The following is a 225,456-nucleotide window of genomic DNA, read 5'->3' on the forward strand; positions in this document are numbered from 1 at the left end:
GTCTCGGACGGGTCGGTCGTCTCTGAGGGGCCGGTCGTCTCGGACGGGTCGGTCGTCTCCGCGGGGCCGGTCGTCTCGGACGGGTCGGTCGTCTCCGCGGGGCCGGTCGTCTCGGACGGGTCGGTCGTCTCTGAGGAACCAGCCGTCTCGGACGGGCCGTTCGTGTCCGAGGAACCAGCCGCCTCCGAAGGGCCGGTCGTCTCCGAAGGGCCGGTCGCCTCCGACGGGCCAGCCGTCTCCGAGGGGCCGCCGCCCCTCGTCCCTTCAGCCGAACGGATCCGGCAAGCGGTCCTCGCCCCTCACCTCGCCGAGGCCGAAAGAGTCCTGCTGTCGCTCCGTCACGCCGACCGCCGACTGCGCCTCGGCGTGTCGGAGGCCCGGGAACTCGCTGGTGCCGCCGCCGAGTGGTTTCTGCGCGGGGCGCGGTCCGGGGAGCTGCGGGAGGCGCTGACGACCGGGCTGCCGCCCGAAGGGGTGCGGTACGCACCGGGGTTCGTACGCCGTCGGCTCACCGACAAACTGCCGGAGGCGCGGAGCATCCCCGAGCAGCAGCGGCGTTCCCGAGCCGCCCAACCACCCTCACCACCCGCCCGGTTCGCGACCTGTCAGGGCCCCGGCAGCGAACACGTCTTCCGGCCCGTAGCCGATGAGACGCACTGCGGCCCGTGCCGACAGAAGCGGGCCGAGGCGGCCTTTTCCGCCGCCCGCGCCGAACCGATCTGACGACCGTCCCGGCCCGGCGCGCTCGGACGCTCCGCCTACTGCGCCGCGACGGTGGGCTCTTCGGGTGCCGTGGGCTCCGGCTCGGGCTCGGTGCGCTTCTGCGACGGGACGAAGAAGGCGAGGACGAGCGGGATGGCGCTGAGGGCGATGATCCACCAGAACGTTCCGGAGAATGCCGAGATGCCGTCCGCCTCCGTGGCGGCACCGGTGAGCCGGTTCTGCAGGATCACGGCGATGACCGCGACGCCGAAGGGCGCGCCGACGCGCTGTACGACGCTGAACGCCGCGCTGGCTCGGGGGGTCTCCTCGTAGCTCAGATTCGAGAGGGCGAGTGCCATCACCGGGAACGTGGTGGCGGCGAAGCCGACTCCCTGGGCGAACTGCCCGGCCAGCAGCAGCGCTGTTCCGCCGTGCGCGTCCGCGAGGGCGAACGGCACGGTCCCGATCATGGTCAGCAGCACACCGGCGGCGACGATGAAGCGGCCGTCGAACCGCGCGGCGAGGTTGCGCAGGGCCACGACGAAGAACATCGCGCCGAGCCCCTGAGTGATGAGCAGCACGCCCGTATGCAGCACCGTCTCGCCGCGAAGCTCCTGGTAGAAGAGGGGGAGCAGGAACGACAGGGCGTAGGTCGAGAACCCGCTCGCGAAGGTGATGACGCCGCTCAGGCCGAAGCTGCGCCGCGCGAACACGCGTACGTCGATGAGAGCGGGGCGACGGGCGCGCAGCGAGTGGACGGTGAAGGCGGCGAGCAGTACGACGCCGATGAGGAGCGGCAGCCAGGCGTGAGCGTCGGCGAAACCGTCCTTTCCGGAGAGCTCACTGACGCCGTAGGCGACGGCGACGACGCCGGGAGTGAGCAAGAGGAAGCCGGACACGTCGAGTCGGTGGCCACGCTGCCCGGAGGGCGTGGGCAGCAGCAACCGGCCGAATACGAGCGCGACGAGGCAGACCGGCACGTTCACGAGGAACATCCAGTGCCAGCTCAGCGACTGCACGATGGCGCCGCCGAGCACCGATCCGAGAATGGGGCCGAGCAGTCCGGGGAGCGCGACCGCGGCTGTCGTTTTCTGGATGCGTTCCGGGCCGGCCGCCCGCGTGACGATGGAGAGCGTTATCGGCATCACCATGCCGCCGCCGATCCCCTGGATCACCCGGAAGGCGATGAGTACGGGCAGGGAACCCGCGAGGCCGCAGAGGAGCGAGCCGACGAGGAAGGCGCTCACGGCGAACATCCAGGCGTTGCGCGCCCCGAACCGTTCGGAGAGCCACCCGCTCACCGGGATCACTGACACGAAGGCCAGCAGGTAGCCCGTCGCGACCCATTGCGTCTGGGCGACCGAGGCGTCGAACACCGTGCGCAGATGGTTGAGGGCGACGTTGACGATCGTCGTGTCCAGGAGCGTGATGAACACGGCGAGGGCGAGGACGAGGCTGATCAGGGTCAGCCGGCGATCGGTCACCGGCGGCGTCGCGGCCTGTGCGGCCGTAGCTGTTGGAGTCACGGCGGGAACACTACACCGTGCAGTGCAGCTCGTACACTGCACGGTGTAGAGCAGATCTTGGGTGTGGAAATGAACGGGCTGGAGACCTCGCGGACGGGTTCGTCGAGGGCGGGCTCGGGCGAAACCCCGGAGCGGGCCCGACCCGGCAGGGTCAGGCGTCGGCGCTCAACGCGGGCTGCGCCGGCTCCGGTAGGCCGCGACGCTGGCCCGGTGTGCGCAGGTCCGGGTGCAGTACTGCTTCGAGCCGTTGCGCGAAAGGTCCACGAACGTGGCCCGGCAGGTCGGCCCGGCGCAGACGCCGAGACGGGCGGGGCCGAGTGTGGCGATCACGGAGGCCAGTGCGCTGAGCATGGCGGCGGCGAGGTGTGCCGAGCGGCGGTCGGTGTCGGAGGCGACCTCGGTCCACCAGCGGTCGCCCTCGTGGCGCAGTACCGGGGTGGCGCGGCTGCGGCGCAGACCGTCGTTGATCAGGGCCGCGGCTTCGGCCGCGTCCGCGTTCGCCCGTTCGAGCACCTCGCGCACCGTCCCGCGCAGCGCGCGGACCTCCGTCAGGTCGGCGCGGGTGAGATGTCGCGGAGCGGCCCCTTGGTTCGCGGCCGAACTCGGAGGCTCTGTCGCGGGGTGGTCGTCGAGGAAGGCCCGGAGTTGCTCCACGGTCTCCAGCCTGTCCTCTCCCTTGATCGGCATCAGGGTGTTGGCCAGGTCGACGGCCGTCTGGACCACCAATGGACTGTAATACGCATCCTGCATTTGACGTGTCTCCTCGCTGCCTCGTAATGTTACACCCAAAGGAGCTTTGGCATGTCACAACATACCTGGCGAGGAACGACGCCGCAGGCGAGCGCGTCTGGACGGGCCCCGGCGCCGGAATGGGCCCCGGTGCCGGAACGGACCGACACCCCGGACGGATGTCCGTCCGGACGCCCGGACGGACGCCCGGACGGACGTCGGCTGGGGCTGACTTTGGGGATGCTCGTGCTGCCGATGTACGTGGCACTGGGCGCGCCGTCGGTCGCCCTGCCGTCCATCGGCCGCGCACTCGCGGTGCCCTTCGGGGCCACCGCGTGGATTCTCGCCGCGTGGTCGCTGACCTCCGCGCTCGCGATGCCGGTCGCGGGCCGGCTGCTGGTCCGCTGGAGCCCGTTCCAGGTCCTCGTCACCGGGGTCGTGGCGCTCGCCGCGGGCTCCGCGCTCGCCGGAGTCGGGCCGACGCTGTCCGTCGTGATCGTCGGCCGGCTGATCGGCGGCGCCGGGGCGGGCGCGACCGTGATCGCCGTGTACGCCGCGGCCACCGCCCTGCCCGGGCGGCAGCGGATCCGGGCCCTGGGGATCATCGCGGCCGCCAGCGCGACGGCGTCGGGGTGCGGGACCCTGTTGGGCGGGGCGGTGACCACATGGCTCGGGTGGCGTGCCGTGCTCGCGATCCCGGTCCTCGCGCTGCCCCTCCTGCTGGTCGCATGGCCGAGCAGGCGCGCGCTGGCGCGTAGCGGTGGAGGTAGCGGCGAAGGTAGCGATGGAGGCAGCGATGGAGACAGCGGCAGCGGCGGGCGAAACGGCTCGACCGGACGAAACGGCTCGGCCGGACGAAACGGCTCGGCCGGACGAAACGGCTCGGCCGGACGAAACGGCTCGGCCGGGCGCAACGATTCTGCCGGGCGAAATGGCTCGACCGGGCGACTCGATATCGTCGGCGCGGCCGTGCTGTCGGTACTCGCCGGCTCCTTGATCACGTTGTTGCAGGCCCACTCGGTCGGCCTGCCCGCCCCGGTCACGCTCGCCGTGGCTGTCGCCGGGGCGCTCGCCGCCGTGGGACTGTGGTGGCGTGTGCGCAGCACGCCCGACGCGTTCGTGCCCCGGCGGGTGATCGCGTCCCGCGGCTTCCTGGCGGCCGGGCTCATCGGCGGGGCCGTCTTCGCCGGCTATTACGGGGTGCTGTTCCGCGCCCCGTCCCTGATCGAACAGGCCACGGGCGGCGGCCCGTTGGAAGCCGGGCTGTTCCTGGTCCCGGCCGCCGTCTGCTCGGTGCTGGCCGGGCGGCTGGTCGGCACCTTGACCGACCGGTTCGCCGGCTGGCAGGTGACGGCCGGGCTCGCGGCACTCACGGTCGCCGGCGTGCTCGTGGTCGCGATCTTCACCGGGCCGGTCCTGATCGTCGTCGGCACGGCGTTGACCGTGTGCGGATTCGCCGGCGCCCAAGCCGTACTGGTGGGCCTCGCACCGGACCTGGTCGCCGCGGACGACCGCGACACCGCGCAGAGCCTGCTCAACTTCATGAACGCCCTGGGCGGCGGGATCGGCCCGGCCGCGGTCGCGGGCCTGTCCGGCATCGTGCCGGCGCCGGCGGCCCTCGCCGCGCTCGCGGCACTCCCGCTGGCCGGACTCGTCCTCAGCCTGACCCGGCGCCCGTCCGCCGACCTCCGCCCGTCCTCCGATCGCCGCCCGTCCTCCGACCGCCGCCCCGAACCCGCCGCCACGCGCGGGAGCCCGCGCTGACGGTCCCGGTCCACCCGCATCCGATCCGATAACGCCTCGACCAGTAAGGAGCCTTGCCATGTCGGCCGAGCCATTCGAGGTCAGCATCACCGAAGCCGAGATCGCGGACCTGCGTGAACGTTTGCGACGTACGCGGTGGCCCGAGCGCGAGCCGGTGGACGACTGGTCACAGGGGTTGCCGCTGGCGTACGCGCAGGAGCTGTGCCGCAGTTGGGCCGAGGACTACGACTTCGGGTTCGCCGAGCGGCTGAACGCCTTCCCGCAGTACCGCGACACGATCGACGGGCTGGGCATCCACTTCCTGCACGTCCGCTCGCCGGAGCCGGACGCGTTCCCGCTTGTGCTCACGCACGGGTGGCCGGGTTCGGTGCTCGAATTCCTGGAGGTCCTCGGCCCGCTGACCGACCCGCGCGCGTACGGCGGTGACCCGGCGGACGCGTTCCATGTGGTCGCGCCGTCGCTGCCCGGGTACGGCTGGAGCGACAAGCCGTCGACCACCGGGTGGGGCATCATCCGCACCGCGCGCGCCTGGGACACGTTGATGGTCTCGCTGGGCTACGAACGGTACGGCGCGCAGGGCGGTGACTGGGGTTCGGCGGTGTCCGGCGCACTGGGCGAGGTGGCGCCCGAGCGCGTCGCCGCCGTGCACCTGAACCTGGGATCCGTGGCGGCGGGCGCGTTCGCCGACCCGACCCCCGCGGAGCTGGCGAATCTTGAGGCCGAGAAGGAGATGCAGCGCACCGGCCGGGGGTACTCGGCGATCCAGGCGACCCGGCCGCAGACCCTCGGCTACGGCCTCACCGACTCCCCGGCGGGCCAGGCCGCCTGGATCGCCGAGAAGTTCTGGGCCTGGACCGACAACGACGGCCATCCCGAGGACGCGGTGTCGCGGCAGACGATCCTCGACGAGATCTCGGCCTATTGGTTCACCGCGTCGGCCGCGTCGTCGGCGCGTATGTACTGGGAGGGCTTCGCCGACTTCCGGAACAAGGTGACCGCGCCGTCCGGACTGTCGGTCTACCCGCGCGACATAACCCGCCCGTCGCGACGGGAGGCCGAGCTGCGGTTCACCGACCTGCGCTGGTACGAGGAACTGCCGCGCGGCGGCCACTTCGCCGCACTGGAGCAGCCGGAGTCGCTGGTCGAGCAGGTGCGCGGGTTCTTCCGCCTGTTCCGCTGACGGCCCCTGCCACCCCCTGGAAAGCTAGCGCCCAGGGGGTGGTCCTGTTTCTACTGGGATTCCTCGTCGGGCAGCCAGATGTCCAGAGCTGCCCGTTCCCACACGGCGTAGTCGCTGACATTGCGTCGGTAGCGCCGGTGGCCGGTGCCCTGGGTATGCTGCCGCATCCACTCCTCGACGGCTTCCGGATTGCCCTCGCCGCCGGATTCCATGCCGCATTCGACGTCTTCACCCGAAACGCACATGGCACTGTATTCAGGCCAGGCGGAAGGGTCTTGGGCGATCGTGAACTGCGCGTACCGAAAGATGCGGCTGACCGTGGGTCGCCCCCTGGAGGGGTTCTCGGCACTGCTCGTCGACAACCGCACGGACGTATCCGGGCGCCCCCGCCCGGCACGGTGCTCGGGGCACTGGCAAGGCGGATAGGCCATCGCGCCAAGGGGAATCCTCGGTCCCTTCGCGGGCTTTCCCGCGCGCTCTGATTCCGATTCTCCGGGCTCTTTGGGCACCAGGAGCACTCCGCGCTCCCCATTCGCCGCCATCAGTTGGGAGAGCCTTCCCCTTCCACTGCTCCGCGTCACCGCACGGCCTCCTTCGAGCCCGAATCGATGACGCCCGCCAACGACTCCGCCCAGGACGGCGACGCGGCCCCCAACTCGACGCGCGGGCCTTCGGCGCGCAGTCTCGGCAGCGCGAGACCGGCGGCGAACAGGGACCGCCGAAGCGACCGCGCCGCGTCGGCCGCCCGCCCTACGCGGTCACCACTGGAGGCCGTCCGCAACGGCGGCGGCCCCAGGGCCTCCACCAGCCGAAAGGCCGTGTCATGACCGATCGGGTCGACGTCGACGAACGCACGTCCAGCTATCGGGGCCGCCCCTCGCATCGGCAGGTAGAACCCGAGTGCCATGAAGGACAGGTGGAGCTCGTCGGCCAGTTGGCTGCCGATGGCTCGGGCATCAAGGCAGGTGACTCGCGGGCTTGGGGCCATCAGGAAACCTCACCACGTCAAGGTTGCAGCGGTCTCTTCTCGCTCTACGTAACCGTCCGACTCCGGCCAGGGGTAGCGTTTGGAACGCAGGGCAGAGTTGAAACCGTTGAAAGTTGGCCCGCACGCGGGGAGTTGGGAACGTGCCTGATCGAAGGCCCAACGACGGGCTGCGTCGCTTGTTGGCAGAGAGCCGCTGGACCTACAGCCAGCTGGCCATGGCGGTCAACCGCACCGGCACGCAAGCCGGGGTGCCTCTCAAGTACGACGCGACGTCTGTGCACCATTGGCTAGGGGGCACCGTCCCCAAGTCGTCTGTCCGTCCGCTGGTGCGTGAAGCGCTGACCAGGAAGTTGGGTCGACCAGTCACCTACGCGGAGATGGGCTTCCCTTCTCCCAAGGATCAGGCCGCCAAGCCGGTGGAAACGGTGGATGGGCTGATGGACCTCGGCAGGATCGACATGGATCCGTCACGGAGGGGCGTCCTAGGAGCTGCTCTGTTCTCAGTGGCCCTGACTATTCCTGGTTGGCAGGACGTCATGGGCCGCGCCGATGCCATTCAGAGTGGTCGAACCTCTCGGATCGGGTGGCCCGAGGTGGACATGGTCGTTGCGATGACCGAGAGGGTGTCCGAACTTGACGACCAGTTCGGCGGGCGCCACGCACGGCCCATGGCGGCGACTTTCATGGTTAACACCGTGGGCCAATACCTCAAGGCAGACGCGCCCGAAGACGTGAGGAAAGGGATGCTCTCCGCCGCCGCGGACCTGAGCTATCTCACCGGCTATATGGCAGTGGATGAGGGGTATCACGGGCTGGCGCAGGAGTACTACCTCAAAGCCTTGGAACTGGCCGGCGCGGCTCAAGACCACCTGACGTATTGCACGACTCTTCGAGGCATGAGCCTTCAAGCCGTGGACCTCCAACACGCCGCACATGCCATGCGGCTGGCCGACGCGGCCGCTGCGGCGTCCCCGGCGGCTGGACCGCGCATGCGGGCCTTCCTGGCCGGCCAGCAAGCCCACTCGGCCGCCCAAGTCGGTGATCGGCGCCATGCTTTGACGTACATCAAAGAGGCTGAGGTGGCGATGGAGAAGGCCGAAGCCAAAGAGAAGGCGTTCGGTTCATATGGGCCTTCGTCGCTCCTGTACCACATCAGCCAAGTGAAATACGGCCTCGGTGATGTGCACGGGTGCATCGCCTCCATGCAGGAGTCGCAGAGGTTGCGCCGCAGCGACCACCGCCGTACCCGAGTCCGGTACCAATCACTGCTCGCTGAGCGGCAGATGGAGGTCGGTCACCTTGAAGCCGCTTGTGCGACGTGGGACGGCGTCCTGGACGACTACCCGCTCGTGCACTCCGGAGCGTGTGATGACCGGGTCGAGAAAATGCGAACTCTCATCCGCCCCCACCTTCGGAACAGCATCGCCCGACAACTCTACGAGCGGTCGGAAACGATGAAGCGCTCTACATGAGGTTGCGCAGGGCTAAGCGGCTCCGCCGAAGTCCGCTGCTGATCCGCACCTGCGGTACAAACCTGGCCGCCCCTGGTGAACGGGGTTTGGGGGCGAAGCCCCCAGGAACTCTCTGTTCCCGCACCTCAGCGGAGCTGCTCAGGGCCTGTCGCGAAGTCGGGTGTGAGCGTGTGGCAAGATCACGGGATGCTGCGACTCACCGATTTCATTATCGACTGCCCGGACACGATGAAACTGGCGGCTTTTTACTCCGAGGTGACGGGCCGTCCGATCAAGGAAGGCAGCTCCGAGGACTGGGCCGGCATCCAGTTCGGCGAGATCGAGCTGGCATTCATCCGGGTGGACGACTACCGCGCTCCGCAGTGGCCCGACAGCGAGCACCCCAAGCAGTTCCACCTCGACTTCGAAGTGGACGAGATTGAGTCCGAGCAGCTCCGCGTCCTCGACCTCGGCGCGACGCTGAGGCAGGACTTCATCGGCCCCAACGGCTACGGCTGGCAGGTCTACACCGACCCGATCGGCCACCCCTTCTGCCTGTGCCGCAACAAGGGCGTCATCTGGACCGACCAGGGCCCGATCTGGCCCAAGCACGACTAACGCGGCTTTGGTGAAGTTGGCTGCTCCCACGCACAGCGCCCCGGGGACGTTCACGCGTCGGCCCTTCTTGTCCTCGCGCGGCACGACGGCCCGCTGCCCTGCTCGTGACCAGGTGTATCCGGTGGGCATGGTCGGAGCGAACCCGCTCTCGTCGAGGAAGTACAGGTCCCTTACGCCCGCGTGCGCGTCCAGCCGTAAAGCCGTAAAGCCGTAAATCCTCCAGTTGGGCCCGTGCGGCCTGCTGGAGGACGGGGTCGGCCTTGTGCCGCAGCGTGTCCCGGGTCCGTTTCCACCGGAACCCGTCCTGGTGGAGCAGCTCGGTCAGCCAGACCGCCGAGACCCGCACCCCCCCCGCTCGGCGGCCAGCCAGTCGCACAGCGCGGCGGCAGTCCAGGTCCGGCCCTACCGGGCGGATTCGTCCAGTAGCGCGGCCAGTGCCTCACGGTCCTCGCGGGTGATCGAGGCGGGGCGGCCCGGGCGCGGGGCATCCGCCAGCGCGTCGAACCCGCCGGCCGCGAAGCGGTGGACCGCCCCCGGACGGTGACGTCGTCGCATTCGAGCAGGTCAGCGACCTCGGGCACGGTCAGGCCCCGCCCCATCAGCCGTATGCACTCCAGACGCAGTCCGGCACCCGGCGCGAGATCACGTGCCCGCAGATGCTCACGCACCTCGCGTTCCTGATCAGACGTCAACTCCACACGCAAGATCTTCGGCATGGGCAGCCCCTCCCTGTCCTACCTCATACCCGAACCGCAGCCCACATCACCGAGACCGCTTAGCCCCCGGCCCGCCCCTCACCCCCCTGGCGCAAGCGCCTCCCACCGCACCGTGAGTTCCCCCTGTCGCCAGCGGCGCGGGCCGTCCGTGGAAACGGGCCGCGACTTCGCTGATTGGCCAGCCGTCGTCAGCGACGAGTCGCGCGACTTTCAGACGGTGGCGCGGGGTGAGGGCAGCGTTCGGATGTGACATGTCTGAGCTCCTGGACAAGCTGAAGGGCCGGCCATCGTGTGTGGCCGGCCCTTCGAGAACGAACATAGTGGGTTAGGTTCGTGCAGCTCAGTCCACCGGGGAGACCCGGATGAGGTTGCCGTCGGGGTCCGTGATCACGAACGTGCGGCCGAAGACAGCGTCGTACGGCTTCTCCACGACATGGACTCCCTTCGAGACCCAACTCGTGAAGATCTCGTCAACTGCGGACGCTGCTCCCGGCACCATCAGCCCGACTTCGCTCGTGCGAGGGGTGCTCGGGACCGCGTGTTCGCTGCCCCCCGTCCACAACGCGAACAGGACGCCGGGGGCTACCTCGAAAGCCACGTAGTGGGGACTGGTGAAGGTCGGTTCGATCTCGAACAGGTCGCTGTAGAAGGCCGTAGCGGCCTCGGCGTCGCGGACGTAGATCAGGAACAGGTTGGGTGCGGGCATAGAGCGCTCCTCAGATCGTTGAATTCCCGGTACCGCTCCAGTTGATCGCCTAAGCGCGACAGAACCTGTCACCTTTTCTGTGAACATTGGTCAGCATGAAGGCTTCGAGGCTGTTGCACCTCTTGCTGCTCCTACAGACCCGTCAGCGCATGACCACCACCGAGCTCGCCGAGCGTCTGGAGGTGTCCCGGCGGACGGTGCTGCGGGATGTCGCGGCGCTCTCGACAGCAGGTGTGCCTGTTTATGCCGAACGCGGGCGGAACGGTGGGATTGTCCTGCTCCCCGGTGCACGGCTCAACGCATCCCATCTGGAACCACCAGAGTTGGAGGCCCTCTCCCTGGCTGGTTTGGACAGCGCGCAACTTGAGCGCATGGGCCTGTCTGCGGTGTGGGAGTCGGCCGCGCGCAAGATCGCCGCCCGTCAGGCCGCAGCACCTGAGTCGCCGAGCCTGCTGCGACTGGCGGACCTGGTACTGGTGGACAGCAACGCGTGGCTTGCTGACTCAAAGGCAGCGGTGGACGTATCGGATCTGGCCTCGGCCCTGCGACACCGACGCCGACTGCGAATCCAGTACCGGCGCAGCGCCGAGAAACAGGCCTCGACGCGAGTGGTCGACCCGTACGGGATCGTGGCGAAATCAGGCCGCTGGTATCTCATTGCCGACGACCAGGGGACTGGCCGGCTGTTCGCTCTGGAACGACTCTCGGCCTACGAACAACTCGACGCGCCAGCTGTTCTCCGACCAGATGAGACCCTCCGCACCAGCTGGGCTGCGTTGAAGGAACGCACCGAGAGGCCAGGCCGCGTGAGCGTGACCGTCCGTCTGCGAGAAAATGGCCTCGACCTGGCACGGCGCATCCTCGGCACCCGCATCCACGATGTCTCCGACACGGAAAACGGCTGGTGCACCATCGTCGTCCGCTACCCCGACATCGAGTCAGTGCGTCAGCTCCTCCAGTTCGGCAACCACATCGAGATACTCACCCCAGAGACAGCCCGCAAACGCATCAGCCAGCTTGCCAAGGACCTGGCTGAAAGACACTCGGCCCCAGCCTCGTGACTGCTAAGACGTCGTCTCAGTTGGTACAGCGGCGATAGCAGATGAGGGTGCTCGCGATGCCTACGAAGGCGAGGAAGTGCTCGGCCTTGCGTTCGTAGCGGCGGTGCAGACGGCGGCACCCATTGAGCCAGGACATGGTTCGTTCAATGACCCAGCGATGGCGACCCAGGCGGTTGGAAGGTTCGATGCCTCGACGGGCGCTGCGAGGGGTGATCTGGCGGCGGCGAAGCCACGCCCGCAAATGGTCGAAATCGTATCCCTTGTCTGCGTGCAGCTTGGCCGGACGGTGACGTCTCGGTCCGTAACGAGAGCGGATCGGCGGAATGCCGCGCATCAGCGGGGATCAGGGCCTGGCTGTCGTGCAGGTTGGCACCGGAGACGCCCACTGAGATCGGTAGGCTGTTGCGGTCACAGATGACGTGAATCTTCGACCCGAGCTTGCCGCAGTCGGTCGGACTCGGTCCGGTCAAAGGGCCGCCCTTTACCGCCCGAACACTCGCCGAGTCGATCGCGCACCGGGTCCAGTCCAGCTCGCCGTCCGCACCGAGCCTATCCAGCACCACCCGGTGCAACTTCGCCCACACCCGAGCCTTGGACCCACCAAGGCACCGCTTACCCAGGTGCCTGCCCCCTCACGATCCTCCATCCCTTGCCTGTTTCCGGCCGGCTCACCGCATAGGTCCGTTCTCACCCGACCGAAGCCAGGGGGCCTATCCGTGGTGCCAGACCTCAGCCGGAGTGATGTCCCAAGAGGTGCCCGCGATTCCCGCTGTGTTGAAGAACGAAGCCCAACTCACGACCGCATCGCCCGCGCGCTGTGCGCCTCGATCGAAGTCGAAGCCATGCAAGTTGAGGTCGCCCCCGAGGCAGAAGCAAATGCCCAAGTCCCGCTCCAGCGCATGAGCCTCCATCTCCGCGTCCAGCTCGGACGGCACACGGCCTATGAGGCGCAGCCCCTGAAAGATGACTTGGGGGCCACACAGCCCATCAACGAGCACACACGTCAAGCCCACGCCTTCGACGAAGTAGCACTTCACCGCAGGTCGATCGTCCGATTCAGACCTGCGGAACTCGACCCGCCACTGGGCGCGCTGAGGGTTCCAGCGCTCGATCTCGCTCTCCGCAGCTGAAAATCCATGTTCCGCCATGGCCTTGACGACCTCGTGGCGATTGGTGCCGAAACTCAGCGGTCCGAGAGTTTGGCGAGGCACGTACCCCCACTGTTCCCGCTCCGTGTCCGCAAGCACCACCCAGTAGTCCGTGTTCACCGCCTGATGATCGTTCATGCGAAGCTCTCGAAACAACCCGGCCCAAGAAAGGCGCCTTGGGGCCTTGGCCGCTTCCAGTTCTGCTCCGTTCGTCTCCAACTGAGACGACCTCTAAGTGGCACGCCCTGCTCTCGATCAATGTCCCCGGTCGGTACAAGGGAACTACGCGAAGAGCTTGCCCTGACCGTAGAGATACGTGCCCTGTTGGTCGTGGACTGGGTGGAGCCGCATGGTCCGTGGGACGACCAACTGGCCTGCATTTTCGACGGTGGTGTAGTGGATGACAGCAGAGCTGCCGCTCTACGACCGCACGATGAGGAACTCTCCGAACTCGTTTTTGCCGCCTACGACGAGTCGAGAAGCCTGCTGCCCCCGAGGTTGGCCCGACGCTTCGAGGCAGCCGTAGAGGCGGTTTCGGACGGGAGAATGCGCTACCTGCGCAACGGGATACCGATCTGGTAGTGCCCGCCTGTGCGCAGGGGCGGCGGCCCGTGCCGGGCCCGCCCCGGCACGGAGGGCCCCCGGCCCGGCGTCACCCCCCTGGCGCAAGCGCCTCCCACCGCACCGTGAGTTCCCCCTGTCGCCAGCGGCGCGGGCCGTCCGTCACAGGCCAGGCGGTGGCGAGGGAAGCCGCCGTGCGGATCCAGCGCTGGCGGGCGCCCAGGGCTGCGTAAGGGGCGGCGGAGGCCCAGGCGTGGTCGAAGTCGCGGAGGAAGGCGTGCACCGGCTCGCCCGGCACGTTGCGGTGGATGAGTGCCTTCGGGAGCCGTTCCGCCAGGTCGGAGGGGCGGTCTAGGGAGGCCAGGCGGGCCGCGAAGGTGACCGTGCGCGGGCCCTCGGGGCCCAGCGCGACCCACACGTGACGGCGGCCGATCTCGTCGCAGGTGCCCTCCACCAGCAGCCCGTCCGGGGCGAGCCGCGCGCACAGCCGGGCCCACACGGCGGCGACCTCCGCCTCGTCGTACTGCCGCAGCACGTTCGCCGCCCGGATCAGGACCGGCCGTCGGCCGCCCGGCAGCGGCACCTCGAAGCCGCCGTGCGCGAAGACCAGCCCGGCCCGCTCGTACGGCAGCGCCGCCGCGACCCGCGCCGGGTCGATCTCGACGCCGACGACCTCGGCCCCCGGCCGTACGGTCCGCAGCCGGGCCAGCAGCTCGACGGCGGTCCAGGGCGCGGCCCCGTACCCGAGGTCCACCGCGACGGGGTCGGAGCTGCGGAGCAGCGCGGCGGCGTGCGCGGCGGCGATCCAGCGGTCCATGCGGCGCAGCCGGTTCGGGTTGGTCGTGCCGCGGGTCGCCGAGCCCACGGGCCGGACACGGGCAGGCACGAAAGCAGTCGGCGCGGAAGCGGTCGGCACGGAAGCAGGCGGCACGGAAGCAGGCGGCGCGGACTTCCGCAGGGGCTGGGCGGGCATGGTCACGAGCCTAGGCGGTGCTCGACCGAGGGCCTGGCCGGGCAGCGGGCAAGCAGCCACTCGGGTGGCCAGCGTCACGTTTTGGCAAAACAGGAAATGGAGCTCATTCCTCCGGTGTTCCAACGCTGACAGCTGTAGCCCGCCTACGCAGGAGGACACGTACGGTGAGCCAGTACGTACCGCGGCTCGGCACGCGCCGAGGCCGCACCCACGGCCCGCTCGCCGGGCCGTCGCGACTGCGCCGCACCTCCCGGCGGCCCCGCCGCATCGCCATGCTGAGCGTCCACACGTCCCCGCTGCACCAGCCCGGCACGGGCGACGCGGGCGGCATGAACGTCTACATCGTCGAACTGGCCAAACGCCTCGCCGCGATCAACATCGAGGTCGAGATCTTCACCCGCGCCACCACCGCGTCCCTCCCGCCCACGGTCGAGCTGGCCCCCGGCGTCCTGGTCCGGCACGTCGACGCGGGCCCGTACGAGGGCCTCGCCAAGGAGGAGCTGCCCGCCCAGCTCTGCGCCTTCACGCACGGCGTGATGCAGGCGTGGGCCGGGCACCGCCCCGGCTACTACGACCTCGTGCACTCCCACTACTGGCTCTCCGGCCACGTCGGCTGGCTCGCCGCCGAGCGCTGGGGCGCGCCGCTGGTGCACGCCATGCACACCATGGCCAAGGTCAAGAACGCCGCGCTCGCCGCCGGCGACACACCCGAGCCGGCGGCGCGCGTGATCGGCGAGACGCAGATCGTACGGGCCGCCGACCGGCTCATCGCCAACACCGCCGAGGAGGCCGAGGAGCTCGTACGGCATTACGAGGCCGATCCCGGCGAGGTCGCCGTCGTGCACCCCGGCGTCAACCTGGAGCGGTTCCGCCCGGCGGGCCCGGACGTCAGCGCGAGCCGCGCCGCCGCCCGCGCCCGCCTGGGGCTGCCGCAGGACGCGCTCGTACCGCTCTTCGCGGGCCGCATCCAGCCGCTGAAGGCCCCGGACATCCTGCTGCGCGCGGTCGGCGTGCTGCTGGACGAGGAGCCCGCGCTGCGCTCGCGCATCGTCGTGCCGGTCGTCGGCGGGCCCAGTGGCAGCGGCCTCGCCAAGCCGGAGGGGCTGCACAAGCTGGCGGCCCGGCTCGGCATCGCGGACGTCGTGCAGTTCCGGCCGCCGGTCGGCCAGGACCGGCTCGCGGACTGGTACCGGGCCGCGTCCGTGCTGGTCATGCCGTCCTACAGCGAATCCTTCGGCCTGGTGGCCGCCGAGGCCCAGGCGTGCGGCACGCCGGTCGTCGCGGCGGCGGTGGGCGGGCTCCCCGTGGCCGTGCGGAACGGGGAGAGCGGCTTCCTCATCGACGGCCACGACCCCGCCGACTACGCGCACGCCCTGCGGCGCTTCGCCGACGCCCCGGAACTGGCCGACCGGATGGGCGAGCGGGCCGCCCGGCACGCCCAGTCCTTCGGCTGGGACACCGCCGCCTCGGCGACCGCCGACGTCTACACCGCCGCGATGCAGGAACGGCGGCGTCGCCTACGCTCGACCCATGGCTGATACGGCTGGCAAGACGGACACGGCGGACGCGCGGCAGGTCATCGAGGCGACGCTCAAGGACGCCGAACTGGAGTGGGAGTCGCCCTCCAGCGGCACGTACGTGGTGAAGCTGCCCGGCACCCGCAAGCTCTCCACCACCTGCTCCCTGGTCGTCGGGCAGCACTCCCTCTCCGTCAACGCCTTCGTCGTCCGCCGCCCCGACGAGAACGAGGCCGCCGTCCACCGCTGGCTCCTGGAGCGCAACACCCGGCTGTACGGCGTGAGTTACGCCGTCGACCACCTCGGCGACATCTACCTCGTCGGCCGCCTGCCGCTCGCCGCCGTCACCCCCGACGAGGTCGACCGCGTCCTCGGCACCGTTCTGGAGAACGCCGACGGCTCGTTCAACACCCTCCTGGAAAAGGGCTTCGCCACGGCGATCCGCAAGGAGTACGCGTGGCGGACGTCGCGCGGCGAGTCCACCCGGAACCTGGACGCGTTCACGAATCTGACCGGGGAGGGACCCGGGGGTCAGGGCGGGGACTGAGGCGGGGCGCCCCCGGCCGCTCGCGCACCGACGACTGGAGGACGTGCAGGGCGAGCAGCAAGACCCCGACGTCGTCCAGATAGACGGGATCGGGGAGCAGGTCGACGGGGGAGAGGGTGTAGAGCAGGGCGCCCCAGTAGGCGGCTTTGTGCTCCAGGGGGACGCCCGCCGCCTTGAGGATCCTACGGGCGCGGATCAGCCGGACCGTGAGGACCACGGCCGCCGCGAACGCCGCTGCGGCCGCGATTCCGGCCACTACGAGAACTGTCTGCAACTCCATGGTCGAGCGGCCCTCCTGGCTAAGGGGCGGAACCGGCCGGCCTCCGTTCGGGCCGTGGGCGCCGGGTTCCCGCTTCCGGGCGGGGCAGTCGCCGACGCGCCGGGCGCGGTGCCGTTGTACCAAAGGAGGCGGTGGTGGCCGCCGGAGCCACGCGCGCCGCGGCCGTGCTCGACCCCTTCCGCCCGCCGCAGCCGCGTGGCATTGTCACTTTCGTCGCCCACATGAACAGCGTTCATATCCATGGAAGGCCGGCTCATGGACCTCACCCGACGAAAGCTCCTCGGCAGCGCCATAGCCACGGCGGCCGGCGCCGCCGCACTCGCCGCCCCCGCCGCACTCGCCGCCCCCGCCGTTCCGGCAGCCGCCGCCCCGACTCCCCAAGGCAGCAGGCTCTGGCGGGAGTTCACACGCAATCCGTACGCGCACCCGAACATCCCCTACATCGGCCGCGCCGGCCATTACGGCGGATCCCGCGACTTCCCCCGCCCCCGCCGCGGACCCGCGGTCAACGTCCTCCACTACGGCGCGAAGCGCGACGGATCCGCCGACTCCGCGCCCGCCATCAACCGCGCCATCGAGGCCGCCGGACGGCGCGGCGGCGGCACCGTCACCGTGCCCCCGGGCACGTACCGCATCGACGACGTCATCCGCATCGGCTACGACAACGTCGTCCTGCGCGGCGCGGGCTCCTCCCGCACCACCCTGCACGCCACCCGCAGCCTCACCGAGATCGTCGGCCCGTACGGCAGCCGCTACGGCGGGAACAAGTCGGCCTGGTCCTGGGCCGGCGGCCTCATCTGGATCTGCCCGCGCGAGCGCTGGCACTCCCTCACCGACGCGATCAAGGCCGAGGACTGGCCGTTCGAGGGCTGGACCGGCAACAAGCGCGACGAGTTCCGCACCCTCGCGGCCATCAGCGCCCCGGCCCGCCAAGGTGACTGGACGATCACCGTCGCCGACCCGTCGCGCCTGCGCCGCGGCGACCGCGTCCTGCTGCGCCTCACCGACGACGACGGACACACCCTCCTCCAGCACATGGCGGGCGACGTCGAGGGCGCGCGCGGCTACCAGTGGGCCGACAAGACCAAGCTCACCTCGTACGTGCCGTACGAATGGCCGTGCCGCGTCACCGCCGTGCGGGGTCGGCGCGTCACGCTCGACCGGCCGCTGCCCCTGGACGCGCGCCCCGAGTGGCGGCCCGAACTCACCACCCTGGTACGGCCGGTGACCGGTTCCGGCGTCGAGGGGCTGACCCTCGACGCCGTCGAGACGCCGCAGGCCAAACACCTGCTGGACAAGGGGTACAACGGCGTCGCCCTCCAGTGCGCGTGGGACTGCCGCGTCGAGGACGTACGCGTCGACAACGTGGACAACGGCTTCCTGCTCGTCGCCGCCAAGGCGTGCACCCTGCGCCGCACCCGTGTCTCGGGGCGCGGCAGCCACCACCCGTACTGTTGCCGCGAGGGCTCGCACGACAACCTCGTCGAGGAGTTCGCGATCGACGACCGTACGGTCCCGGCCCCGCCCGGCACGCAGCTGCACGGCATCAACGTCGAGGGGCTCTCCAGCTACAACGTCTGGTCGCGCGGCCGGATGGAGATGGGGACCTTCGACACCCACCGCGGGCTGCCGTTCGCCGATGTGCGGACGGACATCACCGTGAACAACACCGGCTCGCACGGCGGCGACGCGAGCGCCGGGCCGCTGTACGGGGCGCGGTTCACGCACTGGAACGTACGCGTCGTCAACGAGCGGGCCGGGTGCGTGAAGATCGACGGCATCGCGCCGTACAGCGCGACGGTGGGCATCAGCGAGGTCAGGGAGTTCGGGCAGGTGGACGTACCGGACTTCGAGGGGCCGCTGCACGCGCGCGTGGAGGCGTACGGGCGCCCGGATTCCGTACGGCCGCGGAATCTGTACGAGGCGCAGCGAATGGTGTGAAGTGTCCTCAGCCCACCCGGTCCGCCGGAGCGTCATGTTCCGTCGGACCGGGGGCGGCCGTCTCGGATCCGGCCTCCTCCTCGTCCGGCAACCCGCGCGTCAGAAGCCAGTACCCGACGGCCGTCACCGTCCCCACCGCGGCGCAGCCGCCCCACAGCCAGGCGGCCCCGTACGCGTCGATCACCCGGCCGCCGATGAGCGGCGCGGCCAGCGAACCGACGGACCAGGACAGGGAGTACACGCCCTGGTAGCGCCCGCGCCCGTGGGTGGGGGAGAGCCGTACGACCAGCCCCATCTGCACGGGCGCGTTGACGACCTCGGCCAGCGTCCAGATGGCGACCGTCAGCGCGTACAGCCAGAGCGAACCGGCGAAGGCCGTCAGCCCGAAGCCGTAGCCCGCCAGCAGCGCCGAGGCGACGAGCAGCTTTCCGGGGCCGCGGTGCTGGATGAAGCGGGTGACCGGGATCTGGAGCAACACGATGAGCACGCCGTTGACGCCGATGGCGAGCCCGAAGTCGCCGCTGGAGAAGCCGTCCGCGCCCATCGCGACCGGCAGGGCCACGGAGCCCTGCTGGAAGATCAGCCCGATCAGGATCGAGAGCGAGACGAGGCCCATGAATCGGCCGTCGCGCAGCACGGTGCCGAGGTTCACCAAGGGCTCGGCGGCCTTGCCGGCCGGGTCCGGGGCCTGCTCGGGGCGGGACTCCGGCAGCTTCACGAAGACGAGGACGGCGCAGGCCAGCGTCATCACGGCCTCGATGAGGAACCCGGCGCGGTAGCTGTACTCGGCGATGAAGCCCGCGCCGATCGAGGAGAACGCGAACCCGAGGTTGATCGCCCAGTAGTTGAGCGAGAAGGCCCGTACGCGGTCCTCGGGCGCGACGATGTCCGCCATCATCGCGAGCACGGCGGGCCGCGACCCGCTGGCGGCCATGCCGACCAGCAGGGCGACGCCCGCGATCGCGACGGGGTGCTCCACGAAGGCGAGCACCGCCACCAGGACGGCGGTCGAGGACTGCGCGACGAGCATGGTCGGCCGCCGCCCGAGCCGGTCCGTCAGCACCCCCGCGCCGACCGAGGCGACGGCGCCGCCGAGCCCGTACAGGGCCGCGACGAGCCCGGCGTACGACGCGCTGTAACCGCGCTCGATCGTCAGGTACAGGGCCATGAAGGTGGCGACGAACGCCCCGAGGCGGTTGACGAGCGTGGACGTCCACAGCCACCAGAAGGCGCGGGGCAGCCCGGACACACTCTCCTGCACGGCGTGTCGCCAGCCGTTCGCGGACGTGGACGTGGACAAGGCGGGCCCCCGAGGTGTCGGTCAGTTGCGTGAGTGATGCATGTAAGTGGCGCATGCGATGGCCGCAACTTACAAACGGTCGGGGTGCGGCGCCAATGAATTGACGGTGATCGTCAATCGACGGGGCGGGCGGTCGGGCGACCGGGCGACCGGGCGGGCGCGGGCCCGGGCCGCCGGGTCGATTACGCTCAGGGGCATGGCCGACGCACCGTACAAGCTGATCCTCCTCCGCCACGGCGAGAGCGAGTGGAACGCGAAGAACCTGTTCACCGGCTGGGTGGACGTCAACCTGAACGAGAAGGGCGAGAAGGAGGCGGTCCGCGGCGGTGAGCTGCTCAAGGACGCCGGTCTGCTCCCCGACGTGGTCCACACCTCGCTCCAGAAGCGCGCCATCCGCACCGCGCAGCTGGCGCTGGAGGCCGCCGACCGCCACTGGATCCCCGTCCACCGCTCCTGGCGGCTGAACGAGCGCCACTACGGCGCGCTCCAGGGCAAGGACAAGGCGCAGACCCTGGCCGAGTTCGGCGAGGAGCAGTTCATGCTCTGGCGCCGCTCGTACGACACCCCGCCGCCGGCCCTGGAAGACGGCGCCGAGTTCTCCCAGAGCGACGACCCGCGCTACGCCGACATCCCCAGCGAGCTGCGCCCCCGCACCGAGTGCCTCAAGGACGTCGTCGTCCGCATGCTGCCGTACTGGTACGACGGCATCCTCCCCGACCTCCTCGCCGGCCGCACGGTCCTCGTCGCCGCCCACGGCAACAGCCTCCGCGGCCTGGTCAAGCACCTCGACGGCATCTCCGACGAGGAGATCTCCGGCCTGAACATCCCCACCGGCATCCCCCTCGCCTACGAACTCGACGCCGACTTCCGCCCCGTCAAGCCCGGCGGCACCTACCTCGACCCGGACGCCGCCAAGGCCGCCATCGAGGCCGTGAAGAACCAGGGCAAGAAGAAGTAGCCGCAGGGCGGGCGACAACGGTCACCGCGCACGCATGTGGGGCCCCGGCCGAGTGGCCGGGGCCCCACATGGTGGTACGGGCTGTACGTGACTCAGCCGCAGCCGCCGCCGCACTGGCATGCGCCGCCGGACTGGCAGCCGCATGAGCAGCCGGGGCCGCACTGGCAGCCGCTGAGCATGGGTGGCGATGTCGGATCGCTCACGCTGACTATCGGACAAGGAGTGCCGGCCATGTAGTACCTCCTCGGAGGTGGTCCGCTGCCTGTCTCTTCAGTCAATGCCCGCACCGGCGGGCGCGTGAACGGCGCGCGGTAGCACTTTTCCGCACAGAGGGCCTTCGGATCAGGTTCCTTCTATGCGGCCCGTGCCTCCCGCCGGGTCCGTCTGGGCGGCCAGTTCGTCCGCGTGCTCGCCCGTGACCAGGTAGACCACGCGCTTGGCCACCGACACCGCGTGGTCCGCGAACCGCTCGTAGTAGCGGCCGAGCAGCGTCACGTCGACGGCCGTCTCGATGCCGTGCTTCCAGCGGTCGTCCATCAGGTGCTGGAAGAGCGCGCGGTGCAGCAGGTCCATCGCGTCGTCGTCCTGCTCCAGCTGGAGCGCCAGGTCGACGTCCTTGGTGATGATGACCTCGGCCGCCTTGGCCATCAGCCGCTGCGCGAGCTGGCCCATCTCCAGGATCGTGGCGTGCAGATCGCGCGGCACCGCCCGCTCCGGGAAGCGCAGCCGGGCGAGCTTGGCGACATGCTGCGCCAGGTCGCCGGAGCGCTCCAGGTCGGCGCTCATGCGCAGCGAGGTGACGACGATCCGCAGATCCGTGGCGACCGGCTGCTGGCGGGCCAGGAGCGCGATGGCCCGTGCCTCCAGGTCCCGCTGGAGGTCGTCGACCTTCTCGTCCGCCGCGATGACGGACTCGGCGAGCTTGAGGTCCGCGTCGAGGATCGCCGTGGTGGCGCGCCCGATCGCGGAGCCGACGAGCCGGGCCATGTCGACTAGGCCCTCGCCTATCGAATCCAGCTCCTCGTGGTACGCGTCCCGCATTCCGTGACCTTCCTTCTCTTCCCAACGGCCGTCCGCGCCGGACGCAGGGCCCGGCGAGGCGGCGGAGGCGGTTCCCGGGGTGCTGTGGCCCCACGTTCCACGTTCGAGCCGCAACGCGTCCGGATCCGCCCTCCTGGGTGAACCGGCACTGTCGTGAAGGTGAACTCTGGGAGACGAGTGTTCGAGGCGGCACCCATTTGGCTGTGGAGCTGTCGTACCCCCCGCATAACCTGGAGCCATGAACGTGGACGCGGCCGTCGCCGCAGCGGCAGCGATCGCCGGGCTGTGCACCGGTGTGATCGCGATGCTGGCGTTCCGCTGGAGCGAGCGCGACCAGGTCCGCCCGACCCGCAGCTCGCTGCATACGGACGCGGTCCTGCCGCCCGGCGTGGACACCGTGCTCTCCGTGCTGCGCTCCTCGGCGGTGGTGCTCGACGAGGGCGACGCCGTGGTCAAGGCCAGCTCCGCCGCGTACGCCCTCGGGCTGGTGCGCGGCGGGAAGCTGGCCGTGGAGCCCATGCTCCAGATGGCCCGCGACACCCGCCGGGACGGCGAGATACGCCAGGTCGAGCTGGACCTTCCCCGGCGCGGTACGGGCCGGGGCGACGCCCTCGCGGTGTCGGCCAGAGTGGCTCCGCTGGGCTCCCGGCTGGTGCTGCTGCTCGTCGAGGACCTCACCGAGGCCCGCCGGATAGAGGCCGTGCGCCGGGACTTCGTCGCCAACGTCAGCCATGAGCTCAAGACCCCCGTCGGCGCGCTCTCCCTCCTCTCGGAGGCCGTCATGGACGCCTCCGACGACCCGGAGGCCGTCACCCGCTTCGCCGGACGCATGCAGATCGAGGCGACCCGGCTCACCAACCTGGTCCAGGAGCTCATCGACCTCTCCCGCGTGCAGAACGACGACCCGCTGGAGGACGCCGAGCCGGTCCGGGTCGACGAGCTGGTCGCCGAGGCCATCGACCGGTGCCGCCACCAGGCCGGCACGAAGCAGATCACCATGGCCGCCGGCGGCACCGCCGACCTGCACGTCTGGGGCAACCGCGGCCAGCTCGCCGCCGCCCTCGGCAACCTCGTCGAGAACGCCGTCAACTACAGTCCGGCCCGTACCCGCGTGGGCATCGCCGCCCGCCGCATCGCCGCTCCCGGCGGCGCGCTCATCGAGATAGCAGTCACCGACCAGGGCATCGGCATCTCCGAGAAGGACCGTGAGCGCGTCTTCGAGCGGTTCTACCGAGTGGACCCGGCGCGCTCGCGCGCCACCGGCGGGACCGGCCTCGGCCTCGCCATCGTCAAGCATGTGGCCGCCTCGCACGGCGGGGAGGTCACGGTGTGGAGCTCCGAAGGCCAGGGCTCCACCTTCACCCTGCGGCTCCCGGAGGCGGGCACCGCCCGCGGCCGGGACCGCTCATCGAACGCAGGGACCGAGCCCGACGGCCGGTCCGGGGGCGGCCTCGACGACGAGGACGGCCCGTACGAGACCTTCACCACCGAACATCTGCCTGCCCCGGAGGTCCTTCCGTGACCCGAGTGCTCGTTGTCGAGGACGAGGAATCGTTCAGCGACGCGTTGTCGTACATGCTCCGAAAGGAGGGTTTCGAGGTCGCGATCGCGGCCACCGGACCCGATGGGCTGGACGAGTTCGAACGTAACGGCGCCGATCTGGTGCTGCTCGATCTGATGCTGCCGGGGCTGCCCGGTACGGAGGTCTGCCGCCAGCTGCGCGGCCGCTCCAACGTCCCGGTCATCATGGTGACCGCCAAGGACAGCGAGATCGACAAGGTCGTCGGACTGGAAATAGGAGCCGACGACTATGTGACCAAGCCCTTCTCCTCCCGCGAGCTGGTCGCCCGCATCCGGGCCGTCCTGCGGCGGCGCGGCGAACCGGAGGAGGTCACCCCGGCCGCCCTGGAGGCCGGGCCCGTACGGATGGACGTGGACCGCCACGTCGTCACCGTCTCCGGCGGCAAGGTGGACCTGCCGCTCAAGGAGTTCGACCTGCTGGAGATGCTGCTCCGCAACGCGGGCCGGGTGCTGACCCGGATGCAGCTCATCGACCGGGTGTGGGGCGCCGACTACGTGGGCGACACCAAGACCCTGGACGTCCATGTGAAGCGGCTGCGCGCCAAGATCGAGCCCGACCCGGGCGCGCCGCGCTATCTGGTGACCGTCCGCGGCCTGGGCTACAAGTTCGAGCCGTAGGCCGGCCCGTACCCACGGACCTGCCGATACGCCGCCGCCCGCCGGCCCCTCCCAGGGGCGGCGGGCGGCGGCGTCACGGGGTTCAGTGTCCGGCGTTCTGCTGACCGGTGTCGCCGCCCGGCGTGTTGTTCTCCGCGCCGTGGCCGCCCGGCGTCGCGCCGTTCGTCGGGGTGGACTTCCCGCCGGGCTTGCCCGTGGGGTTGCCGGTCGGGGTGGAGCCCGTCTTCCCCGCGCCCGTCTGGGACGGCGAGGGCATCGAGCTGGGGCCCCACTCCTTGAAGTAGCTCGTCGCCGGGACGACGAACGCGCCCACGCGCACGTCGCCCGTCGAGCTGAAGTCGAAGACGAGCGGCTGCTGCTCCCCGTCCTTCAGGCCCTCCCGGCCGCTCTCCAGCACCGCGGAGGCGTTGCCCTTGCCGCCGAGCTGTACGGAGCCGTGCGCGGGCACCACGAGCGGGCCGCTGCCCTTGGCGGGGGTGATCTTCACGGGCTGGCTCTTGCCGGACAGCTTGATGCCCTCAAGGGTCTGCGGGTCGCGGCTGTTGTTGAAGAGGTGGCCGGTGATGACGGCCGGGCCCTCGGTGTCCTGGTCCGGCTGCGTGATCACGTTCACGTTCTGGACCTTGATGTCGCCGACCGTCACGGCGGCGTTGTCCGGCTTGACCTCAAGGGTCTGGGGGCTCGTACCCGCCGCGCACGCGGAGAGCGGTGCGATCGAGAGCACGAGGGCGGTGGCGGCGAGGGCGCCGCGTCGAAGGCTGCTGCTCACGGCGGCGGCATCTCCTAGACGAGCTACGGCGGCCGAACGGTCTGCCCGGTCGCGGATGGACGGCGTGGACGGCGGTACACGGGTGTAAAGCCGCCCTAAGGGTGTGTCAGCGGCCTCAGGTTACCGAGCCGCCGGACGGCCGCCGCACCCGACCCGCCCCCATGGTCGACAGGCCGTCGGCGAAGCGTCCCGGCGGCCCCGCGCGAGCCGCGTACGAGCCGCCGCCCGTGGACCGCCGGCGAGCCGTCTCCCATGAGCCGCCCTCCGGCGTCGGCGGAAGCCCGCGCGAGCCCGTGGATAATGACGCGCCCGGCCGGAGAAGCAAATTATCGGTAAGGAATGCGTGCGGCTTCCGTGACGCATCGGGGAAGGCCACGGAATTGATCAACGGAGTGATCGCGTTCTTGTGATCAATTAGCGAATCCCGTCGCGGCGAACCCGGAGAGGGCCCGAACGGAGTAGCGGAAGTCCACCACTCGGACTCCGGCAAACCGGGACGTAGACCCTCTCCTGGACCGCCCCAAGAGTGTGTAACGTGCCTGTTTCTCCCTGCCCGGACAGCCGCTCCCACCTGCGAATACCTGCTTCCGCACCGCTGTCGCAGCACGTTCCGGTCGTTGTTGTCAAGCCCTGAGATATGCCCTGACCTGCGAAAACGCCATTCAGAACCGCCTGTTCCCGTGTTAGACTGGATAGCCACGGAAGGGGTACCTGTCACATGACGTTCAAGGTTGGCGACACCGTGGTCTATCCCCATCACGGGGCCGCGCTGATCGAGGCCATCGAAACTCGCCAGATCAAAGGCGTGGACAAGACCTACTTGGTGCTGAAGGTCGCCCAGGGTGACCTCACGGTTCGGGTGCCAGCGGACAATGCGGAGTTCGTAGGCGTGCGCGATGTGGTCGGCCAGGACGGGCTCGACCGGGTCTTCGAGGTGCTCCGCGCACCGTATGCGGAAGAGCCGACGAACTGGTCGCGTCGCTACAAGGCAAACCTGGAGAAGCTCGCGTCAGGCGACGTGATCAAGGTCGCCGAGGTCGTCCGCGACCTGTGGCGCCGTGAGCGCGAGCGCGGACTCTCCGCAGGTGAGAAGCGGATGCTCGCCAAGGCCCGCCAGATCCTGGTGAGCGAGCTCGCCCTCGCGGAGAACACCAACGAAGACAAGGCCGAGGCCCTGCTCGACGAGGTCCTCGCGTCCTGACGCCACGCATGTCGCGTGACAGCTCGACGTAAGGCAAGTGCTCTCAGAGGCAGTGGTGCCGCGGTGCCCGTGTGAATGACGGAAGTCAATCGCCGGGCGCTGCGGCATCTCTGCGCTCGGTGCACCGCCCGCCGTACTCGGCGTGCCGGGCCCGGACGGCTGGCTCGACCAGCTGTCACGGAAGGGGCTGATCGGGGCTTCGCGCCCGGCACGCTGTGGCCATACCCAATTCGGCCGAGGAAGCAAACCTGAACGCCAACGCGAACTCCGACCGCGCCCCGGAGACCACGCCCGGGAGCGCCGCCGGCGCCATGCCCGACCGTACGGCCGTCCGAACGGCGACCGCTCGTACGCCCGTACGCACCGCCGCGGTCATCCCGGCGGCCGGCCGCGGCGTCCGCCTCGGCCCCGGCGCCCCCAAGGCGCTCCGGGCGCTGAACGGCACCCCCATGCTGATCCACGCCGTACGGGCGATGGCCGCCTCCCGCGCCGTCTCCCTCGTCGTCGTGGTCGCCCCCGCCGACGGGGCCGCCGAGGTGCGCAACCTCCTCGACGAGTACCCGCTCGCGGACCGCACCGACGTGCTCGTCGTCCCCGGCGGCGACACCCGCCAGGAGTCCGTACGGCTCGGCCTCGCGGCCCTCCCCGCGGACATCGGCGCCGTCCTCGTCCACGACGCGGCCCGCCCGCTCGTCCCCGCCGACACGGTGGACGCCGTCGTCGCGGCCGTACGGGCCGGGGCCCCCGCGGTCGTGCCCGCCCTGCCGGTCACGGACACCGTCAAGCAGGTCGAACCGCGCCCGGCCGGCGAGCCCGAACCGGTCGTCGGCACGCCCGACCGGTCCCGGCTGCGCGCCGTGCAGACCCCGCAGGGCTTCGACCGCGCCACGCTCGCCGAGGCGCACGAGCGCGTCGCCCTGGAGGGCGACGGCGCCACCGACGACGCCGGGATGGTCGAGCGGCTCGGCGTGCGGGTCGTCCTCGTGCCCGGCCACGAGGAGGCGTTCAAGGTGACCCGGCCGCTGGACCTGGTCCTGGCCGAGGCCGTACTCGCCCGCAGGAGGGCCAACGATGGCTTCTGACCCCAGCCCCTCCGCGCGCCCGGCGCTGCCGCTGGTCGGCATCGGCACCGATGTGCACGCCTTCGAGGAGGGCCGCGAGCTGTGGTGCGCGGGCCTGCTCTGGGAAGACGCGACGCACGGTCTCGCGGGCCACTCCGACGGCGACGTCGCCGCGCACGCCGCGTGCGACGCGCTGTTCTCCGCCGCCGGCGTCGGCGACCTCGGCGCCCACTTCGGCACGGACCGGCCCGAGTGGTCCGGGGCCGCGGGCGTCGTCCTGCTGGCCGAGGCCGCGCGGATCGTCAGGGCCGCCGGGTTCGAGATCGGCAATGTCGCGATCCAGGTGATCGGCGTACGGCCGAAGATCGGCAAGCGGCGCGCAGAGGCCCAGAAGGCGCTGTCGGAGGCGGTCGGCGCGCCCGTCTCGGTCTCCGGCACCACGTCGGACGGGCTCGGCCTGACCGGTCGCGCGGAGGGCCTCGCGGCCATCGCGACCGCGCTGCTCGTCAGGGTCTGAGGGCGCCACCGACGGCCGCATACCGACGGCCGCCGTACGAGTGACGGCCGGGCCGGGAATGCGGGTGGCTGACGGGGCGTTGGGTACGGATCGAACGCACCGGCCGCATCCGGCACCGACAGCGCAGTGAAGGGTCACCGTCATGGCAGCCGCACTCTCCGACGCTCTCAAGAACCTCGTGGACGGCCCGGTCTTCGCGACCGTCGCCACGCTCCAGCCCGACGGCAGCCCGCAGCTGTCGGTCGTATGGGTCAAGCGGGACGGCGACGACCTGCTGTTCTCCACGACGGTCGGCCGGCGCAAGGAGAAGAACCTGCGCCGCGACCCGCGGATCACCGTGCTGCTCAACCCGGCCGACGCGCCGTACACCTACGCCGAGATCCGCGGCACCGCCGCGATCACCACGGACACCGGCGGGCTGATCGACGAGCTGTCGCGGAAGTACACCGGCCGCGACTACGCCGACTTCAACCCCACCGCCGGCCAGGACGGGGAGCGCGTGGTCGTACGGATCACCCCGCAGAAGACCGTCGAGCACCTCTGAGCCGGTGCTGCCGGGGGCGGTGCCGGGGGCGCCGCCGCCCGCGCGCTAACCGGCCCTGATCTCCGTGACCGCCCGCTGCATCCCGCGCTTGAGCCGGCGGGCCAGCGGGCGCTCCACGAAGCGGTGCACCAGCCACGCGAACCCCAGCATCGCCGCGACCAGGCCCGGCAGCAGCACGTAATGGGGCACATGGCCCGCGAGGTGCTCGATGACCACCCAGCCGATGCGCTCGTGGACGAGGTAGAGCGGGTAGGTCAGCACGCCCGCCGTGGACAGCCACCGCCAGTTGATCCGCCGGGTCCAGCCCAGCGCCACGGCCGCGACGAGCAGGAAGAACAGGGCGAGGATCGCCACGGTCGGCCAGCTCGGGACCTGGTGCCCCATGTGCTCCTCGGCGCGCGCGTGGGCCTGGAGCAGGTAGTGCTGGCCGATCAGGAAGCAGCCGCCGACGATGGTCCACAGCAGCAGATTCGGCCGGAAGCGGTGCATCAAGTAGAAGGCGATGCCCGCGATGAAGTACCAGCAGTCCTCCGGCAGCAGCAGCTGGTCGAGCACGCTGTTGTCGACGGCCTGGGCGACGATCGCCGCGATGGCCCACAGCACGCAGAACGCCACGGCCCTCTTGTACGTGAGCCCGCGCCAGGCGACGATCGCGAAGAGCAGGTAGAACCGCATCTCCACCCAGAGCGTCCAGTACACGCCGTCGACCGGCGTCACCCCGAGGGGGTCCTGGAACATCGTCAGGTTGACGGCGGCGTCACCCCAGGAGGGGGCCTCGTTGACCACCGGCCAGATGAAGACGACGAGGGAGACGAGGGCGACCGCGAACCAGTACGCGGGGTAGAGCCGGGTGAGCCGGGAGAGGGCGAACTGCCCGAGGCTCTTTCCCCAGCAGCTCATGCAGATGACGAAGCCGCTGATGACGAAGAAGAGCTCGACGCCCAGCCAGCCGTAGGAGGCCGGCAGATAGGCGGTGGGAAAGAGGGTTTTCGAGGATCTGGGCCAGGCGCCGCTGTCGAAGGCGATGTAGTGGTACGCGACCACCATCAGCGCCGCGAACAGCCGCAGTCCGTCGAGGGCGGCCAGCCGTCTGCCGCGCTGCCCATCAGGTACCACCGGCGCGACCGGTGTGGTGCTCGGCGCCTCCTGCTGTACGGGCAGTGTGGAGTGCAACGCTCCTCCTGATTCCTGCTCCTGGTTTCCCCGTGGCCCCACCGGGCAGGCAAGGCGTGCCGGGGAAGCTACCACGGAAGCCTCCTATATAGATGCAAAACGCAAATAGAGCTCAAAGCGGATGGCGGGTGAGGCATTGCCGCGGGCCCACTACCCTTGTTGCGTGAGCATTCGCCTGTACGACACCAGCGCCCGGCAGATCCGTGATTTCATCCCGCTGTCGCCGGGCTGTGTCTCGATCTACCTCTGTGGCGCGACCGTGCAGGCCGCACCGCATATCGGGCACATTCGATCCGGGCTCAACTTCGACATCATGCGCCGCTGGTTCGTCTACCGCGGTTACGACGTGACATTCGTGCGCAACGTCACCGACATCGACGACAAGATCATCAAGAAGGCGGCCGAATACGGCGAGCCGTGGTGGGCCATCGGGTACCGCAACGAATGCGCCTTCAACGCCGCGTACGACGCGCTCGGCTGCCTGCGGCCGACCTACGAGCCGCGCGCCACCGGGCACGTGCCCGAGATGATCGAGATGATGCGCGGCCTCATCGAGCGCGGCCACGCCTACGCCGCCGACGGCAACGTCTACTTCGACGTGCGCTCGTACCCCGACTACCTCGCCCTGTCCAACCAGGACCTCGACGACCTGCGCCAGCCCTCGGACGAGGGCGAGACCGGCAAGCGCGACCCGCGCGACTTCGCCATGTGGAAGGCCGTCAAGCCCGGCGAGCCCAGCTGGGACACGCCCTGGGGACGCGGCCGGCCCGGCTGGCACCTGGAGTGCTCCGCCATGGCCCACAAGTACCTGGGCGAGGCGTTCGACATCCACGGCGGCGGCATCGACCTGATCTTCCCGCACCACGAGAACGAGATCGCGCAGGCCAAGGGGTACGGCGACGCCTTCGCCGGCTACTGGTGCCACAACGCGTGGGTCACCATGAGCGGCGAGAAGATGTCCAAGTCGCTGGACAACTCGGTGCTGGTCTCGGACATGGTCAAGCGCTGGCGCCCGATCGTGCTCCGCTACTACCTGGGCACCCCGCACTACCGCTCGATGATCGAGTACAGCGAGGAGGCGCTGCGCGAGGCCGAGTCCGCGTTCGCGCGGATCGAGGGCTTCGTGCAGCGGGTCTGCGAGAAGGCGGGCAAGACCGTCGAGCCCGCCGACGAGGTGCCGCTCGCCTTCGCCGAGGCGATGGACGACGACCTCGGCGTCCCGCAGGCGCTCGCGATCGTGCACACCACCGTCCGCCAGGGCAACTCCGCGCTGACCGCCGACGACAAGGAGACCGCCGTCGCCCGCCTCGCCGAGGTGCGGGCCATGCTCGGCGTGCTGGGCCTCGACCCGCTCGACGAGCACTGGTCCGGCGGCGCGAGCGGCCGCGGCGAGGACCTGCACGGCGTGGTGGACTCGCTGGTCAGGCTCGTACTGGAGCAGCGGCAGGCGGCCCGTGCCCGGAAGGACTACGGCACGGCCGACGCGATCCGCGACCAGCTCCAGCAGTCCGGCCTCGCGATCGAGGACACGCCCTCCGGCCCGCGCTGGTCACTCTCCTGAGCGACACTTCTCGTACGTACGTTTTCCGAGCCGTCCCGGGCGGCTCACAGCAGTGAAGAGACAGGTGACCCATGGCCGGGAACAGCCAACGCAGAAACCGCCGCACGTCCAACAAGAAGGGCATGCAGGTCGGCAGTGGCGGCAACCGGCGCAAGGCCCTCGAAGGCAAGGGCCCCACTCCGCCCGCCTCCGCCCGCAAGGGGCACAAGAAGAACCGCGTCGCCACCGCCAAGGCACGGCACGAGGCCAAGCGCCCCGCGCCGCGCCGCGGCGGCCCCAAGGGCACCAATGAACTCGTCGTCGGCCGCAACCCGGTCGCCGAGGCGCTGCGCGAGGGCGTGCCCGCCAAGACGCTCTACGTCCAGCAGTACATCGACAGCGACGAGCGCGTGCGCGAGGCCGTCCAGCTCGCCACCGAGCGCGGCATGAACCTCATGGAAGCGCCCCGGCCCGAGCTCGACCGGATGACGAACGGCCTCAACCACCAGGGCGTCGTCCTCCAGGTCCCGCCGTACGACTACGCGCACCCGGACGACCTCACCGCCGCCGCCTTCGACGCCGGCGAGGACCCGCTCATCGTCGTGCTCGACGGGATCACGGACCCGCGCAACCTCGGCGCGATCGTCCGCTCTGTCTCCGCCTTCGGCGGCCACGGCGTCGTCGTCCCCGAGCGCCGCGCGGCCGGCATGACCGCCGGCGCCTGGAAGACCTCGGCCGGCACCGCCGCCCGTACGCCCGTGGCGCGCGCCGCCAACATGACGCGCGTCCTGGAGGCGTACCAGAAGGCCGGGCTCACGGTCGTGGGCCTCGCGGGCGAGGGCGACACCGAGCTCGGCGACGTGCGGGCGTTCGACGGGCCCGTCGCGATCGTCGTCGGCAGCGAGGGCAAGGGCCTGTCCCGGCTCGTCGGCGAGACCTGCGATCTGCGGGTCCGCATCCCGATGCCGGGCGGCGCGGAGTCCCTGAACGCGGGCGTCGCCGCCGGCGTCGTGCTCTACGAGGCGGCCAGGCAGCGCGCCTGACCCGCCGCGCGCCGCTCCGTCCCGCCCCGTGCCGGGGGCGGGACGGCGGCGGCGCCCCAGGCCGCCGCCCTTGACGGGTCTCGGACAGTTCGGCGCGGTCAAGCAGTGTCCTAAACACCCGTCACTCGGTTAGATGAGTGTGGACACCAGAACACCCCGCCCCACGGGGGGAAGCTCGCCGGGATACGACGACCAGCCCGCGCTGAGCACGGTGAAGGTCCCGAGCGACCCGGCGCAAGTCATCGTCAACCACGTGAGCTTCCGCGTACAGCTCGCCCGACCCCCGCGCGCCGCCCGGCAGTTCGCCGGCCTGGCCGACACGGCGAAGATCCCCGTCGCCGCCGGTCCGGCCCGCCGCCGCGCCCCCGTCGTGTGGAGCGGACGCACCGCGCCCGGCGACCCCGCCGCCACCGAACTCCTGCAAGCCGTACGCCATTCCGGCCTCGCGACCGCCGTCGACGACCGGCGCGGCGAGGCCCCCGCGGACGCCGGCTCGACCCAGGTGCTGCCCCGCATCCGCGTCGACGACGAGCCGACCGCCCGGAACACCGTCGTCGGACCGCGCGGCCCCGTCGAACACCCGGCCGCCTCCGACCCGCCGCGCGAACTCCTGCACGGCGTACGGCCCGCCCGGGGCGCGTACGACGAAGAGCCCTACGGGCCGGACGAGTTCGACGACGAGGTCACCGCGCGCCCGCAGCGGGCCGACGACGTACGCCACGCCTACTACCCCGGACGCCGCATGAACCTCGGCGTCGTCCTGCTCCCCCTGCGCGTCTTCCTCGGCTTCATCTCCATCTACGCCGGCATGGGCAAGCTCTGCGACCCCGTCTACTTCGACGGCGGCCGCCGCGGCTCCATGGTCACCTGGCTCGGCTCCCTGCACCCCTGGGCCGTCGCCTCGCCCCTGCGCGACTTCGCCCTCGCCCACCCCGTCGGCGCCGGCCTCACCGTCGCGTTCCTCCAGGTGACCGTCGGCGTCCTCACCGTCCTCGGACTCTGGCAGCGGCTCGCGGCCTCCGTCGGCGCGCTGCTCTCCGCGGCCCTGCTGCTCACCGTCAGCTGGCGGACCGTGCCCGCCTACGACGCGCCCGACATCATCTACCTGGCCGCCTGGAGCCCGCTGATCATCGCGGGCGCCCCCGTCTACTCCGTGGACGGGCGGCTCGCCGGGGAGGCGTGGCGCAGGCTCGGCCCGCGCTCCGAGCTGCGGGACCTGCGCAGGCGCGTGCTGCGCCGCGGCGGGATCATGGCCGCCTTCGTCACGGGCGTCACCCTGCTGGTCGGCTCGCTGCTCGGGGGCGCCGTGCGCTCCTCCGACACCGCCGACGTCCCCGGCCCCAGCGACCCGCCCGCCAACCACCTGCCCGGCTCGCCGCTCCCGCAGCACCCCGGCAAGCGCACCCACCCCGGTCCGCACGGGCCCAGCGCGGGCGCGGGGAGCGGCAAGCCGGCCGCGCCCGGCGCCAAGCGCCACACCAAGCCGTCCCCGAGCGTCTCGAAGGCGGCGCCGGGAACACCCGGCGCGCCGGGCCGCACCGGGGGGCCCGGACAGCAGCAGCCCAGCCAGACGCAGGGCGGCGTGCAGCCCGCGCCGCACACCCCGAACCGGCCCGCGGCGCCCGCCGCGCCCCCGCACACCTCCTCCGGCTCGCCGGCGGGCGGCAGCGGCGGCAGCGGTGGCGCCTCGGGAGGCACCACGGGCGGCGGTACGGCCCCCAAGTCCCCCGGATCCACCTCCGGAAGCCACACGGGCTCGCTGGGCGGCCTGCTGGGCTGACGACGGCCCCGGACACGGACCGCGGCGCCCCACTCGCCGAGTGGGGCGCCGCGGCGCGTTGTACGGCTTCCCTCAACGGGAGGGCGTGCCCAGCTCCTTGGCGGCCTCCGTGAGGTCCTTCGCCGTGTCGATGGCCCGCCAGTACGCGCCGTGCGGCAGCGGGTAGCCGGCCAGCCGGCGCTGCCGCGCCAGCCTCGGGAACGTCGTGCGCTCGTGGTCGCCGCGCTCGGGCAGCAGGGAGGCGAAGTCCGGCGCGAAGACGTAGACGCCCGCGTTGATCAGATACGGGGAGGGCGGCGACTCGATGAAGTCCAGTACGTGACCGAACTCGTCGGTCTCCACGGCCCCCCAGGGGATCCGGGGCCGGGCCAGGGCCAGGGTGGCCGTCGCGTCACGCTCGGCGTGGAAGGCGGCCATCTCGCGCAGCGAGAAGCGGGTCCAGATGTCGCCGTTGGTGGCGTACCAGGGGCGGTCGGGGTGCGGCAGGGAGGAGGCCGCGTACTTCAGCCCGCCGCCGCGCCCCAGCGGCTCCGTCTCGACGACGGTCCGCACCCGCAGCGGCAGGTCGGCGGAGGCCAGCCAGTCCTGAAGGACCTCGGCGAGGTGGCCGCAGGAGACCACGGCGTCCGTGACGCCCTCGGCGGCCAGCCAGGCGAGCTGATGGCCGATGATCGGGGTCCCGGTGCCGGGGATCTCGACCATCGGCTTGGGGCGGTCGTCGGTGTACGGGCGCAGTCGCGTGCCCTGGCCTCCGGCCAGGACGACGGCTTGTACGGGGTACGCGTGCGTGCCTGTCATGCTCCGCACCATATGGGGCGGAGCGGCCGCGCCGTGCGGTGCGGCCGGGTGCGGGGCTCAGTTGGCGTGGATGACGCCGGTGGCGAAGGACGTGTCGCACACGGGCCGGGAGTAGGCGTGCGCCCGCCGCACGGAGCCGTACTTCGCGACGGCGGCCTTGCCGAGCGCCCGCGCGATCTCCATGCAGTGCCCGGCCAGCGAGGGGCGCTTCTCGGTCGCCTCCTGGAGGTGGGTGAGCGCGACGCCCGGGTCCTTCTCCTGGAGCTCGGTCAGCAGCCGGTCGCGCAGCACCTCGTGCGCGGCGCGGGCCTTGGGCTGGGAGGAGGAGGCGGTCCCGGAGGAGGCGGCCAGGATCTGCGACTCGGAGGGCGCCGCCCACGGCACGCGGGTGACCGCGAGCGTCCCGGAGAGGACGAGGACGACCGGGAGGACGAGGGCGAGAGTTCTGCCGATGTGGCGCGCTGCGTGGTTCATGGGGGACTTCCTCGCGTGGTGAGCTGGACGCTGCATGCGGCAGATCGTAGCGAGGAGTGATGATTTGGAGACATTTAGTCACTCGGTCGAGCGAAGGAGTGGCGCGCGAGTGCGGTTCTGCCATTGACGCGCCCGGGCGGAAAAGGCCGTTGTGTACGGGTATTTACCGGCCCCGTCCAAACATGCGCCGACGCCGTGCCTCCGGGGTGCGGAGACACGGCGTCGGCCGGTTGAGCGCGTCGGGCGGGCGGGCCCGGCGGGTCAGTCGGCGAGGCGCTCGCCGGTGGAGGTCGAGAAGACGTGCAGCTCGCCCGGGCGCGGCACGACGTGCAGCACCGCGCCCTTCTCGGGCACCCGCCGGCCGTTGACGCGGACCACGAGGTCCTTCTTCTCGGCGTCGCCGATGTCCGCGGTGCCGTACACGTAGCCGTCGGCGCCGAGCTCCTCGACGACGTTCACGGTGACGGCGAGGCCGGCCGGGGCGTCCTTGGTCTCCTTCGACAGGGACTTGGCCGCGCCCTCGCCGCCGCCCTCGCCGTTCGCGAGGTCGAAGTGCTCGGGCCGCACGCCCACGGTGACGGTGCTGTCGCCCTTGTCGGCCGCGGCGGACAGGGCCTCGCGGGAGACCGGGACCACGCTGTTGCCGAACTTCACGCCGCCGTCTGTGATCGGCACCTCGACGAGGTTCATGGCGGGGGAGCCGATGAAGCCCGCGACGAAGAGGTTGTTCGGACGGTCGTACATATTGCGCGGCGAGTCGACCTGCTGGAGGAGCCCGTCCTTGAGCACGGCGACCCGGTCGCCCATGGTCATGGCCTCGACCTGGTCGTGCGTGACGTACACGGTGGTGATGCCCAGGCGGCGCTGGAGGCCGGCGATCTGGGTGCGGGTCTGCACGCGGAGCTTGGCGTCGAGGTTCGACAGCGGCTCGTCCATGAGGAAGACCTGCGGCTCGCGGACGATCGCGCGGCCCATCGCGACGCGCTGCCGCTGACCGCCGGAGAGCGCCTTGGGCTTGCGGCCCAGGTACTCGGTGAGGTCGAGGATCTTCGCGGCGTCCTCGACCTTCTGCCGGATCTCGCTCTTGTTGACGCCCGCGATCTTGAGCGCGAAGCCCATGTTGTCGGCGACCGTCATGTGCGGGTAGAGCGCGTAGTTCTGGAACACCATGGCGATGTCCCGGTCCTTCGGCGGCAGGTGCGTGACGTCCCGGTCGCCGATCCGGATGGATCCGCCGTTGACGTCCTCCAGCCCCGCGAGCATCCGCAGCGACGTGGACTTGCCGCAGCCGGACGGCCCGACGAGGACGAGGAACTCGCCGTCCTCGATGGCGATGTCGAGCTGGTCGACGGCGGGCTTCTCGGTCCCCGGGTAGACCCGGGTGGCCTTGTCGTACGTGACCGTAGCCATGGTGATGTGGTCCCTTCACCGGCAGGAACGTGCCGGACGATCCGAGTAAAAGGAGTGGTCCAGTCCAATTGACGGGACTGTCCGTGACGCTACCCGCAGGCCACCCGCTTGTCAGTAGATGAACGGTCACGAAATTCTTGCGGTGGGCCCCTGACCTCGGCGTGGCTGGGCGAACCGGGCCGTGTGTAGAGTGGAGCCGCTTTCGCGTACGGGCACCCGTGCGCGATGCCGCCTTAGCTCAGTTGGCAGAGCTCCTGTCTTGTAAACAGGTGGTCGTCGGTTCGATTCCGACAGGCGGCCCACCGAACGCGCGCGACCGCGCGGACGACGGCCCTCCGGAGAGATCGGGGGGCCGCCGCCGTTTCCGCGTCGTTTTTCGCAGGTGCGGGCCGAGGGCCCCGGTTTACGCTGCCGCCATGACCTCATCCTCCGCGCACCCGACACCTTCCGCCCCCATCACCTCCGAGGACTACGCGGCCCGTATGGCACGGGCCTCGCGGGCCGCGGCCGACGCCGGGCTCGCCGGACTCGTGGTGACGCCGGGGCCCGATCTCGGCTGGCTCTGCGGCTACCGGCCGACCGCCGAGACCGAGCGGCTCACCGCGCTGCTGCTGGCGCCGGGGCGCGAGCCGCTGCTGCTGGTGCCGACGCTGGAGAAGCCCGACGCGCTGCGCGCGGCCGGGGCCGGGGCGGTGCGCGTCAGCGGCTGGACGGACGGCGAGGACCCGTACCGGGCCGTGGGCGGGCTGCTCGGGGACGTCAAGGGGCGCTACGGCGTCTCGGACAACGCCTGGGCGCTGCATCTGCTGGGGCTCCAGCGGACGTTCCCGGACTCGGGGTACTCGGCGTTCACCGAGGTGCTGCCGATGCTCCGGGCGGTGAAGGACGCGCACGAGGTGGAGCGGCTCGCGGCGGCGGGCGCGGCGGCGGACGCCACGTTCGAGGAGATCGCGCGGGTGCGCTTCGCGGGGCGGCGGGAGAGCGAGATCGCCGCGGACCTCGCCGCGTCGCTGCTGCGCAACGGCCACAGCCAGGTGGACTTCACGGTCGTCGGCTCGGGCCCGAACGGCGCCAGCCCGCACCACGAGGCGGGCGAGCGGGTCATCGAGGAGGGCGACATGGTCGTACTCGACTTCGGCGGCCTGAAGGACGGCTACGGCTCGGACACGACCCGTACGGTCCACGTCGGCGAGCCGACCGCCGAGGAGCGCAAGGTGCACGACATCGTGCGGGAGGCGCAGCAGGCGGGGTTCGAGGCGGTACGGCCCGGGGCGGCCTGCCAGGACATCGACCGGGTTTCGCGGCAGGTCATCAAGGAGGCGGGGTACGGGGAGTACTTCATCCACCGCACCGGGCACGGCATCGGCGTGACCACGCACGAGCCGCCGTACATGGTCGAGGGCGAGCACCTGCCGCTGGTGCCGGGGATGTGCTTCTCGATCGAGCCGGGGATCTATCTGCCGGGCCGCTTCGGGGTGCGGATCGAGGACATCGTGGTGTGCACGGAGTCGGGCGGCAGGCGGCTGAACAACACGGCGCGGGAGCTGCGGGTGGTGGCCTGACACCCGTACGCGCCGCCGTCGGCCGGGGCGCTCCCCGTCAGGGGACGGGGGCGTCCGCCGGCGCGGCGTCGTGCTTGGGCGCCTTGGCCGTCACCATCGTCCCGGCGACCACCGCGGCGAGGAGCATGATCGCGGCGCCCCAGCCGATGGCGATGGTGAAGCCGTGCACGACGCCGTCCTTGATCACGGCCCCCTTGACGGCCGGGGTCGGCGCCCCGCCCGTACGCGCCGCGGCCTCCTTGAGGTGGGAGGCGATGTACGTGGAGGAGGCGGACGTGGCGATGGTGTTCAGGAGGGCGGTGCCGATGGAACCGCCGACCTGCTGGGCGGTGTTGACGGTCGCCGACGTCACGCCGGAGTCCTGCGGGGCGACGCCGCTGGTGGCGGTGGCCATCACCGGCATGAAGATCAGGCCCATGCCGAGGCCGACGAGGAGTTCGGCGGGCAGGACGTGCGAGACGTAGGCCGGCTCGGCGGTCAGGAACGTCAGCAGGAAGAGGCCGACGGCGGCCAGTACGGCGCCGGGGGTCATCAGGACGCGCGGCGGCAGATGGTGCAGCAGCCGGGCGGAGATCTGCGTGGAGCCGACGATGATGGCGGCCGTCATCGGCAGGAACGCCATACCGGTCTTCACGGGCGAATAGCCGAGCACGACCTGCAAGTAGTAGGTCATGAACAGGAACATCCCGAACATGGCGATGACGGCGAGCCCCATGGTCGCGAACGCGCCCGCGCGGTTGCGGTCGCGGACGATGTGCAGCGGCAGCAGGGGGCTCGGCGCGCGCGACTGCCACCAGGCGAAGACGGCGAGCAGCACGAGGCCGCCGATCAGCAGGCCGAGTACGAGCGCGTCGTTCCAGCCGCGCGGCTCGGCCTCGCTGCACCCGTAGACGATCGCGACGAGGCCGCCGCAGCCGAGGATCGCGCCGGGCACGTCGAGGCGTGCGGTGCCGTGGCCGGGGCGGTCGTGGAGCAGCACCGTGGCGCCGAGGAACGCGATGAGGGCGATGGGGATGTTGACGTACAGGCACCAGCGCCAGTCGAGGTACTCGGTGAGCAGGCCGCCCGCGATCAGCCCGATGGCGGCGCCGCCGCCCGCGATGGCCCCGTAGATGCCGAACGCCTTGCTGCGCTCCTTGACGTCGGTGAACGTCGTGGTGAGCAGGGAGAGCGCGGAGGGGGCCAGGATGGCCCCGAAGGCGCCTTGCAGGGCCCGGGCGAGGAACAGCATGCCCTGGCTGGAGGCCGCGCCGCCGAGCGCGGAGGCGGCGGCGAACCCGATGAGCCCGATCAGGAAGGTGCGCTTGCGGCCGACGAGGTCCGCTACGCGCCCGCCGAGGAGCAGCAGGCCGCCGAAGGCGAGGGTGTAGGCGGTGATCACCCACTGCCGGTTGCCGTCGGACATGTTCAGGTCGCGCTGCGCGGAGGGGAGCGCGATGTTCACGATGGTGGCGTCGAGCACCACCATGAGCTGCGCCAATGCGATGATCACCAGCCCCCACCAGCGGCGGGGATCGGGTTGCGGGGTGCTGCCCGGGGTGGCGGATATATGGCTCTGGGTCATCGGGAGACCTGCTTTCGCGGCCGCTCGGGTTCGTGGGCCCTGCCACGCGCCGTGGGGCGGGGCCCCTACTGTCCGGCTGGCCGGTCGCGCGCAGCGCGGTCACGTACCGGCACGGGCGTACGGATGACTGCCGTACCCGCCGTCCGACCGTGCCGCGTACGCACGTATCGACGCGCTCGTTCAGCGTAGGCGCTCCGGGGGCGGGGCGCGCTCCGGACGGGCGGGGTCCGGGGCCGGCGCACGGTGGAACGGGCTGTTCCGAGCCGGCCGGGGCAGGTCAGGGCAGGTCAGGGGCTTTGTCAGTGCCCTGTGCCACTGTATGGGCGGATGGCGATGCGGACGGCGACGGGAGGCGGTGTGATGACGACGCGCGGCAGGACGACGCGAGGCGGGCGGAGTGCGCGGGCGGTGCGGGTGCCGGAGGTGCGGTTGCCGCCGCTGCGGCCGTTCGAGGGTGCGGAGCTGGAGTCCGAGGGGGACTACGACGGGGCCGGCTTCACGGATCTGGACCTCACGGGCCAGGAGGGCCGCGGGGCGCGGTTCATGGACTGCGGGCTGACGCGCTGCGCGCTGGACGAGACGCGGCTGGCCCGGGCGCGGTTCACGGACTGCGTGCTGGAGGGCGTCCGGGGGGTGGGCACGGACCTGGCGCAGGCGTCGCTGCGGGACGTGGAGATCGTGGACGCGCGGCTGGGCGGCACGCAGTTGCACGGCGCGGTGCTGGAGCGGGTGCTGGTGCGCGGCGGCAAGATCGACTATCTGAATCTGCGCAAGGCGGTGCTCAAGGACGTGACGTTCGAGGGGTGCGTGCTCTCCGAGGCGGACTTCGGGGACGCGCGGCTGGAGCGGGTGGTGTTCCGGGACTGCGCGGTGCGCCGGGTCGATCTCACGGCGGTGCGGATGACGGACGTCGATCTGCGGGAGGTGACCGAGCTGGACATCGCGCGGGGCGTGGACCAGCTGGCGGGGGCGGTCATCAGCCCGGCCCAGCTCCTCCATCTGGCGCCGGCGTTCGCGGCGCAGATAGGGGTGCGGGTGGAGTAGGGGCTGCCCGCACGGGCTGTTGGTACGGGGGGTCCGTACGGGGGTTTTCGTGCGGACTGTTCCGCACGGGCCGTCGGTACGGGCGGTTTTTGCGGGCCGGGGTGGTCAGCTCCGGGGGAAGCGGGCCTGGAGGTCCCATACGGCCGGGTTGTCGCCGAGCCCTTCGTGCATGTCGGTGAGGTCGGCGATCAGGTCGTGCAGGAAGTCGCGGGCCTCGCGGCGCAGCGCGCGGTGGTTGAAGGTCAGCGGCGCCTCGTCCGCCGGCACCCAGTCGGCGGTGACCTCCACCCAGCCGAAGCGCCGCTCGAAGAGCATCCGGTCCGCGGACTCGGTGAAGTCGAGCTCGGCGTAGTGCGGGGTGGCGGAGCGGTTGCCGCGCGGGTCGCGGTCGAGCTGCTCCACGATGTCGCACAGGGCCCAGGCGAAGTCGAGCACGGGGACCCAGCCCCAGGCCGTGGAGAGCTCCCGGTCGGCCTTGGTGTCGGCGAGGTACACGTCTCCGCAGAACAGGTCGTGGCGCAGCGCCCGTACGTCCGCCGTCCGGTAGTCCAGGTGGGGCGGGTCGGGGAAGCGGGAGGAGAGCGAGTAGCCGAGGTCGATCACGCCTCGATGGTGTCACGGGCGGGGGCCGGCCGTGCCCCCGGCCGCCGGGGCGGGCGGTCGGGGACACGGCTGCGTACGGGCAGTGCGGGATGTGCAGGGGGAGTGCTGGTGGTACTGGTGTGGTTCTACTCGTGGTGCTGGTGGTTCCGGTGGTACGCGCTGGGCGGTGCCGGTCCGCTAGTTGACGTTGATGCCGGACCAGGCCGCTCCGACGGCCTTGTACTCGGCGCTCGACGCGCCGTACAGGTCGCTCGCCGCCTTCAAGGTGCCCGCGCGGGCGGCCTTGTAGTTGGTGTTGGACGTGAAGTACGTGGTCAGCGCCTTGTACCAGATCTTCTCGGCCTTGTCCCGGCCGATGCCGGTGACCTTGGAGCCGTTCGAGGTCGGGCTGTCGTAGTGCACGCCGTTGATGTCCTTCGGGCCGGAGCCCTCGGACGCCAGGTAGAACCAGTGGTTGGCCGGGCCCGACGAGTAGTGGACGTCGATGCCGCCGAGGCCGGAGTACCAGGCGTCCTTGGACCGCCCGTCCTTGCTGGGCTTGTCCATGTACCGCAGCGGCGTGCCGTTGCCGTTGATGTTGATCTTCTCGCCGATGAGGTAGTCGCCGGGGTCCGAGGAGTTGTTCGCGAAGAACTCCGCCGCGGTGCCGAAGATGTCCGAGGTGGCCTCGTTGAGGCCGCCGGACTCGCCGCTGTAGATGAGGCGGGCCGTGGCGGCGGTGACGCCGTGGCTCATCTCGTGGGCGGCCACGTCGAGCGCGGTGAGCGGGTGGGTGTTGCCGGACCCGTCGCCGTACGTCATGCAGAAGCAGCTGTCCTGCCAGAAGGCGTTGACGTAGTTGTTGCCGTAGTGGGCGCGGGAGTAGGCGCCCCGGCCGTCGTTGCGGATGCCGTTGCGGCCGTGCACCTTCTTGTAGTAGTCCCAGGTGACGGCCGCGCCGTAGTGGGCGTCCACGCCGGCGGTCTGGCGGCCGCCGCCCCAGACGTCGTCGGCGTCGGTGAACAGCGTGCCGGTGCCGGAGGTGCCCTGCTTGAGGTCGTACGTCTTGTGGCCGCCGCGGGCGCCGTCGGTGAGCTGGTAGGTGGAGCCGCTCTTCGTGGTGGTGAGGTCCACCTTGCCGCTGTAGGTGCTGGTGCCGGTGCCCGTCTCGACGGCCTCGTTCTGGAAGAGCTTCGCGCCGGTCGAGGCGTCGGTGATGACGTGCAGCTCGCTGGGGGTGCCGTCCTGCTGGACGCCCTTGACGACGGTCTCGTACGCGAGGACGGGCTTGCCGGTCGCGGCCCAGATGACCTTGCGCGGGGCGGCGTCGGCGCTCGTCCTGGCGTTCTTCTTGGCGCTCGACGCCGCGAGCGCGCTCTTCTTGGCGGCGGCCGGGGCGAGCCGGGCGTCGGTGCCGGACACGGCGATCGTGGCTTCGGTCGCCTTGGTGACACTGCGCGCGCCGTTCTTCTTCACGTGGACGACCAGGTCCCCGCCGAGTACGGGGAGTCCGGCGTAGGTGCGCTCGTACCGGGTGTGCACCGTGCCGTCCGCGTCCTTGACGACGTCGCGGGCGACGAGCTTCTCCTTGGCCCCGAGGCCGATCTTCCCGGCCGTGGCGGCGGCCCCGTCCTGGGCGTCGCGCAGCGCGGACGTCCGCTGGGCGGCGGAGAGTTGAACCGCTGTCGCGCCCGACTCACGGTCGGGCTGCGCGGTGGCCGAACCGGTCTGGACGCCGACGGCGACCATCGCGGCGGAGGCGATCAGCGCGGCGGCGCGCAGCGTGTTCTTGCGGGGGGTGGACGTGATCCGTCTCAACTCGGTCTCCTTGCGCGGACCGCTGGGTCGCGGCCCATCGATGGGCCGGGCAGCCAAGGGTGGGGTGCCCGGTAGTGCAGGAGTGAACCGAGGAGAGAGTGCCAGGCGTTCGGGCTCTTTGACAGGGGCGCAACAAGGATTTGATCCGGCGTTCTTCGGCAGGCGGGGGGTTTCGTTCCGCTTTGCGGCGAGACGTTCCGGGATCTCGGGGCGGCGCGGGCGGGCGGCCCCCGCGAGGGGAAGGGCGGGCCCCCACGGGCCCGCCCCCCTCGAACCGCGCGCTCACCGCGCGCATCCGCGTCAGACGTTGACGCCGAAGTCCTTCGCGATGCCGGTCAGGCCCGAGGCGTAACCCTGGCCCACGGCGCGGAACTTCCACTCCGCGCCGTTGCGGTACAGCTCGCCGAAGACCATGGCGGTCTCGGTGGCGGCGTCCTCGCTGAGGTCGTAGCGGGCGATCTCGGCCTCGCCCGCCTGGTTGACGATGCGGATGTAGGCGTTCCGGACCTGGCCGAAGTTCTGGCTGCGGCTCTCGGCGTCGTAGATCGAGACCGGGAAGACGATCTTGTCGATGTCGGCGGGCAGACCGGCCAGGTTGACCTTGATCTGCTCGTCGTCGCCCTCGCCCTCGCCGGTGACGTTGTCACCGGTGTGCTCGATGGACTGGTCCGGGGTGACCTTGTTGTTGAAGAAGACGAAGTGCTGGTCCGAGTAGACCTTGCCGCTCGCGTTCACGGCGATGGCGCTCGCGTCCAGGTCGAAGTCCGTGCCGGTGGTGGTGCGGACGTCCCAGCCGAGACCGACCGTGACGGCCGTCAGGCCCGGGGCCTCCTTGGTGAGGGAGACGTTGCCGCCCTTGGACAGGCTTACAGCCATGGGAGATGTCCCTTTCTGGTCGAGACGCGGGGCTTCGTACTGCGGACGAAGCTACCGTCATCCTCGATAACGCGAAGGAGGGACCGCAGGGTTCCAGCTCCCTTTACTTTCTTTACTCATCTCTGACGGCAGGCCGTCGTCCTTCCCGCGCAAAACGAGGTGACGGCGGCGTCCGAGCGCGGGATCATGGGGGACATGTCCGGTCCTCACGTCATCCGCGGTTCCGTCTCCCTGCCGGAGGCGGAGCTCATGTGGCGTTTTTCCCGGTCCTCCGGGCCCGGCGGACAGCACGTCAACACCAGCGACAGCCAGGTCGAGTTGCGTTTCGACCTCGCCAGGACCGAGGCGCTGCCGGACGTCTGGAAGCAGCGCGCCCTGGAGCGGCTCGCCGGCCGCCTCGTCGGCGGCGTCCTGGCCGTACGCGCCTCCGAGCACCGTTCCCAGTGGCGCAACCGCGAGACCGCGCTGGTGCGGATGGCCGCGCTCCTCGCGGAGGCCACCGCTCCGCCGCCCCGGCCCCGTAAGGCGCGAAAGGTGCCCCGCGGCGTCAACGAGCGCCGGCTGCGCGAGAAGAAGGCTCGCGGCGACACCAAGCGGGGGCGCTCCGGCCGCGATTGGGGCTGACGGGCGAGGGGGCTAGGGAGGCTATGGAGGCAGCGGGGGTCGGGTCCGGCCCGTGCGGTCGGGTCACTCCAACTTTCCGTACTTCCCCCTGAAGTACAGCAGCGGCTGGCCCTCCCCGCTCGGGTTCCCCGCCGTCAGCACGCGCCCGATCACCAGCGTGTGGTCCCCGGCCACGACGCGCTGCTCCGTGCGGCACTCCAGCACCGACAACGCCCCGCCCACCAGCGGCGCCCCGCTCTCCTTGCCGCGCTCGTACGGGATGTCCTCGAAGAGCAGCCGGTCGCTGACGCGGCCCTTCATCGCGAACCGGCCCGCGATGTGCCGCTGGCTCTGGGAGAGCACGGACACGGCCCACAGGGGGTGGCGCTCCAGGATGTCGTCCATGCGGGACTCGTTGCGAACGCTCACCATCACCAGGGGCGGGTCCAGGGACACGGACATGAACGCGGTCGCCGTCATGCCGACGTCCTCGCCGCGCGGCCCGTCCTCGGGGTCATGGGCGGTCACCAGCACCACGCCCGCGGCCAACCGCGCCAGGGCGGCCCGGAACTCGTCATTGCTCACCCCGCCAGCATGGGGGATGTCGGCCTGGGGGCGGGGGAGGGAAGTCGTCTGCAACACGTTCCGCACGCTAGCCGCCCCTCGCTCTGTGTCACATCGGGCCACAGGACCAGGCGGGTCCTAGGGCCGACGGCCGACCAGCCGCCCATGCGGGGTGGCCTCGGATTTGCGTTCCGGAAGCATAGTGGGGCCTTCCGTCGCCACCCCCGCAAGCCGAACACTCCCTGTGACATGAGTCACAGCAGCCAGTAATTGTTGACCCTGTGTACCGAGTGGTCAGCTCGCTGTGATTCAGTGGCCGTGGTAATCGGACGACAAGAATTCTGGAGTTGCTGTCGAGGTCTCGGGGGAGTGCACGGTATGGAGACCGAGTCGGAGCCGTATGTCCGCCTTGCGACCCTGAGGCAACTGCACCAGGCGGTCGCGGACCTGAACACCGCGCGCAGCCTCGCGGACACGCTGCAGAACGTCGCGGAAGGGGTCGTCAAAGGTCTCGGGTACGAGCTGGCGGCCGTCAATCTGGTGCGGCCGGACGGCGACCTCGTGGTGGCCGCGGTGGCGGGCAGCGCGAGCGCCGAGGCCCTCATGGCGGGGCGGGTGGGTTCCCGCGCGTCCTGGGAGCGCCGGCTGGGCATGGGCGAGGGCTGGGGAGACCTGCGCTTCGTGCCGTACGCCGAGGGCTGGGTGCTCGACGACGACGACGTCCCGCAGTGGCACACCGGCGGGCCCGAGCCGCGCTTCCCCGGCGAGTGGCACCCCATGGACCGGCTCTTCGCCCCGATGTACGCGACCGGGGCCGCCGGCGGGGAGCTGCTGGGCGTCATCTCGGTGGACAAACCCCGCAACGGACGCCGTCCCGGCGCATGGGGGCGCGAAGCGCTCCAGATGTACACCTTCCAGGCCGGCATTGCGATCAGTAACGCTCGGCTCAGAGCAAACATGCAGCGTGCACTCGTCCGGCTGGAGCGTGAGGGGCAGGCGCTGCGGGCCAGCGAGGAGAGCTTCCGGCAGGCATTCGAGTTCGCGCCCAGCGGCATGGCCATCGCCGAGCTGGGAGGCGACCAGCGCGGCCGGCTCGTACGGGCCAACGACGCGCTCTGCCGGCTGCTCGGCCGGCCCGCCGCCGCGATGCGCCGCTACTCCTTCTCCGACCTCGTCCACCCCGAGGACATCGGCACCCTGCTGCGCACCTCCGCCGAGGGCGGCCGCGCCGAGCTGCGGCTCGCCCGCCGCGACGGCACGTACCTGTGGGTCTCGCTGCGCAACTCCGTGGTCGCCGACGCCGCCGACGGCCCCCGCTTCCTGCTCACCCACGTCGAGGACATCGAGGAGCGCAAGCGCCACGAGCTGCAGCTCGCCCACCGCGCCTCGCACGACTCGCTCACCGGCCTGCCCAACAGCGCCGAGCTGCGCGCCCGCCTCTCCAGCCGGCTCTGCGCCCGGCCGCCGGGCAGCGACGGGCACGCGGCCGCCGCCCTCGCCGACGGGTTCCTCGCGGGCTTCGCGGAGGTGGAGGGGGCCGCGTACGGGCAGTACGGGCACGACTTCGGCGCCGACGCCTACGGCGCGGGCAGCGGCCTGGAGACCGTGCTCGCCGCCGGGTTCGACCACCATGTGCACACGGTGGCCCCCGACGAGGACGCCGACGACGGCTGCAAGGGCCTGGCCGTCCTCTTCTGCGACCTCGACGGCTTCAAGTCCATCAACGACCGGTTCGGCCACCACACCGGCGACGCGGTCCTCATCGAGGTCGCCCACCGGCTGACCAACGGGGTGCGCGACGGCGACACGGTCGCCCGGCTCGGCGGCGACGAGTTCGTCGTCCTCGCCGACGGGCTCGGCCGCGCGGACGCCCAGGACCTGGCCGTACGGCTGCGCAACGCGATCATGCCGCCCATCCGGGTCGACGGCCGGGCGGTCCGCGTCGGCGCCAGCTTCGGCATCGGCTGGGCGGGCTGCGGGATGTCCGCGGAAGAGGTTCTGCACTCCGCCGACCAGCGGATGTACGTGGAGAAGCGCTCCCGCGCCAAGGCCGGCCGGCGGGCCGGATGACGTCCGCGAGACCGCGCCCGCTACTCCGTACGGGGTAGGCTGCGCCGGGGCGGCGCCCGTCGCCGACCGCGAATCGATCAAGAATTCCGGCCATCCGGATCGCGTGAGCCCGCTCCAGGCCGCCCCGGCCCGGACAGAGCGGCCCGCACGCGTACGTGGTGGGCGCCGGTGGGTACAGCATGTAGGGAGTGACAGGGGATGACGGCCGGTAACAACGGCGCCGACGACAAGCCGGAGAACGACGACCCGTTCGCCTATCTGTACCGCTCGGAGGGCGGCGAGGCCGGCGACGGCGCGCCCGCGCAGCAGCCCGGCGTCCCCCGCACGTCGTACAACCAGGTCCGCCCCGTCGGCTCCCGGCAGTACGGGCAGCAGCAGGGCGGCACGTACGGCCAGGGCGTGCCCAACCAGCAGGGCTACGGCCAGCAGCAGGGCTATGGCCAGCAGGGTTACGGTCAGCAGGGGTACGGCCAACAGCAGCAGGGCTACGGTCAGCAGTCGCCCTACGGCCAGCAGCCCAACGCCTCGTACGCCGCCCCCGAGACGCTCCCCGGCGGCGCGCCCCGCCGCCCCGGCGGCCCCGGCCCCGGCCCCGGTCCGGGCGGCGGCCGTCCCAACCGGCGCGGCCTGCTCATCGGCGCCATCGCGGTGGTCGTGGTGGTCATCGCCGGCATCAGCATCGCCATGATCAACAACAGTGGGGACGACAAGAAGAAGGACACCGCGTCCTCCGACTCGACGCCGTCCGCCGAGCCGAGCGACAAGCCCAGCGACAAGCCCAGCCCCACCAAGACCCCCGGCAAGCTGCCCAAGGAGGACGCGGGGAGCCTGCGCGTCGACGGCGGCGCCACCACGTCCAAGGACGTGAAGGGGGCGCGGTCCGCCGACGGCACATACGTGGGGGGTATGGACAAGCCCGGCGCGGGCGTCACCTGGGACGTCGAGGTCCCGAAGGGCGGGGACTACACGCTCTCCGTGAACTACGGCGTGCCCGGCAAGGACGCCGACTCCACGCTCACGGTCAACGGCGAGGCCAGCGGCAAGAAGCTGAGCATGGGGAACTTCACCGGCGCCAAGGAAGGCGACTGGGAGAAGGGCTGGACGAACACGTGGGCCTGGATCGGCCTGAAAAAGGGCAAGAACACCATCAAGGTCTCGTGCGAGCAGGGCGACAAGTGCGGGTTCAACATCGACCAGGTCTGGCTGACGGCCGGTCACGTCAAGCCCGGTCGCGAAGCGCCGTAGGCCCGCGTCGCGTCACCTGGCGGCCGTGACGCCCGCAGGTGCTCTCGTACCGCCCCCCCGGGTGGGGTCGGTGGTGCGGTCGGCCGGTCAGGCGTCTGCGGCGGTGGGGGCCACCTCGACCAGGGGGAGCAGCCGCTCGTATGTCGGGCGGTCGAAGTCGCCCGCCGTGGGGGCCTGTACGGTCGCGGCCGACAGCGCCACGGCCCGTGCCAGCCGGTCCGGCCAGGGGAGGTCCTCGGCCCAGGCGGACAGGAGGCCCGCGACGGCCGAGTCGCCCGCGCCCGTCGGGTTGCCCGCGATCCGCTGCGGCGGGGCGGCGCGCCAGGCGCCCTCGGGGGTGACGGCGAGCATCCCCTCCGCGCCGAGGGAGGCGACGACGGCGCCCGCGCCGCGGCGCCTGGCGTCCCCGGCGGCGCGCAGCGGCTCGGTGGAGCCGGTGAGCTCGGCGAGTTCTGCGGCGTTGGGCTTGACCAGGTCGGGGCGGGCGGCGATGCCGCGGTGGAGGGGCTCGCCGCTGGTGTCGAGGAGCACGGGGACGCCCGCGGCCCGCGCCTGCCGCACGAGGCCCGCGTACGCGCCTACGGGCACGCCCGGCGGGAGGCTGCCGCACAGGGCGACGGCGGAGGCGTCGGCCAGGAGCGTCGCGAACGTGCCGGTGAAGGCGGCCCACTCGGCGGGCGTGATGGTGGGGCCGGCCTCGTTGAGCTGGGTGGTGTCGCCGGTCGCGGCGTCGACGACGCCGATGGTGCGGCGGGTGGTCCCGGCGATGGGGACGAGGGCGTCGGTGAGGGTGCCGCGGGCGGCGGCAGGTCTCCCCGTGCCGTTCGTGCCGTTCGTGCCGTTCACGGCGTCGGTCGCGGGCCTGTCCGCCCCGGCGCCGGGAGTCTCTATCTCGCCGTTGCCGCCGTTCCGCAGATGGGCGCGGAGCGCCTCGCCCGTGATGCCGCCCGCGAACCCCGTGACGACTGTGTCGTGTCCCAGGGCGGCCAGTACGCGCGCGACGTTGAGGCCCTTGCCGCCGGGGCGTTCGACGACGTCGGTGACGCGGTGGGAGGCGTGCCGCCGCAGTCGCGGTACCCGGTAGGTGATGTCGAGGGCGGCATTGAGAGTGACGGTGAGGATCACATGGACCACCCCTGGAGACGCGCGTGCTGTGCCATCGCGATCATGCCAAACAGAAGGCGGTCAGCCCAGGTCCGGAGGGCCGACCGCCGTCGTTCGCCGTCGATTCGCAATCATGCGCGGCCGCCGCGCAGCCATGCGGAACGACCCCATCGGGTGGTTTGAGGCATTAACCGCCGGTAATGGTCGCGGGCTTGACGACCCATTCGCCGTGCCGCATGACGCCCACCAGGTCGTACGAGGCGTCGAACACGACCAGGTCCGCGTCCTTGCCGGGCTCCAGCGAACCGACGCGGTCGGCCACGCCCAGCAGCCGCGCGGGGTTGGCGGACAGGGCCCGTACGGCGTCCTCGACGGACAGCTTGTCGACGGTCACCGCCCGCTTGAAGGCCGTGTCGAGGGTGAGGGTCGAGCCCGCGATGGCGCCGGCCGTGGGGCCGTCCGCGATGCGCGCGACGCCGTCCGTGACGTCGACCCGCATGGGGCCGAGGTGGTACTGCCCGTCCGACATGCCCGCCGCGCCCATGGCGTCCGTGATGAACGCGACGCGGGCCGCACCGGCGCGGGCGAAGGCCAGCTCCAGGATCGAGGGGTGCAGATGGGTGCCGTCGTTGATCAGCTCGACGGTGATCCGCTCGTCCTCCAGGAGGGCCGCGATGGGGCCGGGCGCGCGGTGCAGGAGCGAGGGCATCGCGTTGAAGAGGTGGGTGGCCACGGTCGCGCCGGCCTCGATGGCCTCCTGCGTGGCGCCGTAGTCGGAGTCCGTGTGGCCGACGGCCGCGATGACGCCCGCCTCGGCGAGCAGCCGCACGGAGTCGAGGCCGCCGGGGAGTTCGGGGGCCAGCGTCATCATCTTCGCCGCGCCGCGCGCCGCCTCGACGAGCTTGCGCACGTCCGCGGGGTCGGGGTCGCGCAGCAGCTCGGGCTGGTGCGCGCCGCAGCGGTGCGAGGAGATGAACGGCCCCTCGAAGTGGATCCCCGCCAGGTCGCCCTGTTCGGTCAGCTCGGACAGGACGCCCGCCTGCCGGGCGAGGTCGTCGAGGTCGCCGGTGACGGTCGAGGCCACCGTCGTGGTGGTGCCGTGCGCGCGGTGCGTACGGATCGTCGTGAGCGCCTCCTCCGCGGTGCCGCTGGAGAACGAGGCCCCGCCGCCGCCGTGCAGGTGCATGTCGACGAAGCCGGGAACGATCCAGTGCCCGGTCAGGTCCAGCGCCGTCGCACCCCGGCCCGCCGGGGAAGGCGCGCCCGCGCCGTCCGGAGAGGCCGTCCCGGCGTCGACCACGCGCCGCCCTTCGACCGTGACGCGACCGTCCTCGACCACGCCGCTCGGCAGCACCACCCTGGCGCCCGAGAGAACCGTTCGTTCGACCATCAGGCGGTAACCTCCGTGGATTTCGTGGCGAGCAGATCCCAGGCGAGCAGCCCCGCGCCGAGACATCCGGCGGTGTCCCCGAGGGCTGCCGGGACGATGGTGGGGACCTTGTGGAACGTGACGCGGTCGGCGACGGCCGCGCGCAGCGGTGTGAACAAGGTTTCCCCCGCTTCGGCGAGCCCGCCACCGATGATGAGCATGCGGGGGTCGAGCAGGGTGAGGCCGATGAGGAGGCCGTCGGCGAGGGCGCCGACCGCCTCGCCCCAGACGTCCCGCGCGCGCGGGTCGCCGGACTCGACGGCCTTCGCACAGTCCGCGGCGTCGGCCTCCGGGTCGCCGCTGGCGGCGGCCCAGGCGCGGCTGACGGCGGAGGCGGAGGCCATGGTCTCCAGGCAGCCGCGCTGCCCGCAGCTGCACTCCGGGCCGCCGGGGCGCACCACGATGTGGCCGATCTCGCCGGCGTACCCGTGGGCGCCCGCCTCGATCCGGCCGTCGATGCCGATGGCGCCCGCGATGCCGGTGCCGAGCGGGATGAACAGGAAGCGGTCCGCGCCGTTGCCCGCGCCGATCCGGCCCTCGGCGAGGCCGCCGGTCCGTACGTCGTGGCCGAGCGCGACCGGCAGCCCGCCGAGCCGCTCGCTGAGCAGCCGTCGCATGGGGAGGTCGCGCCAGCCGAGGTTGGCGGCGTACACGGCGACGCCGTTCGCCTCGTCCACGATGCCGGGGACGGCCACGCCGGCGGCCGCCGCCGGTTCGCCGAACAGCTCGCGGCCCTTGTCGCGGAGGTCCGCGGCGAAGCCGAGGATCTCGTCCACGATGGCCTGCGGCCCGCGCTCGCGGCCGGTGGCTCGTCTGGCCTCGTACAGAAGCGCGTTGTCCGCCCCGACGAGGGCGGCCTTCATCCCGGTGCCGCCCACATCGAGCGCGATGACGTGTCTCACGGGGGACAGTCTCGCGCGTTATACCGCGACAGGTCTAGTCCACTCAGGGGGCGCGGCGGCGCACGCGGGGGCCGAACGGACCGTTCCGGACGGCCGATCGCACGCCGAGCGCGCTCCGGAGGCGTCCCGCGCCCGCCCCTCCGGCGTGGCGGATCTCACGCCAGTGGAACGCCCGTACCGGACTTTTCGCAGCTCGGGGCGGGGGAGCGGGAAGCGAGGAGCGGGCGGGGGAGCGGGGAGCGTGCGGGGGCGCGCCGCACGCCGGGCCGCGGGCCCGGCCCCCCGCCCGTACACGCCTCGCTCCGACCGCTCCGGTCACGTCGGCCACTCCGATCACGTCGGCCACTCCGGTCGCCGCGGTCACCCCGGCAGGATCACGCTCCGCGTCAAGTTGCGCGGCCGGTCCGGGTCGTAGCCCTTCGACTCCGCGACGGCGACGGCCAGCCGCTGCGCGCGGATCAGGTCCGCCATCGGGTCCAGCGAACCCGCCGCGCAGGAGTCCGCGAGCAGCGCGCCCCCGACCCGGTCGACATCGTCGGCCAGCCCCTGCGGCAGCTTGCCGAAGACCCACGCGACCCGCCCCGGCCCGGTGATCGCGATCGGGCCGTGCCGGTACTCCATCGCCGGGTACGCCTCCGTCCACGCGCCTGCCGCCTCGCGCATCTTCAGCCCCGCCTCCTGCGCCAGCCCGTACGTCCAGCCGCGCCCCAGGAACGTCCACTGCTCGGCGGCGAGCGCGGCCTCCGGCAGCGGCTGGACGACCGCCAGCTCGGCGTCGACGGCCGCCTCCGCCACCGTCTTCACCCCGGCGGGCAGCGCGCCGTGCGCCTCCAGACCGGCCCGCAGGAAGGCCAGGGCCGTCGTCGCGAAGCGCGTCTGCACCACGGACTCCTCGTCGGCGAAGCCGAGCACCGCCACCGCGTCCGCCGCGTCCATGACGGGCGTCTTCGCATCGGCGGTCAGCGCCAGAGTGGCCGCGCCCCGGCCCCGTACGGCCCGCAGCAGCTCCAGCACCTCGGTCGTCGTACCGGACCGGGTGATCGCCACGATCCGGTCGTACGGGCGCGAGGCGGGGAACTCCGACGCGGCGAACGCGTCCGTCTCGCCCTGCCCGGCGGCCTCGCGCAGGGCCGCGTACGACTGGGCCATGAACCACGACGTGCCGCAGCCCGTCACCGCCACCCGCTCGCCGGGCCGCGGCAGTCCGGTCGCCGCGGCGGCGGCCTCGGCTGCGCGCCGCCAGCAGCTGGGCTGGGTGGCTGTCTCGGCTGCGGTACGGGAGGACGACTCCATGCGCTGCTGCTCCTCGAAAGGTGAGGGGAGGACGGGGACGGCGGTGCGTGGGCGCACCGCGCCGGTTCCGTGGATAGCAGTCCTGAGCTGCGCGAGGGAAGGGTGAGACCGAAGCGAGACCGGGGGTGGAGTAGACCTTAGACTGGCGCGCGGGGCAGACTCGCAGCCGTGACCGGCCCGGAGAGCCCGGTGGATCCGCGGCGAGGACCGCCGGGTTGCGCAGGCTCCTCGGGGACATGAGCGATCAGGACCGGTCCATCGGCGCCGGTCCATCGGTACCGATCAACCAATGGCGATCAATCCGCAAGGTGGGGAAGCAGCTGTGCAGCGGCGGCGGTTCTTGAGTCTGACGGCGGCCGGGGCCGCGACGACGGCGATGGCGTCCACGCTGGCCGCGTGCGGCGGCGACAGCTCCGGTTCGGGCAACGTGACGCTGAAGCTGGTCGCGGCCGACTACGGCGACAAGCCCGAGAACAACTCGAAGAAGTACTGGCTCAAGGTGGCCCGCGCCTTCACGTCGAAGAACCCGGATATCAAGATCGATATCACGGTGCTGCCCTGGACGGACGTGGACAAGAAGCTCGCCCAGATGGTGCGGGACGGCCAGGGCCCGGACGTCGCGCAGATCGGCGCGTACGCCGACTTCGCCGAGGCCGGCAAGCTCTACAGCGCCGACCAACTGCTGTCCATCCCGACCCAGTCCGACTTCATATCGTCGATCTCCGCGGCGGGCGACCTGCACCGCGTCCAGTACGGGCTGCCGTTCGTCGCCAGCACCCGGCTGCTCTTCTACAACGAGGACCTCTTCTCGAAGGCCGGCGTCACCAAGGCCCCGGAGAGCTGGGACGACCTCCAGGCCGCCGCGATCAAGCTGAAGGCCGCGGGCGTGAAGATCCCCTTCGGGCTGCCGTTCGGCCCCGAGGAGCCGCAGGCCGAGACGATGATGTGGATGCTCAGCGGGGGCGGCAACTACACCGACCGCACCGGCGCGTACACCATCGACTCGCCCGAGAACGTCAAGGCGTTCGAGTGGCTGCGCGACGAGCTGGTCGGCAAGGGGCTGACCGGTCCCGGCGACCCCAGCCGCACCAACCGGCAGCAGATCTTCGACGCCTTCACCCGCGGCGAGGTCGGCATGCTCAACGGCCACCCCACGCTGATGAAGCAGGCCGACGCGCGGGACATCAAGTACGGGATGGCGCCGCTGCCCGGCATCAAGGGCAAGGCCGAGATGACGATGGGCGTCGCCGACTGGATGATGGGCTTCAAGACGCACGGCCGCCGCGAACAGATCGGCCGCTTCCTCGACTTCGTCTACCACAAGAACAACGTCCTCGACTTCGCCGGCCGGTACGCCATGCTGCCGGTGACCACGTCCGCGTCCGAGGCGATGCGCCGCGACACGGCGGAGAAGAAGCTGTGGCCGTTCCTCGACCAGCTGCAGAACGCGCAGTTCTACCCGGCGGACAAGACGTCGTGGGCGCGGGTCACCAAGCTGCTGAAGGAGAAGATCGGCTCCACGGTGAAGAAGGGCGGCGACCCGGCGTCGGTGCTTCAGGAGCTCCAGCGCGAGGCCGAGGCCACGGACAACGCGAACGGCTAGGGTGGGCGAGGTGAGCCCGCGCGAGGAGTTTCCGGAGAATTCGGCGGATTCGAGGGATTCGAGGAGTTCGGCGGATTCGGGGGATTCGGGGGATTCGGGGGAGGCCCCTCCGGGCCCCGCGGACCGGATCGAGCCCGAGGACCGTACGGACCTCCCGGAACCCCCGTCGCGCGCGGAGCTCTCGGATCGTGATCTGGCCGTGCTCGCCGTGGAGCGGCGCTCCTGGGCCGGCCCCGGCGCCAAGGAGCGCGCGATCCGGGAGCGGCTCGGCATCACGCCGACCCGCTACTACCAGCTCCTGAACGCCCTGCTCGACGACGCGCGGGCGCTCGAACACGACCCGGTGACGGTCAACCGGCTGCGCCGCGTCCGCGAGGCCAAGCGCTTCCGCCGCTAGACGAGCGGTTCCGGTGGGGGCTCGTCCAGCGGCGGGAGCGCGGTTCCCCGCGTCCCTGAGGGGCGCTGTTTCGCGCCGGGGCACGTCGGTCAGGTACAGGTCACGTCCGCCCCCGGTAGGGTCGCGGCATGGGCAGCAACCCTCTTCCCGTCCCCGTGACCCCCGCCGGGCGCGACGGCCTGGCCGCGCTTCTCGACGCGCCTGAACGGGCCGTCGCCGCCCTCGACTTCGACGGCACCCTCGCCGATATCGTCCCGGACCCGGAGCAGGCCCGCGCGCACCCCGGCGCCGTGCCCGCCCTCGCCCGGCTCGCCCCCCGGCTGCTGTCCGCGGCCGTGATCACTGGCCGCCCGGCCGGGGTGGCCGTGCGCTACGGCGGCTTCGCGGGCGTACCGGGGCTGGAACGGCTCACCGTGCTCGGCCACTACGGCGCGGAGCGCTGGGACGCCGCCACCGGGACCGTACAGGCCCCCGCGCCGCACCCCGGCGTCGCCGCCGTGGAGGCCGAACTCCCCGGTGTCCTCGATGCCTCCGGCGCCTGGCAGGGCACCTGGATCGAGCGCAAGGGCCGGGCCATCGCCGTCCACACCCGCCGCGCCGCCGACCCGCAGGCCGCCTTCGAGCTGCTGCGCGGCCCGCTGCACGAGCTCGCCGAACGCCACGGCCTGATCGTGGAGCCGGGCCGCCTCGTCCTGGAGCTGCGCCCGCCGGGCATGGACAAGGGGGTGGCCCTCGCCGAGTACGTACGGGGGTCCGGCGCGAGCACGGTCCTGTACGCGGGCGACGACCTCGGCGACCTCGCCGCCTTCGCCGCCGTCGAGAAGCTGCGGGCCGAGGGGCTGCGCGGCGTCCTGGTGTGCAGCGGCAGCGCCGAGGTCACCGAGCTGACCGACCGCGCCGACCTGGTGGCGGACGGGCCGGGCGGCGTCGTGGAGCTGCTGGAGGCCATCGCGGACCGCCTGCCGGACCGCCGCCTCCCGGACGCGTGAAGCGCTCCGGCTACGCGCCGCCGCTCCGGTAGCGCTCGCCGACGATGCCCTGGTCCGTCTCCCACCACGGGCGGGTCAGCTGCGGCTCGGGGACGCTCGCGGGGATGGGGGAGGCGGGGGCCGGGCCGGGGCGGTGCTCCAGCTCCCGGTCCAGGCGCGCGTCCAGTTCGGCGGTCTTGAGCCGTTCGGCCCGTACCCACTCCACGAACACCGCGATGATGAACGGCAGCCCGACCAGCTCCGCGATCGTCATCATCGCCCCGCCGCCGATGAACTGGTCCCGCTCCAGGCTCGGGCCCCACGGCCGGTCCTGGGCCGCGTACCAGCCGCCCGCCACCAGCGTGCCGCTGGTCATCACGACGAGGCCGGGCAGCGCGTCCACGATCCCGTCCACGAAGATGAACGCCGCCCGGACCGGGTGGCCGCACCAGGACGGCAGCAGGTCCTGGCGGGTGAGCATCGGCAGGACGAACAGCGTGCCGACCACCAGCAGTTGCAGATACATCAGCTCGTGCAGCGCGTCGTTGCGCAGCGCCGCCTCGAAATACGGCGTGAAGTAGATCAGCATCTCGGAGGCGAACACCAGCAGCGTGCTGACCATCGGGAACGTCAGCACCCGCAGCATGCGGCCGCTGATCGCCCCCTGGAGCCGGCGCGCCGCGCGGCCCTCCCGCGGCAGCGCCCGCGCCGCCAGCGACAGCGGGTCGCCCAGCGCGATGCCGAGCGGGCCGATCAGGTCGAGCACGATGTTCTGCACGGCGGCGGGCCAGAACAGCACATGGTCGTAGACGGCCAGCCCCGACATGGTCGCCACCACGATCGCGCCGAGCCCGATCAGGCAGAACGACGCGCTGCGCCCCACTGACCACCGCTCGCCGCGCCGCACCACCCGCACCACGCCCCACGCGTAGAGCCCGCCGAGCACGAGGACCAGCACGAGCGCGTACGGATCGAGCTGCCAGCTCGCGAACATGCGCCCGACCGTCGGCTCGGGCAGCCCCGATGCGGTGGTGACCCCATGGGGCCCAAAGGCCGCCAAGGGTACGGAAGCCCCGAAAATCGCTGTCGCTGTCACGCCGAACCACGGTAGACCCGTGTGTATACGATCCTGCGCCCGGCCCCCGCCTCCGGCCCGCGGTCAGTCGTCCAGCGCCCGCAGCTGGGCCATGAACCACTGCGCGGGCGGCAGCGCGGTGGCCGCCGCGGCCAGCCGCTTCGTGCGCTCGGCCCGCTCGTCGCGGGCCATCACCAGCCCCTCGTGCAGCGCGCGGGCCGTGGCCTCGACGTCGTACGGATTGACGGTGATCGCGTCCTGGCCCAGCTCCTCGTACGCCCCGGCCTCCCGCGACAGCACCAGCGCGCACCCCTCGTCGGAGACCACCGGGACCTCCTTCGCGACGAGGTTCATGCCGTCCCGGATGGGGTTGACGAGGGCGACGTCCGCCAGCCGGTACGCCGCCAGGGAGCGCGCGAAATCGTCCTTGACGTGCAGCGCGACCGGCTGCCAGCCCTCGCGCCCGAACTCCGCGTTGATCTCCTCGGCGACGGACTCGACGCGCGCCGTGTAGTCCCGGTACACGGCCAGGTCCTGCCGCGAGGGGTAGGCGAAGGCGATGTGCACGACCTCGCCGTGCCACTCGGGGCGCCGCTCCAGCAGCAGCCGGTAGGCGAGCAGGCCGCGCACGATGTTCTTGGACAACTCGGTGCGGTCCACGCGGACGACGGTCTTGCGGCCCGAGCCCCCGATCTGCTCGCGCAGGGCCGCCATCCGCTCCTCGACGTCGGGCCGGTGCGAGCGCTCGCGCAGGAAGTCGGCGTCGGCCCCGAGCCCGTGCACGCCGATGCGCGTCGTACGGCCCTCGAAGGTGACGGAACCGCCGTCGTCGGCGGCGCTCGCGCCGAGCACGTCCCGGCAGCAGGCGATGAACGCGTCCGCCCAGCGCCGCGTCAAGAACGCCGCCCGGTCCGCGCCCAGCACCCCGCGCAGCACCTGCGCCGCGACATCGTCGGGCAGCAGCCGGTAGTAGTCCGGCGGCGCCCACGGCGTGTGCGAGAAGTGGCCGATCCGCAGGTCGGGGCGGCGCTCCCGGAGCATGCCGGGGACCAGCGTGAGGTGGTAGTCCTGCACCAGCACGGCCGCGCCGCTCGCCGCCTCGGCGGCCAGCGCGTCCGCGAAGGCCGCGTTGTACGCCTCGTACGCGCCCCACTGCTCCCGGAAGTCCGCGTCGAACACGGGCTCCAGCGGCGTCTCGTACAGCAGGTGGTGGACGAACCACAGCACGGAATTCGCGATGCCGTTGTACGCGGCGGCGAAGACGTCGGGCGCGATGTCCAGCATCCGGACGCGCTGTCCACCGGAGTCGTCCGCCGGCAGATGGCCGCCCTGGGAGCGCCGTACGGCCTCCCGGTCGCCGTCCCCGAGCGCCGCGCACACCCAGACGGCGTCCGCCTCCGGTCCGATGGCCGACAGCCCTGAGACCAGGCCGCCGCCGCCGCGCTTGGCGGTGAGCGACCCGTCGTCGCTCCGCACGTAGGAGACCGGGCCGCGGTTGGACGCGACGAGGACCTGGGCGCCGTGCTGGTAGGCCATGTCGCGAGCCTAGCCGCTGCCGCCAGCGCTCAAACGCGCGCACACCATCCGGGCCAGTACCGGGGCTCCGCCCCGGACCCCGGTCCTCAATCGCCGGACGGGCTGAAATGCCGGTCCTCAAGCGCCGGACGGGCTGGAATGCCGGTCCTCAATCGCCGGACGGGCTGGGGTGCCGGTCCTCAAGCGCCGCCGGGCGGGCTGGAGTGCCGGGTTCTACGCTGCTCGGCGTTTCACGTACTCCGGTATTTCGGTCATCGGCGGTCGTTCCTCCGTGTCCACCGCGTGGGTCCGTGCCACGAAGCCCTGCTCGCCCCGGTCGAACTGGGTCAGTACCGGGCGCACCAAATGACCGCGCGCCAGGCGCAGTTGGGCGGTGCGGTAGATGGCCGCGGCCATCCGCCCGAGGGCCTGGCCGTCCTGGTGCCGATGGAGGCGCACCCCCACGTCGACCTGGGCGAGCGCGTCCAGGCCGACGGTGTGCAGCGCGTCGACGAGGAGGCCGAGCTCCACTCCGTAGCCGACGGGGAACGGCAGCCGTTCCAGCAGCGAGCGCCGCGCCGCGTACTCGCCGCCGAGCGGCTGCACGAACCCCGCCAGCTGCGGCCAGTGCAGATTGAGCAGCGGGCGGGCCACCAGCTCCGTGACCCGGCCGCCCTGCCCCGCGGCGTCGCCGAGCGGGCGGTCGTACATCGCCTTCACGAAGTGCACGTCCGGATCGGTCAGCAGCGGCCCGACGATGCCCGAGACGAACTCGGCGGAGAACTCCCGCAGGTCGGCGTCGACGAAGCAGACGATCTCGCCGCTGGTCGCCAGCAGCGACCGCCACAGCACCTCGCCCTTGCCGGGCAGCGCGGGCAGCCGCGGCAGCACCGCGTCCCGGTGCACGACCCGCGCCCCGGCCGCCGCCGCGACGGCGGCCGTCCGGTCCGTGGAACCGGAGTCCAGCACCACCAGCTCGTCCACCAGCGGCACGGGTCCGCCCATCAGCTCCCGGCGGATCGTGGCGACGATCGCGCCGACCGTCGCCTCCTCGTCGAGGGCGGGCAGCACCACGCTCACCGTGCCGCGCGCACCGGCGGCGCACTTCGCGGCGAGGAGCTGGTCGAGCGGGCGGTCGGCGGCGGACCAAGAGCGCTGCTTCAGCCAGTGCTCGACCTCTTCCAGCACGTCGAAAGTCTCCTTCTGCGATCCGTATGCGATCCGTATGCGAGCTGTATGCGGTCCCTATACGGTCCGCATGTGATCCATCTCGCGGTTCGGACGACTATCTCAACCGTCCGTGGCTTCGGTTACAGTCTTGAACAACGCGGACGCCCGTCGCATGTCGGGGTCGCGTGACAAATGCCTGGGCCCCGCCCAGCGCCATACCGCTCATCCAGAGGGGCAGAGGGAACGGCCCGTTGAAGCCCCGGCAACCCTCCCGCCGGTCTCGTCGAACTATTCGCGAGGCTCCCGGTGGGGAAGGTGCCAATTCCGGCTCGCGGCGAGATGCGCCGCGGGGAAGATGAGGAGAAAGGGCCTCGCCTCCATGGCTGTGCAAGCCGCAGAAACCACCGCTTCCGCCACCCCCGTCGACCTCGGTCCCGCCGTGGCGCTCTCCTGCCGCGAGTGCGGCGAGCGTTCCGCCCTCGGCCCGATTTTCGCCTGCGAGGTCTGTTTCGGGCCTCTTGAGGTCGCGTACGAGCTGCCGACGGGCGACCCGGAGGCCCTGCGCCGGCGGATCGAGGCCGGCCCCGACAACATCTGGCGGTACGCGCCGCTGCTGCCGGTCCCGGCCGACGTGGCCGGCAAGCCGAATCTGAACCCCGGCTTCACCAAGCTCGTCAAGGCCGACCGCCTCGCCCGCGAGTTGGGCGTCACCGGCGGCCTGTACGTCAAGGACGACTCCGGCAACCCGACGCACTCCTTCAAGGACCGCGTCGTCGCCATCGCCGTCGAGGCCGCCCGCGCCTTCGGCTTCACCACCCTGTCCTGCTCCTCGACCGGCAACCTCGCGGGCGCGGTCGGCGCGGCGGCGGCCCGTTCCGGCTTCAGGTCCTGCGTGTTCATCCCGCACGACCTGGAGCAGGGCAAGGTCGTCATGGCCGCGGTCTACGGCGGCGAGCTCGTCGGCATCGAGGGCAACTACGACGACGTCAACCGGTTCTGCTCCGAGCTCATCGGCGACCCGGCGGGCGAGGGCTGGGGCTTCGTCAACGTCAACCTGCGCCCGTACTACGGCGAGGGCTCCAAGACGCTCGCGTACGAGATCTGCGAGCAGCTCGGCTGGCGGCTCCCGGACCAGATCGTCATCCCGATCGCGTCCGGCTCCCAGCTCACGAAGATCGACAAGGGGCTCAAGGAGCTGATCCGGCTCGGGCTGGTCGAGGACCGCCCGTACAAGATCTTCGGCGCCCAGGCCGAGGGGTGCTCGCCGGTCTCGACGGCCTTCAAGGCGGGCCACGACGTCGTACGGCCGCAGAAGCCGAACACCATCGCCAAGTCGCTCGCCATCGGCAACCCGGCGGACGGCCCGTACGTGCTCGACATCGCCCGGCGCACCGGCGGCGCGGTCGAGGACGTCAACGACGCGCAGGTGGTGGACGCGATCAAGCTGCTGGCCCGTACGGAGGGCGTCTTCGCGGAGACCGCGGGCGGCGTGACGGTCGGCGTCACCAAGAAGCTGATCGAGAACGGGCTGCTCGACCCGGCCCTGACCACGGTCGTCCTGAACACCGGCGACGGCCTCAAGACGCTGGACGCGGTGGCGCCGACCACCGGGCCCACGGCGACGATCCGCCCCAGCCTGGACGCGTTCCGCGCCGCGGGACTGGCCGGCTGACCGCGCCCCCAGGCCCACTCCGTCCACCACCGAAGGGAACCGTCATGAGCGTAAACGTCCGTATTCCTACCATTCTCCGTACGTACACCGACGGCCGGGCCGAGGTGCCGGCGGAGGGTGCGACCGTCGCCGAGGTCATCGACTCCCTGGAGCGGAACCACCCGGGCATCGCCGCGCGCGTGCTCGACGACGCCGGCAAGCTGCGCCGCTTCGTGAACGTCTACGTCAACGACGACGACGCGCGCTTCGAGGGCGGCCTCCAGGCGCCGACGCCGGACGGCGCGGGCATTTCGATCATCCCGGCGGTCGCCGGCGGCTGCTGAGGTCGCCCGCGGCTTCTCGCGCCCTTCCCGCCACTCTTCCCGCATCGCCCCCGCTTTACTCCCGCATCGTCCCCGAATCGCCCCGGCCGGAAACGGACGGGGCGATTCCGTCTGTTGAATGGCGATACAGTTGAGGACGATCCCCCTCCGGCGTCAGTGCCGAACGCATATGAGAACCCGTCAAGTTACGTGCAAAGACTGTGTGCGAATTGTCGGTTTGGTTGCGTTATGCCCGGACCGACTTGCCCCGGATTGCTGGGAATCCTCCGCAAAGCGCCCGTCGGCCACCGCCGGAATTCTCGTCCGATTGACCTGTTGCAGACGGCATCCGTGCAGATACATTCAGCCGCGGTCGACGCGTTCCGGCGCACACCCCCACCTGTCAGGGGGTGAGGTCTGACCCAGGGTCCGCGAAGTGCGGTCCTGCGCAAGGGCCAGTAATAGGGGAGTTAGGCATGGCTCAGGGCACCGTCAAATGGTTCAACGCGGAGAAGGGGTACGGCTTCATCGCGGTCGACGGTGGTGCGGATGTATTCGTCCACTACAGCGCGATTCAGATGGACGGCTACCGCACCCTCGAGGAGGGTCAGCGAGTCGAGTTCGAGATCTCGCAGGGCCAGAAGGGGCCGCAGGCGGACATGGTCAAGCTCGCCGTCTGATCTCGGCGCGATCGACCACCGGCTCACTCACACGCGGGGCCCGTACCTTCCGGGGTACGGGCCCTTCGTGCGCCCGGAAACCGGGCCGCGCCCCGGTCGGGGTCCGGACGGCGTCCCGGTCGGGGTCCCGGTCGGGGTCCGGGCCGTGCCCCGGCCGGGGTCCGGGCGCGCCCCCGGCGGCCTCCCGATCGCGCCTCCGGGTAATGCGAAGCCGCTTGCACTCAAGGGGGGCGAGTGCTAATCATTGGGCTTAGCACTCTCCCAGTGAGAGTGACAGAACTTGGATCGGGCCGGTGAGGTCCGCACCCTGGTGGGGCAAGGAACCACAAGGGCTGCAGGCCGTCCGTCGCGGGCGCCAGCGTGATCCGGAGAAAGCCTCCCCCAAGCTCTCAGGGAGCCGGGGGGACCCCCTTCTGTCCGGGAGGACCACTTCACATGGCCAAGATCATCGCGTTCGACGAGGAGGCACGGCGCGGCCTCGAGCGCGGCATGAACCAGCTCGCCGACGCCGTCAAGGTGACCCTGGGCCCCAAGGGTCGCAACGTCGTCCTCGAGAAGAAGTGGGGCGCCCCCACGATCACCAACGATGGTGTCTCCATCGCCAAGGAGATCGAGCTCGAGGACCCGTACGAGAAGATCGGCGCCGAGCTGGTCAAGGAGGTCGCGAAGAAGACGGACGACGTCGCCGGTGACGGCACGACGACCGCGACCGTCCTGGCGCAGGCGCTGGTCCGCGAGGGCCTGCGCAACGTAGCCGCCGGCGCCAACCCGATGGCCCTCAAGCGCGGCATCGAGAAGGCCGTCGAGGCCGTCTCCGCCGCCCTGCTGGAGCAGGCCAAGGACGTGGAGACCAAGGAGCAGATCGCTTCGACCGCCTCCATCTCCGCCGCCGACACCCAGATCGGCGAGCTGATCGCCGAGGCCATGGACAAGGTCGGCAAGGAAGGCGTCATCACGGTCGAGGAGTCGCAGACCTTCGGCCTGGAGCTTGAGCTCACCGAAGGCATGCGCTTCGACAAGGGCTACATCTCCGCCTACTTCGCCACCGACATGGAGCGTATGGAGGCGTCGCTCGACGACCCGTACATCCTGATCGTCAACTCCAAGATCGGCAACGTGAAGGACCTCCTTCCGCTGCTGGAGAAGGTCATGCAGTCGGGCAAGCCGCTGCTGATCATCGCGGAGGATGTCGAGGGCGAGGCGCTGTCCACGCTCGTCGTCAACAAGATCCGCGGCACCTTCAAGTCCGTCGCCGTCAAGGCCCCGGGCTTCGGTGACCGCCGCAAGGCCATGCTCGGCGACATCGCCATCCTCACCGGTGGCACCGTCATCTCCGAGGAGGTCGGCCTCAAGCTGGAGAACGCCGGTCTCGACCTGCTCGGCCGCGCCCGCAAGGTCGTCATCACCAAGGACGAGACGACCATCGTCGACGGCGCCGGCGAGAGCGACCAGGTCCAGGGCCGCGTCAACCAGATCCGCGCCGAGATCGAGAACTCGGACAGCGACTACGACCGCGAGAAGCTGCAGGAGCGCCTGGCAAAGCTCGCCGGCGGTGTCGCGGTCATCAAGGCCGGCGCCGCGACCGAGGTGGAGCTCAAGGAGCGCAAGCACCGCATCGAGGACGCCGTTCGCAACGCGAAGGCGGCCGTCGAGGAGGGCATCGTCGCCGGCGGCGGCGTGGCCCTGCTCCAGACCGTCTCGGTCTTCGAGAAGCTCGACCTTGAGGGCGACGAGGCCACCGGTGCCGCCGCTGTGAAGCTGGCCCTGGAGGCCCCGCTGAAGCAGATCTCCGTCAACGCCGGCCTTGAGGGCGGCGTCGTCGTGGAGAAGGTGCGCAACCTGACGCCGGGTCACGGTCTCAACGCCGCGACTGGCGAGTACATCGACCTGGTCGCCGCGGGCATCATCGACCCGGCCAAGGTCACGCGTTCCGCGCTGCAGAACGCCGCCTCCATCGCGGCGCTCTTCCTCACCACCGAGGCCGTCATCGCCGACAAGCCGGAGAAGGCGGGCGCTGCCCCGGCCGGCGGCGGCATGCCGGGCGGTGACATGGACTTCTGATCCTCTTGAGGATCAGCTGCCCATAGCTGTACGGACCGAGGGCGGCACCCCCATCGCGGGGGTGCCGCCCTCGGGCGTTTCGGTGTCTCCGTCAGCCTGCTGCCGGCCGAAGCTACTGCCCGCTGAACAGTCGGTCGATCTGGCGGTCGAGGAGGGCGAGGGCCTGCTCGGGGGTGCGCTGGCCGAGGAGGACGCCGGTCTGGAGCCCGTCGGCGGTCGCGAGCAGGATCTCGGCTTCGGGGAGGGGGTCCAGATCGGCGGGAACCTGCCCTTCCCGCTGGCCCCAGGCGAGCAGGTCGGCGAGGAGCCTTTCGAGTTCGGGGGGCGCGTCGGCGGCGACGGCGGCGAGGTTCTCGTCCCAGAGGAAGCGGACGAAGTACGCCACGTACACGAGGTGCCGGGTCCGGCGCTCCTCGTCCAGCGGCAGCATCTCCATCAGGACCCCGCGCACCGCCCCGCGCGGGGTGTTCGCGTCGGCGAGCGCTTCGACGCGCTCCCGGCCGCGCCGCTCGGCGTCGCTGTTGAGGATCTCCAGCGCCGTGAGCAGCAGCCCGTCCCGGCTGCCGAAGTAGTACTGCACCAGCCGCACCGACACCCCGGCCTCCGCCGCCACCTGTCGCAGCGTGACGTCCTCCAGCCCGCGCCGCGCGGCCAGCCGCCAGACGGCCTCGGCGATCTGGCGGCGCCGCTGGTCGTGGTCGGCCTGTCGGGGCATGGGGGCGGTCCTCGGCTGTTCTGTGGGTGAGGGGTTCGTTCGGCCGCTCCACTCTAGTGGCGGGGTTGCGCTCGGTTATGGTTCGATCGTATCAATAAGAGGGTGCGATCGACGACGGGGAGGAACGAACGAATGAAGTACGTGCTGTGGCAGGTGCTGGGCATGGTCCTGGTCGCCCTGGGCGGCCAGGGGGTCATCCGGCTGCTGATCGACCAGGACAAGCCCGGGGTGCTCGGCTGGGTCCCCGGCGGCTTCGCGGCCCACCTGATCGGCTACCTCGTCGTCACGGCCGTCGGCGGCGTGCTGGCGGGCTGGGCGGCCGAGCGGGTGCAGAAGGCCAAGGCGGGGCGGTGAGGGCGGACGCTGCGGGCGCGCGGCGTCGAGGCGCGCGGACGCAGCGTCCGCTACGGATACGGGCGTACGCGGATCAGCGGGCGTACTCCTTGAGTTCCTCGGTGTCGAGGGTGATGCCTACGGGGGCGGGCAGCTCGACCGTGGCGCCGTAGTCGTACGACGGGTGCTGCCGGTACTGGCCGTTCTCCAACTCGCTGTACACGGTGAGGGTGCAGGCCTCGCGGTCAATGAGCAGGTAGACGGGGATGCCGGCGTCCGCGTAGGCGAACCGCTTCTCGTGGCGGTCCCGCTTGTCGGTGTCGGCGTCGTGGGAGGTCACCTCGACGGTCATCAGGACGCCGTCGGGCTCCGCCCACTCGCCCTGTCCCGCGAAGTGCCGACGGGGCGCGAGCGCGCCGTCCGGGCGGGCGCGGCCCTTGCGGTACGTCTCGACTCGCAGCCCTTGCTCGGGGTACAGATCCAGCTCCGGTCGGTGCTGCATGCACTGCCGCAGCAGCCACATGAAGATGGTTCCGTGGTCGCCGTCAGGCACCGGCTTGACCTCAAGCTTTCCGTCGATGAATTCAAGCGTCACTGTTTCGGGGGCTGTGTGGGCGATCTGCTCGAAGTCCTCGACTGCCATCTGGGGCTGGTCGGCGGTGCTGGGGGTCATAGGGTCGCCTCCTTCCCTACATCGTGCCCTGCTTCGGGTGCGGATGGGCCACTTGATCATGCTCATGCGTGGTTCCTCTCTGGAGAGCGGGCGGTGGCGGCACGCGCCTCATCGGCGAGAGCGCGTACGTGTGCGGGCGGGAGGGCCGGCGGGTGGCGGTCCGGCGGGGTCTCGCCCCGGCAGGGGGCGCAGACGCCGCCGGGCAGGGCCTCGGGGCGGCCGGGGGCGCGGCAGACGGTGCATTCGAGGATGCGCAGGGGCGCGGGCCGCGTGCCGTCCGGCTCCCAGGGCGGCGGGGGCGGCATCTTCGCGATGAGGCGGGCGCGGGTGAAGCCGCCCGCGTGGTGGATGCCGGGCGGCAGCCCGTCGGTGAGGGCGTGCAGGAACTGGGCGGGCGTCGCGCCGCGCGTGAACCACTCGGCCGCCAGCGCCTCCAGGGACGCGCAGTCGGCGGCGGAGAGCGTCAGGCGGGGTTCGGCGCGGCCGAGGGCGGCCAGGTGGTCGTACGCCTTGGTGCGGGTCGCTCGTTCGGGTGCGGTCCGGGGCGGGCTCTCCGCGTCGGGTACGTTCCCGGCGCGGAACGCCATCCACCAGGCGTCGTCCCGTGCCGTACGCGAGAAGTACGTGCGCGTGACCCAGCGCGGGCTGCCGTCCTCGCTCCAATGGTGCTCGGCGACGCGGCGCAGGTGACCGGCTTCCGACAGGCGGCGCAGGGCAGTGCGCAGGGCGCACTGCCCGTAGTCCGGCAGCACTTTCGCCAGGGTCTTCACGGAGATGTCCGCACCGTCCGGCAGCCGGTCGAGGTACGCGGCCACGGACGCCTCGCGACGCGGGAGATGCGCGAAGTCGTGTGCTGTGCCGGGGAGTTGGGCCGGTGCGCTGCGCTTGCCGTAGCCGGCGCTCGCCATCGGGTGTGCGGCAGGGGAGGGGGTGGCGTTAAAGTCTTCGGTAGCCATGAGATCGGGCCTTAACGATCTTGTAGGTCAGACCCCGGACGTGTGTTGGTAGCACCGGCCGGGGTCGTTTGTTGTCGCGAACGCTAAACCGTCATTACCCGTCGTGGCAAGTCGATCGCATGGAGTTATCTCCGCTGCTATGCGGCGGAGTTGGGCGGGTGGTGGGTACTACCCGCCCAGCCATTCCTTGGAAAGAGCGCCCGAAATACGGGGCTTGAGCTCCGGGGCCCGGGGATGCGGGCCCCGGGCGTTTTCAGGCGGGGCGCTCGGCCATGACGACCACGCTCGGACCGGTCTGTTCGTCGGCCGGGAGCCGGAGCTCGGCGACCGGGCGCAGACCGGCCCGCTCGATCAGGTCCACGAACTGTTCCGGCCGCCATTTGTGCGTAGTCCAGTTGACCGGCACTCCGCCATAAGCCTCGGTACGCGCCAAGTCCTCGTCGCCGACGTGCGTTCCGGTGATGAAATGGCCGCCCGGTTTCAGGGCGCGCGCGAACATGGCGAGTACCTGCGGAAGGACATCGCGGGGCAGATTGAAAAGCGACCACCATCCGAGCACGCCGCCCAGCGAATCTTCCGCGAGGTCCAGGTCGGTGGCGGAGGAAATGCTGAAGCGGCATTCCGGGTGCAGTCGGCGCGCGTTCTCGATCATGCGCGGGGAGAGGTCCACCCCGGATACGTCGACTCCGCGTTCCGCGAGGTAGGCGGTCACCGTTCCGGGCCCGCAGCCGACATCGAGAACGGGCCCGAGCTCGCCCACCGTGTCCGCGAACGCGTCGATCGACGCCTTGAGCCAGGGATGGCGGCGAATGTCGCCCATTCCCGTCGTCGCCACCATGTGGGCGTAATTGTCGGCCACTCGGTCATAGGACTCACGGACCGTGTCGAGATCTGCTGGACGGTCGATTGGGTGTGTGCGCATCGGCCAACACTATCGGCCGGGGGGCGGGGCGACGGCTATCGTCAAAGTGCTTATGGGGGACGGGAATTCGGGGGAAATGCCGCCGTTGGGGATGGGGATGGGGATGGGGATGGGGATGGGGTTGGGGGGCGGCTCGGGGTGGATCTGCTGGCTGGGTCTGGGGTCTGGGCCTGGGGCGGATGCGGTTCGGCGTCGACGGCAGGGCCTGGGGGTCAGTCCGGGGGTGTGTCGGTGAGCAGGCGGATGCCGTCGATCAGCGCCTGGGCCTGCTCGTCGGGCCAGTCCGCGATCCGGTCCGCGAGGTGCCGGGCCAGCCTGTCGTGGAGCTCGGTGGCCGCGGCGCGGCCTTCGGGCGTCAACGCGAGCAGGGTGGCCCGGCGGTCGCGGGGGTCGGGGCTGCGTTCGAGCAGGCCCGCGGCTTCGAGCCGGTCGGCGTAGCGGCTCGCCCCGGACCGGTCGATCCCGACCTCGTCGGCCAGCCGTGCCGCCGATTGCGGTCCGAGCCGGTCCAGCCCGCTGAGCATCGGGTAGGTCTGGCGGTCGACGCCCGGCGGCGCTGACGCCAGGGCCGCGTTGTAGAGCGCGCTCCGGTTGCGCCGCAGCAGCAGCCGTCCCAGCGCTTGCTCAAGGTCCCGTGCCAGATCCGCGTGTGCCATCCACTCATGATACGTGCGAAGTGCACGGAATGAGCGTAGGGTTGTTGCGTGCGAATCGCACGCATTTACCTAGGGGGTCTCATGGTCATAGGTCGCGACACCGGCCGGAGCGGGCGAGGGCGCCGAGCGGCCGACCGGCGCGCGGCGGGCACGGACCGAGGGGGCACGGGCCGAGGGGGCGCGGACCGAGGGAGCGCGGTGATGGCCGCGAGGCGTCGCGGGGCGCTGATCGGGCCGGTGCTGGTGCTGGCCACGCTGGTCTCCAGCATCATCAGCTCGTTCGGCGCTCCGCTGATCCCCACTGTCGCTCGGGACTTTCACGCGTCGCTGAGCACGGCGCAGTGGTCGCTGACCGTGGCGCTGCTGGTCGGCGCGGCGAGCTCGCCGGTCCTGGGCCGGCTCGGCGACGGCCCGCGGCGGCGGGTGACGCTGCTCGGCGGCTTGGCCGTGGTCACGGCGGGCGGTGCCGTGGCCGCGCTGGCGGGCGACTTGGGGACGCTGCTCGTCGGCCGCGGACTACAGGGCGTCGGGCTGGGGCTGGCACCGTTGGCGATGGCCACCGCTCGGGACGAACTGCCGCCGGCCAAGGTCGCGCCGATGATCGCGCTGTTGTCGGTGTCGGCGGGGGCCGGCCTCGGCGCCGGTTACCCGATCAGCGGGTTGCTCGCCGAGGCGTGGGGGCTGGCGGGTGCGTACTGGTTCGGCGCGATCGTGTCGGGCCTCGCGTTGGTCTGCGTCGCCGTGGTCGTACCGTCGAGCGCGGGGCGCGGCACCCCTGAACGGCTCGACTACGTCGGCGCGGTGCTGCTCGCGTCGGCGCTGGTCACCGCACTGGTGGCAGTGGCGGAGGGGACGCAGTGGGGCTGGGGCTCGCCGACGATCATCGGGCTGCTGGCCGCCGGGGCGGTGCTCTTCGCGGTGTGGGCCGTGCAGCAACTGCGCACCGGGAATCCCCTGGTCCAACTGCGCCTGCTGCGCCATCCCTCCGTACTCTCCGCCGACGCCTGCGCCATGGTGCTCGGCGTCGCGATGTACATGGTGCTGTCGGGGGCGACGGAGTTCGTACAGTCGCCGCGCTCGGGCGGGTTCGGGTTCTCCGCGTCCGCCGTCGTGGCCGGTCTCGTCCTCATCCCCCTGTCCTTCTTCATGCTGATCAGCTCCCGCACCCTGCCCACCTTGGTGAAACGCGTGGGAATCCGGGCGGTACTGGCGCTGGGCTGCCTCGTAGCCGCGCTGGGCTGCGCGTTCTTCGCCGTCTTCCATGACGCCCTGTGGCAGACCTTTGTCATGACGGGTGTCCTGGGCGTGGGGCTGGGCACCACCTTCGCCGCGATTCCCGGCGTGATCGTGCGGGCGATCCCCGCCCGGGAGACGGGCAGCGCCATGGGCTTCTACCAGGTGGTCCGCTTCACCGGCTTCTCCCTGGGCAGCGCGCTCGCCGCCACCGTCCTGGCCGCTCACGTCGGCGGCGACGGCCGGCCGACGGTGGGCGGCTACACCATGGTGCTGTGGATCTCCGCCGGCTTCTGCGTCACCGCCGCCGCCGTGGCCTGGTTCCTGCCCGCCCGGTCCGCGCAGCGGGATCGGGGTGCGAACTCGGAGGGAACGGGCGGGTTCCGGCGGCGTGCTACGCGGGGCGCGCCGGGCAGTCCAGCCGCCAGGTCACGTTGATTCCGCTGCCGGCGGGGGGTGCGGGCTGGGCCGCCGGTTCGCGGTGGGTCTCGGTGAAGCCCAGGCGGCGCGGTATGGCGGCGCTGGAGGCGTTGGCCGAGTCGTGCGTGATCTCCAGGTACTCCACGTCCGGCAGGGCGAACATCTCGGTGACCAGGGCCGCCGCCGCTTTCGTGGCGATGCCCCGGCCGGTGGCGGCGGGGTGCAGCCAGTAGCCCAGGCAGCGGCCCCGGGGCTCGGGCGCGCGGTAGCTCTGGCACATCCCGATGGGAACGCCGTCCTGGGTGATGGCGTAGTTGAAGACTTCGCCGGTGGCCCATTTCGACTCGGAGTTCGCGAGGAGGGTTCGGGTGCTCTCCTCGCTGTGTCCGGCGGCCCACGGTTCCCAGGGGAGCAGATGCTCCAGGGACTCCTCGATCAACTGGAAGGCGGGGGCGAAGTCCTCCTGCCCCCGCCAGCGTCTCAGGACGAAGTCCCCGCACTCGATGAGCTGACTCGGTCGCGCCATGGCGGTCATGATTGTTCGCGGAGTGCCGATCCGCAATCGGTCCGGGGCGTGCCCCGCTATCGCGGCGCGGCGGTCGCGAACACGCCCCGCACGGCCGTGCCGTCCGGCCAGGTCCACCCGGCGACCACCGAGCATGCGGACGGCCGCGGTGCGTCCTCCGCCGGTCGCAGGACGCGGTTGACCCGAGCGCCGGTCCCGGCGCTCGGAGCGGCCCCGTGCACGGTGACCGTCGGGTCGGGGGTGTCGCTCTCGCTCTGCCGCTGCGGCGCCGACTCGCCGCGCAGGAGTGCGGACAACTGCCCCATCAGTACGGGGTCGTGGACGCCGTCGTAAATCCAGCGCGTGCCCAGCACCCCATGTTCGGAGGTGCCGATCAGCGCCTCGTCGGGGGCGTCGGGCAGTGCCGAAGCGCGGTAGGCCATCGGCACCAGATACGCCACCGGCTCCTGCCCTGCGGTGTCCACCGCGACCATGAACTCGATGCCGACCGCGCCCTCCGGGTCGTCCAGCCGGAACCCGCCGGCCTTGGCAAGTTCCGGTGTCGCCGACGCGTCGCCCGCGTACCAGCTCTGCTTCGGCAGCCAGCCGGTGAGCAGTTCCAGCTTGGTGGGCTTCATGGTGGTGCGGTAGACGGTTGCCATGCAAGCTCCCTCACGCGAAGGTCCGGGCAGTCCTGCAACTCCCCTGCTCATCAGATGAGATCAGATATTCGGCTGCCCGGCGTAGCGCAGGATGCGCTGGATGTCCCAGAGGTGGTGGCGCCCGCAGCCGTCACCAGGGTTTCCGTACAGACTCGCGCCTCACTGCTCCATGGGCCCCCCTAGGAGTTGTCTTCAAATGTCACGCCCACATCAGGAGCGAGGCGAGGGTGACGGCTGCTTGGTAGGACTCGGCGGTCTTGTCGTAGCGAGTGGCGATGCCGCGCCATTGCTTGAGGCGGTTGAAGCAGCGTTCCACCACGTTGCGCTGCTTGTAGAGCTGCTTGTCGAAGGCCGGCGGGCGCCCGCCCCGGCTGCCGCGATGGAGCCGGTTGCGGATCTGGTCGGCCCGTTCGGGGATGGTGTGGCCGATGCTGCGGCGTCTGAGCCAGGCGCGGATGGCCTTGGAGCTGTAGCCCTTGTCGCCCAGGACGTGGGCGGGCCGGACCCGTGGCCGTCCCGAGCCTGTGCGGGGCACCCGTATCGCCTCCATCACGGCGGTGAACTGGGTGCAGTCGTTGGTGTTCCCGCCGGTGACGGTGAAGGCGAGCGGGCGGCCCGCCGCGTCGCAGGCCAGATGGATCTTGCTGGTCAGGCCGCCCCGGGAGCGCCCGAGTCCGGGGGGCTGGCGCCCCCTTTTCGGGCCCCGGCAGCGTGCTGGTGGGCGCGGACGACGGTGGAGTCGACCGAGACGAGCCAGCCGATGTCCCCGGCCACGTCCGCCTGCGCCTGGGCGGCCCGCAGCATCCGCTCGAAGGTGCCGTCCAGGGCCCAGCGCCGGAAACGGGTGTGCAGCGTGGCCCACGGGCCATACCGTTCGGGCACATCCCGCCAGGCCGTGCCGGTACGGAACTTCCACACGATCCCGTTGAGCACCGCGCGGTCATCCACCCGCTTACGGCCCCGCGAAGACCGGGGCAGCAACGGCCGGACGAACTCCCACTCGGCATCGGACAACTCATGACGACGTATCACCCAGCCATGATCCAACACTCAAGATCATTTGAAGACACGACCTAGACCGCCGCCGGTTCGCCCTCCGTGGCGGTAGTCGCCACCGCGGGGGGTTCCGTGGCGGCAGTGCCCGCAGCGCCCCCTTCCGCCTTCGGCTCGTTCAGCTCCGTGAGCATCTGCTTGCTGAAGCCGAAGAAGTACGTGGCCACGAACCCCACGACGTACCCGGCCACCAGCCCCGCCGCGTAGATCGCGACCGTCGTCCCCAAGCCGTGGTCGCCCTTGAGGAGGGGGAACAGGGCCCAGCCGGACGGGCCGATGGCGGTGGAGCCGACCGCGTCGCCGAGCTGGTTGAAGAGTCCGATGAAGCCGCCGCCGAACGCGCCGCCGACGCACGCCGTGATGAAGGGGCGGCCCAGCGGGAGCGAGACCCCGTAGATGAGGGGTTCGCCGACGCCCAGGAAACCGGCCGGGAGCGCCGACTTGATCGTCTTGCGGATCGACTCGTTGCGCGGCAGCCGCAGATAGACCGCCACGGCCGCGCCGACCTGGCCCGCGCCCGCCATGGCCAGGATCGGCAGCAGGACCGTGAAGCCCTGCTGCTGGATCAGTGTGGTGTGGATGGGGATCAGGGCCTGGTGCAGACCGAGCATTACCAGCGGCAGGAAGAGGCCGCCGAGCACGAAGCCCGCGCCCGCGCCGCCGTTGGCCAGCAGCCAGTTGGCGAAGTCGCCGATGGCGGTCGAGACCTCGCCCGCGACGAACATCAGGCCGAAGATCGTGACCAGCCCGGAGACCAGCACCGTGAGCGTCGGCGTGACCAGCACGTCCAGCGACTCCGGCACCCACTTCCGGCACTGCTTCTCCACGAACACGGCGAGCAGCGCCGCGCCCAGCGCGCCCAGCACGCCGCCCTGGCCCGGCGCGAGCTTCTGGCCGAAGGCGCTGACGTTCTGCACGCCCGCGAAGACGATGATCGCCGCCACCGCCCCGCCGAGAATGGGCGTCCCGCCGAACTCCTTCGCCGTGTTGTAGCCGACGAACACCGCGATCAGCGACATGAACCCGGACGCGATGGCCGTCAGCGCCGGGACGATGCCCGGCAGCCAGCCCAGGTTGGCCAGCAGGCCGTTGATGCCCGCCACGATGCCGCAGCCGATGAGCGCCGGGATCAGCGGCACGAAGATGTTCGCGATCCTGCGGAGGAAGAGCTTGACCGGCGTCGCGTTGCGGGCCTTCTGGCGGTTCTTGATGGCCGCGCCCTGGGCCGCCAGTTCGTCGGCCGTCGTGGGGTGGGAGGGCGGAGCGGGGTCCGTGGCCGACGGGCCGGCGGTCGGCGACCCCGGATTCGGCTCCGTATTCGGCTGCGAATCCGGCCCCGTATGGGGATCCGTATTCGGCTGCGTACTGGGCTGCGTGGTCGGCTGCGGATTCGGCCGCGGCGCCGGTGCAGCCTTACGCTCCTCCGCCACCAGCGCCTCGAACTCCGGCGTGACCCTCGCGACCGTGCCCGGCCCGAGCACGATCTGGTACGTGTCGTCGTCCACCACCCCCATGACGGCGGGCAGCGCCTTCAGCTCCTCCTCCCGCACCAGGGAACGGTCCCGGAGCGAGAGGCGGAGGCGGGTCATGCAGTGGGCGATGGTGTCGATGTTCCCGGCGCCGCCGACGAGCGGGAGGATCGCGGCGGCGGTGGCGCGGTTCTTGTCGTCTGTTGCCATGGTGCGGGTGCCTTGTTCTGGTGCGGGGCCCGCGCGATGGACTCGCGGGGCCGGGGTTTCGGGGCCCGGGGAGGCCGGGCCCGGTAGCCGTCAGGCCATCGACGCGTGCAGCGCCGCACGCAGATGACCGCCGGATTCGGCGAGGAGGCGGGCGGCCGTGGGGCCGTCCACGCCGCCGAGAATGCAGAGGATCGCGTTCTTCACCTCCCCGCCCGTCGCGGCCAGCGCCGTCTCGATCTCGGCGTCGGCGGCCCCGGTCGCCAGCGCGACGATGCGCCGGGAACGGGCCCGCAGCTTCTCGTTGGAGGCCCGCACGTCGACCATCAGGTTTCCGTAGGTCTTGCCGAGCCGGATCATGGTGATCGTCGAGAGCATGTTCAGAACGAGCTTCTGCGCCGTGCCCGCCTTCAACCGGGTCGATCCGGTGAGGAGTTCGGGGCCGACGACCACCTCGATGCCGTGCTCGGCGGCGGCCGCCAGCGCCGAGTCCGGGTTGCAGGACAGCCCGATGGTGAGCGCCCCGGCCCGGCGGGCGTGCTCGACGGCCCCGATCGCGTACGGCGTGCGACCGGAGGCGGAGACGCCGACGACGGTGTCCTCGGCGGTCAGCGCGAGCGCGTCGAGGTCGGCCGCCGCCAGCTCCTTGCTGTCCTCGGCCCCCTCGACGGCCGTGACCATGGCCGACGGGCCGCCCGCGATGAGCCCGACGACCTCGGTCGGGTCGGTGTTGAAGGTGGGCGGGCACTCGCTCGCGTCGAGGATGCCGAGCCGCCCCGCCGTGCCCGCGCCCGCGTAGACCAGCCGGCCGCCGCGCCGCATCCGGGCGGCGGTGGCGTCGATGGCGGCGGCGATGCGCGGCAGTTCGGCGGCGACGGCGGTGGGGACGGTGGCGTCCTCACCGTTCATGATCTTCGCGATGTCGAGGGTGGGGAGCCGGTCGATCTCCGCCAGGTCGGGGCGGAACGCCTCGGTGGCGAGCGTGTCGAGCTGGGCGCGCAGCTGCGCGTAGTCGGTGGTGGACGCGGAGGGGGTCATGGCAGTGCGGCTCTTTCTCTGCTGGCGGCGTCTCTTGTACGGGTTGCTTCCACGCGGGCCTGCACGGGGCCGCGGGGGCTGTGCGGGTTTGCGCGAGTGGGGGCCGGGGTCGGGGCGGGCGTCGCGTACGGGCGGGGCGTGCCGTCCGGAGTTCGCGCCGTCCATAGCCCGTGCCGTGGCTGCCGACGCCGTACGCGGGGGCGTACGGCGCGTGGGGCGTGTCCGTCGGCGTACGTACGGACCCGCCTCAGCGGCCCGCGCGTGGGTCGCGGCGGTGGGCCAGCGCCTCGTACGAGGCCGACAGTGCGGGCGCGGCCGTCTCGTACGTACGCTGTGCCACCCCTATGAACAGGCAGTCCACGACGAGGAGCTGGCTCGTGCGGCTCGACATGGCGGCCGGGCGCAGCTCGCTCTCGCGGGCGGTGGAGGTGGTGAGGATGTGGTCCGCGTACTGCGCGATCTCCCCGTCCGGGCGGCCCGTGATCGCGACGGTGGTGGCCCCGTGGTCGAAGGCCGCGCGCAGCGGCTCTATGACGTCGGCCGTCCGCCCGGAGTGCGTGATGGCGATGGCGACGTCCCCGGCGCGCAGCTGCACGGCGTTGGTGACCGCCAGGTGCAGGTCGGAGTGGGAGTGCGCGATGAGCCCGATGCGCAGCAGCTTCTGCACGAGGTCCTGGCCGACCAGGCTGGACGCGCCGATGCCGTACACATCGATGCGGCGGGCCCCGACGAGCGCGCCGATCGCGGACTCCAGCTGCGTGGTGTCGAGCCCGGCGGCGGTGTCGGCGAGGCACTGCTGTTCCTCGTGCGCGAGCTTGGCGACGACGTCCGTGATGGTGTCGTCGACGGCGATGTCGGCGGTGACGGCGGGGGCGCGGCCGGCCGCCTGCTGCGCCGCCAGGGCGGCGAGGGCGAGCCGCAGGTCGCGGTAGCCGGGGTAGCCGAGGGCGCGGGCGGTCCGGACGACCGTGGCCTCGCTGGTGCCCGTACGCTCCGCGAGTCCGGTGACGGTGAGCGCGGCGCAGCCCGCCGGGTCGTGCGCCACGGCCTCGGCGACGCGCTGCATGGAGCGGGTCATGGACGGCCCGAGCGTGCGGACCCTGGCCGCCAGGGTCGCCGGGGGCGGCGGTGTGGAACCTGCTGCGAAAGTTTCTTTCAGGCTGCTGCTCACACGTGAAAGGTATTTTCACGACGGGGCGGCGTCAACCCCCTGTGGATATCGAGGCGAACGGGACTTTGGCCCCGAGTGGGGCGTCCGGGCGACAATGGAGGGCATGGAGCTCGAACAGTCATTGCACGCGGCGCGGGCGCTCATCCTCGCCGACCTGGTAGCGGGCGACGTGGCCGAGGCCGACGTCGTGTCGCTCGTGGAGGACGCCGTCGCGCACCGCCGGTGGTGGGTCGAGCAGTGGCCGCAGGGCGTCGAGTTCGTGGCCGGGCTCGTCGCCCAGGACGTACAGGACGCGCTGCTGGAGCGGTACGGGCGGTGGCCGCTGTGCCCGGTCTGCGTGGGCGAGGGCAACCCGCACGCGCTGGACATCGAGCCCGAACTGGGGCCGGACCCGCACTGGGTCTGCGGCAAGGCCGGGGTGGTGGTCGCGCCCGTCGGACGGCTCGGGCGGGGCCCCGGAGGCGGGTCCGGTGACTGGCCCGGCGACCGGCCCGGCGGCGGGCTCTCATGACCGTATACGTCGACCCGCCGACCTGGCCGGGGCACGGGCGGATGTGGTCGCACCTGGTCAGCGACGTGTCGTACGACGAACTGCACGCCTTCGCGGCGGGCATCGGATGCCCGCCGCGCGCCTTCGACCGGGACCACTACGACGTGCCGTCGACGCGGTACGCGGACGCGGTGCGGGCGGGGGCGGTGGAGGTCGGCAGCAAGGAGCTGCTGCGGCGGTTGACGGAGGCGGGGCTGCGGCGGGCGAAGGGCCGGGGGTGAGCCGGGGCCGAGGGCCGGGGGGTGAGCCGGAGGCGGGCCGGGGGCCGGGGGCCGGGGGGTGAGATGCGCCCCCGGCCCCTGCCCTTAACAGCGGTCGGTCCGCCTCAGTCGGTCGCGGTCGCGGTCGCGGTGGCGCAGGCGGAGGCCGGCTTCTCCAGCGACGGCGTCGTCGCGTGCGCGGTCTCCGCCGAGGAGGCCACCAGCCGGGACGACGACGTGCCCGTGGTGCTCGCGCGGTGCAGGCGCGAGGCCACCGCCGTCGTGCACACGGCGACGCCCGCCAGCGCCGCGCCCGTCCAGGCCACCGCCGGGTAGCCCCAGCCCGCGCCGATGACGAGGCCGCCGAGCCAGGGGCCGACGGTGTTGCCGATGTTGAACGCGGCCGTGGTGGTCGCTCCCGCCAGGGTCGGCGCGGCGGCGGCGACGTTGAACATGCGGGCGTTGAGCGCGGGCGCGGTCGTGAAGGCGGAGACGCCGAGCATCAGGGCCAGCACCACGGCGGCCGGCGCGCTGTGCGCGGTGAGCGCCAGGACGGCGAGGACGACGGTGGAGGCGGTGATGCCCGCGTACATCGTGCCGAAGAGGTGGGCGTCGGCGATGCGGCCGCCGACGGCGGTGCCGATCAGCGCGCCGACGCCGAAGAGGGCCAGCACCATCGGCACCAGGCTCTCCTTCATCCCGGCGGTCTCGGTGAGCAGCGGCGCGAGGTAGGAGAAGAGGCAGAAGACGGCCGCGCCGTTGAGCGCGGTGGCCGTGAGCGCGAGCCACACCTGGCGGTCGCGGTAGATGGACAGTTCGGTACGGAGCCGGGGCGCGTCCGCGCCGGTGGCGGGCTTGGTGCGCGGTACGAGCAGGATCACGCCGACGAGGCCGATCAGCGACAGTCCGGCGACCGCCCAGAACGCCGAACGCCAGCCCGCGTGCTGCCCGAGGAACGCGCCCGCCGGCACGCCGGCGATGTTCGCGATCGACAATCCGCCGACCATCACGGCCATGGCGCGGGCCCGCGCGGTGACCGGCACCAGCGACACGGCGACGGCCGCGCCCACGGCCCAGAACCCGGCGCAGGCCAGCGCGCTCACCACGCGGGAGACGAAGAGGATCGCGTACGAGGGGGACAGCGCGCCGACGACCTGTCCCAGGCCGAATATGGCGAGCAGGGCTATCAGGGTCGTGCGGCGGGGGAGTTTCAGGGTCGCCGCAGCGAGTGCGGGCGCGCCGACGACCATGCCGACGGCGAAGGCGGAGACCAGGAGGCCGGCCTGGGGGATGGATACGCCCATGTCGCGTGCCAGGGGCTGGAGCAGCCCGGACAGCATGAATTCTGAGGTTCCAAGTGCGAAGACGGAGAGCCCGAGGACGTATACGGCCACGGGCATGCTGGACTTGCCGGCGTTCGGCATGGCGTTGGGCATATTGAGAGCCAGCGTTGGCGATGGGGCGGAGTATTCCCTCTGGGGCGATCGCCAGGGGAATGGGGAATCCCCTCAGTGGGCTGAGAGCAACTCCAGCTCGGTGGTCATGTTGCGGCGCGCGGCGTGTTCCCAGCGGTCGTACCCCTGGGGGGTCCGGAAGAGGCGCTCCAGGGCGAGGAGCTGCCGGAGTACGGCCGCCCGCCCCTCGCGGAACGCGTCGTCGGGGACGAAGCCGTACTCGGCGCGTACGGCCGCCGCGTAGGCCGCGTACTCCTGCGGGGCCCCGGCGAGCACCGCGAGGTCCGCGTCGCACAGAACCGCGCCGTCGCGGTCGTCGGGCTCCGGGGCGTGGGTGGCGGTGAGGCGTACGAGGCGGGCGACCTCGGCCGTACGGGCCGCGTCGAAGCCCAGTTCCGGGAGGGCGCGCTCGGCCAGATGGGCGCTGCGCTCCTCGTTCTCGGAGCGGTCGGGGCGGTAGACGGCGTCGTGGAACCAGGCGGCGAGCGCCACGGCGGCGGGGTCCTCGGCATGGGCGGACAGCTCGTCGACGCGGTCGAGGACGACGGCGAGGTGGTCGGTGGTGTGGTAGCGGCGCTGGGGCTCGGCCCAGCGGGCGAGGAGGTTCTCGCCGTACGGGCGGGGGTCGGGCCCGTCGGCGCCGCCACGGGCCGACGCGACCAGGTCGGACCAGCGCGCGAGGAGCGCGGGGGAGGGGCCGGACGGGTGCTCGGTGGAGGCTGCCATGAGTCAATTGTGGGGTACAGCTTTCGCTGCCGGTCGCGGTTGTGGCACGCTGTGCTACATGTCTAGACCAATGCTTGAGGTGATCGCCCTCAGCACGGAGGACGCGATCGCGGCCGAGGCCGGAGGGGCGGACCGCCTCGAACTGGTCTCCGACATGGCCGCCGACGGCCTGACCCCCGCCCGCGAGACCTTCGCCGCCGTGCGCGCCGCCGTCTCCATCCGGGTGCGCGTGATGCTGCGCGCCACGGACAGCTTCTCGGCCGGAGACGCCGGGGCGCTGGACGCGCTCTGCGCCACGGCGCGGGCGCTGCGCGAGGAGGGCGCCGAGGAGTTCGTCTTCGGCTACCTGACGCCGGACGGGCGCGCCGACCTGGCGGCGGTGGACGCCCTCACCGAGGCCATTGGGCCTGCGGCCCGCTGGACGTTCCATCGGGCCGTGGACCGCGCCGCCGACCGTGATGCCCTGCGCAAGCAGCTCGCCGACCAGCCCGGGCTGGACACCTACCTCACGGCGGGGTCCCCGACAGGCGTCGGCGACGGCCTGGAGACGCTGCTCGCCGAGCAGACCCGGCGCGTCGCCGGCGACCCCGGCTACGAGCCGCAGATCCTGGTCGGCGGCGGACTGCGACTCCCGCACGTACCGGTACTGCGCGCCGCCGGCGTCGACGCCTTCCACATCGGCGCGGCATCACGGCCTTCGGGCTGGGAGGCACCGGTGGACACTGAGGCTGTACGGGTCTGGCGCCAGGCGCTGGACGCGCTGGACGCTTAGCGCGTCCGTTTGCGACCGACCCGGCGGGGGCGGGCGCTCCTGTGCCCTCAAACGCCGGGCGGGCTTGATGTGGCTGGGCTTGGCACGGTTGCGCGCGCCGGTGGAATCGACCGCTCCTGTGCCCTCAATCGCCGGGCAGGCTTGGTGTGGCCGGGCTCGGTGCGATGGCTCGCGGCGGTGGGTCCGCGCGTTCCTGTGCCCTCAAACGCCGGGCGGGCTTGATTGTGGTGCGGCTTGGTCTCTGCCTGCCCGCCCGGCGGGGCAGGCATCAGGTTGCTGTCAGTTGGGGCGGCAACGGTGTTGCGTGGATGACTGTCAGGCCTGATACCGCTCGGGTCAGGGATACGTACAGGCGGCGGAGGCCGGTGCGTTCGTCTGGTTCGCCGTTGACGACGGCGGAGGGTTCGTCGAGTACTACGTAGTCGTATTCGAGGCCCTTGGCGAGGGTGGCCGGGACCAGGGTGAGGCGGGCCTCGGGGGAGGTTTCCTCGCCGGGGGTGAGGGCGGTCAGGCCCGCGTCCGCCAGGGCAGTGGACAGTGCGGGCAGGCGGGAGTCCGCGGCGATCAGGCCGATGGAGCCCTCCTTGGCGAGAGCCTCCCGGCAGGCGGCGATGACGGAGGCGTCGAGGTCGTCGGGGGCCACCGCCCGTACCGCGAAGTCGCCCGCCGCCTCACGGATCGAGGTGGCCTCGGCCAGGCCGGGGGCGATGGCGGGGAGCAACCGCGAGGCGTACGCGATGACTTGGCGCGGTACGCGGAAGCCCTGCGTCAGCTCCTCGACCGTCGCGTCCGACTTGCCGAGATGGGCCAGCGCCTCCTCCCAGCTGTTCGTCGCCCACGGAGTGGTGCCCTGCGCCAGGTCGCCGAGGATCGTCGCGGAACCCGTCGTGCAGCGCCGCCCCACCGCGCGGTACTGCATGGGGGAGAGGTCCTGCGCCTCGTCGAGTACGACGTGGCCGAGGGAGTGCGTACGGGCGATGAGGTCCTGGGCCTCGTCGATCAACACGGCGTCCGCGGCCGACCACTTGGCGGACTTCGGGCTGCGCGCCGGCTTGGCCCACAGGATCTCCTTCTGCTCCTCCGGCGAGAGCAGACCGTCCGCGTGTTCCGCCAGGAACTCCGCGTCGCCCAGCAGCCGCAGCACCAGCTTCGCCGGATCGACCGGCGGCCAGACCGCCTTGACCGCGGCCTTCACCGCCGCGTTGCGCGCCACGGAGTCCTGCACCCGGTCGTCGGGGGCCTCGCCGGCCTCCTCCATCCGTACGAGCACGGCGTGCGCGATGCGCTGCGGCAGGGCCTCGCGGGCGGCCCCGTACCGGATGTCGCGCGCCAGCAGCTCCTCGACCATCTCCTCCACCTCGTACGCCGGTACGCGCCAGCGCCGCGAGCCGCGCACCACGACCACGGCCTCCGTCGGCATCGTCACCCCGGAGCGCACCGCGCGCCGCAGCACCTGCGCCATCCGCGCGTCGCCCTTGATGCGGGCCGCGGTGGCCGGGTCCGTGCCGCGCACCTCCACGTGGGCGACGAGGTCGTCGACGGTCGCCTGGGCGACGTTGAGTTCGCCGAGGGCCGGGAGGACCTGCTCGATGTAGTGCAGGAAGGAGCGGTTCGGGCCGATGACGAGGGTGCCGGAGCGCGCGAGGCGGTCACGGTGCGCGTACAGGAGGTACGCGACGCGGTGCAGGCCGACGGCGGTCTTCCCGGTGCCGGGCGCGCCCTGTACGCACACGGTGCCGCCGATTCCCGCGCGTACGATCTCGTCCTGCTCCGGCTGGATCGTCGCGACGATGTCGCGCATCGGGCCGACGCGCGGCCGCTCGATCTCGCTCTGGAGCAGCTTGCTCGACTGCTCGGCCTCGGAGCGGTCGGTGAGGTGCTCGTCCTCGTACGCCGTCAACTCGCCGCCCGTGTAACCGAAGCGGCGGCGCAGCCGCACATCCAGCGGGTTGTTCTTCGACGCCTGGTAGAAGGGCTGGGAGACGGGGGCGCGCCAGTCGATGACCATCGGGTCGCCGTCCGCGTCGTGGACGTGCCGGCGGCCGATGTAGAACTGCTCGCCCTCCGCGCCCTCGGCCAGCTCCATGCCCGGCGCGTGCCCGTAGTCGAGGCGGCCGAAGAAGAGCGGGGTGTGGGCCAGGTCGGCGAGCGCCTTGATCCGGTCCTCGATCTGGCTCTGCAGAACCTCGGCGTTGACCCAGTTCGCCGTGACGTCCTTGATGTCGAGGGACTCGACGTCCGCGCGCATGGCGCGCAGCGCGGCACGGGACGCGGTGAGGTGGGCGCGTTCCCGGTCGAGGGGGTTGGACTCAGGGCCCGAGGCCTGGCCTTCGGCGGGTTCCTGGCCGCTTTTCCGGCCCTGTTCCTGGCCTTCGGCGGGGTCCTGGCCCTGTTCCTGGGCGTGCGAGAGCACGGTGCTGCCTCCGTCTGTGAGTGGGTAGCGAGCGGGATACCGGCCGGTTTCCGTCCGGACGGAGGCGCTCCCGGTGGTGCGGTGGCGCGGGAGGCGGGAAGTCGGCGATTGTAGTCAGCACGGATGCGGGGCGCGAATGATTTTTGAAGACCTGGCCGGGCCCCGGTCCGTGATGGGTCCGCCGGCCTCAGGGGCGCCGTCCCTCTCCCGTAGGGGGGCGCATGGGCCTGTGGTCGTACGGACGCGCGGCCGTGGTTACACCGGCAGGCCGATGTGGTGCGGCCCCGCGAAAACCATGATGGAACACATGAGCACCGCAACCTTCACCCACACAGGCCAGGGCGCCCGCCGAGGTGCCAACGTCGACTCCGCCGCAGTTCAGCAGCGCCACGGGCTGGGCGGCACGCTCCGTGCGATCAAGGTTTTCGCGGGGGCGGCGATCAGCGTCGTCCTCCTCGGGGACTACGCGGACGAGAAGTCGGAAGTCGGAAGTCGGAAGTAGGAAGTAGGAAGTAGCAGGATGACCAGGGGCGCCCGCCCCCTCACCTCCTGCCGGCGTCTCAGACGCCGTCCTCCGACGACATCAGCTCGTCCGCGTCCACGATCCGGTACGCGTAGCCCTGCTCCGCCAGGAACCGCTGGCGGTGGGCGGCGAAGTCCTGGTCGACGGTGTCGCGGGCCACGACGGAGTAGAAGCGGGCCTCGTGCCCGTCCGCCTTCGGGCGCAGTACGCGGCCGAGCCGCTGCGCCTCCTCCTGCCGGGACCCGAACGTTCCGGAGACCTGGATGGCGACCGTCGCCTCGGGCAGGTCGATGGAGAAGTTCGCGACCTTCGAGACGACCAGCACGCTGATCTCGCCTTCCCGGAAGGCTCCGAAGAGCTTCTCCCGCTGCGCGTTCGTCGTCTCGCCCTTGATGACGGGCGCGCCAAGGTGCTCGCCCAGTTCGTCGAGCTGGTCGATGTACTGGCCGATGACGAGCGTCTGCTGGCCCTGGTGCCGCCGCACCAGGGCCTCGGTGACGCGGCGCTTGGTGTCGGTGGTCGCGCAGTACCGGTACTTCTCCTCGGTCTCGGCGGTGGCGTACGCCAGCCGCTCGGAGTCCGTCAGATTGACGCGTACCTCCACGCAGTCGGCGGGGGCGATGTAGCCCTGCGCCTCGATCTCCTTCCAGGGCGCGTCGAACCGCTTCGGCCCGATGAGCGAGAAGACGTCCGACTCGCGGCCGTCCTCCCGTACGAGCGTGGCGGTGAGCCCGAGGCGGCGGCGGGCCTGGAGGTCGGCGGTGAACTTGAAGACCGGCGCGGGCAGCAGGTGCACCTCGTCGTAGACGATCAGGCCCCAGTCGCGGGAGTCGAAGAGCTCCAGATGCGGGTAGACGCCCTTCCGCTTGGTGGTCAGCACCTGGTACGTGGCGATGGTGACCGGGCGGATCTCCTTGCGGGTGCCGCTGTACTCGCCGATCTCGTCCTCGGTGAGCGAGGTGCGCTTGACCAGCTCGTGCTTCCACTGCCGGGCGGAGACGGTGTTGGTGACGAGGATGAGCGTGGTCGCCTGGGCCTGCGCCATCGCGCCCGCGCCGACCAGCGTCTTCCCGGCGCCGCAGGGGAGCACGACGACGCCGGAGCCGCCGTGCCAGAACCCCTCGACGGCCTGCTTCTGGTACGGACGCAGGGCCCAGCCGCTCTCGTCGAGGTCGATGGCGTGCGCCTCGCCGTCCACGTAACCGGCCAGGTCCTCGGCCGGCCAGCCGAGCTTCAGCAGCGTCTGCTTGATCTGCCCGCGCTCGGAGGGGTGCACGACGACGGTGTCCGGATCGACCCGCGCGCCGACCAGCGGCTGGACCTTCTTGGAGCGGAGGATCTCCTCCAGGACGGGCCGGTCGGTGGACTCCAGGACCAGCCCGTGCACCGGGTGCTTGAGCAGCTTCAGCCGCCCGTACCGCGCCATGGTCTCGGCGACGTCCACGAGGAGGGCGTGCGGCACGGGGTAGCGGGAGTACTCCACGAGCGCGTCGACGACCTGCTCGGCGTCGTGCCCGGCCGCTCGCGCGTTCCAGAGCCCGAGCGGCGTGACGCGGTACGTATGGATGTGCTCGGGGGCGCGCTCCAGCTCCGCGAACGGCGCGATGGCCCGCCGGCAGGCTTCCGCCTGCTCATGATCCACTTCCAGGAGCAGCGTTTTGTCGCTCTGGACGATGAGGCAGGACACACATTCCTCCATGCATAGGGTCGTCTCGCGGCAGAAGCCTCGCGGCAGAAGCCTCACGGCAGAAACAACGTCTGCCACGGCACGGGATATGCCCCGCGTCCGACGCCGGAAGGGTGTCCCGGCCGGCGCGCCGGGGGTGCGCGCCACCCTCTATGGTCGCTCATCGCGGGAGAGGGCGGGGGCCGCTTCTCCGGAGGAGGCCATGGTGGGGGTACGGCCGTGAGCCCCACCGGTCGGGACCGGTGGGGCTCTGGTGTGCCTCGGTACTCCAGTGGTGCTCGGTGATCGGTGCTCGGTATTCCACGATTCCGGCTCGGCGGTCGGCCCGGCGACCGGCCCGCGGTCGACCCCGGCCGCCCCCGGTGGAATTACCGGGGGCGGGAATCGCTCAGCGCCGTCGAACGGCTACGAGCCGATCAGCTCTCACTGAATTCGCGAGACTTCACGCATGCGGCGCCGGGGACGCTCCAACAGAGGTCCATGTAGTACTTCGTGCTCCCCACGACGTTGTAGGTCTTGCTGTCGCAGCCCCCGTCACCTCCGTCGGTGATCGTCCACAGGAGCTTTCTGTCGGAGGCGCGGTACAGGGACATCTGAACACCGTGGCCGTCCGCGTTGGTGTCGCAGACCGTGAATTTGTCGCCGTCGTCCTTGAAATGTGCGGTGCCACGGCCATTGAGGACCAGATTTACGTCCGCTGCATAGGCCGGGGATGCTCCCAGCGCCAGTACTGTGCCCAACGCGACGGCCAGGCCCGCGGTCGACCGGACTGCGTTCTTCAGCCTCATGGCGTCTCCCCTTTGTTCGTTTGTTCGGCGAAACCGGAGCAGTCTCCCTTTCCTGACTGCCGGCCCGAACTATTGCGCACCGTCATCGCGCGGGGCAACGGGTAGGAGGTATTCCGATTGCCGTCATTCCGTGATGCCTGAATTCTCCGATGTTGGCGGATATGGGCCGGATGAATTCTCGCCACTCGTCGAGCGGTGTCGGCCAGTGGCGGCGTAGGGGCCAGCGGTGGGGGGGGGAGTGGGGGAGCCGCTGCGGCGGGATGGCGAGAGTGAGGGGGCGCCGGTGACGCGCGGTCGTTGTCGTAGTTACTTGTCGCAGTCACTTGTTGCAGTTATTTGGCGTAGTTATTTGTCGAAGACAAACGCGATGTGGTCGTCGTCCAGGTATTTGATATCGATCTGGCAGCCTTTCTGTAGCCTTGGGAAGCGGGCCGCGAGGATGGTTTCCCTGCCTTCCGCGTATCGGGTCGCGCCGTCCTCGTGCCAGGAAAGCCGGTATTTCACGGTCATGGAGCCGGAGTCGCTCGTAGCCACGTGACGAACGTCCTCGACCACGGCGACAATGTCCCGTCCGCGCGTTTCGATCTTATGGTCGCGGATGAAAAGGTGAACGATATAGGCGACGGCGCCTATCGCGATGGCAATGGAAATGACGAGGATGAGCTGCATCGATGCCGCCTTCGTTTCAATCGTGTCCGCGCTATCGCGTCCGCGTCTCGGAGATGAGCCGCTTCTCGAACCAGTGGTGCGCGTAGGGCTCGTCGTTGAAGGCGGGGACCTCGGTGTACCCGCTGCTGCGGTAGAGGCGGGTGGCCGCCTCCAGGGCCTTGTTGGTGTCGAGCCGCACCAGATCGCTGCCGTGTCGGACGGCGCGTTCCTCCAGCTCGGACAGGAGGCGCCGGGCCAGGCCGAGCCCTCGGGTGCTGGGGCGGACCCACAGCCGCTTGATCTCGGCGGGGGCACCGGGCGGCAGCTTGAGTCCGCCGCAGCCCACCGGCTCCCCGTGTAGCCGGGCGACGAGGAACAGGCCGCGCGGCGCGCGCAGTTCGCCTGGATCGGGCAGCAGGCTGTTCCCGGGGTCGAAGCCGCCGTCGAAGAGTTCCCGCAGTTCGGCGGCGTAGGACCGTAGGCACTGCTCGGCGTCAGGGTGGCCGGGGTCGAGTACTTCCAAGGAGACCACCGAGGCGGTCAGCAGCCGCTCGACCTCCGCCATGGCCGCGGTCAGCCGGTCCCGCTGCCGGGAGTCGAGCGGGTCGAGGAGCGATGCGGCGAGCGCGTCGCTGCGGTCGTCGAGCTGCGCGCGCTCCTCGCGCCCGGCCTCGGTGAGCCGTACGGTGCGTACGCGCCGGTCACGCGGGTGGGCCTCGACGGTTACGAGGCCGTCGCGCTCAAGCGCCCGCAGCAGCCGGCTCACGTAACCGGAGTCGAGGCCGAGCCGGTCTCGTACGCTGCGGACGTCGTGCGTACCGGCGTCGCCGAGCCGTTCGCCGATCTCCCAGAGCAGCCGAGCCTGCCCGTAGGGCCGCGTACCGCCCAGGTAGCGGTCGTGCAGGACCCCTACCCGCTCGGCCACTGCCCGGTTGAAGCGCCGCACCTGTTCCACCTGGGCCGGCTGGGCTAGCTGGGCTTGGGCTGCCTGCTCCGTGGTCATTCTCTGACCTTAGTCAGAGAGTGGGTGGGGAGTAAACGGCGTCTCGGCCTGTCTCGGCCTGTCAGGGGGTGGGCGGCCGTCGAGCGCGGGGCGGCTGTTGGGTGGCTGCGGGGCGGCTGCTGGGTGGGCTGTCGTGCCGTGAGCCCATTTTAATACCGGTATAGTTAGCCCGGTATAGTTATTGGAAACACGTGAGAGGCCCCCATGATTGAGATCCTCAGCCGCCCCCAGCTCGACCGGGCGCGGGAGACCGGCGCGCTGGTCGGGCACATCCTGCAGACCCTGAAGGGCCGCAGCGCGGTCGGTGTGAACCTCCTGGACATCGACCAGTGGGCCAAGGAGATGATCACGGAGGCGGGGGCGCAGTCCTGCTACGTCGACTACGCGCCCTCCTTCGGGCGCGGCCCGTTCGGCCACTACATCTGCACGGCTGTCAACGACGCGGTACTCCACGGGCGGCCCCACAACTACACGCTGGCCGACGGCGACCTGCTCACCCTCGACCTGGCCGTCTCCCTGCGCGGGGTGGCCGCGGACGCCGCCATCAGCTTCCTCGTGGGCGAGGCCAGGCCCGTGGAGAGCGTCGCCATGATCGAGACCACCGAACGCGCGCTCGCCGCGGGGATCGCCGCCGCCGCGCCGGGGGCGCGCATCGGCGACCTCTCCCACGCCATCGGCACGGTCCTCAGTGATGCGGGCTACCAGATCAACACCGAGTTCGGCGGCCACGGCATCGGCTCGACCATGCACCAGGACCCGCACGTCGCGAACACCGGACGGCCCGGCCGCGGCTACACACTCCGCCCCGGACTGCTGCTGGCCCTGGAGCCCTGGATCATGGCCGACACCGCCAAGCTCGTCACCGATGCCGACGGCTGGACGCTGCGCAGCGCGACGGGCTGCCGGACCGCACACAGCGAGCACACCGTCGCCATCACCGACGACGGGGCCGAAATCCTCACCTTGGCCGGGCGGTAGGTGGGAGGCGGTAGGCGCGGCCGTAAGGGGCTCGTTCTTTCTATGCCGGATGCCGGCGTCTTCGATGATTGCCGTCCCCGTCTGCTTGCCGGGGCTGGTGCGGTCGGGCGGCCTTATCCGAGGGGGTACGGTCACCGCTCCGAGCGGAGGTCCAGCATGTAGAAGACCTTGTCGAAGCGGCGTTCCCCGACGGCGACGAAGGCGGGGAGGCGGCCGTACTCGCTGAAGCCCAGCGTCCGGTAGAGCCGCAGGGCGTTGGCGTTGTCGCCACGGGCGTCCAGGGTGAGGACCTCGATCCCCGCCCGCCTGGCGTCGGCGATCAGGCCGGCGGTCAGCGCCCGGCCGATGCCACGGCCGTGGGCGTCGGCGTCGACCGCGAGCTTCTCCAGATCGGCGTGCGGACGGTGGGTCGGCCGCGCGTAGCGCAGCCAGTACCCCAGGCCGGCCGGCTGATGGCCGACGTAAGCGACCCGCAGGGACGCGTCACCGGCGCGTACCGCGGAGACGACATCGTCGAGAAGCGCTGACACCTCCTCGAACGAGGGAGGGGCAACCCAGCCGAGCGCGGCGCCCCCGGCCACCAGGTCCGCCAGAATCCGGTGGGCCGACGCGACGAACCGGGCCCACCGGTCCGGATCGGACGTCAGTTCCACCGCGTCGATGATGACGGGCTCACCCCTGGCTCCGTCACTAGTCATGGCCGTCGTGTCCATGCCTGGCAGCCTAACCGGGGCATTCCCGGAGGCCCTCCGCCCCGGCGCCGGACGGGAAGACCGCCAGGCCGGTGGTTGTAGGGGCGGGGGGCTCATGGAGGGACAGGAGGGGGTGGGACCAGAGCGCTTGCCAGAGCAGGAAGTAGCAGATTCGGCAGGCGTGGAGGGGGTGCTGGTCGCCGCCCCAGGGGCCTATGTCCTCGCCGGTGTCGGCGACTTCGCTTCCGGTGTCGCCGCACCGGTGGCAGGGTCTGCCTTTCGCCCAAGTCGCTTGCGCCCAGAGGGCTTCGGGGGTCATGGTGCTCGTCGGCCTCGGGTTTGGCGGGGCGACGGCGGCCGGTGGTAGTTCAACAGCACGTCCACGCACTTCTGACACCAGCACACCGGCACTTCGCACCCTTTGCCGAGGATGACGGCCCCCTCCAGGGCTCTGGCTTCTCGGGGGAGGGGGCGGCGGCACATGTAGCAGTGCGTGGCCGCGTCGGGTACGTCTTCTTCGACCTCGGGCCCGGCGGTCACCGGTACCTCAGCTTCGCCCAGACGATCTTCCCGTTCGGTACGGGCCGCACGCCGACGCCATCCGCGAAGCTCCGTACGCAGTTCAGCCCCCGGCCATGCTCGGACAGCTCCCGCAGATCCAAGCCGGCCACGTCCGGCTCCGCCTCTGAGCTCGCGCCCGGGCCCGTGTCCGGGGCCGCGCCCGGGCCCGTGTCCGGGGCCGCGCCCGGGCCCGTGTCCGGGGCCGCGTCCGGCTTCGCCTCCGGGGCCGCCTCGGGGAAGACCACCAGCACCGGAGAGAAGTCCCGCACCTCGATCACGATCGCGTCGGGGCGACGCCGCATGCCCAGGCGAAAGTGCTTGTCGCCTGTGTGCTTGACGTTGCACACGAGTTCCGTCGTGACGAGACGTGCGTCCTCGACGCGCTCCGCCAGCCCCCAGAGGTGCATTTGGGCCGTCACCAGTTCCCTGATGAACGGGAGGCGGTACGGGTCGTACTCCATCGCCCAACTCCTTATGGCTCGCTGATTCTTCGCGAGTACCGCCGATGTGCCGGTGACCGTCATCGCCATGGCTGGCTGCCGCCTCACTGCTCGCTCACGCTGCCGGTGGGGGTGAAACCGTTTGCGGGGCAGGAGGCCCGGTTTCTCTAGGCGTGCGCCGTGCCGGGTGCTCTCCGTTCGTCGCCAACTCATGAGATGTGCTGGGGAGTCGACGGTGATGCGCTGCACCTGGGAACGAGCCGTTGGCCGGTTGTTCTGGTGCGACGCCTCATACGATGGGTCCAAGTTCTGTTGTTCTGCAAGTTGTTGGCTAGCAAATCTCTGAACTCCACCCTTAGGGGTGATTCGCCATCGGTGATCGGGGAGGATGCTCGGTGGTGCCGTACTGTGCGGCGGGAATTCACAGGCCATCAAGGGGGAGACCGCCGTGGGTCAACAGACGCTACGGACCGCACGTCGCCGCAGGCTGGGGGCGGAACTGAGGACGCTCCGGGAGGCCGCGCAGGTCTCCGTGGAGACGGCGGCGCGAAGGCTTCACGGCGACGGTTCCAAGATCAGCAGAATCGAGACGGGGAGCTATCGCGGCTCACGGCTTGAGCTGGAGACCCTGTTGGACCTCTACGGAGTCCCGGAGCAAGGCAAACTGCGGGAGCGGCTGATTGCTCTGTCGACCCAGGGCCGGCAGCGCAGTTGGTGGCGGCAGCACGGTGACGTTCTGGGGCCGGGGTTCAAGGAACTGCTGATGCTGGAATCCGACACCGTGAGGATCGCGGCCTTTCAGCCGCTGGTCATCCCCGGCCTTCTCCAGACCAAGGAGTACGCCGCCGCGGTCATTACGGGCTCGGGTGAACCGCTGTCGGCGGAGGACATCGACTTCTACGTCTCCCTGCGCTTCGAGCGGCAGCAGGTTTTCCAGCGGAAAGAACCGCCCCAATACGTGTGCTACGTGACCGAAGGTGTAGTACGCCAGGTGGTCGATACCCCTAGAGTGATGGCCGACCAGCTCCGTTACCTCGTGCACATGCACGAGCGCTTTGGGATCGCCATTCAGGTCATCCCGTTCCGAGGCCCCTATGTCAGTGTCGGGGGCGCCTTCACGCTCTTCACGTACCCCGACCCCATGGACCTCGATATCGTCTATGTCGAGCATCTGGACGGCACGTTCTTCTTGCAAGAGGATGCCACGATTTCGAAGTACCACAGGGCGATCGAGGTGCTGAGGTCGGCGGCGCTATCGCCCGCGCAGTCCACGAAGTTGATCTCATCGATCGCCCAAGAGCTTGACCCGTAGGAAGAGAGGTTCTCTCGTGATGCGGCACAACCTGCCCGAGCGGAACTGGACCAAGTCGGCCTACTGCGGGGCGCAGCAGGCCGATTGCATCGAGATGCAGTCCACCGCCGACGGGCTGATAGCCGTGGGCGACAGCAAGGCTCGTGCCTTGGGTGCGTTCGTCTTCCTGCCGGCGGCATGGGCGGAATTCGTCGGTGCTGTGAAGCGTGGTGAGTTCGGCACCGTATAGCGGGATTGAGGGCATGGTTAAGGCCAGGGTGCCCGGTAGTCCATCTTCGGTGAGTGGAAAGGAGCCATTCTGTGATCCGGAATGACCTGCCAGAGAGCCGATGGAAGAAGTCCTCCTACAGTGCGGACCAAGGGGGAACGTGCGTCGAAACTCAGGCCATTGATGGTGGGCTGGTCGCCGTGGGGGACAGCGAGGCTCGCGCCCTGGGCGCGTTCATCTTCCTGCCGGTGGCGTGGGTGGAATTCGTTGGTGCTGTGAAGCGTGGTGAGTTGGGTGGCATGTAGCGGTCCTGCAATGCGGCGAAGCCGTCGCCGTTACCCGCGCGGATCTCCGGACTTCGTCCGTGCCGTTCGCATGTGGGCCTTCAGCCGCTGTCGCTGAGCCACGGGGCTGGGGAGGCGCCCACGGCCCATGGTCATGAGCAAGTTGGGCGGCGCCTCTGGGCAGGTGGCGGGCGTGGCTGTCGCGTGGGGCGGTATTGGGGGTGGGTCGGGTGCGGGTTTCGTCTCGGACCCTGCGGGTCCAGAACGCCAGCAGCGGCAGGGGAGGGGGCGGGGCGGGCTCGGTTCACTGCCTGCGGGCGGGTTCGCACCTGAGGTTAGAGAGGCTCGCTGCGCATAGCGCTGGCCGCTGCCGCGAAGCGGTCGCGGTGGTGTCGTCGAGCGCGGGGGCGGGGTGGCTCGGGCCTGTGATCCAGGGGACCAGCGGCGGTGGGGCGGAGGTTGGTTGGCTACCTGGCGGCCGGTGTGGAGTTCGGGCACCTGCGCGGCTGCCGCGTGGGGCGGCATTGCGCTTGGTCGACTGCGGCTCTCGTCTCGGACCCTTCGGGTCCAGAGCGCCGGCAGCGGCAGGGAAGGGGGGCGGCCGGGGTCGGTTCACTGCCTGCGGGTGGGTTCGCAGTTGGGGTTAGGGAGGCTCGCTGCGCATAGCGCTGGCCGCTGCCGCGAAGTGGTTGTGGTGGGGGCTTCGGGTGCGGGCGGGGTGGGGCTCGGGCCTGTGATCCAACGGCGGGCGGTGGCGGGTGGCGGCGCTGCGCTTGGGGGCACTGGCCGGGGAGGGTTCCCGCCCGTAGAAGAGCGGTCCGAGGCCGGGGGAACTCCGCTCTGACAGCCAGCGCGTCCCGTATGCCCGATACGCCAGGCCCGCCATTCAACAGAGTGCGCTTACCGCCCGGTTCCGGGTCCGGTATGGCGCTTTTGTCGGGCGGCAACTCCACCCTACCTGTGAGTAACAGCCTGTCGGCGGCCAGCGACAGGGCGGGGCGAGCCTTCTCTCGCCCCGGCCACCCCTTCCTGCCGCCGCTGGCGCGAAGTAGCCATGGTGAGGGCTTCGGGTGTGGGCGGGGTGGGGCTCGGCGGCGCGCGGCGGAGAGGTTTTCCGCCCGCAGAAGAGGTCCAAGTCCGGGGGTGGGGTGGGTTCTTCGGCTGGCGGTGGGGTGCTGCCGCGTGGGGCGGCATTCGGCGTGGGCGGGCGCAGGTTTCGTCTCGGACCCTGCGGGTCCAGAGCGCTGGCAGCGGCAGGGGAGGGGGGTGGCCGGTCGCGGTTCGCTGCCTGCCGCCGTGTTCGGGGCTGGGGTTAGGGAGGCTCGCTGCGCTTGCGGCTGGCCGCTGCCGCGAGGTGGTTGTGTTGAGTTGGTGAGGTGCGGGGGTTTCGTGGTTGCGGTGCTGTGATCCATGAGCGGCGGGGAGGGGGGCTGGGGTCCGTTCGTTGTCCGTCGCCTGGCCTGAGGTCGGGGCTGCGAGGGGCTGCGCTGTGCTCCGCAGGGGTACTCGTGGGTAGGGTGGAGTTACCGCCCGACAAAAGTGCCTTACCGGACGCGGAAGTGGACGGTAACCCCACCCTGTTGTCCCATCAACTTCGCAGGCTGGGCATATCGGGCACGCGGACCGTCCGGTGAGGGTTTCCCCACCTCAAGGCCCCGTCCGGAGGGTGGAAAGTGCCCCCGGGCCCCTAGCCCCGCCCCACGCGCACCGCAGGGTGCCGCACCCCACTGCCTCTGCTTGTGATCACAGGCCCGAGCCATCCCGCATCCGCACCCGAAACCCCCACCACAGCCACTTCGCGGCAGCGGCCAGCGCTATGCGTAGCGAGCCTCTCTAACCTCAGCCGCGAACCCACCTGACAGGTAGTGAACCGAGCCCGGCCCGCCCCCTTCCCTGCCGCTGCCGGCGTTCTGGACCCGCAGGGTCCGAGACGATGCCCGCAGTCGACCGGGCGCAATGCCGCCCCATGCGGCAGCACGCAGGTGCCCGAACTCCACACCGGCCGTCAGGTAGCCAACCAACCTCCGCCCCACCGTCGCTGGTCCCTTGGATTACAGGCCCGCGCCACTCCCGCCCCCGCGCTCGATGACCCCACCGCGACCGCTTCGCGGCAGCGGCCAGCGCTATGCGTAGCGAGCCTCCCTAACCTCAACTGCGAACCCACTCGCAGGCAGTGAAACCCGCCCAGGCCGCCCCCCCTTCCCTGCCGCTGCTGGCGCTCTGGACCCGAAGGGTCCGAGACGATGCCCGCAGTCGACCCACCCCCAATGCCGCCCCACGCGGCAGCCGCGCAGGTGCCCCAACCCCACACCGGCCGCCAGGTAGCCAACCAACCCCCGCCCCACCGCCGCTGATCCCTTGAATCACAGACCCGTGCCACCCCCGCCCCCGCGCTCGACGGCCCCACCGCAACCACCTCGCGGCAGCAGCTAGCCGCAAAGCGCAGCGAGCCTCCCTAACCCCAGCCCCGAACCCACCCGCGCCCAGCAAACCGGCCCCGCCCCGCCCCCTCCCCCGCCGCTGCCAGCGCCTTGGACCCGCAGGGTCCGAGACGAAACCCGCACCCGACCCACCCCCAATACCGCTCCACGCGGCGGCCGTCCGTGACCCCGGCACGCCGAGGCCCATCTCGTCTGGACCGCCATGGCCCTGATGACCCGCCCTCTGACAAAACCGGTGGCCGACTGGCGCGAACCCAAACCCCCGCCGCCCCCCCCGCCACCCCGCCGTCCGGACACGGCGGATCAGGCTGCGCCCCTGGACCGTCCGCCTCGCGCCCGTACCGCTGACCCGCCAGAACTCACGGACGACAGCTTCCGCAGCACCGCCTCCCTCACCTCATGGGTGCGCCCTTCATCCCCTGGGATGAAGGGCGCACATGCGGCCCCGTTTCAGGTGAGGCGCCTGCGGTGGTCAGTGCGGCATGCCCCGCTCGGGGGCAGGCTTGTCATGCGGCCCGCTGCGGGCCCCGGTCGTTGCGGCCGAGCTCGCGGGGACGACGGGACGGGGGTCAGCTGGGCTGGTCGCCGGTGTAGCGGTAGATCTCGCCGGCGGTGTTGAGGTGCCAGGCGGTGCCGTCGGCGCCGGCGGCGATGTCGGTGGCGGTGCCGGGGATCTTGATCCACGGGTTGCCGCCGCTGGCGTCGTTGTTGGTGTAGCGGTAGATGCTGCCGGCGGGGTCGACGCCCCAGACGTTGGTCCGGGAGCCCACCGCGATGCGCTTGAGGCTGCCGGAGACGCCCACCCACGGGTTCGCGCTGTCCTGGTCCCCGGTGTAGCGGTAGACCTGGTTGCCGCCGTTGACGCCCCACACGGTGCCGTCAGCCGCGGCCCCGATGTCGCTCAGGCCCCCCGGGATCTTGGTCCAGGGGCTGGTGTCGTAGTTGGTGTACCGGTAGATGGCGCCGGCGGAGTCCACCCCCCACACGTTCGTCCGGGATCCCGCGTCGATGCGGACCAGGCTGCCGGAGATGCCTTTCCACGGGTTCGCGCTGTCCTGGTCCCCGGTGTAGCGGAAGATCTGGTTGCCGCTGTTGACGCCCCACACGGTGCCGTCGGAGCCCGCCCCGATGTCACTCAGCCCTCCGGGGATGTTCTGCCAGGGGGTGGCGTCGTAGTTGGTGTGCCGGTAGATGGCGCTCCCCGCGTTCACGCCCCACACCGTCGTCCGGGATCCCGCCGAGATCGCGCTCAGACCGCCCGCAACCTTCACCCAGTCCGCCATGCCGAACCGCCCTTCGTCGAACCGACTTGGGCTGCCATCCTGGGCCCGGAGCGGGACGGACGGAATGGGCGAATATTCGTTCTAATGCCAAACGAGACAGCGCATCCGTGTTTCATCCGTACCGCCTGGGCGGGGGCCGGGCAGGAGCGGCCCGGCCAGGAGTATTTCGGCTCGAAATGACGTCCTACCCGGAGAGGATCGACACGAGAGCCGATCCGTGCCTCCCCCGGAGGCGGGAGAAGGGCAAGCACGGACAGCCGAAGCGATAGCGGCTGTGCTGCTTCGCTGCTTCCCATGGCTGTGTTGCACGACACCGAGGACGGTACCGCTACTTCAGCCGGGCAGCGGGGCCCAGATCCAAGCATCGCCGGTGAGCGCCTGCCCGCGATCAGCGGTCACTGGCGGAGTCGGGAACGGTACTCGCCCGGGGGGATGCCTCGGGCTCTTCGGAAGGCGCGGCTGAAGGCGTGGGGCGAGGCGTAGCCGACTGCGCCGGAGATCGATTCGACCGGCTCGTCGGTGTCGCGGAGGCGGATGGACGCCAGGTCCATGCGCCACTGCGTCACGTACGCGCCCGGCGTCTGTCCGAGGGCGGACCGGAAGTGTCTGGACAGCGTGGTCCGGGAGACCGCCGTCGCGGCGGCCAGGGACTCGGTGGTCCAGGGGTGTTCCGGGCGGGCGTGTACGCGTTCCAGGGCGTCGCGCACGACCGGATCGCGCATCGCGCCCAGCCAGGAGCCGGAGTGCTGTTCCGGGTGGCGGGCCAGCCAGACGCGTACGAACTGGATGAGCAGGAGGTCGACGATGCTGTTGACGGCGGCGGTGGTGCCGATCTGCGGCTGTGCGAGCTCTGCCGTGAGCAGCTCGACGGTCTTTCTGAGCTGCGCGTTCTCCCGGCTCGTGACGTGCATCGGCCGGACCAGGGAGGTGAGTACCGGCGTACTCACCTCCGGGTCCTGCTCGTAGCGCAGGATGAGCACTTCCGTCTGCGCCGACTCCGTGCCCAGGCGCAGGGCGCTGCCGTCCGTGAGGGCCTGGTCCGTCGCCTTCCGGTCGCAGGGGTTCATCGTCGTACCGGGCCCGCCGGCTATCCCGTGGGCAGTGCCCGGCGGCAGCAGGACGGCGTCTCCTGCCCGCACCTCCAGGGGTTTCCCGCCCGGGACGTGGAGCCACATCGTGCCGCGGGACACCACGTGCAGTGCCGCTCCCGGGGAGGACTCCAGCCACAGGCCCCACGTTCCGCCGGCCTTCAGTACGACCCCGAGCGCCCCTCGCGCACCCGTTACGCGCAGGGCCTCCGCGAGTACGTCCATCGTTCCATTCTCATCGACGAGTCGACGAGTCGACGAGTCGACGAGTCGACGGGTGTCGGACTCAGACCACGTCAAGAACGATCTTTCCGTGCACCTCCCGCGCGAACAGCGCCCGGACGGCGTCGGCCACGTCCCTCCAGTCGCCCCGCAGGCCGACCGGCGCCGAGAGCTTCCCGGCGGCCACGAGGCGCATCAGGTCCGTCAGGTCCCCGCTGGTCGGGGTCATGTCGCCGTAGGTGGCGATGCTGCGGGGTTCGCCGAAGCCGAACAGGGTCCCCGACGGGAACGCGGTGTCCTGCGCCGAGCTGTAGCCGACCACGTGGATGGTGCCGCCCTCGGCGAGGGAGTTCCACGCCTGGACCGTCAGCGGCCCACCGACCGTGTCCAGGACGAGGTCGAACCGGTACGCGGTCTCGGCCAGGTCGGTCAGGACCTCGTCGGCCCCGAGTTCGCGGAGTCCGGCGGCCCGGTCCGGCGAACCCACGAGCGCCGTCACCCGGGCGCCCGCCAGCGCCGCCAACTGGACGGCGAAGTGCCCCACGCCCCCGCTGGCGCCGGTGATCAGGACGTCGCGCGCCAGCAGGGAGCGCTTGCGCAGCACCCGCAGCGCGGTGACTCCGGCGATCCCCAGCGCGGCGCCGTCGGCCAGATCGACGCCCTCGGGGACGGTGCCGAGCGAGGCGGGGCCGACCGCCACCCGCTCCGCCCACGCGTGGGCGGACATCCCCAGCGCGACGCGCGTGCCTTCGGGCGGTCCCGAGCCGTCGGCCGCGGCGCGCACCACGACGCCGGCCGCGTCGTGGCCGTGTACGGCGCCGGCCGGCCACCTGTGCAGGTAATTCAGTTCTCCGAAGTTGAGGCCGATGTGCCGTATCTCGACCAGCGCCTCGTCGCCGGCCGGTATGGGCTCATCGACGTCGGCGAATCGGACGGGTCCGGCCTCGCCGTGATCGACCACAAGGGCGCGCATGGGATGTTTCCTTCTCTCGGGGTGCTCGGGCGGGGTGCTCGGGGCACTCGTGGATGCATCGTGATGCGCCTCAACGCTCGGCGCGGGAGCGGGCGGAGCGCGCGAATGCCGCACCGCCGCCTCCTTGAAACCCTCATCCAGGCCCAGCGCGGCGACCAGCCCCGTGAGAACCGATCAGTTGACGATCTGTGTCAGTGGGCCCCGTACACGGATCAGTGGGCTCCGCGCACGGATCAGTGGGTCCCGAGTACGGATCAGTGGGCCCCGGTCACGGCGTCGACCAGCATGAAGGCGGCCACGGCCAACAGGGCCGCCGCGAAGATGCGTTGCAGGCGGGGCCCCGAGACCTTGGCGGCCAGGCGTTTGCCGTCCCAGGCGCCCAGGACCGCGGCCGCGATGAACGGGCCGATCACCGCCCAGTCGAGCGAGGCGGCCGAACCCGAGCGAGTGGCCAGGGAGGCCAGGGAGTTGGTCGAGATGACCAGCAGGCTGGTGCCGACCGCGTTCTCCATCTCGAAGGACAGCACGGTGACCAGGGCGGGGACGGCGAGGAAGCCGCCGCCCACCCCGAGCAGTCCCGTCAGCGCGCCCAGGCCGGCCCCGGCCCCGGCCGCTTTGACCGGTCGTACGCCGTCGCCCCCGGCACCATCCGAATCGTCCGCACCATCTGAATCGTCCGCATCGGCGGCATCGGAGGGCCGGAGCATTTTGACGGCCGCGAGGGCGGCTATGGCGGCGAAGGCGATGGTGAGGGCCTCTTGGGGCAGATGGGCCGCGGCGGCGCCGGCGGCCGCCGCCGGAATGATTCCGGCGGCGGCGAACGCGGCCCCTGCCTTCCAGCGCACGTGCCCGGCGCGGGCGTGGGCGTACAGGGCGGTCAGGGATGTGGCGGTGACGATGATCAGGCTGGCGGTGGTGGCCGCGGCCGGCGTGAAGCCGAGCAGGTAGATCAGCGCGGGCACCGCGAGGACGCTGCCGCCGCCGCCCAGCGCACCGAGCGCCAGGCCGACGACTGCTCCCGCGGCTAGGGCCAGGATCAGGGCTGTCACGCTATTCGCCCCCTTTCACCGCGTCCGCCGTTCCCGACGGCGCGCGGGCAAACCGAGCGGCCGAGACGGGACCGTTCGCGGCCGAGGTGACGCAGACAGCCAGGACGGTCAGGACAGCCAGAACGGTCAGGACAGTCAGAACGGTCCGAGCCGGGACCGTGGCAGGAGACGAGCATCGTGTGCCTTCTGTGCCGGAGGAGCACGGGATTCAGGGGGGCAGGGCCGGGTGACGTCCAGGCCCGCGTCGGCGGCGGCCTCGAAGCCGTCGTCGATGGCGACGACCTTCCGCCCGGTCGCGTCCAGGAGGGAGGCGGCGATCGCCGCGCGCATCCCGCCCGCGCAGTGCACCCACACCGTGCCGTCCGGCACCTCGCCGAGCCGCCCGTGCAGCTCGTGGACCGGAATGTGCGCCGAGCCCTCGATGTAGCCCTCCGCCCGCTCGGCGTCGCGGCGCACGTCCAGCACCACCACGTCCTCGCTCCGCTGGTGTACATGCGCTCCCTGGAACGACCGTACGGAACATGTACGTCCGAATGAAACCGGGTTGGGCGGCCATGATGTCGGCGGCGGGCTGCCAGGCGTCGAGATACGCGCTTTCCCGCTCCTCGTCGATCTCGATCGGAATGATCACGACATGGCGATTTTCCATTTACTGCCTCCTTCGATGCCCGGCTCCAGGGGAGCCGGGGCTTTCCGAAGGCAGACTGCGCGCACGCGTCTCAGAGCCGCGACAAGCGTTGCGAAACCGGCAACTCGCGGTTCAGGCCGGGTCGTCCGCCAGTTCCGCGACGCCCGTGATCCGGTGCAGCGGGTACGTACGGACCTCGTCGGCCGTGTGGTCGTACGCCGTCACGAAGCCGCCCTCCACCCGCACCGGCGCGATGACGCGCTGGCTGGCCGCGCCGTCCGCGTTGACGTAGCCGATCCAGACGGCGGAGCCGGTGAGGGCCGCCGCCTGCATGGTGGCGAGGGTCTCGGCGGACGTCGTGCGGGGCAGTCGGCCGTTCGACGGGGGTGGGGAGGCCACGGAGGTCTCGGCCGGCTTGCGTTCGGCGGTGGCCGCGAGGTCGCCGGCGCGGATGGCCCGTACCGCCGCGCCGAGCAGCGTCTCGTCCGGGACCGGCGGGCCGTCCGGTACGGGCGTGGGGGCGGTACGGGCCGGGGTGCGGTGGACGTCGGCGCGGGCCACCACGACGTCGCCCTCCGCGGACTCGGCGGCCGGCGCGTACCCCATGGCCCGCAGCCCCTCCAGGAGCGCGTCGGGCGGGGTCTGCGCGGCGAGGACCGTGGGGGCCAGGCGGCGCAGCCGCAGGTTCGCGGAGCGGCGGTCGGCGAGGATCTCGGCGAGCAGCGCGTCGTCGTCGCAGCGCAGGTAGGCCGAGGCCGAACCCACCCGCAGCCGCCCGTGCCTGCGGGCCACGTCGTCGATCAGGTACGCGAGCGGCTGCGGCACCGGCGTCCGCGAGTGCTCCGCCAGGAACGCCTGGAGGTCCGCCGCGCTGCGGCCCGCGTCCAGGGCGCGCCGCACCGAACCGGGCGTGAAGCGGTAGACCGTCGCCCCGCCCTTCGACTCCACGTCCGCCAGCACGTCGAGCATCGCGGCCAGGGGGCGTTCCAGCGGGCCCGGCGCCACCGCCGTCAGGTCCGCCTGGAGGAGTACGTGGTCGAGCGGGGTGGGCAGGAGGGGGGCCAGCAGTCCCGCCGCCTCCTGGGGGTCCGGGCCCAGCAGCGCCCGGCCGTGCGCGGCGAGCGCGCCCCGGCCCGTGACGCCCAGCAGTTCCGCCTCCGCCAGCGTCCAGCGCGCGAGGCGCGAGCGGAGGTCCGGCGTCTGCGGAGCGGCGGGGCCGCCGCGCGGCGGGCGCTCCCAGCGGAGCCGCGCCAGCAGCGAGTCCGGGGTCACCGCCGTGCCCTCCGGCGCCTCCGACAGCAGCCGCAGCACGCGGGCCCGTACCTCCGGCGCCGGGGACCGGTCCAGGTCGGGGCCGAGCGCCGCGAGCGTACGGGCCTTCGCGTCGCGCGTACCCACCAGCCCCGCCGTGCGGGTCCCGGCCAGCCACGCCGTCGCCAGCCGGAGCCAGCGGTCCTCGGCGGGGAGCGCGAGCCAGTCGTCGTACGCGGGCGTCGGCGCGTAGCGCTCATCGGCCTCGCCGTCCGAGGCGAGCAGCCCGGCCCCGTACGCCAGCTCGGCCCAGAACGCCGCCACCGGCTCCGTCACGTCCAGCGCCGCCGCCGTCCGCTTCAGGTCGCGCACGCTCAGCCCGCCCGCCCGCAGCACGAGCGGGCCCGTGCCCGTCTCCCACTCCTTGAGCAGCTCCTCGACGGTGGCGAGCGCCGTGAACGCCTGGCCCGCCGCCGACGCGTCCACCGCCCGCGCCCCGTACTCGGCGGCCGGTACGAGCTCGGGCGGCACCGGCTCCGGCGCACGGTGCGCCAGCCCGCCGCGCAGGTGCAGCGCCGCCTCCCGCGGCAGCACCACGTTGCCGGGCGCGGCCGGCAGGAGCAGGCCGCGGTCCAGCAGCCACTGGAGGTGCGGGGCGGGGTGCGCGGTCACGGAACCGTACGGCGGGCCCCACAGCAGCCGGTCCAGGACCTCCGCGGACTGCGGCGGGGCCTGGTCCAGCAGCGCCGCCATGCGCGTACGGTCGCCGAACAGCTCCGCCAGAGCCGTGACGGCCGAGACCGGGTCATGCGTCGGGGGCAGCCCGGCCGCGCCGATGATCTCCTGAACGCGGCCCGGCGACATGCCGGACGTCGCCTCGGCCACGGTGGGGCCGAGGCCGGTCGGCGACGGGTTCGAGGGCGACGGCGACAGCAGCTCGCGCGCCGTACGGACGAGGCGCAGCCGGTCCTCCGCGCCCCAGACGAGCGCCTGCGCGCGGAGGACCGCGACGGCGTGCGGCAGCCGCCGGGCGGTCTCCGCCGCCTCCGGGCCGGGGTCGTCGCCCGTCATGAGCGCGGTGAGGCGTTCGTACGAGCAGGGGTCCGGGGCCACCGCCAGCGCCTCGGCGGTCTGGAGGGCGAACCGGTCCAGGCGCTCCAGCGCCCGTACGACGGAGGCGCGGGTCCCGGCGCGGGTGGCGAGCTGAGTGAGGTCGCCGGGCACGGGCGTGAGGAGGTCCGGGCGGGCGTGCAGCAGGGCGGCGAGGCCGTCGTCGGGGCGGGTGCGCAGCTCTTCGGCGAGCGTGCGGGGCGCTCCTGGAGGTGTGTCGCTGTGGGCGGGGTCCCGATGCCGCGCGGTGGTCATTCTGCCTACGGTACCGGAGCGCCCCGCCGGGCTTGTGGGGGTTCGGGTGCGGGGGCGGGTCGATCTGGTGGGGGCTGGCGGGGGCTGGTGGGGCGCCTTCACGGCCCTTCATACGTATGTACGGGCGTACGGGCGTACGGGCTGTGCGGGGCCGGGGGGCGACTCAAGGCGCCGTCCCGTACGGCCCGCGCGGGGTGTTCGCGGGGGTGGGGCTCGGCTAGCGTCGCCAGTGGCACGCGCGCACCTTCGCACTCCCTGGTTCAGACCGCGTCTCGACGTCGAGTTGAGGGGAATCACCATGGCAGCGACAGCATCCGGCGCAGGCACCGGTTCCGGCCCCACCCCCGACCAGGTCGGGGAGATGTACGACGAGTTCGGCGACATGCTCGCCATGCTGCTCGGCGGCACCGCCGTCCACATCGGCATGTACGTACCGCACGGCGACCGTCCGCCCGTCACGTCCCTGGTCGGCCTCGCCGACGCCGGGCAGGATCAGCAGACCGAGTTCCTGATCGACAGCATCGACCTGAAGCCGGACGCCCATCTGCTCGACATCGGGTGCGGCACGGGCGGGCCCGCGATCCGGCTGGCGGAGCGCAGCGGGGGCCGGGTCACCGGGATCACCGTCAGCCGCGGGCAGCTCGCCCACTGCGAGGAGCGGCTGCGCGCGTCGCCGGCGGCGGAGCGGGTGGAGTTCGCACGGGCGAACGCCATGCAACTCGACTACGCGGACGCCTCCTTCGACGCCGCCTGGTCCATCGACTGCATCCCGCACCTCTCCGACCGCCCCGCCGGGCTCCGCGAGGCGCACCGCGTGCTCCGGCCCGGCGGCCGGTTCCTGATGACGGAGTTCGCGCTGCGCGGCGTCCCGGAGGAGGCGGGCGTGGCCGCCTACACCGAGCTGTGGACGTGTCCGCCGCCCCGGCCGTTCGCCCAACTGCTCGCGGAGGTGGAGGAGGCAGGGTTCCGCGTCACGAAGGTCCAGAGCATGACGTCCAACGCGGTGCTCTCCGGCGAGCTGATGAACGCGCTCTACCAGGAGCGGCGCGAAGAGATCGAGGAGCGGTACGGGAAGGAAGTGACGGCCCGCACCGACGCGTTGATCAGGCCCTTCCGCGACTTCTGCCGCGACAACGTCGACTACTACCTGCTGTTGCTGCGCAAGGAGGGCTGAGGGAGGGCGGCGCGGTCCTTCGCGGCTGGACGCGGCGTTGATCTTTCCTTGATCCGCTTCTGCGAGGGTGGCGGTGACGGCCGGGCGGAATCCGAAGCCCGGCCCTGTCACTGAGGAGTTGACGACCATGAAGAGAGTCACGCCGTTAGTCGCCGCCCCGGCCGCGGTCCTCGCGCTCGCGGGCGCCGCCATGCTGGGCGCTTCCCCCGCCTCCGCCGCCCCGGCCGCCCCCGCCCCGGCGGCGCGGGCGGCGCACGTGTGCGAGGCCGTCGCGGAGGGCAACGAGGCCAAGACCGCCGACGGCTGGCGGGCGCTCACCGAGTGGAACGTGAGCTGTACCGAGGGCCGCACGGTGCGGGTCGAGATCGAGTACGGCGACGGCCGGACCGTGACCAAGGAGCAGGCGGTGGCGGCCGGGGCGACCTGGAAGGACGCCGACGTCCTGCCGACCGCGCGCGGCGTGAACAGCATCGTCTCCTTCTTCGAGAACGGTGAGCCGCTCACCCACTACTCCATCGTCTGGGACTGACCCACCGGCGCCGAACGACGCCCAGGCCCCGGCGGGTGGCGCCCGCCGGGGCCTGGCGGGCGTGGTGGGGACTGCGGGCGAAGGGTGGGCGCGATACCGTCGGGGGCGGCAACCGGACGGGCCCATAGGGGTTTTGGTGGGGATCGAGAGCGATCAGCTCGTTTATGACTATTTGAGCCGGGTCGGCGACCTGGCTCAGCAGCACGGCCTGCCGTCCGGCGACCGGATGCGGCTGGTCGCCCGGTTGCGTACGGACATCGACCAGCAGCGCGCGGCGCTCGGCATGGCGGAGAACCCCTCCGCCGTGAAGCGCATCCTGGCCAAGATGGGCGCCCCCGAGAAGATCGTGGAGGCCGCGGGTCCGGCCGCCGGCGCCGCGGGCGCGGGGACCGACGGGGCCAACGCCGCGCCCGTGCACTCGCCCGTCACGGGACGCCCGCGTTCCGCCGCGCGCGACAAGCTCTCCGGGCTCACCGGCCTCGCGGGGCGCTCCGGGCGCGGGGGCAGAGGGCCCGCCAAGGTGCCCGCGCCGCGCGTCGAGGGCGAGCCCGAGCGTTCGCCCACCGCCGCCCTGCCGCCCCACCTCGCGGGCGAGGACGAACTGGGGCCGGGCACGGACGCCCCCGACTGGTGGCGGATCGAACCGAAGCCGTACGCCGAGGGCGAGACCGTGCACGGCTTCGTCGGCGGCATCGAGATACCCGAGATACTCAAACCCCCGCCGAAGCCGGACGCGGCGCCGCGCGGACCCGTCGAAAAGGCGCCGGCCGAGGACGACGAGGCCGAGGAAGAGGCCGCGGAAGCGGAGGAGGAGGCCGGGGCCGTCGAGGGCGGGGCGGTCCGGCGGCGGCTGCGCGTCCTGCCGCGGCGCGGCGCGCGCGAGGGCTCCGGCGTCCGGATGAGCCCGCTGATCGTCCTCGCCGCCGTCCTCCTCGTCGTGGGCGCCGTGCTCGGCAACTGGATCGTTCTCGGCCTGGGCTGGGCGCTCGCCTACACCACGCGGCGGCTCTCCCGTACGGAGTCGCAGTGGGCCGTGATGGTCGTGCCGGGGCTCACGGCGGCGGGCGGGATCGTCTGGCTGTGGGGCCGGTCCGCCGGGCACTGGGGCGACCCGATCCCCCAAGGGCAGATGGGCCCGGCCCTCTCCGAGACGTGGCCCGTGGTCGTACGGGTCGCCGCCGTCGCCTCGGCGGCCTTCCTCGTCTGGCGGGCCCGGCGGCAGCTCTGACGGCTGCTCGGCCGGGCCCGGTCCCTCTACCGCCCCTTCGTCAGGTCCGCCCGCAGCTCGTCGAGGATCTTGCCGGCCGCCGTGTAGCCGATGCCCTGGAGCCACAGCTGGTCGTCGACCTTGAACGTGCGGCCGTTCCGCGCCGCCTTCATGTTCTTCCAGAGCGCGCTGCCCGTGGCCTGCGACTCCTTCGACTTCTTCGGATCGCCGTAGGTGGACGTGAAGACGGCGTCGGCGTCGGCCTCGTCGATCTGCTCGGGGCTGACGTCGTACGAGAACCCGTCCCTCGCCTTGTCCACGATCGGGGGCCGGCCGAGGCCGACGTCGGCGAGGAGGGTGCCGATGTAGTTCTGCCTGCCGTAGATGCGGATATCCGCGCCCTCCACGAACCGCACGACGTTGACCTCCGTGGCGGCGGCCTTCTCCGGGCCGCCCAGCGCGGCGGTGACGCGCTTCGCGTGCGCGGTGTAGTCGGCGACGGCCTTCCTCGCCTCGGCCGCCTTGCCGAGCGCCGTCGCGTGCGTGCCGAAGTTGGCCTTCCACGGGAAGCCGGTGGCGCCGGTCATCACGGTCGGGGCGATCTGCGACAGCTCCTCGTAGCGCGAGGCGTCCCGGTCCTTGTTGGTGAGGATGAGGTCGGGCTTGAGCGCGGCGATCGCCTCCAGGTTGGGCGCGGCGACGGCGCCCACGTCCTTTATGCCGGAGACCTTGTCCTTGGGCAGGTAGTCGAGGAACCCGGTCGCGACGTCGGCGTGGGTCGCGCCGACCGGCCGTACGCCGAGGGTGATCGCGGAGTCGAGCTCGGCGGTGTCGAGGACGACGACGCGCCGGGGATGGTCCTTGACCTTCACGGCCCCCATGGCCGTCTGCACCGTGTGGGTGCCGGCCCCGGAGCCCGAGGTCTTTCCGTTCTCCGACCCCGAACCGCAGGCCGACAGGGTGAGGGCGACGGCGGCCAGAGCGGCAGGCAAGCCCACGGCCGCCGCACCGCGAGGGCGGAGAGTGCGATGCATGTCAGGACCTCTCGTCGGCGGGGGCGGACCGGTGCGCCGCGAGCTGAGGCTGCCCCGGCCGACGCCCGGCCATTCGGCTCCGCCGCGCCGCCCTAGTCCGTCCGCGCGCCCCGTACGGCCGTGCCGCCGTCGTCCCCCGCCTGCCACGGCGCGCCCGGCACCACCAGCGGGCTGCCGGTCACCGGGTCCGGGACCACGACCGACTCCAGGCCGAAGACCTCGCGTACGAGGCGCGCCGTGACGACGTCCGAGGGGCGGCCCCGCGCCACGATCCGGCCCTTCTTCATGGCGACGAGGTGGTCGGCGTAGCGGGCGGCCTGGTTGAGGTCGTGCAGGACCGCGACGACCGTGCGGCCGCGTTCGCGGTTGAGCTGGCGGACCAGGTCGAGGACCTCCACCTGGTGCGAGATGTCGAGGTAGGTCGTCGGCTCGTCCAGGAGCAGCAGGTCCGTCTCCTGGGCCAGGGCCATCGCGATCCACACGCGCTGTCGCTGGCCGCCCGACAGCTCGTCCACGGACCGGTCGGCGAGCGCCGTGACGTCCGTACGCTCCATGGCGTCCGTGACGGCGCGCTCGTCCTCGTCCGACCACTGCCGCCACCAGTGCTGATGCGGCTGGCGGCCGCGGGCCACCAGGTCGGCCACGGTGATCGCGTCGGGCGCCACCGGCGTCTGCGGCAGCAGCCCGACCGCCTGCGCGATCTTGCGGGTCGGTATCCGGCTCAGCTCCGCGCCGTCCAGCAGCACCGCCCCGCGCCGCGGCTTGAGCAGCCGCCCGAGCGCCCGCAGCAGCGTCGACTTGCCGCAGGCGTTGGGGCCGACGATGACGGTGACCTCGCCGTGCGGGATGTCGAGGTCCAGGCCGTCGACGACCGTGCGGTCCTCGTAGGCGAGGGTCAGATCGCGGGCGGTGAGCCGGGCCCCGGCCGGGGTCCGGTCCGCGGTGGTGTCCGCTGCCTCGGTCACGCTTTTCCTCCGGTACGGCTGCGGATGATGAGCCAGATCAGATACGGGGCCCCGATGACGGCCGTCAGGACGCCCACCGGCAGTTCCGTCGGCGCGAACAGCTTGCGGGCCAGCAGGTCGGCGACGACCACGATGAAGGCGCCCAGCAGCGCCGAGCACAGCAGCGGGATCTGCGCCGTGCGCGTCACGCGGCGCGCGATCTGCGGGGCGAGGAGCGCCACGAAGTCGACCGGGCCCGCCGCGCCCGTGGCCATCGACGCGAGGACGACGCCGAGCGCGACGAGCCCGAGCCGCACCCGGCCCAGCCGCACGCCCAGGGCCGTCGCCGTGTCGTCGTCCATCGAGACCGTGCGCTGCGCCCTGGCGGCCCAGAGCACGAAGGGGCTGAGCAGCAGCAGCGCCCAGGCGAGCGGCGCGGCCTCGTCCCAGCCCCGGCCGTTGAGGGAGCCGGTCATCCACACCTGCGCCTGCTGGGCCACGAGGTAGTCGCCCTTGGTGAGGAACAGCTGGGTGACGGAGCGCAGCGCGACCGCGAAGCCGATGCCGATGAGGACGAACCGCGCGGCGTGCAGCCCGCCGCGCCAGGCGAAGACGTAGACGAGCGCCGCCGCCACGAGCCCGCCCGCGACGGAGAGGTAGGGCAGCGCCGCGTACGAGGTGACGCCGAGCGTCATCGCGCCCACCGTCAGCGCGCTCGCGCCCTGCGTCACGCCGATGATGTCGGGGCTGGCGAGCGGGTTGCGCGCCACGGTCTGGATCAGCGCCCCGGCGATCCCGAAGGCGACGCCGACCAGCAGGCCCACCGTCATGCGCGGCAGCCGCAGCGTCCCGACGACCAGTTCGTCGGGCGACGGCCGCCCGACGAGGACCTTGATCACTTCGCCGGGCGCCACGAAGGACTCGCCGACGCACAGATACGCCACGCACCCGGCGGCCAGCAGCACGGCCAGCGCCGCCGCGACGAGCGCCGCCCGCCGGTGCAGCAGGAAGGACGCGCGCCCGGCCCGTACGAGGGCGTACCCGGCGGGGCGCACCGGGCCGACAGCGGAGGCGGTCATGAGGCCACCGCCTTCCGGCGGACCAGGGTCACCAGGAACGGCACCCCGATCAGCGCCGTCATCACCCCCGCCGGCACCTCGCTCGGCGGGAAGACGATCCGTCCGATGACGTCGGACACGAGCAGCATCACCGGTCCGACGAGCGCCGCCATCGGCAGCACCCACCGGTGGTCGGTGCCGACGATCGCGCGCGCGATGTGCGGCACCGCGAGGCCCACGAAGGCGATCGGCCCGGCCGCCGCGACGCCCACGCCGGTGAGGACCGTCGCGCCGAGGCCGCCCACGATCCGTACGACGGCGACGTTCTGGCCGAGCCCCTTGGCGACGTCCTCGCCCAGCGCCAGCGCGTCCAGGCCGCGCGCCACCGAGAACACCAGCACCAGGCCCGCCAGCAGGAACGGCCAGACCTGGCCGACCAGCGCGGCGTCCCGGCCGGCCAGCGAGCCGACCTGCCAGAACCGGAACTCGTCCAGCGCCGCGGCCCGCGTGGTGAGGACCGCGTGCGACACCGAGGCCAGCAGCGCGTTGATCGCGGCGCCCGCGAGCGCCAGCTTCACCGGCGTCGCCCCGCCGCGCCCGCTCGTGGCCACCGCGTAGACCGCGACGGACGCGATGCCCGCGCCCGCGAAGGCGAACCACACATAGCCGGTGAGCGAGTGCGCCCCGGCGAAGGCGATGGCCAGCACCACGCCCACCGACGCGCCCTGGCTGATGCCGAGCACGCCGGGGTCGGCGATGGGGTTGCGGGTGATGCCCTGGAGGACCGTGCCGGCCATGGCGAGCGCCGCGCCGACCATCAGCCCGACGACGGTGCGCGGCAGCCGCATGGACCGTACGATCTCGGCGCTGTTGCCCGTGCCGCCGTGCAGCAGGGCGTCGACGACCTTCGCCGGCGCGATCTGGCTGCTGCCGATGGAGAGGCTGAGCAGGACCGCGACCAGCAGGGCGGCGACGGCGGCCGTCGTCCAGCCGACGCGGCGCCGCACCAGACGCGATCTGGGGCTGCTGATCGGGACGGCTGGCATCGCTTCCACTTCGCGGGTTCGGTGCGGGTCGGCGCTGCTGCCCCGCGCTGGGCCGTACCGCCCTGTGCCGGGCCGTGCTGCCTGCGCCGGACCGCGTGCTGTCCTGCGCCGATCGGCTGAATCGCGTCGGTCGACGCGGTTCGAGGTTGTGGTTAGGCGACGCTAAGTGTACGGGCACGGGCGCGGCACAATATCGGCATGGCCCCCCATACCCCGCATCACGCGACCACCGCCCGCCCCACGGCCCCCGCCGCCGGGACCGCCGCCGAACCGGCCTTCACCGTCGGCTTCGACCTCGACATGACCCTGATCGACTCCCGGCCCGGCATCCGGGCCGCGTTCTCGGCGCTGTCCGCCGAGACGGGCGTCCACATCGACGTCGACCTGACCATCACCCGGCTCGGCCCGCCGCTGGAGCTGGAGCTCGCGCACTGGTTCCCCGCCGATCAGATCGAGCCGATCGCCGACCGCTACCGCGCGATGTACCCCGAGCACGCCATCGAGCCGACGCTCGCCATGCCGGGCGCCCGCGAGGCTGTCGCCGCCGTGCGCGAGCTGGGCGGCCGGACGATCGTCGTCACCGCCAAGTACGAGCCCAACGCCAAGCTGCACCTGGAGCGGCTCGGCATCGGCGCGGACGCCGTGATCGGCTCGCTGTGGGCCGAGGCCAAGGCCGAGGCGCTGCGCGAGTACGGGGCGGCCGTCTACGTCGGCGACCACACCGGGGACGTGCGCGGGGCGCGTACGGCCGGTGCGCTGTCCGTGGCGGTGGCGACCGGGCCGTGCGGCGCGGACGAACTGCGCTCCGCGGGCGCGGACACGGTCCTCGACGACCTGACGGCGTTCCCTGCGTGGGTGCGCCGCTACGTCAGCGAACGGGCCTGACGCCGCTCCTGCGCGATCGAGCGCAGCACGCCCGCCGCGGCGATCACGAAGCCGACGCCCATGAGCATGCAGACGACGTAGGCGACCGAGGGCAGCGGGTGCAGGCCCAGGAACAGCGGGGCGACGGTGGCCAGAGTGGCCACCGCGCCGACGAGGAAGACGATGGCGCCGATTCGTACCAGCAGGTCACCGGCGCGCGTGGGGCTGGCGGGCACGGGGGTCCGGCCCCCGGCGGAAGGAGTATCACTCACCTCAACAGGGTAGGTCCCCTAGCCCCGGGGCGTTTGTCCCCATGGGCCAAAGCGCAGCGGAACCACCCGAGGACGTCTTGTCACCGGGCCCGGGACCATTAGCCTTGGCAGTGGCGGGTCCTGCGGCCCGCTGTAGTGCTATCCAGAGCCGTTTTCAGCTGCTTCCCGACGAGTACGAGGACGAGGACAGACGTGCCTACCGGCAAGGTCAAGTGGTTCAACAGCGAGAAGGGCTTCGGCTTTCTCTCCCGCGACGACGGCGGCGACGTCTTCGTGCACTCCTCAGTACTCCCGGACGGAGTCGAGGCGCTCAAGCCCGGCCAGCGCGTCGAATTCGGCGTCGTGGCGGGACAGCGCGGCGACCAGGCGCTCACGGTGACGCTGCTCGACCCCGCGCCGTCGGTCGCGGCCGCGCAGCGCCGCAAGCCCGACGAACTCGCCTCGATCGTGCAGGACCTCACCACGCTCCTGGAGAACGTCACCCAGCAGCTGGAGCGCGGCCGCTACCCCGACAAGGCGCACGGCGCGAAGATCGCGGGCATGCTGCGGGCGGTCGCGGACCAGCTGGACGTCTAGGACTCCGCCCCTTTTCGCCTACGCGAAGGCGAGCGCGTCCGGGCCGAGGGGCGGTACGAGCCCCTCGGCCGCGGCGCGCGTGAGGAGCCCGCGCACCGCCGCGTAGCCGTCCTCCCCGAGGTCGGCCGTGAACTCGTTGACGTACAGCCCGATGTGCCGGTCCGCGACGGCCGGGTCCATCTCCTGCGCGTGCTCCAGCACATACGGCCGGGAGACCTCCGGGTCGTCCCACGCCATCCGCACCGACGTCCGCGCGGCCTCGGCCAGCTCCCGCAGCCGCTCCGCGCCGAGCGAGCGCTTCGCGATGATCGCGCCCAGCGGGATGGGCAGCCCGGTGGTGGCCTCCCAGTGCTCGCCCATGTCGGCGAGGCGGTGCAGCCCGTAGTCCTGGTAGGTGAACCGCGCCTCGTGGATGACCAGGCCCGCGTCGACCTTGCCGTCCCGGACGGCGGGCATGATCTCGTGGAACGGCAGCACGACCACGTCGCCGACCCCGCCCGGCACCTCGGCCGCCGCCCAGAGCCGGAAGAGCAGATACGCCGTCGACCGCTCGCTGGGCACCGCGACGGTCTTCCCCCGCAGGCTCGCCGGATCACCGGCCTCCGCCGATTCCCGGGTGAGGACGAGCGGGCCGCAGCCGCGCCCCAGCGCGCCGCCGCAGGGCAGCAGGGCGTAGTCGTCGAGGACCCAGGGCAGCACCGCGTACGACACCTTGAGCACGTCGAACTCGCCGCGCTCCGCCATGCCGTTGGTGATGTCGATGTCCGCGAAGGTCACATCGAGGGCGGGCGCGCCGGGGACGCGGCCGTGCGCCCACGCGTCGAAGACGAAGGTGTCGTTCGGGCACGGCGAGTACGCGATCTTCAGAGGCGCGTTCATGGGGTTCTCTCCTCTTCTTCGCTTACGGGCTCAAGTCGGCCCATCAAGTCGGCCCAGCGGCCGAAGGCCCGCGCCAGTACGTCCAGGGCCTCCCCGATCCGCCAGGCCGCCCGGTCGCGCGGCCCCACCGGGTTGGAGACCGCCCGGACCTCCAGCGCGGGCACGCCGTGCGCGGCGGCGGCCTCGGCGACGCCGAACCCCTCCATCGCCTCGGCGAGCGCACCCGGGTGACGGGCCGTCAGCTCAGCGGCGCGCGCGGCGGAACCGGTCGCGGTGGACACCGTGAGCACGGCGCCGGGCGCCGCTCCCGTCGCCTCGGCCACGGCCCGTACCAGATGCTCCGGAGCCTGGTGCGCCACGGTCCCGAAGCCGAGCTCGGCGGTGGAGCGGAACCCGTCGGGCGTCTCGGCGCCCAGGTCGGCGGCGATGATCGCGTCCGAGACCACCAGCGAGCCGACGGGCGCGGCGGGCTGGAAGCCGCCGCCGATGCCCGCGGACAGCACGAGGTCGTACGGCTGCGAGCGGAGCGCCGCGGCGGCGAGCGCGGCGGCGGCCCCGGCCCCGGCGGCGCCCGGACCCACGCCCGCCGCCAGCGCGTCGAGCACCGGCCCGGCGGAGTGGCGCACCCGGTGCAGCATCCCGCCCGGCACGGCGATCTCCGCCGGGGGCTCCGCGGGGTCCCCGGCGGGCGACGCGCCGCGCACGACCGCGTCGCGCTCGGCGGGGACGGCGGTGACGACGAGTACGCGCATCAGTGGAGACCCCTCACGCCGCGTCAGGAGCCGTCGCGCTCCAGGTTGAAGTGCCACATGCCCTTGGCCTCGCCCTTGCTGAGCTCGATGACCGTGACGGTGACCTTGTCCATCAGGGTCGCCTGGCCCATCTGGTTCTTCTGCGTGAAGAGGGTGTCCGTGTCGAACGTGCGGTACGTGTTGTTGGTGGGCTCCGGCATGACCGGCCCGCCCGCGACGACGACCCAGCCGGTGTCGGCGATCTTCGGCTCCACGCCGATGCGCACCTTCTCGCCGGCGCCGACCTTCACGGTCTTGCCGTCCTTCTTCGACAGGCACTTCTCCATCACGGACTTCTCGAGCGCCTTGCCGTCGCCGAAGCAGCCGGCGGTGGCCTCGGAGGTCACGGTGGTCGAGCCGACGGTCACCGTGGCCAGCGGAGTCGGCTTGTCGCAGGCGGTAAGGGCGACAAGCCCCAAGGTCACGGCACCGACGGCGGCAGCGGCGCGGCGGCCCTTACCCCGGGAAAACAGAGCGGTCATGCGGGCAGGTTATCGGTCGCCTCCGCTCACGCCACGCGGGGGTGCGGCGTGCCGCGCCGGGCGGCGGCCAGCAGACCCCGTACGGAAGCGGCCACGCCCAGCGCGACGACCGCCGCGGCGACCGACATGCCGAGCACTCCGTTGAGCGGCAGCAGGATGCCGATCGCCCCGCCCGCCACCCACGACATCTGCAACAGCGTCTCCGAGCGCGCGAACGCGGACGTACGGACCTCCTCCGGCACATCGCGCTGGATCATCGAGTCCAGCGACTGCTTGCCGAGCGCCTGCGAGATGCCGGCCGTCGCCGCGACGACGGCGAGCGCCACGGGGCTGTAGAGGACGGCCGCGACGACGGCCGCGGTCAGCGCCGCCGTCAGCACCAGCGCGATCATCGACTCCGGCGCGCGGGAGCGCAGCAGCGCGCCGATGGCCGTGCCGAGCGCGTTGCCGCCGCCCGCCGCCACGGCGACGACGCCCAGCGAGACCGCCGCGCTCAGCCCGTGCATCGGATGCTCGCGCAGCATGAACGCCAGAAAGAAGGTGAGGAAGCCGGAGAGCATCCGGAACGCGCTGTTGGCCTGGAGCCCGTGCAGGACGGACGAGCCGACCGTCCGCAGCCCGAGCGGCTTCGGCCGCCGCGGCTGATGGCGCCGCCCCCGCCGGGTCAGCGCCGGAACGCGTACGGGCCGGTGCTCGCGCGTGGTCAGGCGGGCCCGCGCCTCGCCCTTCGCCGAGTCCACCTTGTGGGGCAGCGAGATCGACAGGACCATGCCGACGAGGAAGAGCACACAGGCCCCGTACAGCGGCCAGGCCGCGCCGATCTGATGCAGCCCCGCGCCGATCGGCGCCGCCGCGCCGGTGGCCAGCAGGCCGCCGAGCGTCACCCGCGAGTTCGCCTTGACCAGCGAGATCCGCGGCGGCAGGAGGCGCGGCACGACCGCGGACCGCACGACGCCGTACGCCTTGGAGGCCACCAGCACGCCCAGCGCCGCCGGATACAGCTCCAGGCTGCCGCTCACCACCGCGCCCGTCATGGTCAGCGCGAGCAGCGCGCGGGTCAGCATCGCGCTCGCCATGGCGGCCCGGCGGCCGTGCGGCAGCCGGTCCAGCAGCGGGCCGATGACCGGGGCGAGCAGGACGAAGGGCGCCATCGTGACGGCCAGGTACAGGGCCACCCGGCCGCGCGCCTGGTCGGTGGGGACGGAGAAGAAGACGGTGGAGGCCAGCGCCACCGTGATCAGCATGTCGCCGGCCGAGTGCACCGCGTGCAGCTCGATCAGCTTGCCGAGACCGGACTCGCCCGCGCCGTGCGCGTGCGTGGCGCGCCGGACGGCCCGGGCCGCCCCGGTGAACGGCGCGCGCAGGGCGTGACCGGCTGCCCGTCCCGCCCGGCGGAGCGGGCTGCCATGAGCGGACCGGATGGCTCCCACCACGCCATACTGCCCCAAGACGTGCGGAAGATGGCGCGTTACCGCCATCTGCCGGTCAGAAGGCGATCATTCGCCGCTCCGTCGCCGAGGCGTCCCCGGGGATCCGCGCGGTGTTCCCCGTTCCCCGCGGTGCTCCTCGCGGGTGTCCTTTCCGTATCGGGTCGGGCACGGGGAGATCTCCGCCGGACGCCGCGACACGGCCGTACGGGTCCGGCACGGCGCGCCGGTACGGGCATGGGCCCCGGACGCGTACGGATGTGAGGCTCGCCGTGGCCCGGGTATCCCCCGCGCGGTCGAGCGGGGTAGCGTGCGTAGCGCGCCACCGGCGGTCGTTCTTGGCCGCGCGCCGAGTCTCGATCCCGCAGAATGGGTCATACAAGGTGCGCCCCTGACCGTTCGGGCGCGGACGTCGACGCGGTCCCCCGGTCCGCTCCGTCCGCCGACCCGGCCGTACGGCCGGCGCACTCGTGAGACGGCGTGGAAGAGAGAATCGATCCTGTGAGTGCTGCGATGCGAAGCCGGACCCCTGACCGCCTGTGCGCCGAGGCGGTCGAATTGGCCCGTGCGGCGGCCGAGGAAGCGGCGCTCCCCGGAATGGTCGGCGAGCACGTGGAGGTCGCCGCCGAGGGCGACCGCGTCGTCACCCACTTCTTCGCCTGCCAGGAGCCCGGCTACCGGGGCTGGCGCTGGGCGGTGACGGTCGCCCGCGCGTCCCGTGCCAAGGCCGTCACCCTGGACGAGGCCGTCCTGCTGCCCGGCCCCGACGCGCTGCTCGCCCCCGAATGGGTGCCGTGGAGCGAGCGGCTGCGCCCCGGCGACATGGGTCCGGGGGACCTGCTGCCGACCGAGGCCGACGACCTGCGTCTGGAGCCGGGGTTCTCCGGGGAGGACGCGCCGCCGCCGAGCTCCGTCCTGGCGGACGAGGCCACTGCCGGGCGGCGGCTGGCGGATCTGGCCGATGCCGAGGACGCGGAGCTGACGGGCCCCTCCGGTGAGGCCGCTTCGGCCGCCGAGCCCGCCGCCACGACGGAGCGGGGCCGTATCACCGCCGTCGCGGAGGAGCTCGGCATGCGCCGGGCGCGCGTCCTGTCCCGGTACGGGCTGCATGCCGCGGCCGACCGGTGGGACGAGCTGTACGGGCCCAAGACCCCGATGGCGCAGGCCGCGCCCGCCTCCTGCGCCAGCTGCGGATTCCTCGTGCCGCTGGCGGGGTCGCTGCGGCAGGCGTTCGGCGTGTGCGCCAACGAGTTCGGGCCGGCGGACGGGCATGTGGTGTCGCTGGGGTTCGGGTGCGGGGGGCATTCGGAGGCGGCCGTCATGCCTAAGCCCTTGCGGCCGGCTGCTCCTGTGATCGATGAGACGTTGGTCGATCCGTTGCCGTTGCGGCCGGATCGGGGCGGCGGGTCCGTGGAGCCGGACGCTCCGGCGGAGGAGCTGGGTCACTCCTGACGGGAGTTCAGCCCTCGGCTGGATGATCGCGCGGTTCCTCGCGCCCCTTGGGGGGGGCTGGTGTGGTTCGTCGGCCGCGGTCCGGTTGTGGCTGGTCGCGCAGTTCCTCGCGCCCCTGGTGGGGCTGGTGTGGGCGGTCGGCCGGGGGCTCCCCGCGCCCCTGATGGGGCTGGTGTGGGCGGTCGGCTGCGGGGTTCCTCGCGCTCCTGATGGGGCTGGTGTGGGTGGTTGGGGGCGGTTCCCTGCGCTCCTTTCGGGGCGCTCGCCGTTTGCGTTGCCGAGGCGTGGAGAGCAGCTAGGGGCGGAAGCGCTGTACGTTTCGCGGCAGGCAGTGCGGCGGGAAATTGGTGCGGGGCTAGTAGGGGAGACGACACGTGAGCGGCGCGGCGATGGTGCGAGGCGTGGGCGAGGACGCGGACCCGTTCGGGACCGGGCGGCTGCGGCGCGGGGTGCTGGACGCCTGGGCCGCGTCGCCCGCGCGGTTCCGTGAGGACGCCAACGCCGAGGAGGACCTGTCGCTCGGCGGCTACCGCGACCGGCTCGTCGTCGAGCTGGCGCAGAACGCCGCCGATGCCGCCGCCCGCGCCGGCGTCCCCGGCCGGCTGCGGCTGACGCTGCACCCCGGCCGCGACGGCGCGCCTGCCGTCCTCGCCGCCGCCAACACCGGCGCCCCTCTCGACGCCGCCGGCGTGGAGTCCCTGTCCACCCTCCGGGCCTCCGCCAAGCGGGACGAGGAGGGGGCCGGCGGCGCCGTCGGGCGCTTCGGCGTCGGGTTCTCCGCCGTCCTCGCCGTCAGCGACGAGCCCGCCGTCGTCGGCCGCTCCGGCGGCGTCCGGTTCTCGCTCGCCGAGGCCCGGCTCATCGCGGCGGACGCCGCGTCGGCGGCGCCCGGACTCGGCGCGGAGATCCGCCGCCGCGACGGTCACGTGCCGCTGCTGCGGCTGCCCCTGCCGGCCGAGGGCTCCGCCCCCGACGGGTACGACACCGTCGTCGTCCTGCCGCTGCGCGACGGCGCGGCCGAGGACCTGACGGCGCGGCTCCTGGCGGACCTCGACGACGCGCTGCTGCTGACCCTGCCGGGACTGTCCGAGGTCGTCGTGGAGACGGCGGACGGCGTGCGGACGGTGACGCGCCGCACCGACGGCCCGTACACCGTCGTCGAGGACAGCGCCCGCACCGTTCCCGCCCGCTGGCGCGTCGCGCGCACCGGCGGCCCGCTGAACGCGGCGCTGCTCGCCGGCCGCCCGGTGGAGGAGCGGCTGCGCCCGAACTGGTCGGTGACGTGGGCGGTGCCCGTGGACGCCGACGGCGCGCCCGTACGGCCGACGACCGCGCCCGTGCTGCACGCGCCGACCCCGACCGACGAGCCGCTGGGCCTGCCCGCCCTGCTCATCGCCTCCTTCCCGCTGGAGCCCACCCGCCGCCGCACCGCGCCCGGCGCGCTCACGGACTTCCTGGTGGCGCGGGCCGCCGAGGGGTACGCGGCGCTGCTGGGCGACTGGCGGCCCGTCGGCCCCGGCACCGTCGACCTGGTGCCCGGCCCCCTCGGCAAGGGCGAACTCGACGGCGAGCTGCGCCGCCTGCTGCTGGAGCGGCTGCCCAGGGTCCCGTTCCTGCCCAGCGCCGCCGCCGAACAGGGCGGCGAGCCCGCGGCGGACCGTGTTCCCGACGCCGCCTTCGACGACCCCACCGCGCTCACCGGCACGGCCGGGAACGCGTACGTGCTGCGCCCCGCCGACGCCGAGATCGTGGAGGGCGCCGGGGCCGCGACCGTCGCCGCGCTCGCCGAGCTGTTCCCCAGCCTGCTGCCCGCCGGGCTGGAGCGCCGGGTCGAGCTGCGCGTCCTCGGGGTGGAGCGGGTGCCGCTGGGGGAGATGGTCGACCGGCTGGCCGGGGTCGAGCGGGACCCCGCGTGGTGGCGGCGGCTGTACGACTCGCTGGCGGGGGTCGACCCGGACCGGCTGTCGGGGCTGCCGGTGCCGCTCGCGGACGGCCGTACGACCATCGGCCCCCGCCAGGTGCTGCTGCCGGGCGCCGCGGACGGGGCCCGGCACGAGGCGCTCGCCCGGCTCGGGCTGAAGGTCGCGCACCCCGACGCCGCGCACCCGCTGCTGGAGAAGCTGGGCGCGGTGCCCGCGTCCCCGCGCGCCGTCCTGACGACGCCCCAGGTGCGGGCGGCGGTCGCGAACTCGCTGGACGCGGACGACGACGCGTACGGGCTGCTCGAAGGCGACGCGCTCGGTGCCGAGGAGCTGGCGGAGACCGTGCTCGCGCTCGTACGGGACGCGCACCTGGCCCCCGGCGACGAGCCGTGGCTGGCGGCGCTGGCGCTCCCCGACGAGGACGGCGAACTGGCACCGGCCGGTGAACTCGTGCTGCCGGGCAGCCCGTTCGAGCAGGTCGTACGGGCCGGGGAGCTGGCCGCCTGCGACGCGGAGCTGGCCGAGCGGTGGGGCGAGCAGCCGCTCACCGCGGTGGGCGTGCTCGCCACCTTCGCCCTCGTGCGCGCCACCGACGTCGTCCTGGACCCCGACGAACTGGAGCCCCGCGACGGCGATTTCGCGGAGCCGGACGACGCCGGGCTGCTGGACGCCGTCGACGTGTGGTGCGAGGACGTGCTCGACGGGCTGGAGCAGACGGCGGTGCCGCCGGTGGCCACCGAGATCGTGGCCGTACGCGACCTGGACCTGGTCGACGACGACGCGTGGCCGCAGGCGCTGCGGATGCTCGCGCAACCGCCGCTGCGCGACGCGCTGACCGCGCCCGTACGGGTGCTGCTGCCGGACGGCACGACGGAGTCGGTGCGCCCGTACACGGCGTGGTGGCTGCGCGGCCACCCCGTGCTGGACGGGCGGCGCCCGGCCGGCCTGCGGGCCGGGGGCGGCGACCCGCTGCTGGCCGGACTGTACGAGGCCGCCGACGCGGCCGACCTCCTCGGCGACGGCGGCGACGAGCAGGTGCTGCGGGCCCTGGGCGTACGGACCTCCGCGGCCTCCCTCCTGGACGAGCCCGGTGGCGCCGCCGAGCTGCTGGCGCGGCTCGCGGACGACCGGCTGCCGGTCGGCGCGACCCAACTGCACGGCCTCTACAGCGCGCTGTCCGCCCTCGACCCCGAGCAGGTCACGCTCCCCGACGAGCTGCGGGCCGTCGTCGACGGCGAGGTGCGGGTCGTGGACGCGGCGGACGCGCTGATCGCCGACGCCCCGGACCTGCTGCCCCTGACGGCGGGCCGGGCGCTGCTGCCCGTACGGCCCGCGCTGGCGGCGGACCTCGCGGAGCTGCTGCAAGTACGGCGGCTGAGCGAGGAATTCACGGCTCCGGCGCCCGGCGGCGGCGAGCGGCGCGAGGTGCCGGACGGCGTGCGGGTCCTGCTGCCGGGCGCGCCGGACTCGTACGTCGAGCACGAGGAGCTGACGGTCGAAGGCGTCGAACTGGACTGGCGTTACGGCCCGGACGGGGTGCTGCACGCCTCGACGCTGGAGGGCGTCGCGGCGGGCCTGGCATGGGCGGCCGGCCACTGGAGCCGGCGCTTCGAGGCGGCGGCGCTGCTGGAGGACCCGTCCCGGACGGATGAGCTGGCCGAGGCCCGCTGGTTCGACTAGAACCGCACCGGCCGCCCGCCGGCCCGACCGAAGGTTCTGTCCCGCTGTCCCAGGGGCGGCGGCCCCCGCCGCCCCGCGCCCCCGCGCCCGGCGTGTCCCGGCGCGGCCGTTGCGTGTCCCCGCGCACCCGTGTACGTCTGTACGGAAAACGAACATGCCTGTGAGCGTGTGGTGTTCCCTGTTCACCACACGCCCCAGGTGCTCGGTCCCCCCAGCACCCCCCTGACCCAGGTGATCCAGCGCCGTGGGCCCCGTACCGCAGTGGCCACCCCCGTCAGCCACTGTGCGCGGACTCCGGCGGCCGGATCACCTGGCTCACGACACTAGGGCGGCGCGGGAGCGACGACGAGGTTCACCTTGCACTGCGGGGCGGGCCAGAGGTTTCAGAAACCACATTCACCAACATCGGGAGGTCGGGTGCAGACGCGGGAGAGTACGGACACCGGCGGCGCCATCGGGGCGCGGTGGAGAATCGAGCGGGCCGAGGACGTGCTGCGGATGCAGAGCCTCGCCCGCTCCGGCGGGACCCGGGCGCTGCTGCGCTGGCTCGCCGCCCGGGCCGGCGGCTGGGCGGGGCTGCTCGACGCCTCCGGCACCGTGCTGTGCGCCGCCATGCACCACCGCCCCGCGATACGGGCGGCAGACGGGCACGGCGCGTCCGGGGGACAGGCGACCGCGCTGGCGTCCGGGGCGGCGCGCACGCTCACCGACCGGGGGCTGCGCTCCGTGACCCTCGACGGGGGCGCCGAGACGGCGGTCCTCTTAGCACTCGGCGGGCCCCGGCACCAGCAGGGTCTCGCCCTCGGCGTCGTGGTGGCCGGCCCGCTGCCCGACCGGCTGTCCGCGCTGCTCGCCGACGTCACCCTGCCGCTGGCCCTGTGCTGGGAGGCGGAGAGCGCCGAGCGCAAGCGGCGCCGCGTGGACCTCGCGGAGTCCCGCAGCCGCGAGGCGGTGCTGCACCTGCTGATGATCGGGCAGCTCGCCACCGCCCACCAGATCGCGGGCGCCCTGCGGCCGCGCCTGCCCGACCTGATGCGGGTGTACGTGGCCGAGTGCCCGCCGGGGCGCCGCGACGACGTGGTGCGGATGTGCGCGGACGCCTCCGAGGGGCGCGCCTGGGTGGTGCGGTGCCCCGTCTACTCCGGCCATGTGATCGCCCTGACGCCCCCGCCGTCCGGCCCCGCCGGGCCGCTCGACCGGGCCCTGACCTCCATGGCGGGCGACTGCGCCGTCGGCGTCAGCGACGACGTGCCGCTGCGCGAGACGGCCGTCGGCTACGCGCAGGCGTTCCACGCCCTGGCCATCGCCCGCGCCCACACCGACCGGTACGCGAGCTTCGGGGCCGCGCCCGAACTGGCCCTCGTGGCGGGCGGCGTGGCCGCGCCCTGGGCCCGCGCCCTGCTGGAGCCGCTCATCTCGCACGCCCCCAAGCGGCCCCAGGACCCCGGCGGCCAGGAGCTGATCGCGACGGCCTCGTCCTGGCTCGCGTTCTTCTCCCGCGCCACCGCCCACCTCAAGATCCACCGCAACACCCTCGCCGCCCGGCTGCGGCTGATCGGCCAGCTGCTCGGCATGGACCTCGACCGGCTCGCCGACCAGTCCGCGCTCGCCCTCGCCCTGCGCGTGCACGCCGCTCCCGTACCGCCGCCCGACCACCGGCCCGGCGACCCGGACACCGAGCCCGCCCACACCCTCGACGACCTGCTGTCCCGGCCCGCCGTCCAGCGGTGGGCCCGCATCCAGCTCCGCCCGCTCGCCGCCGGGGGCTGCCAGGCCGACCCGTCGGCGACGCTGCGCACCTGGCTGGAGCAGGACGCCCAGCTCAGCCGTACCGCCGCCGAGCTGGGCATCTCGATCCCCGGCGCGCGCAAGCGGCTGACCCGCCTGGAAGCGCAGCTGGAACGCTCCCTGCTGCACGCCCCGAGCGCGCGCCACGACCTGTGGCTGGCCTACCGTGCCGTGGGCCTGACGGCCGCCCAGCCCTGAGGCGGCCCGCTGCTACGGGGCCGGGGCGGGGTCTACGGGGCCGGGGCGGGTACGGGTGCGGCCGGCGCTTCGGCGAGGAGCCGCTCGTACGTGTGATGGCGGCGGGTCGCGGTGCGCCGGTGCAGGAGGTCCGCCGCCCGTACGTGCTCCCCGGCGTCGGCCAGCGCGCGGGCCAGGGTGTCCTGGACGATCTCCCGCTCCACCCGCACCCCGCCGATCCGCTCCACCCCTTCGCCGAGCGCGGTGAGCAGGTCCACGGCCGCCGCGGGGCGGCCGGCGGTCAGGTGCGCGAGGGCCTCGGCGACCGGCGCGAGGGCCTCGCGGTACTCGGCGCGCGGGTCCCCGGCCGCCCGCCGGGCCAGCGCGCGCAGGTCGTCCGTGGCGGCCTCCACGGCCAGGGCGAGGGCCAGGTTGAAGGTGTGGAAGACCTCCGCCATGCCGCCGGGCGCGGCCAGCAGGCCCCGTACGCGCGCGAGGTCGGTGCGGCCCGCGGGCTCCTGCCCGACGAGCAGCAGCCGCCAGTTGGTCGCGGCCCGCATCCCGACGTCCGAGTCGGCCAGCACCGCGTCCGCGCGCCGCCGCGCGTCGGGAAAGTCGCCGCAGGCGATCGACTGGAGGGCCGCGTGCCAGTTGAGGTGGCGGAACTGCAAGGCCCGGGGGTCGTCCGCCAGCCAGCGGTCGAGGGCGGCGGAGGCGGCGGGACCGGCGCCCAGCTCGTGCTCGGCGTGCGCGCGGGCGTGCACCGCGACACCGGCCCGGGGGTTCAGGATCAGGGCCCGCCCGGCGAGCTCATGGGCCTCCTCCACCCGGCCCGCCTCCACCCGCGCCCAGGCCAGCCACCCCGCCCAGGCCCAGCTGTCCGGCCCGGCCCGTACGTACTGCTCCTCGATCAGGGCGTCGCCGCGCTCGCGGTAGGCGGGGTCCCCGCAGGCGTGGAACGCGTCCAGCATCAGCCCGGCCACCTCGTCCGCGGGCCACTGGGCGAAGTGCGCCACCAGATGGTCGGCCGCGAGGCGGTACTGCCGCAGGACGCTGAGGAACACGCCGTAGACCAGGCTGGCCTCCCGCGCCCCGGCCGCCTGCGCGTCCTCGTACGCGATGACCAGCTCATCCTTCAGCGCCGCCTCGCCGAGTCGGTCCCCGGTGGCCAGCATCAGCAGCGCCCGCGCCACACCGTAGCGCGGCTGCCCGGCCGTCCACTCCCGCAGCAGGGGCATCGCCCGCCCGCTGAGCGCCAGCACTTCCCGTACGGCCTCGTCGCCCACCGGCCCACCTGTCCGTACGGGCGCGGGCGAGGAGCCCGTCACTCCGCGGGGCGGATCAGCGCGTAGCAGACGAAGCCGCTGTTCCCGCAGTGGTTGCGCGACAGGTGCAGCGGCAGGACGAGGCGGTTGCCGCTCGCCGCGCCGCTGTCGGCGGCCGTGCCGCCCGCCGCTGCCGCGCGGCCCACGTTGAGGCAGCTGTTGCCGTACGCCGGGTTCCCGATGCCGATGATGTTGGCCTCGGCCGTACCGGCGGGGAGCAGCGTCGCCCCCGCCGCCGCGCCGACCACCGCGCCCACTGCCCCGGCCCGTCTGCCCGCAGCCCGCATGTCCACGATCGGTGTCCCTCCGTCGCGGGGCACCGATCCAGGTGCTCCCTGTCCAGACCGCGCCACGGAATCCCCGGGGCGCACTCCGCCCAACGACGGGAATCCCAGCCGGTCACCCTCCGGAGTTATTGACTACAATCCGTAATGACTCTCTGAATTCTTCAGACCGGGAACCGCTTGCCCACCCAGCGCCAGACGACCTCCAGGACCGCCGAGGCGACGGCCGCGATGCCGACGGCGGCCCACGGCATCGTCGTGCCGACGAGCTTGAGCGCGAAGAACGTCTGGAGCCACGGCGTGACGAGCACGATCAGGAACCCCGCCGCCATCGCCAGGACCAGCCCGACGCGCCACCAGGTGTACGGGCGGGCAATGATCGCCAGGACCCACATGGAGACGATGAACAGCGTCAGCGTCGCGACGCTCGTCTCGGCGTCGAGGGAGCCGGGCCCCGTGTAGTAGTGCCGGGCCAGCAGATAGGCGACGAAGGTGGCGGCGCCCGCGATGACGCCGGCGGGGATCGAATAGCGCATCACCCGGCGGACGAAGTGCGGCTTCGCGCGCTCCTTGTTGGGGGCCAGCGCCAGGAAGAAGGCGGGCACGCCGATGGTCAGCGTCGACAGCAGCGTCAGATGGCGGGGGAGGAAGGGGTAGGGGACCTGGGAGCAGACGACGAGGATCGCCAGCAGCACGGAGTAGACGGTCTTCGTCAGGAACAGGGTCGCGACGCGGGTGATGTTGCCGATGACGCGGCGGCCCTCCGCCACCACCGACGGCAGCGTCGAGAAGCTGTTGTTCAGCAGCACGATCTGCGCGACGGCCCGCGTCGCCTCGGAGCCGGAGCCCATCGAGACGCCGATGTCGGCGTCCTTGAGCGCCAGCACGTCGTTGACGCCGTCGCCCGTCATCGCCACGGTGTGGCCGCGCGACTGGAGGGCGGCCACCATGTCCCGCTTCTGCTGCGGGCTGACGCGGCCGAACACCGCGCCGTCCTCCAGCACCGCCGCCATCTCGTCCCGCTCGGCGGGCAGCCGCCGGGCGTCGACGGGGTTCTCCGCGCCGGACATGCCGAGCTTCCCGGCGACCGCCCCCACCGAGACCGCGTTGTCGCCGGAGATGACCTTCGCCGCGACGTTCTGCTCGGCGAAGTAGCCCAGGGTGTCGGCGGCGTCCGGCCGCAGCCGCTGCTCCAGGATGACGAGCGCGGCGGGCCGTACGCCCTGGGCCACGCGCGGGTCGTCCAGCCCCCGTTCCGTACGGGCCAGCAGCAGCACCCGCAGCCCCTGCGCGTTCAGATCGTCGATCTCGGCGAGGGACGCGTCGCCGTCCGGCAGCAGGACGTCCGGCGCGCCCAGCAGCCAGGTGCTCTCCTCGCCGTCCGGGCCGCCGAGGGCCGCGCCGCTGTACTTGCGGGCGGAGGAAAACGGCAGCGCCTCGGTGGAGTGCCAGCCGTCGGCGGCCGGATACGCGTCGATGATCGCCTGGAGGGAGGCGTTGGGGCGCGGGTCGGACTGGCCGATGGCGCCGAGCACCTGGTGGACGTACGACTCCTCGGCGCCGTTCAGGGGCCGCAGCTCCGTGACGTCCATGCCGCCCTCGGTGAGGGTGCCCGTCTTGTCGAGGCAGACGACGTCGACGCGGGCCAGCCCCTCGATCGCGGGCAGCTCCTGCACCAGGCACTGCTTGCGCCCGAGCCGGATCACGCCGATCGCGAAGGCCACGGACGTCAGCAGCACCAGGCCCTCGGGGACCATCGGCACGATGCCGCCGATCACCCGGCGGACGGCCTCGCGCCAGTCGTGGTTCTGCACGACGAGCTGGCTGACGATCAGGCCGATCGCGGTCGGCACCATCATCCAGGTCACGTACTTGAGGATCTGGCTGATGCCGGTGCGCAGCTCGGAGTGGACGAGCGTGAAGCGGGACGCCTCCTCGGCGAGCTGCGCCGCGTACGCCTCGCGGCCCACCTTGGTCGCGGTGAACGCGCCGCCGCCCGCCACCACGAAGGACCCCGACATCACCTTGTCGCCGGGCTTCTTCAGCACCGGGTCGGCCTCACCGGTCAGCAGCGACTCGTCGATCTCCAGCCCGTCGGCCTCCAGGATCTCGCCGTCGACGACGCACTTGTCGCCGGGGCCGAGCTCGATGGTGTCGCCGAGGACGATCTCCCCGGTGGGGATCGCGGCCGCCGTACCGTTCCTTCGCACGGTGGGCTTGGACTCGCCGATGACGGCGAGGCTGTCGAGGGTCTTCTTGGCGCGCAGCTCCTGGATGATGCCGATCGCCGTGTTGGCGACGATCACGAAGCCGAAGAGGCCGTCCTGGATGGGGCCGACGACCAGGATGATCAGGAAGAGGACGCCGATGATGGCGTTGAAGCGCGTGAAGACGTTGGCGCGGACGATCTCCGTCGTGGACCGCGAGGACCGCACCGGCACATCGTTGACTTCGCCGCGTGAGACGCGCTCGGCGACCTGTGCGGTGGTCAGCCCGGGGTGCCCCGACGGCGGTACGGGCTCTTCGACTGCGGTCTGCGCCGGATCGGTCATGCCAACGACGGTACGGGGCCCACGCCGGGTTCACCCCTTGGATATACGCGTTCGGCGGCGTGGCAGAGGTCTCATCAACCGTTCACGGACGGGAAGCGTCCCGCCATTCCAGCCCGTCCGGCGTTTGAGGACACGAAGACACGAGCCCGGTCCAACCCAGCCCGTCCGGCGATTGAGGACCGGGGTCCGGGGCAGAGCCCCGAGTCTCAGGCCTCAGGCCGCGGCTCAGTGGCCCCGGCCGCGTGACGACGGATGGCCGCGTCCCGCTTCCGTACGTACCAGATCCCCAGCAACCCCAGCGCCGCCGCGGCCAGACACGTCCACACCCACCACAGGTGCCCGTTGTCGTGGAACCACCCGTAGAACGGCAGCTGGGCCAGGAAGAGGATGAACCACGCGATGGTGCCGCCGGTGATGGTGGCGACGACATTGCCCTCATAGGGCTCCGGCGCCTCGTGCCGTGGAGTCCACTTCGTCATGGGCTCCAGCCTAGACGGTGGTGTCGGGGCGGCCCGCCGCGGCCGGGACGCGAGCGGAAGCGGTGGTTCATAGGGGTCTACGCGCGGAGATAGCAATTGATGGCTTGTTTATTCATACTGAAACCGCTCGTATCTGACTGGTTTCTTTCGTCTGATCGTCCAAAGAGGGTCTGTTCGGCTCCAGAGTGTGCAGAGTTATCGGCGCTATCGGTCCGGTCCCCGCAGTCCCGCTCGCCTTTCCGCGCCTCTTCGGAGGCCCGTACGACTGAGGTCCCGCATGTCCCCCTCGGCCACTGCTCCGGTCGACGCGAAGCCGCCGCTCCCGACGCCGCCCAAGAACTGGTTCGACGCCTTCTTCAAGATCTCCCAGCGCGGCTCGACCGTCTCCCGTGAGCTCCGCGGCGGGCTGGCCACCTTCTTCGCGATGGCCTACATCATCGTCCTGAACCCGATCATCCTGGGCAGCGGCGAGGACAAGTTCCACCACCAGCTCGACAACGCCCAGCTGGTCACCGCCACCGCCCTGATGGCGGGGCTGACCACGATCCTGATGGGCGCGATCGGCAATGTGCCGATCGCCTGCGCCGCGGGCCTGGGCATCAACGCCGTCGTCTCGCTCCAGCTCGCGCCCAAGATGAGCTGGCCGGAAGCGATGGGCATGGTGGTGCTGGCCGGCCTGGTGCTGATGGTGCTGGTCGCCTCGGGGCTGCGGCAGCGGGTGATGGACGCGATCCCCGGCGGGCTGCGCCGGGCCATCGCGATCGGCATCGGGCTGTTCATCTCGCTGGTCGGCCTGGTCGACGCCGGGTTCGTCTCGCGCAACCCGGACGACGCGCACACCACCGTCCCGCTCGGCCTGGGCACCGGCGGCCAGCTCCAGGGCTGGCCGGTGCTGGTGTTCGTGATCGGCCTGGGGCTGATGTTCGTGCTGACGGTGCGCAAGGTGCGCGGCGCGATCCTGATCGGCATCGTCGCGATGGCCGTCGTCGCGATCATCATCAACTCGATCGCCACCATCCCGGACGCGAGCTGGGGCCTGTCGGTGCCGACCGTCCCGGACAACGTCGTGGGCGCGCCCGACTTCTCGCTCATCGGCGACATCAGCCTCTTCGGCGGCTTCCACGAGGTCGGCATCCTCACCGGCTGCCTCTTCGTCTTCACCGTGCTGCTGTCCGGCTTCTTCGACGCGATGGGCACGATCATCGGCGTCGGCGAGGAGGCCGGGCTGACGGACGAGCGGGGGCAGCTGCCGGGCATGGGCCGGATCCTGATGGTGGACGGCGTCGCGGTCGCGGCCGGCGGGCTCGGCTCGGCGTCCGCCAACACCTGCTTCGTGGAGTCCACGGCGGGCGTCGGCGAGGGCGCCCGTACGGGCCTGGCGAACTTCGTGACCGGCGGGCTGTTCCTGCTGGCGCTCGTCTTCACGCCGCTGGCGACCGTGGTGCCCTCGCAGGCCGCGACGCCCGCGCTGCTCGTCGTCGGTTTCCTGATCATGTCGGCCAACGTCCGGGAGATCGACTGGAGCGACTTCACGATCGCGATCCCGGCGTTCCTGACGATCATCTCGATGCCGTTCACCTACAGCATCACCAACGGCATCGGGATCGGCGTGCTCGCCTTCATCCTGCTGCGGATCGCCGACCGCCGGGCCCGCGAGATCCCGTGGCTGCTGAGCGTGGTCGGGGTGTGTTTCCTCGTCTACTTCCTGCTCAACCCGATCGAGCAGCTGCTGGGCGTGAAGTAGCGCGGCGGCGGATGGTCAGGGCGGCGGGGCGGAGTAGAACGCCTCCGTCGCGTCGACGGAGCGCTGGAACCGCTCGTCGAAGTCGTCCCGAATGAGCGTCCGGACCACGTAGTCCTGGACGCTCATTCCTCTTTTCTCGGCGTGCTGCCGGACCCGGTCCAGCAGGTCGCCGTCCATCCGCAGGCTGAGCACCCTTGATCCCATGCGTGCCAGGGTCCAGGGGGCGGCCGGTCCGGCGGGCCGTTTTCCCGAGTGCGCTCACCCGTACGGGTGACGCCGCCGTGACGGGCGCGGACCACCGCCTCCTCCGGTTTCCTTAGACGGAGTAATGAGTTATGCTAACGACCATGCCGGAACTGTCCAGCCCTCTGCCCGTGGCGGAGGAGACCTCAGCCTCCCCGGACGACGCCGAAGCCGTGAGCGCCCTGCGCTCCGGCGTCATGCGCCTGTCCCGCCGACTCAAGCACCAGCGAGTCGACGAATCGCTGAGCCCCACCGAGATGTCCGTGCTCGGCACGCTCGCCCGCTGCGGCTCGGCCACACCGGGCGAGCTGGCCCGCAAGGAGCACGTACAGCCGCCGTCGATGACGCGCATCGTGGCGCTCCTGGAGGCCAAGGGGCTGGTCAGACTGGAGCCGCACCCGGAGGACCGCCGACAGAAGGTGGTCACCCAGACCGAGCAGGCCGAGGCCATGCTCGGAGAGAGCCGGCGCAAGCGCAACGCCTGGCTCGCCGAGCTGGTCAAGGAGCTGGACGAGGACGAGTGGGCGACGCTGCGCGCCGCCGCGCCCGTGCTGGAGAAGCTCGCGCACCTGTAAGACGACCATGCGCCTAGGAGGCGACCCCATTTTGAGTACGGGACCCGGAGCAGACTCCGCACCCGCACCGAACACCGACGACATACCCGCCGAGCCCAAGCCACGGGGCGGGACCTTCAGCTCCCTGAAGGTGCGTAACTACCGGCTCTTCGCCACCGGACAGGTGGTGTCCAACACGGGCACCTGGATGCAGCGCGTCGCCCAGGACTGGCTCGTACTCAGCCTGACCGGCTCCTCCACGGCCGTCGGCATCACCACGGCGCTGCAGTTCCTGCCCATGCTGCTCTTCGGGCTGTACGGCGGCGTCCTCGCCGACCGCTACCCGAAGCGCAAGCTCCTCTTCATCACCCAGTCCGCGATGGGCCTCACCGGCCTCGCCCTGGCCGCCCTGACGCTCACCGGCCAGGTCCAGGTCTGGCATGTGTACGTGACCGCGTTCGTCCTCGGTCTCGTCACCGTCATCGACAACCCCGCGCGCCAGGCGTTCGTGGTCGAGATGGTCGGCCAGGACGATCTGCGCAACGCGGTCAGCCTCAACTCCGCCAACTTCCAGTCCGCCCGGCTGATCGGCCCCGCCGTCGCGGGCGCGCTGATCACCGCCGTCGGCAGCGGCTGGGCGTTCCTGCTCAACGGCGTCTCGTTCGTGGCGCCGCTCGCCGGCCTGCTGATGATGCGCACGAGCGAGCTGCACAAGGTCGAGCAGGTGCCGCGCGGCAAGGGCCAGTTGAAGGAGGGCCTGCGGTATGTCGCCGGGCGGCCTGAGCTGATCTGGCCGATCGTCCTCGTCGGCTTCGTGGGGACCTTCGGCTTCAACTTCCCGGTCTGGCTCAGCGCGTTCGCCAACGACGTCTACCACTCCGACGCCGGCACGTACGCCCTGTTCAACATCCTCATGGCGGCCGGCTCGCTGGCCGGCGCGCTGCTCGCGGCCCGGCGCGGCACCTCGCGGCTGCGGCTGCTGGTCGGCGCGGCGGTGGTCTTCAGCCTGCTGGAGATGACGGCGGCGCTGTCGCCCTCCTTCGGGGTCTTCGCCGTACTGCTGGTGATCATCGGGATGGTCGGCCTCACGGTCAACGTGACCGCCAACTCCAGCGTGCAGCTGGCCACCGACCCCGCGATGCGCGGGCGCGTCATGAGCCTGTTCATGATGGTCTTCATGGGCGGCACCCCGGTGGGCGCACCGCTGGTCGGCTGGATCACCGACCAGTACGGGGCCCGGATCGGCTTCTTCACCGGCGGCCTGATCTCCCTGCTCGCGGCGGTCGGCGTCGGCCTCGCGCTCGCCCGGGTGGGCGGCCTGCGGCTGCGGATAGACCTGCGGCGCGGGCACCGGCACGTGGCGTTCGTACCGCGCGAGCGGTCGGCGCGGCAGGAGGAGCTGGCGGCGGTCGCCTGACGTCCTCCCCCCCCACCTGCCGATGGCCGGGGTCCCTCTCCACGAGGGGCCCCGGCCATCGGCGTCACGGGCTCCGGCGCGCCCGCCGCGTCATACGCGCCGCGCGAGCAGCTGCCCCGGCCAGCCCTCGACGGCGAAGGTCTCCGTCGGCGTGAAGCCGTTGCGGCGGTAGTAGTCGACGAGGCGCCCCTCGCCGCCCGCGTAGCAGTCGACGCGCAGCAGGCCGACCGACTGCCGGCGGGTCTCCTCCACCGCGTGCGCGAGCAGCGCGCTGCCCACACCGCGGCCCCGGAAGCGGCTGTCGATGACGAGGAGGCGGACGAAGACCTCGGGCTCGTCGGCCGGGTCGATGTAGGGGGACGGCCGCGGAGCGAGCGTCATCGCGCCGGCCGCCTCGCCGTCGACCTCGGCGATCCACGTGGGGCCGGACCCCACGGTGTCCTCGATCTTCTCCGTGGCCGCGGGCCGGGACGAGTACGGCTCCGTGCCCCACTGGCCCTCGCGCCCCTCGGTGACCAGCCATTCCACGGCGCTGTCCATCATCCCGAGTATCGCGGGGATGTCGCCCGCCCCGCCCTTCCTGATCTCCATCTGCGTCACACTAAGCCGCATGAGGCTGTTTGTCGCCGTGATTCCTCCCGACGAGATCGTCGCGGAACTGGCCGGTGAGGTCCGCAGGCTGAAGGCCCTGCCGGGGGCCGACCGGCTGCACTGGACCGAGGCCGCGGGCTGGCACTTCACGCTGGCCTTTCTCGGCGAGACCGATGAGACGGTCCTGCCGGAGCTGCGGGAGCGGCTCGGCCGGGCGGCGGCGCGGCACCGGCCGCCGGAGCTGCGGCTCTCGCGCGGCGGGCGGTTCGGGGACCGGGCGCTGTGGGCGGGGGCCGCGGGCGAGACGGCGGCGCTGGGGCGGCTGGCCGAGTCGGTGGCGGCCGGCTGCCGGCGGGCCGCGGCCCTTCCGGCCGACGCCCGCGCCTTCCGCGCCCACCTGACCCTCGCCCGCAACCGCGCGGACGCCGATCTGGGCCCGTACGTCAGGGAGCTGGCCTGCTTCGAGGGCGCGCCGTGGACGGCGCGCGAACTCACGCTCGTACGCAGCCACCTCCCCGCCTCCGGCATCAAGGGGGAGCGCCCGCGGTACGAGGCGCTGGCGGTGTGGCGGCTGGGGCGCTGAGACGGGGGCGGGCCGGGGCGGGGGCTGGACGTTCACAGGGCTGGGGCGGCGGGCCCGCCGGGTCCGGTTGCCCTGGGCTCCGGTTAACCTCTGGGGTGTGGACCCCAAGACCCGCAACCGGATCATGACCGGTGTGCTCGCCGTGCTGCTCGTCGTCGTTGTCGTGATGGCGGCGGTCAAGTGACGCGCTGACCAGGCGGTACGGGCGGGCCCGGGGTGCGGGCCCGCCCCGCCGGTCACCAGGCGAACGCCTCCGGGGACGGGCCGGGGCCCGGGAAGATCTCGTCCAACGCGGACAGCAGCTCCGGCGACAGCTCCAGATCCACGGCGCGCAGCGCGGACGCGAGCTGGTCCGTGGTGCGCGGGCCGACGATCGGACCGGTCACGCCGGGCCGGGTCAGCAGCCAGGCCAGCGCCGTCTCGCCGGGCTCCAGACCATGCTTGGCCAGCAGGTCCTCGTACGCCTGGATCTGCTCGCGCACGGCCTTGTCCTGGAGGGCGTCGGACGCCCGCCCGGAGGACGTGCGGCCGGCGCCGCCCTCGCGCTCCTTGCGGATCGCGCCGCCGAGCAGCCCGCCGTGCAGCGGGGACCAGGGGATGACGCCGAGCCCGTACGCCTGCGAGGCCGGGATGACCTCCATCTCGGCGCGGCGCTCGGCGAGGTTGTACAGGCACTGCTCGCTGACCAGCCCGTACGAGCCCCGGCGGCGGGCCGTCTCGTTGGCCTGCGCGATGTGCCAGCCCGCGTGGTTGCTGGACCCCGCGTAGAGGATCTTGCCCTGCTGCACGAGGACGTCGATGGCCTGCCAGATCTCGTCCCACGGGGTGTCCCGGTCGACGTGGTGGAACTGGTAGAGGTCGATGTAGTCCGTGCCGAGCCGCTTGAGGCTGGCCTCGACCGAGCGGCGGATATTGACGGCGGAGAGCTTGTCGTGGTTGGGGTAGGCGGGGCCGTCGTCGAGCGACATGTTCGCGTAGACCTTGGTGGCGAGGACGGTCTTGTCGCGCCGGTCGCCGCCCTTCGCGAACCAGCTGCCGACGATCTCCTCCGTACGGCCCTTGTTGGCGCCCCAGCCGTAGGCGTTGGCCGTGTCGAAGAAGTTGACGCCCGCGCCGAGAGCGGCGTCCATGATGGTGTGGCTCTCGGCCTCGTCCGTCTGGGGGCCGAAGTTCATCGTCCCGAGAACGAGGCGGCTGACTTTGAGTCCGGTGCGTCCGAGCTGCGTGTACTCCATGGGGCCCTAGCCAACGCCTTCGAGCACACTCGAATCAAGACAGCGGGGCCGCGACGGACGCGGCGTCCTCGCCGTTCCGCCGCCCGCGAGGTCAAGGCACGGCCGGGCACTCCTGACTGCCCTGCCGCCCACCGCCGGCCTCGTCGCCGCGCACTGCGGAGCGCGAGCCTCCGAAACACCCGCCGCTCGGTGAACTTCCGGCCCGGTGCGCGCATCCAACTCCGTGAACAGCACACGGAACAGGCGGCTTTCGGCCGCGGCGCCGCCCCGGTACCTGGGAGCGCCGCGCGCGGGAAGCCCCGAAGACAACCGATGGAGGAACTCATGACGTCATGGCGCACTCGTGTCGCTCTCGGCCTCGCCGTCGGCGCCGCGGTGATCACCGTTCCGCTGACCGCCTCGTCCGCTTTCGCGGCCGGCCCCCCGCCCGGTGACGGCTGGCAGCCGGTCGGCGGCGAGTCGTACGACTCCTGGCAGGCCTGCTACGACCAGATGCAGCAGGACCTGCCGCTGAGCCCCCAGTACCACGAGGCCACCTGCGTCAGCGACCCCCAGCCGAACCTCCCCAACTTCTACTCGGAGTGGATGCGCTGAGCCTGCCCCGTAGGGGCGGACGACCGACGGGGCTTCCGTGCCGACCGGTTGAGGCGATGAGCCGGACGCCTCGACGACGGCACGGGAGCCTTGCCGCATCCGCCGCATCCGCCGCATCCGCCGCATCCGCCGGTCCTCGGCGCAGGCGCGCTGTGGGAACGGCGTTCGGCGGACTGCGCCGAAGGCGACCGGCGAGGACGGCGTTCGGCAGACTGCGCCGAAGGCGCCCGGCGGGGTGTACGCGCCGTGCTTCCCGCGAGGGTCCTGCGGGGCACCGCTCTCTGCCCGAGCCGCTGCCCGGCAGGCCCTGGTGCCGCCGGGCCGTGAGTGAATGGATGGGATGAGGTATGACCTCACCCATACACATGGAGGCGAACCATATGCGGTCGCAGTCGGAACAGACCGACGCGGGTACCCGGAGCGCGGCACGGCGCCCCCGCGACCAGAGCGCGTCCGCCCTCCCCCCGCTGACCGCGGCCGAGGTCACCTCGATCCAGCGACTGGCGGCTTCGGGCCCCGCCATGCCCGTCGCCCGCGCCACCGAGCAGGAACAGCACGTCCACGGCGCCGGCTGCGGACACGGCACGGCCGAGGGCGGCGAGGCCGCCGCGCCGGGCGACCTCCTGAAATCGGCCATGTCCTCCCCGAGCCGGCCTCTGGGCGGGTCGCTGCGCGCGGAGGCGGATTCCTTCTACCAGAACGACTTCTCCCCTGCCCGTATCCACGACAACGAGGTCGCGCAGCGCGCGACCGAGGCCATGGGCGCACAGGCCATGACGGTGGGGTCCCACGTATTCCTGGGGCGCGGGGCCGCCGGGAACAAGGAGGTCATGGGCCATGAACTCGGGCACGTGGACAAGAACTTGCGCGGAATCCAGGAGACGGGGAACGACAACGGCTCCGGTGTGAGCGTGACCGATCCCCAGCAGGGTTCCGAGCGGACGGCGGAGGCGGACGGCGCCGCGTTCGCCGCGGGCGCGGAAACGGCGCCGTCGGTGCAGCGTTCGGTGGACGAGAGCGCGGTGACGCGGATGCGCTCATTGCAGGGGGCGGCGGGGAACAGGGCCGTGGCGCGGATGCTGGGCTAGTGCGGTAAGAAAAGATCACCCGCTCCGCGGGTCGGTACCCGTATCCGTACTCGCCCCCGGCCCGGAGTGTGAGTTGCGGCGGCTGTCGAGCTCGCGGCGGTAGCGGGCGGAGCCGTTCGGGTCCGGGACCGGGCCGGAGCCCGGATCGGCTCGCGGGTCGGTTCCCGGGTCGAGGCTCGGGTCGGATCTCGGGTCGAAGCCCGGGGAGCGGCTGGGCGCGGGGGTCGTGGGGACGCTCGGCCGGGCGTCTTCACTCGGCGACGGCGACGGCGACGGCGGGGGAGTGGGCGAGGCGGCCGGTCCGTACGCGGGCGGGGCCTGGTGGGGTCGCAGCGGGCTGCCGGGCAGCAGCAGGTACAGGGACACGGACGCCGCGACCGCGCCGACGGCGGCGAGTACGGTCCGCCGCACCCGGCGCGTACCCCAGGCGCGGCCGACCGGCGGGGGCGCGGGCGCCAGGTCGTGCGGGGTGACCAGGGCGGCGCGGGCTTCGAGGGCCGCGCGCAGCCGCGCTTCGGTCTCGGCGTGCTCGGCGTGGCGGTCGGCCGCCGCGCCGGGGTGGCGTGGGCTCAACGGTCCGCCTCCAGCAGTCTCTTCTCCAACGCGTCCAGCGCGCGGCTCGCGGTGGACTTCACGGTGCCGCGGGAGAGCCCGAGGGTCTCCGCGATCTGCGCCTCGGACAGCTCGGACCAGTAGCGCAGCACGAGCACCTCACGCTGACGCTCCGTCAGCTTGGTCAGGGCGTCGAGTACTTCGCCGTGCTCCTCGGCGAGCAGCAGCCGCTCGTCGACCGGCGGCCCGTACCCCTCGTGCGGCGGCGTGTACGCCCGCGCCGTACGCCGGCGGCGCAGCACCGAACGGGCGGCGTTGACCACCGCCGTGTGCAGATACGCCGACGCGTCCTGAAGATCGTCCAGCGACGACCCGTGCCGACGGCACACCGCCGTGAACGCGTCCTGCACCACATCCTCCGCCGTATGCCGGTCGTCCACCAGGAAGACCGCCAGCCGCACCATCTCCAGCCGCCGCGCGTGGTACAGGTCGGCCAGAGTGGGCCGGTGCGGCGACCCCGGCGGGTCCTCGCCGGGGCGCACCGCGCGCAGATGACGACGCCCGTAGAGGGGCGTGTCGGCGGCGGGCTGGGGGGCGGCGGGCCGCGCCCCGGCTACGCGCGTACGGCGCAGCAGCAGCCGCAACCACCGCAGGAGCCCGCCGCCGCACGGGGCATGACCCGCCGGCGCCGCCGCCCCCGGCAGGAGCAGCGGCGCCGGCGATACGGATATGGGGTGCATAGACCTCGTTCACCTCGGTCGAAGGCGCCTTCACCCCACCAGACGTGTGAGTCAGGCCCGGGTTGCGGCCGACCGGGGAGAGATTTCCGACGGGCCGGGGAGCGGGGGTGCCGGGCACGTCGTGTCATGGGCCGGGAGATCGCCGTCGAACAGGTACTTCTCGACGAGGGAGTCCACGCACGGGTTGCCGTTCATGTACTGGCCGTGGTCGCCGCCCTCCACCGTCACCAGGCGCGAGCCGCGCAGCCCGCGGTGCGCGGCGAGCGCGCCCTCGTAGTACGTGGCGGGGTCGCGCAGCGAGTTGAGCATGAGGGTCGGCGGCAGCCCCTCGCCGGTGACGTTCACCTGCGGGGCCGTGGTCTTGGGCCAGTACGCGCAGGTGGCGGCGTAGGCCAGTTCGCGGGGGCCGACGAGCGGGTACTCACGGGCGTCCCGGGCGGAGCGCTCCACCCAGCGGCCGATGTCGTGGCTCCACTCGTTGTCGTTGCAGGTCACCGAGAAGAACTCGGCGGCGAACTCCTTGCTCTGGTACGAGTCGAAGACGTACGGCACGAGCGCGCGTTCGTCCGCGGTCGCGGTGTCCCAGTGCTCCAGCGCGGCCAGCGCCCGTGCCAGGGTAGGGAAGCCGGAGGCCTTGTAGGCCGCCTGGATCGTGCCGTTGTCCAGCTGGTTCGGCCCGATGACCGACGCCCCCACGGTCAGCGGCCGGTCGTGCAGTGCCCGGCGGCGCGCCTCCCAGTTCGCCCGCACCTCGGCGGCCGTACGCCCGTAGTGGTACACCGAGTCGTACTTCGCGAGCCACGGCAGGAAGTCCTGTTCGAACCGGCGCTGGAAGCTGCGCGGCTGGCCCGCCACCCACTGGTCCATCCCGGCGGTGAAGTCGATGTTGCTGTCCAGCACGGCGCGGCGCACGCGCTGCGGGAACACCGTCGCGTAGTACGCGCCGACCTTCGTGGCGTAGGAGCCCCCGTAGTACGAGATCTTCTCCGCCCCGAGCAGCGAGCGGTACAGGTCCATGTCCCGCACCGTCTGCTCGGTGGTCAGATACGGCAGCAGGCCGCCCGTGCGCCGCTGACAGTTCTCGGCCATCGCGCGCGACCGGTCCAGGACGCCCTGGATCGCGGCGGGCGAGCGGTCGCGGAGGTCGTGCGCGTAGAAGTCCTCGAACTCGGCGGGGGTCTGGCAGTGCGCCGGGGTGCTCCGACCGGCGCCGCGCTGGTCGAAGCTCACCACGTCGTACGCGGCGGCCACCCTCGGCGCGTCCTTCACGATGCCGGCCGGTCTGCCCAGCCCCGTGCCACCGGGTCCGCCGGCGGCCGTCATCAGCACCCCGCGTCGCTCCGCCGCCGGGCCGGTCGCCAGGTGCCGGGACACTTCCACGCTGATGTCCGGGCCGGTGCCGGGGCGGTGCCAGTCGCGCGGGGCCGCCATGGTCGCGCACTCCAGCGCCGGCCATTCGTCGCCGCAGGGGTGCCAGTTCAGCCGCTGGTGCGCGTAGCGGGCCGGTACGGGGGCAGGGCCGGTGCCGCTCGCTCGGGCTGCCGGTGCCGGAAGGACGGCGGCGATGGCGGCCAGGGCCACGGCCGAGGCGGCGGGCAGGGCCCGTCGCCGCATGCTTAACCTGAACATGGTTACTCCTGAAGAGGGTTGCGGATACGCCACCCATCTTCGGTGCGGCCATGGCCGCGGTCGATCATGCTGGTGCCACCTTTTCGGGTCGGCGGCGGTACGGCCCGCCCACGGCCCATGCCTGGTGCAGCGCGTCGGCGAAGGCCCCCGCGATGAGGTGCTCGCCGTGGGCGTTGGGGTGGGTGCCGTCGTAGGTGTCGCGGGTGAGGTCGTAGCCCGGTGGCGGGGAGGCCAGGAGCAGGGGGGAGGCGGGGGTGGAGAGGTCGGCGACGGTCTTGGCCAGGAGTTCGTTGAACCGCTCGCATTCGGCGGCGAACGGCGGGTCCGTCTGGGCGCGCGTGTTGGGGATGACGGGCAGGAGCACGGCGCGCAGCCGAGGATCGGCCGCGCGGGCCTCCGCGAGGAAGCGGCGGACGTTGGCCGCCGTCTGGTCGGCGTCCGTGTAGAAGCCGAGGTCGATCAGGCCGAGCGCCACCAGCAGCGTGTCGGCGCGGGCGGCCCGTACCGCGTCGCCGACGACCGGCGCCATGTGCAGCCAGCCCTCGCCCCACCCCGCGAGGTGCGCCCGCGCGGAGCGGGGGAAGGCGGGATCCGCGTACTCCTGGGAGACGGGGGCGTCGGCCGCCGCGTCGTACAGGCCGGTGCGCGGCCCGACGATCTCGTACGGCCCGTCGTACGCGGCCTCCAGGTGCTGCCACATCCGGTACCGCCACGTGATGTCGCCGGCGGCGCCGATGGTCTGCGAGTCGCCGACGAACATGATGCGCACGGTGGTGTTTTTCCTGGTCGGGGTGTGGGGCGGGGCGGGGCTTGGAGCACGCTGGGCGCGCCGCAGGCCCCCGGGCCGGGCCGGCGCCCGCGCCTCGAAGTATCCCGGACCCGCTCGCCGAGCCGGTACGTGACCTTGCCCACCTCGCGGCGGCGCGCGCACTGGGTGCGTACCGGCCGGCGGCTCACTCGGCAGGCAGCCGCAGCTCGTAGTGGATCGTCCGCTCCCGCTTGATCTTGTGAAGCAGTGGAACGCACACGCCGTGCAGGAACCGGTATTTGCGGGCGATCGCCTTCGCGGCGTGCTCGTTCTCCTCGCCGCCCTCGTCGAGGAGGCGTGCCCGCGCCGTGACCGCCGGGCCGGTCGGCCTGCCGCGGGCCGTGGACGGGGCGATGGTGACCTCGGGGTTGTTGCGCATCCGCTTGGCCTTCCACGCCGTACCGAACGTACGGACGTAGGCGCGCTCGCCGTCCACGGCGATGTTGACGGGGGTGCCGACGGGCGTTCCGTCGCGCTTGTAGGTGGTGAGCAGGACCGTGCGCTGCTTGACGAAGGAGGCCAAGCCGGGACTCACGGGAGGTGTCATGGCGTATGTCTGCGCACTCACGGGCGGTCCAACCATCCGCCGGTACGGAACCGTTCGCCTGTACGGGACCGGGGACCCGGCCCGTACGGAATCGGCGGCCCGGTCCGTACGGAACCGGCGGCCCTTGACGCGCGTACGGGCCCCCGGCGCGCCGCCGGAGGCCCGTACCCGTCACCCATGCCCGTAGGCGTATGCGTTACCGCTGTGCGCTCACAGTTTGCCGATCACGTAGTCGACGCACGCCGTCAGCGCCTCGACGTCCGCCGGGTCGATCGCCGGGAACATCGCGACCCGCAGCTGGTTGCGGCCCAGCTTGCGGTACGGCTCGGTGTCCACGATGCCGTTGGCGCGCAGCGCCTTGGCGACGGCCGCCGCGTCCACGGACTCGGCGAAGTCGATGGTGCCGATGACCTGCGAGCGCTTGGCCGGGTCGGTGACGAACGGCGTCGCGTGCTCCGACTGCTCCGCCCAGCCGTACAGCCGCGACGAGGAGTCGGCCGTCCGCTTCACGGCCCAGTCGAGGCCGCCCTGGCCGTTCAGCCAGTCCAGCTGGTCGGCGAGGAGGAAGAGGGTGGCGAGCGCCGGGGTGTTGTACGTCTGGTTCTTGAGGGAGTTGTCGATCGCCGTCGGCAGCGAGAAGAACTCCGGTACGTGCCGGCCGGACGCGTGCACGCGCGCCGCGCGCTCCAGGGCGGCGGGCGAGAACGCCGCCAGCCACAGGCCGCCGTCCGCGGCGAAGGACTTCTGCGGCGCGAAGTAGTACACGTCCGTCTCGGCGATGTCCACGGGCAGGCCGCCCGCGCCGGACGTCGCGTCCACCAGGACGAGGGAGCCCGCGTCGGCGCCCGCGACCCGCTTGATGGGCGCGGCGACGCCGGTCGACGTCTCGTTGTGGGTGAGGGCGTACACGTCCACGCCCGCCTCGGCGGCCGGCTCCGGATGGGTGCCGGGCTCCGAGCTGATCACGGTCGGCTCGGCCAGCCAGGGGGCGAGCTTCGCGGCCTTCGCGAACTTCGACGAGAACTCGCCGAACGTGAGGTGCTGCGACTTGTTCTCGATCAGCCCGTGGGTCGCGATGTCCCAGAAGGCGGTGGAGCCGCCGTTGCCCAGGACGACCTCGTACCCCTCGGGCAGGGAGAAGAGGTCGCGCACGCCGTCACGCACCTTGCCGACCAGGTTCTTGACCGGGGCCTGGCGGTGCGACGTGCCCATCAGTGAGGTTCCGGTGGCAGCAAGGGCGCTGAGCGCCTCCGTACGTACCTTGGACGGGCCAGCGCCGAAACGACCGTCGGCGGGCTTGATGTCAGCGGGAATCTGGATCTCGGCCACGGGCGAAGCGTAATCCGTCCGGGGGCGGGGGCGGGCGGGCGGTCCATCTCCCGAGACGGCTCCGAGACGGATTTGTCCTCCCGAGACGGCTCCGAGACGGATTCGTCCGGTGGGAGCCGTGCTCGTAGTGAGGACGCGGATCATTGGGAAGGCTGAGGACCATGACTTCTGCGGGTTCGAGGGATGCCATGGATGCGCGACACGGACAGGAAGCCGCTGCCCTTCAGCGGGAGCTGCGCGCCGCGGTGCGCAGCGACGTCTCCTTCGACGCGGCGAGCCGCGCCCTCGTGACCATGGACGCCTCGAACTACCGGCGGGTGCCGGTGGGCGTCGTCGCGCCGCGCGACGCCGACGACGTGGCCGCGGCGCTGGCCGTGTGCCGGGCCCACGGCGTGCCCGTCGTGCCGCGCGGCGGCGGCACCTCCATCGCCGGGCAGGCGACCGGCGTCGGCGTCGTCCTCGACTTCACCCGGCACATGCGCGAGATCGTTTCGCTCGATCCGGGGACGCGTACCGCCGTCGTGCAGCCCGGCGTGGTCCTGGACGACCTGCGGGCGGCGGCGGGCGCGCACGGGCTGACGTTCGGCCCGGACCCCTCCACGCACAGCCGCTGCACGCTCGGCGGCATGATCGGCAACAACTCCTGCGGCTCCCACTCGGTGGCCTGGGGCACCACCGCCGACAACGTCCACGAACTGGACGTACGCACCTACGGCGGCGAGCGGCTGCGGCTCGGCCAGGGCCTCGGCACGCTCCCGCCGCGCCTCCGCGACGGGCTGCGGGACCTGGTCGACGGCGACCTGGCCCGGCTGCGCACCGGCTTCCCCGAACTGCCGCGCCGCATCTCCGGCTACGCGCTCGACGAACTGCTGCCGGAGAAGCGCGCCGACGTCGCGCGCGCCTTCACGGGCTCCGAGGGCACCCTCGGCGTACTGACGGAGGCGACCGTCCGGCTGGTCGAGGCGCCGCGGGCGCGGGCCCTCGCGGTCCTCGGCTACCCCGACGAGAGCGCGGCGGCGGAGGCGGCGGCCGGGCTGCTGCCGTACGGGCCGCTGACCGTCGAGGGCATGGCCACGGACCTCGTACGGGACGCGGCGGGGCTGCCGGGCGGCGGGGCGTGGCTGTTCGTGGAGGTCGGCGGGGACTCGCCGGAGGCGGCGCGGGCGCACGCCGACACGCTCGTACGGGCCGCCGACGGCACCGTCGACCGCCTCGTCGTCACCGACCCCGCCGCGCAGCGCGCCCTGTGGCGCGTGCGCGAGGACGCCAGCGGCACGGCGACGCGGATGCCCGACGGGAGCGAGGCGTGGCCCGGCTGGGAGGACTGCGCGGTGCCGCCCGCGCGGCTCGGCGCGTACCTCCGCGACTTCCGCGCGCTGCTCGGCGAACACGGGCTGCGCGGCACCCCGTACGGGCACTTCGGCGACGGCTGCATCCACGTCCGTATCGACTTCGACCTGCTGAGCGCGGACGGCGTGCGGCGGTTCCGGGACTTCTCGGAGGCGCTGGGCGGGCTGGTCGTCGCGCACGGCGGCTCGCTCTCCGGCGAGCACGGCGACGGCATGGCGCGGGCCGAACTGCTGCCCAGGATGTACGGGCCCGAGATGGTCCGCCTCTTCGAACGGTTCAAGGACCTGTGGGACCCGGACGGCGGCATGAACCCGCAGGTCCTGGCCCGCCCGGCGCGCCTGGACGAGAACCTGCGCTTCGAGGTGCTGCCGAGGCGGCCGGTGGACGTGGAGTTCGGCTATCCGCAGGACGGCGCGGACTTCGGGGCGGCGGTCCGCAGGTGCGTCGGCGTGGCCAAGTGCCGTGACACGTCCAGCGGTTCGGGCGTGATGTGCCCGTCGTTCCGCGCGACGGGGGAGGAGCGGCACTCGACGCGGGGCCGGGCGAGGCTGCTGCACGAGATGCTGGCGGGGGAGGTCGTCACCGACGGGTGGCGGTCGGAGGAGGTACGGGACGCCCTCGATCTGTGCCTGTCCTGCAAGGGGTGCCGCAGCGACTGCCCGGTGGGCGTGGACATGGCCACGTACAAGGCGGAGTTCCTGCACCACCACTACGCGGGGCGGCCCCGCCCGGCCGCGCACTACGCGATGGGACGGCTGCCGCTGTGGCTGCGGGGGACGGCCGCGCTGCGACTGCCGGCGGCGGCCAACGCGGCGTCGGGGGTCCGCCCGCTGGCGGCCCTGGCCAAGAGAGTGGCCGGCATCGCTCCGGAACGTACGATTCCGAGCCTGGCGAGGGAGCCGTTCACGCGCTGGTGGCGGCGGCGCGGAGACCAGACGTCCGGTGTAGGCCGGACGGTGCTCCTGTTCCCGGACACTTTCACCAACTACCTGACGCCGTCGGTGGGCCGCTCGGCCGTCAAGGTCCTGGAGGCGGCGGGCCTGCGCGTCATCGTTCCGCCGCGCCCCGTCTGCTGCGGCCTCACCTGGGTGACCACCGGCCAACTCGACGGAGCGCGGAGCATCATGCGCCGCACCCTGCACACCCTGGCCCCCGCACTGGCCGCGGGCACCCCGGTCATCGGCCTCGAACCGAGCTGCACGGCCTCTCTCCGAACGGACCTCCCCGAACTCCTGGGCCCGGAAGACTCCCGCGCCGCCGCCCGCCTGGCGTCTTCGGTACGCACCTTCGCCGAGGCCCTGGAGGAATACGCCCCCGACTGGACCCCACCCCGCGTCAACCGCCCCGTCGTCGGCCAGACCCACTGCCACCAGCACGCGGTACTGGGCGACTCGGCGGATCGCCGATTGCGCGAACGAGCCGGCCTTACCGGCGAACTGAGCGGCGGCTGCTGCGGCCTCGCCGGCAACTTCGGCTTCGAACGCGGACACTTTGCTGTTTCTGCCGCTTGCGCGGAGGAGCAACTGCTGCCGTCGGTAAGGGACGCGCCGGAGGGGGCGGAAGTATTGGCGGACGGATTCTCGTGCCGGACGCAACTGGGGCAACTGGGGGGCGTGCGGGGGCGGCATTTGGCGGAGGTTCTGGGGGAGGGGGTGGGGGGTGGGGCGGGGTAGTCAGAGCCGCGCCCGCTGCCGTGAAACGGAGTGCCCGCGTCGCGTCGCCGGGTCGGGCGTGCATCTATCGACCGGCGGCCGTTTCTGTCCCGGGGAATGGACCATCGATGAGATGCGGAGTCCACAACCAGTGAGCGCTGCGCGCGGGCCTAGATGACGACGCAGTGCTGCCGCGTATGATTCACACGTGCTCGGGGGGGCATCGAGCGCCATGGCGTGGCAGCGACTTGTGTTCCATACGATGTTCGTGTTCTCGCCAGGCGGCTTGCCGCGCTCTCCTTGACCTCGGGATGGCTGCCCGTGGAACCGACTCGCCGTCGTGCCCCGCATCGGTCTCCAGGACAGCGGTCTTCGTCCCGACCGGAACGGCAAGCTGGGGTACAGAGGGAGGATCGGGCATGGATGCCCAGAGCGCGGCGCCTTGTCGGCATGAGGGGACTCCTCCGGAGCACGTCATCGACGCGGCGGCTCAGTTGATTCAGCGGCTCGGCAGTCAGACCGACGTACTGGCGGAACGCGGGTTGTCGAGCGATGAGTTCGTCGCCGCGCTGCCTGCTGCCATCGAGCGGGTCCGGGGCAGCAAGAGCGCCGACGTCTCGAAGCGCAAGGCTTTCCTTTCGGCGCTCCTCCAAGGGCTTGTGGACAAGGGGATCGTCAGTCGCCTCGAAGTGCCGAAGTACGGCGACGACACCGTATACCGCTTGACGATCGACGGTTTCGGTGATGTCGCGATCATTCAGAAGGGCTGCCCTGACGGCGCGCACAGCAGCGTCAACTGGTCCGCGCCTGAATGGGCTCGCGAGACGTACCTGTGGTGGCTGTGCGACAGCATGAAGTACCACCCCGGCGAGAACGTGTCCAAGGGGGTGAACCGCCTCCGTAAGCGCTTCTTCGGAGATCCCCCCGACACAGTCGACGGCGTAATTTTCCACAACGAGCTGTGCGGGGGCGTACAGCGCCGTTGCCCGAAGATGGAGCACTCCGTGGATTTGGGCGGAATCGTCGTCCCACCGCCGTGCGTGTACATCATGCCGGATCGCGACGACGGCACGACGGAGTGGAATTGGAACGGCAACACTCGGCGCTACTTTCCGGAGCTCCTGCTCAGTGCGTTCGGGATCTCTACGAGTCAGGTTTCATCGTTCATCGGCCATGTGGGGTTCCAGCGGAGCGGACGCAACACGCGCACTGTGATCACCTCGCGTTTCGGCCCCGGACAAGTCACTACGTACAGGAACTGATGCATGAGCATTCAGATTGTCGACCCCGACCGCAGCAGATTCCTCGCCGCGCGCACGAAGATCGGAAGCAGCCCGGTCCAGGCGTGGCCGCGGACGGACAAGATCCTTCCCCTCGTCGAGCTGGAGACCGAGTGGGTTCGCTTCTCCACCCTGAACCACCGCACCAAAGCGGAGCAGTTGCGGGAGATGAAGAAGAGGGGTCGGGACGATCTGTTCACGGCGGACCCCCTGGGCGACGAGGCTCAGGAAGCGCAGTTCGCCATTCTGTCCGGCCAGCAGAATTTCGATGACCTCAAGCGAAACTTGCTGGACAGCGGTCAGCGAGAGCCTGCAATCGTCACGGCGGAGGGTGTGCTGATCAACGGCAATCGACGCACCGCTGCACTTCGCTCGAACCTGCGTGAGGGCCACCGCTCATGCGCATACGTGCGGTGTCATGTGCTGCCGCCGGATGCCACGGCCGAGGAAATCCTTTTCCTCGAGGCGGAGCTCCAGGTGGCCAACGACTTCAGGGAGGACTACTCGTGGATCAACGAGGCCCTGATGATCGAGGAGCTGTACGAGCTGTCGGAAAGGAGCTGGGACCGCGTCGCCGGCCAGATGCACCGCCAGGTCAGCGACGTACGGGTCCAGCATGAGAAGCTGCTCCTGGTGCATCAGCTGGTGGATCAGTCGCAGGGGACGAGGCTTCACGTCGACTTCGCCGACAACGAGTCCGCCTTCGAGGAACTGGCCAAGCACATTCGAAACAAGAATGCCTTGGAAGCCGAAGGAATAAAGAACGTCTACTTCGCGGGCGTTCTCTCGGGGGTCAATTACCGTCAGTTGCGGCATTTGCGATGCGACGACGCGGCGGCGCTCGTGGACAAGGAGCTGACGAGCGAACCGGCGCTCGAAGGGGTCCTCGAGGTGGCACGCGGTACGCGAAGCCTCGCTGAGACGGCCGATGCGTTGAGCGACTTTCTTGAAGACGAGGCGTCGGAATCGCCGCTGGAGAATCTCCTCAGCTTCGTCGCGACCCAGCGCCGCGAGGCCAGCATCGATCTGCCGGACGGCGGCAGGGTCGCCATGGAGCATGTGATCGGCAGCCTGTCGAACGCCGTGGCCTCTGCGGCGCACGAGGCCGACGAGCGGAGCCGCGAGCAGGACGCCGAACAAGCCCCCTTCAAGAGGGCGGAGAAGGCAGCCGCCGAACTGGGGCGCATTCCTGGCCTGCTGCCGAAAGCCCGGGCCCAGGAGGGCTGGGACGAGGAAGCCTTCCAGGACCAGATCCGTCGACTCGAGAAGACCCTCGCGGAGATCCGGGAGATGTGGTGATCTCCGCGGAGCTGGAGCGGCGGGAGCGGCCGGTCGTAGTCCTGCGCAGAGAGGCGGAGGCGAGCGCCGGGGCGTGGGCGCAGCTGCAAGAGGTTCTCTCGCGAGGCATCGTCGGCGGCGCCCACGATGTGATCGAGACGCGCGTCGACGTCTTCCTCGCCGAGCTGGAGACTGTAGCCGTCGTGCGCAAGCGCTTCCGGCAGCCCTTCCGCTTCGGGGAGGCGCTCACGCTGCAGCTCCGTACGCTGACCGAGGACCGTCACAGGCTGCAGGACGTGCTGCAGGGCACGCCGGGCGTCGAGGACGGCGATCTGACGGGCGAGCTCACAGCCGCCGGTTTTCGCCGGTCGCTCAGACCGTTCCAGCTGGAGAACCTCGCCAGGCTGCTGCGCCTGCCCCATGGAGCCGACTTCTCGGTGCCAGGCGCCGGCAAGACGACGGTGGCGTTGGCAGGTTTCGCACTCGGACGGGCGCGCGGGCAGGTCGAGCAGTTGTTGGTGATCGCTCCGATCGCGGCGTTCCAGGCTTGGAAAGAGGATGCCGCCGCCTGTCTGAGCCCCGCGCCGACACTGGCTGTTCACGCAGGGGCGCGGACGCTCATCCGAGACGATCTGGAAATCCTGCTGACCAACTACAACCGTGTGGCCGCCGACTACGACCGCATCCGCGAGTACATCGGCCGGCGGCCCACACAGGTGGTGCTCGACGAGGCGCACCGGATCAAGAAGGGCGAGCAGGGAGTGCACGGCCGCGCCGTGCTCGATCTCGCCTACGCCGCCCGGCGTCGTGACGTCCTGACGGGTACTCCTGCGCCCCAGGGAGCGTACGACCTGGTGGCTCCCCTTCGTTTTCTGTACCCGGGGCAGGACCACAAGATCCTGCCCCGTGGCGCGTACTCGGAACGCGACGGGCGCGATCCTCTGGTAGTGGCACAGACCAGCCAGGCGATCGGTCGTTGCTTCGTCAGGACGCCCAAATCGCGCTTGGAATTGCCGCCCACCGAGTTCGAGGTCGTCGCCGAGCCCATGGGGCAGATCCAGAAGGCCGTATACGAGGCGCTGGAGGGCAGGTACCGGGGAGAGTTCGCGCTCGGGACGAACGACCGGCGGCGCTTCAGCCGTATCGGCCGGATCATGATGTATCTGCTCGAAGCCGCCACGAACCCCTCATTGCTGATCACCGGATCCGACGAGTACGACCAGGCCGAATTCGCCCACCCGCCGCTCGAACTGCGCGGCGATGAACCGCTCGGCCACCTCCTGCAGCAGTACGCCGAGTACGAGGTGCCGTGGAAGTACCGCAGGATCCAGCAGATCGTGCGGGAGGCCGCGGCTCGCAACGAGAAGGTGCTGATCTGGTCGACGTTCGTCAGGAACCTGAAACTTCTCGGAGACCTCCTCAAGGAGTATCGGCCTGCGATCGTCCACGGCGGGGTTCCTCCGCAGGACGGGGCGTCTTCTGGCGCGCTCACCCGCGATGCCGAGTTCGACCGGTTCCGCAACGACGTCGACTGCACGGTCCTCCTGGCGAACCCGGCAGCCTGCGGCGAGGGCGTCAGCCTGCACCACTGGTGCCATCACGCCGTATATCTGGACCGTACTTTCAACGCGGGCCACTACCTCCAGAGTCAGGACCGCATTCACCGTCTAGGCCTGGACGGAGACGTGGTCACACGCTTTACGCTGTTGCTCAGCCGGGACAGCATCGACGAGACGGTGGAGGGTCGGCTCCGCGAAAAGATCATCGTGCTGTCCAGGCTCATGAACGATCACGGTCTCGTCGCGGCCGCCCTGCCCGAGCCCGACGTGAACGAAGCGGTCTCGCCCGTACTGGGCGACGATGCGACGGCGCTGATCGATTCGGTGATGCGCCGCCGATGACGCTGCTGCCCAGCCATGGCATGGCCTTCGGCTCCCTGCTGCTCGTCCGTACCGCCGCCCTGGCGCCCCGGGCGGACGTGGAGCACTGGGTACGGGCCGCCCGGGCGCAGGGTTCCTACCTGGCACATGCACTGGATCTGCGCGCGACCGCGCGCTCCCTCATCGCTGCCGGCCTCGTCGACGCGCGGGGCGGGATACGGCTCGGGCGACGTCTGAGCCGTCTCGCCGCGCTCGGCGACGGCGGTGGGCTGAGAGACGCGGCACGTGTTCTGCTGTCCGCCGCTCCACCGCAATGGATCCCCCTCGCCGCCGGTTCCGGCCGGGTGGTGCGGGATTACATTCCGGACGCCGACCTTAAGGCGTTGCGGTGGTTGGAGCCGGATCTGGACGCCATCCTCCTGAGCACGGGGACTCATCTGATGCAGGCGAGACAGGAGATGGTGCGGCAGCGTCTGGGCGAGGCGGCCGAGGCGGTCGTCCTGTCGGCTCTGCGTCGAGAAGATCGCCACGCGGTCCAGGTTTCGCGTATCTCGGATGCGTACGGTTATGACGTCGAAGTGCGGGGGCCGCACATCGACCGCATCGAGGTGAAGGGCGCCGGCCCGGCCACGAGAGGGAGCTTCCATCTCACCCGGAACGAGTTCGAGACGGGGCTTCGTCACCCCCGGAGCTGGCGGCTGGTGCAAGTGGTCTTCGAGGGCTCCGCATTCGTGGCCGACGTTCTCGATCGCACACATGTCGCCGAGGTGCTCGAACTCGCGCCCGGCGCCGTTCGCGACATCGTTCCTCGCGACACGCCGCAGTTCACTTGGGAGCAGAGCGCTCTGCTGACGGCGCCCGAGCAGACGTGGCTCCCCACAGGGATGGCGCCGGGGGAGGACTTCAGCGCGCCGGGCTTTCGCGGCCCGGCGGCCGAGAGCACGGAACGCGCTCGCTGAGACGATCTGCTTCGTTCGGGCGCGAGGGCGAAGCTCACTCGTGTCAGGCGCCCGGTTTCGGCGCACTGTCCGGGGCCGCGCGTCGAGCTTCGGTCACGGCCGCCTCCACGCGGGCCGCGGCCTGGACAGGATCCTCGTGCTCCCAGATGCGTACGACCGCCCAGCCCGCCTCCTCGAGCCTCTGGTCGGTGTCTGCGTCACGCGTCCGGTTGCGTTCGACCTTTGCCGCCCAGTAGTCACCGTTGCGGACGGCGACGGTGTGATGCACCGGACAGCCATGCCAGAAGCATCCATCAAGGAACACAGCGACCTTTGCGCGAGTGAATACAAGATCGGCCGTGCGGCGCAATTCCTTGATCGGGCGATGGGCGACGCGGTATCGCATGCCACGGCTGTGCACGGCGCGCCTCAGCGCCAGCTCCGGACCGGTGTCCCGGCTCCGGTTGGCGCGCATGCTGGCTCTCGACCCTTCCGAAGAGGCCCACGATGCCGCGGGCGGCTTCTCGTTTCCTTGCTTCCCAACCATGTTCTCCCGGCTCGCGTCATCGGCGGATCCGGCGTTCTCAGCCATGGGCACACCGTAGACGTGGTCCGAGGCCTCTGTCTCCGGACGTATCCCTCCGCTGTCGGTCCTCTCCCGTAACATCTGGCGCGTGACTGCAACTCTGGCTTCCGATTCCGAGACCGCCGACGCTTCCGACGTACCCGCTGGTACGGCGCGATTCGAGGTGGCCGAGTTCTTCGCCGGGATCGGGCTGGCCCGGATGGGTCTGGAGCAGGCAGGGGTCGGTTTCCACGTCACCTGGGCCAACGACCTCGACCCTCAGAAACAGGAGATGTACTCGGGGCATTTCCAGGATGACGAAGACCACTATGTGCTGAGGGACGTCCGAAAGATCGCCGGCGATATCGCGGGCGACTCGGCTCCTGGGCGCGTGCAGCTGGCCTGGGCCTCTTTTCCCTGCACGGATCTGTCCCTGGCGGGCGGCCGTTCCGGGCTGGTCGGCGAGCACTCGAGCACCTTCTGGGACTTCATCAAGGTCGTCGAGGCGATGGGCAAACGCGACGGGGCTGTGCCCCCGGTGATTGCGCTCGAAAACGTGAACGGCTTCGCCACCAGTCATAAGGGGGCTGACATGAAAGCCGCCGTCGAACGCTTGAACGAACTCGGCTACTGGGTGGATATCGTGACGCTGGACGCACGCCGCTTCGTGCCCCAGTCCAGGCCGCGCCTATTCGTGATCGCCGGTACCGCGGAGAACGTGCCCTTCGACGAGCGTCGCGATACTCAGCTTCGTCCGTCCTGGCTGGACGGCGTCCTCGACGATGAGGCTCTCAATACTCACCGCACCCTCCTGCGGGCGGAGCCGCCCGCTATGCGAAGCACTGGCTGGACGTCTCTTGTGGACGCGGACGACGATCAGTACGTGGAGTGGTGGGACAAGACTCGCGTGGACAAGTTCTCCGCCCAGCTCTCGGACATCAACCGTCTCCGCGTCGAGGAGCTGAGCCGCGAGCCAGAGGTCTCTTACCGCACCGCGTACCGCCGTACCCGCAATGGCGTTCCGGCCTGGGAGATTCGCCAAGACGACGTGGCCGGCTGCCTGCGCACTGCCCGCGGCGGCTCTTCCAAGCAGGCCGTGGTGCGCATGCAGAAGGGGGAGCCGTTGCGCGTGCGCTGGATGACCGCGCGCGAGTACGCCAAGCTCATGGGCGCCGGACAGTACAAGCTCCCCGTCAAGCGCAATCAGGCGATCATGGGCTTCGGTGACGCCGTCTGCGTGGATGCCGTCTCCTGGCTGGCGAAGCACTACCTTCAGCCGTTGCTCGCCGGCACGCTCGCCGACGGTCAGGTCCCCGACCCACGGCGTTCAGACGCACAGTGACCGTGTCGTACCCGGCCTTCGGACCGGGCCGGTCTCAGGGCCCGCGTTTCCGCTGAAGTTCTCTCGTACCACGTTGCCTCAACCGTCCCAGTACGCCAGGAGTAACACATGGTCGCCCCGCAGCCCGAAGCCGTCACGACCGCGGTCAAGGGCACAGCCGAAGTGCTCATTGGCGCCCTGGCGGTTTGGTACGAGGATCAACGCGACTCCAAGGGCACCGTGAACGCCAACGTCATGTGCGCCGGCCTGTACGTGACGGAGTTCTTCGCCCAGTGTTACCCCCTCGAACCTGGCGACTTCCTGACACGCTCCCAGGTGAAGACGGCCAGCGGCAGGCAGGCGAGAGTGTTGCTCGCCCAGCACGGCGAGACCCGCCAGTTCACCAGCGAAGGCGGCCGCACCTCACGGGCGACGGCGGACCATGCCCGAGCTATCGCGCAGCTTCTCAACGAGGGGGGCGAGAGCGCGAACGTGGCCAGCTATTCGATGATGGAGCGCGCCGCCCTGGCTTCGCTGCTTCAAGCGTGGTTCGTGGAACGCATACAGGAGGACTACTTCGGCCGCCAACGCATCGAGGCCGAGATCGACCCGGACAGTCCGGTGCGTACGGTGATCGCTGCGCTCATCGAGGCCGGCCGCCAGCGCGGCGGCAACACGGCCGGCGCCATCGCCCAGCACCTCGTGGGAGCCAAGTTGAAGATCCGCTTCCCCGACGAGGACGTCAACGTCGAGAGCTACACCACTGCTGACGTGCAGACCGGACGGGCAGGTGACTACCAGATCGGCGACACGGCCATTCACGTCACCATGTCCCCCGGCGAGAGCGTTTTCACGAACCGCTGTGCCCATAACCTCCGCCACGGCTATCGACCCCGGGTCCTCGTCCCCGACAATCGCGTCGTAGGCGCTACGCAGATCGCGCAGGATCTCGGTATGGCCCACAAGATCGCTATCCAGTCCATTGAGGATTTCGTCGGCACCAACATCGAGGAAATAGCCGGCTTCGGCAAGGCTGCTGTCCGCGACGGCCTGCGCGAACTCCTCAACGAGTACAACGCTCGTATCGACCAGGCTGAAGCCGACAAGTCCCTGAAGATCCAGATCCCTATGAACCTCTGAGCAGCCTCGGCATCTGTGCACCGGCGACGATTGCGCTCCGCCCGTCTCTTGCGGCAGAGGCCCGCCACGAGCGGCGCCACTGTCGCGACGGCTGCGTCGGGGACCGCCTGCCACCGGCGTCGCGGGGATCAGCCGCCTTCACAGCAGAAGCTCAGTTCCCGGCCGTCTCGCCCCGTGACACCTCGCGGGCCAGCGATACCAGGGCTGGGATCGCAGGGTGCCCCGGACCTTCGCGCCAGGCCAGCGAGACCGGCAGCCCGGGAGCATCCGGCAGTGGTACGTATGCCACATCCGGGTGCTGGTGCATCACCGCGGTGGCCGAGGTGGTCACGCCTACTGCTCGGCGGGCGGAGATGGCGGCGAGCCAGTCGTCGTTGTTGGCGACTGTGACCGTGGCGGTGGGGCGGCGCGCCGGGGGCCAGAGGTCGAGGGTGGTGCTGCCTGCGACGGTGTTGAGGGCTACTGGGTGGTCGGCGAGGTCCGCGAGGGTGAGTTCGGGGTGGGTGGCCAGGGGGTCGGCGGTGGGGACGGCGGCCAGGCGGGGTTCGGTGAGGATGACCTCTGTGATCAGGCCGGGGGCCTGAATCTCGCCCCGTAGCAGGGCGACGTCCACGGCGCCGTGCGCCAGGCCGGCCGTACGGTCGTCGATGCGCAGGAATTCGAGCGGCGTCTCCGGGTGGGCGCGGGCCCAGGCGAGGAGCAGGGGTGTCGTGTACGCGCCGAACGCCGACCAGGCGTGGCCGAGCCGCAGCGGCCACGGGCGCAGCCGGCCGACGTCGACCGCGTCGTCGAAGGCGGCGACGGCCGCCGCGGCCTTGGCGCGGAAGGCGTGGCCGGCCTCGGTGAGTTCGAGGTGGTGGGTGGAGCGGTCCACGAGCCGGGTGCCCAGTTCGGTCTCCAGCCGGCGCAGGGTGCGCGAGACGGCGGGCTGGGTGAGGTGCAGGCCGGCTGCGGCACGGGTGACGCTGCCGGTCTCGGCGATGGCGAGGAAGCACCGGAGGTGACGCAGCTCGATGGTCATGTCCACGGAGCATAAGGGCAGGGAAAGAGGCATTTCACGCAGCGCCGGGTGATACCTAGCGTGGGGTGCATGAATCGTGCACGTGTCGACGCCCGTACCTCTGACGCCCCCGCGGCGCCCCTGTCCGAGCCGTCCGGGGCGGCGGCGCCTGCCGCTCCCGGCGGCGGGCGGCTCACCTCGGTGGCGCTGGTGATCGGCGGGGTGGTGTCGTTGCAGTTCGGCGCGGCCGTGGCGGTGCTGCTCTTCCCGCGCGCGGGCGCGCTCGGCGTGGTGACGCTGCGGCTGGTGCTGGCCGCCGTCGTGCTGCTGGCCGTCTGCCGGCCCCGGCTGCGCGGCCACGCCCGCGCCGACTGGCTGCTGGTGTGCGTCTTCGGCGCGGCCCTGGCGGGCATGAACACCCTCTTCTACCAGGCCATCGACCGGATTCCGCTGGGCGCGGCCGTGACGCTGGAGGTGCTCGGACCGCTGGTGCTGTCGGTGGCGGCCTCGCGGCGGCTGGTGAGCCTGGTGTGGGCGGGGCTGGCGCTGGGCGGGGTGTTCCTGCTGGGGCGCAGCGGCTTCGACTCGCTGGACCCGGCGGGCGCGGGGTTCGCGCTGGCGGCGGGGGTGCTGTGGGCCTCGTACATCCTGCTGTCCGCCCGTACCGGGCAGCGCTTCCCGAAGGCGGACGGGCTGGCGCTGGCGATGAGCGTCGCGGCGGTGCTGAGCATTCCGCTGGGCGTCGCGAGCAAGGGGGCCGCGCTGCTGGACCCGGCGACGATCGGGCTGGGCGCGGCGGTGGCGCTGATGTCGTCCGTACTGCCGTACACGCTGGAACTGCTGGCCCTGCGCAGGCTGCCCGCGTCGGGGTTCGCGGTGCTGATGAGCCTGGAGCCGGCGGCGGGCGCGGCGGCCGGGTTTCTGCTGCTGTCGCAGTCCCTGTCGGTGGCCGAGGGGGTGGCCATTCTGCTGGTGGTGGTGGCCAGCGTGGGGGCTGTTCGTACGTCTTCGGGGAGGGGTGGCGGTGGCAGTGGCGGCGATGCCGGTGGCGGTGGCAGCGATGGCAGCGGTGGTGGTGGCGAGTCGGTGCCGGTCGTGGGCGGCGAGGGGCGGATGGTGCTGCCGGTGGGGGAGTGACGCTGGGGTTTGTGCGTGGTGGGCCCTCGGTGGTGTCGGGGCGGTGCCTGGGCGGGCCTCTCCGGCCGGGTCACGCGGCAGGCCGTCCGGCGGCGGCCGGGGGCTGCGGGGAAGGCTCGCCGCGCCGGGCGGCGGGAGGCGTGGTGGTGAGGTGCAGCGCCGGCAGGCCGCGGCGACGGATCAGGAACTCGGCTATGACGATGTTGGGCAGCCACGCCAGGAAGGGCAGGGGCGCGTACGCCTGTTCCAAGATGGCCTCTGCCGCGTCCGGGCCGTGCACGAAGGGTACTTGGATGAAAATCAGCAACCCGAACCAGAGCCGCAGGGTGACGGCCGCGTAGGTGAGCGCGAAGTTGCGGATCATCCAGGCTTGGTGGCTCCGGATGTCGCGTTCACGGATGGCGCGGTAGGCGCGCCATGCCGTCCATCCCCATAACACCGCCAGTGAGCCGAAGCCGAAGAAGCCCAGCAGGCCCACCGAGTTGAACATCGACATGACGAGGGCGGAGACCGCGCCGAGCGCGACAGTGGCCAGGTACGCGCGTCCGATGCCGCGGTGTACCCGTATGCGGCGCTTGCGCAGGCGCTTGGAGAACTGCCACGGGCCCAGCGCCAGCGCGAGCCCGGCGGTCACGATGTGCACGTAGAAGGCGATGCGGATCGGCAGGGCCCGGGAGGCGTAGGCGTCCGAGAGCCCGACGTGCTGGTGCGCCAGGGAGTCGAGCGTGCCCTGGGCGTACTGGCCGGTGAAGTAGCCGGCGACCGCCAGCGAGGAGAGGGCCACCCAGACCCAGCTCCACTGCGCGCGCCTCAGCCGGGAAAACGCTTTGGGGGAAGGTTCTTTGGGGGGAGCGGAGGGTGCGGAAGGTGCGGTGGAAGTCATCCGAACTCCATGCGGTTTCACGGTGCCCCAATGTGAATACCTTCAACGTAACAAGGGATGTTAGAGGCAGTAACATAAAACCGGCCACAGTTGTCCGAGCCGCTCGCGGCGTTCCGGTGTGTCAGGTGCGGCCAGTCAGGTGTGGCCGGTCAGGTGCGGCCAGTGAGGAGAAGAGGAGAAGCAGTCGGTGACACGGGCGACCTACCACCACGGCGCACTTCGGCAGGCGCTGATCGAGGGGGCGCGGGAGATCCTCGCCGAACGAGGGCACGAGCAGTTCAGCCTGAACGAGGTCGCCCGCCGGGCCGGCGTGAGCACGGCCGCCCCCTACCGCCACTTCAGCGGCAAGGACGAGTTGCTGGCGGCAGTGGCCGAGCAGGGCTACGCCACACTGCTCGACAGCCTCAGGAGGGCGGCGGCGGACGCGGCCGGGGCGCGCGAGCGGCTGCTCCGTCTGGCCGGGGCGTACGTGCGCTTCGCGCAGGACCACCCCGACCTGTTCATCACGATGTTCCGCAGCCATCCGGGCGCCGACCCGATCGGCCACGAATCGTTCGAGGTGCTCCTGAGCGCGGTCGCCGACGCCCAGCGGGCCGGGCTCATTCCCGCGAAGCCCGCACCGGAACTGATGGCCAGATCGCTGTGGGCCACGGTGCACGGCCTCGCGGTGCTCAGCCTGCGCCGACCCCACCGGCGGTTCGCCATGGACGAGCCGGCGGAAGACCTCGCCGCCGGAACCTTGGTCGCGATCTTCGGGCTGTAGTCGGGGGTTGGGACGTGCGTCGGGAATCAGGGCGTGCGTCGGGGGCTGGGGCATGCGTCGAGGGTCGGGGCGTGCGTCGGGGGTTGGGGCGTGCGTCAGGGCGTACGTCGGGGTTGGGGCGTGCGTTGGGGGTCGGTGGCGGCGGCTCTGGCGGGCTTTGGCCGGCTCCGGCCGGCTTTGGTGGCCCCGGCGGGCGTACGGGCATGCCTTCCGGGTGCGTACGGGCGTGCCTTCCGGCGGCTTGCCTGTGGCGGCGGGCGGGGGTCGGAGGGCTGCGCGGCGGGGCCGCGCGGCCCTTTGTCTTCCTGTGTGCTCGCCATGATTAATGCAATCACGCTTGATTGTTTCGCCGTGCGCTGCCACGCTCGGATTGCGCTGCCACGCTTGGAGCGCCCCAACGCGCCGTGTCTGTACGGGCGTAGCGGGACGCGCCGGCGCGCGGCAGCACGTGGCGCGACGAGGCGGTCGGAGTCGGTGGCTCAGTTACTCGGTGAGGGGAGCGCGGCGTGGCCGGTCCAGCGGAGGTAGCGGACATTCTCGGCGATCTATGGGCTGAGGGCGAGGAACTGGACGGCCTGGTGGCCCGTATCGCCCCGGAGCGGTGGGCGGCGCCGACGCCCGCGCCGGGCTGGACGATCGCCCACCAGATCGCGCATCTCGCGTGGACGGACGACTGCGCCCTGCGGTCCACCGAGGGGGCCGAAGCCTTCCAGCCGCTCCTCGACAAGGGGCTCGCCGCGCCCGACACCTTCGTCGACGAGGGCGCCGCGCTGGGCGCCGCCCTGCCGCCCCCCGAACTGCTCGCCCGCTGGCGGGCGGGGCGCGAGCGGGTGGGCCGGGTGCTCGCCGGGCAGCCCGAGGGGGTCCGGCTCCCGTGGTACGGGCCGCCGATGAGCGTCGCCTCGATGGCGACGGGCCGGCTGATGGAGACCTGGGCGCACGGCCAGGACGTCGCGGACGCGCTGGGTGTGACGCGCGAGCCCACGGCCCGGCTGCGGCACGTGGCGCGCATCGGCGCGCGGGCCCGGAACTACGCCTACGCCGTACGCGGACTCACCCCGCCCGCCGAGGAGTTCAGGGTGGAGCTGACGGCGCCGGACGGGGACGTGTGGTCGTACGGGCCTCCGGACGCGGCCCAGCGGGTGACCGGGCCCGCGCTGGACTTCTGCCTGCTGGTCACGCAGCGGGCGCACCGTTCGGAGGTGGCGGTGACGGCCGAAGGCCCGGACGCCGACCACTGGTTGGACATCGCCCAGGCCTTCGCGGGGCCGGCGGGGGCGGGGCGCGAGCCGGGTGGCTCACGCCGTGCATTTAGTGAACCGGGCGGGGCCGGGCAACCGCCCGTCGAACCGGGCGGGACAGTGCGGCCACCCGCCGGACCGGGCGGGGCCGGGCAACCACCCGTCGAACCGGGCGGGCCAGGGCACCCGCCCGCCGGACCGGGCGGGCCAGGGCACCCGCCCGCCGGACCGGGCGGGACAGTGCGGCCACCCGCCGGACCGGGCGGGACAGGGCAACCACCCGCCGGACCGGGCGGGCCCGGGCACCCGCCCGCCGAACCGGGCCGCGAGTCGCGCGGGTCGGACCAGTGACGGGGCGGCAGGCGCCGCCGGACGCGTACGGGCCGGGTGGCGGGCGCCCCGGTGACCCCCGCGCCCCGCGTGACACGCCCGCTCGTACGGCCGGCCCCAGCCCCGCCCTCGCTTCAGCCCCCACCCCCGCTTCAGCCCCCACCCCCACCCCCGCCCTCGGCGGAGCCGACGGCATCCTGCGCATCGGCAACGCCTCCGGCTTCTACGGGGACCGCTTCGACGCCCTGCGCGAGATGCTCACCGGCGGTGAGCTGCACGTCCTGACCGGCGACTACCTCGCCGAGCTGACGATGCTGATCCTCGGCCGGGATCGGCTCAAGGACCCGGCGCGCGGTTACGCAAAAACGTATCTCCGGCAGCTGGAGGAAGGGCTCGGGCTCGCCGCCGAACGCGGCGTCAAGCTCGTCGCCAACGCGGGCGGCCTCAACCCCGCCGGACTCGCCGAGGCCGTACGCGAGCTGGCCGAGCGCGTCGGCGTGCCGGTGCGCGTCGCGCACGTCGAGGGGGACGATCTGCTCGGCGCGCGCACCTGGCCGGACGGGGTGCTCACCGCCAACGCCTACCTCGGCGGCGCCGGCATCGCCGCGTGCCTGCGGGCCGGCGCGGACGTCGTCGTCACCGGCCGCGTCACCGACGCGGCCCTCGTCACCGGGCCCGCCGCCGCCCGGTTCGGCTGGGCCCCCGACGACCACGACCGCCTCGCGGGGGCTGTCGTCGTGGGCCACGTGCTGGAGTGCGGCACCCAGGCGACCGGCGGCAACTACTCCTTCTTCGGCGAGCTCTTCGGCGAGGCATCCGGCGAGGCATTCGGCCGGAACGGGCTGCGCCGCCCCGGCTTCCCCCTCGCCGAACTGCACGCCGACGGCTCCGCCGTCATCACCAAGCACCCCGGCACCGGCGGCGCCGTCACCATCGGCACCGTCACCGAACAGCTCCTCTACGAGACCGCCGGCCCCCGCTACCTCGGCCCGGACGTGACCGCCCGACTCGACACCGTACGGCTCACCCAGGAGGGGCCCGACCGGGTCCGTATCGACGGCGTGCGCGGCGAGCCGCCGCCCGCGACCCTCAAGGTCGGGCTGACCCGCCTCGGCGGCTGGCGCAACGAAGTCGTCTTCGTTCTCACCGGCCTCGACATCGATGCCAAGGCCCGCCTCGTGCAGAGGCAGTTGGAGGCCGCCCTCGACGCCTCGAAGCGGCGGCCCGCCGAGGTGCGCTGGACCCTCGCCCGTACGGACCGCGCCGACGCGCCCGTACAGGAGGAGGCGAGTGCGCTGCTGCGGCTGGTCGTACGCGACGAGGACCAGGAGGCCGTCGGGCGCGCCGTCAGCGGGGCCGCCGTCGAGCTGGCCCTCGCCAGTTACCCCGGATTTCATGTGACTGCCCCGCCGGGGAAGGGCGAACCGTACGGCGTCTTCGAGGCCGCCTATACGGACGCGGCCGGCGTTCCCCATGTCGCTGTACTGCCGGACGGGGGGCGGGTGGATGTGGGCGCCGCGTCCCAGGGGCGGCCGGCGCCGGAGCCGGACCCGGGCCCGGACGCGGAGCTCGACCCGGGCCCGGACCGTACGATCCCGGCTTCGATCCCGGCCCCGCTCCCCTCCGGCCCCCGCCGCCGCGCCCCCCTCGGCCTCGTCGCCGGCGCCCGCAGCGGCGACAAGGGCGGCTCCGCCAACGTCGGGGTGTGGGTCCGTACCGACCTCGCCTGGCGGTGGCTCGCCCACGAGTTGACCGTCGAGCGGTTCTGCGAACTCCTGCCGGAGGCAGCGGAGTTGGATGTCACTCGGCACGTACTTCCCAATCTCCGCGCCCTCAACTTCGTCGTCGACGGGCTCCTCGGCCTCGGCGTCGCCTACCGCGCGCGCTTCGACCCCCAGGCCAAGGCCCTCGGGGAGTGGCTGCGCTCCCGTCACCTGGACATTCCGGAGGTGCTGCTGTGACCGTGCTCGCATCCGGGCTCGACCTGTCCGGCCCCGAAGCGGCCGACTACGCCGATTACGCCGCGAACCGCGAGGCCATGCTGGAGAAGCTCGCCGCCGTCACCGCCGAGCACGCCAAGGCGATCGGCGGAGGCGGCGAGAAGTACGTCGCCCGCCACCGGGGGCGCGGCAAGCTCCTCGCCCGCGAGCGGATCGAACTCCTCCTCGACCCCGACACGCCCTTCCTCGAACTCTCCCCGCTCGCCGCCTGGGGCAGCGACTACGCCGTCGGCGCCGCCCTCGTCACCGGCATCGGCGTCATCGAGGGCGTCGAGTGCCTCATCACCGCCAACGACCCGACCGTGCGCGGCGGCGCCAGCAACCCCTGGACCCTGCGCAAGGCCCTGCGCGCCAACGAGATCGCCTACGCCAACCGGCTCCCCGTCGTCAGCCTCGTCGAGTCCGGCGGCGCCGATCTCCCCAGCCAGAAGGAGATCTTCATCCCCGGCGGCGCCCTCTTCAAGGACCTCACCCGGCTGTCCGCCGCCGGCATCCCCACCGTCGCCGTCGTCTTCGGCAACTCCACCGCCGGCGGCGCGTACGTACCCGGCATGTCCGATCACGTGATCATGGTCAAGGAGCGGGCGAAGGTCTTCCTCGGCGGTCCGCCGCTGGTCAAGATGGCCACCGGCGAGGAGAGCGACGACGAGGCGCTCGGCGGCGCCGACATGCACGCCCGCACCTCCGGGCTCGCCGACTACTTCGCCCTCGACGAGCCCGACGCCATTCGCCTTGCCAGGCGGGTCGTCTGCCGGTTCAACTGGCGTAAGACGCATGCCGATCCCGGGTCGTACGTCGAGCCGCCCCAGTACTCCGAGGACGAGCTCCTCGGTATCGTTCCCGGTGATCTGCGCGTCCCCTTCGATCCGCGCGAAGTGATCGCCCGGATCGTCGACGGCTCCGACTTCGACGAGTTCAAGCCGCTGTACGGGCCCAGCCTCGCCACCGGGTGGGCCGCCCTTCACGGCTATCCCGTCGGCATCCTCGCCAACGCCCAGGGCGTTCTCTTCAGCCAGGAGTCCCAGAAGGCCGCCCAGTTCATCCAGCTCGCCAACCAGCGCGACATCCCGCTGATCTTCCTGCACAACACCACCGGCTACATGGTCGGGCGCGAGTACGAGCAGGGCGGCATCATCAAGCACGGCGCGATGATGATCAACGCGGTCTCCAACTCCACGGTGCCGCACCTGAGCGTCCTCATCGGCGCCTCCTACGGGGCCGGGCACTACGGCATGTGCGGGCGCGCCTACGATCCGCGCTTCCTCTTCGCCTGGCCCAGCGCCAAGTCGGCCGTCATGGGGCCGCAGCAGCTCGCCGGGGTGCTGTCGATCGTCGCCCGCGCGTCCGCCGCCGCCAAGGGGCAGCCCTACGACGACGAGGCCGATGCCGGGCTGCGGGCCATGGTGGAGCAGCAGATCGAGTCCGAGTCGCTGCCGATGTTCCTCTCCGGGCGGCTCTACGACGACGGCGTCATCGATCCGCGCGACACGCGCACCGTGCTCGGGCTGTGTCTGTCCGCCGTCCACACCGCGCCTGTCGAGGGGGCGCGTGGTGGGTTCGGCGTCTTCCGGATGTGAGGCATCAGTGATCAACGCTCTTCTTGTCGCCAACCGTGGTGAGATTGCCTGCCGTATCTTCCGTACCTGCCGTGAGCTGGGCATCTCCACCGTCGCCGTGCACTCCGACGCGGACGCCGGCGCCCCGCACGTACGCGACGCCGACGCCGCCGTGCGGCTGCCGGGGGACGCGCCCGCCGATACGTATCTGCGCGGTGACCTCATCGTGAAGGCCGCGCTCGCCGCCGGGGCCGATGCCGTGCATCCCGGCTACGGGTTTCTCTCCGAGAACGCCGCCTTCGCGCGGGCGGTCGCCGATGCCGGGCTGGTGTGGGTCGGGCCGTCGCCCGCGGCGATGTCGGCCATGGCCTCCAAGACGCGGGCCAAGGACATCATGCGGGCGGCCGGGGTGCCGCTGCTTGAGCCCGTCCTGCCGGAGGCGGTCGGCGAGCGGGACCTGCCGTTGCTGGTCAAGGCCGCTTCCGGTGGGGGCGGGCGGGGGATGCGGGTGGTCCGTGAACTCGGTGACGTGGACGCCGCGTTGGCCTCCGCGCGTGCCGAGGCCGCCGCCGCCTTCGGGGACGGCGAGGTCTTTCTGGAGCCTTACGTCGAGGGCGGGCGCCACGTCGAGGTGCAGGTGCTGGCCGACGCTCACGGCGCTGTCTGGGCGCTCGGCACTCGCGACTGCTCCCTTCAGCGGCGGCACCAGAAGGTCATCGAGGAGGCTCCGGCGCCGGGGCTGGCGCCCGAGGTGCGGGAGGCGCTGCACGTTGCGGCCGTGGAGGCGGCGCGGGCGATCGGGTACGAGGGCGCCGGCACGGTGGAGTTCCTCGTCTCCGGGGACGGGCGCGCGTACTTCCTGGAGATGAACACCCGGCTCCAGGTGGAGCATCCGGTGACGGAGTGCGTGTACGGGCTGGACCTGGTGGCGTGGCAGGTGCGGGTGGCGGAGGGGTCGCCGCTGCCGAGTGGCCTGCCGCCGGCTCCGGTGGGGCATGCGGTGGAGGCCCGATTGTACGCGGAGGATCCGGGGCGGGGGTGGACGCCGCAGACTGGGGTGTTGCATCGGCTCTCCGTGCCGGGTGTGGGGGGTCCTGCGGGGGAGCGGAGCGTCGGGGAGGGGAGCGTCGGGGTGCGGCGCCGGGCTCTCCGGGGCGGGGGTCCGGGACCGTATATTTACGGGCCGCTCACCCGGAACTCAGAAGGAACCCGGAACTCCGGCCCACAAATACACGGCAGCGTCCCGGACCCCCGCCCCTGCGAACCCGTCGCCTCCCGCGCGTACCCGGCTGACGGCCGGACCGGGCTGCGCGTCGACTCGGGCGTCGCCGACGGGGATCTCATCGGCGTCCACTACGACCCCATGCTCGCCAAGGTCATCGCCTGGGCGCCGAGCCGGGGGGAGGCGGTGCGGCTGCTCGCCCGTGGGCTTGAGCGGGCCCTGGTCCACGGGCCGGTGACGAATCGGGATTTGCTGGTCCGGTCGCTTCGGCATCCTGACTTCGTCGCCGCGCGGTTGGATACCGGTTTCTACGAACGGAACCTGGCGGAGCTGACGGCCGAACCGTCGGATGGCGGGGATATACGTGTCGCGGCTCTTGCCGCCGCCCTCGCCGATTCCTGTGGGCGCTCTCGGTTCGGCGGGTGGCGGAACGTGCCCTCCGCCCCCCAGCGCAAGTCCTATCGGACGGAGCCCGGGGGCGAAGAATGCGAGGTTCGCTATCGGCTTGGGCGGGACGGGTTGTCAGCCGATGGGTTTCCGGGGGTGCGGTTGCTCGCCCTCGCGGCAGACGGGGTTCTTCTCGAAGTCGGTGGCGTGGAGAAGGTCTTCGCTGTTGCTGTATACGGCGATCGTGTCTACGTGGATTCTTCGGACGGGGCTTCTGCCTTTACCGTTCTGCCGCGCTTTCCGGACCCCGCCGCCCGTACCGAGCCCGGCTCCCTGCTCGCCCCCATGCCCGGCACCGTCATCCGCCTCGCCGACGGGCTCGCCGTCGGCGACCGGGTGGCCGCCGGGCAGCCGCTGCTGTGGCTTGAGGCCATGAAGATGGAGCACCGGGTGGCCGCCCCCGCCGACGGGGTGCTCGCCGAGCTTCATGCTGTGCCCGGTCGGCAGGTTGAGTTGGGGACGCTTCTTGCTGTTGTCGCCGATTCGCCTGCGTGAGACGGCTCCTGATGGGTTGTCAGGTGGGTCGTCAGGTGGGTTGTCGGATGGGTTGTCGGATGGGTTGTCGGATGGCGTGGTCTGTCCGGTGTCTGTACGTGTCGTGCGTGTCGTTCGTGTCGTAAGGAGCCTTTCGTGATCGAGACCCCGGAACAACGTGACCTCCGCGCGGCCGTCGCCGCGCTCGGCAAGCGCTACGGCCGCGAGTATTTCGCCGGCGTCGTCCGCGACGGCAAGCACAGCGACGAGCTATGGGCCGAGGCCGGGAAACTTGGATATCTCGGTGTGAATCTTCCGGAAGCTTATGGGGGAGGGGGTGGCGGGATCAGCGAACTGGCGATTGTCCTTGAGGAATTGGGCGCTGCCGGGTGTCCGCTGCTCATGATGATCGTCTCGCCTGCCATCTGCGCCACCGTCATCGCCCGTTTCGGCACCGAGGAGCAGAAGCGGCGCTGGCTGCCGGGTCTCGCCGACGGCTCCAGGAAGATGGCGTTCGGCATCACCGAGCCCGACGCCGGGTCCAACTCGCACCGGATCACCACGACCGCCCGGCGGGACGGCGACGGCTGGGTACTGAACGGGCGCAAGGTCTTCGTCTCGGGCGTGGACATCGCGGAGGCCACGCTGATCGTGGGGCGTACCGAGGACGCGCGTACGGGCAAGCTCAAGCCCTGCCTGTTCATCGTCCCGCGCGACGCGGACGGGTTCGATCGGCATCAGATCGACATGGAGCTCGCCGCGCCCGAGAAGCAGTTCGAGCTGGTCCTCGATGACGTGCGGCTGCCCGCCGACGCGCTGGTCGGCGACGAGGACGCCGGGCTGCTCCAGCTGTTCGCGGGGCTCAACCCCGAGCGCATCATGACCGCCGCCTTCGCGCTCGGCATGGGGCGGTACGCGCTGGACAAGGCCGTCGACTACGCCCGTACGCGTACGGTCTGGAAGGAGCCGATAGGCGCCCATCAGGCCATCGCCCACCCGCTGGCGCAGGCCCACATCGACATCGAGCTGGCCCGGCTGATGATGCAGAAGGGCGCCGCGCTCTACGACATGGGGGACGACGCGGGCGCGGGCGAGGCCGCGAACATGGCGAAGTACGCGGCCGGGGAAGCCGCCGTCAAGGCCGTCGACCAGGCCGTTCATACTCTCGGCGGCAACGGCCTGACCAGGGAATACGGGCTCGCCTCCATGATCACTGCGGCTCGGGTCGCCCGGATCGCGCCGGTCAGCCGGGAAATGATCCTCAACTACGTGTCCCATCAGTCGCTGGGCCTTCCCAAGTCGTACTGAGCCGCCGCCGTCGGGCCGGACCTGAGACGCACAAAAGCCGTACTGAATCGAGCGCCAGGAGATCCGCCATGGAATTCCGCAGCGAGTACGCCGACGTTGCTCTCGTCGATCTGCCCATTCATGAGGCCGTCCTGGGGCGCGCCGCCGAGTTCGGCGACCGGCCCGCCCTGATCGACGGTCTCGACGGGCGCACCATCAGCTATGCCGAACTCGTCCTCGCTGTAGACAGGTTGGCCGCGTCGTTTGCCGACAGCGGGGTGTGTAAGGGCGATGTGCTGGCTCTGATCAGCCCCAACACCATCGCCTTCCCTGTCGTCTTCTACGCCGCCACGCGCGCGGGGGCGACCGTCACCACCGTTCATCCGCTCTGCACGGCCGACGAGTTGGCCAAGCAGCTCGGGGACTGCGACGCGCGGTGGATCGTCACCGTCTCGCCGCTGCTCGGCCAGGTTCGCGAGGCTGCCGAGAAGGTCGGCTGCGTCAGGGAGATCGTCGTCTGCGACCGGGCCGAGGGGTGTCGCTCGGTGCAGGACATGATCGGCTTTGCCGGGCCGGCGCCGGATGTCTGCATCGATCCCGCGCGGGACCTGGCGGCCCTTCCGTACTCCTCGGGCACGACCGGCGTCCCCAAGGGCGTCATGCTCACGCACCGCTCCATCGCCACCAACCTCGCGCAATTGGACGAACTCGTCCCGTCCCGGCCCGGTCAAGTCGTGTTGGCCGTGCTGCCGTTCTTCCATATCTATGGCCTTACTGCGCTCATGAACGCGCCCCTGCGGCGGGGTGCGACGGTCGTGGTGCTGCCGCGCTTCGATGTCGGGCAGTTTCTGTCGGCCATCGAGAAGTACCAGGTCAACGGCGTGTACGTGGCCCCGCCCATCGTGCTCGCGCTGGCCAAGCACCCGGCGGCCACCGGGTACGACCTGTCGTCGCTGGAGTACGTCGTCAGCGCGGCGGCGCCGCTGGACGCCGGGCTCGCGGCGGCGTGCGCGCGGCGGCTCGGGCTGCCACCGATCATGCAGGGCTACGGGATGACGGAGCTGTCCCCGTGCGCCACCATCTGGCCGCTGTCCACCGTGCACAACGCGCCGCCCGGCTCCGTGGGACGGCTGGTGGCCGGTACCGAGTTGCGGATCGTGTCCCTGGACGGGGACGGCAGAGACCTCGGAGCCGGAGAGGAGGGGGAGATCGTGCTGCGCGGGCCGCAGGTGATGAAGGGGTACTTGGGGCGGCCCGACGAGACGGCTGCGATGATCGACCCGGCCGGCTGGCTGCGGACGGGGGACATCGGGAGCGTGGATGAGCAGGGGTGGCTGTATGTCGTGGACCGGGTGAAGGAACTGATCAAGTACAAGGGCTACCAGGTCGCCCCCGCCGAACTCGAAGCCGTGCTGCTGGCGCACGAGGCGATCGCCGACGCGGCGGTCGTCGGAGTGCGGGACGCGGACGGCGAGGAGATCCCGAAGGCGTACGTGGTGCGGCAGGTGGCGGACTCGGGCGTCGGGACGCTGAGCGAGGGCGACGTGATGGAGTACGTGGCCGGGCGCGTCGCCCCGTACAAGAAGGTCCGGCGCGTCGAGTTCGTCGACAGTGTGCCGCGAGCCGCCTCCGGCAAACTGCTGCGGCGCGAACTGCGGCACAGGGAACGGGAGATGGAGCGGGTGTTGGGGCGGGAGATGGAAGGACGGTCGGGATGACAGCGTTGAGCGATGAGCGATCCGGTGACCCTCTGGTGAGGCGCTCGTACGCCGGCGGGATCACCACCCTGACGCTCGACTCACCGCACAACCGCAACGCGCTCTCGCGGCGGCTGGTACGGGAGTTGTACGAGGGGCTGGCATCGGCTGCCGAGGACGACGCCACGCGCGCCGTCGTCCTCACGCACACCGGCACCACCTTCTGCGCGGGCGCGGACCTCAGCGAGGCCACCTCGGAGGCGGGAGGGGTCGGCTCGGGTCGGAGTGAAGGCGGTTCGGATCGGGCTGAGGGGGGTTCGGGGGTGTCCGTCGCCGGGGCGGACGGCTTGGCTCGGCTGCTGCGTACGGTCGTGGAACTGCCCAAACCCGTCGTCGCCCGCGTCACCGGCCACGTACGGGCCGGGGGGCTCGGACTCCTCGGCGCCTGCGACATCGCGGTGGCGGGGCCGGGTTCGAGCTTCGCGTTCACCGAGGCGCGGCTGGGGCTCGCGCCCGCCGTGATCTCGATGCCGCTGCTGCCGCGCCTCGACGCGCGGGCCGCGGCCCGGTACTACCTGACCGGCGAGCGGTTCGACGCGGCGGAGGCGGCGCGGATCGGCCTGGTGACGCTCGCGGTGGACGGTTCGGTGGAGGAGGCCATGGAACCCGTGCTGGACGGGCTGCGCCGGGGCTCGCCGCAGGGGCTGGCCGCGTCGAAACGGCTGGTCACGGCGGAGGTGCTACGGGCCTTCGACCGTGACACGCAGGCGCTGGCCGCGGAGTCGGCGCGGCTGTTCGGTTCGCCGGAGGCCCGCGAGGGCATGACGGCCTTTCTGGAGAGGCGGGACCCGGCATGGGCATCGTGACCGTACCCAAACAGGACCGCAGCCGCGTCACCCGACAGCGGCTGCTGGAGGCCGCGATCTCCTGCCTCGCCGAGTACGGCTGGGCGGGCTCGACGGTATCGGTCGTGGCGGAGCGGGCGGGTGTGTCGCGGGGGGCGGCACAGCACCACTTCCCCACGCGGGAGGACCTGTTCACGGCGGCCGTGGAGTACGTGGCCGAAGTCCGCTCCCAGGCGATGCGCACCCTCGCGATGCGTGCCCCGCACGGTTCCCGGCCCAGCCCGGTACGGACCCGGGCCGTGGTCCGCGCCCTGGTGGACCTCTACACGGGCCCCCTCTTCCGGGCCGCCCTCCAACTGTGGGTGGCCGCCTCCAACGAGGCCGAACTCTGTCCGCGCGTCGTGGACTTGGAGGCCCGCGTCGGCCGCGAGACCCACCGCATCGCCGTGGAGCTCCTGGGCGCCGACGAGCGCGTACCGGGCATCCGCGAGACCGTGCAGGGTCTTTTGGATATGGCCCGGGGGCTGGGGCTCGCGAACCTCCTGACGGACGACGCCGCGCGGCGCGAGCGGGTCGTGGAGCAGTGGGCCCACATCGTGGACTGCGTGCTCAAGAGCCGGCGGTGACAGGCGCGTGCGTGCTGTAACACGCACGCGGAGAAGCAGCGGAAGGCCCTCAGTCGTGAATGGCCGAGGGTCTTCGTCTTGGTGTCGCGCACGTGTCACGTGATGGAAACCAGCCATATGCCAGTCGCATGATTGATGTGGGCATGACGGGCGGATAAGGTCAATTTCCGGCGTAGATCCACTTCCCGGAGTTTCTGGAGTTCTCGAACTCCCCGAACTCCCTATGTCGGAAAAGGAATTCATGAGATCGCACTTAATGGCGCTGCGGGCCTCCGTGATCGCCGTGCTGGTATTGGCGTCGGCGGCTTTCGGACTCGCTCCCGCCGCCTCCGCGGCATCCGCCGCGGCCCCCGTGAGCGCCAAGCTCGCCCACCGTCCGATCGTGTTCGTGCACGGCTGGCACTCCGGCCCCGGTACGTGGGGCCAGATGATCAACAAGGTCGAGAATTACGGCTACAGCCCGGACGAGCTGTACAGATTCGACTACAGCTCCCTGTCCCAGCAGGGCAATGGCGCCACGCCCATCAGGTCCCTCGCCGATAAGCTCGATGCCTTCATCCATGACAAGGGCCTGCTGGGCAAGTCGCCCGACGGGAAGATCGACATCGTCGCCCACTCGATGGGCGGGCTGGTCTCCCGCGCCTATCTGAAACAGAACGGGGGACACAAGACCACGGCGCATCTGGTCACCTATGCCACCCCCAACCACGGCACCATACTCTCCTACTTCTGTATTCCCGGAATCCCCCAATGCGACGTGCAGGCCAGGGAGATGGACGCCGGGTCGGGGTTTCTCACCTGGCTGAACGGCGGCACGGAAACTCCAGGAGACACCCATTACGCGACGTTCCGGTCGAACGTCGGCGACGAACCGATGGCGCCGCCCACCACCTACTGGTGCGACAAGACGGTCGTCGGCGTGGACGAGGACGGCGAGAAGTCGCTCAAGCACTCCGGCCGCACCAGCATCCTCAAGGGCGCGGACAACTTCGTCTCCCCCTGCGTCGGGCACGATCAGATCGCCAATGACGAGTGGACCATCGACAAGACCCTCCACTTGATCGCGGATCCCGACGGCGCCCACACCCCCAAGGCCGCGCAGGTCCGCTGCGGGGAACTGGCCGACCACTGGGGCAAGGGCTCATGGCCCAAGTCGGCTGGCTGGGTCGGCGCCCACGCCCAGTCCTGCGTGGTCGCGACCAGGGCCTCGAACGACCAGAAGCAGCCCTTCGACGTCCATACCGAACTTCAGATCCGCGGCTGCGGCTACTGGTGGGGGAGCCCCTTCTCGACCTGGTGGTACACGGGTGTGAGCGGCGTCAACTGCGACGTGCACGCTGACGGCATCCTCTGGCGCGACGGCTACTGGGGCGCGCACGACAAGCCGTCCAGCAGCGTCTACGAGCGGTGGACCCAGGTGCGCACCAAAGACGTTCCGGCCGCCAAGGGCGCAAAGGTGGAGGGGTCGTGGAAGTTCGACGTCCACGCCTACCAGCCTGGCGAGTGGGACGTGAAGGCGGCCAAGGCCGACAGTGGGCCGCTCGTCATCCCCTAGCCCGTTCGCCCGACCGACCGGCCGGTCGCGCTCGATGCCCGCGCGGCCGGCCGGCGTCACGCTGTTCGCCTTCGGCGGCCGAGGGGCTGACGCGGGGCCGGTGGGCGGCGGGGTGGCCGCCTCGCCGCCGCCCACTGTGCGCCACCTCGCACTAAGGCTCGCCTTCCTGTGATGTTCAAATGTCAGACATCTGTGTACGCTGGTTTCCATGAATCGCATCAGCACGCCGCGGAGAGCCGCCAGCCTCTCCGCCCAGCTCGTGGACAGCCTCCGCTCGCATATCGAGTCGGGCGGCTGGCCGGTCGGCACCCGCATCCCGCCGGAACAGGCCCTCATCGAGGAGCTCGGCGTCGGCCGCAGCACGCTGCGCGAGGCGCTCGGCGCGCTGGTGCACCTGGGGCTGCTGGAGGCTCGTAAAGGCGACGGCACGTACGTACGCGCGTCGAGCGAGCTGCAGTCCGTCATGGTGCGGCGGGCGAGCTCCGCGCAGCGGGACAACGTTCTCGAACTGCGTACCGTCCTTGAGGAGTACGCGTCCGGGGCCGCCGCCCTGCGCCGCAGCGAGGACCAGCTGGAGCAGCTCAAGGAGCTGCTGGCCGACGCCGACGCGGCCTGCGCCGGCGCGGACATGGCCGCCGCCGGGAACGTCGACGCACTGTTCCACCGGGCCGTCGTCCGGGCGAGCGGGAACGACCTGCTGGTCGAGGTGTACGACTACCTCGGCACCGCCCTCACCTCCGCCCTGGGCGGCCTGCCCTGGGAGGCCACCGGCGCCGAGGAGCACGCCCGGCTGCACCGGCGGCTCGTCGACGCGATCGAGGCCCGTGACGAGAGCGACGCCCGCGACGCGGCGGCGGCCATCGTCCGGCTCACCCACGACCACGAGGCCGAGGCCCCGAGCGGGACGGAGGGACCACGAACGTGAGTACGCGACCGTCTTCCATATCCCAGCAGCGGGCCGACTCCGGGGCGTCCGCCGCCGACCACACGGGCAAGGCCGTGTCGATCGGGCTCATCATCGCGATCTGCCTCGTGGCGGCGAACCTGCGCGTCAGCCTCACCGGCGTCGGCACGCTGCTGCCGGCGATCGAGCACGGCAGCGGCCTGACGTCGAGCTGGGGCGGGCTGCTGAGCACCCTCCCGCTGCTGACGTTCGCCGCGACGTCGCCCCTGGTGGCGCGGGCCTCGCACCGGTTCGGCACCGCGCGCCTGCTGGTGGCGGCCCTCGCCGTACTGGCCGCGGGCACCGTGATCCGGTCGCTTCCCTCGGTGTTCTGCCTGTTCGCCGGGACCGTGATCCTCTCGGCGGCCATCGCGTTCGGCAACGTACTGCTGCCCGCCCTGATCAGGCGGAGCGTGCCCGCGCACCGCATCCGGGGCATCAGCGCCCTGTACGTCACCGTCATGGGCGTCACGGCCGCCGTCTCCTCCGGAATCTCCGCCCCGCTCTCCCACGCCCTGCCGGGTTCCTGGCACACCGCCCTCGCCTGGGGCGTCGCCTTCACCATCGCCGCGCTCCTCGCCTGGCTGCCCCGGATGCGGGGCGACGAGCCCCAGGCGTCCACCGGCGGGACCCGCAGCCCCGTCCCCTGGCGGTCGCGGCTGGCATGGCAGGTCAGCATGTACATGGGCCTGCAGTCGCTGGCCTTCTACACCGCCGTCGCGTGGCTGCCCAGCATCCTGATCAGCCACGGCACGAGCACCACCACGGCCGGCTGGATGCTCTTCTACTACCAGGTGATCTCCCTGGCCGCCGGCAGCCTCCTGCCCCTGCTCACCCGGGGCCGCCATGACCAGCGGTGGACCGCGGCCGGGGCCTCGCTCCTCGTGGCCGCCGGGTTCGCCGTGCTGGTGGCCGCGCCCGCGCTGGCCGTCGTCGCCTGCACCCTGCTCGGGCTGGGCGCCGGCCCGTGCCTCGTCCTCGCGCTGAGCTTCCAGAGCGAACGCGCCGGCAGCTCCGGCGAGGCCGCCGCGCTGGCGGGCATGGCGCAGTCCATCGGCTACCTCGTGGCCGCGGCCGGGCCCCTGCTGCTCGGCATCCTGCACGACGCCACGAGCGCCTGGACCGTTCCGCTCGTGCTGCTGGTCGTCCTCGGCGCCCTCATGGCGATCGCCGGACACGGCGCGGGGCAGGACCGCCAAGTGAGCCATTCCGCCCGGTAGCAGCCGCTGGTAGCCGCCGGAAGCCGCCGGTGGCTGTCGGCAGCCGGGGTGTACGGGCCGGCGGCACGGCCCCGGCCCTACGCCCCCACATGAAGCGCGCCTTTACGGCCACGGAGGAGAGCACTCATGCCCGGTTCGCCGCCCTCGACCGACGCGTTCCCCGCTGACGAGTTCACCGCACGTGCCGCTCGGGTCAGCGCCCATCTGTACGCGACCGACCCGCAGTTCCGCGCCGCCGCGCCCTTGGACTCGGGGCGTCGGCGCCCGACCGCGGACAGCGTCCACGGGCCGGGCGCGACGCGGCTGGCGGCGGACGATCTGACGCTGGACGCGTTCTTCGGCGCGGAGACGGTGGCGGAGATGACGGCGGAGACCGTCGGCAGCCGGAACGGAGGGCTCCCGGCGGCGGCCCGTACGGTCCTGCTGACCGGCGCCAACGGCTACCTCGGCCGCTTCCTGTGCCTCGAATGGCTGGAGCGCGTCGCGGAGCGCGGCGGCACGCTGGTGTGCCTGGTGCGCGGCAGCACCGACGAGTCCGCGCGGGCCCGGCTCGACGCGGCCTTCGACAGTGGTGACCCGGAGCTCCTGCGGCACTATCGCGACCTGGCCGCCGGGCGGCTGGAGGTGGTCGCCGGCGACATCGGGGAGCCCGGCCTCGGGCTGGACGAGCAGACCTGGCGGCGGCTGGCCAACACCGTGGACCTGATCGTCCACCCGGCGGCGCTCGTCGACCACGTCCTGCCGTACGACCGGATGTTCGGCCCCAATGTGCTGGGCACCGCCGAACTGATCAGGCTCGCGGTCACCTCCCGGATCAAGCAGTTCACGTACCTGTCGACGGCCGCCGTCGTCCTCGGCTGCGGAGCCGCGGCCGACGAGTCGGCGGACATCCGCACGGCCTGCCGCACGCGCGAGCTCGACAGCGGTTACGCGGACGGGTTCGCGGACGGTTACGCGGCCGGCAAGTGGGCGAGCGAGGTGCTGCTGCGCGAGGCGCACGACAGGTTCGGCCTGCCGGTCGCCGTGTTCCGCTCGAACCCGATGCTCGCCCACCGGCGCTACCGGGGCCAGCTGAACGTCCCGGACGTCTTCACCCGCCTCCTGCTGAGCCTGCTGGAGACGGGGATCGCGCCGGGCAGCTTCTACGCCAAGGTCAACTCCGGCTCCGGCTCTGGCTCCGGCTCTGGCTCTGGCTCTGGCGAAGGGGTTTACGGGCATTTCGACGGGCTCCCCGTGGACTTCAGCGCGCGGGCCGTCGCCGCGCTGGGCGACGCCGCACGGGACGGCTACCGGACCTTCAACGTCGTGAACCCGCACGAGGACGGCATCTCACTCGACACCGTCGTCGACTGGCTGACGGCCGCCGGACACCCGCTGGTCCGCATCGACGACTACGACGAGTGGTTCGACCGCTTCGAGACCGCCCTGCGCGCCCTCCCCGACCGCCGGCGACGGCACTCGCTGCTCCCGCTGCTGGACGCCTTCACCCTGCCGGAGTGGCCCCTGCCCGGCTCCGCCCTTCCGGCGCGCGAATTCCGCGCGGCGGTACGGGCCGCCGCGCTCGGCGACGAGAACGACATCCCCCGCCTGTCACGGGACCTGATCGCCAAGTACGTGGCGGACCTGCGGTCGAAGCACCTGCTGTGACCAGGGCTGGAAGGCCGCGCCGACATGCGTAACGAGCCCTGAGGGCTGACGAACCCCGCCCCACTCACGTACGGAGGTAGGAGGCGCCGTTGAGGTCGAGGACCGTTCCGGAGGACCAGGCGGCCTCCGGAGAGGCGAGGTAGCGCACGGCGGCCGCGACCTCCTCGGGCGTGCCGACCCGCCCGAACGGGCTCTCGCCGCGCAGGCCCTCGCCGTCCTGGCCCGCCAGCTTGGGGGCCTGCCGCTCGGTGGCCACGAAGCCCGGCGCCACGGACGTCACCGCGATGCCGTGCGGCGCCAGCGCGACGGCCATCGACTGGCCGAAGGCGTGCAGCGCGGCCTTGCTCGCGCCGTACGCGGGGAAGTCGGGTTCGCCGCGGAAGGCGCCGCGGGAGCCGATGTTGACGATGCTGCCCGTGGCGGCGCGGTCGATCAGGTGCCGGGCGACGCAGTAGGTGACGTTCGCCGCGCCGAGCAGGTTGACGTCGAGCATGCAGTGCCAGACGCGCTGCCAGTCCTCGTAGGACACCTCGGCCACCGTGTGCCGGGTGGCGTCGGAGGTAGCGATGGCGGCGTTGTTGACGAGGACGTCCACCCCGCCGAGGCGCTCCACGGCTTCGTCGACGATGTCGCGCGCCGCCTGCGGGTCGCCGAGGTCGCCCGCCAGCAGGGTGTGGCCGGAGCCGGGCAGCCGCCGCAGCGTCTCCTCGGCGTCGGCGCGGCCGGACGCGTAGTGCACCCCCACCCGGTCCCCGCACTCGGCGAACGCCAGCGCCACGGCCCGGCCGATCCCGCGCGAGGCCCCGGTGACCAGTACCCGCCTCATCGCGCGAACACCCGCGCCTCGTCGCGGAACGCCTCGGACTCCAGCGCGCTGCCGGCCGGAACGCGCGGCCCGAGGGCGTGCTGAAGAAGCTCCGGGCGGGCGGTGTCGAGGTCGTCCACCGGTACGGCCGGACGGGGGGCGGGGCGCGCGGACATCTGAACACTCCTTCGGTTCGGTGCGCTGACAGCCTTCAACGCTCGATGTTCGAGTGTCAACGTCCGGACATGGCCACCGCCCTGCCCCCTCCGAAGCACAGGGCCTCTTGCCGCTCGCCGGAATGGACAACCGCGAGTCACCAAGAGGCCCTGTTCTAACGCGCGTACAGGTTGCGGATCTATGTGTGTTACTTGCCTGCCAGGGCTTTGTAGAATTTCCCTGTCGGTGAGCCCAGACCGGTGACCGTGTCATAGCCGGGGCGTGATACCAGACCCGCGTCGGCCGACTGCCCGAGAGTGAACAGCTGAGTGTATTTCTCGTGCGTTCGAGAGGTCACCATCTCCGCGGCCAAGGCTTCCTTCTCGTGCGCCCCGCTGGGGTGGTCGGTGACGTCGTGGTAGACCCCCGTCCCCTGTAGAGCGTAGAGAGTCGGATTCGCGAATCCCAGGGATTTGCCGCCTGCCGCTTGGACGGACAGGGCCTCCATACCGGCGATGAGGGGGGAGGACAGGCTCGTGCCTCCGTCGGACTGTTCGCGGTACTCGGGCTTTTGGCCGGTGGCGGATGGGTGTGACACGCCGACGCGGATTCCGGTGTGGAAGTCGCCCACAGCAGCGATGTCGGGCATGGTCCGCATCGGCTTTTTGCCGTCCGGTGAGCTCAGCGCGGCGGGTACGGCCTTGCGCTGGTAGGCGGGCTGGGGGAAAGCAGTACTCACACCGCCGCCCGCGCCGGCCGAGAAGGTTCCGGGCAAAGGCTGAGCCCAGGACTTGCCGTCATCCGCCAGGTTCGAAGCGTCGCTCTCCCAACTGATCTCCCACTCATATTCGTTCTTGGCCCCGATAGCCAGACTCGTCCCGCCGACAGCGGTGGTCCAGGGGCTGGAACTGGGATATTCCAGTTGCGGGGGCCCATGGGAGGAATCGCTGTCGTCGTCGAAACCGCCGCCGTCGCCCGAGGAGAAGTTCGTGCTGATGCCTTCGACGGCGGCCTGTTGGAGGGACTGCTCGGTCGCCTTCACGATCGCCGGGTCCACCGGGTCCTCATCCTGCGGCCGACCGGGCAGAACGCCCTCCACGTAGGAGCTCGTCAGCACATCGGCGAGCCGGTGGTCGACGACGTCGGTCAGCGCGTCCAGCACCGCGTTGCCGGTGACGTCGCCTGTCCCGACATCGAAGGTGACCGCGGCGTCCGGAGCGACCGCGTGCACCGCTTCGAGATCCATCGCCCCTTCGTCGTCACCCAGGGGCTGGGCCGCGCCCGGCGGAAGGCGCAGTGTCAACTGCCCCGGTGCGAAGGGCTTCTCACCGTGGTGAGCGGCGAAGGTGTTGGCGTCCTTCAGGAGGGTGGGAGAGGCCATGGCGGAGAGGATCGCGACCTTGGCGCCCTTGCCGGTGAGCCCGGTCCCCTTGATGCCGTAGGCGCTGCGGATCTGCGCCGGCGTATAGCCGCACGGTTCCCAGGAGACGGTCCGCCCGTAAGCCTTCGGGAGGTTGGCCGCTGGTTTTTCCCCGTAGTACGACGAGCATTTGCTGTCGGTTGTGGAAGGGCCGTTCTTGTGAACACTCGCAGGATGCGCCGACTGCCTCGTGTCCAGCCCGGTTATTCCGAAGACGTCGCCCGCGAGGGAGTGCGGAACGCTGACGGAACGGGCGGGCGCCCGCACCGTACGTCCGTCGACGCGGTACTCGTCGATGCGGGTGCCGAAGGCTGCCTCGATCCGGCTCGTGTTTCCCCGCACGGAAATCGAGTGAGGCCCGCTGACCGTAACCTGCAGACCCGCGGCACGCGCCCACTTCGTGACCCGTTCCACCTGCGCATGGCTGGTCCCATACCGGTCGAGAGTTTGCTGCGCGGTCAGGAAATGCCGGTAGGAAGGACTGTGCGGATCCGAAACCTTTCGAGCATGACGGGCCAGCCCTGCGGGATCCTGACCGGCCAGCAGCATGTTCACTTTGAGAGTCCCGCCCGGGTCCGCATGCCCGAGGTGCTCGGCCGAAGCGGTCCACAGCGGCGTGTTTCCCACCAGTGCCCGCTGATTCGTATCCGTCGCAGCGCCGGCCGTGCCTTCACCCGTCGCCGTAAGGGCCAGCCCGGCAACGGCAGCCAGCGCCAGCCATCTACTCGTCCGCAAAATGAAGTCTCCATCCGGATGTCTCGATCCAAAGGGGGCAACTCGTCGACCGCGCAGTCGACCGCTGCCGCGGCACGCTCCGACCGTAGGCCGCAAATGTCAGAAACATGTCAGGATAGTTTTAGGGGCCGTCCGGCTCCGTCTGCGGCGGTTCCAGCGCCACGTGGCCGGTGCGGGTGCGGAAGTCCGAGCTCACGCGGGTGTGGATATCCGCTGGACAGCACCTGGCGGCGAGACGCTCGAAAATCAGTGGAACAGCGACGCTGCGCGCCATTACCGTGCTGGCGAAGCCAAGCCGTCTAGACAAGGACGTGCCGTTGTACACCCTGTGAGACCTCCCGAGAGCTGATGTGTCGCGCGTCGCGCATGCGCGCCGCGCTCCTTTTCGCTGCGGACTTCTCACTGAAATCGGTGTACTTCTTTGCTCAATAGCTGGGTGGTCATGCCCACCTGCCTGCCGACCGTTCTCCGCCATTGCCACGCGTGCGCGTCCGAGCGCTTCCGGGCAAACGGCAAATTTCGCGTCAACGCCAACCACAAGCTCCTCGACGCCTGGCTCCTCGTGCTCTGTACCGCTTGCGGGGACACGGTGAAGCTCACGGTCCTGGAGCGGATGACCGTGCGTTCCGTACGACCTGAGCTGCTGGATCGGATGCATGACAACGACCCTGGTCTGGCAGCTGAGTTGCTCCGGAATCCGGTCGTGCGGCGCCGTAATCGCATCGCCCTCGACTGGGACGACGCCTGGCGCCTCGACACCGGCGGATCGGATCACCTGGACCGCGAGGTGATCGACGTCTCGGTCCGCTTCGCCGCACGGATACCCGTCCGGCCGGTGCGGCTGATCGCTGAAGGCTGCGGTCTTTCGCGGGCCGAGGTCGAGAGACTGATCACGGAAGGGAAACTCGTTTCGGCGGTCCGGCTGAGCGGCAAGCTCTCCGGCGACTTCACCTTCACGCTCAAGCGCTGAGCCTTTTTCGGGACTGGGGGCCTGTCCGGCGAGATCCGCCGGACAGGCCCCTGGTCGCTCAGCGGGGCCTGAGTCCGTCGACGACGATGTCCAGCATGCGGTTCAGCTGGGGGCGCTGCTCGGGTGCGCCGGCCACGGAGAGCAGACCGGCGAGGATGCCGCCTACCTCGACCGGGTCGATGTCGCCGCGCAGTTCTCCTGCCGCGGCGCCGGCTTCGAGCACCATCGCCAGGACCTGCTGGACCTCGTCGCAGACCGGTCCGGTGCCGAAGCGGCCGGAAGCGCTCATGGCGACCAGGGCCTCGCAGATGCCGCGTCGTTCACCGGCCCAGTCGGCGAATCGGAGCATCCACGCGTGGAGGGCCTGCGCGGGCGGCTTGGCGGCCAGCAGGGTGCGCGCGTCTTCGTGCAAGGGCCGGATCTGGTCCCGGTAGACCTCTTCGACCAGGTCCTCTCGGGTGGGGAAGTGCCGGTACAGGGTGGCGTTCCCCACCCCCGCGCGTTTGGCGATCGCGTCCAGCGAGATCGCGCGTCCGGACGCGAAGACCTCGGCGGCCGTGGCGATCAGCTGCTCGCGGTTGCGCTGCGCGTCGGCGCGCAGGGGGCTGCGTGGAGGTGTCATGACCTTCGCGATCGTGAGTGGCGGATGAGGCTCGGGAACGATTCGGGGAAGTCCCCGGTTCAGTGTACGGTGAGGAAACCGGGGAGTTCCCCGATTACGGGCTCACCCATCGCTTCCGTGACCGACGGGCGCGTGCGCTCCGATACCAGCGCCCTGATGTCAGCGCTGTCGGCGCGGTTGGGATCGCTGGACCTGCTGCCCTCGCTCGCGCTCGAACGCCACGAACCGCATCCCGCAGGAGAACACGATGACACTCACTCTCGACACCTACCGGCTGCTGGGCCGTTCCGGACTCCGGGTCTCACCGCTGGCGCTGGGCACGGCGACCTTCGGCACCGAGTGGGGCTGGGGCGCCGAGCGCGACGAGGCGCGCAAGCTCTTCGACCGCTACACCGAGCTCGGCGGCAACTTCTTCGACACCGCCAGCACTTACACCAACGGCAGCTCCGAGCGGCTGCTCGGCGAATTCGCCCGCGCCAACCGCGACAAGATGGTGCTGGCGACGAAGTACTCGACGCTGCGCCGGCCCGGTGACCCGAATTCCGGGGGTACCCACCGCAAGAGCATGCTGGCGTCGGTGGAGGCCAGTCTGCGGCAGCTGAACACCGACTACATCGATCTGCTCTACGTAAACGTATGGGACTTCAGGACGCCGGTGGAGGAGATCCTGCGGGGTCTGGACGACCTGGTGAGGCAGGGCAAGGTGCTGTACGTGGCGGTCTCCAGCGCCCCGGCCTGGCAGGTGTCGCGCATGCAGGCGATCGCCGACCTGCGCGGCTGGTCGCCGCTGGTCGCCCTGGAGACCGAGTACAGCCTGATCGAGCGCACCGCGGAGCGTGACCTGATCCCGATGGCACGCGAGATGGGACTCGGCGTGGTCCCCTTCTCCCCGTTGGGCGGCGGGGTGCTCACCGGCAAGTACAGCCGGGAGGACCAGAACCAGGCGGGCTCCGTCGTCGGCGAAACCGCCGGCGACCGCAAGAGCCTCAACATAGCCCTGGGTTGGGTCACCGACCGCAGCCTCGCCATCGCCGACGTGGTGAAGGAGGTGGCCTCGGAGCTGGGCCGCACACCCGCCCAGGTCGCACTGGCCTGGGCCCTGAACGCCCCGGGCGTGACGGCGCCCATCATCGGCGCCCGCACCGTCGCGCAGCTGGAGGACAACCTGGGCGCCCTGCGGGTCGACCTCGCTCCTTCCCAGCTGGCCCGCCTCGACGAGGCCGGCGCCATCGACCTCGGCAATCCGCACGGCGTGCTCGCCAGCGATCACATCCGCACGGTCACCACAGGCGACATGAAGATCGAAACCCGCGGCTGATGTGCTTCATGAGCGACGGCGTCCAGATATGTCGACATGTTTTCGATGACGGATCGGAGCAACCTCGGTAGGGGTAGGTACAGCGACGAGAATGCGGTGATCACGGGCGGCAGCAGCGGCATGGGGGCTCGCGCCGGCGGAGCTGCTGGTGCAAGGCGGAGCTCGCGTGGTGATCACCTGCCGTGTAAAGAGCGAGCTCGGCTCGATATGAAGCGCGCTACGGCACCGTCGAAGAGTTCGCCGAGGCGGCCGCATTCCTCGCCTTCGATGCCACGTACACCACCGGCATCGAGTTGTGCCGTGAACGGCGGCGAAACCTTTGGTGCCGCTACCGCCCCGTGGTCTCCCAAGCGGCCTCGATCATGCGGAAGATCTCGTCCACCGCCGCGTCCGGGTCGGCCGCCTCGCGCGCCAGCGCGTGCGCGTCGACCACGAACCGGGCGACGGCGCGACAGGCCGTCGTGGTGCGGGGCGGTTCGAGGTCGGCGGCGATGGCTGTGGCCAGCGACTCCGCGTGCCGCAGCTTCATCGACTCCTCGTACTGCCGCAGGTCGGGGGATTTGTCGATCATGTCCCAGAGCGGGGCGGCGCTCTCCGCCGCGCAGTGCCGGACCATGGCGCGCATCTCGCGGTGCAGCGCGGGGATGAGCGGTTCGTGCGGGGCCCGGTCCGTGACGGCCCGGGCGAGGCGGTGCTCGAAGTTCTCGTCCTGCTCGAAGACCAGGGCCTCTTTCGAGGCGAAGTGCGAGAAGACCGTGGTGACGGCCACATCCGCCTCGGCGGCGACGTCGCGGATGCCCACCGCGTCGTAACCCTGTTCCAGGAAGAGCCGCAAGGCGGTGTCGGCGATCTTCTGGCGGGTCGCGGCCTTCTTGCGCTCGCGGCGTCCGGTCGGTTCGGTCCGCGCTGGTGGCGTGGTGGGCGCGCTGGGCACAGTCATGGACTCAGGCTATCAGGTACGAAACGACAACTGTTTTTTAAAGCTAACCGTTAGTGTTACGGTCGGCGGCATGAGGAAAGTAACTTTCGCCGAGTTCGGCGGTCCGGACGTTCTGCAGCTCATCGACGCCGAGGAGCCCCACGCGGGCCCCGGCCAGGTACGAATCGCCGTGCGGGCGGCGGGTGTGAACCCCGTGGACTGGAGGCTCCGGGAGGGCCAGGTCCTGGGTGCCCACCCGGTCCAACTGCCCTCCGGCGTCGGGCAGGACGCGGCCGGGGTGGTGGACGAGGTCGGTGAGGGCGTCGAAGGCGTTGAGGCCGGCGACCGCGTGTTCGGAGAGGGGGCGAGCACGTACGCCGAGTTCTCGGTGCTGTCGGCCTGGGCCCGGATGCCGGAGGGGCTGAGCTTCGAGGAGGCGGCCGGGTACCCCTCCGTGGTGGAGACCGCGCTGCGCATCATCGCCCAGACCGGGGTGCGGCCCGGCCAGACGCTGCTGGTCAGCGGCGCGTCCGGGGGAGTGGGGTCGGCGGTGCTGCAGATCGCCCGCGAGCGCGGCATCGCGATCATCGGCACGGCCGGCGCCGCGAACCAGGACTATCTGCGGAGCCTGGGCGCGGTCGCCACGACGTACGGGGAGGGCTGGACCGAGCGCGTACGGCAGCTCGGCGACGTCGACGCGGCCCTCGACCTGGCCGGTTCCGGTGTGATCCGCGAACTCGTCGAGCTGACCGGGGACCCGGAGAAGGTGATCACCATCGCCGACCTCGGCGCGCCGGACCTCGGCGTCCGGTTCTCCGGCGTGGCCGGCAGCGTGCCGGACGCGCTCACCGAGGCCGCCGACCTCATCTCGCGGGGCAAGCTCCACATCCCGGTCGAGAAGTCGTACGCGCTCGCCGACGCCGCGGCGGCGCACGCCGACAGCCAGGCCGGCCACACGCGCGGGCGCCGGGTCATCGTGATCTGAGCAGGCGCCCCGCGGCACGGGCCGGAACGGGCTGTACCCCTCCCTGACCGGTACGGATCACCGCAGTTCAGCCGCCTGCTCCCGGAGCGCGGCGACCGCCGCCCCGGTCTCCGCGGAGCGCTGTTCCTTGGTCACGGCGAGGGTCGCGCGCCCCTGCCAGTGGCGGTCCTCGACCCGGACGACGCGCACGTCGGCCGGGGCGGAGGGGACGGCCATGCCCGGCAGGAGGCAGACCCCCAGGCCGGCGGCCACCATCCCCAGGCGTGTGGACCATGCGCGCGCCTGATGGGCGATGGCGGGCTGGACGAGGGTGGGCCAGGCCCCGTACGACGGGCTGCCATCGGCGGTGCTCTCGACGATCCAGTTCTCGTGGCGCAGTTCGTCGGCCCGTACCAGCGACCGCGTGGCCAAGGGGTGGCGCCGGGGGAGTGCGACGCGTAGATCGTCTTCCAGCAGCGTCTCCTGGCGCAGCCCGTCGAGGTCGTGCTCCTGGGGTCCGGCGCACACCCCCACGACGGCGATGTCCAGCCGGTTCGAACGCAGCCGGCGCAGCAGGCCGGGGGTCGAGTCCTCGACGAAGTCGACGGTCAGGCGCGGGTGTTCGGCCGCCAGGCGCGCGAGGGCGCGGGGGACCAGGGACGCGGCCGCGGCGGGGATCGCGCCGAAGGTGACGCGGCCCGTGACGTGCCGGCGCAGCGCGCCGACCTCGCGGACGGCGGCGTCGAGGCTCGACAGGACGTCGGCCGCGTGCCGCGCGAAAGCCACACCGGCTTCCGTCGGCGTCACTCCGCGCGCCTTCCGCTCGAACAGGGCCGCGCCCACGGCGGATTCGACGACCTTCACCTGACGGGATACGGCCGACTGCGTGTAGCCGAGGGACGCCGCCGCCTCGCTGAAGGAACCCGTCGCGGCGACTTCGCGTACGACCCGTAGTCCCACGAGAGTCACATCCGTCATGCCTTCACCCTACAACCGTGGTATTCCCATTACGCATATCAGAGGTTCCGGACCATCATTTGTGCGCGCATCTGCGGTCATGCACGCTGGATCGCGCACACCGGCCATTCATCCCCGGAATTCGGAGGCGACGTAATGAGCGAATCGCACGTGATGAGCGAAGCGCACGTGATGGACGAGGCGCACCTGATGGAGGACGACGCGCACGTCATGGACGACGCGCGGAAGAAGGAAGTCGTCGAACACTTCCTGGGCCTCTACGCCAAGGGACGCTGGGGAGCCGCCGACAATACGGAACCGCTGGAACAGCTCCTGGACTGCCTCACCGACGACGTCGAATGGTGGATGAGCGGCGCCCCCGGAGACGGCCGCGTCACCAAAGGACAATTCCGCGCCATGCTCCGGCCGCTCGACTCGATCACGGACGGCCCGCTGGTCATCACGCCCACCGCGTGGACCATTCAAGGCGACCGGGTCGCCGTGGAGGCGTACTCCACGATGGAACTGAAGAACGCACGGGATTACCGCAACCACTATCACTTCCTTTTCGAACTCAGCGACGGAAAGATCAGCAAGTACCACGAGCACCACGACACCGCGCACGTGAACAGCACCATGTGGGCGACGGACTGAGAGCGCGTCGGGAGTACGAGCCTTTTTCGGCGTTCCCGACGGCGGCGGACCGGCCCGGTCGCCGGTGTCCGAAACTCCGTGCTGAGCGCTGCCTTCCGCTACCGCGCCGGTGACAGGCGGTGGGGGCGCTGCGAGAGTGGCGCGCAAGGAACCCCGCGGGACCCGACCGGTCCCCGCCCCGCGTACCGGTGTCCGTCACCGCGACGCGCCGGACGCCTTCCAGTACGTCGGCCAGTACCTCGTCCAGTACGTCTTCCAGCACGTATCGCCTTAGCCCCCGCCCGCGACGCGCGGGGCGGCGGGCCGGAGAGGAACACGATGGGTTCGTGGAAGTGGAACGACCAGCAGCGGCCCACGGCCGCGATCGGCGTCCGGGCCACGATGGGCGCCGTCACGATGAAGGACGACCCGCAGGCCGCTCAGCGCCCGTACGTCTTCGTACGGGGCCTCGACTCGCGGCTGTACGTGAACTGGTGGGACGGCAAGGCGTGGCACTGGAGCGACCAGGGCACGCCCGCCGGGCGCACGGTCATCGAGAAGGTCGGCGCGGTCACGGTGCAGGACAGCCCGACGTCGGCGCAGCGCCCGTACGCGTTCGTGCTCACCGACGACTCCAAGCTCCACGTGAACTGGTGGGACGGTTCCAAGTGGAATTGGAGCGACCAGGGCGCGCCCGCCGGCCGCCAGGTCCGCGAGGGCGTCGGGGTCGTCACGGTCCAGGACAGCCCGACGTCGGCGCAGCGCCCGTACGTGTTCGTCCTCACCGACGACTTCCGGATGCACGTGAACTGGTGGGACGGCTCCAAGTGGAACTGGAGCGACCAGGGCGCGCCGCCGAACCGCACGATCTCCCGCGCGATCGGCGTCACCACGATGCGCGACAACCCGAACGCCTTCACCCGCCCGTACGCCTTCGTCATCACCGATGACTCGCGGGTGTGGGTCAACTGGTGGGACGGCTCCAAGTGGAACTGGAGCGACCAGGGCGCGCCGTCCGGCCAGCCGGTCAAGAAGGGCGCGGGCGTCGTCAGCGTCCAGAACGACCCGCAGGCGGCCGAGCGGCCGTACGTCTTCGTGCAGGGCTACGACTCGAAGCTGTACGTGAACTGGTGGAACGGCACGAAGTGGAGCTGGAGCGACCAGGGTGCGCCCAGCGGGCGGCTCATCCTCGACTCCGTCGGCGCGGTCACGATGAAGGACGGCCCGAGCGCCTTCACCCGCCCCTACGTCTTCGTCATCGGCGACGACTCCAAGCTGTACGTGAACTGGTGGGACGGCAAGGCATGGCACTGGGCGGCGCAGGGCACGCCGCCCGGACGCGTCGTCGAGCGCGCCGGTGAGGCCATCACCGTCCAGGACACCGCGAACGCGGCGCAGCGCCCGTACGCCTTCGTCCTCGCCGACCACTCCGACCTGTGGGTCGACTGGTGGTCCCTGCCGTAGCCGGCGCCGGGGGAGCAGCGCTTCCCACGGGGTTTCGTACGGACCGTCGCCGGGCTTGAGTACGCGTGTACTCAAGCCCGGCGACGTGCGTACGCCCATCTCCTCGTCCCCCCACAGCCGTCCCGAAGTCACCCCCTGTCAATTCCGTTGCGCACGCCACACGGTTAGCGTGCTGGGGCCCCCAATTTGAGGAGTTGCCCCGTGACCTCACTCACGCGCCGTGCCTTCGTCGGTACCTCCACCGCGGCCGCTGCCGCCGGACTGATCGGAGCGGCCGGTACGGCCGCCGAGGCGGCGGGTACGGATGAGAGCGCCGCCGCGGCGGTGGAAGAAAGCGGCGGGATCGGCGAGATCAAGCACATCGTCGTGCTCATGCAGGAGAACCGGAGCTTCGACCACTACTTCGGCTCCCTGCGCGGCGTCCGCGGCTTCGACGACCGGCAAGGGCTCGTCTTCCCCGACGGGTCCACCGTGCTGCGCCAGCCCGACTCAGGGCGCAAGGACGGCGGCTATCTGCTCCCGTACCGGATGGACACCACCCGCTTCAACGCGCAGAACGCCAACGGGCTCCCGCACGACTGGAAGACCAGCCACGACGCGATCAACCACGGCGCCATGAACCAGTGGATATCCGCCAAGGGCGAGCGCTGCATGGGCTACTTCACCCGCGAGGACATCCCGTACCAGTACGCGCTCGCCGACGCCTTCACCGTCGCCGACCACTACTTCGCCTCCCTGGCCGGCCCCACCGACCCCAACCGCCTCTACCTGTGGAGCGGCACCGCCGGGCCCGGCACCGACGGCACCACCGGGCCGTTCACCGACAACAGCGTCGTCACCGAGAACCCCGTCGCCGACTGGACGACCTACGCCGAGCGGCTTCAGAAGGCCGGCGTGAGCTGGCGCGTCTACCACAACCCGGGCATGGACGAGCGGTACGGCGACTACGACTGCAACGGGCTCTCGTACTTCAAGCAGTTCCACGCCTTCGCGAAGGACGACCCGCGCTACGTCAACGCCATGACCAAGTTCGACCTGTCCGCCTTCGACCGGCACTGCAAGGACGGCACCCTGCCGACCGTCTCCTGGCTCGTGTCCCCCTACCTCTTCTGCGAGCACCCGGCCGCCAGCCCCGACTACGGCGCGGACTACGTCAACACCGCCCTCCAGTCCCTCTTCGGCAACCCCGAGGTCTGGAAGCACACCGCCTTCCTCGTCATGTACGACGAGAACGACGGCTACTTCGACCACGTCGTGCCGCCCACCGCGCCCGCCGGGACCCCCGGCGAGTTCGCCGAGGGCCAGCCGATCGGGCTGGGCAACCGGGTGCCGCTGTGGGTCGTCTCGCCCTGGTCGCGCGGCGGCTGGACCAACTCGCAGGTCTTCGACCACACCTCGGTGCTGCGGCTGATGGAGCGCGTCACGGGCGTGCGCGAGCCGAACATCACCGACTGGCGGCGCGCGGTCTGCGGCGACCTCACCAGCTGCTTCGACTTCTCCGCCCCCGACTACTCCATCCCGCGCCTCCCCGACACCAAGGAGCTGGTCCGCAAGGCCGACCAGAGCAAGAAGCTGCCGCCGGTCAAGCTCCCCGGCAACGGTCAGCAGACCACGCCCGTACAGGAGCCGGGCACCCGCCCGCACCGCCCGCTGCCCTACCGGCCGGACGCGAAGACCACCGTGGACGCCCGTACGGGCAAGGTCACCTGCACCATGGGCAACCAGGGCGCGGCGGCCTTCCACTACACCGTCTTCCCCAACGCCCACCTGCCGTTCGCCGGCGCCCCGTTCACGGTCGCGCCCGGCGCGACGGCCGTCTACGAGTGGGACACGGCCAAGACGGGCGGCGCGTACGACTTCACGGTGTACGGCGCCGACGGGTTCGTACGGCGGTTCAAGGGCGCGGCGAAGGACACGGCGCGGGCGACCGCGACGGCGGAGCGGCACACCGTCCGGCTGACGCTCGGGCACACGCGGGGCGAGGAGGCGCACTTCACGCTGGAGCCCGGCGGCCACGGCGGCAAGGGCCGCACCGTCGAGGTCCAGGCCGGCCGCCCCGCCCACGTGGACTGGCCGACGGAGGACGGGCGCTACGACGTGACCGTGACCGGCGCGGACGGGTTCGTACGGCGCTGGGCCGGCACGGTCTACCAGGACTGAGCCACGGGGGAGGGGCCGTCGGGAAGGCCCCTCCCCGCCCCGGCCTCAGTTCGTGATGTCGCCGTACCCGCTGATGTCCCGCGGGTCGCGCGCCCCCGGGCCGATGTAGCGCGCCGAGGGCCGCACCAGCCGCCCCGTGCGCTTCTGCTCCAGGATGTGCGCGCTCCACCCGGCCGTACGGGCGCATGTGAACATCGACGTGAACATGTGCGCCGGCACCTCCGCGAAGTCCAGCACGATCGCCGCCCAGAACTCCACGTTGGTGGCCAGCACCCGGTCCGGGCGGCGGTTGTGCAGCTCCTCCAGCGCGGCCTTCTCCAGCGCCTGCGCCACCTCGAAGCGCGGCGCGGCCAGCTCCTTCGCCGTGCGGCGCAGCACCCGCGCGCGGGGGTCCTCGGCGCGGTAGACGCGGTGGCCGAAGCCCATGAGCCGGTCGCCGCGGTCCAGCGCCCGCTTGACGTACGCGGTCGCGTCGCCGGTCCGCTCGATCTCCTCGATCATGCCGAGGACGCGGGACGGCGCGCCGCCGTGCAGCGGCCCGGACATGGCGCCGACCGCCCCGGAGAGGGCGGCGGCGACGTCGGAGCCGGTGGAGGCGATGACGCGGGCGGTGAACGTGGAGGCGTTCATGCCGTGTTCGGCGGCGGACGTCCAGTACGCGTCGACGGCCTTGACGTGCCGGGGGTCGGGGTCACCGCGCCACCGCTTCATGAAGCGCTCGACGACGGTCTGCGCCGTGTCGATCTCCTTCTGCGGCACCATCGGCAGCCCCTGGCCGCGCGCCGACTGGGCCACGTACGACAGCGCCATCACGGCGGCGCGCGCGAGGTCGTCGCGGGCGGTGGCCTCGTCGATGTCGAGCAGCGGGCGCAGGCCCCAGACGGGCGCGAGCATCGCGAGCGCGGACTGCACGTCGACCCGGATGTCACCGGAGTGCACCGGGATGGGGAACGGCTCGGCGGGCGGCAGGCCGGGGTCGAAGGCGCCGTCCACCAGCAGCCCCCACACGTTCCCGAAGGACACGTGGCCCACCAGGTCTTCGATGTCGACGCCTCGGTAGCGGAGGGAGCCGCCTTCCTTGTCGGGCTCGGCGATCTCCGTTTCGAACGCGACGACTCCCTCTAGTCCGGGTACGAAGTCGGACATCAGGCGGCTCCTCGTGATCTGTTCGACAGGCGGTTTTTGACCAAAATGTCAGAATCTGGGTGAAGATGTGGCGTCACCGTGCGGCGACCGGCGTGCTGGTGTCGTAGCGGGTCCGCGGCTGCGTGGCGCGGCTCGCGGCCCGTGGTGCTCTTCCCGGTCATGCCCCGCGCGGCGGGTGGTCACCCAAGTGGGCGGGGACTGGTTCGGTCCGGGCGCGGCAACCGCTGCCGACCGCCCGGCACGCGGCTCCGGGCTGCGATTTTGGCGGCTCCGCGACGCACGGGGAAGAGTGATGTGCGGCACACCGGGCGATTGGGGCGGGTGAGGGTTACGGGGCGGCGCGCACGGGCAGGCTGCGCCGCGCACGCCGGGGCGGCCGCGCCTTCCGCGCCTGCCGGGCCCCTCGGGGCCTCCGGGTCCGTCGCGTCCTTCGCGCTCTTCGGGTCTTCCGGGGTCGCCACGGCCGCCGGAGCCGCCGATGCTGCAAGATGAGCGCGTGCCCGAAGCTGACGAACTCGACCCGGCCGCCATGCGCGTGCACTACCGCTCCCGCGGCCTCGCGGAGGCCGACCTGGCCCCCGGCCCGTACGAGCAGTTCCGCCGCTGGTTCGCCCAGGCCGCCGCCGGCGGGCTGTACGAGCCCAACGCCATGGTCGTCTCCACCGCCGACGCCGCCGGCCGGCCCAGCTCCCGTACGGTCCTGCTCAAGGGGTACGACGAGCGCGGCTTCGTCTTCTACACCAACTACACGTCCCGCAAGGCGGCCGAACTCGCCGCGAACCCGCACGTCTCGCTGCTCTTCCCCTGGCACTCCATCGCCCGCCAGGTCATCGTCACCGGCACCGCCGAGCGCGTCGGCCGCGACGAGACCGCCGCCTACTTCCGCACCCGCCCGTACGGCTCCCAGCTCGGCGCCTGGGCCAGCGACCAGTCCGCGGTCGTCGCGGACCGCTCACAACTCGACGCCTCCTACGCGGAGTCGGCCGCGCGCTACCCCGAGGGCGGGCAGGTGCCGGTGCCGCCGGGCTGGGGCGGCTTCCGGGTGCGCGCGGAGGCGGTGGAGTTCTGGCAGGGCCGCGAGAACCGGCTGCACGACCGGCTGCGGTACGTGCGCGAGGGGGAGTCGGGGGAGTGGAGGGTGGAGCGCCTGTGGCCGTGAGCGCGGAGGGGCGCCCCGGTCCGTACGGCCGGTGAAACGCAGGCGACCCGCGGGCCTCGGTCCCTCCGGAGAGGGAGCCGGCCGGACAAACCGGCGGCCCGCGGGTCGGGTGACTGCTGTGGATTGAGCCGACTACGCGCCGGCCCCGCACGGAGTGCGACGACGGGCCGTCAGCCCGCAGCCACCTCGCTTGTCCGGGATGAAATCACTTCCCGATCACCTCCTTTCGGCGTTAGCGGCACTCTAGGAGGCGGCTGTCGCGGGGCTCAACCGATTTTTCGAGCCGCCTGTACGAGCCGCCTGCGCGGCCCCGGCGCGGCCGGCCGCCGTCGCGCCCCTGGCGACGTGCGGTGCGCCCCTGGAGACGCGTGGTGCACCCCTCGCGGCCGAATTTCCCGGAGGCAACGATTTCGCCGAACCGGGTGTGGCGCGCGTCACGTTCGAGTTCAATATCCTCTTGTGCAGTACGCCCAAGCAGGGGGGTCGCCCAATGACTGCTTCGCAGCGTTCAGACGCATCGCACGACACACCGCACGACACACCGCCGTCCGGCCCGTCGCCCTCCGGCGCGGGTGACGGCTCCGGGCTGCTCGCCGCGCTGCTCGACGGGATGGACGCCGCGCTCTGCGCCTTCGACGCCGACGGCGTCATCACCCACTGGAACCGCGAGGCCGAGCGCATCCTCGGCTGGACGGCGCACGAGGCCGTCGGCCGCCGGGGGCTCACCGGGTGGGCCGTACGGGCGGCGGACGCCGAGGAGGTGGAGGCGCGGCTGCTGGGCGCGATGAAGACGCCGGGGCGCCATGTGCACGAGTTCGCGCTGGTGACGAAGGACGGCGGGCGGGTCCTGGTCCGTACGCAGTCCTCCGCGGTGCCGGGCGCGGACGGCGGGCCGGCCGGGGTCTACTGCGCGTTCAGCGAGGTGCACGCGCAGATCGACCTGGAGCGGTCGATCGCGCTCAGCGAGGCGCTGTTCGAGGACGCGTCGTGGGGCGTGGTCCTGGTCGACGTCGACCTGCGCCCCGCGGTCGTCAACGAACACGCCGCGGCGGCCCTGGGCGCGTCCGGCTCGGGACTGCTCGGCCGCCCCCTGGGCGAGCTGCTGGAACAGGGCGTCGAGGAACTGGAGGGCGCGCTCCAGCACGTGCTGTCCGAGGGCGCGCCCCTCGCGCCGACCGAGCTGTGGGTGACGCTGCGCGGCGGCGAAGGGCAGCGGCCCGAGCGCCGCTGCTGGCGCAGCGGCTTCCTCCGGCTCGCCTCGCCGCTTGCCGAGGAGCCGGTGCCGCTGGGCGTCGCGTGGCTGTTCCTGGACGTCACGGAGGAGCGCCTGGCCGAACAGCAGGGCGCGCGGCTGCGGTTCCGCGCCAGTCAGCTGCACCGGGCGGGGCGGGCGGTCGCGGAGTGCGAGGACCCGATGGAGGCGGCGACGCTCCAGCTCGACTTCGCGCTCGCGGGGTTCGCGGACCACGCGCTGATCGACGTGCTGACGGTGCCCGTGGCGCTGGCGGAACCGCCCGTCCGGCTCGTACGGGCGGCGCTGACGCCCGCGGGCGCGCCGGGGCCGCAGCCGCCGACGGCCCCCTGCGACATCCCGGTCGGCTACCCGGACGGCCACCCGGCGCTGCTGGCGGTGGAGCGCTGCGGCTCGGTGCGCTCCAGCGCGTCGGGCGACTCCGACGCGGCCGCCGCGCTGTGGGCGGCGGCCCGCAAATGGCCGGACGGCACGGCGCACGCCCTAAGCGTCGTGCTGCGCAGCAGGGGCCGCACGCTGGGCGCCGCCACCTTCCTGCGCGGCCCGTCCCGCCGCCCGTTCGACCGCGTGGACGCCACGTACGCGGAGGACGTGGCGGCCCGCGTCGCCGCGTCGGTGGACCTGGCGGCGGTGGTACGGGCGTGAGGACGGGCTACGGGCGCGGGCCCTGGTCCGTAGCCCGGTGGCGGTAGAAGATCCGGTCGCCGTACTCCGTCATGATCCGGCCGTTCCACTCATGGCCGCCGTCGACGTTGCCGGAGCGGAGCATCGGCGGGTCGATGCCGCGGGCGGCGAGGTTACCGGCGGCCGCGGCCATGACGGCCTGCATCAGGGCGCTGGTGACGACGGTGGAGGCGGGGGCGAAGGGGGCGCTGATGCCCTCGGCGGTGAGTTCGGCGTCCCCGAGCGCGATCTTGGTGTCGATGACGAGGTCGCAGTGGTCCTTGAGGTACGTGCCGGAGACGTGCCGGGACCTGGTCTCGGCGGCGTACGCGACCGACGTCACCCCGACGACCTTCAGGCCGAGGGCGCGGGCGTTGAGGGCCATCTCCACGGGCAGGGAGTTGCGGCCGGAGAGGGAGATGACGACGAGGACGTCGCCGGGGCGCGCGGGGCTGGTGTCGAGGACGGCCCCGGCGAGCCCGTCGACGCGCTCCAGGGCGCTGCCGAGGGTGGCGGGCATGACGTTGACGCCGACGACGCCCGGCACGGCGAGCAGGTTCATGAGGGCGAGGCCGCCGGCCCGGTAGACGACGTCCTGGGCGGGGAGCGAGGAGTGGCCGGCGCCGAAGACGAAGAGCCGGCCGCCGTCGGCGACGGTGTCCGCGAGGAGCTCGCCGGCGGCGGCGATGGGCCCGGCCTCCTCGTCGCGCACCCTCGCCAGCAGCTCGATCGCGGCGTCGAGGAACCGGCCGCCGAGCGCGGCCCCGGCCGGCCCGGACGCGTCGGAACTGTCGGAGCCGTTCGCCGCGGCACGCGTGGCAGCACTCATCGCAGCAGGAGCCTTTCCGTCGGTGCGTACTCTGGTGGCGCGGATCACGTTGCGGTCTGGACCAGCGCCCTGTCAATACAGCCCGCGGCCTGGCGCCGGAGCACGCCCGTGATGCCGCTGTGACGCCCCCATGGCCTCGGTGCCGTCGTGCGCGGCCGGCGAACGGCGCCGTTGTCAGTGGGATGCGTCAGAATTGAGTTCAGGGCCACCGCACGACGGATCGAGGGACACCCATGTCCGGACTGATCGACACTACGGAGATGTATCTCCGCACCATCCTTGAGCTGGAGGAGGAGGGTGTGGTCCCGATGCGCGCCCGAATCGCGGAACGGCTCGACCAGAGCGGCCCGACGGTCAGCCAGACGGTCGCGCGCATGGAGCGCGACGGCCTGGTCACGGTCGCCGGGGACCGCCACCTGGAGCTGACGGAGGAGGGCCGGCGGCTGGCGACGCGCGTGATGCGCAAGCACCGGCTCGCCGAGTGTCTGCTCGTCGACGTGATCGGGCTGGAGTGGGAGCAGGTGCACGCGGAGGCGTGCCGCTGGGAGCACGTGATGAGCGAGGCGGTGGAGCGGCGCGTGCTGGAGCTGCTGCGCCATCCCACGGAGTCGCCGTACGGCAACCCCATCCCGGGCCTGGAGGAGCTGGGCGAGAAGGCCGAGGCCGACCCGTTCCTCAACGACGGCATGGTCAGCCTCATGGAGCTGGAGCCGGGCGCGGGCGGCAAGACCGTGGTGGTGCGGCGGATCGGCGAGCCCATCCAGATGGACGCGCAGCTGATGTACACGCTGCGCCGCGCCGGGGTGCAGCCGGGCGCGGTGGTGAGCGTGACGGAGTCGGCCGGCGGGGTGCTGGTGGGCAGCAGCGGCGAGGCGGCGGAGCTGGAGGCGGACATCGCCTCGCATGTCTTCGTGGCCAAGCGCTGACGCGGTCTCCCGGCTCTGCCGGGCGCCTTCGCGGCGGGCGCCGATGCGCGCGGCCGCGGGGGCGCTGTGCTGTGCCGCGGGGCGGGGCGCGGCGTCGCCCGTGCCGTCGGCGTCGCCGGGAACCCGCCTCGTGCCCGTCGTGAATTCGGGCCGTGACGTGCGCCAATTCCCTTGAGCCGAACCGGAGTTGTCGGAATCGGCGCGGGCGGGCCGCAGGCATGCCACGCTGTCGCTCAGCAGGTGCGCGCACGTGCCGTGTGCGATTGACCTGAGCTGGGGGCTGACGTGGGCGGCGCTCTGACAGCCAGGGCCCCGGCGCCTCAGGCTGCCGGGGCCCCGCCTCCCCATGCTCCCCCGAGGCGACCCGGAGCCCCGAGCTCCCAAGGTCTCCCCTCGCGGACCCTCATCCCCGAGCGGTCCGCCTCCCGGACGATGTCTCCCCTGAGCGGCGGCGGCCAACCCTGGCCCGTCGTCACTCGAACGAGGGGTGTTGCTCGGCATAACGGTGTATTCGAATGAAGGTTCGATAGTGTGGGGCTGTTCGTGGTTGGAGCTGCCCGGGGGATGGATGGGGGTGCCAGGACTGATGGCGCGGCGTATCGACGTGACAGGGGCGGGCGATGTGCGCCTCGCGGCCTGGGAATTCGCCGACCTGCCCAAGGCGGGCGGCCGGGACGGGGAGGGCGGCCGCTCCTCGGTGCTGTTACTGCACGGCCTGATGGGGCGCGCCTCGCACTGGGCGGAGACGGCGCGCTGGCTGGCGACGCGGTACCGCGCGGTCGCCCTCGACCAGCGCGGGCACGGCCGCAGCGAGAAGCCGTCGGACGGCCCGTACACTCGCGACGCGTACGTATCCGACGTGGAGGCGACCGTCGAGCAGCTCGGGCTCGCGCCGGTCGTCCTCGTCGGCCACTCGATGGGCGCGCTCACCGCCTGGCAGTTCGCGGCCCGCCGCCCCGATCTCGTACGGGCCCTGGTCATCAGCGACATGCGGGCCTCGGCGCTCGGCCCGGCCTCGCAGAAGGAGTGGGCCGCCTGGTTCAAGTCCTGGCCGGTGCCGTTCGCGACGCTCGCGGACGTACGGAAGTGGTTCGGCGAGGACGATCCGACGCTGGAGCGGCCCAAGCCGGCGCGGGGCGACTTCTACGCCGAGGTGATGTCCGAGCGCGCGGACGGCTGGCGGCCGGTCTTCTCCCGCCGCCAGATGCTGGCCTCCCGCGTGACCTGGGTCCGCGACGCGCACTGGGACGACCTCGCCCTGGTCGAGTGCCCCACCCTCGTCGTCCGCGGCCTCGACGGCGAGCTGGGTCGGGCCGAGGCCCAGGAAATGGTCCGCGTCCTCCCCCGGGGCCAGTACGCGGAGGTCCCGGACGCCGGACACTTCGTCCACTACGACAGCCCGGAGGGCTGGCGCCAGGTGGTCGACCCGTTCCTCGCCGCGGTCGCGCCGACCTGACGGGCGCGGACGGCTGCCGGGATCACAGGGGCCAGGGGGTGACCTGCGTGATGTACAGGCGTTCCTGGCGGACGATGACCAGATACTCGAACATCCCGCACGGCAGGATCTCCGTCTGCAGGGGAGGCGACTGGCCCTGGAAGGACGTTCCGTCGAGGTAGAGCGCCGCCGCCGCGCGCAGCAGTTCGTCGGCGCGTTCCTCGACCTGGGCGACGAAGGCGAGGTCGGGCGTGTCGCCGATGATGGAGCGCGGGTCGGGGAAGTACTCCCAGTTCCACTCACTCACCGGTGTCACCGGTGTCACCGGCGACCGCCGCGCGGGCGGCGTTCATGATGGCCCTGATCTCGTCCATCGCGGCCTGCCAGGCCGGATCGCTGTTGTCGAGTTCCTGGGCCGCCCGCTCGGCCGCGTGCAGTCGGCGGGCGAGGTCGGGGCGGCGCTCGATCTCGATGACGGCTGCCCACTTCAGCTGGAACATGGCGATCGGCCCGAAGCTGTTGGACTGGGTGGCCATCGTGAAGACGGTGTCCCGCTCGGTCGTCATCTCGGGCAGCCGGGACGGGGCGACCTGGGCCAGGGCGGTGCGTAGCGCGGGGAATGTCTTCTCCGGTCTGGGGATCAACTCTCCGCCGCCGTGTACAGGTTGCGAGCTCATGTCTCCGCTGCCTCCTCCCAAGGGCGCCTCCTCCAAGGGGCGCCCGGCCACCGTACGGCAGCCGGGGCGGGCGGGGCGGACGGCGAGCGTATGGGGCCGGGTCGGTGCCGGGGATGTCCGGTTGGGTGCGCGGGGGTTCGTATGGGGTGCGGATTCGGCCGGGATGTGGCGCGTGCGCGGCCCGGACGTGGCTGGTGAACAGGCCGTATGCGGCCGGGCGGCGCAGGGGCGTGAGGTGAATTCGGCCGATCGCGGGAGTCAATTCAACAGGTGTTGACATGCGTCCGCGGGCGGGTGTGCACTGGAAGTCAACAACCGTTGGCCAACAGGTGTTGGCGTCGGTGGACCGGGAGGCGTCATGTCATCGCGCAGCACTCGCACCACCCGTACCGCCCGCATTGCCCGCAACGCGGAGACCGCCCCCGCGCAGGGCGGGGCGGGGGAGCGCCCCGCGTCCGGCGCGGACGTCGTCGTCGTGGGGGCGGGGCCCACGGGGCTGCTGCTCGCCGGGGATCTCGCCGCCGCCGGGGTCCGCGTCGTACTGCTGGAGCGGCGCTCGCTGGAGTCCAACCTCTCCCGCGCCATCGCCGTGCACGCCCGCACCCTGGAGGTGCTGGACATGCGGGGCATCGCCGAAGACCTCCTCGCGACCGGCGAGTTCATCCCCACCCTGCGCGTCATCGGTGCCCCGCTGGAGCTCTTCCGGCTGCCGACGCGCTTCGCCGGCGTGCTGATGACCCCTCAGTACGAGACCGAGCGCGTCCTGGAGGCGCGGGCCGTCCGGCTCGGCGCCGACATCCGGTACGGAGCCGAGGCCGTGGCGCTGCGCCGGCACGGCGACGGCGTCGAACTGGACGTACGCACCGACGCGGGCGCCGAGACGGTGCGCGCCGGCTACGCGGTCGGCGCCGACGGGGTGCGCAGCATGGTGCGGCAGGCCCTCGGGCTGCCGTTCCCCGGCCGGTCCGTGCTCCGCTCCGTCATGCTGGCCGACGTCCGGCTGCGGTCCGCCCCCGCGCACTCGCCCATCGCCGCCTCCGCCCGCGCGGGTATCGCCTTCATCGCGTCGCTCGGGGACGGCTGGTACCGCGTCATCGCCTGGGACCGGGACCGGCAGCCGCCCGTGGACACGCCCGTCGGCCTGGAGGAGATCCGCACCGTCACCCGCGGCGCGTTCGGCACCGACTTCGGCATGCACGACGCCCGCTGGACCTCGCGCTTCCACAGCGACGAACGCCAGGCCCCGCACTACCGCGTGGGCCGCGTCTTCCTCGCCGGGGACGCCGCCCACGTGCACTCGCCCGCCGGCGGCATGGGCATGAACACCGGCCTCCAGGACGCCGCCAACCTCGGCTGGAAGCTCGCCGCGGCCGTACAGGGCCGGGCCGGCGCCGCCCTCCTCGACAGCTACGAGGCGGAACGGCACCCCGTCGGCAAGCTCGTCCTGCGGCTCAGCGGAGCGATCCTGCGCGGCGCGGTGATCCGGCCCGCCGCGCTGCGCGCCGCCCGCGCCGCCGCGATCGACATCGCGATGCGGGCCGAGCCCGTGCGGCGCCGCGCCGCCATGGCGGTCTCCGGCATCGGCGTCGGCTACCCGGCCCCGCCCGGCGCCCACCCGCTCACCGGCCGCCGCGCCCCCGATCTGCCGCTCGCCGGCGGCGGTACGGGCGCGGGCGACGCGGGAGAGGGTGGAGAGGGCAAGGAGCCCACGCGGCTGTACGAGGCGATGCGCGATGGCGGGTTCGTACGGGTCGTGCCGCGCGCCCACGGCGGAGGCGATGACGGGGCCGGCGACCTGTCGGCCGTACGGACCACCGTCCGCCGCGCCGACGCCGCCCCGACCACGCTCCTCGTGCGCCCCGACGGGTACGTGGCCTGGGCGAGCGACCGGCCGGACCCGGCCGGGCTGCGCGCCGCGCTGGCCGCCCTCACCGGGTCGGCGGGCTGAGCCACCCCGCCGACCGGGCCCCGCCCGTACCCCGGAAGGACGAGAAAGGTCCCGTCCTTCCGGGACCAAAGACCCTCCGCCGACCCGCCCTCCCGCGCGTCTGTCCGGATGTACGCCCGTACTGGACGTACGACCGCGGACGACCGGAAGGAGGGTCAGGCTGTGTGCTCGGCGAGCCGTCGCCCCAGGTACGCACGACAATGGCGGGGCACCTGACAATGCCCTCTATATGACGTTTCATCCGTATTGTCGTCCGTACTGACGCCCCGCCTGGAAGTTTCGTGCAGCCTCTCCTCGCCCCGCTTCTCCGGCGCCCGGCCGTCGCCGCCGCGCTGGCGACGGCGACCGCGCTGGCCACGGTCACCGGCTGCGGCGCCGGGGCCGGCGGCGAACCCGTCAGCGCCGGTACGACCGCCCCGGCCGCCGCCCCGTCCCCGCTGTGGCCCGGCCGCACCCCGGCCGCCGTGCCCACCGCCGAGGACCAGGGGAAGGTGCCCTCCACCGTCGTCCCCGGCTTCCGCCGGGTGCCCTCCGAGAACATCCGCGAGGTCGACCCGCTCGCCGTCGTCAAGGCCGAGCTCGCCGCCCATCCGGGCGAGGTCACCGGCGCGGACGGGATGGACGCGGCGACCGCGCGCAAACTGGCCGCCTGCTCCGCCGGAAAACCCGGCTGCCCCCTCCTCGCCCCCGTCCACCGCGACATCACCGGCAACGGCAAGGACGACCTGATCCTCGGCTTCGAGATGGAGGACGGGCTGCTGGGGCTGCGCTGCTACACCTTCGTGCACGGCGTGCTCACCCGCATCATGGCCACCGCCGTCCACCCCACCTCGGTGGAGGTCGCGGGCCGCGACCTCATCGTGTGGGAGCCCTCGCCGACCCCCAACTACGCCATCCGCTCCGTCTACTCCTGGGACTCGCACCGCCACTACATGGAGCTCCAGAGCGACGAGGTCCGGCGCACCGACGCCTCCGGCCGGCCCACGACGCCGGCGCGCCGATGACGGCCCGGCGGCCGGGACCGCGTGCGCGGCGTCAGGGCCGGTCGCAGCCTCGGTCGGCGGAGCGGGAGCGGCGGCGGGGCCGGCCGACGTGGTTCCGGCTCGCCCGCTCCGGCTCCCTCTACGCGAAGTTCACGCTCTTCCTCGCCGTCATGTGCTGCATCGTCGCCGCCGTGCTCGGCACCCTCGTGCACGTCATCGTCACCCGGCAGACCGTCCACCAGGCCCGTTCCGAGGCCCTGTCCCGGCTCGACATCGCCGCACGCTCGTACGTCGCCGGCGACCGGCTGCGCCCCGAGGCCGCCCTCGACGCGCCCGAACTCCCCGACGCGCTGCGGAAGATGGCGCTGCGCGGCGAACGCGGCACCGCGCTCGGCTCCTTCGAGGGCGAACCCGCCATGTGGGCGGCGGGCCCCGCCGACGGCAAGGCGCTGACCGTGAAGATCGACTACCGGCGCAGCGCCGAGACCATCAGCGGGCTCGACCGCGCCATCGTCGTCTCCTCGGCCCTGGCGATCGTCGGAACCCTCGTCATCGGGGTGTTCGCCGTCTCCCGCGTCACCCGGCGGCTGCACCGCACCGCCGACGTGGCGCGGCGGATCAGCGCGGGCGACCTCGACGCCAGGGTCGGCGATCCGCGCACCGCCGATCTCAGCCGGCAGCAGGACGAGGTGGCGGCCGTGTCCGCCGCCCTCGACGCCATGGCCGGCACGCTCCAGGCCCGGCTCCAGAGCGAACAGCGGTTCACCGCCGACGTCGCGCACGAACTGCGCACCCCGCTCGCCGGGTTGCAGGCCTCCTCCGACCTGCTGCCGCCGGGGCGGCCGACCGAGCTCGTACGGGACCGGGTGCAGGCGCTGCGCCGGCTCACCGAGGACCTGCTGGAGATCTCCCGGCTGGACTCGCTCACCGAGCGGGCCGACCTCGACGCGCACCAGTTGGGGCGGCTGGCCGAGCGGGCGGTACGGGCGTCCGGGCTGCCGGCCGAGGTGCGCGTCGTGCACGACGCGTGCGTGATGACGGACCGCCGGCGGCTTGAGCGGGTGCTCGGCAATCTGCTCTCGAACGCGCATCGGCACGGGCTGCCGCCGGTGGTGGTGACGGTGGACGGGCCCGTGATCACTGTTCGCGATCACGGGGAGGGGTATCCGGCGTATCTCCTGGACCACGGGCCGCAGCGGTTCCGTACCGAGCCGACGGCCGCGCGGGGCGGCCTGGGGAAGGGGCATGGGCTGGGGTTGACGATCGCTGTGGGGCAGGCGCGGATCATCGGGGCGGAGTTGGAGTTCTCCAACGATGTCGGGGGCGGGGCGGTGAGTACGCTTCGGCTGCCGGTGGGGCCAAGGTAGTTACGGGGCTACAGCCCCTTGGCCCCGTGTCCTCAATCGCCGGACGGGCTGGATCGGGCCGGCCTCTTCGGGGCTCCGCCCCGGACCCCGGTCCTCAATCGCCGGACGGGCTGTTGGGGCTGGGCTTTGTGTCCTCCATCGTCGGCCGGGCTGATTCGGCCGGGCATCGGTGTCCTCAAGCGCCTGGCGGGCGGACATGGCCGGGCCCGGGTTTCCGTTGCTTCAGCGGGAACCCGGGCCCAGTGCCTGGCGAAGCTGCCGGTCTCAGCCCTTGCTCACCGCCGCCAGGATCTCCGGGAGGCGGTTGGCCGCCTTCGGGGCCGCGAGGCGCAGGCCCGCGTATGCGACGGTCAGGCCGTAGGCCGCGCCCACCGGGAGTACCAGCCACAGCAGGCCATGGGCGTCCGCTACGTGGAGCCAGATGGTGAGGGCGAGGACGGGGGCGGTCAGGAGGGCGCCGGTGAGCATGCCGCCCAGGATGCTGAGGGAGGCGATGCCGGCCTGGCCCGGTGCGACGTTCTTGTTGCCTTCGGAGGGGATGGAGTACGGGGCCAGGGCCGAGGAGAGGGCGCCGGTGCACACGAGGGCGCCGAGGAGGGCGAGGGCGATGCCGTACGCCTCGGGGAACTCGGACCACTGGTGCAGGGCGACGGCGGCGCCGACCACGACGAGGGAGACGTACGGGACGGCGAGCAGCGCGATCGTCAGGGCCCGCGCCCGCAGTTCGACGTACGCGTCGCGCGGCGTGGAGATCGTCTGGGCGACCATCCAGAAAGCGGAGGTGTCCTGGCCGAACTGGTTGTACATCTGCATGCCGAGGAGCCCCGCCGCCCAGCACGCCGTGTAGAGGCTGCCGTTGCCCTGTACGGCCGTGACGATGGGGAGGAGCAGGCCGACGCCCAGGGCGGCGGCCCAGGACATCTTGGTCTTCGGGTCGCGCCACGCGTAGCGCAGCGAGCGCAGCATGACCGTGCCCGTACGGCCCGAGGGCAGCAGGCGCAGCAGCCCGCGCTCGGAGGACGACCGGCGCGCGGTGTCCTTCTCCACGGCCTGGAGGGTGGAGGAGTCGGGGGCGGTCATCAGGGTGGTGAGCGTGCGCTGCCACCACCACAGCAGCAGGACGAGCGCCAGTACGGTCAGGGCCAGGCCGGCGGCGGCGCGCCCGTACGAGCCCCGGCTCGCGGCGTCCACGGCGTCGAGCGCGGAGGCGGGCGGGATCCAGCGGACGACCGTGGCCACGGGCTCCAGGACGCCGAGCCCGTCGGGGCCGGTCAGTTTCTGGACGCCGAGGTTGACGCCCTGCGCGCCGATGGCGATGAACAGGCCGCTGAGGACGGCGAGGTCGCGGCCGCGCCGGCTGGTGAGCAGCCGCACGTTGGCGGTGGCGACGGCGCGTGCGAGGGCCACGCAGACCAGCCCCGCCAGCAGCACGGCGAGGACGCCGACGGCGGTGGCGGCGGCGCCGTGCGCGAGGGCGATCACCGAGCCGACGGCCACGGCGAGGGTGAAGACGGGGCCGATGCCGATCATCGAGGTGACCAGCAGCGCGGTGATCAGCGGGCGCGGCCGCAGCGGCAGCATGGCCAGCCGGGTCGGGTCGAGCGTCTCGTCCCCGGAGGGGAAGAACAGCGGCATCGCCGCCCAGCCCAGCGCGACGATCGTGATGAGCGGGGTGACGAGGGCCGCCGCGTGGTCGTTGCCGCGCAGCGCGACGAGGCCCAGCAGGACCAGGGCCGCGAAGAACAGCGTGAAGACGAGCGAGGTGACGTAGACGGCGGTGCGGCCGGAGGACTGGCGCAGGCCGTTGCGGAGCAGCGACAGCTTCAGCCGTACGAACACGGGGGTCAGGGACGTCAGGGCCGGGGACCCGGCGCGGGCCGGGGCGGCGGCGGGCGCGGGGGCGGGGGCGGTGGACCGGGTGCTCATCGGGCGCCGCCGCCCAGCCAGTCCAGGTTCTGCGAGCCGGCCAGGCGCCGGTTCGCGCCGACGAGTTCCAGGAACGCGTTCTGGAGGCTGTCCGCGTCGCCCCGTACCTCCCCGGTCGGGCCCTGGGCGCGGATGCGGCCCGCGGCCATCACCGCGACCCACGAGCACAGCGACTCCACCAGCTCCATCACATGGCTGGAGAAGACGACGGTCGCGCCCGAGGCGGTGTAGCGCTCCAGCACGCCGCGGATGGTCTGCGCGGAGACCGGGTCGACGCCTTCGAAGGGCTCGTCGAGGAAGAGGACCTCGGGGTTGTGCAGCAGGGCGCAGGCGAGCCCGATCTTCTTGCGCATGCCGGTCGAGTAGTCGACGACGAGTTTGTGCTGCGCGCCCGCCAGGTCGAGTACGTCCAGGAGCTGGGTGGCGCGCGCGTCGACCTCGTCGCCGGGCAGGCCGCGGAGCCGCCCGGTGTAGGCGAGGAGTTCGCGGCCGGAGAGCCGTTCGAAGAGCCGCAGCCCCTCCGGCAGCACGCCGATCCGCGACTTGACCGCCACGGGGTCCCGCCACACGTCGTGGCCGCCGATCTCGACGCTGCCCGAGTCGGGGCGGAGCAGCCCGGTGACCATGGAGAGGGTCGTCGTCTTGCCCGCGCCGTTGGGGCCGACGAGCCCGATGAACTGGCCGGCGGGCAGCTCCAGGTCGATGCCCGCGACGGCGACCTGCTCCCCGAACTTCTTCCACAGGCCGCTGATCCGCACGGCGGCCGTGCCGGGCCCCGGGCCCCTGTCCGTACCGGCTCCGGTCCCGCCCCCGCCGGCCGTGCCCCCGCCGTCGCCGCCGACTGCTCCGGCCGCTGCGTCCTGCACCACTGTGATGCCCCCTTGTTCCCCGTCGACTGATCACAGGGGGTGGTTGTTCCGCCCCCTGGGCGTCAACCCTAGGCGGGAGGAGAACACAACGTCACGAAGCGCACGGGGGAGGGGGCGGGGTGCAGGGCCTCAGCGGCCCCGCGCCGCCGCGGCCTCGCGCCCGCAGGCGTAGGCGAGGGCGCTGACGAGCTCCTCGGTGTCCGGCAGCCAGCGGTTGGCGGCGGTGGGCTGGCGGGCCCACTGCACCGGGCCGTGCGAGCCGACGCGGGTCGGCGGCGCGGCCACGTAGTCGCCCTCGCCGCGCGCCACGAGGTCCAGCGACGACGGCGGCCAGCCCAGCTTCCGCACCAGGTCGGGGACCTTCGGGGCGCCGCCCGGCAGCACGAAGAAGAGCATCCGGCGGCCGGGCGTGCAGGTGATCGGGCCGAGCTCGACGCCCATCCGCTCCATCCGGGCCAGCGCCAGGCACCCGGCGGACTCCGGCACGTCCAGCGCGTCGAAGGTGCGCCCGGTCGGCAGCAGCACCGAGGCGGCGGGCCGCTCGGCCCACAGCCGGCGGGCGCCGACCGCGCTGCCGGTGGCCTGGGCGGCCCAGTCGGGGCGGGCCGGGTGCGCCCCCGGCGCGGGGCAGTCCAGGTCGCGGCAGGAGCAGTGCTCGCGCCCCTGGTCCGCCTCCAGCCAGGTGCCGGCGAACACGTCCCAGTGCCGTTCTTCCGCGTACCGCACCGCGGAGTCGAGCGGCTGCTCGCCGCGTTGCGCCGGGATGTGCGGGGCCGTTACTCCGATGGTCTTTTCCACGTTCATCACAACTCCCCTTGTCACCAGGGGTTACGGCTCGCCGGGGGCGCGGGCGCGGTGCATCGTTACGGCACGTGGGGCGCACGGGTGCACGGCCGGGGGCGCAGACGGGGCCGCGCCGTCCCGGTGGGGTAGCCACCTGCGGGACGTTCATCCGCACGGGCACGAGGACAGGCACGGACACGGGCACAGGCACAGGCATCGGCCGCACGGTCGTCGTCCGCACAGCCGTCGGGCACGGTCGTCGGACGCACAGCCCTCGGGCACGGTCATCGGACGCACAGCCGTCGGGCACGGTCATCGGACGCACAGCCATCGGGCATGGTCATCGGGCACAGTCATCGGATACGGACACCGATCACGGGTTTCGCCCCGGATCACCAAGCGCGGTCATTACGGGCAAGTCCCGCATTCTCCGGACATCTTCGGGGCAGTGATCTCGCCATACGGACCTCACAGGGTGCGCGGCGCTCGTCGCGGACGTACAGCAGTCACAGGGGGTACACACCATGGCCGCACGGCCACTCGTGGCGCGGCAGCCGAACGAACGGCTGCAGGCGCTCATCCAGGAAGCCGGCTGTTCCAACGCGGGGCTCGCGCGCCGCGTCAACATGTGCGGCGCGGAACACGGCCTCGATCTGCGGTACGACAAGACCTCCGTGGCCCGCTGGCTCCGCGGTCAGCAGCCGCGCGGCCGGGCCCCCGCGATCATCGCCGAGGCGCTGGGCCGCAAGCTGGGCCGCACGGTCACGATCGACGAGATCGGCATGGCCAACGGCAAGAACCTCGCCTCCGGCGTCGGCCTCCAGTTCTCGCCGACCGTCGTCGGGGCCGTCGAGCAGGTCTGCGAGCTGTGGCGCAGCGACGTCGGGCGGCGCGACTTCCTCAGCGGTTCGTCCGTCGCCGCCTCCGCGCTCGTGGAGCCCAGCCGCGACTGGCTGATCACCGGCGCGGACACCCAGGTCTCGCGGACAGTCGGGGCCCGCGTCGGCGCCTCCGACGTCCAGGCCGTACGGGCCACCACCGACGCCCTCGTGGAGCTGGACCACCGCTACGGCAGCGGCCATGTGCGGCCGGTCGTCGTCCACTACCTCAACAGCGTCGTCTCCGGGCTGCTCGGCGGCTCGTACCGGGAGGCGGTGGGGCGCGAACTCTTCGCCGCCGTCGCCCGGTTGACGGAGCTCGCCGGGTACATGGCGGTCGACACCGGGCAGCCGGGGCTCGCCCAGCGCTACTACATCCAGGCGCTGCGGCTGTCCCAGGCCGCGGACGACCGCGGCTACGGCGGCTACGTGCTGGCCGCGAGCATGAGCCATCTCGCCGCCTCGCTCGGCAACCCGCGGGAGATCGCGCAGCTCGCGCGGGCCGCGCAGGAGGGCACGCGGGGCCATGTGCCGCCGCGGGCCGAGGCGATGTTCCTGGCGGCCGAGGCGCGCGGGCACGCGCTGCTCGGCGACGCCCGCGCCTGCCAGGCCGTCGCGGGCCGGGCGGTCACCGCCCTGGAAAAGGCGGACGGCGAGGGCGAGTCGGGCGACGAACCGGTGTGGATCCGCCACTTCGACCAGGCGTATCTGGCGGACGAGCTGGCCCACTGCCACCGCGACCTCGGCCAGGCCGAACCGGCCAAGCGCCGCGCGGAGGAGGCCCTGTCCGGCCATCCGGAGGGGCGGGTGCGCCGCCGTGCCATAGGGCTGCTGCTGCTGGCCACCGCGCATGTGCAGCAGCGCGAGGTCGAGGAGGCGTGCCACGCGGGCACCCGCGCGGTGGAGCTCCTCGGCAGTCTGCGGTCCAACCGCGGCGCGGAGTATCTGGACGACTTCCAGCAGCGGCTGGAGCCGTACCGTGATGAATCCGTTGTACGGGAGTTCGGCGCCCGGCTGGAGGTGCAGGCGGCGTAGCGCCTCCCGGCGCAGTCCCCGCGGGGCCGAGCGGGGCTGTGCCGGGCCGTGCGGGGCGGGTTCCGGGGGCGGCGCGGGCCGCGGGGCACAGGGACGAGACCGTTACGAGGTCAATGGTCGAGCGTTATCGTCACCCGGTAGCGTGAGCCGATGATTCCGTAAGTCCCGCACAGGTTGAGGTTGAGGAGCCCCGGTGACGCAGAGCGGACAGGGAAACGAGCCGCGGCGCCCGGCGGACCAGTCCACGCGACCCGCGTACGAGGGCATCGTGCTGCCCGCCGACGGCGAACCCTTCGACCCCGCCGACCTGCGGTCCACGCCGTCCACCGGGCAGCCCTGGGGCGAGCCTTGGGGCCCGGACGGTCAGAGCGGATATCCGGGGCGGCAGCCGGAGGCGGGGCAGGGCGCGCACCGCGCCGGCGGCGCCCACGGCGCGCCGGACCCCGGCCCGTACGGCGGTCCGGCCTATGACGGGTACGGCGCGCAGCAGGGCGGCGGCTACCCCGCGCACGGCCAGGGCGCGCAGCAGGGCGGCATGCCTCCCCCGTACGAGACCCCGGGGCCGTACGCCCCGCAGCAGCCCGCGCACGGCACGCCGCCGCTCCCTCCGGAGGCCGGCCATGTCGCGCCCGGCGGCGGGCGCCGCAGGCGGGCCGCGCCCGAGCAGACGGGCTCCTCCGCCGCGCCGCTGCCGCCGCAGGCCGGCGAGGTCGTGCCCGGCGGGTACGGGCACCAGCAGCCCCCGCACGCCGGGTACCCGGCGCCCGGCGCGGCCGACCAGACGCAGCTGCTGCCCCCGCAGACGGCGGGGGAGTCCGAGGCGACCCAGCTCATCCCGCCGGTCGGCGGCGGCGCGCCCGGTGCGATGCCGGGGGCCATGCCCGGCGCGATGCCGCCGCAGCAGCCCGGCGCGTCCGACCCCACGCAGCTCATCCCGCCCGTCGGCGGCGGGTCCCTGCCGCCCGAGCAGCCCGCGCACGGCGCGCCGCTGCCCCCGGCCTTCCCGCACGGCGCCCCGGACTCGGCGGCGGACTCCACCCAACTCCTGCCCCCGCAGGGCGGCGGCCCGCAGCCCGGCGCCGGATTCGGCTCCGAGGCCACCCAGTTGATCCCGCCCGTCGGAGGCGGCGGACCGCAGCAGTCCGGCGCGGGGGGCGAGCGCCAGCCGCCCGCCGAGTTCGACGGCCTGTTCCGGTCGGACGGCGCGCGGCCCGCGCCCGGCCCGCCCCCGTACGCGCAGGCCCCCGGCGCACCAGGGCCGGGCGGCCCCGGCCCGTACGGCCAGGGGCCCGGTGGACCGGCCCCCGCCGCGTTCGGGCAGCCCGAGTACGAGCCGCGGGGGCGGTCCGAGAGCGGCGGGCGCCGCCGCAAGATCACCCCGCTCGCGGCGATCGGCATCGTCGTGGCGTGCTGCGCCGTCGCGGGCCTCGGCGCGGGCGCGCTGCTCAGCGGCGGGGACGACGGCAAGGACAGCGGCAAGAAGAACGAGGCCGGCCAGAACCCGGGGACGGACACCGGCGGCACGTCCGGGGGCGGCGACGGGGACGGCGACAAGAAGCCGGACGACCCGGCGCTGCCCCAGGCGAAGGCGCTGGACGCGCTGCTCAAGGACAGCAACAACAGCCGCGACGCCGTGATCAACTCCGTGGAGTCCATCAAGTTCTGCAAGAAGCTCGACAAGGCGGCGGCCGATCTGCACGGCGCGGCGGGCCAGCGCAACGGCCTCGTCGAGCGCCTGGAGCGGATGCCGCTCGACAAGCTCCCCGGACAGGCCGCCCTCAAGACCCAGTTGAAGAAGGCGTGGCAGTCCTCGGCGGCGGCCGACAACCACTACGCGGCGTGGGCGGGCAAGGTCGGCTCCAAGCACGGCTGCCACAAGGGCAAGGCCCGCACCACCCCCGAGCTGGGCCAGGCCAACAAGGCGAGCGGGGACGCCACCGCGGCGAAGAAGCAGGCCGCGACGTTGTGGAACGCGATCGCGACGAAGTACGGGCTGACCCCGCACCAGTACACCCAGCTGTGACGGCCGGCCGGGCGGCCGACCGGGCGGGCTCGGGGTGACCCTGCGCGACGGGCGGTGACGCCGGGGTGCGGAACGGGGGCCGGATGGCGCTCGCGGGCGGAGAACGTACGATCGATCACCGTGCAAGGTTCGGAGAAGTCTTCCCGTCGCGGCCGCCGCTCGACCACCATGGGCGGCATGCCCCTCAATGACATGCCGTGGTGGCGCTGGCGCGCGAATGTGCGCTCGGCGCTGCACATGCTCGCCGACCCGGTCTTCCAGCGGGAGTGCTGGCTCCCCGCCCTGGAGGGGTACGGCGACGTCACCGACGCCGTGTACCGGCTGGTCGAGGACACCTGGCTAGACAACTGGTCCGCCGAGAAATACGTCGGGACGATCTTCCGCGACCAGACCGAGGCGGCGCTCGTCGACGCCGCCGTGCTGCGCGTCCTGCGGATCATGCACCAGGTGGGCGCCGACGCCCCCGTCTCCGCCTACCTCGAACACGAGGCGTGGCCGGAGGCCGTACGGGCGTCACGGGAGGCGCACGTACGGCTCGCGGTCAACGACGGCGACGACCCGGACGCGGCCCCGCGCTCGCTGGAGGTGCTGGCGATCGTGACGCGCGTGGTGTGACGGGCCCGGTGCGCTCCCCGCGTCGTACGGCCCCCGTGCGCTCCGCGCGCCCGGCGGCCCTGGTGTGATCCTCGCCGCTCGGCGCCGCCGGAGCGCCGCGGGCGGCCCGGCGGGCACGCCGTGTGTGCGACGCTATCGGGCTATGAGTGAAACGCAGCCCGTCGCCCCCGAGCAGTACATCCTGACGCTGTCCTGCCCGGACAAGCAGGGCATCGTGCACGCCGTGTCCAGCTATCTGTTCATGACCGGCTGCAACATCGAGGACAGCCAGCAGTTCGGCGACCACGACACCGGGCTCTTCTTCATGCGGGTGCACCTGAGCGCCGAGCCGCCGGTGACGCTGGAGAAGCTGCGGGCCAGCTTCGCGGCCGTCGGCGACTCCTTCCAGATGGACTGGCAGATCCACCGGGCGGACGACAAGATGCGCGTCGTCCTGATGGTCTCCAAGTTCGGCCACTGCCTGAACGACCTGCTCTTCCGCGCCCGGATCGGCGCGCTGCCCGTCGAGATCGCGGCCGTCGTCTCCAACCACCCGGAGTTCGGCGAGCTGACCCGCTCGTACGGCATCCCCTTCCACCACATCCCGGTCACCAAGGACACCAAGGCGCAGGCGGAGGCCGAGCTGCTGGAGCTGGTCCGCGCCGAGAACGTCGAACTCGTGGTGCTCGCCCGCTATATGCAGGTGCTCTCCGACGACCTCTGCAAGGCGCTGTCGGGCCGGATCATCAACATCCACCACTCCTTCCTGCCGAGCTTCAAGGGCGCCAAGCCGTACCACCAGGCGCACGCCCGCGGCGTGAAGCTCATCGGCGCGACCGCCCACTACGTGACGGCCGACCTGGACGAGGGCCCGATCATCGAGCAGGAGGTGGAGCGCGTCGGCCACGACGTGACCCCGGACCAGCTCGTGGCGATCGGCCGCGATGTGGAGTGCCAGGCCCTGGCGCGCGCGGTGAAGTGGCACGGCGAGCACCGGGTGCTGCTCAACGGCCGGCGGACGGTCGTCTTCGCCTAGCCCCTCGGGGCCTGCCTCACAGCCGCGACAGCGACGCCGCCGCGAAGAGCACGTCCCGGATCGCCTCGCGGTCCCCGTCCTGGCCCGCGGCGGCCTCCTCCGGCGGTACATGGCCCGCCGCCAGCCGGCAGAACTCGACGCCGTCGAGGGCGACGTGGGCCACCGACTCGGCGGCCGTGCCCAGGGCCGCGGGGGAGTCCAGCGCGATGTACCAGTCCCCGCCGCCGCTGCCCTCGATCTCCAGATGGAGCGACCGGCCGGGCGCGCCCACCAGCACCGGGCCGCGGGCGGGGGACGCCAGGCCGCTGCGGCGGCGCTGCGCGAGCGCGCCGGGCAGCAGCCGGGCCGCGAGGTCGATCATGCGGTTGAGGTGGGCGGAGGACGGCGGGTCGTACGGATAGTCGACAGCGTCGGCGATGTCCCCGGCGTGCACCCAGCACTCGAAGGCGCGGTCGAGGAACGAGTCGCGCAGCGGCAGCGTGAACTGCCCGTACGACACGTCGAGCCCGGCGGCCCCGCGCCCGGCGAACGACACCGTCCGTAACAGCGCGTGCCCCTGGTCGCGCCAGGCCCTGCGGACCGTCGCCGCCGGGACCGCCTCCCCCGCGGCGACCGCCGGCTCGGCCGCCCAGTACGCCTCCGTACGGGCGGTGGGGGAGCCCTCCTCGCCGCACGGCAGCGGGTCGGCGAGGCCGAGCGAGGCGGCGACGAGGCCGTCGACGGTCAGCAGATGGCCGATGACCCCGGCGACCGTGGTGTCGCGCCGCACCCCGCGCCGGCCCTCGAACCACCGCAGGCCGACCGGCGCCCGCCACTCCGCCTCGCCCATGTCCCGCAGCAGCGCGTCCAGCCGGGCGGCCTCGGCGTCGTACGGGGCGGCCCAGTCGGGCACCGGGATACGGGCCGGGCGGCGGCCGAGACACCCTTCCAGGACGCGGGAGCGGAGCATCGGATCGAGGTCGAGGTTCTCCTCGGGGTGCAGCAGCCCCACGGCGTTGCGCAGCCGCACGGCCTCGTCGGCGCAGGCCGCGCACTCCGTGAGGTGCGCCTCGACGTCGAGGGTCTCCTCGCTGGAGCAGGCGGCCAGGGCCCACGCCCCGAGCAGCGACTTGAGCACCTTGTGCGACCGGGGGCCGGCCGGCGCGGCCTCCTCGGACCGCGGGGGCGGGGGCGCGGGTGTGGGCGACGGCGGGGATTCCTGTGCCTGCTCGGGCTGCATGGTGTCCGGGGCCGGGGCGGGTGGCTGCGTGGGGTACGGCCAGTGGTCGCCGTCCTCGGGGGCGGCGCGCGGAGTCGGTATGCGCGGCGGCGTGGCGGGGCCGGGGGAGGCGCGCGTGCCGTCGCCGGGCGTGCCGTCGTCCCGGCCGTCGCCCGCACGGCCGCCCGCGCCTCCGCCCGGCCCCGCGCCGCCCTGGTCCCAGGAGCCGTCGTCGGGGTCCCAGCGCCCGGGGCCGCACCGCTCGTTCACAACGCCCTCCCGTAGCCGGGCGGCGGGATGGAGCGGGAGGAGTGGTGGGCGGTGGAGAGCAGCTGGAGGCCGAGCCGCAGCCGGCGGCGGGCCTCGTCCTCTGTGACGCCGAGGTCGGCGGCGGCCTGGCGGTAGTCGAGGCGGCGGAAGTAGGCGAGTTCGAGCGCGGCGCGCAAGGGGGCGGGCATGGAGGTGACGATGTAGTCGGCGCGGGCGGCGGCGGACGCCTCACGGACCTTCTCCTCGACCTCCTCGGGGGTGCCCTCGCCGTGCGTCTCGTCGTGGCGCAGCAGCTGGACGGAGTGGCGGTGGGTGATCTTGGCGATCCAGGAGCGCAGGGAGCCCTGCTTGGGGTCGTACGCGTCCGGGTGCTCCCAGACGTGGCCGAAGACCTCGCGGGTGACGCGGTCGGCGGCCTCCTCGTCGTCGAGCACCCGGTGGGCGAGGCTGTGCACGAGCGAGGCGAAGCGGTCGTAGAGCTCGCCGAGCGCCGCGGCCTCGCCCCGCGCGAGCCGCTGCTGCATCATGCGGTCCCAGCGGGGTGGTGCGTCATTCGTCATGCGGCCCCCATCCGTTCACCTCTGGTCTGGCTACCCGTCCTGCACCGCGCTACCCATGGGTACGGAGCCGTTTCGAGGAAGCCGTCCCGATCTTCCCCCGGCAGCTTCCCCGGTGGTACTCCCGTCGGCCCTCCCGCTGGTTCTCCCGCCGCTTCCCCGCTGGTCCCCCCGCTCTTCCCGGCAGCTCGCGGGCAGTTTGTGCGCACGCTCACATACTCATCGAATGTAGTCCGAGCCACCGACAACGCGCGTCGATTTGCGGCAAAGTACGCGCCCGGGTGGCTGCGGATGGTATAAGTCCGGTCACTTTGGGTGGGATGTCCCTGATCGATCCGGATCGTTCCTGCCTGAATAGGCCGATGAGTTATGCGGGTGTGACCGGAACTTTGGGGTTTCTGTACCCCAGGTGGGCATAGGGTCGTCACGAGCCCTTTACGCCGCACGGTGTTTCATGAGGGAGCGGCCGGGCAGCCGCAGTCGTGGAAGGGCCCGTTCCGGACAGCCGCCGGACAGCGAGCGACAGGGCGACCGAGCGAAGGGGCTTCGAGCGCGTGACGTTGAAAGTGATGGAGGGCGAACAGGGCCACTGGGCCGTGCTGCAAGTCTCCGGCGAGATGGATCTGGTGACCTCGCCGGCGGTGCGGCAGCACGTGCACGACGCGGTCGCCGAAGGGCGCCGGAGCCTGGTGCTCGACCTCGGAGAGGTCCGCTTCTGCGACTCCAGCGGCGTCGGCGTGCTCATCGCCGCCCGCCGCCTGATGCGGTCCTGCCAGGGGCGGCTCCGCCTGATCCTGCCGGCCCAGGGCGCGGTCGACGGCTCGCACGTCAACCGGGTGCTCTCCGCGCTGGGCGTGCGCCGCCTGTTCGAGGTCTACCCCGACCTCGCGACCGCCACGGACGAGGCGGCGGACCCGCTCTCGGCATAAGGCGCGACGCGCTTCGCCATGAATGCGAGGCGGGGCCGGGGTCGGTGCTCGGACCGTGCGGTCCGCTTTTTCACGGGCCCGCTCGCTCACGGGCCCAGTTCTGCACGGGCCCAGTTCTGTCACGGGCCCGGGAATTCGGCTCGTACGACGAAACCGCCCTCGTCCGTCGGATGGGCCTCCAGCGTGCCGCCGAGGCTCTGCGCCCGCTCGCGCAGCCCCACCAGGCCGTGGCCGCCGCCCGGCAGCCCCGGCGCGGGCAGCTTCGCGTCCGCGGGCCCGTTGCGTATCTCGACCAGCAGCCGCGCCCCGTCCGGCTCGCCGACCCGGACCCGTACCCGCGCGCCCGGCGCGTGCTTGCGCACATTGGTCAGCGCCTCCTGCACCGTGCGGAAGGCGGCCCGCTGCACCGCCTCGGGGTAGCGGGCGGCGGGGGCCGTGCCCCCCTCGTCCCCTTCGTCCTCCTCGCCGTGTTCGTACGCGACGTCCAGCGCACTGACCTCGATCAGCCGCGGCAGGTCGGCGAGGCGCGGCTGCGGGGCCAGCTCCTCGGCGTCGCCGCCGGCCGCGCGCAGGATGCCGACCAGGTGGCGCAGCTCGTCCAGGGTCCGTACGCACAGCTCGCGGATCGTACGGGCCCCGTCGTGCGCCGTCGGGTCGGCCGTACTGATCTGCACGGCGCCGGCCTGGAGGCTGATGAGGCTCACCTGGTGCGCGACGACGTCGTGCATCTCGCGGGCGAGACGGGCGCGCTCGGTGGCCACCACCTGGTCCGCCAGCAGCCGGTCCTCGCGGGCGCGGCTGCGGGTCAGCTCCGCGAGCCGGGCGGCGAGCTCGCGGCGGGTGCGGGTGAGCAGCCCGAGGGCGACGGGGGCGGCGGCGCTGACGCACGCGTCGACCATGGCGAGGGCCGTCTGCCGGGGCTCGTCCCAGGTCAGCTCGGAGAGCGGATACGGCAGGAAGTGCGCGAGCACCAGCAGCACCCCGGCGGCGGCGAGCAGCCGCCGGTCCGTGCGGCGGGCGGCCACGGTGTACAGGGCGATCATCGGCGCGAACCAGATGTAGCCGATGTAGATCCCCGGCAGCGTCGCCGCGAACACCGCGACCGGGAACCGCCGCCGCCACAGCAGCACGGCCGCCGCCGCCAGCGAGACGCCGAGCTCCAGCCCGAGATCGACCCCGTTGACGAGCACGGCGTCGGCGAGCGCGAGCAGCACGGGCACGACGATGGCCATGCGGCCCGCACACCGGCCCTCCCACCACCGGGCACGCCGCCGTGGCTCCGTCACCACGGGGGAGGCCCCACGGAGAGAACGGCCGACACGTAGGGCGCGGCGCCCGCCCGTACGGCGGCGCCTGCCGTCGCGTGCGCCTGTGCCGCCGGGGGCGCGGCGCCCGCCCGTGTCGCCGGGCTTCCGGCGGCGGCCCGCCCGGCCGGCATCGCGGTGCCCGCCCGTACAGCGGTGCCCGCCCGTATGGCGGTGAGTCCCGTCGCGCCCGCCCGCCCGGCCGGGGCCACGGCACCCGCCCGCCCAGCCGGGATCGCGGCCCCCGCCCGTACGGCTCGTGCTCCGGCGTTCTCCCGCGTCCCTCCGGTCGCCGCCCCCGACCCCGCCCCCGCCCGTGCCGTCGCGCCGGCGGCCGGGCCGCCCGCGTCGGTGAGACGTGCCGCGGCCCCCCTCACGTCGGCGGCACGGGGTGTTCCGGGGCCGAGCCATCGGCACCGGCACCGGCATCGGCGGCAGCCGCCGGGCAGGGGCGGATCAGGCCCGTCACCAGGCCCGCGCGGTCCGCGACGATGGCGGCCTGGACGCGGTTGAGGCCGCCGAGTTTGCCGAGTACGGCTCGTACGTGGTCCTTGACGGTGCTGGGGGCGAGGCCCATGCGCTCCGCGACGCGGGCGTTGGAGAGGCCCGCGCCGACGTGGGTGAGGACCTCGCGTTCGCGCGGGGTGAGCCCCCGCACGGCCTCGGCCGCGCGGTGCTCCGCGCCCGCCGCCAGGTAGCCGCCGATGACGGCGCGGGTGACGCCGGGGTCCAGGACGCTGCCGCCCGCCGCGAGGGTGCGTACGGACCGTACGAGCTGCTCCGGGTCGGTGTCCTTGAGGAGGAAGCCGGAGGCCCCGGCGCGCAGCGCCGCCGTGAGGTACTCGTCGGCGTCGAAGGTGGTGAGCATCGCCACGACCGGCGGCCGCCGCTCCGCCCGCAGCCGGCGCAGCACCGTGAGCCCGTCCACGTCCGGCATCTGTATGTCGAGGAGGACGACGTCGGGCGCGCGGCCCAGCACGGTCTCCACGGCCGCGCCGCCGCCGCAGTCCGCGACCACCTCGATGTCCGGGGCCGTGCCCAGGATCATCCGCAGCCCGGACCGGACGAGCTGCTCGTCGTCCACCACCGCTACCCGGATCACCGCCCGCTACCTCGCCTCTGTTCTGTCGCGCGTACCGTCCGCCTCAAGCCTGCCGCACCCGCCCGCGCGGCGGACCGGCGGACCGGGCCCACCCCCGCCCATCGGCGGGGGTGATCCAAGACCCGCGGCGGATTCCGTACCAGGGAACTCTCCGGCAGAGTGCTGTCCATGCTGCACCATGCCGGAGGCCGCTCCAGGCCGTCCGACCGCATGCGGCGCCGCCGCGCCCTCGGGCGCACCGCGGCGGCTCTGGCGGTCATGGGCGTCTGCGCCGCGGCTACCACGGCATGCGTCGGCGACGAGTCGCAGGCCGCCGCGTCCCCCACAAGCGGCGGCCTGTCCGTCTCCTATGAGCCCGCGAAGAGCGGCAAGGAACGAGGGCGGGCCTTCCTCCGGGAGCGCCGCATCCCCGAGCGCGTCGCGCGGGACGTCGGCGCACGCGTGCGGCTGCCGTCGGACGTCACGATCGTCGCCAGGTCCTGCGGCGACTCCGAACAGGACGTGTACGACGCCGAGACCGGGCGGATCGTCATCTGCTACGGCACCGTCGAGGAGCTCCACGGCATGTTCGAGGAGGCGCTCGGCGACGGCGGCGCCGATAGCGGGGACGGCCGCCGGACCGCCGACGCCAAGACCGCCGGCGTGGTCACCGAGACCCTGTACCACGAGATCGCGCACGCCCTGAAGGACAGGCTCCGCCTGCCGGTCACGGGCCGCGAGGAGGACGTCGCCGACCAGTTCGCCGCGTACAGCCTCATCCCGAAGGGGCCCTCCGGCGTCGCGGCCGTCCTCGACGCCGCCGAGAGCTACGCGCTCTACGCCCGCGACACCGACCCCGAGGACATCGACTTCTCCGACGAGCACGCCCCGGACGCCGCCCGCGCCGCCAACTACCGCTGCTACGTCTACGGCTCCGCCCCGGCCCGCCACAAGAAGCTCGTCGACGGCGAGACGCTCACCGAGGAGCGCGCGGAGCTGTGCGAGGGCGAGTACCAGGACATGCGGCGCGGCTGGGACGCCCTGCTGGAGCCGTACCGGACGAGCCGCTGACCGGGCAGCCGCCCCGGCCCGTGCGTACGCGTCCGGGGCCGCCTCCGCCCGGCCCGTACGGCTCGGTAGGTTGAGCCCCGGAAAAGGTCCGGGGCGCAGAGCCCTTCGCGCGCCGTCGTGCGCCCCGCTGGAGTGAGGATGGAACAGATGCCGAAGGCCGCCGCCGGGAAGACCGCTGTCCGCCAGCCCGGTCTCGTCCTCACCGACCACGTCTTCGACGTGCCGCTCGACCACGAGGCCCCGGACGGGGAACGGATCCGGCTCTACGGCCGGGAGGTCGTCGCGACGTCCCGCGCCCGCGAGGAACTGCCCTGGCTGCTGTTCCTCCAGGGCGGCCCCGGCAGCGCCGCGCCCCGCCCCGTCGGCCGCGCCCACTGGCTCGACCGGGTCCTCGACGACTACCGCGTCCTCCTCCTCGACCAGCGCGGCACCGGCCGCTCCACCCCCGCCACCCGGCAGACGCTGCCGCTGCGCGGCGCCCCCGAGGCGCAGGCGGAGTACCTCGCGCACTTCCGCGCCGACGCGATCGTCCGCGACTGCGAACTGGTCCGCGCGCGGCTCACCGGCGGCCGGCCCTGGACGGTGCTGGGCCAGAGCTTCGGCGGGTTCTGCGCGGTCACCTACCTCTCGTACGCGCCCGAAGGGCTCGCCGAGGTGCTGATCACCGGCGGGCTGCCGGGGCTCGACGCCGACGCGGACGCCGTCTACCGCGCCGCCTTCCCCCGCATGGAGCGCAAGACCCTCGCCCACTACGACCGCTACCCGGCGGACGAGGCCGCGGCCCGCCGTATCGCCGAGCACCTGGCGGGGGGCGAGGAGGTGCTGGCCGACGGCACGCTGCTCACGCCCGAGGCGTTCCAGCAGCTCGGCATCCTCCTCGGCACGGGCGACGGCTCGCACCGGCTGCACTACCTCCTGGAGTCCGCGTTCGTGCCGACCGCCGCCGGACCGCGGCTGTCCGACGCGTTCGGGGAACAGGTCGCCGCCGTGCTCTCGCACGCCGCCAACCCCCTCTACGCGCTGCTCCACGAGGCCGTCTACGCCCAGGACGGGCGCGCCACGCGCTGGGCGGCCGAACGCGTCAGGGGCGAATTCCCGGAGTTCGACCGGCACGTCACCACCGGCGGCCCCTTCCTCTTCACGGGCGAGACGGTGCACCCCTGGATGTTCCGCACCCACCCCGCCCTGCGCCCGCTGCGCCGCACCGCCGAACTGCTCGCCGAGCGGCAGGGGTGGGGCCCGCTGTACGACCCGGACCGGCTGGCCCGCAACGAGGTGCCGGTCGCCGCCGCGATCTACCACGACGACCTGTACGTCGACACCGCGCACTCGCTGCGCACCGCCCGAGCGATCCGGGGGCTGCGCACCTGGGTCACGGACGAGTTCGAGCACGACGGCGTGCGGACGGGGAACGGCGCTGTCGCGGACCGGCTGCTGAGGCTCGTACGGGACGAGGCGTGACCCGATGCGCGGCGCGCGGCGATGGCCTTAACTGCCCCTGTCCGTAAGTAACTTACGCAACATTCATTGTCCGGTGCCCCGAGAGCCCCTACGGTGAGCCGCGCCGAAATCCGGCTCGGCCCGCCGCCCGGCGGCCGGCTTCGGGAGGACACCATGCGCAGACGCAGATCCCTTCGCGGCGCGATAGCGGCCGGCGTCGCCGTCACGGCGGCGCTGGCCGCGGCCACGACGACCACCGCGAGCGCCGCCGGACCCGGCCCGGCGGCCCCGCCGGGCCCCCGGCCCGTCGACCGGGTGGAGTACTTCACCGGTCCGGGCGGCCATCCGCTGCACACCACCGTCCCCGCCGCGGAGCCGCTCTCCCCGGCGGAGCGGTCGACGATCGCCGCCGACGGCGACGTCACCTCGATCGTCCGCAACGGCCCCGTGGGCAGCAAACTCGACATCGTCTTCATCGGCGACGGCTACACCGCCGCGCAGCAGGGCGACTTCCACGCGGACGTCCGCGCCAAGTGGGCGAAGATCGCCGCGGTCCAGCCCTATGCCTCGTACACGAACCTCTTCAACGTCTGGGCCGTCGACGCCGTCTCCCGGCAGTCCGGCGTCTCCGGCGACCCGGTGCAGAGCGTGGTCAAGGACACCGCCCTCGGCTCCAACTTCTTCTGCGGCGGCACCGAGCGGCTGCTGTGTGTGAACACCCGCAAGGTCGAGTCGTACGCGGCCAAGGCCCCGGCCGCCGATCTGGTCGTGGTGCTCTCCAACTCCACCAAGTACGGGGGCGCGGGCTACAACGACGTCAGCTCCCAGGTCGGCTACGACGGCATCGCCACCGCGTCCTCCGACCATCCGCAGTCCGACCAGATCGCCGTCCACGAGACGGGCCACTCGCTGGGGAAGCTCGCCGACGAGTACGACTACGGGCAGCCGGGCACGTACACCGGCCCCGAGCCCGCCCAGGCCAACATCAGCAAGCTCACGGCCGGTCCGATGGGCGCGCAGCGCAAGAAGTGGTACCGCTGGCTCGGCCAGACCTCCCCGGACGGCGGGACGGTCGGCGCGTACGAGGGCGGCGGCTACTACCAGCACGGGCTCTACCGCCCGACCGAGAACTCGATCATGCGGACGCTCGGCCGGCAGTTCAACCTGCCCGGCCGTGAGGCGATGATCGCGGGCTTCCACCGCCATGCGTCCGTACTGAGCAGCACCACGCCGACCGGCCGGCCGCTGGCCCGCACGGACCGCGTCACCGTCCAGGCCCCGGCCTCCGCGCCCGTGCGCTGGTACGTCGACGGCCGCGAGGCCCGGTCCGCGCGCGGCGCGGCGACGGTCGCGCCGCGCACGCTCGGCGTGCCCGCCGACGGCCGCCCGCACACCGTGACGGCCCGCGCCGCCGACCGTACGGACGCGGTCCGCGACCCGGCGCTGCGTGCGCTGCTCACAGGGTCGCTGACCTGGCAGGTCGTCGGCTAGGTCCCGTGGTCGGGGCCTAGGAGGCGGTCCCGGACGCTGCGGTCGTCTCCGGCGCGGCGCTCTCGCCGGCGGCGCGGGCGCATACGTCCAGCAGGCCGCCGTCGGCGTACGCGCGGGTGAGCCGGTCGAAGCCCCGGTCGAGGACGTCGTGGACGTCCTCGCGGACGCGGGCGGCCGGCTCGCCCGCCGCGAGCTCGCCGTGCAGGACCTCGAAGGCGGTGGTGCCGACCGAGACGACGAACGCCGCGAAGATCGCCAGTTCCTGGCGGTGCACGGGGTCCGCGCCCGCCGCGCCCGCCCGCTCGACGAGGTGTTCGGTCAGCAGCACCTTGCGCTGCTCCAGGAGCGGCAGGAAGCTGCGGCGCAGCGCGGCGCTCGGCAGCAGGATGCGGGCGAAGACGCGGCTCCGCTCGACCCACTGGTCGGACAGGACGAGCTCGAAGGAGTCGAGGTAGAAGTCCCGCAGCTGGGCGAGGAGTTCGGCGCCGGCGGGGGCGTCCGCGACGGCGCCGGGGAGCTTGGCGATGAACTCCTGCCTGCGGCTGAAGAAGATGTCCTCCTTCGACGCGAAGTGCGTGAAGACGGTGGCGGGGGCCACGTCGGCCTCGGCGGCGATCCGGGTGAGGGTGACGGAGTCGAAGCCCTGCTCGGCGAAGAGCCGGAAGGCGGCGTCGTAGATGGCGCAGCGGGTGCGCTCCCGCTTGCGGGGGCGGATCCCGGTCGCGGTCCCTGTCCCGGTTCCCGTCCCGCGCGCGGTCCTGGCGTCCGGGTCGGGGTCGGCTACGGCGGTGGGCGTGTGCTCCGTCATGGGTCCAGGGTAGCCCGCCCCTGAAAGAAAAATATAGGTGCTACATTTTTAGAGCTGCTCTAGTTCGGTTGGAGCAGCATCACCCAGCACCACTTGGAGCCCCCGCCATGTCAACCGCGTCCGCCCCGTCCGTCACGAGTACCGACAACGGTCGCCCGCCCGCCCAGAAGCGGCTGCCGACCACGGCGATCCTCGTCATCGCGTGTGCGGCGCAGTTCATGGTCATCCTCGATGTGTCGATCGTGAACGTCGCCCTCCCCTCGATGCGGGACACCCTGCACCTGGCCCCCGCCGGCCAGCAGTGGATCGTCAACGCCTACACCCTCGGCTTCGCCGGCCTGCTGCTGCTCGGCGGCCGCGCCGCCGACCTCGTCGGCACGAAGAAGGCGCTGCTCACCGGGCTCGGCGTGTTCACCCTCGCCTCGCTCGTCTGCGGCCTCGCCAGCAGCGGCGGGGCGCTGATCGCCGCCCGCGCGGCGCAGGGCGTCGGCGGCGCGGTCCTCGCGCCCGCCACCCTCACCCTGATCATGACGACGTTCACCGAGCCCCGGGCCCGTACCCGTGCCATGGGCGCCTGGAGCGCCGTCATGGCGGCCGGCGGCGCGACGGGCGCGGTCATCGGCGGCATCCTCACCGAGTACGCGGGCTGGCGCTGGGTCTTCTTCGTCAACGTGCCGCTAGGCGTCGCCCTGATCGCCGCCGCCGTCGCGTACGTACCGGCCGCCGCCGGCATCCGGGGCGGCCTCCGCCGCCTCGACATACCCGGCGCCGTCTCCGTCACCGCCGGCCTGACCGCACTGGTCTACGGCATCATCTCGACCGAGAGCCACGACTGGAGCGCCCCCGAGGTCTGGGCCTCGCTCGGCGGGGCCGTGCTCCTGCTCGCCGCCTTCGTCCTCATCGAGTCGAAGGTCGCCCACCCGCTGGTGCCGCTCGCGATCCTGCGCCGCCGCACCCTGGCCACCTCCAACATCGTGGTGCTGCTCATGGGCGCCGCCATGTTCTCGATGTGGTTCCTGCTCTCCCTCTACCACCAGCAGGTCCTCGGCTTCAGCGCGATCCAGGCCGGGCTCAGCTTCCTGCCCGGCTCCCTCTCGGTCATCGTGGGCGCGCAGCTCGCCACCCGGCTCCTCGGCCGTACGGGGCCGCGCCCGCTGCTGGTCGGCGGCATGCTGGTGAGCACCGCCGGGTTCGCCTGGCTGTCGTTCATCGGCGCGCACGGCAGCTACGCCACGGACGTGCTGGTGCCGCTGATGCTCTGCGCGTTCGGCATGGGCCTGTCGATGATGCCCGCGACGGTCGCCGCGACCACCGGCACCGCCCGCGCCGAGGCGGGCCTGGCCTCCGGCCTCGTCAACACCTCGCGTCAGGTGGGCGGCGCGATCGGCCTCGCCGTCCTCGCCACCATCGCGTCCCACGCGACCGCCTCGCACCTGGTGTCCCACCCGCACGACGCCGCGTCCGCCCTGACCGCCGGATACGGGCGCGCCCTGCTGGTGGCCGCCGCGTTCACCGCGTGCGCGGCCGTCGGCAGCCTGCTGCTGCCGGGCCGCAAGGAGAACCACCCGGCGGTGTAGCGCGGAAGAAGGCTCCCCGGCGCCGTCGCCCGCGCCGGGGAGCCTTCTCGTGTCGCGATGCCTACAGCGCGGTGATCATTCCTCCGTCGCACCGGTACGTCGAGCCGGTGAGGTAGCCCGCCCGGTCCGAGCACAGGAACGCCGCCAACTCACCCATGTCCTCGGGCGTTCCGTACCGCCCGGCCGGGATGAGGCCCTCCGTGTGCGCCCGGACCTCGTCGGCGGTGACGCCCCGGTCACCGGCCCGCGCGGCGTCGACCGCCCGCACGCGCGGGGTGTCGATACGGCCGGGGACGATCGAGTTCACGGTGATCCCGTCGCCCGCGAGGTCGTTGGCCAGCAACTTCAGATACGCGTTCACGGCGGACCGGACGACCGAGGAGACGGCGAGTTCGCCGATGGGCGAGACGACCGAGCTGGAGGAGACGTACAGCAGCCTGCCCCACCGGTTCTCGCGCATGGCCCCGACGACGGATTCGACCACCTGCCGCAAGGACAGGAACATCGAGCTGTACGCCTGGGAGAAATCGTCCGCCGTGGCGGCGGTGACGCGCCCCGGCCGGTACCCCGGCCCGTTGAGCACGGCGATGTCGAAGCTCTTCCCGCACCGCCCGAGGGCGTCCGGGACGTCCTCCGGCCGGGAGAGGTCGAGGCCGATCCCGGAGACGGCGGGGGCGCCGGCCGGCGGCGTGATGTCCGCCGCCGCCTTGCCGGCCCGCTCCGCGTCGCGGCCGGCGACGGTCACCGCCGCGCCCCGCGCGGCGAGGCTCCGCGCGATCCCCAGCCCGATGCCCGAGGTCCCGCCCAGTACCAAGGCGGTCTTGTTACGCACTGACCTTCTCCTTTCGATTCGCGGCAGTGGTGAAGACGTGCAGGGCCAGCAGCACGGCCGCGAACCCGAGGAAGATCAGCACGATGGTGGTGAAGCCGGTGATGACCACGCTGTCGAACGCCAGCAGCAGCAGTCCGGTGAAGAACATCTTGATGGCGCCCTGGACCGCGCTCGCCGCGCCGCGGGACTTCTCCACCATCGTCATGCTCAGGGTCAGCGTGAGCGGGGCCACCACACCGCAGGTGAAGCCCAGCGCCACCGAGAACACGCCGATCTTCCACAGACTGCTGTCGAGGTCCGCGAAGACCGAGACCACGAATATCACCAAGTAGGCCACGAGGCCCCGGAGATAGGTGTCCTTGGGCGTCCAGCCGATCCAGCTGTTGAAGAAGGACCCGCAGATGATGGAGACTGAATAGAGGATGTAGAAGAGGCTGTTGCCCAGCGGGCTGACGCTCAGCGCGTCAAATGCGAAGGGAGCCGTCGCGTAGAACGCGATGGTGAAGGAGAAGATCAGCGCCGAAGCGATGCTGTACGACGTGAAGTTGAGGTTCTTGAGAACGCTCGTGTACGCCTCCACCTTGCCCGTCTTCCCCTGACCGCCCGCCGGCGCCGGATGGGTCTCCGGCATCAGCGAGGCGATCATGACCAGCCCGGCGACCACGGCCAGCGCGAACAGCAGGAACTGCATGTGCCAGCCGAAATGGACGCCGATGAAACTGCCGATCAGCGGGGCCAGCGACGGCGAGAGCTGGCTCGCCATCGAAAAATAGGAGAACGCCTTGCGCAGCTTTCCGGGCTCCTGCAAGGTGTCCACGATCAATGCTCGGGATATCACGGTGCACGATGCTGTGCCCAGGGCAGTCAGCACGCGGGAGATGTCCAGCACGACGATATTGTGGGCGAGATAGCCCAGGAGCAGACCCACTGCGGCGACGCCGAGTCCCGACGTCAGGGCTATCTTGCGGCCCTTGGCGTCGGAGAGACTCCCGTAGAAGAACTGGGCCAGGCCGAGCACGATCATGTAGAACACGATGAGGTTCTTCATGGTGCCCTGCCCGACGTCCAGATCCTTCTGGATGGTCGGGAGAGACGGGTTGAAAAAATCCACTGCCATCAGACCGATGACAACACTGAAAAAAGCGAAGCAAAGTACGCGCACTTCGTTGCTCGTAAACTTCGCACCAGACATCTCCGCCGCCTACCTCTGTGTTATTTCTGTGGTGCGCACCTCAGCACCGTCCTGAACGGGCCGAGTCATGCATGGTTTTCACTCTTCGACCGCGCGAAGGACCTCAGGTTCTCCTGGTACGACCGCGCTGGAGTGGCGGCGTCGCGGTCGACGGCTATGTGCAGTACCTGGACGCCGCCGTCGCCCTTGATCTTCTGGGCGACGGTGTCCAGCTCGTCGAGCGTGTTCACCCGGAACCCCTCCGCCCCGAGGGACTCGGCGAACTTCACCCAGTCGTGGTCCGGGAGCACGCTCAGCTCCGCGAGGTTCTCCTTGTTGTTCATATGGGTCGCGCCGTAGGCGGAGTTGTCGAATATCGCGAAGACGATGTTCCGGCGGTACCGCACGGCGGTCTGTATCTCCGCGCCGCTCATGAGGGCGCAGCCGTCCCCCGTGATGACGAGGCACGGTTCCTCGCGGGCGAAGGAGACGCCGATCGCCGCGCCGAACGCCCAGCCCATCACGCCCATGGTGGTGCTGGAGTAGAAACCGGCGTCGATCCGCGTCTTCCAGTAGTGCGTGGCGAAGGACCGGTGGTTTCCCGAATCCGCTATGCAGGCACGGTCGCCCAGCCACTTGTTCAGGCACTCCACCGCGCGGCCGGGGTGCATCGCGCCCGGGTCCTCGTCGGGGAGCGGCACGTACAGCGGAATGCGCCGCGTACGTTCTCCGAGCTCCGCGTTCCAGGGGAATTTCGCCCCGGCGTCCTTTCCGTACCCCTTGCCGTACCCCGTCAGCGAGTCCTCCCAGTGGCGCAGGAACAGCAGCTCGTCGCAGAGCAGCGTCCGGGAGCCCGGGGAGAAGTTGCCGATGTCCTCGACCGCCGACGTCACCTCGATGACGTTCTTGGCCCGGGAGAGCCGGGCGTCGTACGCGTTGGTGTTCCACTGCGTGGGCCGGCACCCCAGCAGCAGCACCGTTTCCGGGGCCTGTTCGGTGAAGAGCTCGATGGCCCGCAGATTCCCGGAGTACCCGAACACGCCGACACTGTTCGGGTGGCTCTCGGTGAAAGCGCCCTTGGCGTCCACGGTGCAGCCGACGAGGATGTCGTGGGATTCGGACAGCCGGGTCAGCAGCTGCCGCACATCCTTCTTGTTGGCGTGCGAACCGACCAGCACGGCGACGCTCGCGGAGGAATTGACCGTGGCGAGCACGCTCTGGAGTTCCTGTTCGTCGCACTGGACGCGTGAGGACGACAGCGACCGCATGCTGATGGCGGATTCCGCCGTGTCCGCCGTGAGCACATCCGCGGCATAGGACAGATACACCGGCCGGGTGGGGCACTCGACCAGTTTCCTCAGCGTGATGTTCCAGTACCGGATCGGGTGGCGCGCGCTGCGCACCTGGAGCGCCGAGCTGGTGATGGGCGTCAGCATCGCCGCGACGTCGAGGCCCGTGGGCGTCACGTCCTGGAGGGCGTCGTGGGCGTCGAACCCCCGCGGCACGTGGCCCGACAGCAGCGTTACGGGCGAGCGGTCGGCGTCCGCGTTGACCAGGCCCGCCACGGCGTTGGCCACGCCCGGACCGTCCAGCGCGATGGCCACGCCGGTGCCCTCCGACGCCCTGGCGTAGCCGTCGGCCATCGCCGCGGCCCCGCCCTCGGCGGCGGCGATCACCGGCGAGATCCGGGGGTGGCCGGCCGGGTCCGCCGCCCGGTAGTTCGACATGAACGCGTTGATCATCTTCCCCGGGACCATGAAGAAGGCCGAAACCCCCTCGTCCCAGAGGGAATCCAGGATCACCCGTGACACGTTCGGCATCAGCGGGATTCCTGTTCCACGATGTCGGCCAGGCCGCGGTACCCGATGCCGTCGGTGAAGACGGTCCTGCCGCACGATTCCTCGATCAGTTCGCGCGAGATGTTGGGCAGGTCGGCGAAGAAGTTGTTCGCCTTGTGGTTGGTGAAATCGGAGATGTGCAGCTTCTCCGTCAGCCGGGCCCGCAGATACCGCAGATAGTCCTGGGTCACCGCGCCGCCGACGGAGAAGGTCCACTGCAGGGCGAGGCGCTCGACATCGCTCTCCACCTGCGGCTGGGTGCCGCGGTGCACCGCGCGGTAGTCGAATATCACCAGGTCCCCGGCCTTGTTCCGCACGGTGTTCCGCTCCGTGTACGCGTGATGGCTCACGAGGTCCTCACGCTCCTCGCGGGAGCGCAGCGGGCTGGACTGGACGATGTCCATGCCGCCGCCCCGGACGGGGTCGTTGTCCTGGAGATAGATGTTGAACATCAGGATCGCGGGGAAGTCGCCGGGCTTGTTGACGGGCACCGACAGCATGCGGTCGTCGATATGCCAGTTGACCACCAGCCCCTTGCGGATGGTGAAGTTCGGGTACAGCAGCAGGGACCCGACCTTGTTGTTGAGGTCGGCCACCATCTCGTAGAACTTCTCGGAGAAGAGCGCTTCCTTGAGCTCGGGGCTCCGCAGGAACAGGCTCGGCGGCATCGTCCCGCCGACGCCGTTCGAGAGGATCTCCTCGGACACGTGCCGAAGGCTCCGCACGGTCTCGGGGTCGAGGTAGTTCTCGATGACGCAGTAGCCCTCTTCGGCGAGCTGATCGAAGTGCGCGGCCTCGAATACCATTTCTGATCCTTCCTCGGATGTCTGCGACTACGCTGCTTCGACGGGGTGTTCCAGCACGCCGACGCCGGCGACCTCGGCGCGCACGGTGTCACCGGGCTTGATCACCGCGGCGCCGGGCGTGCCGGTGGCGATGACGGTTCCGGCCGGAAGCGTGCGGCCCGCGGAGAAGTACTCCAGGATCTTCGCCGGGTCGTGCTTCATATTGCTCGCGGTGTTGCGCGCGACGACCTCGTCATTGAGGTAGGTGGTGATGCAGATGTCCGCCAGGTCCTTGCTCTGCTCCTGATCCCGCAGCACCAGACTCGGGCCGATGCTGGCGAAGGTGTCGAAGCCCTTGCTCCACGGGATGTAGCGGAGGTTCTCGCGGATGGCGTCCTCGGCCGTCATATCGATGACGGTGGTGAACCCGAGAATGTAGTCGAAGGCGTATTCCGCGGAGACGTTCTTGGCGTCCTTGCCCAGCACGATCCCCAGCTCCGCCTCGGCGGTGACGCGGTTGGACTGCGCGGGGACCTTGATGGCGTCGCCGTTGGCGATCACGCAGCTGTACGGACGCAGATACGAGCCCGGAAACACGGGCTGGGTCGCCTCCAGGTCCTTGGCATGGGCGACGAAGTTGAGCCCGACGCCCCAGATCTGCGGAATGGACGACAGGAGCAGGGAGTCCCGGAGGGAGACCTTCCCGATGTCGATGCTCTCGCGGCCGGCGGCGCGCTGTTCGCGGAACGCGTCGGACAGCCGCCGCATCTTCTGCGCCGCGATGAGCTGGGCGACATCGATCGGCAGCGTCTCGTTCAAGGAGTCCGCCAACTGGCGCACCGAAGCCTTGTAGCCGTCGTGGTCCTCCAGGACGATGTCCTGCTGCCGGTCGACGACGTGCGGGTAGACCTTGACGTTCACATTCCTACTCCGTCTCCATGAAGGACTTCGCGATGGCTTCGATATCGGTGCGGACGAGATCCTGCTGATAGGCCAGCGGCTTCACCGCGTCCATCAGCGTGGTCCGGCTGATCGAGTACTTCTCGGCCATGTCGGAGATGGCGGGGAAGTTCTTGGAGTGCAGCCCGTACAGCGCGCCGAGCACCTGGAGTTCACGGTCGGTCTTGAGGGTCTCCAGCCGGGATACGCAGTACTCGCTGGTGTAGGCGAGGGCGTCCGTGTTGTAGATCCGTTTGTTCTCGCGCAGTTCCAGCGCGGCGGCCATCTGCTCCAGCACGGCATTGCCGGCGTCCCGGCCGAGCCCGGCCAGCGTGCAGTCGACGATGGACGCGCCGTTCTCCGCGGCGGCCATGGAGTTGGCGTTGGCCAGCCCCAGGTTGTTGTGGCCGTGGAAGCCCAGCGGCGTCCGCAGCCGGCGCGACGCCGTGCCGAAGAGCTCCGCCGTGCGCTCGGGCAGGAACTGCCCCACTGAATCGACGAAGTACAGGCCGTCGAGGTCGCAGGAGTTCTCGATCCGGCGGCCGATCTCCACGGCCTCCTCGGTATCGCACACATGCGACTTCATCAGGTTCACGAAGACCGTCAGGCCGAGTTCCTTGGCGCGCTCGACGTAGTCGAAGACCAGCTCGTACGCCTTCATATCGGCCCCGATGCGGGTGAATTTCATCCCCGCGTCGGCCAGCGGCTCCAGATCCTCCACGGAAGCGACCGCGGCCTGCGCGAACATGCCCCAGCCGGCGTCCGCGGGAAGAAACCGGGCGGCGAGGTCGCACCACTCGCGATCGGAGATATTCGACTCGGCGATCGTATTTCCCTTGATGCCGAGCCCGTGCCCGACCTCGATCCATTCCAGCCCCGAGGAGCTGACGGCCGCGAGAATGGTCTCGATCGTCTGCATGTCGAACTGAAAATTAACGGAGTAGGCGCCGTCCCGTACCGTGCAGTCCATGATGGTATGCCGGGGCGGCTGTGGGAGCAGGGGAGTGCGTTGCTTGTTCACTGGCATGACTTTCCTCCTGTTGATTTCCCCTTGATGACGTATGGCGCGCATCGTGCAGGTGTTGAACAGGGGTGACGCAGTGGAGCAGGCAGCGGAGAACGACCTCTGCGGCGGGTTGGAAATTCACAGGCGGGCGACATTGACAGCCTGATTCCGGCAGGCCGATGCCGAGGCCGGATCGAAATGAAATGCTCCTCGAATGCGACTAAATGTGACATCGCGCAGGATGACTACATCGATTGCGAGGACGAGAAAGAGAGTCGGCCATAGGTCTCGGCGACCTTTACCGACCCGAACGCTGATTCAGCGAGGACAGAGCCCATGGCAAGACTCCGGTGCAGGGCTTGCGGCATGCTCACAGCAGTCTTCCCCCGACTGTCATGGTGCTGATGAAGCGCGCGGACCGTGCCGGCCGGCCGCGTTCGGCCAACCTCGATGCATACTGAATCAAGGTGCCCGTGTACCTCGCAACTGCTTTCAGGTTTCTTGAGGCGTTCTTTACGCGACGTGTCACGCCCAGGACGCTGCGCGTCGGCGGGAGTTCACCGAGCGAGCCGACCGCCGACGTGCGTTCCGATCCGCTCCAGTACCCCAAACCCCAACTGTCTAAGGCCAGTTGAGGTGCACGTTCGGAGCGAATAGTTGTGACCCACGTCGCAATGAACGCATCAGAATGTGCCTTACGGGCAATAGTCCTCGCGAGTCCGGAGCCCGCGATCGAGTCCTCCGCGCGCTATCTGTCCGATGTCGCC

The 225,456-nt window shown here is 71.8% G+C and carries 199 protein-coding genes, 1 tRNA gene, 6 pseudogenes and 1 riboswitch; of the genes and pseudogenes, 100 read left to right on the forward strand and 106 right to left on the reverse strand.

What is annotated here, in order from left to right:
- A pseudogene (locus tag AB0I49_RS09040) lies at positions 1-723 on the forward strand (hypothetical protein); the annotation flags it as partial.
- Positions 724-758: 35 nt separating this feature from the next.
- Here the strand turns inward: AB0I49_RS09040 and AB0I49_RS09045 are convergent.
- Both AB0I49_RS09045 and AB0I49_RS09050 read right to left on the reverse strand, forming a co-directional pair.
- Complete coding sequence (locus AB0I49_RS09045; protein WP_363226174.1) at positions 759-2,228, reverse strand: DHA2 family efflux MFS transporter permease subunit; 1,470 nt, start codon at positions 2,226-2,228, stop codon at positions 759-761.
- Between the two features lie 165 nt (positions 2,229-2,393).
- Positions 2,394-2,978 (reverse strand): CGNR zinc finger domain-containing protein, encoded by a 585-nt coding sequence (locus tag AB0I49_RS09050; protein WP_363226175.1) that lies wholly within the window; start codon positions 2,976-2,978, stop codon positions 2,394-2,396.
- Positions 2,979-3,197: 219 nt separating this feature from the next.
- Here AB0I49_RS09050 and AB0I49_RS09055 point away from each other — a divergent pair, with 219 nt between their 5' ends.
- Both AB0I49_RS09055 and AB0I49_RS09060 read left to right on the forward strand, forming a co-directional pair.
- A complete protein-coding gene (locus AB0I49_RS09055) occupies positions 3,198-4,721 on the forward strand; it encodes an MFS transporter (protein WP_363226176.1) in 1,524 nt (507 codons plus the stop codon).
- A 58-nt stretch (positions 4,722-4,779) separates the two neighbouring features.
- Positions 4,780-5,901 carry an epoxide hydrolase family protein gene (locus AB0I49_RS09060; protein WP_363226177.1) on the forward strand — a complete coding sequence of 374 codons (1,122 nt, stop codon included), beginning with the start codon at positions 4,780-4,782 and terminating at the stop codon, positions 5,899-5,901.
- A 577-nt stretch (positions 5,902-6,478) separates the two neighbouring features.
- Here AB0I49_RS09060 and AB0I49_RS09065 read toward each other — a convergent pair.
- Entirely contained in the window at positions 6,479-6,889 is a 411-nt protein-coding gene (locus AB0I49_RS09065; protein ID WP_363226179.1) for a hypothetical protein, read from the reverse strand.
- Between the two features lie 140 nt (positions 6,890-7,029).
- Here AB0I49_RS09065 and AB0I49_RS09070 point away from each other — a divergent pair, with 140 nt between their 5' ends.
- Complete coding sequence (locus AB0I49_RS09070) at positions 7,030-8,361, forward strand: tetratricopeptide repeat protein (RefSeq protein ID WP_363226180.1); 1,332 nt, start codon at positions 7,030-7,032, stop codon at positions 8,359-8,361.
- Between the two features lie 186 nt (positions 8,362-8,547).
- Entirely contained in the window at positions 8,548-8,958 is a 411-nt protein-coding gene (locus AB0I49_RS09075; RefSeq protein WP_363226181.1) for a VOC family protein, read from the forward strand.
- 402 nt (positions 8,959-9,360) lie between these two features.
- On the opposite strand, the gene AB0I49_RS09080 is transcribed toward AB0I49_RS09075, so the two are convergent.
- The 3 genes and pseudogenes from AB0I49_RS09080 to AB0I49_RS09090 form a co-directional block, all read right to left on the reverse strand.
- Positions 9,361-9,513, reverse strand: a complete 153-nt coding sequence (locus tag AB0I49_RS09080) for a helix-turn-helix domain-containing protein (RefSeq protein ID WP_363226182.1) — start codon at positions 9,511-9,513, stop codon at positions 9,361-9,363.
- 312 nt (positions 9,514-9,825) lie between these two features.
- Positions 9,826-9,927: pseudogene (locus AB0I49_RS09085) on the reverse strand (IS481 family transposase); the annotation flags it as partial.
- A gap of 87 nt (positions 9,928-10,014) precedes the next feature.
- Entirely contained in the window at positions 10,015-10,380 is a 366-nt protein-coding gene (locus AB0I49_RS09090; protein ID WP_363226183.1) for a VOC family protein, read from the reverse strand.
- A gap of 95 nt (positions 10,381-10,475) precedes the next feature.
- Between AB0I49_RS09090 and AB0I49_RS09095 the strand changes: the two genes are divergently transcribed.
- The gene (locus AB0I49_RS09095; RefSeq protein ID WP_363226184.1) at positions 10,476-11,441 is read left to right on the forward strand and encodes a WYL domain-containing protein; all 966 of its coding nucleotides are present in this window, start codon (positions 10,476-10,478) and stop codon (positions 11,439-11,441) included.
- 16 nt (positions 11,442-11,457) lie between these two features.
- On the opposite strand, the pseudogene AB0I49_RS09100 reads toward AB0I49_RS09095, so the two are convergent.
- A pseudogene (locus AB0I49_RS09100) lies at positions 11,458-12,037 on the reverse strand (IS5 family transposase); the annotation flags it as partial.
- Between the two features lie 114 nt (positions 12,038-12,151).
- Complete coding sequence (locus AB0I49_RS09105) at positions 12,152-12,727, reverse strand: hypothetical protein (protein WP_363226185.1); 576 nt, start codon at positions 12,725-12,727, stop codon at positions 12,152-12,154.
- Between the two features lie 192 nt (positions 12,728-12,919).
- Between AB0I49_RS09105 and AB0I49_RS09110 the strand changes: the two genes are divergently transcribed.
- On the forward strand, positions 12,920-13,171 hold the full coding sequence (locus tag AB0I49_RS09110; protein ID WP_363226186.1) for a hypothetical protein: 252 nt from the start codon (positions 12,920-12,922) through the stop codon (positions 13,169-13,171).
- A 70-nt stretch (positions 13,172-13,241) separates the two neighbouring features.
- Here AB0I49_RS09110 and AB0I49_RS09115 read toward each other — a convergent pair whose 3' ends face one another.
- On the reverse strand, positions 13,242-14,123 hold the full coding sequence (locus AB0I49_RS09115; RefSeq protein ID WP_363226187.1) for a class I SAM-dependent methyltransferase: 882 nt from the start codon (positions 14,121-14,123) through the stop codon (positions 13,242-13,244).
- Positions 14,124-14,359: 236 nt separating this feature from the next.
- On the opposite strand from AB0I49_RS09115, the gene mshA reads away from it, so the two are divergent.
- Both mshA and AB0I49_RS09125 read left to right on the forward strand, forming a co-directional pair.
- A complete protein-coding gene (gene mshA, locus AB0I49_RS09120) occupies positions 14,360-15,661 on the forward strand; it encodes a D-inositol-3-phosphate glycosyltransferase (protein ID WP_363226397.1) in 1,302 nt (433 codons plus the stop codon).
- Positions 15,654-16,187: a YbjN domain-containing protein gene (locus AB0I49_RS09125; protein ID WP_363226188.1), complete on the forward strand. Its 534-nt coding sequence runs from the start codon at positions 15,654-15,656 to the stop codon at positions 16,185-16,187. The genes mshA and AB0I49_RS09125 overlap by 8 nt, the downstream gene beginning before the upstream one ends.
- On the opposite strand, the gene AB0I49_RS09130 is transcribed toward AB0I49_RS09125, so the two are convergent.
- Positions 16,141-16,467, reverse strand: coding sequence for a YkvA family protein (locus AB0I49_RS09130; protein WP_363226189.1), 327 nt, complete (start codon positions 16,465-16,467; stop codon positions 16,141-16,143). The genes AB0I49_RS09125 and AB0I49_RS09130 overlap by 47 nt on opposite strands.
- A gap of 255 nt (positions 16,468-16,722) precedes the next feature.
- Between AB0I49_RS09130 and AB0I49_RS09135 the strand changes: the two genes are divergently transcribed.
- Positions 16,723-18,408: a glycoside hydrolase family 55 protein gene (locus AB0I49_RS09135; protein WP_363226190.1), complete on the forward strand. Its 1,686-nt coding sequence runs from the start codon at positions 16,723-16,725 to the stop codon at positions 18,406-18,408.
- Positions 18,409-18,415: 7 nt separating this feature from the next.
- Here the strand turns inward: AB0I49_RS09135 and AB0I49_RS09140 are convergent, their stop codons facing one another.
- On the reverse strand, positions 18,416-19,669 hold the full coding sequence (locus AB0I49_RS09140; RefSeq protein WP_363226191.1) for an MFS transporter: 1,254 nt from the start codon (positions 19,667-19,669) through the stop codon (positions 18,416-18,418).
- 235 nt (positions 19,670-19,904) lie between these two features.
- Here AB0I49_RS09140 and AB0I49_RS09145 point away from each other — a divergent pair, with 235 nt between their 5' ends.
- Positions 19,905-20,666: a phosphoglyceromutase gene (locus tag AB0I49_RS09145; RefSeq protein WP_363226192.1), complete on the forward strand. Its 762-nt coding sequence runs from the start codon at positions 19,905-19,907 to the stop codon at positions 20,664-20,666.
- Positions 20,667-21,008: 342 nt separating this feature from the next.
- Here AB0I49_RS09145 and phoU read toward each other — a convergent pair whose 3' ends face one another.
- A complete protein-coding gene (phoU, locus tag AB0I49_RS09150) occupies positions 21,009-21,707 on the reverse strand; it encodes a phosphate signaling complex protein PhoU (protein ID WP_363226193.1) in 699 nt (232 codons plus the stop codon).
- A gap of 238 nt (positions 21,708-21,945) precedes the next feature.
- On the opposite strand from phoU, the gene AB0I49_RS09155 reads away from it, so the two are divergent.
- Together AB0I49_RS09155 and AB0I49_RS09160 are read left to right on the forward strand one after the other, a co-directional pair.
- The gene (locus AB0I49_RS09155) at positions 21,946-23,229 is read left to right on the forward strand and encodes an ATP-binding protein (RefSeq protein ID WP_363226194.1); all 1,284 of its coding nucleotides are present in this window, start codon (positions 21,946-21,948) and stop codon (positions 23,227-23,229) included.
- Positions 23,226-23,906: a response regulator transcription factor gene (locus AB0I49_RS09160; protein WP_030009598.1), complete on the forward strand. Its 681-nt coding sequence runs from the start codon at positions 23,226-23,228 to the stop codon at positions 23,904-23,906. The genes AB0I49_RS09155 and AB0I49_RS09160 overlap by 4 nt, the downstream gene beginning before the upstream one ends.
- A gap of 82 nt (positions 23,907-23,988) precedes the next feature.
- Here AB0I49_RS09160 and AB0I49_RS09165 read toward each other — a convergent pair whose 3' ends face one another.
- Positions 23,989-24,675: a DUF461 domain-containing protein gene (locus AB0I49_RS09165; RefSeq protein ID WP_363226195.1), complete on the reverse strand. Its 687-nt coding sequence runs from the start codon at positions 24,673-24,675 to the stop codon at positions 23,989-23,991.
- 718 nt (positions 24,676-25,393) lie between these two features.
- On the opposite strand from AB0I49_RS09165, the gene AB0I49_RS09170 reads away from it, so the two are divergent.
- The 4 genes from AB0I49_RS09170 (at position 25,394) to AB0I49_RS09185 (ending at position 27,998) form a co-directional block, all read left to right on the forward strand.
- A complete protein-coding gene (locus tag AB0I49_RS09170) occupies positions 25,394-25,876 on the forward strand; it encodes a CarD family transcriptional regulator (RefSeq protein ID WP_003953493.1) in 483 nt (160 codons plus the stop codon).
- Between the two features lie 311 nt (positions 25,877-26,187).
- Positions 26,188-26,958, forward strand: coding sequence for a 2-C-methyl-D-erythritol 4-phosphate cytidylyltransferase (gene ispD / locus AB0I49_RS09175; protein ID WP_363226399.1), 771 nt, complete (start codon positions 26,188-26,190; stop codon positions 26,956-26,958).
- Positions 26,948-27,454 (forward strand): 2-C-methyl-D-erythritol 2,4-cyclodiphosphate synthase, encoded by a 507-nt coding sequence (gene ispF, locus AB0I49_RS09180; RefSeq protein WP_363226196.1) that lies wholly within the window; start codon positions 26,948-26,950, stop codon positions 27,452-27,454. Before ispD ends, ispF begins: the two co-directional genes overlap by 11 nt.
- 142 nt (positions 27,455-27,596) lie before the next feature.
- A complete protein-coding gene (locus tag AB0I49_RS09185) occupies positions 27,597-27,998 on the forward strand; it encodes a PPOX class F420-dependent oxidoreductase (protein ID WP_363226197.1) in 402 nt (133 codons plus the stop codon).
- Positions 27,999-28,043: 45 nt separating this feature from the next.
- Here AB0I49_RS09185 and AB0I49_RS09190 read toward each other — a convergent pair whose 3' ends face one another.
- Complete coding sequence (locus AB0I49_RS09190; RefSeq protein WP_363226198.1) at positions 28,044-29,171, reverse strand: acyltransferase; 1,128 nt, start codon at positions 29,169-29,171, stop codon at positions 28,044-28,046.
- A gap of 163 nt (positions 29,172-29,334) precedes the next feature.
- Between AB0I49_RS09190 and cysS the strand changes: the two genes are divergently transcribed.
- The 3 genes from cysS (at position 29,335) to AB0I49_RS09205 (ending at position 33,534) form a co-directional block, all read left to right on the forward strand.
- Positions 29,335-30,732, forward strand: a complete 1,398-nt coding sequence (cysS, locus tag AB0I49_RS09195) for a cysteine--tRNA ligase (protein WP_363226199.1) — start codon at positions 29,335-29,337, stop codon at positions 30,730-30,732.
- Between the two features lie 71 nt (positions 30,733-30,803).
- Positions 30,804-31,754, forward strand: a complete 951-nt coding sequence (gene rlmB / locus AB0I49_RS09200) for a 23S rRNA (guanosine(2251)-2'-O)-methyltransferase RlmB (RefSeq protein WP_363226200.1) — start codon at positions 30,804-30,806, stop codon at positions 31,752-31,754.
- 133 nt (positions 31,755-31,887) lie between these two features.
- Positions 31,888-33,534, forward strand: coding sequence for a DoxX family membrane protein (locus AB0I49_RS09205; RefSeq protein ID WP_363226201.1), 1,647 nt, complete (start codon positions 31,888-31,890; stop codon positions 33,532-33,534).
- Between the two features lie 72 nt (positions 33,535-33,606).
- On the opposite strand, the gene AB0I49_RS09210 is transcribed toward AB0I49_RS09205, so the two are convergent.
- From AB0I49_RS09210 to ugpC, 3 genes are all read right to left on the reverse strand, one after another.
- Positions 33,607-34,332, reverse strand: a complete 726-nt coding sequence (locus AB0I49_RS09210; RefSeq protein ID WP_363226203.1) for a nucleotidyltransferase family protein — start codon at positions 34,330-34,332, stop codon at positions 33,607-33,609.
- Between the two features lie 57 nt (positions 34,333-34,389).
- A complete protein-coding gene (locus AB0I49_RS09215; protein ID WP_363226204.1) occupies positions 34,390-34,806 on the reverse strand; it encodes a hypothetical protein in 417 nt (138 codons plus the stop codon).
- A 261-nt stretch (positions 34,807-35,067) separates the two neighbouring features.
- The gene (gene ugpC, locus AB0I49_RS09220) at positions 35,068-36,216 is read right to left on the reverse strand and encodes a sn-glycerol-3-phosphate ABC transporter ATP-binding protein UgpC (protein ID WP_363226205.1); all 1,149 of its coding nucleotides are present in this window, start codon (positions 36,214-36,216) and stop codon (positions 35,068-35,070) included.
- A gap of 227 nt (positions 36,217-36,443) precedes the next feature.
- Here ugpC and AB0I49_RS09225 point away from each other — a divergent pair.
- Positions 36,444-36,516, forward strand: a tRNA-Thr gene (locus AB0I49_RS09225).
- Between the two features lie 116 nt (positions 36,517-36,632).
- A complete protein-coding gene (locus AB0I49_RS09230) occupies positions 36,633-37,778 on the forward strand; it encodes an aminopeptidase P family protein (protein WP_363226206.1) in 1,146 nt (381 codons plus the stop codon).
- A 37-nt stretch (positions 37,779-37,815) separates the two neighbouring features.
- Here AB0I49_RS09230 and AB0I49_RS09235 read toward each other — a convergent pair whose 3' ends face one another.
- A complete protein-coding gene (locus AB0I49_RS09235) occupies positions 37,816-39,342 on the reverse strand; it encodes an MFS transporter (protein ID WP_363226207.1) in 1,527 nt (508 codons plus the stop codon).
- A gap of 360 nt (positions 39,343-39,702) precedes the next feature.
- Between AB0I49_RS09235 and AB0I49_RS09240 the strand changes: the two genes are divergently transcribed.
- Entirely contained in the window at positions 39,703-40,386 is a 684-nt protein-coding gene (locus tag AB0I49_RS09240; RefSeq protein WP_363226208.1) for a pentapeptide repeat-containing protein, read from the forward strand.
- A 105-nt stretch (positions 40,387-40,491) separates the two neighbouring features.
- Here the strand turns inward: AB0I49_RS09240 and AB0I49_RS09245 are convergent, their stop codons facing one another.
- From AB0I49_RS09245 to AB0I49_RS09255, 3 genes are all read right to left on the reverse strand, one after another.
- Complete coding sequence (locus AB0I49_RS09245) at positions 40,492-40,989, reverse strand: hypothetical protein (protein ID WP_363226209.1); 498 nt, start codon at positions 40,987-40,989, stop codon at positions 40,492-40,494.
- A 177-nt stretch (positions 40,990-41,166) separates the two neighbouring features.
- The gene (locus AB0I49_RS09250) at positions 41,167-42,786 is read right to left on the reverse strand and encodes a M4 family metallopeptidase (RefSeq protein WP_363226210.1); all 1,620 of its coding nucleotides are present in this window, start codon (positions 42,784-42,786) and stop codon (positions 41,167-41,169) included.
- Positions 42,787-43,086: 300 nt separating this feature from the next.
- Entirely contained in the window at positions 43,087-43,662 is a 576-nt protein-coding gene (locus AB0I49_RS09255) for a TerD family protein (protein ID WP_363226211.1), read from the reverse strand.
- A 186-nt stretch (positions 43,663-43,848) separates the two neighbouring features.
- On the opposite strand from AB0I49_RS09255, the gene arfB reads away from it, so the two are divergent.
- Complete coding sequence (gene arfB / locus AB0I49_RS09260; RefSeq protein WP_363226212.1) at positions 43,849-44,286, forward strand: alternative ribosome rescue aminoacyl-tRNA hydrolase ArfB; 438 nt, start codon at positions 43,849-43,851, stop codon at positions 44,284-44,286.
- A gap of 63 nt (positions 44,287-44,349) precedes the next feature.
- Here arfB and AB0I49_RS09265 read toward each other — a convergent pair whose 3' ends face one another.
- The gene (locus AB0I49_RS09265) at positions 44,350-44,907 is read right to left on the reverse strand and encodes a flavin reductase family protein (RefSeq protein WP_363226213.1); all 558 of its coding nucleotides are present in this window, start codon (positions 44,905-44,907) and stop codon (positions 44,350-44,352) included.
- A 300-nt stretch (positions 44,908-45,207) separates the two neighbouring features.
- On the opposite strand from AB0I49_RS09265, the gene cdgB reads away from it, so the two are divergent.
- Positions 45,208-46,899 (forward strand): diguanylate cyclase CdgB, encoded by a 1,692-nt coding sequence (gene cdgB / locus AB0I49_RS09270; RefSeq protein ID WP_363226214.1) that lies wholly within the window; start codon positions 45,208-45,210, stop codon positions 46,897-46,899.
- Positions 46,900-47,097: 198 nt separating this feature from the next.
- A complete protein-coding gene (locus tag AB0I49_RS09275; RefSeq protein WP_363226215.1) occupies positions 47,098-48,144 on the forward strand; it encodes a CBM35 domain-containing protein in 1,047 nt (348 codons plus the stop codon).
- Between the two features lie 87 nt (positions 48,145-48,231).
- On the opposite strand, the gene AB0I49_RS09280 is transcribed toward AB0I49_RS09275, so the two are convergent.
- The 4 genes from AB0I49_RS09280 to AB0I49_RS09295 form a co-directional block, all read right to left on the reverse strand.
- Entirely contained in the window at positions 48,232-49,269 is a 1,038-nt protein-coding gene (locus AB0I49_RS09280) for a 1-phosphofructokinase family hexose kinase (protein WP_363226216.1), read from the reverse strand.
- Between the two features lie 166 nt (positions 49,270-49,435).
- Positions 49,436-50,638: an N-acetylglucosamine-6-phosphate deacetylase gene (gene nagA, locus AB0I49_RS09285; protein ID WP_363226217.1), complete on the reverse strand. Its 1,203-nt coding sequence runs from the start codon at positions 50,636-50,638 to the stop codon at positions 49,436-49,438.
- Entirely contained in the window at positions 50,638-51,579 is a 942-nt protein-coding gene (locus AB0I49_RS09290) for an ROK family protein (RefSeq protein ID WP_363226218.1), read from the reverse strand. The genes nagA and AB0I49_RS09290 overlap by 1 nt, the downstream gene beginning before the upstream one ends.
- A 360-nt stretch (positions 51,580-51,939) precedes the next feature.
- Positions 51,940-52,872, reverse strand: a complete 933-nt coding sequence (locus tag AB0I49_RS09295) for an SIS domain-containing protein (RefSeq protein WP_363226400.1) — start codon at positions 52,870-52,872, stop codon at positions 51,940-51,942.
- Positions 52,873-53,161: 289 nt separating this feature from the next.
- On the opposite strand from AB0I49_RS09295, the gene AB0I49_RS09300 reads away from it, so the two are divergent.
- From AB0I49_RS09300 to otsB, 3 genes are all read left to right on the forward strand, one after another.
- Positions 53,162-54,475 carry an extracellular solute-binding protein gene (locus tag AB0I49_RS09300; RefSeq protein WP_363226219.1) on the forward strand — a complete coding sequence of 438 codons (1,314 nt, stop codon included), beginning with the start codon at positions 53,162-53,164 and terminating at the stop codon, positions 54,473-54,475.
- Positions 54,476-54,602: 127 nt separating this feature from the next.
- Complete coding sequence (locus tag AB0I49_RS09305) at positions 54,603-54,872, forward strand: DUF3263 domain-containing protein (protein ID WP_363226401.1); 270 nt, start codon at positions 54,603-54,605, stop codon at positions 54,870-54,872.
- 128 nt (positions 54,873-55,000) lie between these two features.
- Entirely contained in the window at positions 55,001-55,861 is an 861-nt protein-coding gene (gene otsB / locus AB0I49_RS09310) for a trehalose-phosphatase (RefSeq protein WP_363226220.1), read from the forward strand.
- 10 nt (positions 55,862-55,871) lie between these two features.
- Here the strand turns inward: otsB and AB0I49_RS09315 are convergent, their stop codons facing one another.
- The 3 genes from AB0I49_RS09315 to AB0I49_RS09325 form a co-directional block, all read right to left on the reverse strand.
- Positions 55,872-56,834, reverse strand: coding sequence for a cytochrome c oxidase assembly protein (locus AB0I49_RS09315; RefSeq protein ID WP_363226221.1), 963 nt, complete (start codon positions 56,832-56,834; stop codon positions 55,872-55,874).
- A gap of 165 nt (positions 56,835-56,999) precedes the next feature.
- A complete protein-coding gene (locus tag AB0I49_RS09320) occupies positions 57,000-58,451 on the reverse strand; it encodes a trehalose-6-phosphate synthase (protein ID WP_363226222.1) in 1,452 nt (483 codons plus the stop codon).
- A 213-nt stretch (positions 58,452-58,664) separates the two neighbouring features.
- Positions 58,665-59,618: a glucosyl-3-phosphoglycerate synthase gene (locus tag AB0I49_RS09325; protein WP_363226223.1), complete on the reverse strand. Its 954-nt coding sequence runs from the start codon at positions 59,616-59,618 to the stop codon at positions 58,665-58,667.
- A gap of 201 nt (positions 59,619-59,819) precedes the next feature.
- A riboswitch (SAM riboswitch) is annotated at positions 59,820-59,962 on the forward strand.
- Between the two features lie 17 nt (positions 59,963-59,979).
- Between AB0I49_RS09325 and thrC the strand changes: the two genes are divergently transcribed.
- From thrC to groL, 4 genes are all read left to right on the forward strand, one after another.
- Positions 59,980-61,272, forward strand: a complete 1,293-nt coding sequence (gene thrC / locus AB0I49_RS09330; RefSeq protein ID WP_363226224.1) for a threonine synthase — start codon at positions 59,980-59,982, stop codon at positions 61,270-61,272.
- A 44-nt stretch (positions 61,273-61,316) separates the two neighbouring features.
- Entirely contained in the window at positions 61,317-61,595 is a 279-nt protein-coding gene (locus AB0I49_RS09335) for a MoaD/ThiS family protein (RefSeq protein ID WP_363226225.1), read from the forward strand.
- A gap of 455 nt (positions 61,596-62,050) precedes the next feature.
- Positions 62,051-62,254, forward strand: a complete 204-nt coding sequence (locus AB0I49_RS09340; RefSeq protein WP_005315736.1) for a cold-shock protein — start codon at positions 62,051-62,053, stop codon at positions 62,252-62,254.
- A gap of 435 nt (positions 62,255-62,689) precedes the next feature.
- Positions 62,690-64,315 (forward strand): chaperonin GroEL, encoded by a 1,626-nt coding sequence (groL, locus tag AB0I49_RS09345; protein ID WP_363226226.1) that lies wholly within the window; start codon positions 62,690-62,692, stop codon positions 64,313-64,315.
- Between the two features lie 112 nt (positions 64,316-64,427).
- On the opposite strand, the gene AB0I49_RS09350 is transcribed toward groL, so the two are convergent.
- Positions 64,428-65,030 carry a TetR/AcrR family transcriptional regulator gene (locus AB0I49_RS09350; RefSeq protein WP_363226227.1) on the reverse strand — a complete coding sequence of 201 codons (603 nt, stop codon included), beginning with the start codon at positions 65,028-65,030 and terminating at the stop codon, positions 64,428-64,430.
- A gap of 132 nt (positions 65,031-65,162) precedes the next feature.
- Between AB0I49_RS09350 and AB0I49_RS09355 the strand changes: the two genes are divergently transcribed.
- On the forward strand, positions 65,163-65,384 hold the full coding sequence (locus tag AB0I49_RS09355; protein ID WP_363226228.1) for a hypothetical protein: 222 nt from the start codon (positions 65,163-65,165) through the stop codon (positions 65,382-65,384).
- A 73-nt stretch (positions 65,385-65,457) separates the two neighbouring features.
- Here the strand turns inward: AB0I49_RS09355 and AB0I49_RS09360 are convergent, their stop codons facing one another.
- The 4 genes from AB0I49_RS09360 to AB0I49_RS09375 form a co-directional block, all read right to left on the reverse strand.
- Complete coding sequence (locus tag AB0I49_RS09360) at positions 65,458-66,036, reverse strand: Uma2 family endonuclease (RefSeq protein ID WP_363226229.1); 579 nt, start codon at positions 66,034-66,036, stop codon at positions 65,458-65,460.
- Between the two features lie 62 nt (positions 66,037-66,098).
- Positions 66,099-66,992 carry a hypothetical protein gene (locus AB0I49_RS09365; protein WP_363226230.1) on the reverse strand — a complete coding sequence of 298 codons (894 nt, stop codon included), beginning with the start codon at positions 66,990-66,992 and terminating at the stop codon, positions 66,099-66,101.
- A gap of 253 nt (positions 66,993-67,245) precedes the next feature.
- Positions 67,246-67,914, reverse strand: coding sequence for a class I SAM-dependent methyltransferase (locus AB0I49_RS09370; RefSeq protein WP_363226231.1), 669 nt, complete (start codon positions 67,912-67,914; stop codon positions 67,246-67,248).
- A 212-nt stretch (positions 67,915-68,126) separates the two neighbouring features.
- Positions 68,127-68,570: a MarR family transcriptional regulator gene (locus AB0I49_RS09375; RefSeq protein ID WP_363226232.1), complete on the reverse strand. Its 444-nt coding sequence runs from the start codon at positions 68,568-68,570 to the stop codon at positions 68,127-68,129.
- 201 nt (positions 68,571-68,771) lie between these two features.
- Between AB0I49_RS09375 and AB0I49_RS09380 the strand changes: the two genes are divergently transcribed.
- The gene (locus AB0I49_RS09380) at positions 68,772-70,241 is read left to right on the forward strand and encodes an MFS transporter (RefSeq protein ID WP_363226233.1); all 1,470 of its coding nucleotides are present in this window, start codon (positions 68,772-68,774) and stop codon (positions 70,239-70,241) included.
- On the opposite strand, the gene AB0I49_RS09385 is transcribed toward AB0I49_RS09380, so the two are convergent.
- From AB0I49_RS09385 to AB0I49_RS09410, 6 genes are all read right to left on the reverse strand, one after another.
- Positions 70,198-70,749 carry a GNAT family N-acetyltransferase gene (locus tag AB0I49_RS09385; RefSeq protein WP_363226235.1) on the reverse strand — a complete coding sequence of 184 codons (552 nt, stop codon included), beginning with the start codon at positions 70,747-70,749 and terminating at the stop codon, positions 70,198-70,200. The genes AB0I49_RS09380 and AB0I49_RS09385 overlap by 44 nt on opposite strands.
- A gap of 56 nt (positions 70,750-70,805) precedes the next feature.
- Entirely contained in the window at positions 70,806-71,390 is a 585-nt protein-coding gene (locus AB0I49_RS09390) for a 1,4-alpha-glucan branching protein (protein WP_363226236.1), read from the reverse strand.
- Between the two features lie 199 nt (positions 71,391-71,589).
- A protein-coding gene (locus AB0I49_RS09395) for an IS5 family transposase (protein ID WP_363226402.1) occupies positions 71,590-72,419 on the reverse strand; the annotation gives its coding sequence in 2 pieces (ribosomal slippage) (positions 71,590-72,083 and positions 72,083-72,419; 831 coding nt in all).
- 44 nt (positions 72,420-72,463) lie between these two features.
- Complete coding sequence (locus AB0I49_RS09400) at positions 72,464-74,122, reverse strand: PTS transporter subunit EIIC (RefSeq protein ID WP_363226237.1); 1,659 nt, start codon at positions 74,120-74,122, stop codon at positions 72,464-72,466.
- 90 nt (positions 74,123-74,212) lie between these two features.
- Positions 74,213-75,157 (reverse strand): N-acetylmuramic acid 6-phosphate etherase, encoded by a 945-nt coding sequence (gene murQ, locus AB0I49_RS09405; RefSeq protein WP_363226238.1) that lies wholly within the window; start codon positions 75,155-75,157, stop codon positions 74,213-74,215.
- A gap of 247 nt (positions 75,158-75,404) precedes the next feature.
- Complete coding sequence (locus tag AB0I49_RS09410) at positions 75,405-76,328, reverse strand: MurR/RpiR family transcriptional regulator (protein WP_363226239.1); 924 nt, start codon at positions 76,326-76,328, stop codon at positions 75,405-75,407.
- Positions 76,329-76,422: 94 nt separating this feature from the next.
- Between AB0I49_RS09410 and AB0I49_RS09415 the strand changes: the two genes are divergently transcribed.
- Both AB0I49_RS09415 and AB0I49_RS09420 read left to right on the forward strand, forming a co-directional pair.
- Positions 76,423-76,839 carry a hypothetical protein gene (locus tag AB0I49_RS09415; protein ID WP_363226240.1) on the forward strand — a complete coding sequence of 139 codons (417 nt, stop codon included), beginning with the start codon at positions 76,423-76,425 and terminating at the stop codon, positions 76,837-76,839.
- Positions 76,836-77,099, forward strand: a complete 264-nt coding sequence (locus tag AB0I49_RS09420) for a DUF4031 domain-containing protein (protein ID WP_363226241.1) — start codon at positions 76,836-76,838, stop codon at positions 77,097-77,099. The genes AB0I49_RS09415 and AB0I49_RS09420 overlap by 4 nt, the downstream gene beginning before the upstream one ends.
- A 104-nt stretch (positions 77,100-77,203) precedes the next feature.
- Here AB0I49_RS09420 and AB0I49_RS09425 read toward each other — a convergent pair whose 3' ends face one another.
- Positions 77,204-78,478: a Cmx/CmrA family chloramphenicol efflux MFS transporter gene (locus tag AB0I49_RS09425; protein ID WP_363226403.1), complete on the reverse strand. Its 1,275-nt coding sequence runs from the start codon at positions 78,476-78,478 to the stop codon at positions 77,204-77,206.
- Positions 78,479-78,586: 108 nt separating this feature from the next.
- Positions 78,587-79,258, reverse strand: a complete 672-nt coding sequence (locus AB0I49_RS09430) for a hypothetical protein (RefSeq protein WP_363226242.1) — start codon at positions 79,256-79,258, stop codon at positions 78,587-78,589.
- A gap of 58 nt (positions 79,259-79,316) precedes the next feature.
- Between AB0I49_RS09430 and AB0I49_RS09435 the strand changes: the two genes are divergently transcribed.
- A complete protein-coding gene (locus AB0I49_RS09435; RefSeq protein WP_363226243.1) occupies positions 79,317-80,030 on the forward strand; it encodes a copper homeostasis protein CutC in 714 nt (237 codons plus the stop codon).
- A 268-nt stretch (positions 80,031-80,298) separates the two neighbouring features.
- On the opposite strand, the gene AB0I49_RS09440 is transcribed toward AB0I49_RS09435, so the two are convergent.
- Positions 80,299-82,287 carry an AAA family ATPase gene (locus tag AB0I49_RS09440; protein ID WP_363226404.1) on the reverse strand — a complete coding sequence of 663 codons (1,989 nt, stop codon included), beginning with the start codon at positions 82,285-82,287 and terminating at the stop codon, positions 80,299-80,301.
- Positions 82,288-82,750: 463 nt separating this feature from the next.
- Here AB0I49_RS09440 and AB0I49_RS09445 point away from each other — a divergent pair, with 463 nt between their 5' ends.
- Positions 82,751-82,945 (forward strand): hypothetical protein, encoded by a 195-nt coding sequence (locus tag AB0I49_RS09445; RefSeq protein WP_363226244.1) that lies wholly within the window; start codon positions 82,751-82,753, stop codon positions 82,943-82,945.
- 58 nt (positions 82,946-83,003) lie between these two features.
- Here AB0I49_RS09445 and AB0I49_RS09450 read toward each other — a convergent pair whose 3' ends face one another.
- The 4 genes from AB0I49_RS09450 to AB0I49_RS09465 form a co-directional block, all read right to left on the reverse strand.
- On the reverse strand, positions 83,004-84,653 hold the full coding sequence (locus AB0I49_RS09450; RefSeq protein ID WP_363226245.1) for a DNA repair helicase XPB: 1,650 nt from the start codon (positions 84,651-84,653) through the stop codon (positions 83,004-83,006).
- Positions 84,654-85,069: 416 nt separating this feature from the next.
- Positions 85,070-85,441, reverse strand: a complete 372-nt coding sequence (locus AB0I49_RS09455; protein WP_363226246.1) for a hypothetical protein — start codon at positions 85,439-85,441, stop codon at positions 85,070-85,072.
- Between the two features lie 345 nt (positions 85,442-85,786).
- A complete protein-coding gene (locus tag AB0I49_RS09460; protein ID WP_363226247.1) occupies positions 85,787-86,110 on the reverse strand; it encodes a hypothetical protein in 324 nt (107 codons plus the stop codon).
- 31 nt (positions 86,111-86,141) lie between these two features.
- Complete coding sequence (locus AB0I49_RS09465) at positions 86,142-87,092, reverse strand: helix-turn-helix domain-containing GNAT family N-acetyltransferase (protein ID WP_363226248.1); 951 nt, start codon at positions 87,090-87,092, stop codon at positions 86,142-86,144.
- 204 nt (positions 87,093-87,296) lie between these two features.
- Between AB0I49_RS09465 and map the strand changes: the two genes are divergently transcribed.
- Positions 87,297-88,070 (forward strand): type I methionyl aminopeptidase, encoded by a 774-nt coding sequence (gene map, locus AB0I49_RS09470; RefSeq protein WP_363226249.1) that lies wholly within the window; start codon positions 87,297-87,299, stop codon positions 88,068-88,070.
- A 131-nt stretch (positions 88,071-88,201) separates the two neighbouring features.
- Here map and AB0I49_RS09475 read toward each other — a convergent pair whose 3' ends face one another.
- Complete coding sequence (locus AB0I49_RS09475; protein WP_363226405.1) at positions 88,202-88,768, reverse strand: GNAT family N-acetyltransferase; 567 nt, start codon at positions 88,766-88,768, stop codon at positions 88,202-88,204.
- A gap of 530 nt (positions 88,769-89,298) precedes the next feature.
- Positions 89,299-89,784: an ATP-binding protein gene (locus AB0I49_RS09480; RefSeq protein ID WP_363226251.1), complete on the reverse strand. Its 486-nt coding sequence runs from the start codon at positions 89,782-89,784 to the stop codon at positions 89,299-89,301.
- A 427-nt stretch (positions 89,785-90,211) separates the two neighbouring features.
- Between AB0I49_RS09480 and AB0I49_RS09485 the strand changes: the two genes are divergently transcribed.
- From AB0I49_RS09485 to AB0I49_RS09495, 3 genes are all read left to right on the forward strand, one after another.
- Positions 90,212-91,075 carry a helix-turn-helix transcriptional regulator gene (locus AB0I49_RS09485; protein ID WP_363226252.1) on the forward strand — a complete coding sequence of 288 codons (864 nt, stop codon included), beginning with the start codon at positions 90,212-90,214 and terminating at the stop codon, positions 91,073-91,075.
- A gap of 19 nt (positions 91,076-91,094) precedes the next feature.
- On the forward strand, positions 91,095-91,304 hold the full coding sequence (locus AB0I49_RS09490; protein WP_363226253.1) for a DUF397 domain-containing protein: 210 nt from the start codon (positions 91,095-91,097) through the stop codon (positions 91,302-91,304).
- Between the two features lie 71 nt (positions 91,305-91,375).
- Positions 91,376-91,588: a DUF397 domain-containing protein gene (locus AB0I49_RS09495; RefSeq protein WP_363226254.1), complete on the forward strand. Its 213-nt coding sequence runs from the start codon at positions 91,376-91,378 to the stop codon at positions 91,586-91,588.
- Positions 91,589-94,577: 2,989 nt separating this feature from the next.
- On the opposite strand, the gene AB0I49_RS09500 is transcribed toward AB0I49_RS09495, so the two are convergent.
- The 7 genes and pseudogenes from AB0I49_RS09500 to AB0I49_RS09530 form a co-directional block, all read right to left on the reverse strand.
- On the reverse strand, positions 94,578-95,291 hold the full coding sequence (locus AB0I49_RS09500) for a tectonin domain-containing protein (RefSeq protein ID WP_363226255.1): 714 nt from the start codon (positions 95,289-95,291) through the stop codon (positions 94,578-94,580).
- Between the two features lie 395 nt (positions 95,292-95,686).
- Positions 95,687-96,604, reverse strand: coding sequence for an AraC family transcriptional regulator (locus AB0I49_RS09505; protein ID WP_363226257.1), 918 nt, complete (start codon positions 96,602-96,604; stop codon positions 95,687-95,689).
- A gap of 61 nt (positions 96,605-96,665) precedes the next feature.
- Positions 96,666-97,574: a zinc-binding dehydrogenase gene (locus AB0I49_RS09510; protein WP_363226258.1), complete on the reverse strand. Its 909-nt coding sequence runs from the start codon at positions 97,572-97,574 to the stop codon at positions 96,666-96,668.
- A gap of 254 nt (positions 97,575-97,828) precedes the next feature.
- The gene (locus AB0I49_RS09515) at positions 97,829-98,623 is read right to left on the reverse strand and encodes a sulfite exporter TauE/SafE family protein (protein ID WP_363226259.1); all 795 of its coding nucleotides are present in this window, start codon (positions 98,621-98,623) and stop codon (positions 97,829-97,831) included.
- Positions 98,624-98,851: 228 nt separating this feature from the next.
- Positions 98,852-99,109, reverse strand: a pseudogene (locus AB0I49_RS09520) (rhodanese-like domain-containing protein); the annotation flags it as partial.
- Positions 99,110-99,194: 85 nt separating this feature from the next.
- A pseudogene (locus tag AB0I49_RS09525) lies at positions 99,195-99,272 on the reverse strand (hypothetical protein); the annotation flags it as partial.
- A 111-nt stretch (positions 99,273-99,383) separates the two neighbouring features.
- Positions 99,384-101,867 (reverse strand): helicase-associated domain-containing protein, encoded by a 2,484-nt coding sequence (locus AB0I49_RS09530; RefSeq protein WP_363226260.1) that lies wholly within the window; start codon positions 101,865-101,867, stop codon positions 99,384-99,386.
- A gap of 298 nt (positions 101,868-102,165) precedes the next feature.
- Between AB0I49_RS09530 and AB0I49_RS09535 the strand changes: the two genes are divergently transcribed.
- From AB0I49_RS09535 to AB0I49_RS09545, 3 genes are all read left to right on the forward strand, one after another.
- On the forward strand, positions 102,166-103,041 hold the full coding sequence (locus AB0I49_RS09535; RefSeq protein ID WP_363226261.1) for a methyltransferase domain-containing protein: 876 nt from the start codon (positions 102,166-102,168) through the stop codon (positions 103,039-103,041).
- 127 nt (positions 103,042-103,168) lie between these two features.
- Positions 103,169-103,570 carry a hypothetical protein gene (locus AB0I49_RS09540; RefSeq protein WP_363226262.1) on the forward strand — a complete coding sequence of 134 codons (402 nt, stop codon included), beginning with the start codon at positions 103,169-103,171 and terminating at the stop codon, positions 103,568-103,570.
- A 136-nt stretch (positions 103,571-103,706) separates the two neighbouring features.
- The gene (locus AB0I49_RS09545) at positions 103,707-104,798 is read left to right on the forward strand and encodes a hypothetical protein (protein WP_363226263.1); all 1,092 of its coding nucleotides are present in this window, start codon (positions 103,707-103,709) and stop codon (positions 104,796-104,798) included.
- Between the two features lie 26 nt (positions 104,799-104,824).
- Here the strand turns inward: AB0I49_RS09545 and AB0I49_RS09550 are convergent, their stop codons facing one another.
- The 4 genes from AB0I49_RS09550 to AB0I49_RS09565 all read right to left on the reverse strand — a co-directional run bounded on the left by AB0I49_RS09550 (position 104,825) and on the right by AB0I49_RS09565 (position 108,859).
- Complete coding sequence (locus AB0I49_RS09550) at positions 104,825-105,811, reverse strand: iron-siderophore ABC transporter substrate-binding protein (protein WP_363226264.1); 987 nt, start codon at positions 105,809-105,811, stop codon at positions 104,825-104,827.
- Between the two features lie 92 nt (positions 105,812-105,903).
- Positions 105,904-106,776, reverse strand: coding sequence for an ABC transporter ATP-binding protein (locus tag AB0I49_RS09555; protein ID WP_363226265.1), 873 nt, complete (start codon positions 106,774-106,776; stop codon positions 105,904-105,906).
- Positions 106,773-107,834, reverse strand: coding sequence for an iron chelate uptake ABC transporter family permease subunit (locus AB0I49_RS09560; protein ID WP_363226266.1), 1,062 nt, complete (start codon positions 107,832-107,834; stop codon positions 106,773-106,775). Before AB0I49_RS09560 ends, AB0I49_RS09555 begins: the two co-directional genes overlap by 4 nt.
- Positions 107,831-108,859 (reverse strand): iron ABC transporter permease, encoded by a 1,029-nt coding sequence (locus AB0I49_RS09565; RefSeq protein WP_363226267.1) that lies wholly within the window; start codon positions 108,857-108,859, stop codon positions 107,831-107,833. The genes AB0I49_RS09560 and AB0I49_RS09565 overlap by 4 nt, the downstream gene beginning before the upstream one ends.
- Before the next feature lie 198 nt (positions 108,860-109,057).
- On the opposite strand from AB0I49_RS09565, the gene AB0I49_RS09570 reads away from it, so the two are divergent.
- Positions 109,058-109,744, forward strand: a complete 687-nt coding sequence (locus AB0I49_RS09570; protein WP_363226268.1) for an HAD family hydrolase — start codon at positions 109,058-109,060, stop codon at positions 109,742-109,744.
- Here the strand turns inward: AB0I49_RS09570 and AB0I49_RS09575 are convergent.
- On the reverse strand, positions 109,723-109,995 hold the full coding sequence (locus AB0I49_RS09575) for a hypothetical protein (protein ID WP_363226269.1): 273 nt from the start codon (positions 109,993-109,995) through the stop codon (positions 109,723-109,725). The genes AB0I49_RS09570 and AB0I49_RS09575 overlap by 22 nt on opposite strands.
- Positions 109,996-110,187: 192 nt before the next feature.
- Between AB0I49_RS09575 and AB0I49_RS09580 the strand changes: the two genes are divergently transcribed.
- A complete protein-coding gene (locus AB0I49_RS09580; RefSeq protein ID WP_030881035.1) occupies positions 110,188-110,571 on the forward strand; it encodes a cold-shock protein in 384 nt (127 codons plus the stop codon).
- Between the two features lie 18 nt (positions 110,572-110,589).
- Here AB0I49_RS09580 and AB0I49_RS09585 read toward each other — a convergent pair whose 3' ends face one another.
- From AB0I49_RS09585 to AB0I49_RS09600, 4 genes are read right to left on the reverse strand one after another with little or no spacing between them, the layout of a single operon-like run.
- Positions 110,590-111,450, reverse strand: a complete 861-nt coding sequence (locus AB0I49_RS09585; RefSeq protein WP_363226270.1) for a 1,4-dihydroxy-6-naphthoate synthase — start codon at positions 111,448-111,450, stop codon at positions 110,590-110,592.
- On the reverse strand, positions 111,447-112,202 hold the full coding sequence (locus tag AB0I49_RS09590) for a futalosine hydrolase (protein ID WP_363226271.1): 756 nt from the start codon (positions 112,200-112,202) through the stop codon (positions 111,447-111,449). The genes AB0I49_RS09585 and AB0I49_RS09590 overlap by 4 nt, the downstream gene beginning before the upstream one ends.
- A gap of 23 nt (positions 112,203-112,225) precedes the next feature.
- Complete coding sequence (locus AB0I49_RS09595; protein WP_363226272.1) at positions 112,226-112,723, reverse strand: hypothetical protein; 498 nt, start codon at positions 112,721-112,723, stop codon at positions 112,226-112,228.
- Between the two features lie 26 nt (positions 112,724-112,749).
- Entirely contained in the window at positions 112,750-114,153 is a 1,404-nt protein-coding gene (locus tag AB0I49_RS09600) for an MFS transporter (RefSeq protein ID WP_363226273.1), read from the reverse strand.
- A 498-nt stretch (positions 114,154-114,651) separates the two neighbouring features.
- On the opposite strand from AB0I49_RS09600, the gene AB0I49_RS09605 reads away from it, so the two are divergent.
- The 3 genes from AB0I49_RS09605 (at position 114,652) to AB0I49_RS09615 (ending at position 121,190) form a co-directional block, all read left to right on the forward strand.
- The gene (locus AB0I49_RS09605) at positions 114,652-115,602 is read left to right on the forward strand and encodes a DUF3027 domain-containing protein (protein WP_363226274.1); all 951 of its coding nucleotides are present in this window, start codon (positions 114,652-114,654) and stop codon (positions 115,600-115,602) included.
- Positions 115,603-115,991: 389 nt separating this feature from the next.
- Positions 115,992-119,204: a molecular chaperone Hsp90 gene (locus tag AB0I49_RS09610; protein ID WP_363226406.1), complete on the forward strand. Its 3,213-nt coding sequence runs from the start codon at positions 115,992-115,994 to the stop codon at positions 119,202-119,204.
- Positions 119,205-119,702: 498 nt separating this feature from the next.
- A complete protein-coding gene (locus AB0I49_RS09615; protein WP_363226407.1) occupies positions 119,703-121,190 on the forward strand; it encodes a helix-turn-helix domain-containing protein in 1,488 nt (495 codons plus the stop codon).
- Between the two features lie 32 nt (positions 121,191-121,222).
- On the opposite strand, the gene AB0I49_RS09620 is transcribed toward AB0I49_RS09615, so the two are convergent.
- From AB0I49_RS09620 to AB0I49_RS09635, 4 genes are all read right to left on the reverse strand, one after another.
- Complete coding sequence (locus AB0I49_RS09620; RefSeq protein ID WP_363226275.1) at positions 121,223-122,455, reverse strand: hypothetical protein; 1,233 nt, start codon at positions 122,453-122,455, stop codon at positions 121,223-121,225.
- 38 nt (positions 122,456-122,493) lie between these two features.
- Positions 122,494-122,781 (reverse strand): chaplin family protein, encoded by a 288-nt coding sequence (locus AB0I49_RS09625; RefSeq protein WP_363226408.1) that lies wholly within the window; start codon positions 122,779-122,781, stop codon positions 122,494-122,496.
- A 161-nt stretch (positions 122,782-122,942) separates the two neighbouring features.
- The gene (locus AB0I49_RS09630) at positions 122,943-125,330 is read right to left on the reverse strand and encodes a cation-translocating P-type ATPase (RefSeq protein WP_363226276.1); all 2,388 of its coding nucleotides are present in this window, start codon (positions 125,328-125,330) and stop codon (positions 122,943-122,945) included.
- 206 nt (positions 125,331-125,536) lie between these two features.
- Positions 125,537-125,809, reverse strand: a complete 273-nt coding sequence (locus AB0I49_RS09635) for a DUF2530 domain-containing protein (RefSeq protein WP_363226277.1) — start codon at positions 125,807-125,809, stop codon at positions 125,537-125,539.
- Positions 125,810-126,086: 277 nt separating this feature from the next.
- Here AB0I49_RS09635 and AB0I49_RS09640 point away from each other — a divergent pair, with 277 nt between their 5' ends.
- The gene (locus AB0I49_RS09640) at positions 126,087-127,553 is read left to right on the forward strand and encodes an NCS2 family permease (protein ID WP_363226278.1); all 1,467 of its coding nucleotides are present in this window, start codon (positions 126,087-126,089) and stop codon (positions 127,551-127,553) included.
- Positions 127,554-127,568: 15 nt separating this feature from the next.
- Here AB0I49_RS09640 and AB0I49_RS09645 read toward each other — a convergent pair whose 3' ends face one another.
- Positions 127,569-127,757, reverse strand: a complete 189-nt coding sequence (locus AB0I49_RS09645) for a ribbon-helix-helix protein, CopG family (protein WP_078644053.1) — start codon at positions 127,755-127,757, stop codon at positions 127,569-127,571.
- Between the two features lie 143 nt (positions 127,758-127,900).
- Here AB0I49_RS09645 and AB0I49_RS09650 point away from each other — a divergent pair, with 143 nt between their 5' ends.
- Complete coding sequence (locus AB0I49_RS09650; RefSeq protein WP_363226279.1) at positions 127,901-128,371, forward strand: MarR family transcriptional regulator; 471 nt, start codon at positions 127,901-127,903, stop codon at positions 128,369-128,371.
- 31 nt (positions 128,372-128,402) lie between these two features.
- Positions 128,403-129,767, forward strand: coding sequence for an MFS transporter (locus AB0I49_RS09655; RefSeq protein WP_363226280.1), 1,365 nt, complete (start codon positions 128,403-128,405; stop codon positions 129,765-129,767).
- Positions 129,768-129,857: 90 nt separating this feature from the next.
- Here AB0I49_RS09655 and AB0I49_RS09660 read toward each other — a convergent pair whose 3' ends face one another.
- Positions 129,858-130,358 (reverse strand): GNAT family N-acetyltransferase, encoded by a 501-nt coding sequence (locus tag AB0I49_RS09660; protein ID WP_363226281.1) that lies wholly within the window; start codon positions 130,356-130,358, stop codon positions 129,858-129,860.
- A 19-nt stretch (positions 130,359-130,377) separates the two neighbouring features.
- On the opposite strand from AB0I49_RS09660, the gene thpR reads away from it, so the two are divergent.
- Positions 130,378-130,941: an RNA 2',3'-cyclic phosphodiesterase gene (gene thpR / locus AB0I49_RS09665; protein ID WP_363226283.1), complete on the forward strand. Its 564-nt coding sequence runs from the start codon at positions 130,378-130,380 to the stop codon at positions 130,939-130,941.
- Positions 130,942-131,177: 236 nt separating this feature from the next.
- On the opposite strand, the gene AB0I49_RS09670 is transcribed toward thpR, so the two are convergent.
- Complete coding sequence (locus AB0I49_RS09670) at positions 131,178-132,176, reverse strand: aldo/keto reductase (RefSeq protein ID WP_363226284.1); 999 nt, start codon at positions 132,174-132,176, stop codon at positions 131,178-131,180.
- Positions 132,177-132,500: 324 nt separating this feature from the next.
- Here AB0I49_RS09670 and AB0I49_RS09675 point away from each other — a divergent pair, with 324 nt between their 5' ends.
- Positions 132,501-132,770 carry a hypothetical protein gene (locus AB0I49_RS09675; RefSeq protein ID WP_363226285.1) on the forward strand — a complete coding sequence of 90 codons (270 nt, stop codon included), beginning with the start codon at positions 132,501-132,503 and terminating at the stop codon, positions 132,768-132,770.
- Positions 132,771-133,117: 347 nt separating this feature from the next.
- Entirely contained in the window at positions 133,118-133,858 is a 741-nt protein-coding gene (locus AB0I49_RS09680; protein WP_363226286.1) for a DUF4157 domain-containing protein, read from the forward strand.
- 15 nt (positions 133,859-133,873) lie between these two features.
- On the opposite strand, the gene AB0I49_RS09685 is transcribed toward AB0I49_RS09680, so the two are convergent.
- The 6 genes from AB0I49_RS09685 to serC form a co-directional block, all read right to left on the reverse strand.
- The gene (locus AB0I49_RS09685) at positions 133,874-134,431 is read right to left on the reverse strand and encodes a hypothetical protein (RefSeq protein WP_363226287.1); all 558 of its coding nucleotides are present in this window, start codon (positions 134,429-134,431) and stop codon (positions 133,874-133,876) included.
- The gene (locus AB0I49_RS09690) at positions 134,428-135,150 is read right to left on the reverse strand and encodes a SigE family RNA polymerase sigma factor (protein WP_363226288.1); all 723 of its coding nucleotides are present in this window, start codon (positions 135,148-135,150) and stop codon (positions 134,428-134,430) included. Before AB0I49_RS09690 ends, AB0I49_RS09685 begins: the two co-directional genes overlap by 4 nt.
- A gap of 51 nt (positions 135,151-135,201) precedes the next feature.
- Entirely contained in the window at positions 135,202-136,779 is a 1,578-nt protein-coding gene (locus AB0I49_RS09695; RefSeq protein WP_363226289.1) for an alpha/beta hydrolase, read from the reverse strand.
- A gap of 64 nt (positions 136,780-136,843) precedes the next feature.
- Positions 136,844-137,548, reverse strand: coding sequence for a GDSL-type esterase/lipase family protein (locus tag AB0I49_RS09700; protein WP_363226290.1), 705 nt, complete (start codon positions 137,546-137,548; stop codon positions 136,844-136,846).
- Between the two features lie 184 nt (positions 137,549-137,732).
- Entirely contained in the window at positions 137,733-138,134 is a 402-nt protein-coding gene (locus tag AB0I49_RS09705) for a PPOX class F420-dependent oxidoreductase (protein ID WP_363226291.1), read from the reverse strand.
- Positions 138,135-138,344: 210 nt separating this feature from the next.
- Positions 138,345-139,463 carry a phosphoserine transaminase gene (gene serC, locus AB0I49_RS09710; protein WP_363226292.1) on the reverse strand — a complete coding sequence of 373 codons (1,119 nt, stop codon included), beginning with the start codon at positions 139,461-139,463 and terminating at the stop codon, positions 138,345-138,347.
- A gap of 188 nt (positions 139,464-139,651) precedes the next feature.
- On the opposite strand from serC, the gene AB0I49_RS09715 reads away from it, so the two are divergent.
- The 5 genes from AB0I49_RS09715 to AB0I49_RS09735 all read left to right on the forward strand — a co-directional run bounded on the left by AB0I49_RS09715 (position 139,652) and on the right by AB0I49_RS09735 (position 147,862).
- On the forward strand, positions 139,652-142,486 hold the full coding sequence (locus tag AB0I49_RS09715) for an FAD-binding and (Fe-S)-binding domain-containing protein (protein WP_363226293.1): 2,835 nt from the start codon (positions 139,652-139,654) through the stop codon (positions 142,484-142,486).
- Positions 142,487-142,884: 398 nt separating this feature from the next.
- Positions 142,885-143,727 carry a hypothetical protein gene (locus AB0I49_RS09720; RefSeq protein ID WP_363226294.1) on the forward strand — a complete coding sequence of 281 codons (843 nt, stop codon included), beginning with the start codon at positions 142,885-142,887 and terminating at the stop codon, positions 143,725-143,727.
- 3 nt (positions 143,728-143,730) lie between these two features.
- Positions 143,731-145,044, forward strand: coding sequence for a hypothetical protein (locus AB0I49_RS09725; protein ID WP_363226295.1), 1,314 nt, complete (start codon positions 143,731-143,733; stop codon positions 145,042-145,044).
- Positions 145,041-146,924: a DEAD/DEAH box helicase gene (locus AB0I49_RS09730; RefSeq protein WP_363226296.1), complete on the forward strand. Its 1,884-nt coding sequence runs from the start codon at positions 145,041-145,043 to the stop codon at positions 146,922-146,924. Before AB0I49_RS09725 ends, AB0I49_RS09730 begins: the two co-directional genes overlap by 4 nt.
- A complete protein-coding gene (locus AB0I49_RS09735) occupies positions 146,921-147,862 on the forward strand; it encodes a DUF3883 domain-containing protein (protein WP_363226297.1) in 942 nt (313 codons plus the stop codon). The genes AB0I49_RS09730 and AB0I49_RS09735 overlap by 4 nt, the downstream gene beginning before the upstream one ends.
- 43 nt (positions 147,863-147,905) lie before the next feature.
- On the opposite strand, the gene AB0I49_RS09740 is transcribed toward AB0I49_RS09735, so the two are convergent.
- Entirely contained in the window at positions 147,906-148,433 is a 528-nt protein-coding gene (locus tag AB0I49_RS09740; RefSeq protein WP_363226298.1) for a very short patch repair endonuclease, read from the reverse strand.
- A gap of 82 nt (positions 148,434-148,515) precedes the next feature.
- Here AB0I49_RS09740 and AB0I49_RS09745 point away from each other — a divergent pair, with 82 nt between their 5' ends.
- Positions 148,516-149,748: a DNA cytosine methyltransferase gene (locus tag AB0I49_RS09745; protein WP_363226299.1), complete on the forward strand. Its 1,233-nt coding sequence runs from the start codon at positions 148,516-148,518 to the stop codon at positions 149,746-149,748.
- Between the two features lie 108 nt (positions 149,749-149,856).
- Positions 149,857-150,867 carry a DUF4928 family protein gene (locus AB0I49_RS09750; protein WP_363226300.1) on the forward strand — a complete coding sequence of 337 codons (1,011 nt, stop codon included), beginning with the start codon at positions 149,857-149,859 and terminating at the stop codon, positions 150,865-150,867.
- A 151-nt stretch (positions 150,868-151,018) separates the two neighbouring features.
- Here the strand turns inward: AB0I49_RS09750 and AB0I49_RS09755 are convergent, their stop codons facing one another.
- Positions 151,019-151,888, reverse strand: a complete 870-nt coding sequence (locus AB0I49_RS09755; protein ID WP_363226301.1) for a LysR family transcriptional regulator — start codon at positions 151,886-151,888, stop codon at positions 151,019-151,021.
- Positions 151,889-151,957: 69 nt separating this feature from the next.
- Between AB0I49_RS09755 and AB0I49_RS09760 the strand changes: the two genes are divergently transcribed.
- The gene (locus tag AB0I49_RS09760) at positions 151,958-153,004 is read left to right on the forward strand and encodes an EamA family transporter (RefSeq protein WP_363226302.1); all 1,047 of its coding nucleotides are present in this window, start codon (positions 151,958-151,960) and stop codon (positions 153,002-153,004) included.
- A gap of 70 nt (positions 153,005-153,074) precedes the next feature.
- Here the strand turns inward: AB0I49_RS09760 and AB0I49_RS09765 are convergent, their stop codons facing one another.
- Complete coding sequence (locus AB0I49_RS09765; protein WP_363226303.1) at positions 153,075-153,788, reverse strand: DUF2306 domain-containing protein; 714 nt, start codon at positions 153,786-153,788, stop codon at positions 153,075-153,077.
- Between the two features lie 286 nt (positions 153,789-154,074).
- Here AB0I49_RS09765 and AB0I49_RS09770 point away from each other — a divergent pair, with 286 nt between their 5' ends.
- The 13 genes and pseudogenes from AB0I49_RS09770 (at position 154,075) to AB0I49_RS09830 (ending at position 171,740) form a co-directional block, all read left to right on the forward strand.
- Positions 154,075-154,650 (forward strand): TetR/AcrR family transcriptional regulator, encoded by a 576-nt coding sequence (locus AB0I49_RS09770; protein ID WP_363226304.1) that lies wholly within the window; start codon positions 154,075-154,077, stop codon positions 154,648-154,650.
- 506 nt (positions 154,651-155,156) lie between these two features.
- Positions 155,157-155,945, forward strand: a pseudogene (locus tag AB0I49_RS09775) (TIGR03084 family metal-binding protein); the annotation flags it as partial.
- Between the two features lie 470 nt (positions 155,946-156,415).
- On the forward strand, positions 156,416-158,182 hold the full coding sequence (locus tag AB0I49_RS09780) for an acyclic terpene utilization AtuA family protein (RefSeq protein WP_363226409.1): 1,767 nt from the start codon (positions 156,416-156,418) through the stop codon (positions 158,180-158,182).
- Positions 158,179-159,798: a carboxyl transferase domain-containing protein gene (locus AB0I49_RS09785; RefSeq protein ID WP_363226305.1), complete on the forward strand. Its 1,620-nt coding sequence runs from the start codon at positions 158,179-158,181 to the stop codon at positions 159,796-159,798. Before AB0I49_RS09780 ends, AB0I49_RS09785 begins: the two co-directional genes overlap by 4 nt.
- A 7-nt stretch (positions 159,799-159,805) precedes the next feature.
- Entirely contained in the window at positions 159,806-161,941 is a 2,136-nt protein-coding gene (locus tag AB0I49_RS09790) for a biotin carboxylase N-terminal domain-containing protein (protein WP_363226306.1), read from the forward strand.
- A 135-nt stretch (positions 161,942-162,076) separates the two neighbouring features.
- Positions 162,077-163,228, forward strand: coding sequence for an acyl-CoA dehydrogenase (locus tag AB0I49_RS09795; protein ID WP_363226307.1), 1,152 nt, complete (start codon positions 162,077-162,079; stop codon positions 163,226-163,228).
- Between the two features lie 68 nt (positions 163,229-163,296).
- Positions 163,297-164,925, forward strand: coding sequence for a 4-coumarate--CoA ligase family protein (locus AB0I49_RS09800; RefSeq protein WP_363226308.1), 1,629 nt, complete (start codon positions 163,297-163,299; stop codon positions 164,923-164,925).
- Entirely contained in the window at positions 164,922-165,770 is an 849-nt protein-coding gene (locus AB0I49_RS09805) for an enoyl-CoA hydratase family protein (RefSeq protein ID WP_363226309.1), read from the forward strand. The genes AB0I49_RS09800 and AB0I49_RS09805 overlap by 4 nt, the downstream gene beginning before the upstream one ends.
- Positions 165,758-166,375, forward strand: coding sequence for a TetR/AcrR family transcriptional regulator (locus tag AB0I49_RS09810; RefSeq protein WP_363226310.1), 618 nt, complete (start codon positions 165,758-165,760; stop codon positions 166,373-166,375). Before AB0I49_RS09805 ends, AB0I49_RS09810 begins: the two co-directional genes overlap by 13 nt.
- A 241-nt stretch (positions 166,376-166,616) precedes the next feature.
- Positions 166,617-167,930 (forward strand): alpha/beta fold hydrolase, encoded by a 1,314-nt coding sequence (locus AB0I49_RS09815; protein ID WP_363226312.1) that lies wholly within the window; start codon positions 166,617-166,619, stop codon positions 167,928-167,930.
- Positions 167,931-168,138: 208 nt separating this feature from the next.
- On the forward strand, positions 168,139-168,855 hold the full coding sequence (locus AB0I49_RS09820) for an FCD domain-containing protein (RefSeq protein ID WP_363226314.1): 717 nt from the start codon (positions 168,139-168,141) through the stop codon (positions 168,853-168,855).
- Positions 168,852-170,093: an MFS transporter gene (locus AB0I49_RS09825; RefSeq protein WP_363226315.1), complete on the forward strand. Its 1,242-nt coding sequence runs from the start codon at positions 168,852-168,854 to the stop codon at positions 170,091-170,093. Before AB0I49_RS09820 ends, AB0I49_RS09825 begins: the two co-directional genes overlap by 4 nt.
- A 126-nt stretch (positions 170,094-170,219) precedes the next feature.
- The gene (locus AB0I49_RS09830) at positions 170,220-171,740 is read left to right on the forward strand and encodes a thioester reductase domain-containing protein (RefSeq protein ID WP_363226316.1); all 1,521 of its coding nucleotides are present in this window, start codon (positions 170,220-170,222) and stop codon (positions 171,738-171,740) included.
- A gap of 64 nt (positions 171,741-171,804) precedes the next feature.
- Here AB0I49_RS09830 and AB0I49_RS09835 read toward each other — a convergent pair whose 3' ends face one another.
- From AB0I49_RS09835 to AB0I49_RS09845, 3 genes are all read right to left on the reverse strand, one after another.
- Positions 171,805-172,566, reverse strand: coding sequence for an SDR family oxidoreductase (locus AB0I49_RS09835; protein ID WP_363226317.1), 762 nt, complete (start codon positions 172,564-172,566; stop codon positions 171,805-171,807).
- Positions 172,563-172,721 (reverse strand): hypothetical protein, encoded by a 159-nt coding sequence (locus tag AB0I49_RS09840; RefSeq protein WP_363226318.1) that lies wholly within the window; start codon positions 172,719-172,721, stop codon positions 172,563-172,565. Before AB0I49_RS09840 ends, AB0I49_RS09835 begins: the two co-directional genes overlap by 4 nt.
- 188 nt (positions 172,722-172,909) lie before the next feature.
- Positions 172,910-174,856: a S53 family peptidase gene (locus AB0I49_RS09845; protein ID WP_363226319.1), complete on the reverse strand. Its 1,947-nt coding sequence runs from the start codon at positions 174,854-174,856 to the stop codon at positions 172,910-172,912.
- A gap of 421 nt (positions 174,857-175,277) precedes the next feature.
- Between AB0I49_RS09845 and AB0I49_RS09850 the strand changes: the two genes are divergently transcribed.
- Complete coding sequence (locus AB0I49_RS09850) at positions 175,278-175,826, forward strand: DUF1062 domain-containing protein (RefSeq protein WP_363226320.1); 549 nt, start codon at positions 175,278-175,280, stop codon at positions 175,824-175,826.
- 58 nt (positions 175,827-175,884) lie between these two features.
- On the opposite strand, the gene AB0I49_RS09855 is transcribed toward AB0I49_RS09850, so the two are convergent.
- Positions 175,885-176,448, reverse strand: a complete 564-nt coding sequence (locus AB0I49_RS09855) for a TetR/AcrR family transcriptional regulator (protein WP_363226321.1) — start codon at positions 176,446-176,448, stop codon at positions 175,885-175,887.
- 247 nt (positions 176,449-176,695) lie between these two features.
- Here AB0I49_RS09855 and AB0I49_RS09860 point away from each other — a divergent pair, with 247 nt between their 5' ends.
- Positions 176,696-177,766: an aldo/keto reductase gene (locus AB0I49_RS09860; protein ID WP_363226322.1), complete on the forward strand. Its 1,071-nt coding sequence runs from the start codon at positions 176,696-176,698 to the stop codon at positions 177,764-177,766.
- Between the two features lie 328 nt (positions 177,767-178,094).
- Here the strand turns inward: AB0I49_RS09860 and AB0I49_RS09865 are convergent, their stop codons facing one another.
- Complete coding sequence (locus AB0I49_RS09865) at positions 178,095-178,706, reverse strand: helix-turn-helix domain-containing protein (protein ID WP_363226323.1); 612 nt, start codon at positions 178,704-178,706, stop codon at positions 178,095-178,097.
- A 70-nt stretch (positions 178,707-178,776) separates the two neighbouring features.
- Between AB0I49_RS09865 and AB0I49_RS09870 the strand changes: the two genes are divergently transcribed.
- Positions 178,777-179,670: an NADP-dependent oxidoreductase gene (locus AB0I49_RS09870; RefSeq protein ID WP_363226324.1), complete on the forward strand. Its 894-nt coding sequence runs from the start codon at positions 178,777-178,779 to the stop codon at positions 179,668-179,670.
- A 57-nt stretch (positions 179,671-179,727) separates the two neighbouring features.
- Here AB0I49_RS09870 and AB0I49_RS09875 read toward each other — a convergent pair whose 3' ends face one another.
- Entirely contained in the window at positions 179,728-180,627 is a 900-nt protein-coding gene (locus AB0I49_RS09875; RefSeq protein WP_363226325.1) for a LysR family transcriptional regulator, read from the reverse strand.
- Between the two features lie 135 nt (positions 180,628-180,762).
- Here AB0I49_RS09875 and AB0I49_RS09880 point away from each other — a divergent pair, with 135 nt between their 5' ends.
- The 3 genes from AB0I49_RS09880 to AB0I49_RS09890 all read left to right on the forward strand — a co-directional run bounded on the left by AB0I49_RS09880 (position 180,763) and on the right by AB0I49_RS09890 (position 184,863).
- A complete protein-coding gene (locus AB0I49_RS09880) occupies positions 180,763-181,260 on the forward strand; it encodes a nuclear transport factor 2 family protein (protein ID WP_363226326.1) in 498 nt (165 codons plus the stop codon).
- Between the two features lie 318 nt (positions 181,261-181,578).
- Positions 181,579-182,703: a hypothetical protein gene (locus AB0I49_RS09885; RefSeq protein ID WP_363226327.1), complete on the forward strand. Its 1,125-nt coding sequence runs from the start codon at positions 181,579-181,581 to the stop codon at positions 182,701-182,703.
- Positions 182,704-182,904: 201 nt separating this feature from the next.
- Positions 182,905-184,863 (forward strand): phosphocholine-specific phospholipase C, encoded by a 1,959-nt coding sequence (locus AB0I49_RS09890; RefSeq protein WP_363226328.1) that lies wholly within the window; start codon positions 182,905-182,907, stop codon positions 184,861-184,863.
- A 45-nt stretch (positions 184,864-184,908) separates the two neighbouring features.
- On the opposite strand, the gene AB0I49_RS09895 is transcribed toward AB0I49_RS09890, so the two are convergent.
- A complete protein-coding gene (locus tag AB0I49_RS09895; RefSeq protein ID WP_363226329.1) occupies positions 184,909-186,009 on the reverse strand; it encodes a citrate synthase 2 in 1,101 nt (366 codons plus the stop codon).
- Between the two features lie 478 nt (positions 186,010-186,487).
- Here AB0I49_RS09895 and pdxH point away from each other — a divergent pair, with 478 nt between their 5' ends.
- A complete protein-coding gene (gene pdxH, locus AB0I49_RS09900; RefSeq protein WP_363226330.1) occupies positions 186,488-187,168 on the forward strand; it encodes a pyridoxamine 5'-phosphate oxidase in 681 nt (226 codons plus the stop codon).
- Positions 187,169-187,658: 490 nt separating this feature from the next.
- Positions 187,659-189,065 carry a PAS domain-containing protein gene (locus AB0I49_RS09905; protein WP_363226332.1) on the forward strand — a complete coding sequence of 469 codons (1,407 nt, stop codon included), beginning with the start codon at positions 187,659-187,661 and terminating at the stop codon, positions 189,063-189,065.
- 7 nt (positions 189,066-189,072) lie between these two features.
- On the opposite strand, the gene AB0I49_RS09910 is transcribed toward AB0I49_RS09905, so the two are convergent.
- Positions 189,073-189,912, reverse strand: a complete 840-nt coding sequence (locus tag AB0I49_RS09910) for an SIS domain-containing protein (protein WP_363226333.1) — start codon at positions 189,910-189,912, stop codon at positions 189,073-189,075.
- Positions 189,913-190,145: 233 nt separating this feature from the next.
- Here AB0I49_RS09910 and AB0I49_RS09915 point away from each other — a divergent pair, with 233 nt between their 5' ends.
- Positions 190,146-190,838: a metal-dependent transcriptional regulator gene (locus AB0I49_RS09915; protein ID WP_363131608.1), complete on the forward strand. Its 693-nt coding sequence runs from the start codon at positions 190,146-190,148 to the stop codon at positions 190,836-190,838.
- 586 nt (positions 190,839-191,424) lie between these two features.
- The gene (locus tag AB0I49_RS09920; RefSeq protein ID WP_363226334.1) at positions 191,425-192,294 is read left to right on the forward strand and encodes an alpha/beta hydrolase; all 870 of its coding nucleotides are present in this window, start codon (positions 191,425-191,427) and stop codon (positions 192,292-192,294) included.
- 22 nt (positions 192,295-192,316) lie between these two features.
- Here the strand turns inward: AB0I49_RS09920 and AB0I49_RS09925 are convergent, their stop codons facing one another.
- Both AB0I49_RS09925 and AB0I49_RS09930 read right to left on the reverse strand, forming a co-directional pair.
- Complete coding sequence (locus AB0I49_RS09925) at positions 192,317-192,580, reverse strand: hypothetical protein (RefSeq protein ID WP_363226335.1); 264 nt, start codon at positions 192,578-192,580, stop codon at positions 192,317-192,319.
- Complete coding sequence (locus AB0I49_RS09930; protein ID WP_363226336.1) at positions 192,573-192,950, reverse strand: hypothetical protein; 378 nt, start codon at positions 192,948-192,950, stop codon at positions 192,573-192,575. Before AB0I49_RS09930 ends, AB0I49_RS09925 begins: the two co-directional genes overlap by 8 nt.
- 358 nt (positions 192,951-193,308) lie before the next feature.
- On the opposite strand from AB0I49_RS09930, the gene AB0I49_RS09935 reads away from it, so the two are divergent.
- The 3 genes from AB0I49_RS09935 to AB0I49_RS09945 all read left to right on the forward strand — a co-directional run bounded on the left by AB0I49_RS09935 (position 193,309) and on the right by AB0I49_RS09945 (position 197,248).
- Positions 193,309-194,898: an FAD-dependent monooxygenase gene (locus AB0I49_RS09935; RefSeq protein WP_363226337.1), complete on the forward strand. Its 1,590-nt coding sequence runs from the start codon at positions 193,309-193,311 to the stop codon at positions 194,896-194,898.
- A 281-nt stretch (positions 194,899-195,179) separates the two neighbouring features.
- On the forward strand, positions 195,180-195,902 hold the full coding sequence (locus AB0I49_RS09940) for a hypothetical protein (protein WP_363226338.1): 723 nt from the start codon (positions 195,180-195,182) through the stop codon (positions 195,900-195,902).
- Positions 195,899-197,248 (forward strand): HAMP domain-containing sensor histidine kinase, encoded by a 1,350-nt coding sequence (locus AB0I49_RS09945; RefSeq protein ID WP_363226339.1) that lies wholly within the window; start codon positions 195,899-195,901, stop codon positions 197,246-197,248. Before AB0I49_RS09940 ends, AB0I49_RS09945 begins: the two co-directional genes overlap by 4 nt.
- Positions 197,249-197,512: 264 nt before the next feature.
- Here the strand turns inward: AB0I49_RS09945 and AB0I49_RS09950 are convergent, their stop codons facing one another.
- The 3 genes from AB0I49_RS09950 to AB0I49_RS09960 form a co-directional block, all read right to left on the reverse strand.
- Positions 197,513-199,174, reverse strand: coding sequence for a transporter (locus AB0I49_RS09950; RefSeq protein ID WP_363226340.1), 1,662 nt, complete (start codon positions 199,172-199,174; stop codon positions 197,513-197,515).
- On the reverse strand, positions 199,171-199,932 hold the full coding sequence (locus tag AB0I49_RS09955; RefSeq protein ID WP_363226410.1) for an ABC transporter ATP-binding protein: 762 nt from the start codon (positions 199,930-199,932) through the stop codon (positions 199,171-199,173). Before AB0I49_RS09955 ends, AB0I49_RS09950 begins: the two co-directional genes overlap by 4 nt.
- A gap of 240 nt (positions 199,933-200,172) precedes the next feature.
- Complete coding sequence (locus tag AB0I49_RS09960; RefSeq protein WP_363226341.1) at positions 200,173-200,847, reverse strand: bifunctional DNA primase/polymerase; 675 nt, start codon at positions 200,845-200,847, stop codon at positions 200,173-200,175.
- Between the two features lie 503 nt (positions 200,848-201,350).
- On the opposite strand from AB0I49_RS09960, the gene AB0I49_RS09965 reads away from it, so the two are divergent.
- The 4 genes from AB0I49_RS09965 to purU all read left to right on the forward strand — a co-directional run bounded on the left by AB0I49_RS09965 (position 201,351) and on the right by purU (position 206,392).
- Positions 201,351-202,739, forward strand: coding sequence for a transcriptional regulator (locus AB0I49_RS09965; RefSeq protein ID WP_363226342.1), 1,389 nt, complete (start codon positions 201,351-201,353; stop codon positions 202,737-202,739).
- Positions 202,740-202,932: 193 nt separating this feature from the next.
- Positions 202,933-204,762: a hypothetical protein gene (locus tag AB0I49_RS09970; RefSeq protein ID WP_363226343.1), complete on the forward strand. Its 1,830-nt coding sequence runs from the start codon at positions 202,933-202,935 to the stop codon at positions 204,760-204,762.
- Between the two features lie 114 nt (positions 204,763-204,876).
- Positions 204,877-205,377 carry a hypothetical protein gene (locus tag AB0I49_RS09975; protein WP_363226411.1) on the forward strand — a complete coding sequence of 167 codons (501 nt, stop codon included), beginning with the start codon at positions 204,877-204,879 and terminating at the stop codon, positions 205,375-205,377.
- A gap of 142 nt (positions 205,378-205,519) precedes the next feature.
- Positions 205,520-206,392, forward strand: a complete 873-nt coding sequence (purU, locus tag AB0I49_RS09980) for a formyltetrahydrofolate deformylase (RefSeq protein ID WP_363226344.1) — start codon at positions 205,520-205,522, stop codon at positions 206,390-206,392.
- A gap of 16 nt (positions 206,393-206,408) precedes the next feature.
- On the opposite strand, the gene AB0I49_RS09985 is transcribed toward purU, so the two are convergent.
- Both AB0I49_RS09985 and AB0I49_RS09990 read right to left on the reverse strand, forming a co-directional pair.
- A complete protein-coding gene (locus AB0I49_RS09985) occupies positions 206,409-207,611 on the reverse strand; it encodes a zf-HC2 domain-containing protein (protein WP_363226412.1) in 1,203 nt (400 codons plus the stop codon).
- A gap of 245 nt (positions 207,612-207,856) precedes the next feature.
- The gene (locus AB0I49_RS09990; protein ID WP_363226345.1) at positions 207,857-208,420 is read right to left on the reverse strand and encodes a sigma-70 family RNA polymerase sigma factor; all 564 of its coding nucleotides are present in this window, start codon (positions 208,418-208,420) and stop codon (positions 207,857-207,859) included.
- A gap of 566 nt (positions 208,421-208,986) precedes the next feature.
- Between AB0I49_RS09990 and AB0I49_RS09995 the strand changes: the two genes are divergently transcribed.
- A complete protein-coding gene (locus AB0I49_RS09995) occupies positions 208,987-209,346 on the forward strand; it encodes an STAS domain-containing protein (protein ID WP_363226413.1) in 360 nt (119 codons plus the stop codon).
- A gap of 119 nt (positions 209,347-209,465) precedes the next feature.
- Here AB0I49_RS09995 and AB0I49_RS10000 read toward each other — a convergent pair whose 3' ends face one another.
- From AB0I49_RS10000 to AB0I49_RS10010, 3 genes are read right to left on the reverse strand one after another with little or no spacing between them, the layout of a single operon-like run.
- On the reverse strand, positions 209,466-210,578 hold the full coding sequence (locus AB0I49_RS10000) for a histidine kinase (RefSeq protein ID WP_363226346.1): 1,113 nt from the start codon (positions 210,576-210,578) through the stop codon (positions 209,466-209,468).
- A 50-nt stretch (positions 210,579-210,628) separates the two neighbouring features.
- Positions 210,629-211,027 (reverse strand): hypothetical protein, encoded by a 399-nt coding sequence (locus AB0I49_RS10005; protein ID WP_363226347.1) that lies wholly within the window; start codon positions 211,025-211,027, stop codon positions 210,629-210,631.
- Entirely contained in the window at positions 211,024-211,752 is a 729-nt protein-coding gene (locus tag AB0I49_RS10010) for a response regulator transcription factor (protein ID WP_363226348.1), read from the reverse strand. Before AB0I49_RS10010 ends, AB0I49_RS10005 begins: the two co-directional genes overlap by 4 nt.
- Before the next feature lie 168 nt (positions 211,753-211,920).
- On the opposite strand from AB0I49_RS10010, the gene AB0I49_RS10015 reads away from it, so the two are divergent.
- The 3 genes from AB0I49_RS10015 (at position 211,921) to AB0I49_RS10025 (ending at position 215,733) form a co-directional block, all read left to right on the forward strand.
- On the forward strand, positions 211,921-212,802 hold the full coding sequence (locus AB0I49_RS10015) for a DUF4344 domain-containing metallopeptidase (RefSeq protein WP_363226349.1): 882 nt from the start codon (positions 211,921-211,923) through the stop codon (positions 212,800-212,802).
- Between the two features lie 138 nt (positions 212,803-212,940).
- Positions 212,941-214,263: an alpha/beta fold hydrolase gene (locus tag AB0I49_RS10020; protein ID WP_363226351.1), complete on the forward strand. Its 1,323-nt coding sequence runs from the start codon at positions 212,941-212,943 to the stop codon at positions 214,261-214,263.
- Between the two features lie 153 nt (positions 214,264-214,416).
- Complete coding sequence (locus tag AB0I49_RS10025) at positions 214,417-215,733, forward strand: M64 family metallopeptidase (protein ID WP_363226352.1); 1,317 nt, start codon at positions 214,417-214,419, stop codon at positions 215,731-215,733.
- Between the two features lie 16 nt (positions 215,734-215,749).
- Here AB0I49_RS10025 and AB0I49_RS10030 read toward each other — a convergent pair whose 3' ends face one another.
- Positions 215,750-216,541 carry a helix-turn-helix domain-containing protein gene (locus AB0I49_RS10030; RefSeq protein ID WP_363226353.1) on the reverse strand — a complete coding sequence of 264 codons (792 nt, stop codon included), beginning with the start codon at positions 216,539-216,541 and terminating at the stop codon, positions 215,750-215,752.
- A gap of 107 nt (positions 216,542-216,648) precedes the next feature.
- Here AB0I49_RS10030 and AB0I49_RS10035 point away from each other — a divergent pair, with 107 nt between their 5' ends.
- Positions 216,649-218,118, forward strand: a complete 1,470-nt coding sequence (locus tag AB0I49_RS10035) for an MFS transporter (protein ID WP_363226354.1) — start codon at positions 216,649-216,651, stop codon at positions 218,116-218,118.
- Between the two features lie 61 nt (positions 218,119-218,179).
- On the opposite strand, the gene AB0I49_RS10040 is transcribed toward AB0I49_RS10035, so the two are convergent.
- From AB0I49_RS10040 to AB0I49_RS10065, 6 genes are all read right to left on the reverse strand, one after another.
- Positions 218,180-218,950: an SDR family oxidoreductase gene (locus tag AB0I49_RS10040; protein WP_363226355.1), complete on the reverse strand. Its 771-nt coding sequence runs from the start codon at positions 218,948-218,950 to the stop codon at positions 218,180-218,182.
- Positions 218,943-220,142, reverse strand: coding sequence for an MFS transporter (locus AB0I49_RS10045; RefSeq protein ID WP_363226356.1), 1,200 nt, complete (start codon positions 220,140-220,142; stop codon positions 218,943-218,945). The genes AB0I49_RS10040 and AB0I49_RS10045 overlap by 8 nt, the downstream gene beginning before the upstream one ends.
- A 65-nt stretch (positions 220,143-220,207) precedes the next feature.
- A complete protein-coding gene (locus AB0I49_RS10050) occupies positions 220,208-221,941 on the reverse strand; it encodes a thiamine pyrophosphate-dependent enzyme (protein ID WP_363226357.1) in 1,734 nt (577 codons plus the stop codon).
- On the reverse strand, positions 221,941-222,765 hold the full coding sequence (locus tag AB0I49_RS10055; protein ID WP_363226358.1) for a phytanoyl-CoA dioxygenase family protein: 825 nt from the start codon (positions 222,763-222,765) through the stop codon (positions 221,941-221,943). The genes AB0I49_RS10050 and AB0I49_RS10055 overlap by 1 nt, the downstream gene beginning before the upstream one ends.
- 27 nt (positions 222,766-222,792) lie before the next feature.
- Entirely contained in the window at positions 222,793-223,665 is an 873-nt protein-coding gene (locus AB0I49_RS10060; protein ID WP_363226359.1) for a fumarylacetoacetate hydrolase family protein, read from the reverse strand.
- Positions 223,666-223,669: 4 nt separating this feature from the next.
- Positions 223,670-224,710 carry a hypothetical protein gene (locus AB0I49_RS10065; RefSeq protein ID WP_363226361.1) on the reverse strand — a complete coding sequence of 347 codons (1,041 nt, stop codon included), beginning with the start codon at positions 224,708-224,710 and terminating at the stop codon, positions 223,670-223,672.
- Positions 224,711-225,456 lie beyond the last annotated feature (746 nt).

The organism is Streptomyces sp. NPDC050617 (assembly GCF_040654795.1).
Taxonomy (GTDB): domain Bacteria; phylum Actinomycetota; class Actinomycetes; order Streptomycetales; family Streptomycetaceae; genus Streptomyces.

Excerpts from the sequence above, each read along its gene's own strand:
- AB0I49_RS09050 (WP_363226175.1), bottom strand. The coding sequence starts at position 2,978 with ATGCAGGATGCGTATTACAGTCCATTGGTGGTCCAGACGGCCGTCGAC.
- AB0I49_RS09055 (WP_363226176.1), top strand. The coding sequence starts at position 3,198 with ATGCTCGTGCTGCCGATGTACGTGGCACTGGGCGCGCCGTCGGTCGCC.
- AB0I49_RS09060 (WP_363226177.1), top strand. The coding sequence starts at position 4,780 with ATGTCGGCCGAGCCATTCGAGGTCAGCATCACCGAAGCCGAGATCGCG.
- AB0I49_RS09065 (WP_363226179.1), bottom strand. The coding sequence starts at position 6,889 with ATGGCCCCAAGCCCGCGAGTCACCTGCCTTGATGCCCGAGCCATCGGC.
- AB0I49_RS09075 (WP_363226181.1), top strand. The coding sequence starts at position 8,548 with ATGCTGCGACTCACCGATTTCATTATCGACTGCCCGGACACGATGAAA.
- AB0I49_RS09080 (WP_363226182.1), bottom strand. The coding sequence starts at position 9,513 with ATGCGACGACGTCACCGTCCGGGGGCGGTCCACCGCTTCGCGGCCGGC.
- AB0I49_RS09090 (WP_363226183.1), bottom strand. The coding sequence starts at position 10,380 with ATGCCCGCACCCAACCTGTTCCTGATCTACGTCCGCGACGCCGAGGCC.
- AB0I49_RS09095 (WP_363226184.1), top strand. The coding sequence starts at position 10,476 with ATGAAGGCTTCGAGGCTGTTGCACCTCTTGCTGCTCCTACAGACCCGT.
- AB0I49_RS09105 (WP_363226185.1), bottom strand. The coding sequence starts at position 12,727 with ATGAACGATCATCAGGCGGTGAACACGGACTACTGGGTGGTGCTTGCG.
- AB0I49_RS09115 (WP_363226187.1), bottom strand. The coding sequence starts at position 14,123 with ATGCCCGCCCAGCCCCTGCGGAAGTCCGCGCCGCCTGCTTCCGTGCCG.
- AB0I49_RS09125 (WP_363226188.1), top strand. The coding sequence starts at position 15,654 with ATGGCTGATACGGCTGGCAAGACGGACACGGCGGACGCGCGGCAGGTC.
- AB0I49_RS09130 (WP_363226189.1), bottom strand. The coding sequence starts at position 16,467 with ATGGAGTTGCAGACAGTTCTCGTAGTGGCCGGAATCGCGGCCGCAGCG.
- AB0I49_RS09135 (WP_363226190.1), top strand. The coding sequence starts at position 16,723 with ATGGACCTCACCCGACGAAAGCTCCTCGGCAGCGCCATAGCCACGGCG.
- AB0I49_RS09145 (WP_363226192.1), top strand. The coding sequence starts at position 19,905 with ATGGCCGACGCACCGTACAAGCTGATCCTCCTCCGCCACGGCGAGAGC.
- phoU (WP_363226193.1), bottom strand. The coding sequence starts at position 21,707 with ATGCGGGACGCGTACCACGAGGAGCTGGATTCGATAGGCGAGGGCCTA.
- AB0I49_RS09155 (WP_363226194.1), top strand. The coding sequence starts at position 21,946 with ATGAACGTGGACGCGGCCGTCGCCGCAGCGGCAGCGATCGCCGGGCTG.
- AB0I49_RS09170 (WP_003953493.1), top strand. The coding sequence starts at position 25,394 with ATGACGTTCAAGGTTGGCGACACCGTGGTCTATCCCCATCACGGGGCC.
- ispD (WP_363226399.1), top strand. The coding sequence starts at position 26,188 with ATGCCCGACCGTACGGCCGTCCGAACGGCGACCGCTCGTACGCCCGTA.
- ispF (WP_363226196.1), top strand. The coding sequence starts at position 26,948 with ATGGCTTCTGACCCCAGCCCCTCCGCGCGCCCGGCGCTGCCGCTGGTC.
- AB0I49_RS09185 (WP_363226197.1), top strand. The coding sequence starts at position 27,597 with ATGGCAGCCGCACTCTCCGACGCTCTCAAGAACCTCGTGGACGGCCCG.
- rlmB (WP_363226200.1), top strand. The coding sequence starts at position 30,804 with ATGGCCGGGAACAGCCAACGCAGAAACCGCCGCACGTCCAACAAGAAG.
- AB0I49_RS09205 (WP_363226201.1), top strand. The coding sequence starts at position 31,888 with ATGAGTGTGGACACCAGAACACCCCGCCCCACGGGGGGAAGCTCGCCG.
- AB0I49_RS09210 (WP_363226203.1), bottom strand. The coding sequence starts at position 34,332 with ATGACAGGCACGCACGCGTACCCCGTACAAGCCGTCGTCCTGGCCGGA.
- AB0I49_RS09215 (WP_363226204.1), bottom strand. The coding sequence starts at position 34,806 with ATGAACCACGCAGCGCGCCACATCGGCAGAACTCTCGCCCTCGTCCTC.
- ugpC (WP_363226205.1), bottom strand. The coding sequence starts at position 36,216 with ATGGCTACGGTCACGTACGACAAGGCCACCCGGGTCTACCCGGGGACC.
- AB0I49_RS09230 (WP_363226206.1), top strand. The coding sequence starts at position 36,633 with ATGACCTCATCCTCCGCGCACCCGACACCTTCCGCCCCCATCACCTCC.
- AB0I49_RS09235 (WP_363226207.1), bottom strand. The coding sequence starts at position 39,342 with ATGACCCAGAGCCATATATCCGCCACCCCGGGCAGCACCCCGCAACCC.
- AB0I49_RS09240 (WP_363226208.1), top strand. The coding sequence starts at position 39,703 with ATGACGACGCGCGGCAGGACGACGCGAGGCGGGCGGAGTGCGCGGGCG.
- AB0I49_RS09255 (WP_363226211.1), bottom strand. The coding sequence starts at position 43,662 with ATGGCTGTAAGCCTGTCCAAGGGCGGCAACGTCTCCCTCACCAAGGAG.
- arfB (WP_363226212.1), top strand. The coding sequence starts at position 43,849 with ATGGGGGACATGTCCGGTCCTCACGTCATCCGCGGTTCCGTCTCCCTG.
- cdgB (WP_363226214.1), top strand. The coding sequence starts at position 45,208 with ATGGAGACCGAGTCGGAGCCGTATGTCCGCCTTGCGACCCTGAGGCAA.
- AB0I49_RS09275 (WP_363226215.1), top strand. The coding sequence starts at position 47,098 with ATGACGGCCGGTAACAACGGCGCCGACGACAAGCCGGAGAACGACGAC.
- nagA (WP_363226217.1), bottom strand. The coding sequence starts at position 50,638 with ATGGTCGAACGAACGGTTCTCTCGGGCGCCAGGGTGGTGCTGCCGAGC.
- AB0I49_RS09295 (WP_363226400.1), bottom strand. The coding sequence starts at position 52,872 with ATGGAGTCGTCCTCCCGTACCGCAGCCGAGACAGCCACCCAGCCCAGC.
- AB0I49_RS09300 (WP_363226219.1), top strand. The coding sequence starts at position 53,162 with ATGGCGATCAATCCGCAAGGTGGGGAAGCAGCTGTGCAGCGGCGGCGG.
- otsB (WP_363226220.1), top strand. The coding sequence starts at position 55,001 with ATGGGCAGCAACCCTCTTCCCGTCCCCGTGACCCCCGCCGGGCGCGAC.
- AB0I49_RS09315 (WP_363226221.1), bottom strand. The coding sequence starts at position 56,834 with ATGTTCGCGAGCTGGCAGCTCGATCCGTACGCGCTCGTGCTGGTCCTC.
- AB0I49_RS09320 (WP_363226222.1), bottom strand. The coding sequence starts at position 58,451 with ATGGCCTACCAGCACGGCGCCCAGGTCCTCGTCGCGTCCAACCGCGGC.
- thrC (WP_363226224.1), top strand. The coding sequence starts at position 59,980 with ATGGCTGTGCAAGCCGCAGAAACCACCGCTTCCGCCACCCCCGTCGAC.
- AB0I49_RS09335 (WP_363226225.1), top strand. The coding sequence starts at position 61,317 with ATGAGCGTAAACGTCCGTATTCCTACCATTCTCCGTACGTACACCGAC.
- AB0I49_RS09340 (WP_005315736.1), top strand. The coding sequence starts at position 62,051 with ATGGCTCAGGGCACCGTCAAATGGTTCAACGCGGAGAAGGGGTACGGC.
- groL (WP_363226226.1), top strand. The coding sequence starts at position 62,690 with ATGGCCAAGATCATCGCGTTCGACGAGGAGGCACGGCGCGGCCTCGAG.
- AB0I49_RS09350 (WP_363226227.1), bottom strand. The coding sequence starts at position 65,030 with ATGCCCCGACAGGCCGACCACGACCAGCGGCGCCGCCAGATCGCCGAG.
- AB0I49_RS09355 (WP_363226228.1), top strand. The coding sequence starts at position 65,163 with ATGAAGTACGTGCTGTGGCAGGTGCTGGGCATGGTCCTGGTCGCCCTG.
- AB0I49_RS09360 (WP_363226229.1), bottom strand. The coding sequence starts at position 66,036 with ATGACCCCCAGCACCGCCGACCAGCCCCAGATGGCAGTCGAGGACTTC.
- AB0I49_RS09365 (WP_363226230.1), bottom strand. The coding sequence starts at position 66,992 with ATGGCTACCGAAGACTTTAACGCCACCCCCTCCCCTGCCGCACACCCG.
- AB0I49_RS09370 (WP_363226231.1), bottom strand. The coding sequence starts at position 67,914 with ATGCGCACACACCCAATCGACCGTCCAGCAGATCTCGACACGGTCCGT.
- AB0I49_RS09375 (WP_363226232.1), bottom strand. The coding sequence starts at position 68,570 with ATGGCACACGCGGATCTGGCACGGGACCTTGAGCAAGCGCTGGGACGG.
- AB0I49_RS09380 (WP_363226233.1), top strand. The coding sequence starts at position 68,772 with ATGGCCGCGAGGCGTCGCGGGGCGCTGATCGGGCCGGTGCTGGTGCTG.
- AB0I49_RS09385 (WP_363226235.1), bottom strand. The coding sequence starts at position 70,749 with ATGGCGCGACCGAGTCAGCTCATCGAGTGCGGGGACTTCGTCCTGAGA.
- AB0I49_RS09390 (WP_363226236.1), bottom strand. The coding sequence starts at position 71,390 with ATGGCAACCGTCTACCGCACCACCATGAAGCCCACCAAGCTGGAACTG.
- AB0I49_RS09400 (WP_363226237.1), bottom strand. The coding sequence starts at position 74,122 with ATGGCAACAGACGACAAGAACCGCGCCACCGCCGCCGCGATCCTCCCG.
- murQ (WP_363226238.1), bottom strand. The coding sequence starts at position 75,157 with ATGACCCCCTCCGCGTCCACCACCGACTACGCGCAGCTGCGCGCCCAG.
- AB0I49_RS09415 (WP_363226240.1), top strand. The coding sequence starts at position 76,423 with ATGGAGGGCATGGAGCTCGAACAGTCATTGCACGCGGCGCGGGCGCTC.
- AB0I49_RS09420 (WP_363226241.1), top strand. The coding sequence starts at position 76,836 with ATGACCGTATACGTCGACCCGCCGACCTGGCCGGGGCACGGGCGGATG.
- AB0I49_RS09425 (WP_363226403.1), bottom strand. The coding sequence starts at position 78,478 with ATGCCCGTGGCCGTATACGTCCTCGGGCTCTCCGTCTTCGCACTTGGA.
- AB0I49_RS09430 (WP_363226242.1), bottom strand. The coding sequence starts at position 79,258 with ATGGCAGCCTCCACCGAGCACCCGTCCGGCCCCTCCCCCGCGCTCCTC.
- AB0I49_RS09435 (WP_363226243.1), top strand. The coding sequence starts at position 79,317 with ATGTCTAGACCAATGCTTGAGGTGATCGCCCTCAGCACGGAGGACGCG.
- AB0I49_RS09445 (WP_363226244.1), top strand. The coding sequence starts at position 82,751 with ATGAGCACCGCAACCTTCACCCACACAGGCCAGGGCGCCCGCCGAGGT.
- AB0I49_RS09455 (WP_363226246.1), bottom strand. The coding sequence starts at position 85,441 with ATGAGGCTGAAGAACGCAGTCCGGTCGACCGCGGGCCTGGCCGTCGCG.
- AB0I49_RS09460 (WP_363226247.1), bottom strand. The coding sequence starts at position 86,110 with ATGCAGCTCATCCTCGTCATTTCCATTGCCATCGCGATAGGCGCCGTC.
- AB0I49_RS09465 (WP_363226248.1), bottom strand. The coding sequence starts at position 87,092 with ATGACCACGGAGCAGGCAGCCCAAGCCCAGCTAGCCCAGCCGGCCCAG.
- map (WP_363226249.1), top strand. The coding sequence starts at position 87,297 with ATGATTGAGATCCTCAGCCGCCCCCAGCTCGACCGGGCGCGGGAGACC.
- AB0I49_RS09475 (WP_363226405.1), bottom strand. The coding sequence starts at position 88,768 with ATGACTAGTGACGGAGCCAGGGGTGAGCCCGTCATCATCGACGCGGTG.
- AB0I49_RS09480 (WP_363226251.1), bottom strand. The coding sequence starts at position 89,784 with ATGGAGTACGACCCGTACCGCCTCCCGTTCATCAGGGAACTGGTGACG.
- AB0I49_RS09490 (WP_363226253.1), top strand. The coding sequence starts at position 91,095 with ATGCGGCACAACCTGCCCGAGCGGAACTGGACCAAGTCGGCCTACTGC.
- AB0I49_RS09500 (WP_363226255.1), bottom strand. The coding sequence starts at position 95,291 with ATGGCGGACTGGGTGAAGGTTGCGGGCGGTCTGAGCGCGATCTCGGCG.
- AB0I49_RS09505 (WP_363226257.1), bottom strand. The coding sequence starts at position 96,604 with ATGGACGTACTCGCGGAGGCCCTGCGCGTAACGGGTGCGCGAGGGGCG.
- AB0I49_RS09510 (WP_363226258.1), bottom strand. The coding sequence starts at position 97,574 with ATGCGCGCCCTTGTGGTCGATCACGGCGAGGCCGGACCCGTCCGATTC.
- AB0I49_RS09530 (WP_363226260.1), bottom strand. The coding sequence starts at position 101,867 with ATGACCACCGCGCGGCATCGGGACCCCGCCCACAGCGACACACCTCCA.
- AB0I49_RS09535 (WP_363226261.1), top strand. The coding sequence starts at position 102,166 with ATGGCAGCGACAGCATCCGGCGCAGGCACCGGTTCCGGCCCCACCCCC.
- AB0I49_RS09540 (WP_363226262.1), top strand. The coding sequence starts at position 103,169 with ATGAAGAGAGTCACGCCGTTAGTCGCCGCCCCGGCCGCGGTCCTCGCG.
- AB0I49_RS09550 (WP_363226264.1), bottom strand. The coding sequence starts at position 105,811 with ATGCATCGCACTCTCCGCCCTCGCGGTGCGGCGGCCGTGGGCTTGCCT.
- AB0I49_RS09560 (WP_363226266.1), bottom strand. The coding sequence starts at position 107,834 with ATGACCGCCTCCGCTGTCGGCCCGGTGCGCCCCGCCGGGTACGCCCTC.
- AB0I49_RS09565 (WP_363226267.1), bottom strand. The coding sequence starts at position 108,859 with ATGCCAGCCGTCCCGATCAGCAGCCCCAGATCGCGTCTGGTGCGGCGC.
- AB0I49_RS09570 (WP_363226268.1), top strand. The coding sequence starts at position 109,058 with ATGGCCCCCCATACCCCGCATCACGCGACCACCGCCCGCCCCACGGCC.
- AB0I49_RS09585 (WP_363226270.1), bottom strand. The coding sequence starts at position 111,450 with ATGAACGCGCCTCTGAAGATCGCGTACTCGCCGTGCCCGAACGACACC.
- AB0I49_RS09590 (WP_363226271.1), bottom strand. The coding sequence starts at position 112,202 with ATGCGCGTACTCGTCGTCACCGCCGTCCCCGCCGAGCGCGACGCGGTC.
- AB0I49_RS09595 (WP_363226272.1), bottom strand. The coding sequence starts at position 112,723 with ATGACCGCTCTGTTTTCCCGGGGTAAGGGCCGCCGCGCCGCTGCCGCC.
- AB0I49_RS09610 (WP_363226406.1), top strand. The coding sequence starts at position 115,992 with ATGGTGCGAGGCGTGGGCGAGGACGCGGACCCGTTCGGGACCGGGCGG.
- AB0I49_RS09615 (WP_363226407.1), top strand. The coding sequence starts at position 119,703 with ATGCAGAGCCTCGCCCGCTCCGGCGGGACCCGGGCGCTGCTGCGCTGG.
- AB0I49_RS09625 (WP_363226408.1), bottom strand. The coding sequence starts at position 122,781 with ATGCGGGCTGCGGGCAGACGGGCCGGGGCAGTGGGCGCGGTGGTCGGC.
- AB0I49_RS09630 (WP_363226276.1), bottom strand. The coding sequence starts at position 125,330 with ATGACCGATCCGGCGCAGACCGCAGTCGAAGAGCCCGTACCGCCGTCG.
- AB0I49_RS09635 (WP_363226277.1), bottom strand. The coding sequence starts at position 125,809 with ATGACGAAGTGGACTCCACGGCACGAGGCGCCGGAGCCCTATGAGGGC.
- AB0I49_RS09640 (WP_363226278.1), top strand. The coding sequence starts at position 126,087 with ATGTCCCCCTCGGCCACTGCTCCGGTCGACGCGAAGCCGCCGCTCCCG.
- AB0I49_RS09645 (WP_078644053.1), bottom strand. The coding sequence starts at position 127,757 with ATGGGATCAAGGGTGCTCAGCCTGCGGATGGACGGCGACCTGCTGGAC.
- AB0I49_RS09650 (WP_363226279.1), top strand. The coding sequence starts at position 127,901 with ATGCCGGAACTGTCCAGCCCTCTGCCCGTGGCGGAGGAGACCTCAGCC.
- AB0I49_RS09660 (WP_363226281.1), bottom strand. The coding sequence starts at position 130,358 with ATGGAGATCAGGAAGGGCGGGGCGGGCGACATCCCCGCGATACTCGGG.
- thpR (WP_363226283.1), top strand. The coding sequence starts at position 130,378 with ATGAGGCTGTTTGTCGCCGTGATTCCTCCCGACGAGATCGTCGCGGAA.
- AB0I49_RS09670 (WP_363226284.1), bottom strand. The coding sequence starts at position 132,176 with ATGGAGTACACGCAGCTCGGACGCACCGGACTCAAAGTCAGCCGCCTC.
- AB0I49_RS09675 (WP_363226285.1), top strand. The coding sequence starts at position 132,501 with ATGACGTCATGGCGCACTCGTGTCGCTCTCGGCCTCGCCGTCGGCGCC.
- AB0I49_RS09680 (WP_363226286.1), top strand. The coding sequence starts at position 133,118 with ATGACCTCACCCATACACATGGAGGCGAACCATATGCGGTCGCAGTCG.
- AB0I49_RS09690 (WP_363226288.1), bottom strand. The coding sequence starts at position 135,150 with ATGCACCCCATATCCGTATCGCCGGCGCCGCTGCTCCTGCCGGGGGCG.
- AB0I49_RS09695 (WP_363226289.1), bottom strand. The coding sequence starts at position 136,779 with ATGTTCAGGTTAAGCATGCGGCGACGGGCCCTGCCCGCCGCCTCGGCC.
- AB0I49_RS09705 (WP_363226291.1), bottom strand. The coding sequence starts at position 138,134 with ATGACACCTCCCGTGAGTCCCGGCTTGGCCTCCTTCGTCAAGCAGCGC.
- AB0I49_RS09715 (WP_363226293.1), top strand. The coding sequence starts at position 139,652 with ATGGATGCGCGACACGGACAGGAAGCCGCTGCCCTTCAGCGGGAGCTG.
- AB0I49_RS09720 (WP_363226294.1), top strand. The coding sequence starts at position 142,885 with ATGGATGCCCAGAGCGCGGCGCCTTGTCGGCATGAGGGGACTCCTCCG.
- AB0I49_RS09725 (WP_363226295.1), top strand. The coding sequence starts at position 143,731 with ATGAGCATTCAGATTGTCGACCCCGACCGCAGCAGATTCCTCGCCGCG.
- AB0I49_RS09735 (WP_363226297.1), top strand. The coding sequence starts at position 146,921 with ATGACGCTGCTGCCCAGCCATGGCATGGCCTTCGGCTCCCTGCTGCTC.
- AB0I49_RS09740 (WP_363226298.1), bottom strand. The coding sequence starts at position 148,433 with ATGGCTGAGAACGCCGGATCCGCCGATGACGCGAGCCGGGAGAACATG.
- AB0I49_RS09750 (WP_363226300.1), top strand. The coding sequence starts at position 149,857 with ATGGTCGCCCCGCAGCCCGAAGCCGTCACGACCGCGGTCAAGGGCACA.
- AB0I49_RS09755 (WP_363226301.1), bottom strand. The coding sequence starts at position 151,888 with ATGACCATCGAGCTGCGTCACCTCCGGTGCTTCCTCGCCATCGCCGAG.
- AB0I49_RS09760 (WP_363226302.1), top strand. The coding sequence starts at position 151,958 with ATGAATCGTGCACGTGTCGACGCCCGTACCTCTGACGCCCCCGCGGCG.
- AB0I49_RS09800 (WP_363226308.1), top strand. The coding sequence starts at position 163,297 with ATGGAATTCCGCAGCGAGTACGCCGACGTTGCTCTCGTCGATCTGCCC.
- AB0I49_RS09805 (WP_363226309.1), top strand. The coding sequence starts at position 164,922 with ATGACAGCGTTGAGCGATGAGCGATCCGGTGACCCTCTGGTGAGGCGC.
- AB0I49_RS09810 (WP_363226310.1), top strand. The coding sequence starts at position 165,758 with ATGGGCATCGTGACCGTACCCAAACAGGACCGCAGCCGCGTCACCCGA.
- AB0I49_RS09815 (WP_363226312.1), top strand. The coding sequence starts at position 166,617 with ATGAGATCGCACTTAATGGCGCTGCGGGCCTCCGTGATCGCCGTGCTG.
- AB0I49_RS09820 (WP_363226314.1), top strand. The coding sequence starts at position 168,139 with ATGAATCGCATCAGCACGCCGCGGAGAGCCGCCAGCCTCTCCGCCCAG.
- AB0I49_RS09830 (WP_363226316.1), top strand. The coding sequence starts at position 170,220 with ATGCCCGGTTCGCCGCCCTCGACCGACGCGTTCCCCGCTGACGAGTTC.
- AB0I49_RS09835 (WP_363226317.1), bottom strand. The coding sequence starts at position 172,566 with ATGAGGCGGGTACTGGTCACCGGGGCCTCGCGCGGGATCGGCCGGGCC.
- AB0I49_RS09840 (WP_363226318.1), bottom strand. The coding sequence starts at position 172,721 with ATGTCCGCGCGCCCCGCCCCCCGTCCGGCCGTACCGGTGGACGACCTC.
- AB0I49_RS09855 (WP_363226321.1), bottom strand. The coding sequence starts at position 176,448 with ATGACACCTCCACGCAGCCCCCTGCGCGCCGACGCGCAGCGCAACCGC.
- AB0I49_RS09860 (WP_363226322.1), top strand. The coding sequence starts at position 176,696 with ATGACACTCACTCTCGACACCTACCGGCTGCTGGGCCGTTCCGGACTC.
- AB0I49_RS09865 (WP_363226323.1), bottom strand. The coding sequence starts at position 178,706 with ATGACTGTGCCCAGCGCGCCCACCACGCCACCAGCGCGGACCGAACCG.
- AB0I49_RS09870 (WP_363226324.1), top strand. The coding sequence starts at position 178,777 with ATGAGGAAAGTAACTTTCGCCGAGTTCGGCGGTCCGGACGTTCTGCAG.
- AB0I49_RS09875 (WP_363226325.1), bottom strand. The coding sequence starts at position 180,627 with ATGACGGATGTGACTCTCGTGGGACTACGGGTCGTACGCGAAGTCGCC.
- AB0I49_RS09880 (WP_363226326.1), top strand. The coding sequence starts at position 180,763 with ATGAGCGAATCGCACGTGATGAGCGAAGCGCACGTGATGGACGAGGCG.
- AB0I49_RS09885 (WP_363226327.1), top strand. The coding sequence starts at position 181,579 with ATGGGTTCGTGGAAGTGGAACGACCAGCAGCGGCCCACGGCCGCGATC.
- AB0I49_RS09895 (WP_363226329.1), bottom strand. The coding sequence starts at position 186,009 with ATGTCCGACTTCGTACCCGGACTAGAGGGAGTCGTCGCGTTCGAAACG.
- pdxH (WP_363226330.1), top strand. The coding sequence starts at position 186,488 with ATGCTGCAAGATGAGCGCGTGCCCGAAGCTGACGAACTCGACCCGGCC.
- AB0I49_RS09905 (WP_363226332.1), top strand. The coding sequence starts at position 187,659 with ATGACTGCTTCGCAGCGTTCAGACGCATCGCACGACACACCGCACGAC.
- AB0I49_RS09910 (WP_363226333.1), bottom strand. The coding sequence starts at position 189,912 with ATGAGTGCTGCCACGCGTGCCGCGGCGAACGGCTCCGACAGTTCCGAC.
- AB0I49_RS09915 (WP_363131608.1), top strand. The coding sequence starts at position 190,146 with ATGTCCGGACTGATCGACACTACGGAGATGTATCTCCGCACCATCCTT.
- AB0I49_RS09920 (WP_363226334.1), top strand. The coding sequence starts at position 191,425 with ATGGCGCGGCGTATCGACGTGACAGGGGCGGGCGATGTGCGCCTCGCG.
- AB0I49_RS09930 (WP_363226336.1), bottom strand. The coding sequence starts at position 192,950 with ATGAGCTCGCAACCTGTACACGGCGGCGGAGAGTTGATCCCCAGACCG.
- AB0I49_RS09935 (WP_363226337.1), top strand. The coding sequence starts at position 193,309 with ATGTCATCGCGCAGCACTCGCACCACCCGTACCGCCCGCATTGCCCGC.
- AB0I49_RS09945 (WP_363226339.1), top strand. The coding sequence starts at position 195,899 with ATGACGGCCCGGCGGCCGGGACCGCGTGCGCGGCGTCAGGGCCGGTCG.
- AB0I49_RS09950 (WP_363226340.1), bottom strand. The coding sequence starts at position 199,174 with ATGAGCACCCGGTCCACCGCCCCCGCCCCCGCGCCCGCCGCCGCCCCG.
- AB0I49_RS09960 (WP_363226341.1), bottom strand. The coding sequence starts at position 200,847 with ATGAACGTGGAAAAGACCATCGGAGTAACGGCCCCGCACATCCCGGCG.
- AB0I49_RS09965 (WP_363226342.1), top strand. The coding sequence starts at position 201,351 with ATGGCCGCACGGCCACTCGTGGCGCGGCAGCCGAACGAACGGCTGCAG.
- purU (WP_363226344.1), top strand. The coding sequence starts at position 205,520 with ATGAGTGAAACGCAGCCCGTCGCCCCCGAGCAGTACATCCTGACGCTG.
- AB0I49_RS09985 (WP_363226412.1), bottom strand. The coding sequence starts at position 207,611 with ATGCAGCCCGAGCAGGCACAGGAATCCCCGCCGTCGCCCACACCCGCG.
- AB0I49_RS09990 (WP_363226345.1), bottom strand. The coding sequence starts at position 208,420 with ATGACGAATGACGCACCACCCCGCTGGGACCGCATGATGCAGCAGCGG.
- AB0I49_RS09995 (WP_363226413.1), top strand. The coding sequence starts at position 208,987 with ATGGAGGGCGAACAGGGCCACTGGGCCGTGCTGCAAGTCTCCGGCGAG.
- AB0I49_RS10000 (WP_363226346.1), bottom strand. The coding sequence starts at position 210,578 with ATGGCCATCGTCGTGCCCGTGCTGCTCGCGCTCGCCGACGCCGTGCTC.
- AB0I49_RS10015 (WP_363226349.1), top strand. The coding sequence starts at position 211,921 with ATGCTGCACCATGCCGGAGGCCGCTCCAGGCCGTCCGACCGCATGCGG.
- AB0I49_RS10020 (WP_363226351.1), top strand. The coding sequence starts at position 212,941 with ATGGAACAGATGCCGAAGGCCGCCGCCGGGAAGACCGCTGTCCGCCAG.
- AB0I49_RS10025 (WP_363226352.1), top strand. The coding sequence starts at position 214,417 with ATGCGCAGACGCAGATCCCTTCGCGGCGCGATAGCGGCCGGCGTCGCC.
- AB0I49_RS10030 (WP_363226353.1), bottom strand. The coding sequence starts at position 216,541 with ATGACGGAGCACACGCCCACCGCCGTAGCCGACCCCGACCCGGACGCC.
- AB0I49_RS10035 (WP_363226354.1), top strand. The coding sequence starts at position 216,649 with ATGTCAACCGCGTCCGCCCCGTCCGTCACGAGTACCGACAACGGTCGC.
- AB0I49_RS10045 (WP_363226356.1), bottom strand. The coding sequence starts at position 220,142 with ATGTCTGGTGCGAAGTTTACGAGCAACGAAGTGCGCGTACTTTGCTTC.
- AB0I49_RS10050 (WP_363226357.1), bottom strand. The coding sequence starts at position 221,941 with ATGCCGAACGTGTCACGGGTGATCCTGGATTCCCTCTGGGACGAGGGG.
- AB0I49_RS10055 (WP_363226358.1), bottom strand. The coding sequence starts at position 222,765 with ATGGTATTCGAGGCCGCGCACTTCGATCAGCTCGCCGAAGAGGGCTAC.
- AB0I49_RS10065 (WP_363226361.1), bottom strand. The coding sequence starts at position 224,710 with ATGCCAGTGAACAAGCAACGCACTCCCCTGCTCCCACAGCCGCCCCGG.